Below are 218147 nucleotides of genomic sequence, written 5' to 3' on the forward strand. Positions count from 1 at the left end.
CCTTGCCCGGCGGCGGCGCCGGCAGCCTCGCCGCCAGCGTGCCGAGGTCGAGGTCGAGGGCATGCGCGATGCGAGCCAGCACCAGCACGGACGGGTTGACCTCGCCGCGCTCGATCTCGCCGATGTAGGACCAGTTCACGCGGGAGATCCGGCCGAGCCGTTCCAGACTCCACTTCCGCGGCTGCTTCGCCTCCCGTGCCGCGCGCAGCCGCTCGCCCAGGACAAGGGCGAACTCCGAGGGCTGGGCACGAGGATCCGGATGCGGCGGCATGGCCAGCTATGCCTATCGGCCCAAGGACCATCAAACCAGAGGCTAATGCCATAGGGTTTGTGACCCTATGGCATTAGCCATAGACTCTGAGCTGAAACCGCAGCTGGCGGCGTTGCGCGCCGTACTGATCCAACCGGGGACATTCACCGCATGGACGACGTGGACCTGACTCGCCGGGCCTCCGGGCTCGTCGTCGTCCGACTGCGCCGCGGAGCGGCACTGCCCGGCGGCCGTCTCGCGGGGGAAAGCGACCGAACGGCGCACCTGTGTCCGGTCCCGCACTGCGAGCGGGCCTCCGACAGCCTGACCGCGCTGTGCGGCCTGGTGATCCTGCCGGTCAGGGCGGACCTGCTGCCCGCCCTGACCGGCATGCCCTGCCCGGCTTGTCTCGTCCGGGCCACCTGCGGAGCGGTCGGCTGACCCCTAGCCGTCCGCCCGGCACCGCGGCCCCCGTGCTCAGCCTCCCCAGCGGCGCGGGGGCCGCGGCGTGCTCAAGCAGCAGTCCCCGGCATCGTCATGGGCACCGCGAGGTTCGCTCGTCGCATGCCGCGATCGTGGCGGGGTTCTCAGGAGCGCGCGCCCTGTCGTTCACCTGCGCCTCCCTCCAGCGGTTCCAGGGCCGATCCTTCCACACAGCAGCATTCGGGCACTGCTTCCGGGGTTTCCTCCTTTGCTGGCAACGGAAACACCTCCCCCACCGGGCGAGCACCGAGCACGGCGGGGAACGCAAACGACCGCCCCTGGCTCATCGAGCGCCACTTCACCCAAGCCGCGGCTACCGACCGGGTCGCACTTTCCAGACCCAGACCTACCGGATCGGGGGATTCTTCGAGTTCCGCACCCGCAGCGACATTATCGGCTGACCGCGCGGGCGACCCTGGTCAGTATTGGTGCGGATTGAGCTGGCGGAGCTTGGCCTTGAAGTCCGGGTCCGGTGCCGTCGGCGTATGCACCCCAGACGCGACGTTTATGCGGGCAAATGCCGTGTCCGGGGATGAGGTGTCGCTGATCGCCGTCGCTCGACGGCGGCGCGCTCGTGCCGTTGTGTGTCTCGCATCGATCGCGGCGGTGATTGTGCGGCAGGTCACAGTTGGCCTTGTCGGTGAGGGTTGAGCGCGGCAAACATCTCGTTGAAGCCATTGACTGGTTGGTCCCTGCGCGTTTCCCCTGATGAAATGTCAAGGTGGCACCAGTTCCCGAACTCGCCGCGGCCGCAGACCATCAAGCTCATGGTGCCGGGCTCGTGCACTTCCATGACCTCGCGGAAGACGTTGTGCTCGACGGCGTTGGCCGTGGGGCTGGCGTGGGTGATGCGGGGCTCGATGATCACGTCGGCGCGGCCGGTTTCAGGGTCGATGTTGGCACCTGGGAAAGGGCCATTATTCGGAACGCGCGCTATTCCTCGTTCTGGCTGGCAGGTGTCAGGTGTCCCGTTGTTCAGCCTGGGCTGCGCGCCAGCGGTCGTTCAGTTCAACGATCAGGCGTCGGCGTGCGGCAGTTTTCCGCTGGCCTCGCGTTGGCCGTCTGCGCCGGGTCCGCCGCTGTCGCTTGGCGTAGCCGCAGGCACGGAATCACCGGAGGGTGCCGGCGGCTCGACGGCCTGTCCCTCTGCGGTGACTCGGAAGGCGTCCAACGCGGCCAGTCGCGGGTCGTGCCCGTCGCGGACGAGTTCTCCGACGAGTCGCCACATGGTGCGTTCGTCATCCATCTCCCGTGGGACGCTGAGACCGAATGCCGCGGCTAGGGGATGTCGGCCGAGGTTGACCATCGCCCGGACCGCGCCGGCCCATTCGTCGGTGGCCTGCACGGCCAGCCGGTACCAGAGCATTGTGAGCAGGATCAGCGCGGCGATTGTCGCTGTGGTCAGGCCCGTCCGCTCCGCGAGACCGCCGGCCAGGCAGGCAGCTGCGGTCACGGCGACGACGAGGTGGCCGTAGAGCAGGCTGATGAAGAAGTCCACGCTCATCCGGGTGTCGTCGGTCTGTTTGCGGGCCGGTTCGGGAACAGCGGCGTTGAGTTCGTGCCAGAGGGTCTGCGAATCGAGTCGGTACCGATCGTGCCCGTACTCCTCGAACCTGCGGATTGCATTGCCGAGCTGGGTCGGCGCGACTTGCCGGTCGTCTAGGGGGTAGCGATGGAACCGTTCGTCGAGCAGCGCGAGCCAGATCGTTCCCTTGCGGAGGTCCTTGACAAGGAATCGGTTGATGATCGGGTGGGCGCGGAAGGCGTCGAGTACGGGCCGGTCGGCATCGGTCAGGCGGCCCGCATCCTCTTTCCTGGCCAAGGTCGCGGCGTCGACGCGGTTGCGCAGCAGGTGCTTGCGGGCGAGATGGCGCCGGCGACGTGCTTGTGCCAGTCGCATGGGCCAGCCGAGGTAGCCCTCGAGGATGCGGTAGAGCGGCGTCTGCAGTGCGGCCAGGACCAGGCCGAGCACGGCACTGGCGGCGAGGCCGAAGATCGCCGCACGGGTGGTCTCGGTGTTGAGCGCGCCGAATCCGCTCAGTTTCGGTGCCACGACGAAACCGAAGATGAGCACGTTGACGAGGCTGGGCAGGATCCACCCGACCAGCAGTGCGCGCCCGCCGGACAGAGCGCTCTGGAAAATGCCCGTCATCGTCGCGGTCGGCGCCGCCGGAGGACTCTCCGCAGCCACGGCTCACGCAAGTCGTCGTAGGGCCCGGGAACCCCGGAGCCGACATCTGCGCGGGCCGTGTTCGCTTCCGGCGGTGTCAGTGCCCTGGACGGCGCCAATGGCTGTTCCCCGCCCGGATCCAGTCCTCGTTCGCTCAGCAGCTGTTCCCAATACGGCCGCGGGATGGGGCCGGGCGGTTCGGGTACGAAGGAAGCGACGAACGCCGCCGCACGGTTGCTCAGAATCTGCTCTTTGGCATCGGACACGGTAATTGAACGGCGATTCGATCCCCAGTCTGGGCTGCTGTCGTCTATGAAGCCCGGTCCGGGCGGACGGCTCCCGACCCGTCCGCCCGGATCGGCCGCGTTCTGGGAGTTTTTCGCGTTCTTCTCGTATTCGTCAAGCAGTTCAGTGGAGTATTTGTCGGGGCGGCTGCTGCTGAATATCGCGAGTTCTTCCTGGGCGAGGCGCATCGACATGCCGACGCCCAGATCGGTCCGGGGCAGCGGGTCGGTCGCCGGCGAGCGGTCAGCGCAGATCTCGAGAAACGCGCCGAGGGCGACGCCCAACTGAAGCGGGTATGCGGAGGTCAGTTCGACCCATTTCGGCAAGAGGGGCGTTGCATTGATGCGGAGTTCTTCGACCACCTCCTCTGCCTCGTAGCTCCAGTACATCGCCCGGTTTCCGAAGGAGAGTTTGTCGCCCGCGCGTCGGAAAGCCGTGATCAGCTTACGAAGGACCACCCACACCTCGTCCGGGTTGCCGCAGAGCCAGGTGGCCCCCGCGAGATACTGCTCGGAGACTGTGAGGAAGTACCGGGACTCCTGGACGATGGCGGGCTTGAAGGGGCCCGCGGCGATCGCGGAAGCCTGCCGGTAGGCGCCAAGGGCGACGCTCAGGTCATAGGAGTATTCGCCGCCGTCGGAGGCGAGGTCGGTCCATCGGGCCAGCAGCGGCTCCACACCTTTGTCGAGCCCGCTCATCAGGCCTGTCATCTTGACGCCTTCGTACTCCATCCATTCGGCCGGGCTCCACAGGTCTCGATAGAAGCGAATCAGCGAAAATTCTCGGTTCGCCGGTTCGATCAAATCCAGCAAAGCCGAGACGGTGCTGTGCTCGTCACCCATGCGGACTGACCGTACTCACACCACCACAGCCCGTCTTCGGTTCCGGCAATTTCGCGGCGACGACGTGGATGGGCCTGTCCGGCTACCGAGCCCGCCACACTGGGTCAAAACCCGGCATGCTTCGGCGTAGCGGGCCGCGTCGTGGTGTTCAGGGCCGCCGCCGGCGGCTGTCCGGGGTTAGCACGTGCACTCCGGCTGCGGCCAGGTGGCCGACGGTGTAGGTGCTGGCGTGCCAGCGTTTGACCGGTCCGCCGGCGAGCGCTTCGAGCCGGTCGTGGTCGAGAAAGTCCCACGAGGGTTCGGCGAAGGGCTTGGTGAAGCAGACAGCCTCGACCTCGCCGCGGCCGGTGCCGCCGAACAGCCCGTCCGGGTAGGCCAGCACCCACGTGACCGCGTCCGAGGCTGCGCCGCCGAGCATCGACTCGGCGACGGTCGCGGCAAGCTCTTCGGCCTGGTTGGTGATCGAGTCGGACTGGTTGTCAGCCAGTTGCCCGATCACCACCACCGGCTTCCGGCCCTGCGGCTGGAACACGCGCACGTGGTAGCGGCCCTCGCTGAACATCCCGAGCAGCCGGACCTGCAACACCGCCTCCCCGACGAGGGTCGGGCCGTCATCGGCGCCGTCACCGGCCGCGGTGCTCGTGATCTGGAGAGCGGTGATCTGCTCGGCCAGCGCGCTGGTCGTCGCGGTGGTCTGTCCCAGCAGCGCGGCAGCCGACTCCGCGAGCCGTGCCTGGTCGTCCGCGACGGCGGCCTGGTTCGGCACCTCGCGCGGGCCGTCGCCGCTCGGCAGTGCGACCAGCGCACCGTCGCGCAGGCCCCGGACGATCTTCTCGGTACCCAGTTTCGTCAGCTGCTCCAAGGCCGCACTCGCGCGGGCAATCTCGGTCAGCACCGCGGCGGCGGTCTGCGGCCAGCCCAGATCGGGCTCGTGGGGAAGGCCGAAGGTGCTGGTCAGCTGTTCCAGCCGCGCCGCGGCGAAACGCAGCTCGTCGCCGGGTTCGACGACGTCTTGGCGGTGGGCGATCGGGTCGCCGTCGGCGCGTGCTGCTGCATCCACCTGCAGCAGGTAGCTCAGGTCGTCCGCCACCCGTTCCTGCAGCTCGGCCTCAAGCGTGGGGTGCTCGCCGCAGCGATCGCTCAGGCGCAGGTCGACCATCGGCACCCCGGCACTGCCGAGGTCCTGGCTGTTGAGCCAGGACGCGAGCGCTGACGCCAGCTCACCCATGTAGTCGGTCATGCCAGCGACCCTACGAGCCGGCACCGACACAAACGGTGCGCGGACAGGGTCACCCGGTCCGGTGCTGGACGGTCGGCGGCATGCCGCGAAGAATCGGGGTCCGGCCGCGAGTTGGCGGCCGTGCACGGTGTCGGCGGGGTTAAGGCCCGCTCGTCGGCAACGGTTGTCCGTGCGGGAAGGACATGCCCGGGGTGACGGCCGGGAGTCCTCGATCCGGGCTTTATCACGATGGAGGCGTAGCGCTCCGGCACGCAGAGCCGAGTGCGCGAGCGCACCCGCAGCAATTCTGCGGGTGGCGCACACCGTGCCCTGACCAGGCGGGCACCGGTGTGGGAGGACGGTCCCGCGTCTGCCGGGCGCTCCCGACGGCTTTCTCCGTCTCTCGCTGAGTCATGCCCGCGCGCGGTGCGCGGCAACCAGCCGTGCTTTCGCGCGCCCTCGACGCGGAGGGGAGGTGAATCGTGATGGACAGGCACACCCCGATGGACCGGGAATCCGCCGACCGGATCTCCGCGGCCGCGGACCGCGACCCGACGTCGCCGACCGCGACCAGCGGTTTCGACGGCCGGGCCCAGGCCGCCGCCGACCGCAACGACGAGAACGACGAGGAGGACGACTGAACGAACCCGGGCCGGGACACGGTGATGCCGCGGCCCGGCCCGGGGCCACGTCGGCCCGGTCAGGGGCGATCCGGGTGTTCGCGGTGTTGGGTGATCGGGCTGGGGTGTCTTGCGCTGGGGCTTCTGCGTGTTGATCGTTTGTGTCGGTCGCGGCTGGCACTATGACGTCCATGAGCTGCAAGTTGTGGGTGCAGAGCGCGGACTGGCAGGCCACCGTCCGGGCCGACCGGATCATCGGGCTCCGGGTCGCCGCGGCGCCGGGCACGGGCGAGCTGTACGGCCCGTTCCGGCTGGAGGCCGTCACCCCCGACCCGGTCGGCGAGCACGGCGCCACCGTCGTGCGGCTGTGTTCGGGGAGGGCGGAGACCTTCCCCGAGGACGCCGCCCAGGACCTCGCCCGGCTGATCGCCCAGCACATCGACGACCCGGACGGCGGCCTCGTTTTCTGTTCGGACGACGACACCACCCAGGACCTCAAGGTCAAGCTGTTCGAGTTCCGGTCGTTCGCCGAGCGGACCGGGCCGCGCCCGGTCCGCTGAGCCGCACGTTCCCCGGCCTGCCTCCGACTGGCCGGGGAACGTCAGTACCGGTGCGGGTTGAGGTCGCGCTGGAGTTCGAGGAACTGCGGCGGCAGGGTCGCCGCGGTGAACGTCGCGTCGGCGGGGTCGAGGTAGCCCCATCCGGCCATTCCGGGGCCGCAGATCATCAGGGTCATGGTGCGGCCGGGGTGGACTTCGGTGACCTCGTGGAAGACCTCGCGGCCGATCTTGTTGACCTCGCCGACGTGGTGCTCGACATCGGCTTCGAGAACCACGTGGCCGTCCCACCTGGGAAAGAGCCATTATTGGAACCGTGCGCAATTCCCCGAGGAGGCACGCGGCGGGACTCGGGAGCCTGAGCGCCGAGCAGGTCGCCGCGCTCAGGATTCGGGGAATGCGTACGACTTCGGCACGCCGAGCAGGCGTTCGGCCTGACGGTTCTTCTCATTGAGGTGCTGTTCGAAGCGCGCGATCTCCACGTACGCGATCCCGGCCGCGGCCATGTTCGACGCGTCGAAGTGCAGCTGGCTCACGGTCGGCAGCCTGATGTCGGCGAGATCGGTCCCGGTGGCCTCAGCCTCGGCAACCGCCGTGGTGAACGCCTTGCGGTGCTCGGGTGGCGTGAGGTTCGCGCGCCGCGCGGTTTCCGCTATCAGGGCTGGTTCGCGCTCGGGGTCGTGGAGGAGTTCGTGGTGCCACTTGCCGACCTCGTCGAAGAACCTCGGGAGGATGATCTTCATGTCGACGAGCTCCAGGCGGGTCGGCTCGGTCGTCAGCGTCACGATCTGGTCGCGCCAGCCCCGCGCGTAGGCGCGAACCAGGTCGACGCACCACCACATCGGCCGGTATTCGGAGGGATCGCCGAGGTTCTTCCGCGGCACGATCCGCCGGTCCCATTCGCCGCGCGGGCGATCCTGATCAGTCATCCGCCTCAGCATGCCAGGGCGGCGCACCTCTCGGGCGACGATGCCGGACACGGTGTGCGGCCAGTTAGGAAGGTCGACGCGAACTGGTCGCGCCCCGGCCATGGCGGAGGCCGGGTGGGTCCTGTGACCCGCCCGGCCTCGCCGGTACGACCGGCGTTCAGCCGACGTCGAGCGCCAGGCCCGCCACCCGCAGCGCCTCCAGGATGATTTCCCTGTGGTCCCAGGGCATGTCCTCGGCCACGGCGTCGACGACGCGCCGCCAGCGGACATCCCGCACGGCGTCGCCGATCAGGACCGGCACCGGTGCCGGCAGCAGCACGACGTAGCTGACGGTGGCGTACCAGTCGTGTTCGGTGTGTCCTTCGGGGCGCGAGGACACGTGCATCAGGTCCGCGACGTCGAGGCGGACGCCGGTTTTTTCGCGGAGCCGCCGGACCGCGACCTGGTCCGGCGCGGCCCCGGGGAGGCAGATCCCGCCGGGCAGGCCCCAGAGCCCGGCGTGCGGTGCGCGGTCCCGCTGGGCCAGCAGCACGCACACCGCGCCGGTCTCGTCCTTGGCCAGCACCACGGCGTTCGCCGCGTGGTGAACCCGGTCCACAGTCGTGCCGGTCGTGGTGTCGTTCATGGTGATCTCCTTGTCTCTCAACAGGTTCCCGACTCCCGGGGGTGCTTCCAGCTTCGCGGTCAAACGGTCGTGAGCCGAGGTGTTTCCCGTTGAGTCTTCGACTGGGAAACCCTGGAAACGGGGCTTTGCGTCTGAGACCGGCTGTCGCGAGCAGCGGGACCTGGTTGCTCCGAGCCGTCCCGGCTGGAAACCGCGTGACCCGGGGTCAGCGTCGTTGAGGACTGCTGCGGTCTCGCTGGCGTTCAGCGTCGGCCGCGAGGTAGTCGTTCCAGCTGCTGTTGGCGAGCTGTGCCCACCTGGTGGTGGTGCTCGGGGTCAGACCGAACAGGTCCGCGACGACGACGGACGGCATGTCGGTGACGGCGTGGAGCATCGTCGTGTTGCGGGCGGTTCGGGTGTGGAGCCCGCGTTTGGTCAGCAGGGTCGCCAGCCCGTGGGCGTTGCGCGGCTGGTTCGGGTAGCGCCCCCGCAGCAGGTAGACGGGCGGTGCGCCGTTGGCGTAAGGGAAGCTCGCGCCCTCTTGGGCGAGGTAGCGGTCGACGAGGCGGGCCGGTGACGGGGGAAGCAGCACGGGCTGCTTGCCCAGGACGAGGAAGGCGTTGTCGCTGTCGCGACGGAACGCGGTGCGGGGCAGCTCGACGAGGGTCTGAAGCGGCAGGGCGTCGAGGGTGGCGTGGGTCAGGACGTCCGGATGCGCGGCGAGCTCGGCGAGGAGGGCCGCGGTGCTGCGCTTCAGCCAGTTCAAGATGGTCCACGGTTTGGCCGCCTTCAGGGCGCTCAGCAACGGTTCCAGCTGGGTGGCGACGGTGCCGTCGCCGCGCTCGAACAGGGCGTCGAGGCGGTCGGCGACGACGCAGCCGGTGCAGCAGCCTTCGGCGTAGAGGTCGCCGGGGTGCCCGCAGCGGCGGCAGGTCCAGTCCAGTTCGGGGTGCCCGGTGCAGGGGCCGCACAGCTCGGTGCCGTCGTCGTCGCGGGCGACCAGGACGTGCGCGGTGTCGCAGCGTGCGCACGGCGCGGGGTTGCGGGTGCGGCGCGTCCGGCACGTGGCGCAGATCGGTCCGATCTGCCCTGCCACGGCACTTTCCGCTGCTTCGAGTGCGGGATCGACGGCGGCGACGCCCAGATGTTCGCCGCCAAGATCGGCCGCCGGTCCTGATCGAGGTGATCGCGTCGTACTCAGTCCGCGCTCTGCACCCACAACTTGCAGCTCATCGCGGACCTACAGGTCGTAATTCGGCGCAGCGGCCTGCTGCAGGACCGAGGCCAGCCGGTTCACCGCGGCCGCCTGCGCGAGCTGTGCGCGGACCTTCGCCGTCTCGATGTCGCCGTTCTCCAGTGCCGTCAGGGCTTCGGTCTCGTGCACGCCCGGTCCGAGCGTCGAGTGGTCCCCGCTCATCCGCATCCCTCTCCTTGCCTGTCGATGGCCATCTGGTCGTGCCCTACCGGGCAGGATTCTCGTAGAAGGTCGGTTCGTTGTCGGGAGCGACCGTCAGGCCGGACACGTAGAACACCGTGTTGCCCGCCGCGTCGCGGCCGTCGGCCCAGCCGGGTCCGGTGGACCAGGTGAGCGGGCCGGGGTTGTCCGGGTGCTGGGCACGGAAACCGTTGACGTGCGCGATCGCCTTCTCGACGGACTCGAACGCCGTCGTCAGGATGCCAGGCCGGGCAGAGGTGGTGCGGTCGTGCACCACGTACACGACTCGCTTGCTGCTGCTCATGGACGTCATAGTGCCAGGCGCAACCGACACAAACGATCAACGCGCAGAATTCCCAGCCCGATCACCCGACACTGCGAACACCAGGGCCGCCATGCCCGTGCCGGGCTGCGGCGTCACCGTGTCCCGGCAAGGCAGGGTCGCGATCCTCGCGGCAGAGGAGATCCGGCCGCGGACTCCCGATCCATCGGGGTTCCCTGCCTATCACGATTCACCTCCCCTCGGTCTCGAGGGCGCGCGAAAACCACGGCTACGGGCCGCCCCCTGCACGCGGGCATGACTCAGCGAAAGACGGAGAAAGCCATCGGGCACGGCCGGCAGGCGCGGGACCGTCCTCCCACGCCGGTGCCCCGCCTGGTCAGGGCAGGGTGCGCGCCGCCCGCGGAACGGCCGCGAGTGCGCTCACGCACCCGGCTCGGCTACGCCGGGGCGCTTATGCCTTCCCTCGTGACAAAGCCCGGATCGAGGACTCCCGGCCGTCACCCCCGGGCCCGCCCTTCCCGGCACGGACAACCGTTTGCCGGCGAGCGGGTCTTCTCCCCGCCGGCACCACGCACGGCCGCCAACTCGCGACCGCACCCCGGTCCTAACCGCGCCGCAACTTGCCTAGCATGTACGCGCCGGCGGCGACGAGGACGCAGAACAACAGCGCCAGCACGATCCGCGCGGCCGCGGAGGAGATCAGCCAGCCGGACGCGGTGACCGCGGCCAGCACGGCGCCGACCAGCAGCATGGCCCACGCAGCCAATCGGTCGAAGGCTCGATCGGCCGCCGCGGTCGCGGCAAAGGCTTCCGGAGCCCGTGTCCTGTCGTTCACCAGCGCCTCCATCCAGCGATTCCGGAGCGGATCCTTCCACGCAGCCCGCTGGCGGGCGCGCCCGTCCGGCACCGAACCGGGTGCTTCGGCCGGGCATTTCCCCTAAGCACAAACGATGCCGCGTCCCGGACTGGCGATTCTATCGTGGCGGCATGGCTACTTCGGATGACGAGACCAGGGACTTGGCGGCTTCGCTTCACACGTACCTGAAACCCTTGCGGCTCACCGGGTTGACCGCAGTGCAGGCAACGAGACTGGTGACCTACGAAACCGTGTGCTGGGCCGACGAGCAGGGCTGGAAAGTCGCCTACGAGGTGTGGGGCCGGATTACCCGGCCGTCGAAAAACGGTCCGATGCGTGCCCGGCTGGACCTGGTCTGCACCCGGCCCGCGAAGCAGCCCGCCGTGGCGATCGAGATCGACCGGGACGGAAAAACATGGTCGTTGCAGAAGCTGCAGGCCGAAGCCGCCGCAGGACGAGTCGCGCTGTGGGTGCGCTGGCACGGACACACCCAAGCCGAGATACCCGACGCTGTCGGCCTCGTCGACATTCACGACACCGCGGACTACCAGCGCCCCAGGCGGACGCCCCGGAAGCTTCCCGCTCTCGGCTCGCCGTCCGCGCAGCGGAATCCGGAAGAAGGGACGGTCGAGCCACTGTTCAGCGCGCCCCGCCGACCGGATCCGCCGGTGCTCCCGTCTCCGGACGCAATCGAAGCCGCCCGCACCCCCGCGGGAGGCTTCACCCGCGCGCAACTCGCCGCTTGGGGCGTGGCATGGCCGCCCCCGAAGGGATGGAAGAAAGAACTGACCGACCGCTGGCATGCAGCCCAGACCGAACTACGGGACGCCTGACGCGCTCCGCAGGCGAGATCCTCGTGCAGCGCGATGACCTCGAACGTCTCGGTTCGGAACGCCGTAACCCCCAAGTGCTGCGCGCGACCCGGTCGAGCATGCGAAATCCCTCGCCAGGACGCGACGGATCAACCCGCGCGGCACGGCAGCTGACAACGCGCTGGCGAAGGCAGCCGGGCGGGAGGTTCGCGTCCGTCGGCGGACCGGGCGCGACCTGTACGCTCCGCTTCGACGGCCTCGTCCGCGCAGGCGATGATGCGGCTGTCCGGGTCGTTGATGTGCCAGGAGTTCAGGCACCTCTGCGCAGCCTCCGCGAATTTCTCCGTTCCCTTGAGCGGAGCCGCGCTCGCCGCCCGAACCGACTGTGACCGCGCGTCTTTGGCGGGCTTTTTCCGTCAGTTCCCTGCTGCGCGCGTGCACTTCCCCGCCAGGACGCGCTCGGTTTCCCCGAACCGGTATTGGAGTTGGTAGGCGCGGGGGACGCCGGGCGCGAGGTCGACCGCGCCGATCTGGTCTGCCCGCGCGGCGATCTCCCACGACGCTGCCTGCACGACGCCGGTCTTGAGCGCGGCGCCGACCGTTGCGGTAGTGCTCACTGCGGTGCCGATCGCGAAGCCGCCGCGGTCGGCGAGGAGTTGCCGGTCAAGTGAGTGGACCGCGAGCGGCCAGCCGTGGGACAGCCGAGGGACGCGGTCGAGGCCGGGATCGCTGGAGAGCCCGTCGGAAGAAATCCAGCCTTGGTAGAAATGCCGCTCCCGCAGGAAACGCAGGGCCCGGACGGCCTCGTCGGCGAAATCGTCGGAGCGGGCGTCGAGGTAGTCCTGCAGGCCGTCGGGAGCGCCGCCGAGCAGGGTGCGCGCCCGCACAGCCGACCAGGGGACCTCGGCGACAGTCTCGCCGCGGTCGCGCGCGGCGGCGAGCAGCAGCAGCGAGAGCAGGGCGCGGGCCGCGCCGGCGGGCCAGCACTCGGTGTGCCCCGCCGTGACGGTCAGCTCCTTGGCCCGCTCTTGCGCGCGGGCGAACTCCGCTTCGGGGCCGTCCGTGTCGGCCGGTTCCGGGCGGGGGGCGCGCAGCAGCGCGTCCAGGTCCAGCGCGACGTGTCCGGGTACCCGGTCGGCCAGCAGCCGCAGCCGGGCCTCGCCTTCTGCGTCGAGATCGGCCTCTTCGCGCGCGCTGACCATGATCGTGCGGGCGACCAGCATCTGCGCGTTCTTGCTGCGGCGAAGCCAGTCGTCGGCGACCGTTTCCGCCTGAGCCAGGCGTTGCGGATCGGCGAGCAAGGCCTGCGCGCCGCCGGCATTGGCGGCGTCGAGTTCGCTTCTCCACTGGGCAAATTGTTCGTGTTCCGGGTCGCCGACGGCCGGCGCAGCCGGACTGCCCGGCTGCGCTGTCGAGAGGTCGACGAGGAACCGGACCGGATCCATCCGCGCGTAGAGCGCGTTCAGCGACAGGTCTGCGAGGTCCTGGGGGCTGGCGACGGCGGCGATGCCCTCGGCCTCGGCGTAGGCGGCGAGGCCGAAGGCCGCGAGGATCTCCGGGCCGTCCCCGACGTCGGGCATCTCGATCAGCCCGCGCATCGCGCGAGTCCAGGCCCGGCTCGCCGACCACAACGTCCATGCCCGGACCGGCCCGCCGGCATCCGGGTTCGCGTCGCCGCTCATGCGCACAGCGTGCCAGACCGGAAGCGGACCAGGGTGTCGTACGCGCAGGGAATCGAGCATCTCTGAGCGCGAGCGCCCGCGGGCCCGCCTCTCGGTGTAGCGGTGATCGAACCGGGCAAGCCCGTTACCGCGTGACGTCGCGCTGCGCCGAGCCGGAAACCTCGTCCTGACCGCGCCGCCTGGCACGGCCAGGTGCCGACGGGGACCCCGGGCCTGGAGGCGAGGTGCTTCTCGGCCACTCTGCCGCGCACCGGTCCGGATTCCGTCTCGGCCTCTCGATGTCTGTGGCTGCGGGTGTCTAGAACTGGCATTGCCCGTTGTCGACGGCATCAGCGCGGCGAGCGAGGGTCGCGCTCACGCGGCTGTGGCTGTCGACGAAGGCGCCCAGTCCGGGATCGATGAAGCCGGCCATGGCGACAAGGGACTGGTGGTCGCGGGCGAGGTCGCGGCGGTGCAGCGGTTCGTGGTGCGCGATCCTGTTCCGGAACTTGCGCAGCAGTTCGACGCGACGGGTGAATTCCTTGCGTCCCGACGTGCCGGGCCGGTAGTGCCAGTACGGAAAGGCCCGGTACAGGCAGGTGTGCCAGAACCGGTTCTGCTCGAACGCGGTGCCGGGGCCGTTGAGGACGGAGGACCAGAATCCGAACGACAACGCGGCTACCACGTCGTCAGCGGTCGCAGGCGGCTGGCGGCTCCGGCTGCGCAGTCGTTGCAGCCGGGCCTCTTCGACACGGGCCTTGTCCACGTCCTGCGCGGGCAGTTGCGGATCGTTCCACCAGTCCGGGCGGCCACGGTGGGCTGCCAGCTCGCGGTGGACGGCGTTGCGGAAGGCGATCTCGACGCTGCTGACCGGCCCCCAGAACGCCGCGCTGATCTCGATGTTCCACACGTAAAGCCGACGCGCTTTCGCGACATCCCCGCCGCAGGCCTGGACGTAAGGCGTCAGCCTGGCGGGCATCAGGTGCGCGTCGAGGACGGTGAAGCCGGCGGGATCCACGGTCGCAGCGTAGAGGAGAATGAAAAAGGCCCGGCGGGTTCCTCGCGAGCGAGGAGACGATCCGACCGGGCTTGCGATGTCGACTATACGCTTCGACCACGGCTTATCAAAATTCCCCTGGCCAGGGCACGCCGCCGCGGTCTCGCGCGGCACGTCGCGGCGACTCCCGGATGGCGTCGGTGCGCGTTGCGGCAAGCCGGGCAGAAGCTCCCGTGCCGCCGAGACCACGGGCCTCGCGGAGCCGGGCCGGTTTGTTTTCGCTGGGGACTGCCCCTCGGCGTGTTCCGCGCGCTGCCCTTGCTTCTCCGTTCGATTCGACCGGCTCTTCGTCGCCGATCCCGGCCGGGAGATGCCGGGCGCGCCGTCAGGCGTTCATTCGGGCGGCGGCCATAGCGGTGACCGGCGCGCGTCCTGTTCGCACCGACGCGTTCCTTCCTCGAGCGTGCTGGTGTTCCGGACGGCGCCGTTTCCGTGGCTGTCGACGAATTCCTGGGCAACCCCGACCTCGGAGAAGACCTGCACTCCCATGCCGATCACCTTGATGTAGTAGTCCCACGATCGTGTCTGCGGATTCCACGCGCCGGTCACCCACATGTCGTCGTGTGGCTGCCGCCCGAAGGCGGGAGTGTCGAAGTCGAAGATGTCCAGGAGCCGGACGCCTCCGGGATCCGCGCGGATGTCGGCCTCGTCCTCGATCGAGTACTGCTGAGACCACGGCAGCCGCGCCTCGTGCACCCAATGCACTCCCCCGTCGTTGTGGTCCGCGTAGGCGTACTGTCCCCAGATCCCGCGCACCTTCGCCTCGACGATCTGGCCGGGTTTGAAACGTTTGAGCATCGGCGGTTTCCTCCTTCTTTTCGCTGCCGAAGCGGATGTGGTTCGGCAGCCTTGCCCCGCAGCCGGGCTCGGCAGGCATAGCCGACGCGGTGCCGCCGCAGGCCCTCCGACGAGGGGCGGTTCGGGCAGTGCGAGCCGGGAACGGGGCTGCGCGCATGGAACGCGGGCCCTCGAGGGCATCGCCGGGCTGATGCGCGGTTGGCACGGCTCGGCATGCCAACGTCCGGTTGCTGTTCGAACCGTGAGACCCGCCGCGGCGCGGCGCTGGCGGTCAGTCCGTGCAGCAGATTCGGACGATCATCTTGCCGCCGCCCGGCGCGAAAACGGGGTCGGCGGCGTATTCGCGGTCGTGTTTCGCGCCCTGCTCCCATCCGATGTGGCCGTGGGACGCGTATTCGCGGCCTCGGCAGGTGAGCGTGTCGCCGGGCCGCAGGCCACGCGAGACGTCCGCATTCACCACGCGCTCGCCTGCTGACCATCTCGGGCTGCGCCCCCGCGCCGCCGGAGATGGTCAGCAGGCGTCCCGCACCTCTGCGTCGACGGCAGCGATCTCCTCGGCGAGCCGCGCCGCGCACCAGTCCAGGTCGAAAGGTGAGTATTTGTTCTCGTCCTCGACGTGCCTGGCTGCGGACAACAGGAACCGGTACCAACAGCAGAGCAGGCTGTGGATCTGGTTGACCTGCTCGGCCGGCAGGTGGGTGCAGGACGTGCGGGCGGCGATCCATGACGTCGCACGGTGGCCGTGCTCGGTGAACAGATTCGCGTACATCTCGGTCCCGGCCTCGGCGATCCCGGTCCGGTCGGCGGGCACCCGCAGCTCAGGCACCGGAAGGCAGCCGGGCAGGGGATGCGCGCGACCGAGCAGGCCCGAGAGCATCTCCCGGCCGCTGGCGAGTGCCTCGCAGGCTTCGCCGATCCGGGCGGCGGTGTCTTTCACGACCGCCGCCTCTTCAGCGGCGCGCCGTCCCACGGCTCCGGGCCGCGCCAGCCGCGCTGCCAGACGGGCAGAAAACACTCGTCATCGGGAGTGCCGAGCAGCCTGTCGCGCTCGTGCAGCAGCGCCATCACGTTGACCGGTCGCCCGATCGCGACGGTGAGGTCCACAGTGGAGCTTGTCACTGGCCAGCCTTCCCGGAATGCTCGACCGAACGGTTGCGGGTGCGCGCCGACCGTGTGGACGGCGCGGTCGAGCCTCAGTCGTTCCGCTGCCGACTCTGTCTCACGCGGCATTGCGGGGGAAGCGGTCGCTGTTTCACATCGGGGCAGGGGCGTTTCCCGATCGCAGAGCCAGGCTCGCGTCCTCGTGGCCGGTGCGCGGAGAGCCGGAACAGTGAACTGTGCAAGGCATGCACCGTTTACTGTGCGGTGCATGCCTAGACCGACCCTTCGGATCCGCCGATGGCGACGCCGCCGACCGGGGCCGGATGGACCCGATACCGTGTAACTCGCCCCCGCTGCCGTCGCGAAGGACAAGTGATGACTGCCCCGGTTCTTGACGTCCGCCGCCTTCTCGACCCGCCGGACGAGCCGCCGGGGACGCCGGACATCCGAGGAGACGGCCACGAACAGCTGACCGTGCTGCTGAGCGACGCCTCCGCGAAGGCATGGCGCGCCGCGGCCCGCTGCACTGGCGACACGCTGACCGACACTGTCAACCGGGCGTTGCAGGTCTACGCCTACCTGGTGGACACGCAGGACCGCGGCGGCGACATCCTGACCCGCAAGCTGCCCGCCGCAGCCGAAGCGACAGTTCTGCGATTCTCCTGACCCTGCTTGTGTTCCGCACGTCTTCGCGCGGCATCGTCAGGCAACGATGTGGTGCACGAAGCCGTTGATTTCGTGCACCAGCAGCGCCAATGCGGCGACAAAGGCCGTCGCTCCGCTCGCCCGCCGACGCCACGCGACACACCGACAACTCCGGTTTCGGCTCACGCCAACCCCAATTCCTCGCAAGGTCCCGCCCACGTCGCCCGCGACCGGACGGCCCCTGAAGGAGCGTGCCGACCGGGGCCCTGCACGGAAATTCGCCGTGCACGCGAAACCTATGAGCCACGCACCCGGCACCGCTAGTGACATCGCGGACACGGCGGTGACATCGCGCATGTCACCGCCCCGCCCGATGCCGGGCAGGGAAAGACCGGTGGCCCGAACGGCGAGGACCGAGCGCTTCCCGCGCCGAGACTCGGTGTTCGGGACTGTTCCGCACTTCGACGAGCCGGTCGAACTCGCAGTCAGAGAAAAGAGCAGACCGTACTCGCGGCTTCCGGGAGACCCGCATCGTGTGCTTCCCGCCGTGCTCCTGGCTCCCGGAGACAGTCGGCTGGAATACGCGGCAACCATTATCCCGCTCGACACCGTGGACTCCCGCGGCGCGTCGAAGACCAGTCACCTCGCTTCGCCGCGCATGATGCGCTCGAAGAGCCCGCGCATGGGCTCTTCCTCGTCTTCTCGGCGGTAGGTCTCCCACACCTGTGACCGGCCGAGCACCAGGCTGGTGCGCCGCACCAGGAACGCGCCAGATTCCGCAGCGCACAGCTCCCACACGTCGAGGCCCAACGGGCATGACGCCGCTGTCAGCCCAGCCGCCAGGCAGCAGCGTCGCGCCGCGGGCATGACGGCCGTGTCCGTCGGCGCCGGACTGGATCGCCTCGCATGCGTGCAGCATCCGTTCTCTCCCTTCGTGTGCGACGTCCCGCGCGCGCCTGGGCATGCGGCAGCGGGGCGATCGACGAGCAGGACGGACGTCCTTTGAGCACAACCAGTCCTGCTCCGGGTTTCCTCGGCTACGAGACGTTCACGAGGCGGCGGTCAGGCCGTGCCCGATCCGCGGGCGAGGACGATTGGCAAGGTTCCGATGCCCGCGCCTCGACGTTCGTGGTCGACGCCCGTTGTTCCGGCCCAACGGCTGACGGACTGCGGGCGCAGTCGTGACACCGACGCGGTTGCGCTCAAGTCGGTCCTGCGGGCGGCTGGCGCAGCAATCTGTCGATGAGGGCGAGCAGGTCCGACTCGCTCGGCAGCGCATCGGCGTCGAACTGCCAGGTGCGGACTGTCGTGTCCGAGATCGAGACCTGCCCGACGCGTCCGAGGTCGCTATCGCTTTTCTCGAAGTAGGCCGAGACGGTGTCCCCGAGCATGATCTCGACGCCGTCGCCGATGCCCTCGGGCGGGTGCGCACGCGGACGGGACGAGCCGGCCGGGCCGTGCTGGGGCTGGGCGCCGAGCTGGGACAACGTTCGATAGAGAGCCTCGATCCGGTCGTTCTGTTCGCTGGTCTGGGTCTTGTCGCCGCAGCCGGTGCCCGTCGGCGGGTTCTTGGGGCCGGGCCCGGTGGTGTCGTTCATGTCGGTTCCCTCGTTGGTACGTGCGGACAACGGCGCGGGCGCGGGTGCTGTTCGCTGAGAAATGGCGTGCGGTCGTCGACAAGCCGCGCGGTTGCGCAGGCTCGGGATCCGGTGCCCGATGCGTCCGGGCCCGCTGCTGCCGTGTCGCGCGGGCGCCACCGCTCGACCGGCGCGGCGACGGCGATGTCGCAGCCGCCTTCGTGCGGAGTTTGCCGATGGCGTCCGGTCTCGGTCGGCCGCAGCGGATCCCCGGCAGTCGGGTCGCTTTCCCTGCCGCGGCACTCAGCGACGGCGAGTGGAGTGCCAGCCGAGAACGGCGACCGTGAGAACGATGGGACGCGCCGGTGCCCTGGCAGCAGAGCTGCCGGACCAATTCCAGATGCCCGAGGTCCCCGGGTGCCAGCGCACCGGTGGACCGCATGCTTGGGTGATCTGGCCCGGCTCGAAACCGCCGGCCGCGACCTGCCGGGAGGCCAGGCGTTGAGCGCACCGACTGCACGAGCAGCGGCGGCAGACCCTCGGCGCTGAGCGAAGGCAACCATGTCTGGTCATGCCCGCGGTGCAGGACAAGGACACCGCCCGTCTCGCTCGCAGCGGCGATGACGGCCCATCCGACACGGTCGATGACGGCGATCAGTTTCGCCCGCACCACCAGTCCCGGGCCGTCGCTCGCTTCTCCCGTCCGAACTCCGCCGCCGCGCTTGCGGACCTGCTCTCTGCGGGGGCGGATCGTTCCGACTCGGCCGCGCGCTATCGACTGTCGCCTGCCGGAACCCGGAATTGCGGGATCTTGCTGTTTCCACTTTCTTTCCCGATGTTTCCCGCGCGGCGACGGGGCCTCGCGCTCACCCCGTCGATGTTCGGCCCGTCGACGGATCCGCGCGGGAATCGCAGTCAATGCGCCGGACCGAGAGTTCAGCTGCGTGGCGCAGGCGCAGGGCGGCGGGTCGCGACGCAGGCGTCCTGCACAACGGCCGTGTCCGTCTTCCGGGGTGCCAGCCCAGCGCGCAAGGTTCGGTCAGCCGGCCCGCCCGCTGCGGGCCCCTTCGGCGACATGCCGGGTGATCGCTTGCAACTGTGCGGCCAGAATGGTCAGGTCGGCGTCGGCGCTGCCTTCGGCCAGTGCCTCGTCGCGCAGCCGCCGGTGCCAGGCCTCTGCGTCCTCCGCGGGCAGCGCGTCGCCTCCGAGTTTCCGGGCCAAGTCGTCGGCCCGCTCGCGCTGCGCGCGAGCGCGGTCGGCATCGTCGAGTGCCTCGTCCAATGCCCTCACGAGAGACCGCAGCTCCTCCAGTTCCTCGGCGAAGCGGGCGAGTTCGGCGTCCAGGTCGGTGATTTCCGTGTGGCGGTCGCGCGCGACGACGACCAGCGCCGGACTGTGTTCGGCAAGCTGTTCGGCTTCGGCAAGCTCGGTCCGGACCTCGACGCTGTCGCGCTGGCGGGTCAGCATCGACCACTGCCGCGCCCGCAGCGTGCGGAGCAACTCGTCCTCGATCCACCCGTCCCGGCGGGCCCGGGAGGTGTCGATCGCGTGGATCGTCTCGTCGATCCGGTCGGCATCCGCGCGGACCTGTCCGTCGGGCAGCTGGTTCCGGTCGATCTGGTACTGCTCGGACCAGACGTCGAGCGCGTCCTGCGCTGCCCGGACGTCGCGCCAGCGGATGCTCTGCCGCAGGGCTCCTGCGAGCTGCAGGACGGACACGGCGGCAACGACGAGGAGCGCCAGCAGCGCGACCGCGCCCGGCGGCACCTGCGTGTGCAGGCCGAGGGCGTTCAGCCCGCTGGTCGCGATCTCGGCGGCAGTCGTCTGGAAGAGCACCAGCGGCACGCAGAACAGGACCGCATTGCCCACGGATGCCATGCGGCTGGAGGGTTGACGCGCGTCGGCGCGCGCGAGCGCTGCCCGTACGTCGGGACGGGCTGGGGCGGTCGGGTCGTCGACCTGCCATGACAGAGCGCGTCCGGCCGGGGCCGGGCGGGGGTTGCTGGTGTTCATCGGGACCGTCCTTCGCTGGTGCGGGCACGGGCATTCCGGTTCGATCGCGGCGACCGGCGGAGCGGGTAGAGGCGGAGTTCGGAGGCCGTCAGGGGTCGGCTTTCGAGAGTCAGGGCGTCGGGGGCCGGCCGGGCCTGCGCACCCAGTTGTTCTTGAACTCGAGCACAGCGGACCGGTCCCACAGCGGCCCGGGGTTGTCCGGGTAGAGAGGCGCTGGGAAGCGCGGGTTCTCCAGGGCCAGCTGACGCGCGTGCTGCCGGCTGTTCACCTCGAGGACGTCGACGAGCTCGGGCACGCCGACCAGGTCGGGCAGCTTCGGCCGGCTGTTCTCTTCGTCGAAGACGTCGGCGCGGACCGTCCGGGCTTCGACGAGGTCCCACTCCGGCATCCCGGCCTCGGCGCCGGCGGCGAGCAGGACGTCCACGGCCGACGTGAGGGCGTCGACGGCACCGGGAGCGGAGACGGAGATGATCGCCTGCCACCCGTCGGGGCCCACGCTGGCGGCGCCCTCGTGCGGGCTCAGCACGTCGATCAGGCGGTCGGACGCGGCGACGTGGTCGGCCAGGGGCTCTCCGCCCTCCGGCATCCTCCACGTGGCGGCGACGCTGTAGTCGTCCACGGTCATTCCTTTCCCGCCGGGGGCCAGGTCCCGCCGGACCGGCGGATCTGGCCGATGAAATTCGACAGCGCCCGCGACCGCCCGCTCTTGGGCGTGGTGGACACGGGAATCGGCCAGGCGACGCGCCGCGCGGGGTAGAGCTTCGGGTGCCCTTTGCCCGTCTCGTAGCGCCATCCGTGCCGCCGCACTTGATACCGCACCACCTCGCGGTAGGCCTTCGGTATCTCGTTGCCAGGTTCGCCAGCCATCCGCGTCGCTCCGCCCTCTCTCGTCGCTGGCACGAACCTACCATTTATTATTGTCATTGACAATAATAAATTAGCTACCAAGTGGACGCTCTCAGTGATGACCTCTCGTGATCCTCGCCGGAGCACAGCCAGCGTTCGCCCGCAGTCGGTTCACCACGGAGTCCGAGGCGGTTGAACGGTCACGACAGCGATGTTCGACGCGTCGTCGAACTGCAGGTCTTCCGCGCGGCGGGCATCTTCCTCGGTCATGGCACGGGTGTTCGTATCGCCGTTGCGGGTCGTCATCGTCACGCGGTGGTCTTTGGGCTGCGGCACGGACTTCTCCTGTTCCTGTCGGGTTGTCAGCTGCCGAGAGCGACAGACGCGCCGTCGGCGGGCGTGCGCAGCACCGTTCCGAGGTTGTCGCCGGCGCCGTCCGGGAGGACCGCATCGAGGTTGTCGCCGTTCAGCACGGCAACGCGCCCTCCCGTCGGCGTACTGAACCGTCGCGCGGCCGTCGTCCAGGACCTCCCCGGCGAGGATGACCCGCCGATCCGTCTCGACCTCGACCAGATGCGCATTCAGGGATTCTTCCTCTCCCCGGCAGGCTTTTCGACTACGTCCGGCCAGTGCTGCGCGATCGTCGCTGCAGATCCGCGGCGGCAGCAGGGGGCGCGGCCGGGCTCGCAGGCTTCGTTCGCCGGCGTTGCGGCTGCCCGCGGTCGGCTGCGGCGGGATCGACCGCGCCGTGATGCGCCGCGGCTGGCGGCTCGCGGTCGTCGCATCGCCGGGCAGGCAGGAGATCTCGCCTGTCGCCGGCTGCAGGCCATCACAGCGGCGGGACGGTCCGCATGGCGTCCGGGAACTCGCGCCGGGCAGTCTCGACGATGGTCGTGATGAACTGCGCCAGATTCGCCTGCCGCACGGCGAGCTGCACGGCCGTGTCGTTCGGCTGCCCGTCCGCCCGCAGAAGAAAGCACTCCTCCGCGCCGGAGTCGGCGATCGACTGGATGCTTCCGCACCGGACCGCATTGACGCCGATCGTCCTCGGTTGTCGTTCCACAGATCCGTCCTTCGCATTCGATGGTCGCCGTGCTCGCCCCCGGGCGCGCGTCGCCTCCGGCTACTGCGCATCCTCGCCGTAGAGCCCGGTCCAGAGCCCGGCCTCCGTGCTGCCGAGCATCGTTCCCGAAGGCAGCTTGAGCTGGGCCAGCGGGCCGAAGCTGCAACCCGCGAGCATGGCCAGGATGCGGTCGTCCTCACTGGTCGCGGCCGGGGACGACGCCTCGGATGCGCGTTGTCCGCCAGGCGACGGCAGGCGACGGCGACCGGCCTGGCGCGCGATGCGCGCCCGCCTTTGCTCCCGCTGGTCCTCGGCCCGTGCCCGCTGCCGGCGGTGTTCCTCGGTCAAGACGGACTCGAACTCGGGGTCCGCGTAGACGGGAACAAACGCAGGAGCCTGCGGCGTGCTGCAGTCGGAGAGGAAGTAGACGCGGGTGTGCCCCCACCCGCCGAAACACGAACTCGGATTGAGGGCGACCGCGCCGTATTTCCCGACGATGATGTTCCTCGGCTTCGCGCCGAGCTCGCGATGCCCGTCCTCGATCGCTTCGCCGATGGCCAGCTCCCAGTCCCCGCCGAACCGGAAGTCGTGAAAAGGGGTGGGGGTGCCGCCCCGGGCGAAGTACCCGGCCAGCCTGTCGGCGTAGTCCTCGACCGGTGCCGGGATCGTGGCCCCGGCCAGTTCTTCCTCGTAGGACGCGGCAGCGCGAAAGCCGCGGCTCTTGCTCTTGTCGAAGGCCATCGAAACCCTCCCCTGGTCGGATCCGCACGCCGCAGGCATGCGGCGGAATGGCCGGGCGCGTCCCGCATTCCTGCTCCGTGGCCGCCGGCCCGAGACCATACACTAGCCAATCGCATACCCTATGTAAATAGATAGGGTATGTTTGTGTTCAGCCTGCGTGCGCGCATAGGCTCTGAGGCATGGACGCCGAACGCAGCGCCGGACCCGATCCCGCCGTGGTGGGCTTCGACGGCTATGGGTTCTACTACTGGCTGGGGCACTTCGACCTGGCCACGCCGAAGCGGCTGTCGGACTTCGCGGTCCGGGGCTGGGGCGAGTCGGCCGTCCGTCGGCTCGCGAACTTGTTGGAAGACAACGGATACCTGAGACGGGACCGTGCGCCGCTCGGCGGCTTCGGCCACGGCATGGGATGGATCTGGACTCGTCATCCCGAAGGCGACGCCCAAGGCCCGCGCACGCCGCCGGAGGAAACAGGCGGCCCGGGACCCGCCGGGCGGTCTGGCCGCCAGCGCCGCGGAACCTCGCATCGTCCGCAGTAGTGCGAGCACCGCCTCGCAGTCGCCGCGCCAGCGGTGGCCGCCGTCGAGCCGCTGCCAGGTGAAGGACCGGCGGTAGTCGCTCCAGCTCCTCCCGCAGCCGCGGCTGCCCGGCCAATGCCGGACGGCGGGACCAGCGCCCAGGGCCCGCAGCGCGGGTTGCGGCCTTCGTCGCCCGTCCGCCAATCGGCGATGCCCCTCAGCGGCGAGCCGATCAGGGCGAATCTTCGGGCAGTTGCGCCAGTGCCTTCTCCAGTTCGGACACCAGGAACGGCGAATGACTGCTCATGGCGCGACAGGAGGCGAGGTGGGAGGCCAGGATTCCGCGAGCGCGGCCGGCGAGGCTGGGCTCGTCGCCGACGACCAAGAGCAGGAGCTCGAGCCCTCCGACTTGGGTGATGATCGCATCGTGGCCAGTGATCAGGCCGATCGCGGCGTCGAAACGCTGGGCGAATCTGTCAGCGATCATGGTTTGCGTCCTCGTTTTCGCTCCGAAGCGTCGCGACCGCGTGGACTCAGGGGACACGGGCCATCACCACACAATGCCAGAACCGCCGCTCCCCCGGGCTCGCAAGAGAACCCAGCTCCCGACCACTTCCGCCGAGGAGCGCACCAACAGCATCGGCATGCCGTTGATCCCGAGCCCGGACACGATGTAGCTCGCGGAGTTGTCCTCCGCCGGCACCGACCAGTCCGCATGGTGGGCCCGGACGTAGAGGCGCCCGTCCGGGAACGACCGCACGGACACGACGGGCGGCGCGCCGGCCAACGACCCCCGGCAGGTCGTGGAGTACCCGACGACGTCGGACATCCGCGGCCGCACGAGCGCGAGCCCGGTCGCGCCCAGGAGACCGGCCAGTTCCGGCGACGCGGTGAAGTTCGTCAGTATGGTGGCGTCCTTCACGACGCTTGCGGGATCGGAGCAAGACGCACGGTCGGTTTTGGGCCCGGGCCGCTGGTGGCCGGACGGGAACCGGGCCGCGCTCAGTCGTACGGGTGGTCCCGTGCCCAACGGTCGTGTGCGATGGCGCGCACGACTCCGCCGGCGTGGTGGCCGCTGGCCAGCCAGACCTGCGCGAGGCCGGCGGGAAGGATGGGCCGTCCGGTCGGGAGCGCGCCGCCGAAGTACAGGGTGTCGATGACGGCGAAAGGGAACGCTTCCGTCCGGATCCAGAGGAACAGGTGGCGTTCGGCGGTTCCGGTGTCGTTCAGTTTCGCCAGTTGCGACTGCAGGATCGGGCTTGCCAGTGCTGCGTCGAGTTCGGCCGGAAGCAGTTCGGCGCCGTTGCCCGTCGCGCCGCCGGGCATCACCCATGCTTGCGACGGGCGTTGGTCGCTGTCCTCGACGGCGACCGCCGACGCGCCGGCATCCGCCCATGCGAGAACGTCGCGGGTGGCTTTGCCGCTGAGCGCGAGCCTGTAGAGCTGGTCCAGGGATGCGACGCCGTGGCGTTCGCATTCCAGGAGCAGGTCGTCGAGTTCGGCCGGTTGGGCGGGCGAGGAGTCCCGCGGGAGGGTGGCGATCCAGGTGCGGCGCAGGCCCTGGACGGTTCGCGGGGTCCATCCGTCCTTGGCGAGGATGGCGGTGATCGCGGCTTCCGCGGGCGGGCCGAGCGAGCCCACCTTGAGCGCTCCTTCCCGGCCGTCCGGGAAGTGCAGGAGTGCGTCCGCGGCGTGCTGTCTCCCGCCGGCGCCGTAGGGGTCGACCTGCGCGCCGAGCACGCGGTGCACGATCGCGAAGGCGGTTTCCTCGTCCATGCTCATGCGGCTCATTGCTCTCCAGTCGCCGACCGGGCCGGTTGTGTTGCAGGCGACGGCTGTGCGAGCGGGCTACGGGTCCGGGGTACGAGCGGGCGCGCGCCGGGGCGCGGGAGGCATGCGGCGTCGCGGTCAGAGGTCGTCGTCGTCTTCGAATGCGTCGTCCGGCTCGGCCTCGGGGCCTATGCCGCGGTAGCCGAGGTATTCGACCAGGCCGATCCCCTCGGCGCCGGCCTGGTCGATGAGGTAGTCGAGGACGGTGCAGGGCGCGTCTTCGAGGTCTTCCTGGTCCTCGTCGTCGAGCAGCGGGGCGGCCGATGAGCCCCAGGGCAGGAATTCGCCGCCGTCGGGGTAGCCGCGCGGGTCGAGGCCGAGGGTGACGGCTGTGGCGGTCGCCTGTTCGTGTTCGGGCGGTGTCGTGGTGGGGTGCATTGTCGAGGTCCTTTCGCTGCAGGTGGCTGGTGCGCGCGGTCGGGTTAGAGGTCGTTGCCGGGGCGGTGTTCCCAGGCTTCGGAGAATTCCTCGTCGGCGAAGAGTTCGGCGAGGCCGGTGGTCTGGCGCAGGCGGAGCACTTCGTCGGGTTCCATGCCGAGTTCGCGCGCGATCCACTGGTCGGTTTTGCCGTTGCGGGACATTTCGACGACGATGTCGGCCATCCGGCCGACCTGGTGCTCGCCGCGGGCGCGGTTGTGCCGGATGGTGGAGGCCATCCGGTCGTCGCGGCCGGTGCGCGCGGTGTTGATGAGCGTGACCGGGAGCCGTCCGTGCACCCGGGTGCGGACGCCGGCGTTCTCTTTGCCGATGCGGTGGCGGTGGAATCCGTCGACGACTTCCTGCCGGTCGCCGGCGGGCCAGGCCACGATGGGCTGGGTGTAGCCGTCGGTGGCGATCGAGTGGGTCAGCAGTTCCATTTCGGGCGGGGCGACGGCGTTGGGGTTGTAGTCGTTGCCGCCGACCTGGTCGGCGGGCAGCCACAGCACGCAGTCCACGGGCTGCTCGCGCAGCGGCGAGCGGCGGTGCAGCGCCAGGCGCAGGGCGTTGACGGTGTCGATGCGGTCCTGCACGTCGAGTTGGTCCAGGCGCGCGAACAGGGTTTCGGCCGCGTCGAGCAGGTCCTGCCCGGCGGCGCTCACCGTCGGCGGGCGGGCGGGCGCGGCCGCGCCGGCGGCGATGGTGTCCAGGTCGAGGGCGGTCTGGGCGGGGTCGGTGCTCATCGCGGGGTCGCCTCCCGATCGAGGGTGCTGAAGTTCTTGCTGCGAGTGGTTTCGGCGAAGCCTGCGGCGAGGTAAGCGTCGCGGTGGGCCAGGCACACCACCGCGTGCAGGGGGCGGTCGCCGAAGCGCGTCACCGCCGCGTCGAGCAGCGCGGCCGCGGCCTGTTCCTGGCCGGGCGCGAGGTAGAGGCTTTCCACGACCGTGGTGCGGCCGCGGACCGCGACGCCGACGAACCCCGCCACCTCCGACGGGAACCCGCTGCCGGCGGTGGCGACGATCCAGGTTTTGGCGTCGTCGTCCCAGATCGGGCCGCCGACCTGGCCCACGACCTCGCGCCGGGACAGGAACGGACCCAGCAGCGGGTAGAACTCGGGGTCCTCGTTGGTCAGCTGCAGCAGGGACGGACCGCCTCCGCGGCGGCGGGCGGTCACCGCGGGCCTCCGTCGCGGGGCAGGGTGCCGCGGTAGCCCCACTCGGCGCGGCGCTGCTGCATGGTGCGCCGGTAGTGCCGGTAGCTGGCCGACTTGGTCGGCGCGAACGACAGGCCTTTGCACCAGTAGTCGTAGGACAGCAGCACTTTGCAGATCCGGGTCCAGGACGGCTCGGTCTTGCTGGAGGCCGGTCCCTCGTCCGGGATGACCCCGCCGGGGTAGCCGCGCGCGTCGTACCAGTTGAGGAATCGCGCGATCTTGTCGCGGAAGTGCTCGGCGACCGGCGGGGGCATGGAGTCCAGCAGCCGCTGCGCGAATTCCTCCCAGGTGATGTCGTCGGGTTTGGTGATCTTGATGCGGCCCAGGACGTTGCCGGCCTCGCGGGCGTAGCGGGCGCCGAACCCGGCGCCGTTGACCCGCGCGACCACTTTGGCCCAGGTGTCGGGTTCGATCACGTGGTAGAGCCACAGGCCGCGGCGCTGGTCGTCGCCGTAGGGCTGGCAGATGCGGGCCTGGTGGATGCTCAGCCCGGCCCGGTGCATCCGGTCGTAGAGCCGGTTGTACGGCACCTTCAGCTTGCCGTAGTAGCGCCACACGTCCTCGGTGCGCCAGTCGTAGATCGGGTAGGCGTTGTAGACGTTGCCCGACATCCAGGTGGTCCACTGCAGTCCGTCGAACATCCGCTTGCGCCGCGACATGATCGTCCGCTGCCGGTTCAGCGACTCCTGGGCGCGGATCCCGACCAGGCACGCGGTCAGCCGGCCGTCGCCGCGCGCGTACCAGTGCCCGAAGCTCGGCGTGAACTCCTCGAACTCCATGCCGGGGCGGAAGAACGGGAAGTAGCCGGGGTCGGTGATCGCGCCCTCGGGCTGGGAGCGGACCCAGTCGGCGCGGCGGTCGGGGTCCCAGCACTGCCACTGCGGCTCGAACTGGGACACGGCGTTGCGCAGGTTCAGCGGCAGCGCGACCCAGTACGGATCGGCGACGTCGGCGTGCCGGGCCAGGGCGGCGGCGATGTAGTCGATCGTGAGCGCGTACTGGGCCTCCAGGTCCACGACCAGCACCCCGACCCGACGGCCGAGGCGGCGGGCTTCGTCCGCGGCCAGCTCGAGCAGGACGCCGGAGTCCTTGCCGCCGGAGAACGCGACGTACACGTGGGGAAAGTCCTGGAAAACGCGGGTCACGCGCCGTCGAGCGGCAGTGAGAACGTCCACGCCGAGGCCGTGTCGAGCCACGCTTCCACCTCCTCCCGTTCGATCTCGCGCACGGTGCCGTCCGGGTTCGCGCGCAGGAACACCCGCTCGGCCTCCGACCAGGAGACCGGGTAGTACGCCCGGTACACGCGGTTGATCTTCAAATCCCAGTGGTACTGCACGCCGCGGGTGCCGGCGGAGTTGGACTCGGAGCGGTCGATGTTGGGGCGCAGGAAATCCAGCACCCAGCCGGTGCGGGTGCGGCCGGTGATCTCCGCGACCCAGGGCGTGCCCCGCACCGGCTGGGCGCGCCCGAGGAGGTACCCGGTCTCGCGCATCCGGCTCAGCACCGAGGCGGGCGTGCCGATCCGTTCGGCGTTCCACGGCGCGCGGAACCCGGCGGGGTCCGGGATCGCGTCGGGCACGAACTGGATCTGCTCGGCGAGGACGTCGGCGGCCTCGTCCTCGGTGGCGATCCGGACGCGGGCGTTGAACCGGGCGTCGCGACCGAGGGCCGACACGACCGTGACCACGGCGTGCACCAGGCCGTGCTCGTCGAGCACCCGGTAGCCCGGTGCGGACTCCGGAACCGGCGGCTCGTTCCCCCACGGGCGCAGCCGGGCGCGCAGCACCCGCCCGGGCTCCAGCGCCCCGGCGCGGCGGTGCACCGTCCAGGTCGGCCCGGCGACCGTCGGCTCGGGGCAGCCGTCGCGGTGGCACGGGCCCCGGTCGAACACCCCGGTGCCGGCGGGCACGATCTCGCGGCAGTCGCGGCACCAGCCGTCGTAGAGGTTCGGCGCCGGCTCCGGCACCGGCGGGCACGCTCCGCCGGGATGCTCGACCTCCCACCGCCCGGAGTCCTTCACCGCGTGCCCGTGGCCGGCGGTGATCCAGCCCCGGCACAGGCGGCAGTTTCCGTCGAAGCGGCTGATCAGGGGCGGCCGGGGCGGGCACGCGCCGTTCAGGTGCGCGACCCGGCGGCGCCCGTCCTCCTCGACGAACTGGCCCGCGCCGGCGTCAACGTCCTGGCGGCAGCGCACGCAGCGCCCCGCCCACTTGTTGGGCAGCGCCTCCAGCGCGCGAGCGGAGCACAACAAGCCCTTGGGCAGCCGCCCGGCCACGAAGTTCAGGGCGCGCCGGCCCAGGCGCCTCTTCTGGTCCCAGGCCTTCACCTCGGCCAGACCGCCGACCTCGACCGTCAGCATCCGGATGAGCCGGTGGTCGTCGAACACGTCGCAGGCGACCACCACGGCGCCGACGGTGATCTCGAAAGCGCGGCCGGGTTCCAGCCACGTCCCGTCCAGCGCGAAGGCGTCGCCTTTGGCCGGGTCGACCGAGGTGACCATGCGCCGCCACGACTTGCTCGCTCCTTCAGCCGGGCCGGGGACCACGACGGCTGTCCGCCCCGCGCTCCGGGGCGCTGCGCTGGTGCGCCTGGTGCTCGCGACGGTCACGCGATCGCCCCGGCCCGGCAGGCGGTCGTGCCGTCGTCATCGGACGGCAGCACCGTTCCCTCGTCGTCGGCCGGGGCGATGGCCCAGGACCGCTGCCAGGAGATCAGCGTCGGCGCGGTGACGCCCGCCCGCCGGGCCTGGTCTCGCCCGCTGGGCGGCTTGGCTCCCGCCGCCGCCGCGCGGTCGAGCTCGTTCTCGGCGAGCGCGACGACCGACCGCTTCGCGTCCGCCTCGGTCATCAGCGCGGCGTGGTAGCGGGCCGCGGCCACACCCAGGCGCAGCTCGTGCGGAATCTTTCCCGGCGCGCGGCGGGCGATCTCGGCGACCATCGCCGCCGGAGCGGCCATGTCGACCGGCTCGTCGCGGTGCCAGGCAAGGGGGACCGGCCAGAGCATGACCGGCGCGGCCCCGATCGGCACCAGGTCCACGCACGGCGAGTCGTCCTCCCACCGGATCCCCGGCACGGCGTAGCGAACCACCATCGACCAGTTCACCGCGCCGCTCTCGTCGAGCACGGCCCGGCAGTGCGCGACTGTCACCGGCGCGTCCTCGACGATCTGCAGCCACCGCAGCCCCTCGCGCTGCGACGGGACAGTCGTCCTGGGCAGCTGCGCACGGATCGCCTCCTCCAGCGCTTCCAGTCGCACGCGCGCGACCCCGAAGCCGGGAGACGAGTCCGGGGCCTGCCCCACCAGCACCATCATGTAACGAACCTTAACATTATTCGGCAGATTTTGTTTAGAATCTTAACGTATGGGTTTGTGCGCCTGCCATGCCGCCGCAACGCCGCCGCCGGCTCCGCTCCGAGCCGCGCAATCGCCAGGCGCAGAGACCGGAATCGCGTCTGCGCCGCGCGGAAGGAGTCAGCGCCGGGGTGGCGCATCACGGCGACCAGCGATGCGGGCAGCCGGAGCAGAAGAGATTCGACGGCCCGGCCCGAGAGAGGTGCCGTTCGCGGACAACGACGTTCAGCCCGTCAGGCCCGCAGGCGGCTGAGCACGCGACGACGGCTTCGGCTCCGCTGACGAGTCGCACGAGTTCCGCGGCGGGGCGGCCGCGGGCCGGAAGCCCGACCTGGCCCAGCGGCGCAGGTGGTCCGCTCGGCACGGATGGCGCGTCGGGCTTGTTCGAGCGAGGTCTCCCGCCGCGGCTCGCCCCGACGACGTGGACGTCCTCGATCCCGGATCGCCGCGCCCTGGCCGGTGTCCGAGATCCCGCTCGCGGCCCTGAACGCGGAGGACTTCGCGGAGCCCCTTGGTTCTGGTGCACGTTGGGCCGGAGCCGGTAGCCGATCAGAGGTCAGCCATGGACGTCACGATGCCGTCCGGCGCCAGGGCCGTGAATCGCTCGTGCTTCCCCGGTTTGTTGGCGAAGGCGATGACGGCTGTCCCTGCCGCGCGTGCCGCTTCGATGTCCGATGCCGAGTCTCCGATCATGACGTACGCGCCAGGGGGTCCGCCGCCGGCGGAGATGGCCCGCTGCAGCAGATGCGGCGAGGGCTTGAGGTGCTGAACCTCGGCGTCGTCGCGGGCCGAGACTCGACGGACGAGATCGTCGAGCCCGCTGCGCTGCAGGTAGCGGCGGACTGCGGCGGTGCTGTTGTTGCTCACGATGGTGACGGCTTTGCCGTCGGCCGCGATCCGCCGGAGGAGTTCGGGAGTGCCGGGTGTGGCCGGCGCAGTCTCGACGGCGGCAACCTCGCACTCCCGCAACAGCTTCTCCAACTGCGCGGCAGTCTTTCCGTCCACGCCGGCCGCGTGCTTCAGGACGTCGAACGGGTCGCTCGTCTCCAGTGCTTCCGCGGGGAAGGCGACTCCCCGGGCGGCCCCGCGGCTGCGCAGTTCGTCGGCGACGGCTCGATCCGAGGCCGCACCGAACACAGCGCAGACGGGACCGTCGAAGTCGAGCAGGACGTGGCTCGCACGCGCCACCGTCTCGGCAGGCTTCACCGGCTCGTCTCGCCTGAGACGGTGTTCCGGATGCCGACGAGCCACAGCTGCGGCTGGGTGACGTGCTGCGAGGAAAGGGCGCCGTCGTCGGCGTCAGCGCTGCGGCGGGAGAAGGCGGCGTCTGCGCCCGTCAGGCCCCAGCATGCCGCGCACCCGAAGAACGCTGCGGCTCCGCCGATCAAGCGCAGCTCGAACGGCGGCGCCGTCGCCACGACCAGAACTCCGCTCGGGCGTCCTCGCCCGGGCCTCGGTCTCCCGGCCCCTCGGTGCTTCAACGGCAGACGAACCGGCTGTCTGGCAGGATGATCGGCGGGCGCCGGCAGACGGGCAGGGACGGCTCGGCGCGGCAGTGCTTCGGCGTCGCGTGCCGGCGGAATGCCGAACGATGAACGCCCGCTCCGGCACACAGGCCCGTCGGTCCGCCGGCTGCTGCGGGTCTTCTGATCCGGCCCGGCGAGCAGGACCGCAGCCGAGACATCCGAAGGAGTTGCAGCCGCCGGGACGCGGACACCTCTCCCCGGCAGTCCTGTCGCAGCGAGAAGGAAGGGTCGAGGAGGATGGCTGAACCCGGCGACACGCCTCGCGAGGCAGCGGCCCGGCGCGATCCGTCCAAGGCCGATTTTTCGGGACGAATCGTCTTCAGCCTCAAGAACCCGACCACCGCAGCCACCGGGCAACGCCTCCGCGAAGTCGCCTTGACCGCGAACACGATCGATTCGCACGCCGAGGAGTTCTTCGGCGGCCACCAGTGCCATCGCCTGGCCGGCGCCCTGAATTTCCTGACCGGATGGGACGTGACGGTCTTCGACATTCTTCGCGACGGTTCCTGGGAGCCCGTGCACAGCGCCGTGCGGACGCCCGAGGGAGACGTGCTCGACATCCACGGACGCGCCACGCTGAGCGAGGCCTACCGACGGCTGGGCGTCGGGATCCGCCACCGGACCGTCCCCGTCGAGGACATGCCCGGCGACGTCATGCAGATCCGCGGGCTCAACGGCGATCGATTGTGGTGGGCCGCCGAAGGACCGATCGCGATGACCGCGGCGTTCATGCACTTCGCACGCCTCCTCCTGCGCAACTCAGGCTACGACGCAACCGGCACCTGACCCTGTTCGAATGGATTCGAGGTCGTCCGGCACGCCTCGTCAGGTTCGCCCCGCACACGATTCGGGCGCCTCCCGGTCCCGCTCTTCTTCAGCTGTCGGCCTGAGGATCGCGGCGGGCGCCTGTCGGCAGACGCACGCCGTCCACCGCGGACCCGCCGGGAAATGTCGGAGGCAAGGTCTACCGTGGTGGCGTCGTCCCGCCTCGATGCGGGTACGTGCAGTGTTTCCCGGCGTCAGCAGGGGCGGCGCGTCACCAGCGCGCGCACTGCCGTCCGGCCGTGGATTCCCGCTGCCGGACGGCAGCGCGGTGCCGCCTGCGCATTTTCGCCTGCCGCCGAGGGAAGGAGCTGCCGCATGCCCCTTGCACAGCCGCACCGCACCGGTATGCCCCGCCCCTTGTGTGCCGCGGGTCCCGCGCAGCCCCGACCCCGAACGCAGAAAGAGAATCATCCGTGCCCGAACCCGATCTGCTCCGCCGCATCCACGAATCGCTGCCGTCCGTCGAGGACCCCGAGAACGCCGGCGAGGAGGTGTGGCGCGCGGTTTACTACATCGGCATGAACATCGCGTGGATGTGCGAGGAGGAGTGGTCCCACGGCCTCTCCCGCACCGATCTCGCCCCACACGTCCGCGACGCCTACGAGCGCGCGGTGTTCTCGGTCGCGAACAACGGCCGCCCCCGCCGCCGCACCAGCCCCCAATACCTGCCGATCGGCGACGAGCGCGCGGAGTTCCTGCGCGGGCAGCTCGCGCCGAAGCTCGAACGGCACCGCCGCGGCCACGCCCCCGGATCGTGCCGGTGGTGCGGAGGCTCCCCCGCCGAACCGGCCATCGCGGTCTGCCGGAACGAACCCACCCGCTGGGACCCCGCGCCGACGAACATCATCGAAGTGCTCCGCTACGACGGGGACGACGTCGTCGTCCGGGTGGCGCACCCCCTGGGACCGGCCACTGTCGCCACCCGCCTCCGCAAGCACATGGTCGACTACCGCGAGGTCGCCGTCGGACGCGGATCGCGGTAGCCGAACCCCGCACGACGTCAGGCCCGCCGGACGCTCCCTCGCCCGGCGGGCACGTTCGCCCGACGGGACTTCCCGCCGCACCAAGCCGCTCGCGCCCCGGAGACCGCGAGCCCGAGCCGTACGGGAACGGCGCCGCCGGTCGCGGACGGTTCGGCGGCCCGCGGACGTCCTGCGTTTCGGCTGCTTGCGCGATCGCCGGCGCGCGAAGGAGGGCCGGAACCGGGCCACGGCGGACGACTGGACGTGTAGCGCGCTTGACATTGTGGCGGCATGACACTCGCCGAGACCGCGACGCTGCGAGCCCTGGCCGAAGACCCCGCCCGGCCCGTGCCCCGCACGGCGGGCGCGGACCAGACCGTGGAGAGCTTCCTCGAACCGGACTACGCCCGGCGGCTTGTCGCGTGGGCCGCCATGTCCGGCTACGACCCGAACAGCGCGCTGCTGGTGCTGGGATACCGGGTGGGCGGCGGGACCTGGGACGCATCGCTCTGCCTGCCCGATGATCTGCGGCTGCCGCCGATCACCACTACCTCGGCCGTCTTCGGCCGAAGCCCGCAGCTGATCCTCGGCTGGCACCTGCAGCTGACCCCGCCCGGCCGCGAGCCGGTCCGGCTGGACCTGCTCGACGGCGGGGTGGTCTTCTGCCTGGGAACAGAACGCCAGCGCGAGGCGGCGCAGGACGCCCTCGCCGCCCAGCGCATCCGGGAAGCGGCCCGCCTGCGCCGCGAAGACGGCTTCGGCCCGCTCGACGACGTCGAGCGGGCCGCCCGCCGCCGCACCGCCGCCGCCGCCGAGCACGACACGGCCGATGCCGAGTGGCGGGCGGCCATCACCGCCGCCATGGCCCAGCGGCGCAAGGCCGGACCCGCCGCCCGCTACACCGTGCCGGACATCGCGCGCGCCGCGGGCGTCAGCCGGGAGCGGGTGTACCAGATCCACGACAATCGTCGCTGAAGCAACGACGCATCTGCCCCGGGAGGCGCAGGCAGCCACCGGCCGGCGCGACGAGCGCGGCCGAGGTGCGCGCGGACAGGGCCGACCCTCAGGGGCGCGGATCTCAGGTGCCGGGGTTGCCGGGCTGGTGCTCGGGCTTCTCGACAGGAGCCCCGTGCAGGGTGACGATCGCGCCGGGTTCGGCGGTCGTGACGGCGTCGGCGAAAGCCTGTTCCTGTTCCTGCCTCCGGTGCACCGCGGCGACGCGGTCGGCGGCGATCCGTGCGGCCTCGGGACCGCCGATGAGTTCGGGCACGTAGAGGCCTGGCGGCCACACGGCCACGGGCGTGTCGCCGAGGATCTCGGGAAGCTGCACTTCGGCGGGCCGGATCAGCTCGTCCGGAGGAATGCCCGGTTGCCCTCGCAGCGCATCGGCTTCGGCGGCCGGCCACACCGATTCCAGGGTCCGCCATCTCGGACCGCGGAACTCCCAGACTAGGTCGTCGGGCTCCGGCGGCGGGAACACATGCCGTGCGGCGCCGTCGATGGTGACCACGGTGGCGGCGGCCGACCACCGGCTTTCCCGCTCGTGCCGTCGACGACGGAGCCAACGACGGGCGGCGCCGATCCGCTGCCGTCCGAACATCGTCACCTCGTCGAATCCGGGCACCGATTGGTGGTCCCGCAGCCCGTACGGGGTGTGCTGGACGAACCGCAGCTTCTCCCCTGCCGGGTACAACGCGGTTTGCGCGGCCGCGGCGGCCTTCTCGACCGTGTGGTGAGCGACTGTCCGGATCCGGCGGTGCGCCGGAATTCGCCGAGGATCACCACGGGCGCCTCGCCGGTGGCGCGTTCGTAGGCGCGCACGTGGACCACGGTGCACTCCCCGAGCCGTCCGAACGGCAGGACCGCCTCCCGCGCCAGCCGCCGTTCCGCGTCGCACGGCATTCCGCTCCCCCGTTTCCCGATCCTGGCGCTATTCGGCGCCGGTCACGTTCTTCATGGCGCCGATCTTGGTGGCCCACATGTAGAACAGGATGATGAAGACCTCGATCTTCCCGACGAGGTCGAGCGGTTCGAGGTCGGCGGCGATGTCGTCGTCGGTCAGGTCGTCCGGGCTGGTGCTGCGCCGGTCGAAGATCGCCTTGGCGATCTGGTGCTGGCGCTCGTTGACTTTCAGGTTCGGCACCAGGGCCGTGATGTCGTAGTGGTCCGGCAGCGGAAAGGTGACCAGCTCGTTCGGGTAGCCGCCGTCCTTCATGAACCGCATCCCGGTGTTGACCAGGAACAGGATCAGCAGCGAGTCCATCGCCAGGTCGCCCATCATCGCCATGAGCTCTTTGTCGGTGGCGATGTCGTCGGCGATGCTGAACTCGGTGTAGATGTCGTCGTGTATCCGCTGCATCGTGTTCTCGATGTTGGTCAGCACCTGGCCCGGGTCCGTCATGATCCGGCCGTCGCCCACGATGCTCGCGCGCCGGTGGTCGCGGTCGAAGAACTCGCGGACCTCTGCCGGAGCGCCCTCCGGGATCGGGAAGAGCTGGTCGTCCCCACTCGACTGCGCCACGCAGCACCACACCTTTCAGTCAACGACCGGTCACGGACAGCAACCTTCAGTATCGCGGGCGCAGAACCGCGCGGACGAGCACGACATGGGATGCGGGCAGAGCTGCATCCGTTCGGAGCAATCGCGGCGACGACGCGCCGCCTGGAGCAGGTCCTCGCGGGTCCGCCGGACGTCGCCGCTCGACGACTGTCGCCCGCCGAGCCTCGCTCGTCGTCTCAACGACGGCCGGCGGTCTTGCGGGGCTTGCGCCGCCGTGCCGCCGGCGTGCGCACCACCGGTTCGTCCTGGGCCTCGTCCTCGGCCGGCTCCGGCGGAGGGACGAGCCCCGCAACCAGTTCTGCCGGGTCGACCTGGAGTCCGGCCGCGAATTTGAGCAGGTTGTGCAAATTCAGGTTCCGCAGCCCGCGCTCGACCTGGCTGACGAACGTCCAGTGCACGCCTGCGAGCGCGGCCAGCTTCTCCTGGCTGATGCCGAGGTCGTCGCGGAACGTCCGGACCCGCTCCCCCAGCACTCGCGCGGCCTCGGAAACCGGCGGCTTCGCCATCACCGGGCCCGTTTCCGCGCGACGTACTCCCGCAGCGCACCCGCGACCAGCAGGCGCCACGGCTCGAGGTCGTCGATCGCGATGCGCTGCTTGTCCGCCGTGAGCGCCCAGTCCAGCACCCACTGCCGGGGCATGCCCACGGTCTCGGAGTCCGGTGCAGCCAGGACCACGCTGGTCTGCGTCTCGGCGTATCGGCGCTGCCGGGTCAGCATCGCCTGCTCCGCGGCGAGACCTGCCAGGACCTCCCGCGCCGTCGACGGCGTCATCCGGCCCACGCGTTCCGGCAGGACCGCGGGATCGCTCTCGTCGAGCACCCGCAGCTCCAAGCCCAGCTCTTCGCTGATCACGCCCGCGAGCCTAGCCAGCGCCGCTCGCGCGGAGCTGGCACCCGGCCGGGTCCCGTCGCCAAGGACCGCGGGCACGGCCAAGGACGCGGCGACAGCCGGACGCGCATGGCCCGGACGCGGCGCGAGGTCATTCCTGGCAGACGATGTTGAGGTCGACGCCGAGGGCGGGGCCGCTGGTGCGGGTGACGGGAACGTTGAAGGTCTTGTGCTCGGCGTAGAGCACGACGCGGACCTTGACGTGGGGGCGGTCGCTGCGGGGGATCCGCTCCAGCGCGTCGTGCAGATCCTGAGCGGTCATCTCGCCGGTGCCGGTGCTCATCGGAGGTCCTTTCCCGATCGGCCGGCGGCCGATCGGCCGGTGTGGTGTCGTTGACGGGGCTGTGGGCGGGGAACGACGGGCCGAGCCGCCGCGGTCATCGAGCCGGCGGTGTCGGAGCAGCCCGCTTCAGCATTTCGATCTCCAGGCCGGAGACGGGGGCACGGGCCTCGCGGACGATCAGACGCGTCAGTTCGTCGAGCGGGACGCGCTGCTCGCGCCGGGTCCCCGCGAGCAGCGGGTACAGTTCTTCCTCAACGACGACGATCGTCAGGGCTTCGGGATGAGGCGTCGGATACCCGGCGGCGCGCCGGGCTTCGACCGCTTCCCGGGCCTGCTCGATCACGCCGGGCGCGGTATCGGGGCGGGGCCGTTCGTTCACGCCCGGGTCGCCGTCCGACTTGGGTTTGCGGGGAAGTTCGTTCACGGTGGGATCCTTCCTGAGCACGCCGGGGATGTCGACGGGTCGTGCATCGCGGTGCGCCGGAATCCGCTTGCGGCGCGGCCCGGTTCGTCCTGGTCGTCGGGGTCAGCGGTCGTACGGGCAGGGCGTTCCGGGCGGGTAGGCCGCGCGGTCTTCGGCGATGATGGGGGCGGAGCCCTTGAGCGGGACGGTCCAGTAGCGCGGACGGGCCGGCCGGGTGCGGTAGTCGGCTTCGGGCAGGCAGCGCAGGGCACGGGGCTGCGGGTCGAGGGGGCGACCGGCGGTGTCGCAGCAGGGCAGCGCGACGACGTCGGCCACGACCCAGGGCCCGGCGATCGCCGGGCGCGGCGATTCGGCGACCTCCTGCACGGGCGGGGCCGGCGCAACCGGCTGCGCGGGCACGGGTTCGCGCATGGCCGGGGCCGCCGGCCGACATGCGTCGAAGGCCGTCGCGGCGAGAAGAACGGCGACGAGGACCCGCGTCGCCCACGACGCGGCCGGGGACATCCGCCAGTCGGTGTAGCAGTCCCAGACCTCGGCGAATCCCTCGCCTTCCAGCCGTTGCGGGGTGAGCGTACGGACTGCCCACCACGTCCGGACGACTGCGGCGACGCGCGCGCGGCGTTGTCGACGCCGGTTGCGCCAGAGCCCGGTGGTCAGTTCGCAGCGCAGCAGGATCGCGACCGGCACGACGTCGTGGGCATCGGCGAGGGCGAGCCAGCGGGCCCGGTCTTCCGCTCGGCATCCGGTGGCGTCGATGGTGACGTCGCGGCCGGCGGCCAGGAGCACGGCGGCGCTGCGCTCGACCAGGTCGAGCACGTCGTCCGCGACGCCCGAATCGTGGTCGCCGGCCCCGATCGTGGCGCAGGCAGCGTCGACTGAGAGCACCTCGCCGAGGACGTCGGCATGGTCGGCGCACCAGGTGGATGTGCCGCTTCCGCGGGCGCTGATCATCACGTGCAGGCGCGGTTTCGATCCGCCGCCGATCTCGCCGTCGGCCAGGCTTCCTTTCCCCGCGAGGGTTTGAGCGGCGGGCATCAGCGTGCTCCCTCCGTCGCGATCCGGCGGCCCGCGTCCCGGCGCGGCCCGGCTTCGTCCGGCGAGTCGCCGCCGGCATGGGTGTGGGGGACGTCGTGGTGCATGGGACTCCTGGTTTCTCGCGCTGGGGCGGATGTCATCTGCGGTCGGCCGGGCGGTTGTGCCAGTCCGGCGGGAGCGGGCACGGGCCGCCGGCCGGGATCGCCTCGAGCTGGCGACGGGTGACCGGCAGTTCGATCTCGTGGTCGGGGTTCTGGCCGCCTTCGACGTCGAACTCCCTTTTCGGGATGCACGACACCGTGTAGTTGTCGCCGCTGCGGCCGCTGCCGTTGACCACGTACGGGGCGAGCGCCGGGTCCGGGCGCAGGGGCGCCTCGGCGGCGGTGGGGAACGACAGGCCGGAGGACTCCGGCCGTCCCGGTTTCCCTCCGGGGACGCACCCGGCGAGCATCAGGGCCGCAGCGGCCGCCACGACCGCGGCGGCGTTCGCGCGTCCGTTGCCGCAGCGGATCCGCTCGCACGCCGGCGCGGCGCGGCGGCGCTCGAGGGCGGGCGCCCGGCTGGCGCGGTACCCGCTCGCGATCATGCCGTCGCCCGTTGGCCGAGGCGGTGTTTGTTCTGTCCCTGGCATCTCTTCCCTTTCACGGAGGGTTTGCGGGTCAGGCGATCGCTTCGCAGGAGTGTCGGGACGCGCGCGACCGCGTGCCGCTCCACGTGCCGACGTTCGGGGAGTGGGAACGTGGTCACCGGTAGGCGCGGGCTTGGGCCTGCACGTCGGCGACGTATTTCCACGAGTGGTTGTAGGTGTAGAGCGCACGGGGGATGTCTCCTGCGGCGACGCCGGAGTCGCAGAGATAGTGGGCGGCGGCCTTGACGGCGGTCTCCCCGTCGTGCGGATCCCCGGGCCCGATGTCCGGGTGGCGCTTGCGGACGGCGCGGAAGGTTTCGGGCAGGAACTGCATCGGCCCTTCCGCGCCGGCGGAGTTGCTGCCTGACCGCACGCCGGGCAGCGGGCTCCGGCCATGGTCGGTTTCGATCTTTCCCACCGCGGCCAGCAGCGCGGGGTCCAGATGCGGGCAGGTGCCGGCCGCAGCCTGGTAGTAGGACTGGTACTCGGCGGGGATGGGCGAGGTGTCGGCGCTGGCGACGAGTCCGTCGCCGTGGTGGTCGATCCAGACGATGCCGCAGAGGATCGCCGCACCGCACAGGACCTTTCTGGCGAGTGCCATGATTCGGGCTCCGGTTCGGGTTGGTTGGGGACCGGGAAGTGGGAAACCCCGCCGGGCCGGGTGCGGGTCGCCGGGAAGCTCGCGCGCCCGGCCCGGCGGAGGTCAGTCGGCGTCGAGGGCGGTGACGCCGGCGGAGACGACACCGAACCGGATCGCGGCCTTCATGCGTTTCATTGCGGGATTCCTTGTTTCGCAGGGATGATCGAACTCACGGTGGCTTTGCCTCGGCTCTGGTCACGCGGACGGCGCGGGTCGGGCACATCAGCCGTCGGTCCGGGGTCCGGCGCGGCGGCTCCGTCGTTATCGGGTCGCGGCCCGTGCCTTCGCGTGCCGGATCTCTGCGCAGGGCCCGTCGGCGGCGCACTGAGCTTCCGGGGCCGGCACGACGGCCCCGGGGCCGAACTTCTCTCTCGCGACCTGGACGACGGCCTCGAGATGGCGCGGGTCCAGCGGGCGGCATTCGTGTGCGGCCTGCCGGATGTGCACGCGGGCCTTGTCCGCTATCCACCGACGGTCCCCGGGCCCGCTGTTCTCGGTCGCGTGGTCGTGGAAGAAGGCGTGGTCGTTGTGGCAGTGCAGGCAGTGGAACGCGACAATGGGAGCCTGTTCGCCGCCGCGTTCCCGGAGGAATTCGTAGACCACGACCGCGATGCCCCGGTGGTCGAACTCGGTCACGACGCCCTCGCCGCCGGGATTCCAGGTGGTGGGCGGCACCACCTCGTCCCACCCGCCGGTCTGGGGCCAGGAGCCGTAGCAGAGGCCGTGCGAGACGTCGAGCACTCCGTTCCCGTCGGAGTTGGCGGCACGGAAGTCCTCGATCTGGCGGATCGACCCGACGTAGGTGACCGCGTCCGTCTCGGACTCGAGCAGCGCGATGCCGTAGCCCTGCCCGGGTCGGCGGTGCTCGGGCAGCACCAGCGCCTTCTCCAGTTCGGCGAACCGCGGATCGCCCGGTGCAAGGATCACTGTGGCCGAGATCCGGAACTGGTCGGCGCGGGCTGTCCGGACCGGATCGGTGTCGGGTGCGGTGCGGCGGGTGTTCATCGAGGGTCCTCCCCCTTGATCGCGTTTGTCGGTGGCGCGTGACTCGTCAGCCCGGTCTCGTTCCCGGGGACGCCTTCGCGGCGTTTCGTCCAGCGGCTGGGGCGACGTCGCGCCCCGTGCTCCACAGGAACCGCGGCTTCCGCGGAGGTCGGTCAGTCCGGCGCGGACTCGACATGGTCGAGCCAGCGACAGGCGTCGCCCCAGATCCGCGCTGACGCGTCGTAGCCCTCCTGCGCCTTGAGCCGGGAGTACAGATCCGGGAAGGCGCGTCCCGTCGGCTCACCGACGGGCTCGCCGGCGATCAGTGCGGCGAGCACGCAGGGGTCGGTCGGGACCGGAGCGAGCGACGTCGCCGACTCCGGGGTCGGCGACCAGCCGACCGTGGTGCCCTGGATGTGGCTGGTGTTGTGCAGATCGTCGGCGAGCGACCAGGCGGCTTGCCGGGCCTGGTGCTCGAACGCGAATCCGAGATGCACGTCCGGCAGGCCGGGTCGGTGCACGATCGCGACGAACGGGAAATCGGCGGCGGTGTCGTCGGCGGCGGTGCTCATTCCGGTTCTCCAATTCCTTCCGGGAAACGACGGTGAAGCGGCTCAGTCGTGGCGTCGGCCGCGGGGCGGGCGTCCTCGATGTCGAGGCGGGCAGGTGCAGAGAAAGCCGGTCAGCTCGATGGCGCTGATGCTCATCGGATCCTCCAGGCGAGGAAGGGATGTCGGCGGCGGAGCGGGTTCAGCACGTCTGGATGTCGCCGAGGCAGGTGCGCAGGCCGGAGGTGTCGACGCGGATTCCGTACTCGGCGGTGACGCGGATGTCGCCGAAGCCGGTCGAGGCCTGTACCTGTGCCTCGACCGCAGCGAGGTGGGCGCGTACGTCGCCGCAGTCGGTGCGCAGGTTCACGGGACCGGTGACGACGGAGACGGTGATGCGGCCGTCGCCGGTTTCGAGCTCGCCGGTGCGCACGCTCTCCGCGAGGACGTCGCCGCGCTTGGTCCGCACGTCCGCACGGTCCACATGGCCGAGGTCGACGTCGCCGTTGCCGACGCGCACCTCGGTCTCCCCGGCGCTCTCGACCTGGACCTGGCCCGCCGCGGTCTCGATCCGCACGCGCGACAGCGGTCCGACGGCGGAGACGTCCGCTGTGTCGGAGTCGATCTCGACGCGCTGGCCCGCCGGAACCCGCGCTTCGGCCCGGATCTCGCCCCCGTCGGCGCGTGCCGCGGCGATGGGCGTCCGGTCTGCCAGCGCCACGCCGGCCTGCGCGGCGGCCGGGCGACCGAGGGTGCTCGCGAGCGGCGGCGCGGCCCGGTTCCCTGGCCCGGGGTGGGCGACGGTGACGGCGAGCTGGTCCCCGGTCTGGGCGGCCTCGGCGCGCTCGATCGCGGCGAGCGCGACCGGGTCGCCGGCCTGCAGAGGGGTCAGCGTGACGACGGCCTGGCCGATCTCCGGGCTGGCGGTGACGAGCACGAGTCCGGCGGGCAGCCGCAGGCGCAGCACGCCGGGACCGGTGTGGGTGTCGTGGGCGATGAGCCGCATGGCGGGTGTCCTCCAGAAGGCTGTCCGGGCTGCGGGAGCCGGGTCGGGGGCGGGGCGAGAGAGGTCAGGAGGTGAAGACCCGGCCGAAGTCGCTGCGCAAGCGGGAATCGGAGATCTGGATGCCGCTGGCGGCGGTGACCCGGATGTCGCCGTTGCCCGTGACGGCCGTCAGCGGAGCCTGGGCGGCGAGGTGGGCGTTCACGTGGCCGAAGTCGGTGGTCAGGGACAACGGGCCGGTGACCGATGCGGCGGCGATGTCGCCGTTGCGGGTGCGCATCTGGCCGCTGTGCAGCCGGTCGGCGCGGATCCCGCCGCATTCGGTGGCGGCTTTCACGACGCGGACGCGGCCGAGGGCGATGGCGCCGGAGCCGGTGTGCAGGTCCACGGTGTCGGCGTCCTCGACGGACACGTCCCCGGATCCGGTCTCGACCCGCAGGTGCGCCAGCCGCCCGGTCGCGGTGACGGGCGCGGACCCGGCCTCGACGTCGACGAACTGCAGCTTCGGGACCCGGACTTCGGCCCGGACTCCGCCGTGGCTGCCGCCGATCGACCCGACGACCGCCGATCCGTCGTTGTTGATCACCAGTCCGGTCACCTCGCCGGTGACCACCCCGAACTGCTGGACGACGGACACGCTGCCGCCGGGGCCGAAGGTCACCCGCTGGCCGAACCCGCCGGCGTGGCCGGCAGGCGGGACCGTGATCGCGAGCAGGTCCTCGGCCTGCGAAGCCTTCGTCCGGGAGATGGCGTCGAGGGCGTCAGGGTCCCCGGCGCGCGCAGGGGCGAGGGTGACGACGGCCCGGTCGATGCCCGGGTCGGCGACGACGGACACGGATCCGGCCGTGAGACGGAGAAAGAGCTGGCCGGGACCGGTGTGGGTGTCGTGGCTGATGGTGCGCATGGCGGGTTGTCCTCCTGGAGTGCGGTTGTCGCGGCGGCCTGGTCAGCGCCGGCGCGGGCGGGGAAGCGACGGCTCCTGCGGGTTCTCGTCGTCGCCGTCGTCGTGCGGCGAATCGGCGACTGGGGCGGGGGCGACAGCGACGACGACGGCCAGCAGTCCGGCGATCACGGCTCCCGCGCCGGACAACGCCTCCCCGGCTGCGAAGGCCGTCGCGGCCGCGACGGCCCAGACGGCTGCAGCCAGCAGCATCAGCGCCCGGCGCCCGCGCCGGGACCGCTCGGCGCGGCGGCGCAGGCGGGTCACGGGGCGTCCTCCCGTTCGGCGGAGATGCACGCGGCCCGCTCGTGGGCGTCGCGGAGTGCGCGGGCCTCGTCGGCGAAGCGCAGGTACATCCGCGTCTCGCCCGGATCCCCGGCCTCCCCCGCGCGGATGTACTCGGCATCGGCGCAGTCGCTGGCCAGCGAACCGGCGATCAGGTGGTGGTAGGCCGTCGGCATCCCCGCCACAACACGCTGGTCGTAGGCCAGCTGGCTGGCGGATGCGCGGGCATGCGAAGTCGTCTCAGGCACGGAGGATCCGCCCTCTCTAAAAGAAGTCTCAAAAACGCCGCTGCCGCGGTGCGAGAGGCCGTCCGGGGGTGGAACCCGCACCGCACCTCTTAATTAAAGCTTTTGAAGCTTCAAAAGCTACGGTGACGGTAGCTCCGATCGCTGCAGCACCGCAAGCCTTGTTCGCCCATTCGGCCCACACCCGGTGGCCGAGGGCCGACCGGAGCCTCGGCGAAGACTGTGCGCACTCCCGCTCGCCCCGGGCCTGTCCCTTCCTGCCCACGCATGCGGCTGTGCGCGCGGGACCTCGGAGCGCGAGGCCTGCGCACTGCCCGCAAGGCAACACGCCGAAGAGCCAGGCGCCTCCCTGAAATCCGGATTTCGAGCTAGGTTGACGCCGTCCCCCCGGCGGACGAGCCTCAGGAGGAGCAGTGACGACCGCAGAGAACGCCCCAGCGATCACGCTGACCAGCTCGGATCTCAGCAAGAGGTCGGGCGAGGTCCGCAAGTCCGTCAAGCAGGGCGCAGAGCCCGGAGTCAGCTGGCGCGGCGAGGTCTACGCCTTCGTGGTCTTGCGCGACAAGCGTCTGGAAGAGCGCGACCGGATGGCACAGCTGGAAGCGGAGCTCGAACATCGCGACGCGGAACTGGAGCGTCGCAATGCGGAACTGGAGCGTCGCGACGCGGAGATCCGCAAGCTTCGGAGCCGGCTCGAGGAGGTCGCGGCGATGTAGCCCCTACCGCTCGCCAGGGAGCGTCCATCCGGAGCGAGCAGACCTTGAACATGGAAAAACCCCGCCCGACCGGCCAGTCAGCACGGGGTTGTTCCGGCCAAACAAAGCAGGGCTAGCCACCTGCTCCACGTCCGTGTTGGGGACAACCACCACGACACCGCGTCTTTCAGACCCGGGGCATGACGTGTGAGCCGATGGTAGCGCACCGAACCGACGAAACGGCGGTTCGGAGGCGACCGTCACCGGGTGGCGCTCCGCGACAGCACGATGGAGCCCGTCACGATGAGCAACACCGCCCCCGGCCGCGGCGAGACCGCCGCGGCCGACGAGCAGCCCGGTGCCCAGGTACCGGACCTGTTCCCCTTCGCCCGCATGCCGCTGTGGTTCATGCTCGCCGGGCGCCCGTTGAAGGAACGCGCGATTCTCGAGTTCCTGACCGCGCACGTCAACGAGCAGACCGGGAAGCTCACCGCCTATCCCGGGATCGCCACGATCGGCGAGGCCGTCGAGCTCAAGTCCCGCGCCGTGCAGTACGCGATCGACGCGCTGATCGAGTTCGGCGCGATCGAAGTGGTGCCCACCTACAAGGACCGGCTCACGGGCGACCGGACCTTCGAGCCGGTGACGGACGGACGGTCCAACGCCCAGGAATCCAACACCTACGTGCCGTGCTTCTCGCCGCCCGGCGGCATGTTGTACCCGGGTCCGATCACGCTCGCCGAGTGGTACGACGAGCGCCGCCGGGCCGACCCCCGCAAGGGCAAGTACAAGCACCTGATCGAGAAGCGGATCAACGCCGCCCGGCGCCGGGAAGCCCGCGTCCGCACGTCCCGCCGCCACACCCCGGAAGGGGGGGTGCATGTGGATGCACCCCCCATCGAGCAGGGATTTTCCGAGGATCCCGAGGAAATGGGGGGGTGCACGTCGGTGCACCGGGGGGGTGCATCCACGTGCACCGGGGGGGTGCACGTGGATGCACCCAAAGAAGATCAAGGGGAAGAAGATCAAGGGGAAGACTCCGTCCGTCCGGTAGCCGACGCGGGCGCACGCAAGCGCGCGGCGGCGCACGCCGCCGCGGACGGACGGACGGACCTCTCCCCCGACCACCCCACCCCTCAGGACCTGAGCGGCGGCGAGGCCGCCGTCTCCTCCTCCTTGCTGGCCGAGCAGGAGATCGCCGACGGGCTGAAGCGCCTGGACTGCCGCCCCAGCCAGCGCGCCAAGCTCGCCCGCTGCGTCGCCCGCGCTCTGGGCGAGGGCCACCCGCCGGACAAGGTCCGCGGTTATCTCCTCGCCAAGATGCGCGAGACCACCAGCAAGAGGATCACGTTCGTGATCCGCGCGTTCGATCCCGAGCACGTCGCGGACCTGGCCGAGGCCGCGCCTGCGGCGCACGCCGACGTGCGCTCGGCCCGGCGGGCCGAGCGCGACCGCGCCCAGCCTGCTCCCCCGGCCCCGACGGCCCCGCCGGTCAGCCCGGTGGACTGGCTCGACGATCGCCAGTTCGGCGCGCTCACCCCCGGCGAGCGCGCGACCGTGAATTCGTGCGCCGGCCGCTCGCCCGACCAGCTCTCCAGGTTCGACCAGGCACGCCTGGACAGCATCCAGCGCCGCGTCGCAGCCGTGTTCGCGTGATCAAAGCGATCAGCGAGGACCAGGAAAGCCGCCTGAAGCGGGCGCTGGAGAGCGATCGCCAGCGCCCGCGAGGAATCCAACTCCGGCCTCCCCGAATGAGCCCTGAGGAGCTCTCAGAGCGTTTCGTCGATTCGGACGGTCGGATCAGACGCGATCGACGGTCGGTCGATCACTGTCCGTCACCGAATTGGGCGAGGCGCAACCCCGAGCAGCCGCCGGCGGGAGAAACCGACCTGAACCCGCACCTAAGCGGCGCGACGCGCACGCGCGCGTATGTGCGCGCGTGCGCGCGAGGCAAAACCCCAGGTCGCGGGGTTGCGCGCAACCCCCCGCAACCCCCGCCGCAACCCCCCCGGAACCTGAACGGAGAGTAGCAGCACCCCCAACGTCGACACGGGCACCGATCCCACCCGCAATGGCGCTGCGGGCCGACCTCGTCGACCCAGACCCGCCCGGTGCCACGGCCTGCTGCGCGCGAGCACCGCATACCGGCCATCGCCTTGCGCCCCGACGGGGCTGCAAGACAGCCGCGGGCCGAGCCGAACGGACCAGCGCAGCCCGCTCGTTCGGACCCGCACGACCAACTGCTCGGCCGGTCTCCGTCGCCACCCGGCGGCCCGGCATCGGCGGGCGCGACCCCGCCGACCGCGCGCACCGACCCGGCCGCTCCCGGCGGGCGCTCTCCCCGCCGAGCAGGCCACCAGGGCAACCCACCGGCGACCCGCCGCAGTCGCCCGCCGACAAGCCGCCAGCCGCCGTGCCGAGTGCCCCGCCGAAGCGGCGACCCGCCACCCGCCAATCGCCCGCCTGCGGCCCGCCGCCCGGTGCCCGCCAATCGCCCGCTGACCTGCGGTCCTGGCGGGTCCTCGGCGGGTGTCCGGCGGGTGTCCGGCGGGGCGGGACAGCGGGCGGGCAAGCGCCTGTTCGGCGGGCGGGCATGGCGCCCGCCGTCGGGCCCCGCCGAGCGGACGCCATGCCCGCCCTGCACAACGGCCGCGCAGCGTCGTCGCAAGCCGCTCCCGACCGATTCCGTGGTCATGATCAGGGCGCGGGCAACACCCGCCTACGTCGTCGACCCGCCGCCGGGACCACCGACCGCTGCGGCTGCGCGCGGAACCGGGGTTGCCTGCCGACCGTCGTCCCGGAGCGTGCGGAAGGCCGACACGCTGCGGACGAGGCGGTCCGGTCGTGAGCGTGCCGACCGCCCGCGGGTCCCACAGAACAAGCCCGCCCCGCTGGCGGGGTCGCCGAACATCGCCCGCGAAGGTCGGCTGCCGCGGTCAGCGGGCGCCGCGCCGCAACTGCTTCAGCTCGGCCGCGAGCGGGCCCAGCCGCACGGCGGTCGCGGCCAGGTCGCCGTGACCGCCGTGCGCCGGGCAGCGCCCGCGGCCCGTCTCGTCGCGCACCACCATCGCCCGTCCCGCGTCGCAGTCCGCGCACTGCCGGACCGCGGCGAAGTCGTCGAGGAACCCCAGGAGCGCAGTCGGCCCCATCTCCTCCGCCAGCCACCATGCGTACAGGCCGAGATCGTCGTCGGCCTCGAACACCCCGCAGTGCTGCCGCACGCTCGCGACGGCCGCGGCGATCGCGTCCGCGCGGCCCGACCACCATTCCCCGCGCTCCCGCCCGCCGCCCGCAGCCGGTTCGGCGACAGTGCTGCGGGCCCGCTGCTCGAGCCGCTGCCAGTGCCGCAGCGCCGCGTTCGGCGCGCGCCCGTACGGCTCGCCCTGCACCCGCCACGACACCCCGGCACCGACCCCGATCCGGTACCAGGCCAGCTGCTCGTCCCGTAGCCGGTGGCGCAGGTCCGCCAGCAGCACCAGCCCGGCGTCGGCCGCGGCCCGGTGCCGCTCCTGCGGCCCCGGCCGGTCCGATCGCCAGTCGACCAGCACCGGCCGCGCCGGATCCACCAGCCACGCGAGCAGCCCGAACCGATCGTCCGCGCCGGGCAAGGTCTCCAGCAGCTGCTCGTGGTCGACCAGGTCCTCCCGCCACAGCTCAAGCAGACCTTCGACCGTCTCCCCCACCACATCCCGCCGCCGTCCCTCGGCATCCAGCTGCACCGCCTCGCGCGGGTCGGGCAGCGCCGGGCTCGCCGAGCTGCGCCGCCCCGCGCCCACCCCCGCCGCGCGGGCCCGGGCGCGCTGACCGACCGCGTGCAACGTCGTCACCCCCAGCCGCCGCGCCACCAGCCACGGATCGAGCTCCACATGCGGCCGGCGACAGTGGTCCAGCAGCGCGGCCTCCAGCACGTCGCAGTCCAGCATCAGCCCGGCCAGCACCGCGTGCGCCACCCCGACCTCGCCCTCCCCCCACCGCGCGGGGTCCCACCGCCGCCGCAGCAACACCAGCTGCTCGAACGGCGGCAGATCATCGATCGTGTCGTCCGAACACGCGGCCCGCAGGCGTTCCAGCGCCTCGCCCAGGCTCCACGTCGCCGGCACGGCCCGCCGGGGCGGCGCGGGCCTGCGCTGCCGCAGCCGCGGCAGCATGTCCGCCACCCGGCCCGGATCTTCCTTCCACCGCAGCGGCGTATCCGCGTCCGACCTGGCCAGCATCAGTCGCGCCGCGGTCTCCATCCTCGGCAGACCGCTGTCCAGCCCGCGCGCCTCAGCCACCGCCGCCGTCGCGGCCAGGCTGCGTACTGCCAGCGCCGACCAGGTCGCCGCCGACGGCGCGCACCGGAGCACCGCTCCCCCGATCCCGCTCAGCTCCCCCGCCGCCACCGGCCCATCGAGATGGACCCAGGTCGTGGTCCCGTCCGGATGCCGGTCGTCCAGGTCCCTGACGAACGCGGCCAGCTCGCCCGCAGATCCTCCGACGCCAGGCTCGTCCCGGACATGGACTGCGAGCTCACCGACCGCGCGGCACCAGCCCGCAGCCGACTCCCACAACCGCTCCCGCTCGCCGAACGCCATCACCAGCGCGTCCTCCGCCCGGCGACGCCAAGGCGTCGCCGGACCGTCGACGACCCAGAACACCAGCGCCCGCATCGCCGCCGAGCGAGGGACCGGATCATCCGCGCTGGCTGCTGCGACTACAGGACGAAGGCCGGGGAAGGGAAGTACCGCGAAACCGGCGACCGCACGGACATGCCCGCGGGCCCACGGATCGCCGATCAGCAACCCGCTCGGCAGAGGATGCACACCGGCCGCCCGCCAGGCACGGGCCACCGTCGCCTGCGACACCCCCAACCCTGCCGCCGCAGATCGGGTCGTGGGAACCGAACCCGCCGGCCCGTCGGGCAGGTACGCCGCACGGACCAGGTCGTCGGCATCCGGCCGTCCAGGATCGCCCAGCACGGCGACGCCGTCGTCACGGAACCGCTGCCGCCAGCGGGCAACCGTGCGAGCACTGATTCCGAACGCGGCGGCCACCGCAGCGTCAGGTTCTCCGCGCGCGCACTCCAGAAGGATCCGCGCGACCAGCGCGACACGACGGTTGCCGCCTGCGGCAGCCGCGGCCAGTGCGGTACGGTCCTCGACAGTCAGCTGCATCGCAGCCAGGACCTTGCCTCGAGCGTCCACGCGCGGAGTCTAAGTCAGTCGTGACTCAAACTCGCCCTTCATCTCGTGACATCCTGTGTCTCCCGCCAGGATGTGTCCGGATAGTGGATCTGACCTGCGGCAATGCGCAGAGCGACGCGGCGAGGATGCGGGCACTGGTGTAATCCGGGATTACAGGCAGCCAAGACGATTCGTTCTGTGCGCAGTTGCCAGGTGACGCTCCGGGAGCTGGCCGAGCTCCGGTCAAGGACGAGAGCGACGTCCACGATCCGATGTACATATCGATTGGTCGTGCATCGTCGGCTGGTCTGCGAAGCAACCGGTCGGATTTGGGCCGACATCGTCCAAAGGGTCGCACGCGAGATCGGAGCCGTACTCCCACGTGAGTAGACGTCCGGCGCATTCGGCACCCGATCGGTGTGCCTTGAATAGGCGATCGTCTATCAGTCAGACGAGCAGCTCGACCATCTCCGAGACTTCGTCGGTGGGGGGTGTCTCTATTGGTTGGTCAAGCGGCGGCGGGTGTGGGTGGTGTGATGCGCGTCGGCCGGTGGGGTTGGTAGTGGGTGCGGTTGCGGAGCATGGCGAACAGGACGTCGCAGCGGCGGCGGGCGAGGCAGATCAGCGCGGCGTTGTGCTTCTTGCCCTCGGCTCTTTTTCTGTCGTAGTAGGTCCTGCTGACGGGATCGGAGAGCGAGGCGAACGCGGCGAGGAAGAAGGCGCGTTTGAGTTTGCGGTTGCCGGTGCGGGCGGGGTGTTCGCCTTTGATCGATGTGCCGGATCTGCGGGTGACGGGGGCGATGCCGGCGTAGGCGGCGAGGTGTGCGGAGCTGGCGAAGTGGGAGGCGTCGCCGATTTCGAGGAGGATGCGGGCGGCGGTCCTGACGTCGATGCCGGGCATCGATGTCAGGACCTCGGAGAGAGGGTGTGCATCGAGTATCCCTTCGACCTCGGCCGCGATCTGATTGCGTTGCTGCAGAATGGTTTTCAGGCTGTCGGCCAATCGGGGCAGGACGGTGTCGGCAGCCGCAGTGCCCGGGACCGTGACGGTCTGCTCGGCGAGCGCCGTCATGACCGCGTCGACCAGTTGGCTGCCCATGCGGGGCGCGTAGACGGTGGCGATCGCAGCGAGTTTGCGGCGTCCGGCTTTGCGGATTCCGGAGGGTCCGCCGCAGCGGGAGAGGATTTCCAGCACTGCCGGGTGGCTGGTTCTTGGTCCGATGGCGCGTTCGAGGGCGGGGTGGATGCCGGTGAGCAGGCCGCGGATGCGGTTGCTGATCCGGGTTGCCTCGGCGGTGAGGGCGTCGTCGAAGCCGGCCAGCACGTCCAGTTCCGCGAGGGCGTCGTCGCCGACGTCGACCTGGCGCAGCGTGTGCGGAAGCGAGCGGGCGGCGTCGGCGATGACGAACTCGTCGCGGGCGTCGGTCTCGGCGCGGCCGGGGTAGAGATCGGCGATGCGACGCATCGCCAGGCCGGGCAGATAAGCGACCTGGTGCCCGTTCGCGCGGGCGACGGCGACCGGCAGCGCCCCGATGGTGGCGGGCTGGTCGACCACGACCAGCAGCGGTCCGTGCCCGGCGAGCTTGTCGAACAATGCCCGCAGTTTCGGCTCGGCGTTGGGCAGCGACCCGTCGTGCAACCGTCCGCCGCTGGCGGTCAATCCGACCGCGTGGTGGGCGCTTTGCCGACGTCCAGACCGAGGAACACACCGTAGTCGCTGCTCATTCACCAAGCCAGTTCAGTCAGTGCGGCGGTGATCGCCAGTCGGGCATCGAGCGCCGGCGCTCACGTTACGAAGAGACCTGCCCACCGGCGGTCGTGTCCCTATTCAGCGGTCGGTCGATGCCACCAGGCCCGGTGACACCACCCCCCGGATCATGCGTGCGACTGGGGGACAAAATCACGCCGGACCTGGCGACCACAGCCCCGCCTCGGGGACCACAAACCCGGTGACGGGGGAACTGCTTCCCCAGACCCTGCCGGGAGCGTCGACGTCGGTTGCTTCGAACGCCAGCGACAAGCTGCTGCTGCTGCGGAGAGGCCGTCGGCCCCAAGGGTGGCTTACGGCAACGCCGTCGAGTCCGATATTCCGTCGGAATACGGAAGGTGCGGCTACCGGTCGCCGCGTCGGTCACCCCCATCGGATCGCGAGTATTCCGTCGGAATATAGCTGCCCCTGAAGATGGGCCCGGCGCATAGAGCGGATGGACGAACATCGGCCGGTGCTCTGTTCGATGTTCGTCGCGCCGATATTCCGACGGAATATCGGCGCCGGTCGGTCGAAGCCCCCGGCCTCTGAACGGGCTGGCGTGGCACTGCGGTCGGCTTGCGAGGTACGCAGTAGAGTTCGCAGCAGCCTTGTCAGGACGTCTTCAGCGTCGAACGAGACAGTGCCATGAGGTCCAGAACACCGTGATCAATCACCTCGCCCAGCCTGATAACTCGCCCTGATGAGGCACCTTCGAGCGGTCACCCCTCGTGGAGCGAGGCGGCCGCTCCCCCATCCTTCTCAGATGCCCGATTCAACAACGTAGTGGAGGCTCGATGGGAACTCGGAACAACCGGGTCGGCGGCGGAGCAGCAGCGGTCATTGGAAGCAGGGGGCCATCGAAGCCTTCCAAGCCAGCAGCGGGCAACTCGGCGCTGTTGGAGCAGATGAGGCAAGCCGCGGAGAATGTCGACGTCGCGACGCTCCCGCGGATCCGCTTGGACAAGATCGCTCCCCACCCGGACAACCCGAAGCGGCGATCGAATCCGAACACGCCGAAGATGCTGACGCTGAAACACTCGATCGAGGAGCACGGTTTCCTTCAGCCTCTGACTCTCGCGACGCGCGCCGACATTGTCGCTGCGAGCCCGGAGCTCGAGGACCTGATCGACCCAAAGGCCGAGTTCGTGTCGATCATCGGCCACATGCGGACCGTCGCTGGCGCGTTGGCAGGGGAGATCGATGCTCCCGCGATCATCCGCACGAAGAATCTCTCCCGGGGAGAGATTGCGGCGATCTTCTTTGCCGAGAACAAGCACCGCGACAGCATCACCCCGATCGAGGAGGCGGAAGCCTTCGATCGGATGCTCAACAATGGCTACAGCCAGGAGCAGGTCGCTCAGACCCTCGGCGTGAGCCAACCGCACGTTGCGAAGACACGAGCGCTTCTGGATCTGCCTGAGATCCTCATCGAGGCGGTGAACGCCGAGCAGTTGAACCGTGCAGACGCATCGCGACTGCTGAAGATCAGCAAGACCTCCGAAGCCGCAGCACTCGCCATCTGGCAAGACCACCTCGACGAGGTCAAAGAGATCGGCGACGACGACGCCAAGAGCCCGACCCCGATCGCCACGCTGATCAACAGGCAGCGGGCTGCAGCGGAACTGCGAGCACGGGAAGACGACCTTCGGGCGGTTGTGCGCGAGCACGGGATCGAACTTCTGCCCGACAGCCGACCGGTGACCGATCTTGTGGAGGTGGCCGCAGAAGACGCCTTGGGAGAGGAACGCGAACGAGTGGTGGGCGCCCGCATCTCGAACGGGCACCTCACCTATCTCGCTCAACCGGTGTCGCCACCCCCCACAACCAGCATCGAGAATGACGCGGCGGACGACACCGCGCGCAGCGATCCGGCCGACGGTCCAGTGGCCGCCGCCTCGGAAGACGACCGCGTTCACGAACCCGTTGCCGCTACTGCCTCCGCCCAGGTACCCGTTGTTTCCCCGGTTGCAGCGCAGCGGAGAAGTGCGGCAGAGGCTGCATCCCGCCAGCGCGCAGAAGCTTGCAGGCTGTTTCTGCAGTCGGAGCTTCCCCCCGCGACCGTTGATCAGACGCTGATGGACGGCGTTCTCTACGCACCGTCCCGTCTCGACGCGAAGATGGCCAAGGTCGTGAGTTCATGGCTTGACCGGAAGATTCGCGCAGATCGCGACATCGAAGCGCAGGTCGAGAGCAAGGCTCATCGGCAACGCGTGTCCCTCGCCGTTGTGCTCGCTGCGATCGAGAACGAAGCAAGCCGCGAGAAGTACGACACCGAAGACTGGCCGCCTTACGTCCAACGGCACGTTGCGCGGCTGAGGGACCTCGGTCATCTCAACCTGGACCAGTTCATGGACGACAAGCTCGCCTCGAACGACGTGGGCTGACCAATATTCCGCCGGAATACGCGGGAGGACTTTTGAAGACCATCGCTTTCATGAGCGGGGCCGCCGGTGCCGGGAAGTCGGCCTCGGCCGTCACGCTCGGGACGAAGCTGGCCTTGCGGGGACAAGCCGTCTGCATCGTGGACCTTGACCGCCAGCGAACCTCGACGTTCTATCTCAACGCCGTGGTCGACCCGTACGACGATGAGCAGCACTACGTCGGCGACGTTCTGCTTCGACGCCCCAAGGTGAAGGAGAAGGGGGCTGAGTCCAGGCGGCCGCCGACTTTTCTCGACGCCATCCAGGGCACGCAAGTCGACAACCTCTTCGTCATCGCCGGCCATGCCAATCTGAAGGACGACGCTCTCGCGCTGGCGCAGGCAAACGGCGGTCAGCGCCTCCGCGAAGCGATCCGTCCGCTCGAGCAGTTCATCGACATCGTGCTCATTGACTGCCCCGGCGAACTCAACATCCTGGCCACGTCAGCAATCGCAGCTGCGGACGACGTTGTGATGTGTTTCGCCCCCACGCTCAAGCACGCCGATCTCATGGACGTCTGGGACACCGTTGACGACATGCGCAGGGACGGTTCATCCACGGCTGAGGTCGCCGCTGTGATGCCGTGCATCATCCCCCCGAAGCGACAAGGCGGCTTCTACGGCGAGATCATGGACAAGATGCAGGCGGTGCCCGCGTACAAAGCGCTCATGACTCCGCAGGTCAGGCAGCAGCACTTTGAACCGAGCGCCTACAGCCACCAACAGCCGCTCCCTATCCACGCTCCTCGTTCCGAAGTCAATGGGGACTACGACCTGGTGCTTGAGGATCTCGACAAACGAGGTGTCACAACGCCTGCGGCCGCATAGCTATCGGCCTTGTTCGCCCGATCCATAGCCAAGGTCGGCAGAGTAACGGGTCAGGGCGAGCGAACGCGGGGGAGAGAGGCTGCCCGGGCACGGGTTGCCTTAGCCTCGACGCGGCCCAGCTGGTCTCGATGCAGCATCTCAACGGTCCCTCATCGTAGAGATCTCAAGCCCTCCTGGGCCGCGTTGGCGGCCATGCGCCGACCGCATTGTCAGCATGCAGACGGGAACGGGCACCAGCACTACCCAGAGCGCTGATCGCCGGGCCTAAGTTCTAGTGGCATATCCAAACGGCGCGGACCATTGTCACCAGTTCCCTGTGACGTGTCCCGTGCCAATACGGATGCGGGCAGTCGCTCACACTGCGGACTGGGTACGGGCAGGCTGGCTCAGCCAATGAGTCGCGCAAAAACGCGATGCTCGAGGACCCTCGACAACGCCAGCTCCCGGATGGACACACCGCGTCCCACCGCAGTGCCGACTTGATCGGCCATAGTCGTGACTCGGCGTGACGCATGATCCGCACAGGGACGGTCCTCACTACATCGAGATGGCGCTGGTCGTGTTCTTGGAACTCCGGGACGGTCAGTGGGTGGTGGACGGCACGGAGACCGAGCAGGTGGATCCTGGACCTCAAAATCTCAACGGCACGTGGGGGACAACGCCTCGTGCGGCACCGCGGGTGCTTGCTGCTGATCGTCTCAACTTGCCGGAAGGGCTAGGTCTGGCTGATCTCCTCGTCGCCGCTGCCGAGGATCTGGGCCACAGGCTGGGGATTCTTGCCAACGAACAGTCCCGTTCTCTTCGCTCTCGCCCAGGCGCGTTCTCGTCGAGGCACAGCAGCACAGGCGGACCGAGTTCATCGACCACGCCCGCCGTCAACAGCAGTGATCCGCTCCGCATCCGCTGGGCGATCTCGACGAGGAAACTGAGCTGTCGACTCCGTCAAGCCAGCTGTCCAGCAGTGGATTCCCGGGTGTGCGGCTTCGGAATGGGACGTGGTCCTTCCGCATGTTCGCGCACAACTCAGTTCAGTGGCCGCGCAGACGAACCCGGAAAAGCCGCTAAATACGCCCCTGAATGCGGAGTTGTCAATAGATGTCACGCGAATGGTGCAGCTCCAGGGGCCGCCTACGCTGCCCGTCATGCCCACTGTGCTGGATCCGGCTGCGCGCCGGTGTGTCGAGGACGTCCGAGCAAATCTCGCGCGGGCGCTGTCGGACATCGACGCCCTTGCGGCCGGAGAGGCATCGGCGACCGACGCGGTCCGGACCCGTCTGCAGACCTCGATCGTCGATCTCGACGTCCTCGCCGACGAAGCCGTGGTCACAGCGTGGATTTCCTGCACAGGCATGTTCTGGAGCGTGCGGTCGGTGCCGTGGACCGCGTTGGCCGAGACCTTCACGGCCGTCACCGGGCAGAACATCACCCGCGACGGCCTCGACCGGCAATTGAAGAGGCTGTTCGCGGGCGCCGCGCCCCGTCGGCAGGCCGTAGCCGGCCGCAATGCAGCGGCCGGCTACGCCGCCACCGCGTTGTGGGCGGCCATCACGCACTGGCATCGACGGGCGGGCGTTCCGCTGCCGGTGTCCGCCTGGCGCACCTACAGCGACGTGGCCGCAGTACTTGACCTCTTGCCCGCCATCGTGCAACACCGCGAGACCGCCGCAACCGGCAAGCAGCTCCTGGCGGCGGTCCGCGCGGCAGGCGGCCGCGTTCCCAGGCTCTGCGAGCCGCACGTGACAGAACTGGCGCGCGAGCATCGCGACGCGGCGCACCACTGGGTCGCGGTCGTTGCGAACGCGTGAAAACGTCGTCGGTGACCTCGTCGCAAGCGTCCCGCCCCGCGAGCCGCAGTCCGCGACGGGCGTTCCCGGCGTCGACAGCTGCGTCGACCTGACCGGCTTTCGCGCAGCGGGGGAGCGGCGGAAGCCGGGCATGGCACGAGACAGCCGCCCGGTCGGGTTCGGCGCGGTGCAGCAGCTCCCGGCGCAGCGTCTCGAAGTCGTCGTCGCGTTCCTCAGCCATTCGTGCCCGGCCGCACGGAGGAGGGCAGTTCTGCTTCAACGACGAGCGTGCCCAGTTTCCCTGGCTCCGGAGCGGCCTCGACTCGCGCGCGGATGTGGCCGAACCCGTTGCGGCGCAGTAGGTCCGTCCATGCTTCCGGTACGTAGGACCACCGGTACACCCACATCGGATCCGCGGTGAACGCCGCGCCGTACATGCCCTGGCAGCCGTAGGCCCCGGGCACCGGGGGAGCGTGGGAGAACACCAGTTTCCCGCAGGGTGTCAGGTGTTTCCGTACGAGCGGCAGCACCAGGTCCGGGTCGAGGAACCATAGCGCGCCCCAGATCGAGTACACCGCGTCCCAGGTGCGGTCGGCCGCGGCCAGGAACCCCAGCACCTCCGCGTGTTCGAAGCGGGCGCCCTCGACGTGTCCCCAGCGGCTGCACGCCTGCTCGATCTGGGCTGCGGACAGGTCCACCCCAGTCGCGTCGACGCCGCCTCCGGCGAGCGCGGCGACGGCGTCGCCCTGCCCACATCCCAGTTCGAGTGTCGAGCGCGGGTCGCCGAGCAGCTCGATACCGGGGCCGTGGCCGGGGTACTGCGTCCACTCGAGGACGGGCACGTCGGTGTCGGCGGCAGTGCGCTCGGCGTACCGGTCCCAGAAGGCAGCAGTCATCGCTGCACGTCGAGCATGGCTGCCGGTGCTGGCCGCGGGAGGCACTTCTCGCTCGTCATTGCGGGGCGGTCGAGGGCGCGTTGCAGGAGCGGCTGGCGCGAGGCGTAAAGGCCGCCGCCTTCGAGGTCGGCGGCTAGCTGTTCGAATCGGATCCAGCAGGCGTCGGAGCCCGCAGTCGCCAACCGCGGCTCCTCGATGATGAACAGCGCGAACGTGCTGGCGACCCTGGCATGGTCGGTGTTGCGCCAGTCGACGACCCGTTCGCGACCGAGCACGGTCGGCGCGATCGCGGCGAGGTCGATCCCGGTCTCCTCGCGCAGCTCGCGCACGAGCGTGGCCGGGGTGTACTCGCCGCGGTCGACCATCCCGCCGGGGATGGCCCAGGCCCCGACGTCGCGGCCGCGTTCTCGCCCCACTTGCCGAAGTTCCGTCCGGGACGGCCAGCCAGGTTGAGCGACCATCGGCAGGTCCCCGTGCGACAGTTCCGCGACGGGCTGGTCCCTGATCGCGTCGGCGAGCGCCGACAGATCCCGCAGCGTCCACGACGACCCGGTCGACACCGGATGTGCCTTCAGGCTCGGGCACCCGCCTGCCGGCATGTCCGGGTCGGGTCCGGTGCGCCAGGCAGCGATGGAACTGATCATTGTATCGCCGTTCTCCAGCACAGTCCCTGCGTCGGTGCTCAGTGCCACCGGTGGATCTTTCGTCAGCGAGCTCATGTAGTCCGTCCAGTCCGGCAGTCTCGCCCCTGTGACAGGTCAGCATCCTCTACCCCTTCTGTACGGGAGCCAGTACAGAAGGGGTAGCCGCAGACGGGTGACGTCGCCTGGCTGCGGTCGGAGCCGTCCCGCTACAGTCAAAAAGCGACAAGGGCATGCGCTGGCCCTTCTCTGAGTCGACCGGTCCCCACGTGGCCAGCGGCGCTGAGGACAAGCTTGGCTTCCCATTCGGGGAGGACTCACGCGCGAGGCGAACCCGCAGCCGTCATGTCTGGCGAATTGTGCGGGGTGACGTGGGCTCCCGCGCGAGGAGGACCGGATGGGCAAACGCAGCGCTCGTCGCCGCAAGGCCGCGATCAAGACGCACATGGCCGAGCACAAGATCGGCAAGTACACCGAGGCTGCCCGCGTCGTCGACGGTAGTCGTACACAGGCTGCTGCGCGGCATGTTGTGCTCGGAGGCTTCCACCGCGGTGGCGAAGGGAAGTCCTCGGCCGAGGTCCCGTTTCTCCCCTTCGACATGCTGTGGAAGGCCCGCAAGGGCGACCCGCTCACGATGCCTGCTGCCGCCGTGCGTCTCGATCGAGTGTGGAACAGGCTCTGCACCTTGGCCAAGCATCGCGACGTCATCGGCTCGGGGCGCTCGTCCGGGGATGCCGATGCGATGTTGGCGGAGGGTCTCGCCTGGGGAACTGCGTCGCTGGTACTCGACTGGCTGGTGCAATCCGCGCGCAGTGAGGATCCCGCGCGGGTCTCCGATTGGCTCGCGTCGCGCGGTCGGGTGCTGTCTGAGGCCCAGTACGCGGTGTTGGAGCGGCTTCTGGGTGATCCGGGTCTGCGCCGCGATCGCGGCCGTCCCGTCACGGATGCCGATTCCGTCGAGTGCCTCCAGTGGCTGGACGCCGTGCTGGCTGCGTCAGGACCGGACCTGGCCGCGCGGTCGGGTGCCGACGGCGCGACCGGTCTCTGTGCGGCCATGTTGCTGGCGCGCGGGGAAGCAGAGCCCGGTCCGATCATTGTGGACAGTGCCAGCGCGGAAGAGACGTTGCGATGGCGGGAAGTCTGGCCCTCTGCAGGGAATCCGCGATCCTGATCGAGCGGGTTGTGGAAGTCGTGGATTGCGACGATCCGCGACGGATCATCGCGTGCTCGACCTCGTGCCCGACGCTAGCCGGCAGACCACCCTCGCCCGGCTGATCTCAGATGCCGGGTGGGGCACGCAGCGCCGCATCGAGCGTGCGGACAGGAAATGCGGCGACGGGGGAGCGGTTCGCGTCGTTCGTCTGCCGCCGTTCGCGTGGCGGGAGGTGACGCAGGGCGGCCCTTGTCTGTGAGCCGGGTGCGGCACGAGGACCTCGCTGCGAGATCGGTTCCGGAGCAACGTCGCGTGCCGACGTCGGAGTCTTCCTGTTCCGTTGGCCTTGCCTGCGGGGCGAATGCGGCCGGGCAGCGGCACCTCGCCACTGGCACCGGTCCCGAGGACGAGCGTACCGTCGACTCGCGGGACGAATCTGTTGTCGGGGAGGAGTTCGCACCTCGGCTGTTCTGTCGACTGCGGCTCGGTTGTCAGGGGCGGAGGCCGAGGCCGTCTAATGCTGCTAAGAGGCCTGGGGGAGCTGTAGTACTCACCTGGCCCGACTCGGCTTCGCATCGGGCGACGAAGCCGGCGAGCAGTGGGCCGCGTCCAGCGCCGAGGTGGACGGTAGCGTGCACCGAACGCCACCTTGCGTGTTGAAGCGGCAACTTCCCTGACTGTCTTGTCCGGCCGAAGATTGCGGACATGCACGGAGCTGGGTGGCGAGTGTTGCTCGCCGGGTTGTTGGGGTCGGCAGCCGTTGGCAGCTGGTCTAGTCCTTTCCAAGGCGGGAAGGCAAGTGGTCGGCGGGGCCCGTTGCTCCGATGCGTCGCTCTACCTCGCTAAGCCTGCTGTTGGTCGCTTGGCCAGTCTCTTGTGATGCCGGTTGCCCGAACCTGGCATATAACTCAACCCAAGTGACAGTCCTAGCTTCGACCGGAACCCGCCATCGCTTGAAGTTGGCGACGTAGCTCCACCAGGCGAGGGAGGCTGGCACGACGTGCTTTATGTCGGCGGCCGCGGGTCGATTTGGTGATGAGTGACCTGGTTCGACTTCGTCGTGGACGTGCCCTCTGTTTGCCATGGGCCAGACGGTAGTCGTTCGCGTGCTCGATAGTCCGGTTGCGGTTCCAGGGTGCTGGGCCGGACGTCGCTCTCATCGTCGAATATTCGTTCAGCAGCAACGAAAGGTTCGTCCGCAGCTCGCTCGCCTAGAGCGGGTGGAAGATCACCGGCAACGTGGCCAGGGGGCCGCCGTAGGGACGCGAGTTCCATCAGCGTGTGTAGCGGTAGCCGGCCAGCGCAGGTTCGCCATGCGCGTCGGGTCCGGCCCCTCGGGAGCTCATACCGCCAGCCGATCTATTTGCAGGCTTTCTCCGTAGCCGCGAAGGCGGCCGCGTCCTGCGGCTTGATCCGGCCGCGTGGTCGGCAGAAGACCACGAGCGCTGCGCCGTCCGCCAGGCGCGCGAAGTAGCCCGGAGCGTGGCGACGTCCGCGATCGCCTTCGTCCCAGCTCAGCCAGAACGGCTGCGAAGAAAGGCCCATCACCTCGGCTGCGAAGTCCAGCTAGACGACGTTGTTGCGCTGGCCTCGAAACGCCGGGAACGACCGCACAGGAGCTGTGTTCTCAAACGGGTACGTCGCAACCGACGGGAGCGGCTGCAGCAGCTCACCGACGTCCCGGTCGACGAACACGACCTGGAAACCAGGCGAGGGCACACTCAGCGACTGCACCGCCTGAGACGAGACCCGCCACCGCCAGCCCTCGATCGACGAAACGCGCCAAACGTACTGATGGACTCCCAGGTCTCACCGTCGGGGTAGCCCCAATCGCAGACGACCCACCGCACCAGGACCGCGCCAGATCCACTGCCGCAGCGCCACCCAAACGCCAACTTCCCTGACGATCCACATCTGCGGCCTGTCTGCTACTAGAAGATCTTTCTACAAGAAGCTTAATAGGGGGCCTTGGGCACGTGCTCTGACCTGCAGCGATAGTGACATCGTTCCCCCTCTTATGCGGATTGTTCCCCCTCCTATGTCGGGCGTCCTGGGGAAACACCGGTCGGGAAGTCCCCCTCTTAAGTGTGGAGCATCCTGGTCGCGCGCCGGTTGTCCACACATCGGGGACGTGTTCCCCCTCTTATGTCGGGACAAGTCGAGTGGTTCGCCCGGTGCCATCGTCCCGTCGACCCGTCAATGCGCAGATTCCCCCTCTTATGTCGGGACAAATCCGCCGGGAAAGCCCCTGCGGGCCCGAAAGGAGCGCGGCCGCAACTGAACGTAGTCATACGTCACGTAGCGTCGATCTACGACAGGTCGGATCGTCCCCCTCTTATGCTCTCTGGCACGTGCCCCTCGCGAAGTTCCCCCTCTTATGTCGGGACAGCCCGGCAGCCTCAATCTCGACGCATCGCCTGCCGTCACCCGATCGGGATTCGACCCCCCAGGTCAGGGTCAAATTCGACGACGTTCCCCCTCTTATGTACGACCCAGCAGCGCGCCGCACAGGCTCTCGATGTCCGTGACCTGCGGTGTTCCTCGGCGTGCCGTCGACACCCCAGCGCCGTCGAACCCCTAGTCTGTGCCGATGCCAGCGGCCAAGGGGCGTCCCAAGAACGCAACCGTCGAGCGTGCGAACCAAATCACCGAATACCGCCAGAACGGCGGCGGCAAGTCCCTCGTCTTCCAGGCCGCTCCGCTGACCCTGGCGTCGCTGCCGTACCGGCAGCCCAAAGCGGGCACCGACGTCTGGGTGCGACGCAACGGGGACTTCTGGCTCACCCTCCGCCCCGGAGTGAGCATGAAACCCAATGGCGAACATGGCAGCTACGGCTGGCCTTTTGGCGTGATCCCTCGGGCGCTGCTGATGTGGGTTACCGCCGAAGCATTGCGCACGAAGGACCCAAAGATCGAACTGGGTTCGTCGTTGTCCGACTTCGTGGTGAAGCTTCTGGGTCAACGGGCGACGAGCGGTCCCAATGGGACGCGCACCCGGGTCAAGGAGCAGGCGAACAGGCTGTTCAACGCCGACATCAGCTATCAATGGATGGGCAACGGCGACCGGATTCAGGCCGGTGTCAACCTGAAAATCGCCAGGGCATGGCGGCTAGATCTCGGCGACGGAGAGATGGGGCAGGAGTCGCTGTTCCCCTCCTACGTCCAACTCTCCGGAGACTTCTTCGAAGAGATCATCAAAAGCCCCGTGCCGCTGGACCTCGAAGCCGTCCGGCTGCTGGGGTCCGCTGCCGCAATGGACCTCTACGCCTTCATCACCTACAAGACGTTCGTCCTCAACAAAACCGGAAAATACTTCCTGCTCACCTGGGACGGCATGGGCGATCAGTTCGGGTACCAGTTCCCGAAGACGTCCAAAGGTCGGTACAAGCTCAAGGAAAAAGTGCTGCCCGCATGGGAAAGCGTCCGCCGCGTCTACCCGAAAGCCAACGTCACCGTCACCGACGACGGACTGCTGCTGGGCCCAGGGCCGACGGCGGTGCAGCCGAGAAAGAGCAGCCCTAAGTTGGGAACTGGGGCCGGGGCTTGGTCTGGGGCACCGGAGCTAATTTCCGGCAACTCATCAGCCTAGGCAGACACATCTGAGCCCGGCGGGGTTGGTCGCGCGCGCATCACGCCTGCCCTGCTCAATCGGGCCGGGCTTTAATGGCGGCAGGCTCATGATGGTCCCCATCGGCTTCGCAGGAGTGCGCTTGCATCTGCGCGCGTGAGGCTCCCGGTGCCGGAAGTGCCAGTCGGTGCGCGCGCACCGACGCAATCTTCCCGCCGGGCACCTTATCGGCGCTCCCGGATGCTGTCCGAGCCCACCTCGCCGTCACGGCTGTCCCGTAGGACTACCGGCCGCGCAGCACCCTGTCGGTGCTAGACCTCCGCCGTCGACGTCCCCTGGGCGGCCGCGTCGATGCGCGCCCTCTCCAAAGGCGAGGCGGCACTAGCCAGAGTGAACGAGCGCACCGACGCCAGACACATCAGATGCCCGCACGTCGGCCCGAACCCTGCTTGACATCTGCGGGTGGGTCGAGCGGGGAGGGGGTCGGCAGCAACCGGGCCATCGGTCGCGCGCCGCCGTCGAAGCAACGGGAAGAAGGATCTCAGAATCGTGTTCTGTATTTATGTCAACCGGGAACAGGAAAGCCGTTTGACCGACGCATCCGCCACGGGTATTTGGGAATTCGAGCCGCGCGATCTTCAGCGCTGGCGGTCTTCCGCTCTGCAGGACGTTGCGATCTTCGGCTGCCGCGGACCGAACGCCCGGATGCCGCCGGGAAGCTGGGGAAACGCCACGCTGCATCGGATCGTCGCCGCGCGGGTCCTCGTATGCGAGTCCACCGAGTCGGATAGGGAGCGGCTGAGGTCCGAGGTCTTCGGTGACGAATGGAATGTCCGCAGCCGATGCGTGGGCGAGGACGTCATGGAATCGCTGCGCCTTTCGGCCAACAATGCAGGACGGCCGACCCCTGTCGCGTATTGGCCGGCGTTGGCGCATCTTGCTCAGCTGGTGCAACCGGCTCGCAGCCGGGGTCTCGATCCGATCCAGTCGTTGGTGTCTCTGATTGCCGCAGGTCGATGATCGGTCGCGCACGCCTCCGAGTTTCGAGAAGACGCGCGGTTGGGTGATCCGGAGGTTTACGCCGCGCGGGTCCGTAGCGCGTGCGATCAGTCGTTGCGGATGGCCGGAGCGGACATATTCGAGCTCGACGTCCAGTGGTTCGCCAGTGCGCCAGGCTTCGTCGACTCGATGACCGGCACCGAAGCTTGGGGGGACCCGCCGGTGTCCTGGCTTCCCCGACAACGACAACCACCGCATCACCGCGCCGACGACTGTGTGGTGCTTGATATCCACCGGGCATCCGAGTGTGGATGGGTTGTCACGCAAGCGATTGCGGTCGCGACATCGCGGATTGCCGGCCGAGGCGGAGGTTTACTTGACGGTCAAACGCGTATGGAACCTGGGAGATCCTGAGCCCTATCCGTGGCCGGATGTATCGGACCGAGATGGCCTCGGCTGGGGATCGTGCCCAGCAGGTTGGCACTGCGAAGCCTCGGAGAAAAGCGGCGATGGTTGTTTGGGCTGGACCACATTCCTGATGCGTCACGGCCCAGTGACCGAGCGGTAGCGGCGCATTCGCCGAACGTCGTCGTCACTCCGGGCGCGTTCGGCAAGGGCGGCCGCGGAACTCGCGGATGCAGGCGTGGCATCGGGCCAAGACATCGCCTCTGCCGCGCCCTCACCCGCGGGCGATCCCGTGTCCATGCCCGTGCCGGACGACGGCAGCACGACCGCCGCAGACAACTAAACGCGCGTCCGGCTAATGACCAGCAGCGGGCGTTCGGTGCCGCGTGGCGCGCTGCGCGCGAGCGGCGGCGCTCTTCGGACGACGCGTGTTTCGGCGAGTCGGGCAGCGGTGGCCGGGTGGTCCGTAGCATCAGCGGCATGCCGGACGAGGGCGACAGCGTGCTGATCGAGAAGTCCGCGCGGAATGTGCTCGAGGAGGCCTGCGCGAAGGCGGGAGTCAACGCGTCGGGGTCCGAGCTGGTCCGGCTGGGCTCGAACGCGGTGTTCCGCGTTCCGGGAAACGTCATCGTGCGGATCGGGCGCGACGTCGATGTGTCGGATGCCGCGGGTTTGCAGGTCGCGGTGGCCCGCTGGTTGGCAGGGGAGCGGTACCCGGCGAACCGCGCGCTCGACATCGCCCAGCCGGTGTCCGCGGCGGGGCATGTTGTCACCTTCTGGGAATCGGCTGCGGACGACGAGCGCTACGCCCCGATCCGGGACGTCGCGCGCCTTCTTCGCGACCTGCATGCCCTTGACGTTCCAGCCAGCCTGAATCTGCCGCAGAAGCGCCCGTTCGCGGAGTTGGCCGAGAGAACGGCCGCGTTGGATCGCGTCGATCCGGATATTGGTTGTTTTCTCCGGGAGCGCGCCGCGGAACTAGAATGGGACTACCGGTCGCTGGACTTCGTTCTGCCGCGTGGCTTGATCCACGGCGACGCCAACGTCGGCAACGTCATTCTCGATCGCGGCGACCGGCCGGTGCTGATCGACCTCGACAGCGTCGGTGTCGGCCAGCGCGAGTGGGATCTGGTGCATACGGCGCTGTTCTGCGACCGTTTCTGCTGGCACATCGCCGAGGAGTACCGGGCGTTCGCCGACGTCTACGGCTTCGACATCCTGCAGTGGCCCGGATATCCGGTGCTGGCCGACTACCGGGAACTGTCCATGACCGCCTGGCTGTGCGGCAAAGCCGCCGGCGACCCGGCCGCCGCGGCCGAGGCCCGGAAGCGGATCGCGGCCCTTGAAAACGGCGGGTCCCGGCGCGACTGGATGCCGTACTGAACTGTGGTGTCCGCGACGTCGGAACCTCCGCCGGCCCCGAAACGGTCGTGGACTGCGGCTGGACTGCCGCAGGCCGCTCTGCTTTCTCTCTCTTGTTCGGCATGTCAGGCCGGCTGTCTCCGCAGCGACGGTTCCATTGATCACGGTTCGGCTCGTGCGGTGAGCGCCGGTATTGGCCGGTCGCGCGCAACCACCGTTCGTCTATGGTCTCGACGGTCCGCGGTCCGCGGTCGAGTCTCGCCGCACCGGAATCCCCGGGTGCGGGCGGGTCGAAGCCGTTGCCGGTAGCTTCTCGGGGACATGAGCGCAGCGGATTCGTCCGACCCCGACCACCCGAACCAGGACATGCACACTGTCCTCGCCACAGTGGAGGACGATGGGTGCGTGCGGGCTGGTCGACGAAGTTTCGAGACTTCCCCGACGTCACCTGGGCCGGCACGTTGGACGACCTGCGGGTATTCATGGTCGAGTTGATCGACGAGCACCGAGGGCGGATAGACGACGGCTTCTTCGAACAGCAGCTGCGTCACGCGGACGAACAGGCGACGGCTGCCCGGGCGGTCGGCTTCAGCAAGGTCCGTTACGGGCTTCTCGTCCGACCGTGCAAGATCGCCCGACGCGCCGACGGCACATGGGACCGCAGCTTGTTCTGGCAGGTGTGCATGCAGTACGTCGCGCCGACCAGGCCGGTGACAAAGCTGGCGTACGCCGCTGTCGTTGCCGCGCCCCGTCTCCTGTCGGACGGCGACGCGTCGGCGTTGCGGGTCATGGGGTACCGCGACGCCGCCGACGTCGCGCGGCGGATCAGGCAGCGACCCGCGCTCGGCATTCCGGAGCCGAACAGCGAGCTCGGCTGAACACAGCACGGCAGCACCGCGATCGCCTCCCCCCGCCTGCCACGGCGCGACGACAGGGTGGCGGGGATACGGGCGATCGGCAACCGGGGCCATCTCGGTCGCCAGGGCCTGGCTGCCGAGGGCGTCGTACGGCGCGGTGCGTCCCTGAGTGAGGTCAAGGACGCGGCACAGCCGCCGACGTCCTCGGCCACGGCACTGCTAGGCGCCGAAGGAGCTCAACCCGTCGATGAGGAGGCTCTGTTCGTCCGTGGCAGCGGCGAGCAGCGCGGCGGTGTGCCGGTAGTGGGCGCTGCCGCGTTCGTGCTCGGCCTGCAGGGCGGTGAGGACGTCGATCCGGGCGCGTAGCTGGCAGAGCCGGTCGAGCACTCGCCGCACCTCGCCGACCCGGTCGGTCCCTGACGGGCGGACGGGCGTGGTGCGCACGAACACGCCGATGCCCTGGCGGGAGGCGACCAGTCCTTCGGTGCGCAGTTCCCGGATCGCGCTCTGCACGGTCATCGGCGCGAGACCGTAGCGTTTCCGCAGAGCGGGCGACGAGGGAAGGCGGTCACCCGGCCGGAACTCGCCGTCGGCGATCGCGTCCCGGATGATCGCGGCGAGCTGGCGGAACGGCGGCGCGGGGTCGTCGGGCTGGAAGTCGCGCATCGGGCCACCGTAGCGGGCGTGATCGTCGGATCCGGGCTGGTCGAGGCCGGGGAGCCCGGAAATTGTCGGTGCCTGCGGCTACCGTGCGCCGCAGTCCGGTTCCGCCCGTGCACGAGTCGAAGAGAGGCCTCCCGTGACGACAGCACAGTGGTTCGGCGACATCCTGTCGTGGCGTCGCGGCGACGACGGCTGGGAAGCCCGCCACGGCGGGAAGCTGCACGAGATCGTCAAGCTGTCCCGCCGCGACGCGGACGCGCAGCGCACCTCTCCCGGCTGGCACCTGATCCACCACGAACCCGGCGCCGCCTGGTGCGGACCCAGGCTCGGCCGCACCCTCGACCGCGCGCTGCGGATGGCCGAGGCGCACATCCTCGTGCCCTACCCCCAGTGGTTCGCCGCCGACGGCGCGCCGGGGTTCATCACCGCGATGACCGGCGGCGGCGGGGCGTGGGCGAAGCACCGGCTGGTGGCCTACCCCGACCACGAACGCCGGTGCATCACCGCGCACCGCGACGACGGCGCCGACACCGTGGTCGGCGAGATCCGGCCGCGGTTCCTCCTCGACGGCGATCCGGCCCTCGAACCGGTCCGCATCCTGTGGACGCCGAAGCGGGCCGCCGGTCCGTTCCTGGCTGCGTCGATGTCCTGGCACACCGCCGCCGCGGGCCTCGCCCGCGCAACGGACGACCTGGCCGCCCCTGCCTCCTGAACCGGCGCTTCAGCCTCCTGGCACGGACCACAGTCGGGCGACGGCGGCGCGTTCGGCGTCGGTGAACCAGCCGAACCATGAGGCGGGGTCGCGCCGGTCGAACTGGCGCACCGCGCCGAGGACGTCGTGCGGTCGGCGGTGTCCCGGCAGAGCCAGCACGCGGCATCCGTCGCGCGGAAATGCGCGGCCGCGGCAGACCAGCGGATCGCCTCCCTCGCACCGTCCGCAGCCGACGCCCATGGCGTAGCCCCTTGCCTCCTCGGAGTCTTCCGGCTGCCGGCGGGCACGATACACCGCAACGCCTGCAGGGGCGGAGATTCCGGTCCGGGATCGGGAAACGCCTCGAGGCCGGATGTGAAACAGCGATCGCTTCCGCTGCCCCGTGCCGGCGGGACAGAGTCGGCACCGGCATCGGCGGAGCCGTTGGCTGCGCCCGTGAGCAGAACCGGGCGCGCGCCGGACCGGCACAGGAACGAGGACGCTCATGGGAGCCGTGGATTTCTACGAGTACCAGGTCGGGACGGACGTCGCCGAAGCCTTCCGCGCAGCCGTGGAACACGCGCAGCGCGAGCACGGCACACGCGGCTGCACCGGCACGATCGCGGACAAAGGCGGCGACGGGTTCGTGATCGTGTCAGCGGTGCCGGTGGTCTTGTCCGAGGCACGGTTCGCGGCTCGAGGGATCCTCACCGCCCCAGGCGGGAACCGGTGGACGAAGGCGAACATCGGCCACCGCGGAGGCCCGGCCGGCGCGATCGCCGTCACTCGCGGCCGACGCGAGCACGCGGTCGAGATCCCGGTCGTGCCCGGCGGCCACGCCGACAAAGCCGCAGCCGTTTCCGCTGCGGTCACAGGACAGCCGACGGCCGGCGAGCATGTCGTCGACGGCGGGGACGGCGTCTTCGAAACCGACGGCCTGCGGATGCTGCGCGGATCGGCCACGGTGCGCGCCGCGGGCGCGGACCTGCACACCGGGTGGCTGTTCTTCGGCTCCGCGCCGGTGTGACACGCGAGCCCGGCACAACCCAGCAGGGCTTTGGGGACTGTCGTTGGGACGGGCTCCCCGTCGTGCTTGCGGAGTCCGAGAACACGACCTGACGGCGGAGCCAGCGGCCCGCGCAGCCGAGTCGGCCCCCGCGAGCACGAGGCAGCCGATCGACGCCTCCCGTCGGGTTCACCCGTCCGGCCTGTCGCGGTTCAATATTGCACTGGTCTAATATTGAACCGTGACCGAGGACATGCCTGCCGCGCCGGTGCCGGACAAGGTGCGCGCCCTGGCGCGGCTGACCCAGCTCAGGGAATGGGCCGAGCGTCGCGACGAACTCGTCTGCGACGCCCAGCGCGCCCGCGCGACCTACGCCGAGATCATGGCCGCCAGCGGACTGGCCAAACACACCATCAGCGCCATCCTCGGCCGCGCCGGCCTCACCGGCGACCGGCCGGCGCACCCGGAGGACACGATGCTCGCTGCCGCCCTGTCCGTGGACTATCCGCACCAGCCCCACTTCGTCCGGGTGGAACCCGCACCCGAGGGCGACCACGCCAACATCCTGTGCCGCTACCTCAACAGGTCAGGGATGACGCCGACACCGCGCGTGAAATTCACCTTCGAGGCATTCACCGGCGACGAACCCGAACCCCTGCTGCCGTCCATCGCAGATCTGGACCGCGCCTCCGCAATGCGCAACGAAGCCCCGTTCGCGTCGGCACTGTGCGAGACTGAGTGGCGCGTGGCCCGCGACCTGTGGCGGCTGGCGCGGCACACCCGCCGACTGCTGCCCGTCCTCGACGACGCCGCCGTCGTCTGGACCCGCTACGACCACGCCCGCGACACGATGAACAGGCTCTACCGCGGCCTGGGAACCACCGCCAAGTGGAACCAGGCCGTCATGCGCCTGCTCGACGCACAGGAAAACGCCTTGAACGAGGCGGAAGACTGGGGCCGCGTCTCCCGCCTCATCGCCGAAGCAGAAGACCAGAAGCACCTCTTTTTCCCGAGCTTCACCGTCCTCGCCAGCCAGCACGGGATCGACGAACACGCGTCGTTGTGGCAACTGGACCCCGACGCCCGCGCGACCGTGGAATCCACGATCCGCGCGCAGAAACACCGCCTGCGGGAAATCCGCGAACTGTCCGGGACCGACAGCGAAGCGGACCGTACCTGACCCGCTCTACCCGACGAACGGGCCGTCTCTCCGCCCGCTGCCGCCGAGCCATTTCCGTCCGACCACCCATCTCCGCGGAGGGCACCATGAACTCGCCGAGCATTCCCCCAACCGGCCTGGTCGTCTCCGAGGCCAAGCCGCACCGCAGCGACGCCCGAAGTGACAACCGCGTCCACACCTTCTTCGTGACGGCCACTGCGGACCAGGTGGAAGCAGCACGGGACGCCGCGGTGACCATCCGGACGCGTTCTGACGGCCCGCCGGCCGACGACACGATCTTCGGCGGCGACCACGCCGTGCTGGTGGCCGTCGACAGGGCGGAGTTCATCGACGAAGTCCGGGACTGCGAACCCGGCCACGTCTACCTGGGACTGAGTTGACAACCCGTACCCGGGCGGGCCCGGCCGCGGACTGCCCGACACGCGCGGCCGCGTCCGCCCACCAGGCCCGCCCCCGAGAAGGACTGCGGTGAATGCCCGACGCGGCCTGCGCAGGCGGCTCACCGAATTCCGCAGAGACTGGGCCGCCGCCGACGAAGTCCTCAAGCGCCACCGGCAGCGCAACGCCTGCACACGCGCCACGTCCGGAGCGGCCCCGCAGGAACCCGCAGAAGGCTGGCCGCGAGCGAACGTCGGATTCGGTCCTGCTTTCCGTTGAATCGCCTGACAGCATCGGAGAATCGCAATGCCTGAAAAAGTGTCCCTGACCTGGGTCGAGACCGACGTCGGGCAGGTGTGGCGGTCGACCTGTGGTCGGTATGCGATCGTCGCGCACACGTTGCCGGAGAACCCGCCGAAAACGGAGTATCAGGCCCGGAGGATCGATCCGGCGATGGCCGCCGCGTACCCGCAGCGCGGCACCCTCGGTTTCCTGCTGCAGACTTCGCCGTGGTGCTGGAACAGCGAAAACAGTGTGCACAGCGCCGAGGCGAACTGCGAGCGGGACGCCTACGCCCTGGCCAACGAACGGCCGTTCCCGGAGAACTTCCCGGCGATCGCCATGGAGCGGTGCGGCGCGGGCCGTCGCGTGGCGCTGGTGATCGTGCGGGAGAACGGCGACCTGGTCGCCCGCCTCATGCACATGGCCCTGCACACGCACGAGGAAGGGTTCGTGCCCGAGTCGTCGCTGACGGAGATCAACTTGACCGAACTCGGCCTCGTCCCCGGCGAGAACGCGGAACTGGTGACCAGGACCGACCACGACACCGACCGGTGCGGCAACTGCGGCGTCAAAGTCGGCCAGGCCCACGACGAGCGGTGCTCGTTCGCCCGATGCGAGGCCACCGGCGGGCAGCGGCTGATGTGCACCTACTTCGGAGGCTCGCCCACCGCCGGCGCGGTGACCGTGGCTACAGGCGGGTCCCAGCAGGAGTTCGATGACTACTTCAAGGCCCCGCCCGGCCACGACTGCGGCCAGGACGTCTACCGCGGAAAGGCAGCACGATGAGCACCCGGGTCCGCGACCAGGACGCTCAGCGCCCCGGCTGGCAGCACCAACAGACGCGGCGGATGATCGCCGCGGCCGAGCGGGCGGTCACGCTGCGCGCAGCGAGGGACCAGGCGGCCGCCCTCCCAGTTTTCGCGGTCTGGGGCTCCTACAGCCTGCTGGCCAACGGCGACCTTCGCCGGGATCTGGACCCCGGCGGAAATGAGAGAGACAGCGTGCGTTGAGGTTGGGGACTACAGAGCAGGCAGGCTGTAGTCGCTGTGCGGGACGGACATCTCGATAGCTCGTTGGCGGTGTTCGACGAACTGGGCTACGTCGTCGCTCACCGTTCCGCTGCGGAATCGGCCCGTCCGGTCGTAGAACATGATCCAGACGAAGTGGTCGTCGAAAAGCCAATAGTCGTGGCTCCACAGTGGATTCAGGTCATCGGCAATGCGGTTGCGGTCGAGGATCCGGACTTCCTCGCCTGCGGCGATGTTCTCGCGGTAGGCGTGCACCTCCCACGCCGTGTACAGCGTGATCGGATGCCCCACGAGCCGCACCCGCGACACAGGCCGTCCCATCTCCTTGTTGGCCCGCGTCATCGCGTGCCACTCTTCCGCTTTCTCTTCCTCCACCGCCGGTCGCCCCGCCAGCCAGTCGGTGATCTTGGAATCCTCGCCGACATTGAACACGTCGAGCGTCTCCTGCCGCCAGGCGTAACTGCGGTAGCCGTCGAACAGTTCGTCGATCGTCGGCAGAGCAGGCCGTTGCGACCATCCCGAGACCACCGAGGCACCTCCAAGTGAAACCGGGCCGCGCGATCGCGAGCCCGAGGGCGAGTGAACGAGTTCATTCGGAGTTGTAGCGGATCCTGCGGTCCGGGTCGAACGCAACGTCGGCACAGGGGCTAGCACAACGACGGCCCATCCGCGCAGTGCGGATGGGCCGTCGCGAGAGTCAGCGATGGGTGCTTGCTAGTCGCCGTGCATGCGTGCGCTGTAGCGGGCTCCGCCGTCGAGATCGACGGCCTCGGCGAGCGGTCGCGTCGGGCAGATCTTGAACGCCGACAGCAGGTTTTCCGCGGCGTGGTTGACCCGGTCGTCGACGATGCCCGGTTCGTGGCCGAGGGTGCGCAAGAGGTCTTCGACGCCTGCGACGAACGTGTCGCGGTCTAGGGGCTGCCAGGCGGGCATGTCAGTCCTCCTTGGTCCAGGTGCGGCCGGTGATGCGCTCGTAGACCTCGGTGTAGCGCTGGCGGGTGGCTTCGACGATGTCGGCGGGGACTTCCGGACCGGGCGGGGTTTTGTCCCAGCCGGTCGTCAGGGACCAGTCGCGCACGAATTGCTTGTCGTACGCGCGCTGGGGGCCGCCGGGCTGCCACTCCTCGACCCGCCAGAAGCGCGACGAATCCGAGGTCAGGACCTCGTCGGCGAGGGTGAGAACGCCGTCGGCATCGACGCCGAACTCTAGCTTCGTGTCGGCGATGATCACGCCGCGTTCGCGAGCTCGGGCGGCGCCGGTGCGGTAGATCTCCAGCGTGAGTTCGCGCAGCCGGTCGGCGGTATCGCTGCCGACCTGATCGACGACCTCGCCGAAGCTCATGAACTCGTCGTGCCCGGTGTCGCTTTCCTTGGTCGTCGGGGTGAAGATCGGCTCGGGGAGCCGGTCGCCTTCCACCATGCCGGCGGGCAGCTGCACGCCGGAGATCGCGCCGTCGCGCTGGTATTCCCGCAGCCCGAGCCCGGCCAGGTAGCCGCGCGCGATGCACTCGACTTTGACCATCTGCAGCTTCTTGGCGCGCACGGCCCGGCGAGCGGGCAGGCCGGGGATGTCGTCGGTGGAAATCAGGTGGTTCGGGACGATGCCGGCCAGCTGCTCGAACCACCAATTGCTGAGCTGCGTGAGCAGCGCGCCTTTTTCCGGGATCGGGGTGGGGAGGGCGACGTCGTAGACTGAGACGCGGTCCGTGGCCACCAAGACCAAGTCGTCGCCGTCCTCGTACAGGTCTCGGACTTTGCCGGCGTGCACTTGCTTCACAGCTGCGGATTCTCCTTGGTAGCAGGGGTGGTCGGGGCGGTGCGGTACCAGCTCCACACGCCTTGGCGGTAGACCGATTCGCCGAGTTCGATCAGCTCGCCCTGGTCGTCACGGAAAAAATTGCGGGTGCGCTGCACGGCGGCGCCCGTGTCGATCCGCAACTGCTTGGCCTCGTCCTCGGTGGCGGTGCCGGCGGCGTACATGACCTCGACGTGGAAAGCCCGGTCGCCGTGGCCGGCCCGCTCAAGCGCGTACAACGTGGTGCCCTGCACGATCCGCTCCGCCACCAGCAGCCTCGGCGCCGCATCGACGAGCGCGCCGGAGAACCAGCTCGCCGACGTGGACACCGGTTCCTTCTGGTCGTTGTAGGTGGTGCGTAGCCGACGGATCAGTTGCTTCCCTGCGCTCGCGCCGAAGGCCTCCGTGATGTGCTCAGGGGCTTCGGCTGTGCCAGCGTCGAGGATCTCGGCGTAGTGCCCGGCCGGGTAAATCCTGCCACTGGCCGTCGCGAGAGAAACGTGATCCTGCGCCGACCGGTGCAGTGATCGGTCCCGCACCACCGCGCGGACGCCGGGTCGCACGTCGATCCATCCTTCGGAAGCCAGCGTGGTGATCGCTTTGGTCGCGGTGGGCCGGGCGATGCCCCACTCCTCGGAGATCTGACGCACCGAGGGCACCGTGTCACCGACCTTCAGTTCACCTGAGGTGATCTGGCCCTGGATGTGTCGCACAACCTGCAAGTACGGCGGGTCGGGGCGATCGATGGACGGCATGCAGGCTCCTCTGCGTGGTTTGGGGCAGTGTACTAGGACACCGAAGTCGACCAGCCGAAAAGTGGTAGCGGCCTCGCGGCAGTAGTGTCATATGACACCATCTTGACAGTGTCATATGACACTGCTTACGGTGGGTCCGTTGCTGCTCTGCGGGTCCAACTCCTGCGGCGCAGCGGCCCCTGGGTGGCCGCCACCCGCGCGAACCGGTACCGCCGCGAGGCCGGCATCGGGAGAGCGCCCCGCCAGCAGTCCCAGGGATGCGCGCGCCCTACATGTGAATAGGAGCAGCGGAGCTTAGGCCCCGTGATAGGTCGTATTTCCAGTCCGCCAGGACCCCAGCGGGGCGAGCGATGCGATCAGCGGTATCCCCGAAGCCGAGGCTGCTCCCGATGCAAACAAGTGCTGTGGTGTTTGCCGGTCGTCCTCGCTCCGCGCCGCCAGCGCGGTTGAGGGCGGGCCGGGAGCCACCACGCAACAGTCCGACACGGCCCGTGTGACGAGCAGAGGTCTTCACACCGAGGCGTTGCTTAACCGGAGCGGCGAATGTCCGCAATCCGGGAATCGCAGTCAATGCAGATTTGGCCCTGAATGGCGATGCGTGTTTCTGCGTCGTCCGCGCCGGAAGAGCGCGTGATCGCGGCCGCGTTGTCGCCCGGGGTCGGTCGAAGAGCGATGAAGGAGAATGTCATGAGTGCTGTGGCGTCAGTTGCACCGGCTGCGGTGCAACCCGGCAGCGACGAGCAGGCACCCGCGGCCGAGGTCGCGGAGGTTTACGGTCTGATGCTCGTTGATCTTGCCGTGACCATCGAAAAGTCCCGCGAACGTTCCACTGTGCCAGGCGTCGCCATCGCCCGAGATCTCAGGAAACTGGCTGCGGGGCTGCGCGATTTGGCCGCGGATGTCGACGAGAGGCTTGTCTCGAAGCCGGGCCCCGCGCCGGTGCTGCTGGTGCGTTGTGTGGACGAACTGCTCGCCTACGTCGATGGCTGCACGTTCGGTGCGCCGGCGTTCCGGAGCGTGCCCGGGTTGGTGGGGGAATTGCGCGAGGTGCTTGTTGGTTTGGCGGCTGTCGCGCCTGCAGCAAAGGAGGAGCGGTGACGCGGCGGCGGTTGATCGGGCGGGGCCCGGTGCTGGGGTGCACCGCGATGGTCGCAGGTGTTCTGTTGTCTGGCTGCGGAGTGTTCGGCGCGCCGGACGCCGAGGCCGGCGGGGTGTGCGTGGACAAGGCCACCGGGTCGCGGGTCGAGGATTCGCGGTGCGGTGACTGGGACGACCGCGGCTGGTACGACGGTCCGGGTTCCTACATGGTCTGGTACCCGACGTCGTACGCGGGCGATGTTCCTGCTGTCGGCCAGCGCGCGGTGGGCGGGACCCGGACCGTTGCGAGCGGAACTCCGCTCGCGAAGGGGATTCCGGTGTCCGGGGCGAGCGCCAAGTCGGGCGGGATGTCGGGGCTCCAGCGCGGCGGTTTCGGGAAGGCGTCCGCGACGTCGGGCGGCACCGGGGCGAAGGCCGCGAGCGGGAGGGGCGGCTCCGGCGGGTCGTGACCGGTGTCGTCGAAGGCCTGCTGAGCCAAGCGGTTCGGTGCGCACAGCCGGTCCCTGCGGCCCCGGGTCTCGATTGCGTAGTCGCAACGGTCGGGTTTTGTTTCGTTCCAAAGGTTTGCGCTGCGTTCCGGCGGCTGTCGGTGCGCTGCGGAAGCGAAGGCGGCCGGGCTTGACGGTCCGGTCGCGGTTGTCTGTGAGAACCGGCCTTGTGGCGCTGTCAGCGCCTGGTGCGGTCCGGCGTTGTTCTTGTTTTCTTGGGAGTATGTCATGTCTTGGGTTGCCGCACTGTCCACTTCGGTCACTGCGAGTCCGCTTGTGGGGTCGGGCGTCGCGTTGCTTCGTTCGAGTCCGCGCAGCAGGTTGCGGGCGGTGGCGGTGGCGGTGGTGAGCACTGCGGTTGTGTCACGGGCGGGGTTGCCGTTGCTGGATCTCGTTCCTGCGCACGCGGCCGCGGCGGATGTCGGTTTGGCTGGTATCGCTGCGGTGGCGTCGTTGCCGTGGCTGGGCGGTGCGGTGCGTCGCCTGGTTCGGGTGGCTGCGGGCGCGAGGCGGGGGATCGGTGCCGTTTCTCGGCGTGCGGTTGTCGCGGAGCCTGACCGGCCGGTTGCTGCGGCTGTGGTGCCGTGCGACAGCGGTGCTGGCGCGGCAGGCGGGGACGTGTTTCCGGTAGAGCCTTGTGGCTATGGCCGGGAGGTGGGGTTCGACGACGGGCCCGCTCGGATCCGTCGGTGAGCGGTGTTCTGCTTGTCTGTCAGGCGATGGCGGCGATGAGTTGCTCGGCTTGGTCTTCGAGGGCGGCTACGGTGGTGTTGTTGTCGATCACGCGGCTGCCCTCGAGCGCGGGGGCGTAGCGCGGGTCGAGCCCTGCGAGGTAGGCGTCCCATTCGGAGAGTTTGCCGGCGTCGCGAGCGGCGTCGCGGTCGGTGATGTTGCGGAGCATGGTGTCGGGGTCGCAGCGGATCCAGGCGGCGTGCAGGCGTGCACCGCGTGTTTCGACCTGGCTGCGGAGGCATCGGCACCAGTCGGGGTCGGCGAGTTCGGCGGTGAAGGGAGCAGTCGCGATCACGCTTACGCCCACGTCGACGTTCTCGAGGACCGCGGTGATCAGCGCCCGGTATTCGGCGGGCCGCAGTATTTCCCGATACAGGGCCGATTCCCGATCGTGCGGGGAGTGGCCGAGGGCGTGCAGGGCGGCTTCGACGACATCGCGGGTGGTGGAGTCCTTGTCCAGCAGCGGCCAGCGGGTGCGACGGGCGAGGATCGCGCCTAGCGTGGTTTTTCCCGTTCCGGCGTAGCCGCCGACGAGCAGCACTACGGGCGGAGCGGCGGGAAGGTTCGCGGTGCCTGCGTTGGGGATCGTCATGGGGTGATTTTGCTGCATGGACCGGGCGCGGCGCAGTGCCCGCTGTTGTGATTGAGGAGATCAGAGTTGCAGTTCGACAATCAGGTCGTCGTGAACGCCGTCCGGGCGTCTCTGGATCAGAATCGGGGACGCGGCCGGGTCGGCGCGGCGACCGAGGTCTGCGCCGATTGCTCGCTGGGATGCTGGTCGGGCAACCGGCATGCCGGCAGCGGCGTCGACGGGGAGTACGACGGCTGGGTGGAGCCGTTTGTCGCGATCGAGCGGGAGTGCCGGTGCGTGTGTCACGAATCGGTGCCGCGCGCGCCCTACGTGGAGGTGTGGCAGGAGTGCGCGGAAGGGATGAAGTAATGGCAGACGACGTCAGCACGGAAAAGGTCAGCACGGACCAGCTCCGGCCCGGCGACCTGGTCCTGCACTACGGGATGCGCATCCGGCTGGGAGAACTTGAGACGTACCCGTCCTGCACCGCTGACCGGGTGTACCGGTTCCCGGGCACGGTCGAGAACAAGGACGAAGTGCTCCGGCCGGGCCACGTCACGACCGGATTTCTTGGTGCCGACGGCCAGTGGTCGGTGCAGGGCAACAACCTCGCCACCTGGTTCCGCGTGGTCGAGTGAATCGGGGGCGGCCGCTGGTCGTCCGCGCGGGTGTTCCTCGCTGCGCGGCCCGATCGGATCGGGGTGTTTCCTCAGCTCGTGCGGGGCGGCGGCGCGGGGGCGCGGGGGCGCGGGGGCGCGCAACGACGATGCCGCCCAAGCCCCGGAGGGGCTGCGGGCATGGCCTAGGATTTCGTGAACCGGACGCAACGGCGGGTCGTCGCGGTCGGCGTCCGCGGTCCAGGGGTTGAAGCGGAATGTGTTGCACACGACGGCGTTCGCGTCGGCGGCGACGCTGGCCGCGCCGCGGGCGGGTTTGCCGTTGGGCGGAACGGTGGGGCTGTCGAGGGCGGGATCAGTGCCTGCGGCGATGTTGGTCATGGTGCGATCTTGCTGCACATGCCTGGCGCGCTTCGGCATTCACGCCGGGTGTCCTGAGAAGTCTTTCGCTGCTGCGGCGTTCCTGCGCGGCGCAGTGCTTGGTGTGTGAGGGTGCGTCGTCGGTCGTTCCGGGGAACCAGGTGCGGGCTCGCGCGGCGGTTAGCATGCGCGGCATGGACGGCAGGGATGGCGAACTGGTCGGAATGGCGGAAATCGCTGCGCGGCTGGATGTCGCGGACAAGACGGTGGCGAGTTGGCGATCCCGCAAGAAGCTGCCGGGGCAGCGCGACGTCGTCGGTGGCCGCCCCGTGTGGTCTTGGGAGGAGGACATCGCCCCGTGGGCGGTGCGCACCGGGCGCCTGCCGGATCCTGCGGCGGCGGCCGAGGAGTGGCGGCCGGTGCCGGGTTTCGCAGGCTACGAGGCGAGCGCCGCCGGCAGGATCAGGAGCGCGGGCCGGACGATTGTCTGCTCATCCGGTCGCGTCCGGATGATGCGACCGAAGGTTCTGACCGCAGCGGAGACGGAAGCCGGCAGATTGGCCGTGCGGCTGAGGACGAGCAGCGGTCGAGAGGCACGTCGCGAGGTCGCCAGGCTTGTGGCGTTGGCTTTTCTGGACCGCGTCGGCCGCGGGCAGTCGATGAATCGCGGGCGGGTCAGGATTCGTCATCTCAACGGCGACCGGTCCGATAACCGAGCGGTCAATCTGGCCTGGGCGTTGCCTGAGCCGGTCTGTGCCCACGGCCACGAGATGACGCCTGCGAATACGTACGTCACCCCCGCCGGCAGCCGGGTGTGCAGGAGGTGCCGGACTCTGGCCGTGCAGAGGCTGCGGGGGAAGCGATCAGGAGGCGGACGAGTATCCGGCTCCAGTTCCGGCGGGTGCGGGGAGGATGCCGCGGTTGGCCAGCTGGTCGATATGGCGGAAATTGCCGCGCGGTTGGATGTCGCGTACATGACGGTGGCGAGCTGGCGATCCCGCAAGAAGCTGCCGGAGCAGCGCGACGTTGTCGATGGTCGCCCCGTGTGGTCTTGGGAGGAGGACATCGTCCCGTGGGCGGTGGGCACCGGCCGGATGGAACACGCGGATCGTTGACACGGCCGGGCATGCCGCAGTCGCCTGGGTCGCGGCGGCGGGTTGGCTGCCGGAAATTGTCTGGTACGCAGGAAAAGGAGAGGCCGGTTGTGTGGCCGGCCCCTCTGTCCTGCGGGTCAGGCCGGCACGTCGCCGTAGAAGTCGACCGTGGAGGCGGATTCGCCGAGTTGGAGCCGGTAGAGGTGTCCGGGGCGGAGCAGCGCGGGGTCGAGTTCGGGGGGCCAGGTTTCGACCGGGTGGGAGAAGAAGGTGTTGACGTGCCAGCCGTCGCCGGAGTCGAACAGGATGGGTCGGCTGTCGGGTGTGACGGCCGGTTCTGGTTGGCCGGTGAGGGTCATGTTGTCGACGATGTCGACACGGTCGTATCCGATGGGGTTGCCGGTGGGGAGTTCGTCGACCCAGGTCGTGTGAGGGACGAAGCGGTGGCTGGGCAGGGTGGCGATCGGCACGAAGCGGGTTGTGGTGGTTACGTCGAGCGCCGGGGGCTTTCGGGACAGTTCGAACAGGGCTCCGGAGTGGCGGCCGGGTTTGTCGACGATGCGCAGCAGGCGGGCACCGAGGCTGCGGTAGTAGTCCTGGAGGCGGGTGTTGGTTTTCCAGACGTCCCAGCGCAGCCAGTTGACGCCGCGGGCTCCGGCGTAGTCGGCGGCCCAGTCGATCAGCATTGCGCCGAGGCCTTCGCCGGCGCGGTCGAGGCGGGTGGCGAGTTTGGACAGGTAGAGGGCCGGGGTGGTTCGTTCTTCGGGGGTCCAGAAATCGGGGTCGGCCATGGTGCTCATGGTCAGGGTGGCGACGGCGGTGTCGCCGTCCCAGAGCAGCCAGGTGTCGCCGCGGTCGACGGCGGCGCGCATGACGGGGGCGAATTCGCGGGTCGACCACTGGTCGGTGCCGCGGGTGCGCAGCCATTCTGTGCGTTGGCCGAGCAGCGCCATGACGTGCGGCAGGTCGGCCGGTGTGGCGCGGCGCATTGCGTAGCGGGTCACTTCTCGACCTCGTATGTGAGTTCCCAGCGGTCGCTGGGGAAGCTGCTGGACATGAGCCGGACCGCGCGTCCGTCGGCGGTGTAGCTGATCCGGTCGTGCCGGATCACCGGCAGGCCCCCGGCGATCTCCAGTTCGTCGATCTCGCGTTTGTGGGGTCGTCCCGCGTTGATGGTGTCGTGGTGGCGGACCATCTCGTAGCCGTGTTCGCGCAGAACGTGGCGGCCGCCGCGGGTGATGTCGGCGGGTTCGGCGATCTCGGTGCCCTCGACCACGTCGAGAGGGAAGAAGGAGTCGGTGAGGCAGTACGGGATGTCGTCGATGGTGCGCATGCGCCGACGGGCGAGGACCAGACCGGTCGTGCCCTCGCCGAGTTCGAGCGCGTTGCGGATCGCGGGGGTGCCGGTGATGGTTTCGACCCGGATGTTCTGGAGTGGCCGGCCGCCCTGGGCTTCGACCGCGTCGTTGAAGGCGTCCCGGCCGCGGTCGTCGGCCTCGAGCACGTACAGCGGGAGTTCGTAGCGCTTGAGGCGGTAGACCGTGGTGCCGCGGCGGGTGTTGGTTTCCAGGTAGCCGTCCTGGTGCAGCAGCCCGAGGGCGCTGTTGATGACGGTGTTGCTGCAGTTGTAGAGCTGTTGCAGCTGCTCCCGGGTGGGCAGCGGGTCGCCGTGGTTCAGCTCCCCGGAGTCGATGCGTTCTCGCAGCTCGGCTGCGATGAGGACGTAGATCGGGGTCCTGCCGTTGGCCACGGGTTCTCCCTTCTCGGACCTGGCCGTGCGCCAGATTCCGCGCTTTTGACGCTTTAAATGTAGCGGAAAGGCTTGCGTGATCAACAGAGGGGAGTTAGGGTCATGCCAGCATTTGAAGCTTCAAATGTTTTGAATGCTTTGGACGCTTCACCGGGTCCGACCCCCGGCCAGCGTCCCCGGGTGGCCGTGCAGATGGGCCCGACCCGCCGTGAGGCAGGACGTCGGCGCACCGCCCCGCCAGCAACCCCGAAACAGCCAGGCCGCATCCGCGCGCAACGCGAGCGGATGCCAGAACTTCACAGCGTGAGAACAACCGCAGCCCCCTCCGGCCAGACCTGGCCGGCACCCGTCCGCGCCGTCGATCCGGCGCGGGCCCAAGGGCGCGCTGAACCGCAGACGTTCGGTGTCTGCCGAGAAACCCCTCCGCTCAGCAGGGCCACGACCTCTCGCCGCGAGGCGATGGCGAGCCGCCGCCACGATCCCGGGCCCGCCCGGAAGAGCGAGCGAGCAGGAGGGCACCTCGACGACGAACTTCGCCGCCGCCGCACGGCGGCGGCCCTCCGCAGCCCCGTGGTGGCTGCCGGCGGCCCTCCCCTCGCGCGGTAACGCGAGGGGAGGGCATTCCGGGGACCACCACCGCAACACGGCCCGTCCCGGCCGGCCAGCCGGGACGGGCCACCCCGCCGCCGCTCAGAAAGGGACACGACGTGTTCACCGACCCCGACTACCGCGAGGACTACGACGTCTACGGCGACGCCACCTTCCTCGGCCTGGCCGACCGGCCAGCCGACATCCTCGCTGATCCGCAGGACACCGACGTGCTCTCGCGGATCGACCTCTTCCCGATCACCGTCCAGCCGATCGACCTTCCCGCGGCGTTGCCGCCGGAGTCCGAGCCCGACGCCGCGGACCTCAGGGCGGTCGAAACCCTGTCCGACGCCGCGGTCGACGCCCGCATCGCCCTGTCGAACACGCTCGCGGCCTACAAGGCGCGCGTCGACGAGCTGCGCCGCGAGTGCGACGCCCTGGCGCACCGCCTCGACGACCACGACCTGGAGCGCGCCGCATGAGCGACTGGCGCCACGACGCGGCCTGTCGCACGGAGGACCCCGAGCTGTTCTTCCCGGTCGGCACCACCGGCCCCGCGCTGCGGCAGACCGCCGAGGCGAAGGCCGTGTGCCACCGCTGCCCCGCGGCCTCGGACTGTCTGGCCTGGGCTCTGGCCAGCGGCCAGGACGCCGGCGTCTGGGGCGGCATGAGCGAAGACGAGCGACGCGCCCTCAAGCGCCGCCGCGTTCACATCGGCACGCGTGCCACCGCCTGATGTTCCACGACGCGACCCGCCGGGCCGCGCCCCTCCGCCACGCCCAGCCAGAGGAGCAAGCCATGCCCACCGCCACGCCGATCGCCCTCGCGGAACTCGGAAAGCCCCTGCGGCTGAAGACATGGGAAGCGATCAAGATCGACGAATTGTTCGAGCCGGTGATCAAAAGCTGGATGGACCACGCCGGCACACAGGCCGAGCTCGACGAGCTCGACAACGCCCTGAAGAACGTCCGCGAGCACAAGCAGCAGATGTGGGACCTGCTCTGGGAGTTGCAGACCGTCGCCTGACATCGAAGAGCCTGGTGCTCCGGCACCGGGGGAGCACATGCGGACCCGCCCCGGGAGACCCCCAGGCCCCGGCGCGGACCTGCTCGCGTCCGCGTGTGCTGCCCAGGCCCGCCGGAACGGCCACCCGCCGCGCCCCGCGCAACCGGCACAAGGAGATTGCATGCACGCGTCCGAGACGCGCGTGTTCGAGCCCGGCGACAACGTCGTGAGCGTCCACGAGGAGATCCCCGTTCCGCAGCGCGAACGCGGCAAGGTCGTCTGCCCCCTCGAACCCAGCAAAGCCGACGGCCCCCGCTACTCCGTGAAGTGGGAAGGCTGCACGGAGCCCATCGACGAACTCGCGCGCGAACTGCTCCCCGCGCAGAAACAGTGACCACCGCCGGACACCGGCGCTCCGGCCAGGAACCCGGGGCGGAGCCTGACGACGGCCTCCGCCCGCACACGCTTTCGACCGACCGTTCGTCACCCATCCGCCAGGAGGCACCGGTGAACACCCCGACCGTGCATGACACCGATGCTCTCGTACGCGGGAGCGCCGCGCCCGGCCGCCGCCATCCCGACATCGAGACGCAGATACGCGAGCTGCGGCCCTGGCTGCGGTCCTTCGCCAGCGCCGAGAATGCCCTCGCCGACCTGCACGCGGCGATCCTGCGCTCGGCGGAGCACAGCATGGGAGCGGTGCAGGACCGCGCCGAGCTCGCGCAGGTGGTGTACGCCCTGGCCCTCAACGCGCGGCCCCGGCCGCGCAAGAAGCCCGGCGGCGAGAACGCCGGCCTGGCGACATCCGGCGACGCCGCAGTGTCCGAAGACGTGGTCCTGAACTGCGTCGCACACGTGCTCGCCGCCCACGGAAGCCTGCCCGCCTGCGCCCTGCGCGCGCAGCACGTCGCGCTGGCGAAGTCGTGGCTCAACCAGGCCCGCCTGCAACAGGGCCAGGCCTAGCCGACGCACATCCCGGGGCCCCGGCGGGCCCGGGCAGCACTCACGCCGCGCGAGTCGCGCGATTCCCGCGGCGTCACCCGGGAATCGCGCAACGGCCGCGCCTACCCCGAGACGTGAGTGCTGCCCAGACCCGCCGGGGCGCTGACGACACCGAACGAGGAGCCATCCCATGTCAGCCGTCCCCCGGAACCACGAGAACAACGTGGACCTGGGCGTGGTCACCCGGCAACTGAACAGCGGAGTGTGGGTGCCGGAAGCGGCCGAGGACACCACGGTGCCGATCGACGTCGTCGACCGCCCGCAACTCCCGAAACCGATTTCGGACCCTCCCCGCCTTCCTCCGCTTCCCCAGCCGACGAGGCAGGACCCGCCGGCGGCGTCGACCCCGCCTGCCGCGAACGGGACGCACGCCTCCCGAGCCGACGATGAGGGCACGGAGCACGACCGCCTCGAAGACCGTCCCGAAGATCGCAAGGGCAAGAAGGGGAGCGCTAGCGACGAGCCGCCCGCATCGCCGCAGCGTACGGTGCGGGACGCGGTGGTCGGCTGGATCGACGCCCGCGCCGCCGCCCGCCGCGAGTCGGCAGGGGAGCGACAGACCGCGAACGAAGAACCGGTCACCGGCGGCGCATTCGCCGCGATCTGCCTGATGACGCTGATCGTGGCCGGGCTGGCGTTCGCGCTCAGCTTCGACATGATGTACGCCGCAGCCAGCCACTACGGCTGGGGAGCCAGGCTCGCGGCACTGTTCCCGTTGATCATCGACGTCGGCGCGATCGGCGGAACGTTCATGGGCGCGATTTCCACGAACCGCATGTACCGGGCGATCGGACACCAGGTGCTGATCGTGACGCTCGCCGCCAGCGTGCTGTTCAACCTCGTCGGCCACGACATCCGCGGCGGGCCCGCGCTCGGCCTGCCGGCCGAGTGGAACTGGACCGGCACCGTCGCCGCAGTGCTGATCCCGCTGCTGCTGGCCTACTTCGTGCACGCCTTCAGCACCGCGCTGAAAACGTTCGCCGACCAGCGTCGCGAACAGAAACTCGCCGAGCAGCGCGAACAACAGGCACGCGACGTCGCCGAACGCGCGGGTCGACACTCCGCGGCCGCAGGGACCGTGCGGGAACGCCCGCTTCCGCAGAGCGCCTCACCTTCGGCGCCGACTCGCCCGGCCGAGCCCAAAGCGAAACCGAAGGCCGCGCAAGGCAAAGCGCCCGCGACAAAGGTGCTCACCGCGGAGAAAGCCTACGAAGAGTCGCAGCGTCGAGGCCACCCCGGACCGACCGCGATGAGGAAGCACCTCATCGACGACGGGTACGACAAGGTTCCGGCGATCTCGACGCTGCGGTCGTGGATCAACGAACGGAAAACCCCGGAAGAACGAGCCCAGGACAACGGCTCGCACTGAGCAACACCCCGCGCCTCCCACCGCTCGGCGTTCCCGCTGCATCGCAAACGCACAACGGTGCTGCGGGAGCGCCGGGTTGATCCCGAGTCCCCGCAGAGCAAGCATTGGAGGTGGACTGCACGTGGGCGGTCACACCCGCACTGTCGGCACGGCGCGCGCGGTCGTCGCCGAGCCCGGGAAGGTCCGCAAGGTCCGCGACCACCGCCCGGCCGGAGACGGCTCCGAAGACGCGCCGGAAGTGCGGCGCAAGCGCCGCAACGGATCCCGCGCATTCGCGCGGGAGCGGATCGCCCGCACCTCGGACCCGGTGAAACAGACCGCGCTGGCATTGGACTACGTGAAGTCCGCGGCGGCGAAATACCAACCCGATCCCGCCGCCGCGCAGGCGGCAGTGGCGGCGCTGCTGGCGATGGGCGACCGCATCTACGCCGACGGCGTGCCGCTGACGGCAGGCCAGAAGCGCTACCGCAAGACCGCAGCCCGGCGGCACCGGATTGCGAAGGACCGCAAAGCGCTGCTGCTGGCCCAGAGCGATCCCGCGCTGCGACAGCGCGGCAGAAAGCGCCGTAGAGCCTGAACTCCCCGTCCCGACGAACGCGCGCCCGGGCCGCCCGGCCCGGCGCAACCCGTTTCCGCTATCCCCTGGAAGGAGGTGGCGCATGTCCGCCCTGCCCGACCCCAACCCGACAACCCCGGCCGTGACCGGGACGGTCGCTCCGCCGCAGACCGAGCCCGCGGAGCAGGCCCGTCACCTGCGCGCAGTCCCCCCGGTCGAGACCGCTGCCGAAACCACCATGGAAATCCCGACAGTCACCGACGACATGCCACCGCTTACCGGCCCGGACACCGCTCCGGGCGACGGTACGGTCGAGGCCCCGGACGTCGACGCAGGCCCGGGGCTCCTGGCTCGGGCGAAGGCGACGTTCGCGCCGCAGTCGGGCCTCTACACCGACCGGCAGCCGTCGGTAAAGGAGATCCTGCACCACGGACTGCGCGGATCCCAGGCTCCGGAGGCGGGCCTGTCCCGCCGAATCGCTGCCGGCTACGGGATGTTCGCCGCCGCGAACAAGATCAGGGTCCGCACGGAGGAATGGATCGTCGATCACCCGACACGGCTCGGCGTGGCGATCGTGCTGATCGTGCTGGCCGCGCTGTTCCCGCCGACCCGGTTCCTGCTGCACGGGCTGCTGTGGCTGTTCCACATCGCTTGGGAAGCGACCGGCTGAGCCGCACTCGCCGCCACACCCCTCCCCTGCGCGGGCCGAGGGGTGCGGCGGCCCTGGGCGCCTCAGCCCGTCGTTTCCCTTGCCGCACAAAGAAAGGACCCATCCCATGCTGATATGGGTGACGGCTGGCGCCTTCTTCCTCGCGCGCCGCCTATGGCACACCAAAATCGTCAACAAGCACCAGAACATCGGCAAGTACGGCTGGTTCGTCCCGGTGCTCTTTCTGATCGTCGGGGCATGGACGCTGCTGATCGCGCCGTTGCCCTGGGGCCTCGGATCGCCGACAGAAGTGCTCGGCGGGATCCTCAAATGGGCCATCGGCATTCTGATCGGATTTTTCGGCGGCGGCTCCCACGTCGTGTCCGTGGTCGCGACCGTGGCGCTGATCGGCCTCGCCATCGGTGCCATCGCCGACCTGTGGGACCACATTCCCGACCGCACCGCGAACACCGCGATCTGGGCGCTGCCGGTCCTGGCGGCGATCTCGGTCACGCCGATCGCGTCAGCGCTGCTGGCCAAGATCCACCTCGTCCAGGGGTGGGCCACCCATCTGATCTCCAGCATCGGCTGATGCCGGTGACCGCCCTGCGTGTCGCAAGCGTCATGGTCACCCGCCCGGCGCCGCCCGGTCCCTTGATGCGGGGCACGGCGCCGGGCGTGGCTGCCGGGTTCGAGTCCCGGCCGACACACGCCCACAGTCCCTTACGCCCCTGACGCAGAAAGGAGCCCGGCATGGAAGTTCTCCTGATCGCCATCCTCGGCGCGATCCTTCTGGTGAAGGCCGCCGGCGGCGCCGCCGTCGACTACGCCGCCGCCAAGACCGGTCATACGCCCCCCAGCCACGAACGCTGGCAGGCCCACCAGCGCAACCGCGCCTCCCGCGGCGAAGAACCCGACGACACGAACGGCTATTTCCGTCGCCGGCTGCGCATGTACGGCGCAGCGGCGGCCGTCAAAGCCGACCAGAAGCACGCCGCCCGCATGGAACACCTGCGGGAAAAGGAACCGGCGAACATCGAGAAACACAAGCGGCGCATCGCAGCAAAGGAAGCCGCGATCTCCAAGCTGTGCGCGTGGGGAGGCACCACAGTCGGCGCAATCCGCGGCATCCCCGCAGCGGTCCGCGAACGCCAGGCGCACGCGGAAAACCAGCGGCGCGACGCAGAGGCCGACGCTCTCGTCGCAGCCGGACGCGAGACGGCAGCCGGGCTGCCCGCCCGCAGCGGCGGAACGGGCAGCGGCGTGACGAACCTGGTCACCGTGCGTCCCGGTTCCGAGGACGTCGCTCCCCGGCCCCGGCCGGAGAGCGAGATGACCGACGAGCAGCGAAGCCTGGTCGAGCACCTCCATCAGCAGCTGTCCGCCGGGACCAGGCCGGACGTGAGCGATGCGGCCTGGAGGGCGTTGCCCGTGGAAGCGCGGGCCGGCCTGTTGGCGGCGGCCAGCCGCAACGGGATCAGCGTCGATCCCGGCTTCGACCCCGAGGCCCACCGGCGTGCGGGACTGGATGGCGAACCGGCCGCGGATCCGGCGCGCGGAGCCGCGACCGACAACGCGGATCCCGACAGCAGCGCGCCGAAGCCCTGGACCGGACTCGACGATCTGCCCAGCGACTACCAAGAGCTGCGCCAGTACGCCGAAGCACACCCCGCAGTCGGCCGCGAGGCCACTCGTCAGTGCCAGAGGCCGGACGGCCGTGACTTGCGCGACTGGTGCGACGCGGTCCGCGACGCCCAAGCCCGCGACCGCGAGGCCAAACCCCTGTCCTCCGCCGAACTGTTCAAGCCCTACCTGGAGATGCAGGAGCAGCTGAAGTGGGGACATCCGGGGGGCGCGGACCCGTTCAAACTGGACGAGCCCAAGCCGAACGCCGCCACCGCGCTCAAACGGGCAATGCACGGGGACACCGGGCGCGACCTCACGGACAAACAGCGCGAGCAGGTGTGCGACTTCCTGGACGCGACGCGGGAGAACCCCGGTAAAGGAAACATGAAGGTAGGGGACTGGGCGCAGCTCCCGGTCGAAGTGCGCGCCGCATTGCTCAAATTCGGCCTTGAACACGGCCGCACCGCCGTATCGGATACCGGCGAAACGGCCTGGGACCTCGACCAAGAAGCCCGGCAGCACCTGCTCGACAACGGGTTCGAGCCCAACGAGCACGCCTTGAAAACAAGCCGCGAATTCGCACGCGCGGCAGCGGCGCGTCGCGAAGCCGCTCTCGCCCCGGCAAACGCAGCACACGAAAGGAAAACCGCAGTGTCCAACCCTGTCACCACTGAGATCACCAGCCTGGAAAGCGCCGCCTCGCACGCCGCCGAGGGCGTGCAATGGGCCGAAACCACCGCGAATGGGCTGGAAACCACCCAGAACTCGCTGGAAGACGACGCGGCATCGCTGGAGGCCCAGGCCATCGAACACGAGAACGCCGTCTCCAGCCTGGGAACCGCCGGCTACAAGGAGGGCACCGCCGTCATCAAGCACGAGAACACGCTGGCCGAGAAGTACCGCGTGGCCGCAAGCGCGATGAGGGACGCCGCCAAGCTGCTTGCCACGGTGAGGGAGCAGGTCCAGGACTGCCGCGGAACTGCGGACCAGCTGAACGGCATCTTCACCGGCGGGCAGCAGAACATCGCCGAAACGGTCCAGGCGAACCAGCAGGACGGCGTCGCCGACAAGACCGGGTTCTACGAAAACGCGTGAGCAGTTCCGAGCCGCACTCCGCCGCCCGAACCGGCGTTCGGGCGGCGGGTGGGCTGCTCGGCCCGGCACCGACCAGCCCCGATCGGAAAGGAACATTCCTGTGCTCGGCATCCGCGACCGCGTCGTCAAGACCACCAAGACCACCCACCCGGGCCCCGGCCCTGCCGTTCCGGCCGACCTCGACGCCGGAACCGCCGTCGCCGACACGCCGGTCGCTCCCGGCACCGAGGGCGGCGCGGCACCGGGGCCGGTGCCTTCTCGCGCCGACCGCGTCAACGCCCTCGCCGAAACGCTCCGCACCGCTGCCCGCGCGCGCCAGGCGAAACTCGCCCCGGAGGCCCGCACCCCGGACGCAGTGCTGTGGAAGCGGTGCCGCCGCGAAGCCAAGCAGAAGATCCGCATCGAGGACCGCCAAGCGTGGCGGCGCAAGAAGGCCCAGGAAGTCCGCGCCGACCTGCGCTCGCTGCACACCCGCAACTCCGCGCAGCTGACGCCGTGGCTGCTGGCCGCCCCCTACGCCGGAACCGGGGCCGCGGCCAACCTCCTCGCCCACCACGGCGCCCACGCCGCCAACCCGATGGGGATCGCCGCCGTCGCCGGAGGCGTTTCGGCGATCGTCTCCTACGCCGCGTGGCGCAAGAAGATCGGCGCGAAAGTGCCCGCCCGCTACCAGGAACGCGTGCGCAACTGGATGGGCATCGGCTGCGCGTGGACCGCCGCCATGCCGCTGCAGGGCACCGGGTCCGGCCAGGCCGGCATGTGGCTGCTCGCGGTCGGCGGCACCGCGCTGGCCGCGATGCCGTGGTGGCGCGAACACCGCCACCCCTACCCGCTGCTCGACGAGGACGACTGCGACCTCGCCCACGACAGCGACGACGGCGCAGACCGCGACAGCCCGTCCGAGCGGCTCGAACTCGCCCGGCAGATCGAAGCCGACTGGGACGACTACGTCGCACCGTTCACGCTGACCGGTTCGGTCCTGCGCTACCGGGACACCGTCAACCACGGCCTGGTGTTCGACCTGCACCTGGTCCGAGGCAAACAGAAGATCGACAACGTGCGCCGGGCCAAGGCCGACATCGTCGCGGCGCTGGACCTGGACGCGGCGCAGTTCGGCATCGCCAAGGGCCGCAACGAGTACACCCTGGACATCACCGTGATCACCGAGGAGATCGAGAACCCCTACACCGGTCCGCGGATCATCCGCGAAGGCGGCGACGTCTTCATCGAAATCGGCCCGTACGAAGACGGCATCGGTGCCGAACGATTCCACGTCCTGGCCGACCAGCTCAGCCCCGCCCAGCTCGCGGCGGGGGAGAAGCCCCGCGGGTCGATGAACGGCGGCATGATCGTCGGTTCCAAGGGCTCGGGCAAATCCCGGCTGATGGAGGAGATCTCCGACGGACTGGACGAGCTGGGCGTCAAGATCTGGTACTGCGACCCGCAGGAAGGCCAGTCCTCCCCGGCCTTGATGGCCGAAGCGGACTGGCCGATCTCCGGGTTGAACGGCGTCGACCGCGAGACCGGCGGCCTTCGGGTGTACGGCAACCTCATCGACCTGTGGCTGGCGGTCAGGAGCGCGGTCCAGCTTCGCTCGACCGAGGGAGCCGTCGCGGGCGAACCGGGTTTCCAGCACACCCGCGAGCGGCCCGCGATCATGGTCGTGATCGACGAGTGCCACCGGGCGTTCCAGGCGATCAACCCGCTCACCGGAAACACGTTCGGGGAGGACTTCGCCGATCTGGACCGCATGATGCGCAAGAACGGCATCGCCATTCTCGGCGGGAGCCAGTCCATCACGGCGGACACGTTCGGCCGAGGCAACAAAGCCACGGTGCTGCGCGACGGCATGTGCTCGGTGAACGTGTACATCCTGGCCTACACGGCCAAGAACGTCGGCCTGGTCCCCGGTTACGCGGGCCAGCCGGTTGACACGCTGCCGCTCAACCGCGGCTACGGATACAACCCGAAGGGCGCGCGGCCGCACACGCGGTTCCAGGCCCGCTACACCTCCGACTTCGGCAGCTTCATGGCCCAGCGGCCGAAGCACCCGCTGGACGAACGGCTGCAGAAGCGCCTCGGGCCGACCTACACCAAGCGGTTCGAGAAGGCGGAAGACGATCGGGCCGTCAAAAAGGCCCTGCTGGACGCGATCGACGCCGCCGACGGCGACGCGTCCTTCCTTCCCCGGTTCGACCGGGCGGCGCAGCCGGCCGGAGCCCCGACGGCCGGAACCGGCGCGGGGGGCTCCGGTGGCAGCCCCCACGGCGGCCACGCGCCCGATCCGTCCCGGATGTCTCCGGCCATGCGACGCAAAATGGCCAAGGAGGCCGCTGCACGAGCGGCATCCGAGGCTGAGGAAGCAGTGCCCGAGGCCGACGAAGGCGAATCCGAGACGGGTGTCGGATCGGAAGCAACGGAAACGGAAACGGAAACCAGCCCGGAGGGGCTGACCGTCGAGGAGCAGCGAGCCTACGACTCGCTCGCCGACGAGCCGAAGAACCTGACCGACCTGGGCAAAGCGCTCGGCGTGAGCCGCCAGGCCGCGACGAAGAAGGTGGCCCGGCTGGTGGCGAAAAACCAGGCGACTCAGCTGCCCGACGGGCGCTACACAGTGGAATAAGGAGGAATCACCGTGCCGTCCCGTATCCTCGGTGATCAGTTCGGCAACGAGGGAGGATCGAGCATGGTCGGCATGGCGGGCCGTCGAACCCCCGAGCAGGTCGCGAAGGACGCCTGGTCCTGGCACCAGAAGGCGGAACGGATCTACGACAAGCTCTACAAGCAAGGCAAGGACGCACTGGTCGCCGACCAGTTGGCGGCCCTGACCGCGCTGGCCGAGACAGCCCGCACCGCCCTCTACGCCGAACAGGTCATGCAGTCGCGGAAGCGGGACGAGGACCAGAAGGTCTGATTGATCCCGGCGGCGCCAGACCGCTGCTGAACTGAACACCTGCCGCGATGGGCGGGCGCTGCGACGGTGCCCGTCCATCGCCGTCCGCGTGCTCGCAGCCCCTGCGGGAACAACGACGTCCAGGGGCTCCCGACCGCGCAGCAATGCCCGGAGATGCCGAATCACGGCCGAGCCGATTCCGCGGATCCGCACGACAACCACGCCTTCCGCACCCCGTCCGGCGCGTCGCCGCGCAGTGCACGAGGGGCCGACCTCCGACGAGAGCGGTGAACAACGATGACCACCCGGAAACACCCGCCCGCGCGGAAGCAGCCCGCGCGGAAGCAGCCCGCCGGCCGTCCCGCCCCGGCGCCACAGAGCCCCAGCGTGCCCGCTGTGTCGGCGTGGGAACGCGTGGCCTGCGGCCTCGGGATATTCGTCCGCTCGCTCGGCACACCACGGCTGCACGACAGCCCGCCCGAGCGCGACTGCATCGCCCTCGGCCTGCTCGCGGCCGGCGCGGTAGTCGCGGCCACGGGCTGGTCCGGCGATGCTGCGGCCGGGATCACCGCCGTGCTCGGCATCCCCGGCCTGGCCCTGCCCGTCGTTCTCGTCGCTGCGGCGCTGACGCTCATGCGGCGCGCGAAACGCGTCGAGCGCCGACCGCGGCTCGTTGTCGGCACGGTGGCGCTCGCCGCCGCGATCCCTGGTCTGTTCGCGGTGTTCGCAGACCTGGGGGGCTCGGTCGGAACCGCGATCGGCGGCGGTCTCTCCGACGTCGTCAGCGTATTTCTCGCCGTCCCGCTCCTGCTCGGCGCGGCAGCGCTGGGCGTGCTGCTGCTGACGGAGGCGTCCCTGACCGACGCCCGGAGCCGGCTGCGCCCGCAGCCCGGCGGCACAGCCGGAGGAACCAACGGAGGGACCGACGGCCCTGGCGTGAACCGCGCTCCCGCAACGCCGGCATCGGCCCCGGCCGACGCGTCCGAGACCGCCGTGCCGGAACAGCCCAGGCCCGTCGCAGCGGGCAAGGAAGGAGAGAAGCCGTCGGCAGAGGACGGCCCGCCCCGCCGGGAACCGGCCGCGGGCATCGCCGACCCCCACGCCGGCGGTACTCGCATCGCCGATGACACTGGCGTCGACCCGCAGTCCGAGGCCATCAACGAGGTCCTCGGCCAATTCGAGGTCGACGCCCACGTCACCGGCCTCACCCGCGGCCCGACCGTCACCCGGCACGAGATCACGCTCGGTCCCGGCGTGAAGGTCGAGAAGGTCACCGCGCTGACCAAGAACATCGCCTACGCGCTGGCGACCGAGAACCTGCGGCTGCTCGCACCGATCCCGGGCAAGTCCGCGATCGGCATCGAGGTCCCCAGCGCCGTACGCCGCCCCGTGCGGCTCGGCGACGTGCTGCGCGCGCCGTCCGCAGTCAAGGACAACCACCCGATGCTGTTCGGGCTCGGCCAGGACGTCGAGGGCGAGTTCGTCACCGCGAACCTCACGAAGATGCCGCACCTGCTGGTGGCCGGGGCAACCGGCTCAGGCAAGTCCAGCTTCGTCAACGCGCTGCTGGTGTCCATCCTTTTCCGGACCAGGCCGGAGCAGGTGCGGATGATCCTGATCGACCCGAAGATGGTCGAGCTGACGCCGTACGAGGGCATCCCGCACCTGATCACGCCCATCATCACGCAGCCGAAGAAGGCCGCCGCCGCGCTGGCCTGGCTCGTCGAGGAGATGGAGCAGCGCTACCAGGACATGCAGGCCAACCGGGTCCGCCACATCGACGACTTCAACGCCAAGGTCCGCTCCGGCGACATCACCGCGCCGCCGGGCAGCGAACGCGAGTACCAGCCGTACCCGTACATCATGGCGATCGTCGACGAGCTCGCCGACCTGATGATGACCGCCCCGCGCGACGTCGAGGACGCGATCGTCCGGATCACCCAGAAGGCCCGTGCCGCGGGCATCCACCTGGTGCTCGCGACCCAGCGGCCGTCGGTCGACGTCGTCACCGGCCTGATCAAGACGAACGTGCCCTCGCGGCTCGCGTTCGCCACCTCCTCGCTCACCGACTCGCGGGTCATCCTCGACCAGCCGGGCGCGGAGAAGCTGATCGGCATGGGCGACGCGCTCTACCTGCCCTCGGGCATGACCAAGCCCGTCCGCGTGCAGGGCGCGTTCGTCGACGACCAGGAAGTCGACGCCGCCGTCGCGCACGCCAAGGAGCAGGGGACGCCGAACTACGTCGACGGCGTCACCGCCGTCCGGCCCGATCCCGGGCCGGACATCGAGCCGGAATCCGGCGAGGACCGTGCTCTGCTGCTGCAGGCCGCCGAGCTGATCGTCACGTCGCAGTTCGGGTCCACCTCGATGCTGCAGCGCAAACTCCGCATCGGCTTCGGCAAAGCCGCACGGCTGATGGACTTGCTGGAAAGCCGTGGCATCGTCGGCCCGGCCGAAGGATCTAAGGCCCGCGACGTGCTCATCAAGCCGGAGGAACTGGAATCGGTGCTGTTCATGATCCGCAGCGGCTCCGACGAAGCTTCTCTGCACTGACCCGGTAACACAGGACCGCGGGCAGGAACATCCCGCAGCCACGCCCAGCCCGGCCAGGCGAATGCCTGGCCGGGCTGGGCACCGCGACAGCGAGCCCAGCACGCAGATTGGAGAACCCGCATGCCCGCTACACCCGACACCGCACGCCGACGCGAGCACGAGGGCGACCTCCTCGCTTCCGAGCCGCAGGAGGAACAGTCGGTGGACGAGGTGCTCGCCGCCGTCGCCCGGGAGTGGCCCTCATTCGGCCAACCCGAGGAATGGCGGAAGCGCAGCCTGTGCAGCCAGACCGACCCGGACTCCTTCTTCCCCGACAAAGGCGGATCGACGCGCCCCGCCAAACGGATCTGCCTGGGCTGCCAGGTCAAGGACGATTGCCTCGAGTACGCGCTGGTCCACGATGAACGCTTCGGGATCTGGGGCGGACTGTCCGAACGGGAACGTCGAAAACTGAAGAAGCGCCTCGCCGAACAATCCGACGGAGACTCCGAGGTTCCGTAGCCGGATCTCGCCGCGCCGGTCCGGGGCAATTCCCGGGCTCCTGGCGACCAGGAGGTTCAATGGTCGTGAGCGTCGCAGCGCAGTCCTCCTCGCTCCGGCTGTGCGGCCCGGCTCTTAGGCACCCCTCACACGGCTGCGGAAGCAGCGCAGCACAGGGAACACTCGTCCGGTCTCGTGCAGAGCGTCTCGGCTCCTGGTCGGGTCACGTCGTAAACGACGAGCGCGTCGGCACCGCGGCTTCGATCGTCACCACAGGCATCCTGCCCGGCGGTCGAAGCTGTCGGGCGCCGAGCGATCGCTGCGACGACCGCACCCATTCGGCAACCCGGCCCGCGTCCGCCACCGCCCACACCCGACCGAGAGGAACCCCGATGCTTACTGCCTTCGCCCAGCTCGACCAGACCAGCCGGATGGTCGTCATCGCTTTCGTTGCCGGCGTCGCGTTCGTTGTCCGTCGCGTCTACCTGGCGTGGCGCTGGCCCTACATCACCTGCAGCGGTTGCACGGAAGACAAACGCTCGTCGCCGGACGGCAAGCGCCACGGAGACTGCCGAAAGTGCGGCAACACCGGGCAAAAGCTCTGCTTCACGGCCCAGTTGCTCGGGTTCGGCAACTCGCCCAACCAGCCTGGCGGCAAGTAGCCCGTCCCGTCGCCAACTGTCTGCCACCACGGGTCCCGAGGAGGTTGAAACCGTGCGTGCCAAAGGAACCTGCCTCCGGTGCGGGCACTATCGCGAGCTGAAAGCCCGCGGCCTGGACAACTCCTGCTACACCAAGGCCCACAACGCCGGAGAACTCGAGAACTATCCGAAGCGCGAGCGTCGGCACGTGGATCTCGAGGAAGCCGACCAGCTCGCGCGGGCCGGACGCAACGACACCGAAATCGCGCTGCACCAAGGCTTCAGCTCCAGTGCCGTGCGCGTCGCCCGCCATCGTCGCCGCCGCCAAACCTGACCAACGGCCATAATCGAACAAGGGAATCCCGTGCACGCCAACGACACCTCCACGCAGGCCGCTGCCGACCGCGCCGCCGAGACCGGTGAACAACAGGGACCCGCAGCGCCACCCGTCGCACCGGCCTGGACTGCAGCTGTTCGCCAGAACGCCAGGATCGGCGTCAAGGCGGTGCACCGGTTCCGCATCACGGACTCGGAGGGAATGTTCGTCCTGTTCATCACCGCCGTGTCGACCGCCGGTCTTCTCTTAGCGCTCTGGCTCGGCATCCCGCAGTACGGGCAGGCCGTGCGCCTGTTCACCGACCCGATCGCCGCCTGGCTCGACGCCCACCTCGCAGGACTGCCGGTCACAACCCCCGAAGCCGCATGGGGCTGGGGCATCCTCGGATGCGTCCTGTTCGTCGCCGCGACCGCCCGCCACACGGCCGCCCGCGTGTTCTGGGCCGGCTACGGCACCGCGACCGCCGCCGTGGCCTGGGACGGCGCCGCCGACGCCCACCGCCCGGTCGCCGTAGCCGCGGCCGCGACCGTGTGGATCCTGCTGTCCATTCCCGCGCTGCGCCCGCACCCCCGCCCCGGGCTCATGGCCCGGCTCGAGTCGGCTCTGCTCGGCCTCGAAGAGGCAGTGCACGACATCAAGCGCGAGGACTGCGACACCGCTCTCCCCGCCGCGCGCCAGACCGGCCCCCGTTGACCCGAACAGCGTTGCGGCGCACCGGCCCCGGCGTCATGCCGTTCGCGCCCCGCCCGCCATGACCGTCCGCCAGCCCGACACCGGATCGGAGAAAAGCCATGCATGTCAACGACATCGCCGCCCATGCCCCGCGCACCGACCGCGGATTCGAAGACCCCTCGTTCGCCGCGACGGTGCTCGACCCCGAACCACGGCCGCCCGAGGCATGGGACGTCCGCACGCCCCGGGACTTGGTGCCGCTGCACCGGCAGCTGCTGACCCAGGCCGCGGCACTGGCCGGCAGGGGAGGCGCGGCCGCCGGCCGCCTGAAGCACTGGACCGAGGCGGCCCGCACAGTCTCGACGCTGCAGCTCACCTGGGCCGTGCGGGTCCACAACACCGCCGCGGGCACGTCGATGCGCGACGCGGCCGGCGAAGCGGTCCAGGCGGCGCTCGCCGCGTTGCGCCCCGGCGAGCCCGACCCCGGCGGCCACCTCGCCCTGGCCGGCGAGTGGGTCGAGCAGGTGCGGATGTCGTCGTCGGCGAAGCGGCGGCGCGGTTTCCGCTGGACGCTGGTCCGCCGATGAGCACCCCGGCCGCGGATTGGATCGTCGACGCGTTCGGTCGGCGCGTCGCCGTCATCGCAGGACGCGAATACCGCGTCAGGCCAGGCGAGTACCGGTGGGTCCTGGAAGGACATCTCGAGGATCCGCACGAAGGAGAGGCCGTGCCCTCGGCAGGGAAGGGCAAACAGCTGGCCGAACACCTCGCAGCCCATCCCGAGCACTTCCCCCAAGGCCACTAGGCATTCCGAGCAGGAGGACCATCCATGTGCACTGCACAGCCCGCGCGGCACGGCACGCCGACGCGGCAGGACCGGCCGCGCGACGCCGGCGACGAAACCTGCGACTGTGCCGCATCCCCACTCGTCACCGTCGACGAGGAGGGGATCATCGATCTCGACGGCTACGCGGCGGCTCTCATCGCCGACGGACGCCCGACGGCGCCCACGCCCGGGCACGCCGACGACTGCCCGTGCTGCGACGTACCCGACGCGGTGCCGTGCGCCGCCGACCGCGTCGTCGGCGACCATGCTTACCGCGACGGCCGGCCGATCAAGCACTTCGGGCAGCAGCCGGGTGTACCCGGTGGGAACCAGGCGCGCCACCGGCGGCGGACGGATGCAGAACATGGCGCGCTGGGGTAAAGCCGGGATCCGGCTCACCTCGGACCAGGCCGCACGCCGCGACGCCGCGATCCGGGCGCGCCGCGCGGCCTCGACTGCCCGCGACGCCGCGGACCTCGAGGCCGCACACCAGGCCTGGCGCGAAGGCCGCGTCATCCCCGCCAGCATCACCACCGCGCTCGACGCGCGCGGCCTCTGCGGCCCCGCGGTCGACGAAGCCTGCGGAGCCCGCGAACCCGACGTCGACCGGTGGGAAGCCGGCGACCTCTACCCGACCTGGGAACAACTGCCGCTCCTCGCCGAACTGCGCGGAGTCGCACCGCGGTTCTTCACCCGAAGCCACGGCACCCTCGACCCGCGCGCCAGCAGCCTGCGCTTCCACCTCGCCGCCGGCGACGACCCGCTGCCCGCGCCGGTGCTGTTCTACCGCAGCGAGATCGTCGCGGCGGTTGTCGGCCCCGGACCGGGCCGGTAGACGCTGCGCCTTCGCGACACCGCAACGTCCAAGCGCAGCAGCCCGCCACCCCGCCGCGGGCGCGACGGTCGTGTCTGCGCCTGCCCACGTTTCTTTCGACAACGACGAAGACCGCTGCATCGTCAGCATCTGGCGCCTTCACCACGACCACGCCGAACCCGCTGCGGCGTTCGGCGGCCTTGAACGGCGCAACGAACACGCTCGCGAGTTCCTTCGGGAGCACGCGCACGGCCCGGCATAGCCGGACTGGCGAACTCCGCCCCCGCCCCGGCGACCCGGGCCCCGCGCGACCACCACCGCGCCGCCGTCCCCTCCCACGACCACATCGGAGCCACCAATGCCCAACCCGGACGACACTCCCACCTCCGAGGAAATCGGGGAAATCATCGACAGGCTGCTCCTCGAGCAGGAAGCCCAGAAGAACGGGACGCAACCCCAAGAGGACGGCGGCAGCTGAAAATACCGAACCCCGCAAGGGTTCTCGGCGGCACCTCCAGCCGCGACGCAACCCCGCCGCCGGACCGCAACAGCCGGCACGAGGCCGGCGAGAGGAGCCCCGACCATGAGCGAACAGCAGCAGGCAATCCGGAACAGCGACGGCCTCGGAGCCCAGGACCCGCGCGAGGACCCGATCGGCACCGTCCGATCCGGGGCCGACGAGCGCTACGCAGTGAAGGTCGACGCCGGCCACCACAGCTGGTACAACCCCGACGGCCGCCGGTACCACCACAACGAGGTAGCCGGACTGCGCGTGGTCCGACTCGACAAGAACGCCCGCGAACAACCGGACACAACCCTCCGCGCGGCTATCGCAGACGAGCACCAGGCGATGGAGCTCTCCTACGCCCTGCGGCAGCTGACGACCGCGACCGCCCGTGCTGACGCCGCGCAGATGACGCTCGCCGAGACCCGTTCCCGGGTCAGCGCCGAACTCGACGAATGGCAGGAACGGGGAGCCGACCCGGCAATGATCGACAGCATCCGGCTCCTTCTCGCCGAGCGCGTCGCCACCGACCCCCAGGAGACCCGGCGGTGACCCGACATTCCACAGGAGACCGACTGGCCCGAGACCTCAACGAGTCCCACGAAATCTACAACCACAGGACCGGCGAGTGGCTGCCGATCGCGTCCGCCCGGCACGTCACAACGCCTGCCAGTTTCGTGCGGATCGTGTTCCTCGACGAAACCTACAAGGCGTTCCAGCCGAAGCAACGGATCCGCAGCCGCATCCGCGAGGAGCACCCCGCACCCGGCTGACGACACGTGGCGCCGCACAGCGGAGAACGACGGAACTGCGCTCACGCCCGGACGACACCAAGCCAGCGCACTGCTTTCCGCAACCCTGCGCCGCCGCAGGCGTTTGCTCGTCGAGAACTGTCCCGGCGAGCCCGGCCGCGCGCATCGCCGAACACCGCATCGTCACACCAGTCCCACGCGAATCGACTCGCCCCCGACACTCACGGAGAGGATCTCCATGCCCAGTGCAGAGAAGACCGACGACCAGGACAACTCCGGCCAGCAGACCACCGGCCAGGCCATCAACGACGCGGGAACCAAGCTCGTGAACACCGCACTGCAGGCCTCGCTCGCCATCCTGCAGCAGGGCCTCGACCAGGCTAAGCGGGAAGAGCAGTCGCGCCGGACGCCCTGAGTTCTCGATCGGATCCCGCCCGGGCCGACGGCAGCGCCGCAGCCGTTGGCCACAGCACGCGACCGAGGGCCGCGCCGATACCCGCCGGCGCGGCCCTTCCCGCCTCTCCCTCATCCCAGCGGACACAGAGCCGCCGCAGGCCAAGGCAATGCCGTCGCCAGCACACGGCAGGGGAGCAGCTGCAGCCGTTGACCGACCTGCCCCGCGCGTCGCTCCGCGCTCGTGCTGCTGGCCCGGCTCGACGTCGGAGCGGTACGCCGCCCTCGAGGAGCCCAGCATGCCCGACCAGACCGGAAACCCCGGCCCGCGGCCGAAGCCCGGCCAACGCGCCGCCGACGCTCCTTACGCGCCGCACAGCGCCGACCCGCGCGGCCGCTGGACGGTCAGCCGTCTCGGCGACGGCCTGATCGAGGACGGCGGATTCGTCCTCAACACCGACCCCGACCCGCCGCCCTGGCGAACGCCCCCGCCGCCGCTGCGGCGCGCTGCCCGGAAAGGACGATGACCATGCTGTGCACCAAGCCCCGCGACGGAAACGCCGCGGAAGAAGCGCCCCGGCTCACGCTGTACTACCTCGCCGTCGGCACGGACCTGGTTCCGATGCACGGGGAAACCACCGGCATCGCGGGCCTGCTGTTCGGGCCCGCCGTGGGCGGAAGCCGGAACGCGTTCACCCGGCACTGGATGCTGATCCACCGGCCCGACGGGACCAGGATCGGCACCCGAGTGACGCAGGACCTGCCGTACGCCTACGCCCGCGAGGCCGTGCTGTGGCTGGCCGGACGGGATCTCGACTGGAACCGCCCGGCCGAGCAGGTGCGGCGCGATCCGCGGGCCAAGGACCTGCAGACCGAACTGCACGGCGCGTTCATGGCCGCGCAGGGACTGACCCTGGCTGAGCCGCTGTTCTACGCACGGACCTCGTGGCTGCCGGCTCCGCCGCCGTGGCGGATCTGGCAGAGCGACCGTCCTGCGGGCGACGCGTTCGCGACTTTCGAGGCCGCCGCCGCGGAAGCGGACCTCCACGAGCCGGACCCGGACCTCACCGTGCGCCGCGACGACGCCAGCCCGGGCTGGACACTGCGTTGCGCCGCCCCGCTGTGCGGGGACGGTTCTCCGGCCTGGCTCACCGTCGACGACGACACGCCCCTGCACGGCGCCCGCGACGCCTTGACCGCCGACGCCTGCGTTCTCGACTGGGCCCGCGCGAGCCGACAGCACTGGCTCTGCCCCGACTGCGTCCGCGACCACCAGCGCTGACCCCTGCCAACCCGGTGGCAGGCACGCCGACGACGAGCACCGGAACGCGCATCTCCCGCGCGGCCGGACAGCAAATTCCCCGACACCCCAGGAAATCCGCCCCCGCACCGCCCCGCAGCTATCTCGTCGCGGGGCACAACGAAGGAGAGAATCCTTGGCACAACTCACGACGCCCCCGCCCGACGTGGTGCAGAGGCTCGCTTCCGAACGAACGCTGTCCGCCGTGAAGGAGGCCGGGCGCGGCGTCGCGCACATCGTGTGCGGCCTGCCGCTGCACGACATCAGCATCCGCTACCGCCGCTCCTGGGTCGGCGGCGGCTGGCACGTGGAAAGCCGCACCCGCGACGTCCGGCACGGATCGCTGGACCTGTTCGGACTCGAAGCCGTCCAGGGCCTGGCGGTCGCGGCGGGCGCCGGGGCGGAAGCCCAAGCCCGCTGGCTCGTCGAGCGCGAGGGCATTACCGTCGCTGTCGCGCGCGAGAAGGCGTTCCGGTCCGACGCCACCGTCCGCGAGGCAGCCCGCTACCTCCCGCACTGCGACTGGACCCTCGACGAACTCATCGGTCGCGTCCAGGCACTGGTGGCTCAACGGTGGGCACCGATCACCGCGGTGACCGAGCAACTGCTCTGCTGCGGGCGCCTCACCGGAGACGACGTCCGCGACCTGGTCGCGTAGACCGGCCACACCGGCCGGCGCGCGCGGCCCGAACCCCGCTGCCCCGGACAGGAGCACCTCCGATGCGCACAGCGCCCGATCATCACGACCCCGCGCCCGGCGCGGCAGATCCCGACCCGGACCCGTTGTGCCAGCACGAGTTCGACGACAGCGGGCTCTGCGCGTTCGACGTACAGCCCGGCACCGGCCGCTGCCCCGGCCACCAGGACGACGGCCAGCCCGACCGGCGTGGCCTGACCACGCCCGCGGCGCCGCGAACCGGCCCCGCCGCAAAGGAGGAAACCCTTGTACCGCATGCACAACGGAACCGAACCTGCCGCGCGCCGCGACACCGGGACGCTCGGACGCCCGCAGCGGGCAAGAACGCCTCCGATCCGGAGAGCGCACGATGACCACCGTAAGCCATGAGCTGGGTCTGCGCCGATTTCGAGACAGGCAACGACAGCGTGGTCTGCGAGACCGGCGACTGCCAAGGCGCACTGTACGAACCGCGCTCCGACGATGACCCGAAGCCCGACCACTACTGCAGAAACACCGGCCGTCGCCACAGCGGAAACCAGGTCTCCCGAACCCGGCCGCCCGAAGCCCGCAGCAGGACTTCCCCACACCTGCGCACAACACGGACGCCGCTCCCCGCGGCATCCCCGAAACGGAAGGACATCCGTATTTTGCCCAGCAGCAACGGCAACACCGTCAGCAAGGAAGCCGGTGCCGGACACGTCGTCGCGTTCGCCGACGACCACGACCGGATCCGGCACGTCATGCTGGTGACCCGCCTTCAACGCCCGTACGACGGCCGTCCCGCACTCCCCGGGGGCCGCCGCCGCCCCGGCGAAACCACCTCCGCGGCCGCGGCTCGCGCGTTCCGCGAGGAGACCGGGATCGGAATCCCGGTCCAAGTGCTGCAGCACCTGGGAACCTGGGACATCCCGGGTTGCGACGACAGCACCGACGTCTACACGGTACTGCTGCCGGACATGCCTGACCCGCAGCCCGGCGGCACCGCCTCGTACGCGCGATGGGCGCTGTTGTCCGGCGTCCGCACCACGCTGCTGGCCCAGAACCACAACGACATCGTCGACGCAGCTTCCGCACCCTGACCCGCGCCAGAGCAGCAACGCACAATGCCGAACGCGGATCGTCACGAGAGCGGCAACGACCAGGCGCAGCGATCCGCGCCGGCGAACTGACCGCGCCCGGTCGCTCGCATCGGGATCCCGCTCGCACGGGCTCGAAGCGCCGCGGCCCGCCGGACTTCGATTCGCCCGCTCACTCCACAGCCATCAACGACAATTTCGGACGCCGAAAGGAACAACGTCATCAGCATGAACGACACCGATTTCGACAAAGCCTTCATCGCGATCGTCGGCAAGCTCGAGAGGGGGCCGCGCGACCTGCTCTCGATGGTCGACATCCGGCGCGAGCTGGCCGCCCTGGGCCTGGAACGCGAGGAGCAGGACGAACACATCAAACGGCTCTCCAAGGAGGGCCTGCTCGTGGTGAACCCGGAGACTCGTTTCGATCACCGGACGGACGTCGCGGACGAGGCCGCGATCACGGTGGGGGGGAGTGAAGAACCACATCCTGATCTGGCAGCACCGCAGTTGACCGGAACCCTGCGCGGCGGCACCGGGCGTGCCCCGGTGCCGCCGCCTTCGCCGCAGCACAACGAACCCGCCAACGGGGGAGCGGTTCGCCGCCCTCGGCCCCAGGACCATCGAGACCCCCCCGTCCGCACCGGCCGACCCGGTGCAGACGCGGCTCGCTCACGGAAACCGGAGGACAAGATGGAGACCACTGCGGACGGCATCACGCAGGCGCGCATAGACCAGCTCCATGCCGAAGCCGAAGCCGAGTACGTCGCGTGGGGAGTCGAGACCCTCGCTGCGGCGGCGCGGGACTCGCTGCACCTGGACTACGACCAGCTGTGCGACGCGCTCAACGCAGCCGGGATCAACTGGCGACCCACCGGACGCCAGATCGCCCGTCGGCTGGCTGCCTCGACAGTCCCGGAACACGTCGACCTCCTCGGCCGAGAGGTCCGCATTCAGCGCGAGACCGACGGCACCGGATACAGCGTCGTCAGCATCGACGTGCGCTTCTGAACCCGGCGCGACGCCCCTCCGGCGTCCGCGCGCCTGACTGACGCGCTGCACGCCGGGACCACGGCCCGCAGCAACTGATTTGCCACAACCCCTCGGCGGCACCCGCAGCCCCGCTCACGGCACCGGCCCGCCGATGTCGCCGGGACCGCCGAAGCCGCCGCCCCGAAGCAGCCGCAGCGGGATGCCGCCGACGGCCATCCCATCGACCCGGCGGACGCAAGGTCGACCGAATACCCAAGGAGATTCATGCCCACGCTGGCCGACCTCGACCGAGAACTGCACACGGCATTGCACAACGACGACGCCGAGGCGGTGAAACGGCTCGCAGAACCATTACGCGAACACGGACTTGCCGCGCTGGCGCATGACCTCGAAACCCGCACGCCCGAGCAGCTCCGCGAACGGGTGGCGGTGCTCACGAGCCTTCACGACCGGGCCTAGCCACTCCGACGGTGCGCCGAGCCGCCCGACGCACCGTCGGACGGCTCGCCTCTCCCATGTCGCCGGCCGCACGCACGAAGCCCGACCGGAAAGCCGGGCCGGATCGCTGACCAGGTCCGGCGACAACGAACCACCAGAAAGAACCAACCCCTACTACCGATTAGGATGACCACATTGCCGACGCAGACCTGGTGTGCCAGGAAGACCGTTGCGTGGATACTCGCCGGCGTGGCGGCCGTCGCACTGCTCGCCGGATGCAACCTGCCGAGTGGGGCCGGCGGAGGATCTCCGGCAGGCGAGGGAAAACAGGCCGGCCAAACGATCGGCACCGCGCCGAACGTACCGCTGGCCGAGGCCCGCAAACAGCTCGCCGAGCTGCCGGTCGCGCCCCGCGGCACGCTCGACGGCTACGATCGGGACAAGAAGTTTCCACATTGGAAGACCGTGAGCGGCACCTGCAACGTCCGCGAGGAAGTGCTCAAACGCGACGGCACGAACGTCCGCGTGAACGCGGAATGCGCCCCTGTGTCCGGGAACTGGCACAGCGTTTACGACGGGGAGACCTGGCCGAAAGCATCCAATGTGGACATCGACCATGTCGTGCCGCTCGCGCACGCATGGATCAGCGGCGCGAAGGCGTGGCCGCAGGCCAAACGGGAGCAGTTCGCGAACGATCTCGTCCGTCCGCAGCTGATCGCGGTCACCGGCTCGGTGAATCGGCAGAAGAGCGACAAGGCTCCGGACGAGTGGAAGCCGCCGCTCGTGTCGTTCTGGTGCACGTATGCGACGGACTGGACTGTAGTCAAGCGAGAATACGGATTGACGGTAACGGTCCCGGAACGCACCGCCTTGTCGAGCATGCTCGACCGCTGTTGAGGTGATCGTGTCCATCGGCTCGCTCCGGTTCGTGGGCGGCCAGGCGACTGCGCAGTTCGAGTTCCTCGCCGAGTTTCCGCGACAGTGCCCGGACCGCCGAGGACGCGGCGGTCGCTTCGTCCGGACCCGGCGGCGGCGCGGCCCGGCGGTCGTGCATGCTGCGGGGCTGTTCCAGAAAGGCAGATCAGACCCAGAAAAGTAGCTGCCAGCACACAAATGTCCCTGCGTCACTGCCTGGACCGACGTTAGAGTCCGCTCCCGTATGGCGGCCGACCCGCCGAACACGTCGCCGTCGCCTCGATTTCACGCCATTGTCAAGGTTCCTGACACGCCGCTCCTGGCCGACTCTGCGACGCCGACGGCCACGAGGTCGCCGCCCCAGTCACCCGTCGCGAACTTCTGGCCCAGCTGGACGCGCATCTCGAACACCAGCCCGTCACCGACGAGTCCGAACCTGCCCACCGGTGATGTCTCAGCTCCGTCCAATACGAAGGGAAGATCCATGAATACCTGGAGCCTCGACGGCTACGCCCAACTCGGCGGCGGGAGCATCGGCAGCATCCCCCAGACCTTCACAGTCGAGGGCCGAACTGTCACGATCGACCGCCCGCTCATCCCGGTCGGGGACGGACTCGCGGTCGGCCCGAAACTCGAACTGGACGGACGCAGCATCCGCGTCCGCCTCGACCAGTGGGCTGCGATCTGTTTCCACGCCGCCGTCCCGGTCCTGCCGCTCACCGTTCCGACCCCCGAAGCTGCGATCGAGGTGCACAAGGCCTTCGCCTCGACCCCAGGGATCGACTGGAACTCCAGCGCCGCGGACATCGAGCTCTGGGCCGCCAATTTCGTCGGGCGGCGCTGACGACGCAAGCGGCACGACCTGCTCACCCCGCAACGAGGTGCGTCGCGACCCACGCGCCGAACAGAGCCGGGGCGCCTCTCCTGCCTGGGGTGCGCGCACCACTAGCTCCAGCAACCCGCGAACCCATGCGCTTCGGCCGGGCAGGCACGGCTTCGAGCGAGCGCTCCGACAACGCGTTCAGGAAAGAAACGAGGTACCGCAATGTCTGACACCCGCGTTCTTGAGTGCCCGCGCCGTCGCGTGGCCGCCGTCCACGAGATGGCACACCTGTTGGCGTTCAGCTTGATCGGACCCGGGATCGGGGTCCGCGTCACGCGGGTCAGGGTGTGGGGAACCGGTCGAAACGCAACCGGGGTGACCAGCATCGACGGCGTCAAGGACCCGCGCACCGCCGGCGTCGACTACGTTCGCGGACGGCTGGTGTGCGTACTGGCCGGCGAGATTGCCGAGCGCCGGTGGTGCGACGAGCAGGGCAGAAAGTTCCGGGCCGGCCCGTGCGCCGGCGATCGCCGGATCTATCGCAGCGTCCATCGGCGTTCCCGGCTTCGGCTCCGATCCGAGGACATTCGGCAAGAGACAACCGCGCTCGTCACCGCGCACTGGAACACGATTGTCGCCGCCGCGCCCCAGCTTGCACGAGACGGGTTCGTCGCCCCGGATACCCTTCAGGCACTCGCCGACCTGGCAGGCGTCGCGGACCTGCGACGCATCGACTGACCCGCGATGGCGAAGCACACCACGGCGTGTTCTGCTCGAAACGGAACCTCAGGGAAGGTCCACGACCACCTGCGGACACCGCGTCCGCCAGCGGTGCCGCCCGCCCCTCGTCGACCATCCATAGCAGGGGTGCACCCGCCTCTCCGGCGGAAACACCGCGTCGACCGCCGATCCCGCTCTTGTTGAGCACGAGCCCCGCGCCTGGACACGCGAAGCCATGCTCCTGGCGCGGAAAAGGGTGACCAGGCCGAACAAACTGACAGCCTGTGGCAGCCACTGGCCTGCCCGGAAAGAGGGGAGTAATCCGATGGCCAAATTCGCAAAGGGCACGTGTGTCATCAACGACGGAGACCGGGACAATCCGGCGCGAGAGTGCGGGACGATCGTCGCCGAGCCGCAGCAGCCGGCCAAAGGCGAAGAACCCGTCTATCTCGTGCAATGGCCATCGTTGCCGTCTCCGATCGAGGAACTGGAAGCCGACCTCGCGCAATGGGAGTCCCAACCGGGCACTGCGTCGCAGTCCGCCTAGAACGCTGGCGGCGCACCAACCTTGTGAGGTCCAGCCTCAGATCCCGGCTGCCTCCCGATTGGAACTTGCAGCCCCCGCAGGAGAAAGGACTGGCCGCCGGAGATGCTCTGAAACCGGACCATGCCACGAAAGCTGCCATTGCACGCCAGTGCCGGAGAGAAACCCGTTGAATGACACAGGAAACATCGCGACCGGCCAGCGCCGAGCGTCCGGACCCGCCGAACACCCCGCAATCTGCCGTCGCCGAATTGCATCGCACCGTCACCGAGCAGAACGCCCAGATCGCAGCCGCCCGCCGTTCCGCAAGGGAAGCCATGAGGGCCAGTGACCACGGCTGAATCGGATCCACAGAAGAGGAGCTGACCATGCGCGCGCTCAGGACCTCCGGAGTTGCCGCAGCCTCAATAGCGGCAGGCATGGTGCTGGCCAGTTGCGAATTCCGGATACACCGGGCCGCACGGCAGGGCCGGAGTCGTCGGACAACGGCACCCCGTTCACCAATCCGTACAAGGCCGAGATGTACAAGGAGCTGAACTGGTCGCTGCGGTGCCACAGGCGGAAACAAGTATTCCCGGTCGTTACCAATATGGTGGGCGGACACATCCGAGGACGCCGCCGTGATGCGCGACGCGAACCAGCGCTGCATCACTGTGGGACGGCACCGGTGAGCGGGAGATTCCTGCCGGAGCCGAGTCTGAATAGTGCCTCTGGCCTGAGCCAGCCTGGCCGAACTCGCGTGATCAGTCTGGCATCCCGACGCGCCGAGAAGTCGACCCGCCGAAAGGACACCCGCATGAGCTGGATCTACACAAATCCCGACAACGACGAACAGATCACGATATACGAAACCGACGACGGACAGGGCGCGATTCTCGAGCCGCGATTCGACGGCGACCCGGAACCGTATTGGGACAACGGCGGGACCGGCAACCGCTACCGGCCGGACCAGGTCAGATAGATCCTGTGTCGAACGGCAGCGGAGCATCCGACATTGCTGCGAGAGTCAGTAAACGTTCCGACTGGGAAGTCGAGCCGAGGCGGGAGCCCGGCCGGAACCGACGTCACTGCACCGAGCCGGGGGAATCCCGGAATCTGGACTCCGGGTCGTGCCCGGATCCCCGGCAACAAGCGATCACCCCTGCCTCCGGCAAGCGCACGGATGCGGCGGGGCGATGGCGTCTTGGACGACGGCGACGCCAGATTCGCAAGCGCAGACCGAGCCGACGCATCAGAACCGGCCCGGACCGAAAGACACGAGTCGAACCCGCGTGATCATCACGAGGCAGGAGAGTGCCGATGAAAGAGGAAACGACATTGGCAGCGCACAAGACCGGCACAGTCGACGTCCCGGTTCGCGTGCGGCTGACATTCGATCCGAAAGACCCGTTCGCGGTGACGTTCGCGTTCCGGAACGGCCGCCGCGGTGAGGTGCCGTGGATGTTCGGGCGGGAGCTGTTGTTCGACGGTCTCGCTAGCCCGACCCCGGTCGGCGACGGCGACGTGCGCCTGACTCGGATCAGCCAGGACACGCTGCAGATGGAGATCTCCTCCCCGTCCGGATCGGCGCAGTTCGAGTTCGACGTCGAGCCGGTCGCCGATTTCCTGGCCGCTGCGTCGGCCGAGGCCGCTGAGATCATGAACTCCGACCTTGCCTGCGACGAGCTGTTTCCGGCGCGGGGCGCTGACCGCGGGGACGTCGGCAGCGGCTGACCAGTACCGCGCGGGCACCTGCTGTACCCGGTACCTGAGCATCAGATACGGCACACAACCGGTCAGCGCGGTCCGCGCTGCCGCCGAGGCAACGAGGGCTCTGCGGCTGTCCCGCACGGGAAACACCGAGGTCTTACGCGCTGAGCTTGTTTCCGTGCGCAGCCCCTGACAGCACCGCGTAATCCCATCGCGTCCCGGGCGTCCTGCTTGGCATCGACCCGGTCCTGGAACTCGACGTGCTCTGTCACGCGGACGAGGAACTCAGCCAGAACCACACCCTCCTGCCGAGAAACTCCGCAGCGGTTTCGACGTGCTGCGCCAACGAAAGGAATCCAGATGTCCAACGGTTACACGTTCTATCTCTGCGATGGCAGCGATGAGCCCTACCGGCGATCCCCGGACGGAGTGTACGAGCAGCACAGCAACGAGGCGGGCGGGTGGGTTTACTGTTTGCAGAACGATCGCGGACTTCGTCCCGTTGACTTGTCGGAGTTGCCGAATCCGGCCCGCAGCCGCGCGTTCGCCCGTCCGGTCCGCTGAACGGAGACAGGCACGGGTCGGCGCGTCCCCCGTCCGCGCCGACCAGTGTCGCCCCGATTCAGCACTTGCCCCTGTCGAAAGGACACGCCTCGTGCCGAACGTCAGGAATCGTGAGGCAGCGCGCTACGACTGTCCGAAGAGGACAGCGGATTCCGGGCCGCGTTCGAGAATGCCGCCGGGCGCACCGCCCGCATCGCGGTCGTCGACCGCGTCGTGAAGGTCAGCGACGAACTCGCCGAGGTGCGGCCGTTTTTTGGCGGCCGAACCATCCGTGCGCGCCGAGACCAGGACCGGCATCGGACCCAGGCCATCTGTGCCAGGTATGCGATCCGCGCTGAGCGGGCCCGTCACGCGGCGGCTGATCGCGGACTGGACCTGCCCGATCCGCCCGGCCTGCCCCGTGCTTGCAGTATTCCGGAGGAGGCTCTCGGCAGCGTCCAGGCCCTCGCCGCCGACGCCTACTAGCAGTTCACAGGCTGGCCGCGGTCCCAGACCACTGCAGGCCCTGCGGCCGCGCATTGACCACTGGGCCGCGGATCGTCGCCTCCCAGGCCGCGCTGAAGAAGCCCTGGCGTCTGATCGCCGGAATGGCTGGTTCCTCTGGGCGCGCATGCTGCGACAGCAGTCGCCCGGTCGAAAAACGCCGCGGCCGACATGGAGCTCATCTTCGGCGACCTGCAGTACTGGCTGGGCCGGTTGGGGCCGAAAGCGCCGCACGCCTTGTACGGCGAACCGATCCGTCGGCCCCCGCTGTCCCCGGTCGGGCACAAGCAGGTGCGTCGGTCTGTCCCAGCTGCGCCGAGTTGGCCGGATAGGACGTCGTCAAGATCGCCGATTTCGCGAAACGCGGGTCGCGGTGGAAGGCCTCCCGAGTGCTGTTGCCTCCCTCCAGACAGCGGTGCTGCCCGCTATCCCGCATTCCGCTCGTACTCCTCTATGCCACGACAGAAAGTGAAAACCCTATGGACTCCGCAACAAAAGTCACCTACACCGCTGACGTCGTCCTGTTCGCCGACATCGACGGCGTCCGGCATGTCCTGCTCGTGACCCGCAGCGGCGAGCCGTTCAAGGGCCGCCGCGCCCTTCCCGGCGGGCGCGTCGACCCGCAGGACGGCCCCCGCGGCACCCGCGCGGCGAGTCGCAACGCCGCGATCCGCGAAACGCACGAAGAAACCGACATAGTCGTCCGCAGCGACCAATTGCGGTTCGTCGGCACCTGGGACAAGGCGGGGCGCGATCCGCGCGGCAACTACTCCACCGACGTCTACACCGCGCTGCTGGCAGACCCGCCCCGCGCGATCGCCGGCAGCGATGCGGCGGACGCAGCGTGGGTCCCCTTGAGCCTGGCCCTCAAGGAGCCACTCGCCTTCGACCACTCGCTCATCCTCCCCGCCGCCGCAGCCATCACTGCCTGACCCGGCCCCGGCAGCCGACCCCGCCGCAACAATGGAGCAGCAAAATATGTCCGAGACGCATGCAACGGCAAACACGGCCGATTCCTGGGCTGGCACCTACATGGGACCGAATTTGCGGGAACACCCGCAGATCCCCAAACCGTTCTCCGATTACACCGCGGAAGACTGGGACACCTACCACGAATGGGCGGCCAGCAATCTCCGCAGCGAGGCTGCGGCAGCAGAGACCCATCGGCTCTTCAGCCCCGCGGTGATTCAGAAAATGCAGGACGCCGCGGACTGGCACGAGAGCCAGCTCGGCGGGCAGCCGCACTGACCTGAAAGGCCTGCGCAATCTGCGTCGAACACGACACCCCAGAACATGGCAAGAGGGAGCCGGAACAGCAGGAAAGGATGTCCGGCGCTGTCGAGACGGAGAAAATCTTCTGGCTGACATAGCCCGACCGCCCCAGCGATCGCCAGAGGAGGGCATGAGAATGGACAGGCCGCGGCCGAAGACCCCGCGCAGATCCGCGACGCAGTCCGCCGGCGAGGCGTCGTGGCACGACGAAGTCGGGAAGCTGGAGGAAGACCTCGATGCGTTGCGGGGGATCGGCAAAGCGCTCTCCGCGGCCGCCCGCGAGATGAGCGAGGCTGCGCGGGAGGCTCGGCACTCACGGACCAGTCCGAGTCGACAAGGAGAAGACCGCCGCTGCGACACCCCGGAGTGCCGTCGCGAACGTCGGATCTGAAGCCATGCCCCGGTCCGGCTACACGATTCCGGCCGCCGGTGACGTAGAGCGCCGGGCGGCGGCCGGACGCGGGCAACACCGTCGCACCGAGACAGCGAAGCCGCGCCGGCATAGTGTCGGCGCGGCTTCGCCGACAACGTCGGCTGGCTCGCCGATCCGGAGAACCAGCGCACCGAGAACGGCACAGCACTGGACGGTACACGGGGTTCTCCGCGCACCGGGCCGGCAAACAGGCGGATCCGCGCGGAACGGCTCTCCTCGGCCACGTCCGGCGAGCAAGCAGCCGCCATGCGGAGCGACCGCACGATCGAGGCGATCAGCAATGGCTATGGTCTGAGCATGACCGATGACATGTCGCTCACTGAACACGCCCGAGAGCTGCACAGGCAGTTCGGCGCATTCTGGGTCCGCGTCAACGCCGTCGTCGACGACGGCACCGCGCGGCTGACGTCCCAAGAAAAAGCTGCGGTGCAACGCGAACTCGCCGATCTCGCCCGCCTTCCCTGGGACGTCGCAGAAAGCCTCGGCGGGGCACCCGACGAGAAGCTGAGCGACGAGGCGATCGCGGCCCGCGCGCGGATGCTCGAGCACTTCGGCCTGGACAACGACGCCAGCCCGCGCGAGGCCTGCGCGTCCGTGACCCACCCCATCAGGACACAGCCTTAGCGAATCCCCTGTGCAGCAACGCCTCATCCGCCGTCAGGGGGTCCCCGCCGCGACCACGACCGAAACCGTGCCGCGGCGGCCCGGCCGCGTCAGTACGAGCAGGAGAGGTTCGATGACCGAGATCGGCCCAGGAATAGACGCTGCACAGCTGGCACAGCCGATGGACGGACGCGAACAGCCGCACCGCTCGCTCGGTCCCGCGGTTGCGTCACCCAGCGTGCGGGTGGCGGGTCGGGTGCTGCGCCCGACGCCGGTGTTCGACACCTACTGGCGGTTCGCCGCTGCCCGGCAGGGGATCTACCTCGCCCGCGTCGCAGGCAACCCCGGGCCTTGGACCGACGATGCGATCCTGGCGCGGCACCGGTTCACCAACTGCTACCGCGCCGCAGACCGGGTCAGCCAGTACTTGATCCGCCGCGTCGCCTACACCGGCTCCCAGGACCCGGCCGAGGTCGTGTTCCGCGTGCTGCTGTTCAAGCTGTTCAACCGAATCTCGACCTGGGAACTGCTGGCCGGAGAACTCGGCACGCCCACCTGGTCCGGATTCGACCCGGACGCATGCGACGATGTGCTGGGGAAGGCGTTCGCGCGCGGCCGCAGGCTCTACTCGGCCGCCTACGTCATCCCGTCCACGGCGATGGGCGGACACCGCAAGCACACCAACCATCTGCGGCTGCTGCATCGCATGATGGCCGACGGGATCGCCGACAGGGCCAGGGCATCCTCGTCGCTGCGCGCGCTGTTCGAGACCCTGCGTGCCTACCCGGGGATCGGCGACTTCCTCGCCTACCAATTCGCCGTCGACCTGAACTACACCACCGTCGTCGACTTCAGCGAGATGGACTTCGTGGTCCCCGGCCCCGGCGCCCGCGACGGAATCCGCAAGTGCTTCGGCCCGACCGGCGACGGCATCGAGCCCGACATCATCCGCTACATGGCCGAGCACCAGGACGAGCACTTCGCCCGCCTCGGCTTGCGCTTCCCCGGCTTGTGGGGCAGAGCGTTGCAGCTCGTCGACTGTCAGAACCTGTTCTGCGAAGTGGACAAGTACGCCCGCATCGCACACCCCGACATCCCTGGTCGCAGCGGACGCAGCCGCATCAAGCAACGCTTCGCGGCCGTGGCCGACCCGGTCTCCGCCTGGTTCCCGCCCAAATGGAACCTGCCCGTCCCAGGGCATGCGTCCCCCGAACCCCGGCAGCACTGCCGTCCTTCGCGCTGAACCCGGCACCTGATGCCGCAGAACCGACGGCCTTCAGCTCGCTCGGCCGGGTCCACGCGGCTGCGACAGCCATCGGCCGAGCCATTCACCGGAAGAAGTCCAACCCGGTACCGCGAACGACGCGCCCGACCCGCAACGGAGCACCATCAGCGGTGCCTCATCCACCGTCGAGCACAGGCACCGTCGCCGCACCCCCGTAGGTCCCGACGCCGAACATGCCCAGGAGGCCGACTCGCCTGCCACCGTTGGGCGTCGGGCCGACTGTGCAGTCACGCCACGAGAGCAGAGGCCGGACGGCCGCAGCCCTGACGTCATCCGCCGGCGGCGCGCCGGCCGCGCCTGGCACGAGAGCGAAATCGGCCAGCACCCGCGTCGACCGGGCATCCGGTACCGAGCCGCGCTGCGATGAGTCGTCGATCACCGCGCGCATCGCAGCCTCCGGAGGACAGGCCCGGCGTCGAAACGGCCTGCGGATCCGGCCGCTTGCAGCCCATCGGTCCGGCGAACAGCGTCGGCTGCGGTGGCATCGCCTGGTCGGGAGTCCGTGCTGCGCTCAAAACACACCATGAGAAGGGAACATCGCAATGGAGAAACTGGTCGAGGACTTGGTCAGCGGAGACCAGATTGTGCAGTCAGACCTGCGGTGGGACCGCGTCCACGGCGTCGATCCCGAGCAGGAGCCGGGCATGGTGTTCGTGACCACGGACAGCGCCCCATCCATCCGCTACGCCCGCGGAACAGTGGTCACGGTCGCCTGAGTCGCGTCGCCGGAACCTGTTGCGGCGCGGCACAACACCGCCCGCACGATCCTCGCATGCGAAGCACGGGGATCGAATCGAACGCGACGTGCGGCCGCGTCGACGGTGCGTCCGCCCCCCGGAACCCGAACACCTGTGAACGGCCCGCCCGACACGAACCCGGCGGCGGCAGCTCCAGCCGCCGGTCACTGACCTCCACCAAGGAGACAACCATGCCCGCGTGCCGAATCGGCTCGCCGACCATGCGCCGGCGGCCGCGATGATGGGCCGCACCCACGCTGCAACAGGACTGCTGGCCGGCATGGCACTCGCGCCCGCAGTCGGCCTCGCCACCACCCACCAGGTGCTGGTGTTCGCAGCCACCACGGCAGGGTTCGCGCTGCTGCCGGACCTGGACCATCCCAGTGCCAGCGCGACCCGGCTGTTCGGCTGGCTGACCGGGGCCGTGTCCTGGATGCTGCGCCGGACCTCAGCCGCGGTGTACGCGCTGACCAAAGGCCCGCGCGACGAGAACGTGAAAGGCACGCACCGGCATCTCTCCCATACCTTGCTGTTCGCTGTGGCTCTCGGGGCGGCGGCGTCGGCCGGGTGCGCCGCCGGCGGGCCGTGGGCGGTGCTCGGGGTACTGGCCGTCGGACTGCTTCTCGCCGCGGAAGCGCTGGGGGACTGGCTGGTGCTGGCCTGCGCCGGCGCGGTGTCCTGGTGGTGCGTCACCGCCCCCGGCGGCCTCCTGACAGAACTCGCCGGCGTTTCGGGCTGGATCGGCATCGCCGTGGCGGTCGGCTGCTTCGTGCACTGCCTCGGCGACTCGCTGACCGAGTCGGGATGCCCGTTCCTGTTCCCGCTGCCGATCGCGGGGGAGACCTGGTACGAAATCCGCCCGCCCAAGCACTTGCGCCTGCACACCGGAAAGAAAGTCGAGACGCGGCTGGTGTTCCCGCTCGTGATCGTCGCGTGCGGCCTGACCGCCCCCGGAGTCTGGGACTACCTGGTCGAGATCGTGCACGCGACGGCCGCGACGACGGCGGGAGGACCGCGGTGAACCGCTCCCTGGAGACGCTCGATCACCCGCTCACCGCAGACGTGCCCACCGCCGTCCGAGAGTGCATCGCGGACGACCTTCTGATCGTGGCGATCGCCCGGCGCGAAATGGCGAATCAATGGCAGGCAGCCAGAAAAGCCAGTCACGAAAGCTCAATAGCCGCTCTTGCCGAGACCGCCGACCCTGATCGCGCGTCGTGCTGATGCGTGGCACCGCGGTCCCGGCTGACGGTTCCGCCCCGCAGAGTGCCGACCGGTGGGCGGGTCGGGGCTGCGGCCCGCCATGCATCAGCACCGACATGCTGCCCGCCGCCGAAATCCTGTTGATGAGAAAAAGAAACCGAAGGAGTAGCGATGAACCTCAACCGCGCGATCGAGCTGGTGGCCGATGACACCCGCGAGAGCACCGACCCGTCGATGACCGACCGCCAAGCGATCGCGAGCGCGCGCACGATCACCCGCGCCGACCTGGCCGTAGTGGACGATGCCAAACTCCGCGAAGCCTACTGCGCGGTCCTCGAGGCAAGCCCCTCCGAAATCGCCGACGCCCTCTCCTAACCCGGCGGCCGGCTCCAACACGACAGCGCGGCTTCGAGCTGATCTCGCTCGGGCCGCGCTGTCGTGCGCGGAAACCTATTCGCCTCAAGCACGCCCGAGCCAGCACCCGTCCCGCCTGGCCCCTCGGGCCACGGGAATCCAGCGCACCAATCAGTATCGTCGTCGAACCGCGCGACCGGCGAACTCGCCGCTGCATGGCTTCCGATCTTGCGCCCGTCGAGGACCGTCGTACAAGTCCGCGGGTCCCGCTGGGGCTCGCCCGATTCCGGTAGGATCCGTCGGTCGACGAGAGAGCGGGGAACGTCGATCCGCAACGGCGCGATCGAATACCGAACAATCGCTATGGTCATCGCGATGACCGACAACGGTTCCCTCGTCGGGCAAGCGCAGCAGATCCGCAGCCGCCTCGGCGCGCTATGGCTGCGTGTCAACGATGCTTCGACTGCCCAGCGGCGACAGCCGAGGAAAGACCGCAGTGCGGCGCGAACTCGACGGACTCGCGAGGCTTCTCCGTGTCATCGGAAGGGGTGGCGTAGGACCCCGACGAGAAGCTGAGCGAAGCAGCGCGCGTGACACGCGCGAAGATGCTCGACCTTCCAGGGCTGGAAGACAACACTGTCCCGGGCGACTAGCGCGGGCAACTGCACTGCAGCGTCTCCGTCCTGCCGCTCCCGCCCGGACTCGGGAACACACAAGGACTGTTCTGCGGGCCGCCTGACCGTCCGCTCCGGCGCAGCGGCAGCGCGCCATCGCCTAGCAGCAACCCAAGCCACAAACGATGAGGAGCCCGGTACGCCATGGGAACCGCCACCGACGCCGACGGCACGCCGATCACCGCGCTGCATCGATACGGCACGACCTGGCACCAGACCAGGCCGCTGCGCAACGCCGGCATCACCACCGTCGAGGCATTCGCGGACCTGGCCGCCCAGCACGAGAACAACCCCGCAGCGTCGGCTCTGGCCGACGTTCCCGACCTCGGGCCCGCACGGATCGCGATGTTGATCGCCGCACTGCGCGACTGGAATGCCCACCTCACCGCCTGACCCGGCCCGTCTGCTCGGAGTCGCCCGACGCAGACACCACCCGGCCCGCTCTCGCGGACAATGCCCCAAGACTTCCGCACGCGAGCCGCAAGGAACCCGCGCGTGTGTCGATGCTGAACCGGAGGAACTGCTGTGGCGAAACAGAACGACCACAACGACCACGTCGACGACGACCAACTCGGCAGCGCGGAATACGCGTCGCGGTTTCTTGACCCGGACAGGGCCGAACTGGACCTGTGGATGCGCGGTTTGTTCCGCGGCCTGGGCTGGACGACCGCACATCGCGACATAGGCGACTACGGCGAACTCTGGCAGTACCCGGGCAGTTTCGCCGGCCAGGAGCTCAACCCGATCGACGCCCTGCACGCAAGCGGGATCGAACCGATGGAAGCCGGCGCGACAGCCGGTCCGACGCCGATCGTCCACCTGCACACCTGCGGCGTCCACAACGGCTGCCCCGACCACCGCAGCGTCGACCGCCAGTTGTCCTGGGACAGCCCCGAACTCCCGGCGGTGCTGCGCGAACTGCAACAGCATGCCGACGCGCTCGACACCGGGGCGATGATGCAATGCTGGGCGTTCGGCTCGTGCGGCCGCACAGCCCGAGAACGCCCTTGGTGACCACTGCCGCGCCCGTAACAGGACGCGATCGCCACCGCGTCGTCGTCCGCGCCGAGCATCCGGGGCTGGCCTCCGCGGGCACCGCTAACGAAGCCACCGGACCGGAACAGAATCGCATCGGAGAGGAAGACGCATCGTGCCGAACGGCATCTGGGCAGGGTTCGACCCGTACGACCAGCAGGCGCACATCGACGAAATAGCGGCGGAGCGCCGCGACGTCGAACAAGAAGCACAAGACGAAATCGCCGCCGAACAGGCCGCGGAACAAGCAGCAGGCCTTGCTTTTCGGTCGTGACTGGCGCAGTGCGCCGGACCCAGCGGAAGACCAGGAACCGGCCCCGTTCACTGCGGCGATCGTGTGCGCAGCTCGCCTGGTCTCCCGTGCGCCCGCTTCGCGAAAATCGCTGGGAGCGCGGCGGTTGCGTCGCCAAACGGACGGGGCCCACCAGGACTAGTCCGTCCGTTCTGGACGCTCTCCGCTCTGGGCATCCTCGGCACCGAGGGTGGCGAGGATGTGCAGCAACCCGATCAGCGTGCCGGAATTCCCGATCTTCCCTTCGGCGATCAGCTGCGGGACCCGCGCCAGCGGAACCCAGTCGAAAATCCCCTCGTCGCGTTCGGTGGGGTCGCCGACCCGCTCGACAGCGCGGGCGGCGTACACGTGGTGCGGGGCGCGGAGACTGCCCACGGCCGGCTCGAACGTCACCAGGTGCCGCAGGCCGCGGACCCTGTATCCGGTCTCCTCGGCCACCTCGCGCGGCGCGGCCTCCTCCGGCGTTTCGCCCTTCTCCAGCAGCCCGCCGGGCACCTCGTAGTTCCACAAGTCCGGCACGCACCGGTGCCTCCAGGCCAGCAGCACGTGCTCGCCGATCTCGTCGAGCACGACCGTCATCACCGCCTCAGGCAGCCGGACCAGGTAATGCTCCTCGCGCGCCCCGGACGGCTTGGTCACGTCGGCCAATTCCACGTCCAGGAACGCCGATCGCAACACCGACCGGACGTTCTCCATCTTCCACGGATCCCCGGGACCACCGGGTGCGCCGTTCACCGCGGCCGTCCGGAAGCCTCGCCGTCGTGGAACGCGCGGTCGAGTTTGGCGTCAATGCCGAGCAGCAGGTCGCGAATCTCGCCGAGAACACCGATGATCGTTTCGGGCGTCGCTGGCGGCGTCGGCTGGGCATGCGACGCGGGCACACGCGCGGGAATGACCCGGCGCAGTGCAGAGATCCCCTTCTTGCCCATATTCGGCAGTTCGCGCAACGCCGTGTCGGGAATCAGTTCGAGTTCTTCGACGCTGCGGAACCGGTTGCGGCTCAGAACCCCGAACAGGCGAGGCGGCAGCAGCGGCTGACGAGTCTGCAGGGGCTCGGGCTCGTCGGGCATCTCCGGCATGACCCAGCCGTCGAATCCCCACCGCAGCATTTCCCGCGCCTGCTCGGCTACCTCGCCAACGCCGATCGGCAACGCCGTTCCTACTTGGATCCGGTACAGGTCCACGCGGGACGCGACTGTGGGCGCGCCGTTGGGCAGCAACTCAGTCCCGAAGCGCACCACGACGGTCAGCGGCAGATACTCCAATTCGTGCAAACCCGCGCGCAGCCCGTCGGCGAACTCCGGGCCGGCGTGACTGTCGGGCCTGGACCCGATGCCGGGCTGGATCGTGCCGTAGCCGGGCGAAGTCGCGGTTCTCGTCGCGTCCACAGGTCGGCCGCGCCTTTCGTGAGTGCCAGTCGTTGCACCATGTCTACTACGCCCGACCGCGCGAGAGCGCCTCCGACAGGCCCTCAAGCCCGGATATCGCCCAAGCCGACCGAGGGCACCTGGCGACGCTCGGCTGGTTTGGCGGCTCGGCGTCCGGATGGCACAATCGCGACCAACTTTAAAAGTTTCAAAGTTGGAGGGTGCGATGCGGAGACCGGTCTTCCGCCCTGCGGCAGCGTCTGCCGCGACGCCGCCCGAACGACCGTCGGATGAGGTGGCTGCGTGAACGCCCGAGAGACCGCCCGCGCGACGCCGGCGCCGCGGACCGCCCCCCGGCGCGACGGCTTCCGCGGCCTGCCCGGGACCGAGGGCGAGCCGCTGCACAAGCAAACGGTCCCGAAAGGCATTCCGCTGTGGCCGGACCAGATCAGAGACCTGAAACTCGCCGTGCTTGCCTTGGGGGAGCGCCGATCCGCAGGCGGGAGGCGCATCACCGACGCTACGCTCGCGCGCATCGGCGTCGACCTGGTGCTGCTGCTCGCCGACGAGATGCACGGCGACGACGAGGAGGAGCTCAACGCCTCGGCGCAGGAAGTGGTGGAAGACCTGCTGTATGCGCGCGAGCTCCTGCGCAAGGCCGTGCCGGACGCCCCGGCGAACGCCAGCACGGCGAGCCTGGCGAGGCGGCTGCAGCGGCAGGCGCAAAGCGGCCGCTAGCGCCGCGTGTCAATTTGAAAACTTTTAAAGTTGGCAGGTAGGGTGTGCCGGGTGAGAGGGGAAGTGCCGGTCATGACGCCACGCGAGGGCAGCGACGACGTCCCGTTCGACCCGACGTCGATCGACTGGGAGTCCCTTCTGCTCGACTCGGGCCGCGATCCCGATGCGATCCGGGACGTGTGGGCGCTGACCCTGGAGTACGCGCCGGACAACGACGAGCTGCGCCGCCGCATCCAGGGTGAGATCGACTGGAAGCTGCTCATGCGCGACGCGGGCAACGATCCGGACGCTGTCGCGAAAGTCGGGAAGCTCGCTGCCGAGTGTGCACCGGGGAACGAAGGGCTGCGCCGCAGGCTCCTTGCCCAATGGACGGCGGCCCGCAAGACCGCCGCACGCCTTGCGGGCAAGGCGCAAGCCGAGGAGGGCCCCCGCAAGAAGACGTCGGCAGCCGCCGGCCGCGCCGCCGCGCCGCCGGCCGCTGCGCCCGCCGAGTCCGGCTCGGACGGCGACGACGATGCGGCCGCGTCCGGCTACGACCCGGCCGAGGAGGAATACAACTTCGTCCGGGACGTGACGAGCACGGTCCTCGACCGCGACGGAACCGAGCTGACCCGTGAGCAGGCGCTGGCCGCACTGGCCGTCTGGCGCGAGCACGTGGCTGTCGACGGGCAGCCGCTGCACTACGTCTACTCGCCCGGGCGGACCGCGGTGACCCTCGGGAACTGGCTGTGCGCCCGCTACCGGGGGCTCACCGGCCCGGTTCCGCTCGCCGAGGACTCGCCCGTCTGGGAGCTCGCGGAAAGCAACCTGATGATGCGGGTCCTGAACTGGACGCTGCCCGAGTTGACGCCGTCCGTCGGCGACCTGCTTGTCGAATACGACGTCTCGGCCCAGTACCTGGCGGCCATGAGCTCGGTCCGCCTCGGCGACGGCGAGCCGAGCGTCCTGGACGCCGCCGCGCTGGCCGAGTGGGAGCAGACCGAACTGGTCAAGCATCCCGGCTACCTGGTGCTCGCCTCGGTCCCGGACCTGTCCGGCCTGCCCGCGCACGCGGCCGCCGCGTTCGCCCGGCTGGAGATCGGCTCCGTGCTGCCCACTCCGCTGGCGACCTACCTGGTCCGGGACCACAAGGTGGCACTCGACCTCGACCGCGCGGTCGTCTGGTACCGGAAAGTGGTCCGCAAGGGCAAGGAAGTCCTTCCCTGCGGACCGAGGGTGGAGCGGATGGCCGAGGAGATCCGGGTCAACCGTTCCCGTCTGCAGGACTTGGCCGCCGCCGGCAACACCGCCGCCGGACATGCCTTGATGCTGCTCAAGGACGTGTACGCGCGATTCAGTTCCGGATTCCTGCGCAGCAAGGACTACTGTCCCGCGGAGTGGCGGCGTCCGGACTGGAGCGACATGATCGCCGCGACCGCGTCCGCGAACAGCCTGCGCCGCCTCGACAAAGCCGCTGCGGGCGGCTGGCACCCGATCGGCCAGATCGCCGACGGCGTCTGGTTCGTCGTCGACGCCGACCCGGCCGACGTCCCCGGCCTCAAGCCCGCCGGTCTGGAACTCGGCACCCAGCCGGGCAAATGGCACCGCAACCGCTGGGGAGCCGTGACCGAAGCGTTCGTCTCAGCGTTCCGCAACGGACGCGGCAAAAAGGCGGGCAAGGAGCTGACCGCGATCAACGATGAGAGGGAGGCCGGACAGTGACCCCGGAAGAACTGCACGGCCCCGAATTCGCAGACCTGATCCGGCAACTCGCCGCGCTCGCCGCGGAGGAACTGCGTGCCGAAGCCCGCGCGGCCGCGCCGGAGCCGCCCGAGTTGGTCGTGCCCGAGCCGCCCGTCTTCGCCGACCCGCAGGAGGCGGCCGCAGCGCTGCGCGAGGCCTACCCCGGCCGCGGCGCCGCGACCCGGAGGCTGGCCGAGGCCGCGCACCGCTCCCGCCGCACCGCACGGCAGTGGCTGCGCGCGACCCCGCCCGGTCGTGCGAACCAGATGATCGCGGCCGTGACCCGGCTGCTGCACGACATCGCGATCGCCGAAGCCGAAGCCGAGCACGCCCGCGCGGCGCGCGCGGCCGCGGACGAAGCCGCGCAACTGCTCGCCGACGCCGAAGCCCGCATCGACGAGGCCGGACCCGGCCTGGCGGCCGACGGGCTGCGCGACTACCACTCCGCCGACGTCGGCGGAGTCGACGTCGCCTACGGCCAGACCGGGAAGAAGGACGGGAAAACCCGGCACATCAACCGCGTGTCGATCAACTTCAACCCGATCGCCGACGAGTTGCCCGACGTCGACGAAGCCGTGGAAGCGTTCGAGGAGCAGGTGCTGGACGACTACGACGTCGGGCTCAGCGGCATCCTGTCCGTGCACGCCTGGCCCGACGGGATCACCATCTACCACCGCCGATGAGGAGAAACGCCGTGACCGCCAACGACCTCGACCTCGAGGGCTGGAAGCGCCGGGTCGAAAACAGCCGCAGCGGCCAGGTCACTGTCACCGCCCTGGCCGAGACCGACACCGCCTTCACCGCGCAGGCCAAGTGCAAGCTCCCCGCCCACGAAGCCGAGACCTGGCTCCGCGTCCTACAGGCCGCCGGCACGGCCGTGACCGGAGTGTCGCAGGACGCCGACGGCACCGTGACCGCCGCGGTGCGATGGTCCCGCATCCGCTGACAGGTCAACGCACACCCGAAAAAGACCCCGGCTGGATGAAGCCGGGGTCTTTTTGTTTCACGAGGACAGTCCAGCGACAGCCACCGGCATCCCGCCCTCGACACACATCGGAACCGCTCGGGCCCGGCCCGCGTCCCGACGGCAACCTGCCGAGACGGCACACCACCGAAAGATAGAATCGACGATGAACGACACCGCCCGCCCCAGCCGACGGCCCGACGGCCGTCCCGAGTCCGACACGGACACCAGGTTCTTCGACCTCCGGGCATCCGGGTACATCGGCGCGCTCGACCCGGACGGCTACGCCGTGCCAGACGTCGAGGCATGGCTCAACCGACAGGCAGACCGCGACCGCTGAGACACCCACCGCGTCGAGACGCTCTGCCGCGCGCACGCAACGACCGCAAAGCCCAAGCACGCCAAGGAAAAACGGAGGACCAGCGAATGAGCGACCGCCCCGACCACGATGCGTATCTCGGGCACACCGATTTCGGCGACTTCGTCGAGCTGTCCTGCACCGGGACACCCGGCTCGCCGATCACCGTCGTCGTCGACCGGGCCACCGGCGAAACAACCACAGACGCCAACGACCCGATGACGGCCGCCGATCTCCGGATACTGCAGGAGATCCTCGACCGCATCGGCGAGCACGGGCTCGGCTGCGCCATGCGCGACCGCTGCCTCGGCTGAGCGCGGCCCGGCAGGCGACGAGCGCGGGGTCTCCGAAGGGCGGCGCCTCCCCGCAGCCTGGCCGGACACACGGGACCGCTGCGCACGACAGCGGCGCTCGCGTGTGCCTGGCCCTGCCGGCCCGCCGTCGTCTACGCCGCCCACGCAGGTGCGCAACAACGCGCGATCCCGGCGCCGCGATTCGCGTGCAGGCCGGCCAGCGCAGCGTCCACGGCGGCGGAAAGCGTTGTGGGCACCGGAACTCCGAGCCGGCGCGCGTGCCAGATCAGGTACCGGTTGCGTACCGGATCCGCGCAGTCGGAGGGGCACCCCAGCACCATCCGCTCCGGCTCAGCCAGGCACATCCCTGCTTCGACATTCGTGGTGAACCCGGGCATCGTGCGCACGCACCGCGGAATCCAGAACATGCGCACCGCGGCCGCCCGGATCATCTCCAGCTCGGACGCGACCTGGTCGTCGTAGTGCTTCGCCCGGATTCCCCCGCGGGACTCCGGCGACAGCAGGACCAACGGCTCGTCGCCTCGCCACCGTTCGGCGAACAACGAGATCGCCTCCGGCCGCCACGACGGAACCGGGCGTCGCCAGCTCGAGGGACGCCACCAGACCAGGGACCGTGCACGCGGAGTCGGGCCCAGCAGCATCACCGACGGACGTCCGGCAGGGACAGGTTCCCGCGCGTACACCACCTCGACCGCCATCACGCATCACCCGCAGCGGCGTTCTGCTGCGGAGTCCACGGCAACGGCAAACCGTCGCCCGCCGCGCGCGGAACCACGTGTAGGTGCACATGCGCGATGGTCTGGGTGGCATAGCGGCCGCGGGAAGTGATCACGTTGCAATCCGTGTGCTGCGCGGCCAGTTCGGCCGCGGCGGCCATCGCGATCGCCGACACGTCAGGATTCATGCCGACGTCGGCGACGTGCGCGGCCGGGATCACCAGAACGTGCCCGTCGACGACGGGGTTCCGAGGCCGGATCGCGATCGCGTCGAACCCCCACTGCCGCACCACCTCGGCAGGCTCGGTGCCCTCGATGATCCGGCAGAATACGCAGTCGGGGTCCGTGTGTTCCGCGGCGTCGCCGCCGGCCGGAACGAGCCTGACACCCGGCGGTGTCGCAGCCGCTGCGTGGAACCGCCAGTCCGTTCGGGTATCTGGTCGCGACGGCGGGACATTCGCGGGCACGGACGTGTTTCGCTGTCCTGCAAAGGCAATGAGGCGCGAGGCCCCGGCGGGGAAGCGGCTGTGATTCGCGGTCATGAATCCACTGTCGCGCCAGAACCCGGACAGGGGAATGGGTTTCCCGTTGCCTTATTTTGTTTCCTATTGCAGCGGATGCGAACTGGCGTCGATCTGTTGCGGCCCAGCTGGGGAATTTCTCGGTGAACACGTCGTATTCCATGGTCACCGGGTGGACGGAGGTGGTGCAGAGCGCGACGTAGTCGGGGTCGGGCGAGTACAGCGTCCACGGGCGGTTCCCGCTGTCGCGCACGAACAGCAGCCCCCACTCGGCGTGTCCGCGGGCGACGTTGTCGGGCCGTGCGCGGGCCGTGCGCTCGAGCTGCCCAGTGCGGATCCGGCCGTGCCCGGCGAAGATCAGCGGGAACGTCGGCCGGCACGGCCACCGCCGCAGGCACCAGCACGTCATCGGGACGACCCCTCCGGCTAGCGTTCCCGGACGAGGAGCGAGACCTCGCCGGTCATGACGCTCGTGGCGTATCCGGCGATAACGAACGGCCGGTCGGAGTCGTTCGGGTTGTCCACGGTGATGGCAGCCTTCGGCGCCCACTCCGCGATCTCGGCCATCGCGTCCCGCAGCCTCTCCGGCGTCATCGGCCGCAGCCGGGGAAGGTTCTCGCGCTCGCGTTCGGGCGCAGTGCCATGGCGCGACGGCAGACCGGCCGCCCCGCGCCACGAACGGGTGACCGACGGAGGGACGGCCGTCCGCCGGGCCGCTGTTTTCCAGCACAGCACGGCATCGCAGGCCTGCGATGCCATGCTCGCGGCCGAGGTACGGGGCTGGAACCGGCTGAACGACCCGCGAGCCTGGGCCGGGAGGATCCTTTCGCAGTACGTGCTCAGTGCCGAAGGCTGTTCCGGTTGTGCCGCAAACGAATCCGGTGCCGGTGGGCAGCGCAGGGCCGGACGTTCGGGTCGTCGTGGCCGGGCGCGGGGCTGGGGTGGGCGCCGGGCGGGCCGGTGCTGGTGCTCGACACCGCCGCCGCGCAGCCCCTGGCCGACGCCGCCTACCGGGGCGTCATGTCCGTCGCCGGAGATACGTGGACCTGGAGAGCGGAGAAGGGCTGGCGGTCGCATATCTCCCTGGCCTACGCCAGCGCCGACTGGGCCCCGGCGAGGTCGTCGACCTCGACCAGGCCCTGCGTGCCGCCACTCGCGACCTCCCGCTGCCTGATCCGCTGCCCGCGCGGCAACTGCTGTGCTGCGTGCAGGACACCTTCGCCCCCGGCGGACTGACCTGGACACACGAACGCCTCGTCGACGAATCCATGTGGCCGGGGTGACTCCCACGCCGTGCACGACCGCGCTCCCGGACGTCGACCCCGCCTCATCGCCCCGTCCTCGCCGCAGTTGCGGCGAGGACGTTCAGGTGTGCTGCCCGACCCGCCAAGGCTGGTAGACCGCCACGACCGAAGCGCCGGCGGCCGTGCGCGGCGAAGCCGGGCATCGACCGGCGGGTGGCGTAGGCCAGGATTCCCGCGGCGGTCCACAGGGCGATGCTGCGCATCGCCTCGGCAGACCAGGGCCGCACCGGGTCGGTTTCCCGGTCGTAGCCGTCGACTCACGCCAGAGCCCGTTACCAGCCGTGAGCAACGTCCTCGTCGGCGACGTTGCGTGCGCAGGCGTCACACGAATGCCGCCTTCCCGAATCCTCTGAATCTCGTTAACAACGAGGCGTGAACTCTGCCGAGACTGCCCCTGGTCCTGCCGTTGACTTCGATCACCTCGACCCCGTCGTCGCGTCCGACATCTACGCCCGGCTGGACGCGATCCGGAGCGGTTGCCCGGTCGCGCGGTCCGAGCGGCACGGCGGGTTCTACTTGATCACCGGGTACGACGAGATCCGCCGTGTCGGCAAAGACGGCGAGGTCTTCAGCAGCTACGTCGAGGGGCTTGGCGCCGCGGCCGTGGTGGCGGGCGTAGAGAAGCAGACGCGGGCACCGTTGTTCGAGACGGATGGGAAACCGCACCGGGCGTGGCGGCGCGTGCTGCAGCCGTGGTTCACTCCGGCCGCTGCCGCAGACCGCGAGAAGCGCGTGCGGGCGCTGTGCCGCCAGACGATCGCGGAATTCGCCGCGCAGGGCCGTGCCGATCTGGTCACCGCCTACTGCCAGCGCATCCCCCCGATCCTCATCGGCGAGATGCTCGGCCTGGACGAGGCCGGGTGCACCGTGCTGTCTGAGCGCGTGCGGTCGCTGTCGAACGCCCGCGACGCCGAGGCGGCGCAGACGGCAGGAGCCGCGCTCGGGGCGTTCATGCGCGACCAGGTGCAGCTGCGCATGGCCGACAATGCCGAGAACCTCGGCGGCATGCTGTCGGCGATCGCGCACGCCGACGTCGAAGGTCGGCGGCCGTCCGAATCCGAAGTGTTGAAGTTCATGTTCACCATGACCGCGGCCGGCAATCTCACGACCACCGACGCCTCGGCGAACATCCTGGTCGAAGTCCTCGACGATCACGGCCTGCGCGACCGGTGCGCGACCGATCCGGCGTTCTTGCAGCGCGTGGTCGAGGAATCGGCGCGGCACGAATCAGCGGTCGCCGCGACCGGCCGCACCGTCATGGCAGCGACAGAGCTGGCGGGGGTGGCGTTAGTGCCCGGAGACCGGGTGGTCATCCCGTGGGGCGCGGGCAATCGCGACCCGGCCCATTTCCCTGACGGCGGCGTGTTCCGTCCGGACCGGGAGCGGCCGGTGCCGCCGCACCTGGGCTGGGGTGCAGGCGCGCACCGCTGCCTCGGGCAGCACATCGCCCGCATGGAACTGGCGACCATGATCGAAGAGCTGCTGGCCGCCCTCCCGGATCTGCGGTGGCAGCCAGGTGCCGTCGTGACCCGGACCTTCGGGGTGATCCGCGGGGTCCTGGCGGTGGATGCCGAATGGACGGTCCGATGACCGGGCGAGATGTGCCCGCCTTGGCGGGAACGGCCCGGGGCTGCGGTCAGGCGTAGCCCCGGGCGGTGAACCAGGCGGCGAGTTCGGCGCGGTTCTTGCATCCGGTCTTGCGGTAGATCCTGGTGACGTTCTGCTCGACCCAGGAGACAGTGAGGTTGAGCTTGCCGGCGATGTCGGCATTGGTGGCACCGCTGACTTTCATCGCGGCGATGCGCAGTTCGCGCGGGTCGAGGATCTCGGGCTGGGACGAATCCTCGTCATCCAGCATCTTGGCGAAGATCTCGTCCTTGGAGAGTTTGGTTCCTTCTTCGTAAGCCTTGCGGTATGCCGGGAAGCCGATCTCGGCGATGATTTTCTTGGCGGCCTTGTCCCGCCATTCCTTGAATGGTTCGAGGCCGCGGATCAGGACGCCGTGCCGGTCCTGCAGCTTGATCGCGCCGCCGAGCAGGACCGCGGCGAGGCGGAAGTCGGAGACGGTTTCGCCGTTGAACGCCAGCCACCATGCCTGCACCTCGACGTCCCAGATTGGCCCCCATCCGTCGCCGAGGCCGAGCTGCGCGTCCAGCACCCCCGGCAACACGTCGGCCATGACGCTGCACGCGGGGAGCGCTGTGGCCCACCTTCCCCAGCTGCCGCCCCAGACGGAGCCGTGCTTGAGGGCGTGGCCGAGGCATTCCTGCGTGGCAGCGTCGGCGATCTCGGCCGGGCCGAAAACGCCGGCGCCCAGCGCGCGCAGCAGCAGCGCCATGTGGCAGTCGCCCTCGAGGCCCATTTCGGAGAACTGCGCGGCCGCTTCGGCCAGTATGTCCAGAGCGTCGGTGTTGTTTTTCGAGAAGAGTTCATAGGTTCCCTTGGCCGCGAGCACCGCCGGCATGGGGCCGATATCGCCGAACTCCTTGACGAGGCGCTCCATCTCCTCGAGACGTCGTCGAGCGCCGTCTTTGTCGCCCAAGACCACGCGCATGAACACCAGGACCGACAGCGCCGCGATCCGCGGCAGCGTTGCCTTGCCGGGGTGGGCGAGCAAGCCTTCGATCCATGCCCCGATTTCGGCTTCGACGGCGTAGAAGAACTGCACTCTGACCCGGAGCACGTCAGTGCAGATCATCAGGCCGCGGTCGATCTGCCCGGTCTCTTTGCACCACCAGACCGCGCCGAAGGTGTTCTGCAGCTCGGTCCGGACGTCATTGAGCACCTTCGGCTCGTCGGGCCCGAACCAGGCGAGCGCCGCGCGGGCGCTGAACTTCTCCACCCACGCGCAGTGCCGCTCCTGCAGCTGCTGCTCGTCCTCGACTCCGGCCTCGCACATCTCGCCGAACTTCATCTTGCCGTACTCGCGCAGCGTGCCGTGCTGATTGTGGCGGCCGTCGGGACTCGCCGGCCGCACGACCGATCGGCTGACCAACTCGTCGAGCAGGCTGACGACGTCGGCCGCGGCGATGGGGCCCCCGCTGCACACTGCTTCCGCCGCGTCGAGGGTGAACGAGGCACCGCTGAAGACGCTGAGGCGCGCCCACAGCAGCTGCTGCTCGGGCGTGCAGGCGTCCCAGTGGCTGGTCACCAGCTCCATCAAGTTCTGCTGTTGACGGGGGAGCCCCACGGTACCGCTCGCTGCCCGCAGTGACAGGAGCCTGTTCTTCCCGTGGATCTCGAGCACGGCAGCGGGGAGCCGGACTCGCAGCTGGGTGGCCAGCAGTTCGAGGAACAGGGGAAGGCCTTCGGTCATCCGCACGAGTTCGACGACAGCCGCCCATTGCTTGGGCTCCGCGAGAACCTCGTCGCGGAGCCCGGCCGCCTTCGCGCGGTCGAGGAAGACTTGCATGGCGGCGGCACCGGTGGCCTTGTCTCGGGAGTCGTCCGTGCAGGGCACGTCCAGCGGCCTGAGCTGGACCAGGTATTCGCCCACCAGGTTCAGGAACGCGCGGGACGTGGTGACGACCTGCAGCGCTGGTGTGTTGTTCAACAGCCCGAAGATCACGTCGACGACCACGCCGACATTCGGTTCGCAGTTGTCGAGCACCAGCAATGTCCTGCGCTCGCCGATGCCCTCGACGAGGACCTCCATCAGGCGGTCGAAATCGGTGCTGTCGGTGTGGTGGTCGAGCTTCAGGGCGGACGCGATCTCCTGACAGATCCTGCGTCGCAGGACGACTTTGAGGCTCTGGTCGTTGTGCTCGGTCGTCGGCACCGCCTGTGGAGCTCGGATGTCGGCAGCGGCGGTCGGCGCGTCGCCGGGACGGCGGTACGCCGCGACGGTCGCGGGTGAGAGCAGCTCGAAGATGTGTTCCAGGCGGACGAAAGCGATCGCCTGGTACTCGCCGGTCTCGGCCATCCGGTCGTGGAGTTCGGCCGCGACGCGGGTTTTGCCCACCCCGCCCACGCCGCACAGGTTGACCAACCGTCGTCTGGGGTTGGCGAGCGTCCTGGTCAGTTCGTCCAGGGTGTCCTGACGGCCGACCAGCGTGGTGATCGCCTGGACTGCTCGCGAATCGACGTGAACCATCGGCCAACCCCTCCCCGGGTTGATGAATGGAAGCCGCGCGGGGAGTATGTCGCTGCCGATCGTCCCCGGCGCAAATCTCGCACATAGTAACGAGCCAGCGTCCACACGTGGCCGAATATTCGGGCGATGCGGAGGCATGTCGCGGCGTCCCAACCCGATCGGAGTCCCCGCATTCAGATATGTGAACGGCCCCTTCGTGGAGGTTGCCGGAAAAAGGGGTACCCCTTTCGCGAGCCCCTTCCCGAATCGTGCAGAACCCCAGCGTTCTCCCGGAATCCATGCTTCGTCCCCTTGAACCCGGATGCGGATCCGGTGACGGGAAGGGGTTTCCTCCGCCGGGAGAGGGGGCACGGGGGGTGTTTTCCCCGCCGTCGTCACCCACAGTGAAGGCGGACCCTGTCCCGACTCCCCCGCGATGGAGAACCTGTTGATGTCGCCTTCCGCTGAACCCGGACCGATCGGCTACGACCCGGACGAGCAGTCCTGGGGGTCGGCGACCGGATCGCGGCCCCCGTTCGTCGACCGTCTCGACGGCTCGCTCACCCTCGATCAGGTTCTGCTGCGCGAGGCCGGTCGCGACCTGGGCCGGCAGTGCGAGGCACAGCCCGCCGCGGTGCTGCGCCCCGGAAGCGTCGAGGACATCTGCCGCGTCATGGCCCGCTGCGACGAACTCGGTCTCCCCGTCGCCGCGCAGGGCGCCGCGCACACGGTCGGGGGCCAGCGGCTGGTCGAGGGCGGAATCGCGATCGACATGACCGTCCTCAAGGACGTCAGCGCCGACGACTTTGCTCCCGACTACAGCTACATCGACGTCCCCGCCGGGATTCTGTGGGCCGACCTGGTCCCGCTTCTGATCAGCCACGAGGTGCAGTTCGCCGGCGGGATGACCGGCTACTTGGGACTCTCCGTCGGCGGCACCCTCTCCGTAGGCGGCGTTTCCAACATGCCGCAGGTCGGTGCGCAGGTGGACTACGTCCTCGGCCTGGAAGTCGTCGTCGCGAACGGAACCCGGCTCTGGTGCTCGGCCACGGAACATCCCGATCTGTTCGACAGCGCGCGCGCCGGCCTCGGCCAGGCCGGGATCGTGACCCGGGCCCGACTGCAGCTCACTCCCGCTCCGCCCACGGTCGCGTCGGTCGTGATCGTCTACGACGCGCTGGCCGCTGCCTTCGCCGGCATGCGGGCCGCGTGCTCGCAACCGGCAGTTGACGAGGCGTTCGTCATGATCATGCCGCCCCAGCCGGGAGGCGCGCCGCTCTTCCATCTTCATGTGGCCTGTTACGGCTCGGACGGGATCGACGTTCTGGGGAACGCGATCGACAAGTTGCCCGCGTCGGCCGGATCCTCGCAGATGCAGGTGCTGAAGATGCGCGACCACCTCTGCCAGTTCACCCGGCAGATCGACCAGTGGCGGCGGGAAGGCTGGGATGACCGCATCAAACCCTGGTTCGACATCTTCCTGCCAGAGAACACGGCCGAATCCTTTGTGGGCGACCGGCTCGGCGAGATGACCGAGGCCGACTGGAGCGACCAAGGATTCGTGCTGATCTTCCCGCATCTGAGAAGCGCCTTCCGCAGCCCCGGTCTTGCGCTGCCGGACCCAGTCGATCCGGGCAACCGCAACGAGATCGTGTATTTGTTCGACGTCCTCAACGTCTCGCCCGGGACCGCGTCGGCCGCGTACCAGGCAGACCAGGAGGCCCGCAACGAGCATTGGATGAGCGAAGGTCGCAAGGCCGGCGGGAAAATCTATCCGATCGGCGCGATGAATCCCCGGACATTCGACTGGCGGGCGCACTACGGGACCTCCTGGCCGGACGTGCTGGCCGGGCGGCAACGCTACGGAAGCCCGCGGCTGACGCCGGGCCTGTGCATGCCCCGGGACTGAACCCGGTCCGTGGCGACAGCCGTGACCCCCTGGTCGGCAAAAGGACCAGGGGGTCACGGCTGTCGTCTGTTGCGGACCGGGTTCGGGGCTCGAGCCCCTTCATCCCCAGCGGTGCTGCCGTGGATCCCCAGCTGACCCCAGCGCCACCCGTGTCCGAAAAAGGGGTTTCCCTGCCGGACCCCTTTCCGACCCCAGTCCGGATCCGTCGAAACCATTGCGCATTTTCCGACGCGAAAAGGGTTTTGGGTCGTGTGACGGGGGTGTCACCCGTTGCAGTCGTCATTACGGGAGGCAACAGTTCTGACTATGACATTCGCCCTTCCTGTGGCGTCGCGAAACCGCCCCCAGGCACGCCCGGAACCGGAGTGCGCGGCGACGGCTGGCTCTGTACTGCGGTGGCAGCAGGCCGGCGGGGGGCGGCATGCGCGGTGCACCGCCAAGAACGCGACGGGCATCCGAGCCGGCGAATCGTTCATCGCATTGTGCGGAGAAGCCGTTACAGCGAATCGCAGTGACGTTCACGCCGAGGGCGGGGTATGGCTCAACCCCACCTGTCCCCGCTGTACCTCGAATTGGAAACGGTTGATGCCGAGCGCGACAGGCGAACTCGCGATCGCCCCCGACACGGCCCTGCGGATTCTCGTCGGCGATCGCGGTGCCGCTGGCACTGCTGCGCCAACTGACCACACCCCAGCGGTCCTTTCCGGACCGGCCCGACTCCCAGCCTAAGGAAACCGATGACGCTCGACACTTCTGCACGCCCACACCGCCCTCGCCGCAGCGCGCGCCGCACAGCCCTGCTGGCCCTCGCCGCAATGACCGCCGCGTCGTCGCTGCTCGCCACATCCCCCGCGGTCGCCGCGGCGACCGGGCGCACCTGCCATGAAGTCGAGATGCCTGTCGCTTCGGGCCTGGTAAGCGGGACGGTGCACGGCACGCTGTGCTCCCCGGCGACGGGGACGCCGCGCGCGTTGCAGATTCTGGTGCCCGGCGGCAGTTATAACCGCCATTACTGGGACGGCGTGGGGGTGCCCCAGTACAGCTACACCGCCCGCGCGAACGCGGGCGGCTATGCGACGTTGGCGATCGACCGGCTCGGCACCGGCGACAGCACGAAACCCTTGAGCGCGCTGGTCACCGACACGGTGCAGACCGACGCGATCCACCAGGTGATCGCTCGCGCTCGCGCCGGCACCCTGGACTCCCACCGGTACTCCCGCGTCGTGCTGGCCGGGCATTCGCTGGGCAGCCTGCAGTCCGTGCTCGCGGCGACACGGCACCCCGGAGACGTCGACGCGGTCGTCCTGTCCGGCTACTCGCATCACGTCAGCCTGACCGAAACCGTGCGGCTGCTGGGAACCACCCACCCGCGAACCCTGGAACTGTCCTCTTTGGACCCAGGGTATTTCACCACCATTCCGAACATGCGCGCCTCGATGTTCGATGCCGCAGACGATGTGGCACCCGAGGTCGTCGCCGCGGACGAGGCCGGGCGCGACCAGTTCTCCGCCGCCGAGGTTCCCCTCGCGCTGCTCGGCGGGCTCGCTCCGGCCACCACCCGCGCGATCGGCGTTCCCGTGCTGGTCGCCAACGGCGGCAAGGACACCTGGGCCTGCCCCGGATCCCTGTGCGCGTCCGCGGACTCGCTGCGAGCGTCCGAACAGGACGCGTACTCGCGTCCCGTGAGCGCCTATGTTCTGCCGCGCGCCGGACACAGCCTCGCGATCGCTGCCGACGGCAGCCAGTTCGCCGACGCGGTTGTGGCCTGGCTGGACCGAATGCTTCCCGGAGGCACCCGATGACCACTCGCGTGGCATGGGACACCCCGACCCAGCGCGAACCCAAACTGCTGCCGCTGTGCCCCACAACCGAGCAACTTCACGCCGTCTACGCGGGAACGAAACCTCCCTTCCCCGGGCACGGCCGGGGCATCCGCCGCCGCGTGCTGCGCCGGTGCACACCGCTCGCGAAAACCGTGGAGTCTGCGAGCGGGTGGCGGTGCGAGTACTGCGTCTGCGGCGGCACGCGGTGGGTCAGGGTCAACCCCGACACCGGCCAGAAAACCCGATGGCGTCGCCAAAACACGCCGGTGCCTCGCTAACCGCACCGAATCCAATGCTGCATCAACACATCTTCAGGAGATTGCGATGGTTCACCTTCTCGACCGGCCCCAGACAGCATCGGACCTGGTTTTCGTCCACGCGGTAGGCAGCGCCCCGGCCACATCCGGCAGCCAGTGGCACCTCGACCACCGCTGCGGCGCCCAGTTGCTGGGCCTGCCGTGCCCCGAGCCCAGGAACTGGGTCGTCGACTGGCTCAAGGCTCTCGAGTTCGCTTCCGGCATCCGCAAGGTTCGCGCCGGAGATTGCCGGGGCTACGATCAGGTGCCCTGCTACGCGCCTGAGGACGGCGTCGAGCTGGACCCCGCGAGCCTGGCCCTGGGACGCCCCAGCCTGGTCGAGGAAGCCATCGCCACCCGCGACCAGCTGGTCGGCGACGCGATCCCCGAACGGCTGCAGGTGAGCATTCCCAACGCGTTGGACCTCGCGTACTTCGCGTCCGGGTCGGTCGAGGCCGCCCCACAGTGGCTTCCGGCGCTGCAGACCATGCTCGCCGGCGAGATCGCCGAGATCGACCGGCGGTGGCGCGACCAGGTGCTGCTGCAGCTGGAAAGCCCGGCCATCCTGATGAGCTACCACCAGACCCCGCGCGAGGCCTGGGCGGAGCTGACCGAACAGCTCGTCGCCCAGGTCGCGTCGGTGCTCGCCGTCGCGCCGCGCGCGGCATGGGTACTGCACCTGTGCTACGGGGACCTGGAGCACCAGCCGGTGTTCACGCCGACCGACCTCGACGCGCCGGTGATGTTCCTCCGCGCCCTCGCGCAGCGGCTGACCGCACTGGGGATCGAGATGCCGATCGCGCACATCCCGGTGGCGTACGGCGACGCCGCGCCCCCCGTCGATCCCGCCTACTACGAAGTTCTGCGACAGCTGCGCGAATCCGGGATCCGGGTCGTCGCCGGCGTCGTGGCCGAGCACCACCCGGAAGCGAGCGCCATGGCGGCGTCGTTGATCGCCGAGGTCCTCGGCGATCTCCTCGCGGCGGTCGCCGCGGCGTGCGGGCTGGGCCGCCGCACCCCCGAGGACGCCGCCGCGAGTCACCGGCTGTCCGCGCGCATCGCCGAGCTCCTGAACGCCCGCGTCCGGCGCCCGGCCGCCGCGTGAGCCCCGTGCACCGCCCCCGGCCACCCGCCTGCGGACGACGACCAGACATGTCCACCAAGGAGCGACATGACCGCACAACCAGACCAGCGCGGCGATTTCCGCGCGGCCCCGACGCCTGAACACACCGCCGGGAACGGCCTCTGCACCGATCGTCTCCAGCCGTCGCCGCCCGACACCGAGCACGACGGCTGGGATTGCACGCGACCGCCCGGCCACACCAAACCGGACGCCGGCGGCACCGCCCACCGGGCCAAGGACGGTACGGAATGGTGACCGCAGGCACCGTGCGAGGACGCACCGTCCGAGAACACACCGCGCGCTACCGGGTGGTCCCGTCGGACTCGGTGCGCACGCTCGCGCACCGAGGCCGGGAATTCCTGCGCAAACCTGCGGTCATGGCCTCGGCCAAACTGCTCGAGCTGGGGGAGGGGATCTGCATGGAGGCGCTGCGCGAGAGCCTCCGCCCCGAGCAGTGCAGCCTCGGCACGCGCCAGCTCGCCGCGCACCACGGCGCGGTCTGGATCGGCGATACGCTCGCGATCACGGCCCGCCGCGTCGGCGGCGAGGACCCGCGCAGCGAGTGGTACGTCGCCATGACCGCAATACCCGCCGACGACGAGAAGCCTCACCTTGCCTGGGAAGGCATGCTCTCGTTCGTCGTCGTCGACCTGCGCCGTTTCGAACAGCAGAGGACGAGCCCCCGGCAGCCGGCCGCCGCGCAGCAACCGCGCCGGAGACTGGTCCGCCACCGGTAGCCGGACACGCCGCGGCCGTCGCGCCCGCGGCGGCGTCTCCCCGCGGCCTTGCCGCACCAGACAGACCACCGCGCTGTTTCCTGAGACTGCCCCACGGCACAGCCGCACCCCCGACGACGAACGCGGCACGAAGACCGCTGCGCCGCAACGAGAAGGAGGACGTGACGTTCCGGCCCCGGCGATGCCCGGGGCCGAGGGGCGAGCCGGTCGCCCCCGATGCACGCAACGAACACGCTGTCCACGGTTGGGGAGGACCTGATGGCAGACAACAACGAGTTTGGCGCGATCCTGCGTGCTGAACGGGAGAAAAGGGAACTCGGCCTGCGCGAATTCGCGGCGGCCATCCACTATTCGCCGGGCCACGTGTCCAAAGTGGAACTCGGCCACGCCGATCCCAGTCCGGAGTTCGTGAAAGCCTGCGACCTGAAGTTGCTGGTCGATCCGCCGCTGATCGACCGGGTGGCGTTCACCCCCCGGCAGGCCGCACGGTTCACCGCCGTCCGCCCGGCGCAGCTGCCCGAGCCGCCGGGCGCTCTCGTCGGTCGCGACGACGAGCTGGACATGCTCACCCGCCACTTCGAGACCGCTCCGCCGTCCGCGGACGGCGGAGCGGTGCTCCTGCACGGGCCGCCGGGCATCGGCAAGACCGCCCTGGCCCTGCGGTGGGCCCGCGACCACGCGTACAAATACCCTGACGGCCACCTGTTCGCCGACCTGCACGGCTACCGCGGCGAGGGAACGAGCCACGCCGACGGCATCCTCGAGGACTGGCTGCGCGCCCTCGGGATGTCGGCGGGCCAACTACCCGAGACGCCCGACGAGCGCGCCGCACTGCTGCGCACCGTCCTGGCCGGGAAACGGATCCTGGCCGTGCTGGACAACGTCGCCAATGCCGCGCAGATCGCACCGCTGCTGCCCGCCATCCCCAACGCGGCCGTGCTGGTCCTCAGCCGCGGCGAGCTGGCGGGCGCGATGCCCGAGGCCGCGCGGCTGAAGCTGGGCGGGCTGGGCCCGGAGCACGCACTGCAGATGCTGGCCGGGATCGACGGATCCGGCCGGATCGACGCCGAACCGGCGGTGGCCGCGGACCTGGCCCGCGCCTACGCGCCGCTGCCGCTGGCGCTGCGGCTGCTGGGGGAGTACATCGCGGCCCGGCCCGAGGACGACCTGACAGACCTGGCAGCCGGGGCGGCACGCGACCTGCCGCGGGAGGCGCGCGCGCTGCGCGAGGCCTTCGCCTGGAGCTACAGCCGGCTCCCAGGCCCCGCAGGCCTGCTGTTCCGGATGCTCGGCCTGCACGCCGGCGCCGAATTCGGGCTCGGCGCTGCCGCCGCGATGATCGGCCGCGCCGAGCCCGAGACCGCGCCGCTGCTGGCCGACCTGGTCACGGCCCGCCTGCTGCAGCCGTTGCCCGGGAACCGGTACCGGTTTCACGACCTGCTCCGCGGTTTCGCCGCCGACCTGGCGTCGGCGACGCTGCCCGAGGACGTGCGCACACGGGTCACGACGCGGGCCATGTCGTGGTACCTGCACTCCGCTGGAGCGGCTGCTGCGGTGCTGGCCCCGGAGGGAACCCGGCCCGCCGTGCCCGCCCTGCCCCCCGCCGCTGCGCGCGTCACGCCGCAGACGTTCGCCGCGGACGAGACCGACCAAGCCCTCGCGTGGTTCGACACCGAAGCCGACAACCTGCTCGCGGCCGCCGAACAGGCCTACGACCTCGACATGCACCGGGAGGCATGGCTGCTTCCGGTGGTGTCGTCCCCATGGCTGCACCTGCGCGAAGCCTGGCGGCACTGGATGCGCGGCGCAGCAGTCGGCCTGATCGCCGCGCGCCGCGCCGGAGACCGCGCCGGGGAGGCCTGGTGCCTGCACAGCTGCGGCCGGGCCCACCAGGAGCTGCGGCGCCTCGACCACGCGCGGCGCAGCTTCACCGCCGCCGCCGCGATCCGCCAGGAAATCGGCGACCACGGCGGCCTGGCATGGTCGACCCTCGAACTCGGCGCCGTCCTCCTCGGACAAGGACACCCGGCCCAGGCGCGCGAACACCTCGAGCGGTCCCTGCAGCTGTTCGACACCCACCGGATGCGCGGCGGCGTCGCCGTGGCCCGGATCTGGCTGGGCAGGCTGCACCGCGAACTCGACGACCTCACGGCCGCGGCCGCGCAGCTGGGCGCGGCGCGGGAGCTGTTCGTTTCGCTCGGCGACACCGCCGGCGAAGCCCTGGCGCTGGCGTGCCTGGCACAGGTGCAGCGCGCCGAGGGCGACCTGCACGGCGCCCTGCACCGCCTCGACCGGTCGCTGCAGCTGCGGACCGCCGCCCGCGACCTCGGCGGCGAGGCCAGAGTGCAGACCTTCCGGGCCCAGGTGCTTGGCAAGATGGGGGAGAAGCGGCTGGCGCGCCGAGCCCTGTCCCAGGCCCTGCAGCTGTTCGAGCGGCTGCGCGACCCGCGCGCCGCCGACGTCCGCGCCCAACTGGCCGTGCTCGACCTGACCGGCCTGCACACGACGGCGGCATCAGGATGTCTGCCCGCCGCGTGCTGAACCCTGTGGCGCAGGCACAGGCCGGGCGCGCGCGGGAGACGATCGCCGGATCGGCTCCCGCGCGGCCCCGGCGGGCGGGAAAAGCGGAACCGCCCGGACGGAAACCGGAACAGGAAACAGCGGTGCCGGTCTGGAAACGGCCGAACCCTTTTCATTCCCCCCGTCAGAGCCAATAGTCGAAGGTGAATCCGAGCACGAACGCCGTCCGCAAAGAGGGATCGTGAACAGGCACCAGAACGCCGAACAGCACAGCCGCCGCAGCCCATCGCCGCGCCAGTCTGCACTGCCCTCGCCGCTCGGAAACCGGCCACGGCACAGAGAACCACGCGCCCGCCGCAAGGCCGGTACCAACGCGAGCCACAACCCGGAAAACGACATGGGGCCGAGCAGCGGGATCGCCGGTCCCGTCCCGGAACCGCCGCACGAGGACCCGGCTTTCCCCGGAGAGAAAAACCGAGACGGGCCGCGGCCATGACCGCAGACAGCGTTTCCCAGACCCGGACCGGCTCCGTTTACCGAACGGATCCGGCCACCGACCACCGACCTGCCACCCGGCCCCGAGCCGGGTAGGCCGCCCCGGCCGAGCCCAGACCGGCGCGCGACGACACACCCGCGCCTGCTCGGCCGACCGGACTCGCCTCTGTCGCCTTCCGCGAGCGAGTCCACCCAACCGCCCTGAGCGGGCGTCCCTCGCCGCGGCTGCCACCCCCACCCGGCAGCCGCGGCGCGGGACCAACGTCCGCAGCGACGGCGCCGAGGCCGCACAGCCTCACCGCCACCCCAGGCGCCGTCGCTCCTCGGCCAAGGTCAGGGCCACAGCAGGGGCCGGGCCTGCGGACATCCCCCGTCCGCGCCCGGCCCCGCCTCCGTCGTCCCCGCACCCCGGCGCACCGCCGCCCTGGAGAGACAGCCCATGACACCGCGCCACCTGCCGCTGTGGACGCATTCCGAGAACGGTCTCGGCATCCGCGTCGGGCACCGCCGCGACCCGGACCTGCTCCCGCAAGCGATCGCCGAGCACCTGATCGCCGCAGGCGGCCCGGGCACCTCCGCTGACCCCGGACACGACCTGCTCGCGCTCGAAGCCCGGTTCCGCGCCGACATCGCCGACGCCGCAACAGATCTCGCCGCCGCCGAGAAACTCGTCCAGCAGCGGCGTACCGACCTCGCCGCCGCCCGGCCACGCCTGTCGCCCTCCGCCCGCCGCCGGCGCAAGCAGACCGAACAGGACTTCGCCGCCGCGACCGCGCAGCATGCCACCGCGGCCACAACCCTCGAACGCCGCCGACGGCTGCAGCGGATGCTGCGCGAGTACGTGATCGGGCTGAACCTGCGCTCGGGACTGCTGGCCGAGGCCGCCCGCGGCTGGAGCCGCTCGCCCGACATCCCCGGCTCCGCGATCGTCTTCGACAGCGAAGAGCGCTTCCTCGCCGCCGACTCCCGCCGAACCGACCCCGCGTTCGGGCTCCCGCTGCTGACCGGAGACGACTTCGGCCGCCAGTGGCGTCGCGACGGCGACGAAGACCCTGCCGCCGCCCCGGAACGGTCCGGAACCTGGACCGTCCTCTATCTGCCCCGCGCCGGGGAAATCTGCGCGACCCGCCGCCACCCGCATCTGGAGAACCAGGTGTGGCTGCTGGGAAGCGGATTCCGCGACCCCGTCGCCGCGCACACCCTGCTCACCGACCTGGAAACGCGGATGCAGCAGCCCAACTCGCTGATCCTCGCCGCCGAGCGCGTGAACGCCGCCCGCGTCGCCGGATCCCCGCAGCGCCTCCCGGCTCCCGTCGAATAGCCCGAAAGCCCTCGGCCTGCCGCGGTGACCGCGCCCGCGGCAGGCCGACCACCACCCGCCGCACCACCACCCGGTCCGGACGTGCACGCACGCATGCCGTCGGGCCCCCAACCATGCAAAGGAAATCACCATGATCGCCAAAACCGCAGCCAAAACAGCCCTGCTCGGCGCGCTCGCCTTCGCCAGCATCTCCGGCGCCGCTCCGGCATCGGCATCCGCCGCCCGCCTCGCCGCCGCGACCGGCGAGCCGGCCGTCACCATCACCCTCGGGCTGCCCGACAGCAGCACGCCCCAGGCCCCGGACCCGTCGCAGGCCGACCCGAACCCCGCCTCCGCGCCGGCACACGCTCCCCGAGCCGATGCCGCCGCCCGGAGCGCGGCCGTCGTCTGGCACTCGGCCATCTCCGAGGCCTCCGGGCTGCGGATCCGCAAGTCCCACCCGAACGGCCGAGTCCTGGCCACCGTCCCGCGATACGGCGCCATGTGGGTGTCGTGCAAGCAGAACGGCTGGTACCGCGTGGCCTACCACAGCGGCCGCGGCTGGATCTACGGCTGGTCCTCGTCCAGCCTGATCGAGATCGACCCCGACGCCTCCATCCCGCAGTGCTGACGCGCCGTGCACCGATCCCGCCCGATCCGAGAAAGCTGAACGCCCTCCGTCCGCGCCCGCCGAAATCCGGGCCCTGACGCACAACTCGCCGCCTTCGCCGCAACGCCAGGGCGGCGACCCGACGCGGAACCACCGCGTCAGCAACCACAACTGAATATCGTCACCAACGCCGACGGTCCTGCCTCGCCCACGCGGCAGGGCAGAACCGCTAGGCGTGGAAATGAGCACCGATGCACCAGCTCCTCCAGGGCGACGCCCTGTCCGTCCTCGCCGACGTCGCCGCGGAAACCGTCGACGCCGTGATCACCGACCCGCCCTACAACTCCGGCGGACGCACCAGCGGCGAACGCACGACAGCGTCCGCTCGCGGAAAATACGTCAGCAGCGACGCACAGCACCAGCTCGCCGACTTCGCCGGCGACAACAAAGACCAGCGCTCCTACACCCACTGGCTCGCCCTGATCCTCGGCGAATGCCTGCGCACCGCACGCGAAGGTGCGGCCGCGCTGGTGTACTGCGACTGGCGGCAGCTGCCCGCCACCTCCGACGCACTGCAAGCCGCAGGCTGGACATGGCGCGGCGTCGTGGTCCACCACAAGCCGATCGCCCGGCCGCGTCGCGGAGGATTTTCCCAGAACACCGAATACCTGCTCTGGGGAAGCAACGGACCCGTGCTGCCCGACCGCAACCCGGTCTCCTTGCCCGGCCTGGTCTCCGGATCACAGCCACGCGGCCAGAACCGGCTCCACATCACGCAGAAACCCCTCGACGTGATGCGCCAGCTCGTGCAGATCTGCCCGCCCGGCGGCACCGTCCTCGACCCGTTCGCCGGCGCAGGCACCACCGGCGTCGCCGCGCTCGCCGAAGGCCGCGACTTCATCGGCATCGAACTGTCCCCGCACTACCACGCCATCGCGTCAGCCCGCCTGGCCGAAGCAGAAGGACCGTGAAATCCCGCGTGCCCGTCCTGCGGCACACCGCAAGCCACGAACCCTTCGCCCGGACACGGCCGGCGCCAAACCGCGCAACCCCGCGAGCCCCGGCAAGGAACGCACGATGATCCGCACCGTGATCGAAAACGTCCAGGTGCGCCTGACCTGTCTCGAGGACGGGACACTGCAGTCAGCGGCAATCGAGTACCGCGGCGCAGAGCTGGCCAACATCGATGATGTGGTCGACGACTCGGGCGTCGTGGCCGACTACATCGCCAGAAGCCTGCTGCGCATGCTTCCCGGCGACACGGTAGCACCGGCGTAATCCCGGTTCCCCCGGCGACACAGTAGCGTGTGGACACAACCTCGACAGGGAGAGGACGAGGCAATGAGGCCACGGTGCGCCGTCTATGTCGACGCCGGGTACGCACTGGCCGCCGCGGCCGCCAGGGTCAGCGGCACGTCCCTGCGCGACACCGTCGAGGTCGACTACGAGCGGATGATCGAGGCGTTCGTTGAGCACGCCGAGCACGAATCCGGTCTCGAACTGCTGCGCGTGCACTGGTACGACGCGGCACGAGACGGAGTGCCGGACGCGACGCAACAGCAGATCGGCCTGCTGCGACGGGTGAAGCTGCGGCTGGGCCGCATCGGATACGACGGCGAACAGAAAGGCGTGGACCTGAGGATCGGGCTCGACCTCGTTGCGGCCGCGGGGAAATCCGCGGTCGAGGTCGTGTACCTGGTGTCGGGCGACGGAGACCTGGCCGAGGCGGTCGAAGAAGCCCAGCCGCACGGCATGCGCGTCTTCCTCCTCGCGATACCCACCAAGACCGGCGAACCCCGCGGCATCAGCCGACACCTGCAAACCGCCGCCGACGGGCTGGACGTGATCGACGCCGAGGCCCTCGACAGCGCGGTCACGCCGCGGCTCGCAGTCGTCGCGAACGCTGTCACCCCGAAACCCGCTGCTGCCGGACCGCGACCGAAGCCGACGATGCTGGCGGACAAAAAAAGGAACCGCGGCCGCCGACCGCGGCGGTCATCGCGCATCCCGCCCGTGCCGAACCCTCCCCGGCCAGCGCGGAACTGGTGTACTCCAGCAGCACCGTCGGCGGTTCTGGGCCCGCCTCCGGCCACGAGTACGACGATCGCGTGGCCGAGGCCGTCGACGACGTCGTGGACAACGTGCTGCGCACATGGCTCGGGGGCGACCTCGGCAAGCAACGCGCGGAATGCGCGGCGATCAGGCCCTCCATACCCCACCACGTGGACAGGGCGCTCCTGCGCGACTTGTCCTTCGCCCTGGCCGTCAACGACCTCAACGATCCGATGCGCCACCTTCTCCGCGCCCGCTTCTGGAACGCCGTCGACCGTCGCTTCCTCGGCTAGCCGCACGGGGCTGCCACGGCACGCTTCCGGGCCGCCGACCCAACGACCGTGCCGCTGCTCGCTTGATCGGCGTCCGTGGTCCGGCAACGGAATCGCTGCCCGGGCGCCGCAAAGACCTGTCGGCATCGAACCGGCCACTCGTCAACGCACGGTTCGTGCGGCTGTCCCGGCGAAGACCGGACGCGCATTCGCGACGGGAATGGAGATGACAGCGGTTCCCTGGTAAATGCTCGACAGCGACAGCGACTACGGCCCTTGGGTGGGGAGACCAATCCGGACACGGGAAACAGTGCACGCGCCACCCATGCCTCCCGACGAGGAAGAACGGGCGGCGCCCCTCTTGCACAACGCCGCCGGAACAGACCACCCCGGCGTGCACGCCACCTCCTGCGTGACCGTCGTCGCCAGCAACGACCTTGTTGCGGTGGGCTTTCACTGCGAGTTCTGCTGAGCCGACGCGCGGGACCCGTCCGGAGAGCCGGACGTCCGCGCGGCGCGCGAACGTTGCCGCAGGCGCAGAATACGTCGCCTGCACGGAGAGAAAGAGAGAACTGACGTGGAACGCGAAGGAGTTCGGCGCGAAGGGTTCGAGAAGTTCACCGGCGCGCACATGAAAGTCGTCTACGTGCCGAAGCGCGCGGAGGAGGGGTTCCCTCCCTGGCGCAGCGCGGACGGCCAGTTCTTTATGGACAACGAGGTCGAGGAAGTCGAGCCCGGAAAGTTCGACAACGAGGGGTTCCCCGTTTCCGGGGCGTGACGCCGGCAGGAAACCGGGCGCGCGGTCCGGGCCGGCCGTGTCATGCCGTCGTGTGCGCGTCGGCGTCGCAGCGGCGTCGATGGGGACGAGGCCGGTGGCGGTCCGCGCCGCCGTCGCTCGTCGTCGTCAACACGGGGAGCCCAGATGGACCGATCCGGTGCCTGCCTCGCCCGAGCGGCACGAGTACGGTGAGCAGCCCGCAGGCGACCCCTCCTCCAGCGAACGGAGAAGGTCGCCCTGCGCTGAGGCCATCTCGTCTGCGGTCGGCTTGTCGATCGGAGCCACGTCCAGCGGAAGCCTCGACGCGTGCAGATACCGCTTCCCTTTCAACCCGGGCATGGTGCGGAATGCCCGGTCGAACGCGACAGCCCGCTGCCATTCCCGCGGACTGCGGTCCCGCAGGTGCCGCCAGTACCGGTTGCCGTGGAGCGGGCACTGGATGCATGCCGACCTCACCGGCTGGCGTCCGTTCCGGCGGATCAGGTCTTCGCAGTCCTTGCGAGTCATCCCCAAGTCCGCCAACGGGTAGATCGGGGTGGTGGTGCGGGCGAAACCGGCCGTGGTCGCGCGGTCGAGGATCTCGTCGGCAGAGAACCCGATGATGTGGCGGACCGTCGAGCCCTTCGGAGCGGACCCGACACGGTGGCGCGTTCCGGTTCCCCGGCACACGCTGCACGGTCCGACGCCCGCTGCTGCGTCCCACGGCGCGACGCGCTCGCCTGTGCCGTCGCAGAACCGGCAGTGTTCGCCCCATTGTCGGGCGCCGAGCAGGATCCGGATCTGCCGTTCGATCGGCTCGATTTTGTACCTGCCGGTGCATTCCCGTTTGATCCGGCCCCGGTCGATCTTCGTGTAGGTGTGCGAGCGGGTGACGATCCGGCCTTCGGCCCGGCAGGCAAGGTGCGGTGCCGGGACCGCGGCGAGACCGGTCTCCCGCAGCATCAGTCGAGCGATCTCGTCGCCCGGTGCCGCCGGGTCGTCGTCGCGGTCGCCCGTGCACAGGTCGCAGTCTCCGCCTCCGACATGGGTGTCGGCGTGCCGCGCGATCTCCCCGGCGGTGACACCGGGGGCGAACTGGCGCAGCGCTTTCACCCCTCGTTCGCCGCCGACGCCGAACACCTTGCCCCATTCGCAGGCGCAGCGGTCCCACCACAACGGGACTGCCATCGTCGTCTCGATCGCGGTGAACGCCGGCAGCGTCGCGTACACCTGCCGGTCCAGCACGTCGCGCATCAAACTCACGTGTTCGTCCCGGCCCACCACATGGAACGGGACGCCGATTTCCCGGAATCCGTCGGCCAGGAACCGGACGGTTTCGTACACCTCGGCGGGTTCGTCGCCGGTGTCCGCGAAGATCGCCGCATCGGGCTTGGGGACCGCCCCGTCGCGCATCAGGAAGTACAGGGCGGTCGACTGCGTGCCCGCGCCGCATCCGAAGGTGACCAGATGCTTCGCCATCAGATGTCCTCATTCTGGGCGTATGCCCGGTGTTTCGAGCTGCGCGGTACCTGCCTGGCGGTCAGGGCGCGCGATAGCGGTGGTTCCGGAACGCGGGATTGCGGGTTGGCCAGCGGACAGATGCACCGCGCTGCGGCGACCTCGCCGAGCAACGCTGTCGGGATCGAGCCGGTGGCCCGCGGCAAACCCAGGCAGGCGCGAACCGCGGAGCCGGGGTCTGCCGCCCTCCGCAGTCGGGCAGAGGAAGTCGTCGGCGGCGTGCCCGGCGGACGCTCGGGCGGCAGGCGGCGGGACGGCCCGAACTAGGGGATGCGTCCGATCACCGCGACTGTGCGGGCTGCAATGTCCACAGTGGATCCGTCCATGACGAGGCCGCAGTTGTTGCACCGGTACAGCAGTTCGGGCCACCGGCTCGGCGTAGGGTCCACTTCCGTGCCGTTCCGGTCGCACGGAACGAAGCCGGACCAGTGCGGCTTGTTGCCGCACCGGCAGATCCAGAAGTCTTCCTCGACTGCCTCGATCGTGTCGACGTCGGCGGGAAGCAGTGTCGGTGCGGACGCGGCCGAGCGTCGGGTCGTGCCAGATTCGGTGTCGTCGTGCATCGGGAATCCTGTTCTCTCCCGCCGTCAGGCGGAGTCCTTTCTGCCGGGGGGCGTCCGGTCACAGGCACCTGCTGTAGGCGACGACTTGGCTTCCCTCGCCGGAGACCTGTTGCATGGTGAAGATCCCGAACCGATTCGGCCCGGCACTGGGCGGCGAGACGTTCACGGCGCAGGCGTCCACGACCTTGCGTCCGCCGCCGAGGTCGGTGGTCGCTTTGCCGGGCAGCACCATCGCGCCGGTGGCGTTCTCGTACGCGATGCCCGCGTGCGGCCCGACGGGCAGCTGCCGGGAAAACCGGTCGAGCGCTGCTTCGCACGACTCGGTGCCGAAGGCCGCGGCGAAGTCGCGGCCAGCCTGCGGGAGGAACGCAAAGCACGCGTTCTCTGGGCGGCGTCCGGCGATCGCGGCGACCAGGTAGTGAACGAGATCCGCTCCGGTGCGCGGGAGAATCCTGGAGAACGCTTCGTGGTGTGCGGCGTCCAATTCGGCCTGGCGCTGCGCTGCCGCCGCCTCCGCGTCCGCTCGCCAGCCGAGGCTCCCGGCCACGATCAGCCCGGCGCCGAGGGCAAGCGCGATCGCGGCGTGCCAGCGCCGCACCACGACCCCGAGGCCGGGAATCGGCAGTGTCGCAGACCGGTTCAGCGGGGCGGCCGCATCCGTCTGGGCCTGATCCGCAGCCGCGACGAAGCGTTCGGTCCGCACAGCGGGCGACAGCTCCAGTCCGGGACCGGCCGACGGCGTCGAACGCTTCCGCCACCACGTCCACGCCCACCAGAGACCTGTCGCCAGTGCGGCTGCGCCTGCCGCGAATGCCCACCCCCACAACGGAACCGTGGCCAGCCACCACACGTCCGCCGCGGCCAGGCCGAGGGCCAGTGCCCCTGGCCGCCGCAGCCCGATCATCGCGGCCAGCATCAGCACCCCCAACGCCAGCAGCCACGGCCACACGGTGCCCACCAACTGCCACAGCGCAACCGCCGCGATGCTTGCCACCGCCAGGGCCGCCCACTCGCCGTGGGGACGGCGGGACTCGCCTCGCCCGCGTCGGTTCTCCATGTTCGCTACTCCTCGTACGGGCGGTGCCCGGCGCGAAACCCAGGCCTCGTCGGCGGAGATCGGCCCGGGCGGACCGCGGTGCGTCGCGGAGACGAGAAACCCGTGCGGCGGACAGCGTTTCGGGTTCGCAGCCCGCCGCACGGGATGTCTCCACGTGGGCCGTGAACGGTCACGCGGCAGGTCCGCGCGGCACCGATGTGCGGGCGGTCAGCACCAGGGCAGGACGTCCGCGCCGCGCCAAGCGGACCAGGGGCGGACCCAGACCTTGAACAGGTCGTCGCGCATGTACCCGGTCACGTACCGGTGACTGCGATCGGAAATGAAGAATCCCACCCGGCCCCAGAGGTGTCCGTCGGACGCGCGCACCTTGCAGGAGACGTCGCCGCCCTGGTTGTAGTGCGTGACGCCGCGGATCGCGCCGTTGGGGGCCGACGCGCGCACGCGCGCGCCGGAAGCCGTGGTTTGGGCGTGGTACTCGCTGGACAGCGCCCGTGCGGTGGGACGGCCCAAGGAGGTGCCCATGCGGTGCGGGCCAGACCGGATCGTCGCGCGCGCGGTGACCCCGGGAACGGAGACATCGGCCGAGGCCGAGTGCCCCGGGCCGGGCGCGGGGACGGAGATGGCGGCGTCGGCGACGTCGATGCCCCCGAGGAAGCTTGCCGTGGCCGCGGCGGCCAGGACGGCGCTTCGGACGCGCATGGTCACAGACATGGGAACTCCTTGCTGTTAGGGGACTTTCAGGAAGGGAGCCGCCGCGTTCCCAGCTGCCGACTCTCGGCCGCCTCGCCCGACGTGCACTCGTGGCCGGGGCATGTCCGGGATCCGAGACGGGCTCAGCAGGAACCCGCTCGTTCGAACCGGGCACTCCGAGGAGGAACATCAGTCGAGCGCGCGGTGCCGGTGCGGCCATGAAAGACGTCCCGTGGGTGCTCCCCGGCCCGACGGCATGAACTATTGCCGAGTGTGAACGGTGATAGAAGCATTGCTCGTTTCCAAGGAAGCGTCGCCGTGTTTCCTGTCCGCTGTGCCGAGCCGGAACCCGCGCATTCCCGAAATTCGGCGCAGGCGCACCGAGCTGGAAACACTCTGGCATGCACTGGAAACAGCGTTAGCTTCCGTCGCGTGGGGCAGTTGGGGGATAGTCGGCGCCGGAATATCCAGGAATGCAGGTATCGCTCAGTCGAAAGCGCAAGGACCGCAAGAGATGCCGGACAAGGCACACGAAGTGGTCGTCACGATCTACTCGGACGGGGAGACGGACGTCTCCGCGCCGCCGGATGTCGACGTGACGATCCGGTATGAAGATGCGCTGGGAGACGCTCTGTGCGGGTGTGCGCACACCATCCGGCGCGACGAGAACGGCGACTGGTTCCACATCGACGCCCCGTCCATCTGGGGCGGAGACCACGACCCCGAACCGCGCGACTGAGACGCCGTGTCCTGCGCCAGGCACAGGTATGTGCCGCTCCTCGCGGGGAGTTCCGGGGGAGACGTCCGCATCCGGACGGTGCGGCACACGGCGACGGCACGAGACGAAAGCGGACCACTGTGGACAGAGGCTATTTGGCGATCACCGTCACCTACGCCGACGAGCATGTCGCGAAGGGTTCATGCGCGGGGCTCTCGGTGCTGAGCGCGGCATTGGAGAAGTTCCTGGGCAGCGAACACGGCGACATCGAGAGCATTACCATTGTCAGCGTCGACGAGTGAGTGCCTGTTCATGTCCTGCGACCCGGGTATTGATGGCGTCCGTCACGGCGTGGCGTGCGACGACAACTGCAGCGACTACCGCGCTGTGTGCTCGGACTGCGAGCGGACCCACGGCTCGATCGGCGTCTGCGCCGCCTGCCGGCACCTGGTGAGCCGCCATTGCGACAAAAGCCTGGCCCACCAGTGCCCGTGGACGGCGGTTCAACGCGAACGCGGACCGCACCGCGCGGTCCTGGCCTCGCAGCCGTGACGTCCGCTCTGAACAGGCGAACAAGCCTCCGCGGTGCCGCCAGCCGAAGGCGCCGCCGTTGACGCGTGTCGAGCACGACTGTCCCCGGACGTGTGTCCACACGGGACGGCTCGCCCGGCGCTGCGACGCACGAGCGACGGTTGGAACCGATTGGCGGGGCGGGTCTTCCGGCTGCTGACGGATCCTTGCGACGGGACCGCATTGCGCGCGTGCGGCGCCGAGCGCGAGTCCAGGCGTCACCGCGGCATCGCCGTGCACATCGAAAACCTGCGGACGACACACCGGCCCGGGGCACGATTGCCGACTACGCAAGGAGAAGCCCGTCATGGACGAGCCGTATCCCGTCGAGGACGAGGACTTCCACGCGACCTGCCGGACGTGCGACGCGGAACACGACGCGATCGGGGCATGCGCCACGTGCGGATACCCGGTGTTCCGGGACTGCGGGGGCGACGTGCTGCACGTCGACGTCGGAGCAGTGTACGAGCGCCGGCACGGCCGCCATCTCCCGACACTGGCCGTCACGTGACCTGGGCGAGTCGGATTTGCGTCGACGCAAGGAGAATTATGGACCTGGAGAACGATTTCGCCCGCCTCTTCACCAATCGCGGGCCGCCGGTGCGACGGATATATTTCACCGGGCGCTGGCTGCTGGTGCCTGATGTCGAAGAGGACAGCGGGCTGCACATTAACGACCCGAGTCCTTATTTCGCTCGCCACACCGCCGAATCGCCCGCGCCGCCGGACGCCTGGCGGGCGTGGATCGCGCAGACCGAGCGGCGAAAGATCCTGGTGCACATCCACCACTGGGCTTTCGACGACGGTACGTCCGAAGTGTTCGAGCTCTTCGACACGTTCGAGCAAGCGCGGGCTCGCTACGGCCGTGACGAGAGGATCTGCGGCTGGGACGCGGCAGCCGAGCGGCTGCGTGCGCTTATCGCCTACGACGAGTCGCATCTGGACATCTGAATCTGGGGTCGCGGACGAAGCTCGTCGGCCACGCCCCGCCGGCGTGGCCGGGAGCAGTGTAGTGCGGCCCGGTTCCCGCTTGTTCGCCGCATCACCCGGGCGACGAGCCGCCGCCTAAGTGCCTCGTGATCGAGCGGCGGCTGGCTCTTCTCCGGTCCGGTGCCGCCGGGATCCGGAATCTCGAGGAAAGGAAAGCACATCATGAACTTCGTGACGGCCGCATCGAAAGGTGTTCTGCTCGGCCTGCTCGCTGCAGGCGGAATCGCGTCCGCGGTCCCAACGACGGCGACGGCGGCCGGACCGGACGTCGTCGCGCATGCTGACTCCGGGGACGACGGCGTCGGCGGGCTCATCAACCTGAAAGCTCTGGGCCTCGACGTGCACGGCGACGTCGGGATCAACGCCCCGGCGCCGCGCCGGTGCGGGTACAGCGCGCAGGGGATGACCGCTCACTACCGAAACTGCTCGAGCAGGTTCGTCCTCGTGCGCGCCGACTGGGACAACGGACGCCATTACACGACCTGCGCCGGGCCGTGGGACGAACTGGGGCTGTACCCCGACGGGAAGCATCGGCAAGTGAGCGCCCGCGCCGTCCCCAAAGCACCGGTCGTGATCACGACGCCGTCAGGCCGACGGATCTGCGCCTCCAGCCAGCCCGATTTCCCGTGAGCGCCCAGAACTGATCGGCGAACCGATGGAAGGCGGAGCGGACCCCGCAGCGGCTGACGCAATCCCCGCCGAGGCGACCGGACCCGGGCCGTCGGCGGGGATTCTCGCGCTGAATGCGTGCAGGTACTCGCCGCCCGCGGCGGCCGCTGCGCGCTCTGACGGCGTGGTCGGCGCTGGGGCCTGCCGGGCAGCGGGATCGTGAAGTTCTACCTGGGCACGCACCGACCTGCTTGGATCGCCCGCACGATCGTTCCGCTGTTCGTGTCCGACAGGACGTTGCGCGGGTACAAGACGCTGCCGCGGGCGATCGGGACGTGGGCGCTGGACTCCGGCGGCTTCACTCAGCTTTCGCAGTACGGGACCTGGTCCTCCGGGCCCGCCCCGCGCGAGTACGCGGCCCGGGTACGGCGCTATCGCGACGAGATCGGCGGACTGCAGCTAGCAGCCCCGCAGGACTGGATGGCCGAGCCCTCGATCAGGGCCAAGACCGGGCTGACCGTGCGCGAGCACCAGGCCCGCACGGTCGGCAATTTCCTCGAGTTGCGCGAGATCGCTCCCGACCTGCCGTTCATCCCTGTGCTGCAGGGCTGGACGTCGGCCGACTATGTCGAATGCGTCGCGAAATACGTGAACGCGGGCGTCGACCTCGCCGCCGAGCCGACGGTCGGGATCGGTTCGGTGTGCAGGCGCCAAGGAACGGACGAAGTGGCAGGGATCGTCGCTGCGGTGCGCGAGGCAGTGCCCGGAATTGCGTTGCACGGCTTCGGGGTGAAGCTCTCCGGGCTGGGCAAGTACGGCTCGAGCCTTGCCAGCGCGGACAGCCTCTCCTGGTCGATGGCGGCGCGGCGGGAGCGGCCGCTGCCGGGATGCACGGGCCACAAGAGTTGCGCCAACTGTCCGCGATTCGCGTTCCGCTGGCGCGAGCGCGTGCTCGCCTCGATGGCCGGCCACGCCACCAGCACCATCAGACGAGGAACTATCCGCATGCCCGGAAACGCGAACACCTCGACGGCGCAAGCGCGGCTAACGCTCGCGGCGTTCCGCGGCGAGTGCGCCGACCTCGAACGCGCGGTCGTCATCCATGCGGCCCGGTCCGGGGGCATGAGCCTGCGGGGGATCGCGACGCTCGTCGGCCTGCCCCCTGCCCGGGTCGGCCGGATCGCCGCAGCCTACGACCCCGCGGTGTCGGTCATCGACCGGGTCCGCGAGCTTCGTCGTTGCTGGGGCGTGGACGACGATCCTGCCACCAGCGCCGCCGCCGACACGATCACCGCCGCCCTGGTTTCGTACGACCATCCGCAGCCCGCGTCGTGACCGGCCCTTCTCTCCTGCGGCCGGGTTGCCGCCGGAGCGCTCACAACACCCGCGAGGATCACCATGAGCAGCATGATCGGCAAACGAGTGGAATACCGTGGCGGCGTGGAAAACGCGCACGGTCTGCGTTTCGTCGTCGCCCTCGAACGGTGCAACAGCGTCGGCGACACGCTCCTCGTCCTGGAGACCTACGCCGGGCGGGTAGCGCTGCGCGACGTCCGGCTCTCCGACGTTGTGCCCGTCCCCGAGGGGCCTCGCCATCAGGTGCAGAACCCTCACGGCCGCGCCCAGGCCGTGCAGCATGCGTTCGCCCGCCGGAGCCCGGCCCAGCCGAGATACCAAGGGGCCGCTGCCACCGTCTCGGCCCTGCACAAGAAAGTCCAGGACCTGATAGACGCCAAACGGCCGGTCGAAGCCGAATACTGGCTGGTTCAAGCCGAACAGTTCGTCGGCATCATCACCGCGTCGCAGCTGGACGAACGCGTCCAGGCGCTGAACCTGAAGATCGCCGGCGACGACGAATCCTGGCTGCCCTGAGCCCCGCTGTCGAGGCGGTGCCCGTCGCCGGGCGAGGCGAAGCCGCAGAGCGACCTCGCGGAATAACCATGCAGCGCCACGGTTCCGTGGTTCTCCCCGGCGTCATCCCGGACGTAGCGTGCCGTCGAGACCGACCGTGACGCCTGGCCTGGCCCCGAAATCGGGCCGCTGCTCCGCGCAACCCGCCCTGGCAGCTCACCGGCTTTCCGCGCGCTCGCGGCGCGAGAGCCGAGCTCACGCGGTCTGTCGGGAAACGCGGAGGTCCGCGATTGGAAACAGCGAGAGCTTTCGCCAGCCGGTTCCGTTGCCGCTAAATGGGTTTCAGGCCCATTGCCCGCGTCCTGAGCCGATGCGTTCAGCCCCGCGGCGAACACCTCCGCCCGGGAACGGGACCGAGCCGAGGGCGAATGGGAACCTCCAACGCGGACGCCGGACGGGAGAGCCGATGCAAGACATGAGCGACAACCCGAGCGCGGTGGGCGACAAGCTGCTGACCATCATCGATCGTGCCGGCTGGGCCGTGATCGTCGTGGCACACGACGACGGCAGCCGATTCGCCTACACCGTGGGCCTGACCCTGAAGCGGCTGCCGGAGCTGTGCCTGTCCTGCCCCGCCACGGAGCAGGGGGTGTCGATGCTCAACGATCTCGCCGAGCGGCAGATCCGCGTCGGCGGATTCGATCCGGGCCAGGTCACGGAAGCGGCGGGCCGGCCAGTGCGGCTGGATCGATGCGCCGACCTCGAGCCGATGATCCTCGTGCGAGAACTGTGCGACGGCAGCACGACAGCGCCTACCGCGCTCGCGGCAACCGTCCTGAACTGACCTGCCCTCGACCATCGCGAAGGCAAGCCCGCACGGGGCGGCAGAAGCATCCCCGCTGACCGCTCCCGCCTGAACGCGTTCCGGACATCCGTCGGCACGCACGCCGCAGCGACGCCCCCCTTGACCCGGCCAGGAAGGAAAAGCGGCGATGAACGCACCTCACCCCCGCGGCACCGGACAGGGCGCAGGCGACACCCTGTGCTTCACCGGAACAAACGGCCCGGCGATCGGGTCCCTCTGCACCGGCGTGGGAGGCCTGGACTTGGGCGTCGCGGCCGTCCTCGGCGGACGGATCGCCTGGTACTCCGAAATCGACCCGCACGCCTCCGCGGTGCTCGCCGCGCGACTGCCGGGCGCGCTCGCCCTCGGCGACCTGCGCACCGTGGACTTCACGCGAGTGGAACCGGTGCAGGTGGTCACGGCGGGCTTTCCGTGTCAGGACATCAGCGGATCCGGGAGACGCGCAGGCATCGTGAAAGGCGCTCGAAGTGGACTGTGGAGCTACATCCTGGAGGTCATTGGCCTTCTGGGACCCGATCTCGTCGTCGTGGAAAACGTCGCCGCCCTCCGATGGAGGAACGGCGGACTCGACCGAGTACTCGGAGGCCTGGCCGAAACGGGGTATGACGCGGTCTGGCGCAGCGTACGCGCCGCCGACGTCGGAGCCGCCCACCGCCGGGAGCGGGTGTTCCTGTGTGCCGTCCCCCAGCAGGAACGGGGTGCGCATGCTCCCCACACCGGCGGCACGCGACGGGGACCAACGAGGCGCGTCCGACCCGGTGCGCCGCCGCGCGGGCGGGCACCAAGTGAATCTGGACGACGTAGTCAACGCGGTCGTGCGGCCCGAGGTGGTGCCGTCGTCGGGTGACGAACTGCCTGCGGCGACGCCTGTCGCTGCTGATCCGTACCGTCCCGTTCCGGCGGGATGCGTGGCGCTGACCGATCCCGCGCAGTCGCTTCCGGACATCCGCGACCGCGACCGCGACCGCGTCATCTGCGGCGAGCGGTCGCACGGCCCCGGCCGATCGGGTGCCGCGCGCCCGACCGTGCCGCATTGCGGCGCGCTGCCGACTCCCGACCGTTCGGTGCTGCGCAACGGCCTGTCGCCCGGGGCTTGGGGCGCACCCGGCGACACCCGCCGCGCACGGCACTACTTCCGACGGAAATACCGGCGCAGCACAGCCCGCGGCCCAGTCCAGAGCGGACGCCCCGCAGACATCGCCGGTCCGCTGGACTGGGGCGACTACGCCGCCGCAGTCCACCGCTGGGAACTGGTCACCGGTCGTTGCGCGCCGCACCCGACCCCGCCCGGGCGATACGGCCTCGCGCCGATATTCGTGGAGTGGCTCATGGGGCTCCCGGCGGGCTGGGTCACGGCCGACCATCTCGGCTTGCCTCGCACCGCACAACTGCGGGCACTCGGCAACGGCGTCATCCCCGCCCAGGCCGCGTACGCGCTGCGACTGCTGCTAGGCGACCTGGCCTCCCTGCACCGCCACCCCTTCCGGCCGACTGCGTCCGCAACGCCGCGACATCCCGGGCCGGCACGCGGATCCCTGCCCCGGCCTGGTGGGCCGACGCGGCCGCCGTCGGCGGCTCGAGCCTCGACCGCCGCCGAACAACGCCGCCGCAGCCGTCCCCTCTCGCGTCGTCGCGCTCGCCGCCCTGCGGACTGAGACCGCGACGACGCTCGTCAGCACAGTCCGCGTGCCACCGCGGCCGCGCCTTCGCCGACTGCTGGTCGGTGACAGGGAGTTGTGTCAATGCCGCGCGCAGCTGGGCTTCGACGCGGAGATGGCCGGCGACGCCAAACCAGGTCGCGGCATTCGGCCGCGTCGTCGACGACCGAGCGGAAGGAAAGGAAGGCATGGAAACGACGGTCTACCGAGTGTGGGCGCCACTGGGCACCGCCCCCGACGGAAGGCCCTCGTGGCTCGCCGTCAGCACCACGTTCATCGATCGGGACGAGGCGGAGGAGTGGGCCAGCCACCTGAACAGCGAACATCGCGTAGAGGACGATGAGCGCTAGCTGGTCGCTGTCGGTCGTCGCGGCATCGTATCCGCCGCGATGCCCTTGCCGCGCGGCCGGGGAAACGGCGACGAGGACAAGCAAGCATCTCTCTGCCTTCAGGGACCAGCACGTAGTACCGGCGCTCGCGTTCCTTTCCGTCGGCCGAGCGTTCTTTCCCATCCGTCGGAAACAAAGCGCGAGCAGAATCCCGGCATCACCTGTCGTTCGATCGTGGCGCACCAGCTCGCCGGAAACACCGGCGCAGCGGATCGGAAACAGTGATCGCTGCCGAAATCCGACCACGCGAGGAATAGTCGGCCTCGCAAACGGACCGCACGGACCGCGCTGCGGTCTCGCAACCGGTCAGGCGATCTGAGTTAGACCTCATCGCCGTCGTCATGGTCCGGTCGCCGCGCGGGCAAACCTCGTTCGCGCAGCGGCATCTCTCCTGACCACGACAGCGCCGTCGCCGCCACACGTTCGCGAGACTTCCCGCGCGCACCCGCCGACCCGAAAGGCGGCAGCCATGGCCGAAAACCTGAAATGCCTCGAGCACAGCGACGAGTGCGTCGGCGCAGTTGAATACCGCACCCCCGCTGTCCGCAAGCGGAAAGCCGTTTCCGCGTTGTGAGGGGCACTGGAAAAAATGCCTCGCGGTGCAGGATCGCGTGAACCGCGACTACCCGGATTCACCGATTCCTCCGCCCGGCTTCGATCCCTGCCTCGCCGGAGAGCGATGGGACGAAGACTTCTGACACCCCTGCCTCGCCGTCAGGAAGCAGCTCGTGCCGCAGCGGGACGAATCGGGCGCTCTGCGGCCGGCAGAAAGGGACCTCGCATGGATGACCTGGTCAGATACCGAGCGAGCGGAACGTCAATGAACGGCAAACGGGAATACGAGCTGGACTTCGACGCGCGACCCGACGACATGCCCGCCGAAGCTGACATCCGCAGGGAGTTGCGCGCGCTCGTCATCGAAGCAGTCCGGGACGAGTGCGGCACCGCACCCGAAGGCGTCTGCCTGTTGCTGGACCCGAGAACCTTTCAGGTGATACGAATCGACGAGTGAGCTCCCTGCAGACCTGTCCGGCGGTGAAGCGCCGCGGTCGTCCCACCGACAGCCGCCAAACGGTGCCGTCGCGTGCGTTCTGCTGCGCAGCCGCACTGGAAAAACAACGCACCGTTCACGCGCCATCCGGGCGGGCGACAGCCGTTCGGGGCCGAGCGTAGATCGCCCGGCGGACGTTCCCTTAATACGGTGCGCATCGGCCCGGACATGCCGGCCTGACGGTCGGTTCCGGTGCAGCCCTCCCGATTCCGGAGAGTGCTGATCCTCCGAGCGACTGCTCGCTGACGACGAGAGCCGGCCGCGAACCGACGAGTCTGCGTGATCGAGAACGACGGTGGCGTGGTCGTGGGTGCCAGGATCGTCAATGCCGCGCGGATTCGAGGGAAGCGCGGGAGAATCCCGCAGTGCGTCGGCGGGTTGTGCGCGCCGCAGATTGTTCCTCCTGCGTCCGCGCCGCGATCAGGGCCTGATTCCGCAGCGCCGCGGGATCGCTACGCTGTGGCCCGTTCCGCCGATCGCAGCGAAAAAAAGGGGAAGCCGCATGGCGCAGAAGATGCGCGTGGAAATAGTCGACGACATCGACGGCAGCGCCGCCGAGCAGACAGTTCCGTTCAGCCTGGACGGCGTGCACTACGAGATCGACCTGTCCGCGGAGAACGCTGCAGTACTGCGCGAAGAACTCGCGCAGTACATTGCCGCGGGCCAGCGCGTGGGAGGTCGGAAAGTCCGCGGCGTCGCCGCAGCGGCAAGTGCCCGTCGGCCTCTGACACCCGCAGAACGCGACCGCAACCAGGCCATCCGGGCATGGGCCCGCGAAAACGGGTTCGCCGTCAGCGACCACGGCCGCATTGCCGAGAGCGTGATCAAGCAGTACGACGAGCGGGACACGACGCAGAAGCGTCCGGTGCCGCGGAAACAGGCAGCAGCGCGGAAGACCCGCGGCACCGCGAAAACCCGCGGCCGCAGGCAGCCCAGCAGCCGCTGACCGCTCGCCCGCGGTCCGGCGGTGTCCCTCTTGCCCCGCGTGCGGCGGCCGGGTCAGTCTGGTCTCCATGAGGGCGGGCTACCGGAGCGTGTTCGGGGTGCCGCAGTTCCGAGCGCTGTGGGCGGCGCACGTGCTGTCGGTCGCGGGCGACCAGCTGGCGCGGGTCGCGCTCACGGTGCTGGTTTTCGACCGGACGCGGTCGGCGGGACTGGCTGCGGTCACCTACGCGCTGACCTACGTGCCGGACCTGGTGGGCGGCGCGGCGTTGTCGGGGCTGGCCGACCGGTTTCCGCGACGGACGGTGATGGTGTGCGCCGACGTCGCCCGCGGTGTCCTGATTGCGGCGATGGCGCTCCCGGGAATGACGTTGCCGGCGCAGGCTGCGCTGCTGGCCGCGGTGCAGCTGGCGTCCGCGCCGTTCTCGGCGGCGCGGCAGGCCGTGCTTCCGGACGTGCTCGAGGGAGCGGATGCTCTCGCGGCGGGCGGCGGCGTGCTGTCGATGACGTATCAAGCGGGCCTGGTGATCGGGTTCGGCGGCGGCGGTGCAGTCGTGGCGGGGCTGGGGACGTCCGGAGCGCTGTGGGCGGACGCGGGCACGTTCGCCGTGTCAGCGGCAGTGATCCGGTTCGGACTTGCCCTGCACGTCCCGCCCGGCGAGCGCGCCGCGGGGGAGAGTCGGTGGGCGGGGATCGTCGCCGGATGGCGCGTCGTCGTTGCCGACGCCCGGTTGCGGTCGTTGCTGGCGCTGGCGTGCTGCTCGGGTTTCTACGTCGTGCCGGAAGGTCTCGCCGTGCCCTACGCCGCGCAGCTGGGCGGAGGACCGGGCGCAGCGGGCTGGCTGTTGGCGGCGGGTCCCGCGGGGATGGTGGCCGGGATGCTGCTGTTGATGAGGGTTCCGCAGGAGCGGCGATTGCGGTGGCTGGGCCCGTTGGCGACGGCGACGAGCCTGGTGCTGCTGCCGACAGGGTGGGGGCCGGGCCTTGCGGCGAGCGCGGTGCTGTGGGCGCTCTCGGGCGCGTTCGCGGGACACACCATGGCGCTGCAGGCGGCGTACGTGTCGACCGCGCCGGCGGAGGCACGGGGCCGCGCGGTAGGCCTGGCGATGGCAGCGCTGCGGGCGGCGCAGGGCCTGGCGATCGTGCTGGCCGGCTTGCTCGCGCAGGTGCTGGCGCCCGCTGCGGTGATCGCGCTCGCCGCGGCGGCCGGGGTGCTCGCGGCGGCCGCCGGGTCGACGGCGTGGCGGCGGGCGGCCTCGCCCGCACCGGGCTGGCGGGACGAGGCCGGAGAGGATCTCGCGGGATGACCGGCGGGCCGGATTCAGGCACCCGGCCGAGAGCCGACTGCGATTAACGGGTCCAGTTGATGTCGCGCACGGCGGCTTCCTCCTCACAGGTGCGACCCGGGAGCGGCTAAACCGCGGGCCCAGGATTCCAGTTGGGCAACGGAGCCGGCCGCACTGCGTACCCGGCCGGCAGAGGAGTTCACCAGTTGATGTCGCGCACGTCGGCACCTCCTCCCCGCGAAAGCGCAGCCGTTGGGCTATCCGGGTGCATTCCGGCTGCACACACCATCGTCGCTGGTTCGACGCCGCAGCGCTGCGTCCGGATTCGGCTACCGTGGCGGTCAGGGGTCCGGACACACTGCTGCTTCGTCGTGCAGGTGAGGATTGGTGCAGGGGCGGATCGGGAAGCCATTCCGACGGGTCGCGGGCTGGAGCCTGTGGCACATCCCGTCGAAGACGCTGCGCGGCTACGTGCTGGTCGTGTACGGTGCGGCCGCCGCCGTCACGGCAGCGACCGCGTTCCTGATGCCCGTCACGGCCGTCGACCTGACGCGGTTCGGCGCACTGGCGTGCTGCGCGGTGGTGTGCATCGAGCTGACCCGCCGCGTCGAGCGGCAACGGGAATACCTCCGCGCCGCGACCGCGCCGTACCAGGACACGAAGTCCGTATGGAGCTTTGCAGCAGTGCTCGTTCTGCCGCCGTCGCTGGCCTCGGCGATGGTGGTGCTCACCTACGCGGCGGCGTGGTGGCGGGTCTGGCCGCGCCGCCAGCGGCCGGTCCCGCCCTACCGGTGGGCGTTCTCCGGCTCGACGGTCCTGTGCGGCACCCAGGCCGCCGTCGCGGTGCTCGCCCTCGGGATGCACCGGTATCCCGGCGTCCCCGAGCCGTCGATCCCGTCCGGCCTGGCAGACCTCGGCGTGGTCGCCGCGGCTGCACTGCTGCGGTGGCTGGTGAACGCCGCGCTGGTGATGGCCGCGATCCTGCTCGCCAACCCGGAAGCCGGGATCGCGGACCTCGTCCGCAGCTTCTCCGAACACCTGGCCGAGGCCGGCGCGATGGGCCTCGGGCTAGTGGCCGCCACGCTGGTGGTCGACAACCCGGTGGTCCTGGCCGGGGTCGTGCTCGCCCTCGTCGTGATGCACCGCGTGCTGCTGCTGCGGCAATACCAGAGCCAGGCGCGCACCGACCCCAAAACCGGCCTGGCGACCGCCGGCCGGTGGCAGGAACTCGCCGAGCAGTCACTGGCCCGCGCCCAGGACCGGGGCAGCACGCTGGGCATGCTGATGGTCGACCTCGACCACTTCAAAGACATCAACGACCAGCGCGGCGGGCACCTCGCGGGCGACCGGGTCCTCGCCGCGGTGGGAGAAGCGCTGCGCGCGGAAACCCGCGAACAAGACGTCTGCGGACGCTACGGCGGAGACGAGCTCGCCGTCCTGATCCCGGACGTCGGCACACCCGAGAACCTGCTCGCGATCGCCGAGCGCATCCGCCGCCGCGTCCGCGCACTGAGGGTCGAGATCCCGGCCGCGGACGACCTCGACGCGGTCGAGATCACCGACCTGACCGTGTCCATCGGCGCGGCCATGTCGCCCGCTGCGGGCGTTGACGACCTCGTGCGGAGAGCCGACGCTGCGCTGTACCGGGCCAAATCGGACGGAAGAGACCGCACCTGCCTCAGCCCGGACCCCGGCCCCGGACCCGGCCGTCGGCGCTCGGCGAACACCTGAACGGCCAGGCGGCCGCGGGTTCGCGCGGCAACAGCTGCGCAACCGCCATTCGTCAATTGCGGCGATCGCGGGGGATGTCGAACTCCCCGTTGTCCCTGCCGTCGAGGTATGCCGCCCACTCGCTGCGGTCGAAGATCAGGTGCACGTCATTTTTGGCCAGGATGTAGAAGATCTCGCCCTGGTAGATCCAGCGTCCCCAGCGAATGGTCTCGCCTGGCGGCAGGCCTTCTGGGGCTGGCTCCCAGGCGACCTGATCGGCAGTCAGGGCGTCGTACAGTTCCCGGGCGCGTTCGGCGCTCTTGCCCATGACGGTCTTGCTCCTCTGGCGGCTATACGAGCACGGCGGAGCGCTGATCCTGCCACTCCCGCGCCGCGTGGGCGACGGACTGTTTCCAGGCCTTGTCGGGCTGGACTTGCGCGATCGCAGCCCGCATCGTCGCAAGGGCAAGCACGAACACGTCGACGGCGGGCTGCGACCACATGCGATCAAGCATGGCACGAGGCACGCCGGAGCGACCCAGGCGACGCCTCCGGCCGGCCACGCCCAGTCCATCAGCAGGATGTCGCACGCGCTGGCCCCGGGGATGTTCGCAGGGGCGTGGTCCCTGTGCGGGATCGTGTCGCCGACGAACGCTTCTCAAGCGGCGCAGTCGCAGATCTCGTCCGCCCAGTGGGATCAGACCGGGGAAGCTGGGATTCGGCAGATCCGCGAACGTGCGACGACCAGGCGGGGAAGATCCGGCGAGCAAGGCGGGTAGCCGGATGCGCGGCCGTCGACGTCGAAGCGGAGCAGGCCCCAGCCTGTTTTTCGGTCCGCTGCTGAGCGACCACAGCGCGGGTTGTCGGTGCGCAGGCCCTTGAGGAACGCCCGGTCTCGGGCCGTGTCCAGGACCGTGGCGATTGCCGCAGTCCTGTCCGTCGCCGACCGTCGATCGCTGCGCACCTGCGGCCGCCTGTTTCGACAGGGCCTCCAGACCGTCGATCGGCGCGCGATCAGGTCGCGCTCCGGATTCTCCTGCGGTCGAAGGGAAACTTCCTCGGCGCCTCCGTCATCGCGAGGGCGCGTGCAGGCTGGCGGACAGCGAGATCCGGGCAGAGGAAAGAAATTCGGTGCCCCCGTTACGCGAGTACCGCCACGAACCCGCACAGCACCAGCACGGCCGCGGGCACCGCCGCGGTGCCGATGGGTCGTGTGGCCGCGGCCCTGCGTTCGTTGTCCGGCCCGTCCCCTTTCTGAGCCGTGCAAGCAGATGACAAGCCGATCGGGTCGGCGTGCTCGGCTCTGCGGTGCGGTGGAAGCGATCGCGACGCGCGCGTGCTTCCAGGAAGGGCCGGTTCCTCGATCGTGAAACACCCGTGCGCCGGGTTGGAAACACGGATCGCTTCCGCTGCCTGTCCGTCGTGGGCCAGGGTCACGTCCAGACGATCGTGCGGCGAACGCAACGTACTGCGGTCGGCAGCCGAGCAACGGTTCAGTTCGCTTCTGGCCTGGGTCTGAGAACGTCGTCGTCGCACCCGACGAAGGCCAGGAAAGGTTTACCGGGGAGGGGTTGGACCTAGTGATCAAACACGTTTTGCTGCGCGCGGCGTCCGTCATGGCGGTCGTCGCGGGCAGCGTTGTGGCGACGGCGCCCGCGTACGCCATCATCAACGGGAAGCCTGCGACCGCGAGCTATTCGTTCGTCGTGTCCGTGCAACGCGAATACGGCGGCGATCCGAACACGCAGTGGTGCGGGGGCGCGCTCGTGGCACCGACCTGGGTGGTGACGGCGGCACACTGCGTCACCAAGCCAGGCGTCGACGGCGCGCCCTACACCCCGGTCGCGCCGTCGACCTGGCATGTGCGGGTAGGCTCGAACGACCGCACCCGCGGCGGCTCGACGGCGAACGTGGCCGAAATCGAGGTCGCTCCCGGCTACGTCAACCGCGCGGATCGCAACGACGGCAAAGACATCGCACTGATGCGCCTGGACAAGCCGATGGCACAGCGGCCGATCGCTCTCGCCGTCGTCGCGCCGGCACCGGGGGAAGTCGTGCGGCAGCTGGGCTGGGGCTACACCGACATCGAGCAGAACAAGCCCTCCGAACTGCCTGTGCTGCTGCGGCAGCTCGATTCGCCGGTGGTTCCCCCGAACAGTCCGCAATGCGTGGCCGACCCGGTCGCCGGAGACAGCTACGGCATTCGACCGCACGACTTCTGCGCCGACTACCCCGATGACGTCTCCGGTTCCTGCGGCGGCGATTCCGGATCGCCGGTCATCCAGGCGGCATTCGGCCGCTACCAGCTGGCAGGGGTCCAGAGCAGAGCGCCAGGTGACGTGTGCGGCCAGAGCCCGGACATCGACACCAGCGTCGCCCACTACCGCAGGTGGATCCTGAACGCGATGGGCTGACATCCTCGCCGGTCAAGATCCAGGTGAGCCATGCCGTGGAGGTGACGCGCTTGACGGCGAACGAAGGAGCACGGGCATGAGCGAGCCAAGTCGCATGCAATACCTCACAGCCGAGGTGACACAGTGGCTGAAAGACGACGCGACTGTGCGGGACGAGGCCGCGCGGATCGCGGCCCAGCCGGGAAAAAGCACCGTGAGCAACCTCGGCTCCTGGCTATGGCACACAATCCACGCGGCGCCGCGCAGCAGCAAAGCCTGGCACCTGGCCCAGGAACTGGCCCCCAACGACTATTTCCGGGTGTCCTGGGGCGCCGTCACACGCTCGATCCAGGACACGTAAGCGGTCGTTTGTGCTGCGGGAGCTACCCGCAGCCGAATGCCGGTGAATCGGGAAACAGCGGAAACACCGAGCGCTTCCTTCGTCTGCCCTCCATGGAGACAGTAGGTGCCTGATCGGTGAGCTCGCTCGGAGGACGACATGAAAACCGACGATCGGGAGGACGGTCTGCGGCACGTCCGGGTGTCCGACGGAAACGAACTCGTGTGCCCGCACTGCGCCGCCGAGGGGCAGATCTACGCCGAGGAGGAGTGCAACCGGCACAGCTCGGTGAGGATGGATTCCTGGGGCGGCCGAGCCGTGATCACGGCCGGGGAGACGGCGTTCGACCACCTCAGGTTCTTCTGCGAGAACTGCCAGCGCGACGTCGAACTCCCGCCGAGCATCCGGCCGCGCAACCTGTAAACCGCCCCGGCACGGAGGATCCGGCAGACCGGCACCTGAGTCGAGCCGTCGCCTGCTGCAACACGCTGTCGATGCCCGAAAATACAGGGAGAGCCGTCATGCTGGACCTCGAGCCGTTCCGGACCGCCGAGACGATCCGCTGGGTGCGGCGCACCGAATTCGCCCCGCACTCCGGCGACGACGGGAACCTCGTGGCCAGCACAGGACATTCGATCCCGCTCGACACATGGACACCAGAGTCACGCCGGCGGTGGAACCAGCGCGGAGACGGTCTCGAAATAGCCGAGCGGCCGCCATTCGACGACAAGTCCGGGATGGTCGTCGTGGACCCCGAAACACTCGACGACGTCCACGAGGCGGTCCGCGCGTGGTGCCGCGACAACCTGGGCCGAACCGACCTCGCCTTCGACGACTGACCGCGTCCGGCGAAGACCCCGCACGGCACAATCGGCGACAGCCCGCGTGGCGCGCAGACGCAGCCCGTACGGACGGAGGCAGGATGAAGGCCATGCCCGACTCTTCCCAATCCGCACCGCAGCCCGCTCCGGAGGACGAGGCCCGCCGGATCGGCGCGCACTTCGACCGCGCCCAGCCGTACCCGTGGGAACCGGCTGGATCGGACGCGTCGCCGTGGGGCCGGGCATGGGTATGCCGAGTCGGGGCAGGGCGGGTGTTGCACGTCGTCGGAGCCAGCGAGATGGCCGAGAGACTGCGAGACCTCTACGGCTCCGGCGCGGTCGTGGGCTGGCAGCTGCAGCCCATGGCGCAGTCGCGCACGCCGTTGGAGGATTACGAGGCCGAGTTCGCCGCGGCCGGGCAGCAAGACGGCGGCAATCGCGGCTACGGTCAGCTGCGGCGCGCCGGGTTCGCCTTCGGCGAGGAGATCGCCGCCTGCCCAGACGACGCGCTGCTGAGGATCCGCAACGTCGGGCCGAAGACCCTGGGAAAGATCCGGCGGATCGTCGGCGGGCCTCCCGAGTTGCCGGCCCGTGTCGCGGCCCCGGTCGACAGTCCCGAGCCGATGACTTCCGCATCCGCGCAGCTCCTGGAGGGCCGGTTGAGCGCGTCGACCCGCGCCCGGTACCCGGAACTCATTCGCGGACTGGCTGCTTCGCGCATGCCGCTGTCGGCAGCGGAGACGATCGTGCAGTCTCTGGAACGCGAAGCGCTGCCCCCGTCGGAGCCGCTCGTCGCGCTGCTGCTGGAAACCGCCGGGCAGACACGACTGCTCGACATCTACCGCGCGACCCACCAGGACCAGAGCCCGCAATAGGGCGCGGGCACGGGGCAGGAAGCCAGGCATGGTCGCTACTCGCACTCGCGGCGGCCATGCCGCCGGAAACAACGGCCGCGAACTGAAAACAGCCATCGCTTCACTTGCCTGCCCTCGTCCCGATCGAGCGCTAAAACGAGGATCGTCGGGATCCGAGGCGCGTTGCCCCTCAAGTACTGCGCGGCTGACGAAGAAAAGTGCACGGTTCTATGCTGGCTGCGAAACTCGTGTCTCGCGAAAGGAACCCAGATGACCCCGTCCGCACCGAACGAGCCGCCAGTCAACCCGGATTATGCAGACCAGCGCGCGGAGCATTTGGCCTGGAGCAAACAGCGAGCTTTGGAATACGTAGACCTGGGCCAGTTGGAGACTGCACTGACGTCGTTCTTCTCGGACATGTCCAAGTCCCCGCTCACAGCAAAGAACGAGGCCATCGGGTTGGGCACGCGGCTGATGGTCGACTCGGCACTGCCGCTGCAGTGCGCGAGTATCTCGAAGGCGTGAAGTAGGTCTTCTTGAGACCGGTGCGCATCGCCCGTCCCGAGGCTGGCGGGCCCGCGGAGCCGGTGCACCAGCCGAACGCGGCGGCCGGACTACGCCGCGGAGGAACAGTCCTTGCCCTGATTCCGGCAGGTGTCGTCTGCCGCGAGAGGCAGAGCCACCTGTGTTAGCAACGGGGTCGCGCGCATGATCCGCTGATCGAGAACACGGACCTGACACAGTTCGCGTCTACGGCGAGGCCGAGCCCTGCCTGCCCGTCTATCCCGCCCGGTCGCGCTGAGCTACGTGCTCGCGGTCGCCTGCACGTCTCGCGGAGGACAGCGTGCGCACGTCGCGGCGCCCGCGCCCGGGATCACTCCTGTCGGAGCCGGGATGGAGGGCTTCGGCGAACGGATAGCGGCCGGTGTCAGGCACCGCGACGGTTGCACGGTCGCACTGTCTACAGGCGGCAGCCACCGATCCCGCCGCTCGCACCCTGGCTACGGACAGGTTGATGCGCCAGATGCGCCCCGCCCCGCCCCGGCCGACTGGCCACGATCGGCAAGAGCGTGCTGGTGCCTCCTGCGGGCGCGTTGGGGAGAACATCCTGGCATAGGAATGCGAATGCCTGCAGACGTCGCCATCGTCTTGCCCGGTACCCGGCTTCCGGGCGGTCGAGGATTCTCGTCACTGAGGTGCGAATGTTCAGCGCAGACGAATGGAAGGTCGTGGCCGAGACACCGCAGATCGCGAATCCGTCCGCTGCCAGGCGATGCTCGACGCCCGCCTCAAGGTCAGGGACGTCGAATGCCGCTAGATGGCCCGTGCGACACCGCCCTGCGAAGACAGTTGATACGACAGGACGCAGCGGGCGGGAGAAATCAGGAGGCGGGCGAAGCGCCAAGGCCGAGGCATCCGCCGGATCGTCGCGCACCGGCCTGCCGCTCGCACCGTGACCGCCTCGAATGCGAAGCCGGCGCAGCACGGCTTCGCATAGCCCACAAGGGACCAGACAGCGTCGCCGTTGCGCCTCGCAAACCTCGCATGCCGCTGGACAGCGTGCGCGAGCAGCTATTGCGCAGGGCTCCGCAGAGGAATTCGGGCGCAGGACGAGCGCGAGCCACTCGCCGTGCCTGCTCGCACACGAGGACTTGCTTGTCCCGTTAGCCTGCGGCGGAGCGAAACCCGTCGAGACAGTTCTCGGAAAATGCGCGATGTTTCAAGATGTATCGCGGAGGGCATGCGCGGAAGGGTCATCTCAGAAGTGCTCGTCGCTTCGAACGATCCGGAGGCGGGTCCGCGCGGGGTGCGACTGCTGATGACCGGTGTCGGCCTCTACGTGGTGTTCAATCTGCCCGGCAAGGGCATCGCAGGTTGGATCGTGGTGTAGGCGCAGCCACACGAGAAGATCCTCGAGGTGCAGCCATTGAACGTCCTGGTAGATCATCAACCGCAGCGTGTGTCCGGACGGAGCGGGCACGGGTGCCTCCCTCGGCATCGGCGGACTGCCACGGTATTCGATCGGGCACAGGAATGGTGCGCTGATACGCGGCGTCGGTGTTGGCGGATCGCGCGGGACTGTTTCCAGTAGAGCTGTTATCTGGAAACACCATAGGAAGTGCTGGAAACAAACATCCGTTTCGCTGCGTGAGTTCGCGGGCGATAGTCGTTCCGTTCCCCGACGTCGACTGATCGGGACGTAGCTCGCGGCATTGGACTTCGAGTCTGATCTCTGCTTTGCGAATGGAGGTTCTGGTGGCGCTTGACGGGTTCTGGTCCGCGGTTGATGCGCAGATCAGAGAGTTGAAGTCGGCGCGCAATGCGCGCGATGTGCTGAGGATTCTGTCGCAGGAACGCAATCCCTACGGCCGGGGAGTGAGCAGCGCCCCGGGTTTCTTCGCCGGTTCCGGGGGAGAAGCTTCAGTCGAGGGTTCGTTGTCCGAAGCCGGTTGGCGATACGTGTGGCGGGAGGCCAGCTATCACTACTGCATGCGTGCACCGGACGGTTCGATGATCACGTACGTGGAGGGCGATATCTATGACGGTGACGGTCGGTTGCCTGCGGGGTCGTAGCAACTCCTGCGCGAGGATGAGGTCCGGACTCTCCCGGGAGCGTCGCGTGATGCGTTTCCGCGGAGAGCGAGTCTTGTCTGACGTCGTCTCGAAGGCCGGATTCCAGGTCAGCGGCCGTACGTCGTCGCAGTCGCTGGTGGCGATCTTGAGTCGGTCGCCCGCGCACGATCGGCGCTCGTGGCTATTTCACCGCCGCCGTCCGACCGCCTTGATTACGGGCAGACGCACGGCTGGGCATTCGAATCGGCGTTGACGATTATTTATGCAAGTCCGTGCGATGGTTGTCCGGGCGTTGTCCGGGCCATCTGGCCAGGGAGTCGCCACTCGACGACATCGCCCGTCCCTGCGCAGCGATGGTTCCCAGCAGTCCGCATCGAGCGCTGCGGGGTCATTGCAGGCTTGGTCGACGCCGAATCCGTATGGGTTGCTGGCGTCGGCCGAAGCGTCCAGTCGCCAGATCTCGCCGAGCGCTTCCCGATACACGGTTTGCGCCTCGTCGACGTCGGTTTTCACGACGGCGGTGATAGTCGGCGGCCGGGGCATTGCCCGAATCCATCCAATCCGCGCAGCGCGTGCATCAGGCGGCGTCGAGGAGATCTCTCGCCCTGGGAAACTGCCCCGGGACGTCGAACTCGTCGGAGGGGCTCGCCAGGCTGGGGGACGCGCCTCGTGCGAGGTGACATCATCGGTGCCCGGGCTCTACATTGCGGGCATGTCTTCCACCGACGGATCCGTGTCCCCGCTCGACGCCAAGATCACCGCGGCACAGGTGCTCACCGGACTGGCCATGTTGCTGCGGTCGGATGATCCGCAGATGCACGACCGCGACCAGCGTCTGAAGAAGGCCGCTCAGTTCGACCGCGTCGCGAGTGCGCTGCTGGCCGAGGAAGAGCCGGCGGGGGATTACCTGCGCCACTCCTCCGAATGGACAGGCAACCTGTCATTCCTGCTGGGCATTCACGACCGTCGCACAGCAGGTTGACCAGACTCCTGCCTCCGGGCGCCGGCAGGCGATTGCGCTGCACGCCAGCGGGACAGGCTCCTGGAACGGACTTGCCGCCACGTCGGAACGCCTGCTGTCGTTGGACGTCGAAGCAGCGGCCATCGCAATCCGTTCCCGTACGGACGTTCGCGGCTGTCGAGGCCGCGTCTCTACCGTTCGCCCGTTGAGCCGAGTGGCGACGAGTACGACCGGGTCGGCAGTTCGCCGACACCGTCGTCCGAGGCCGGCAATGCGGAAGGCTAGCGTGGCGGCATGGTCTCGATTGCGGTGTCCTCGTCCGAGCCGCCTGATGCAGGCGGGATAGTTGCGCTGGTCGAGCAGTACGTGCGGCTCAGCCCGATCGGGGAACGGCAGTTGCGCGGCGACTGCCCGTTCTGCGGTTCTCGGATGTTCCGCGTCCGGCCGGACCACAACACGTTTCACTGCTTCGCTTGCGGCGAGGGCGGCGGTGTGCGCCGCTTCGCGGAGAAAGTCGGCTACCGCCCCTGAATGCCGCCCGGCCGGGCAAGCTTGCGGTCGTGCCGAGCACCATGTTCTCAGAAACCATCAGCACCGCGGCTTTCTCGCCGCGCGATCCGGCTTCCGGCGCATACGGGTTCCGCCGGGCGCGTGCGGCTTCGGCGCCGCGGACCTTCCGCACTGCCTCTGATCCGACCGTGGCATGCCCGCCGCCGGTGGCGTCGTGCTCTGTGTCCGTCAAGAGGCCTTTCCCTGCGTCGCGGAAAGAAACTCCTTGCGGTATCACCGCGCTGACGTCATGACTGTGACCCGACCGGGGACGCACGAGGTTCAGCGCGGCAGGGATGTGCGGCGGCTGATCGTCGGGCGTTCGCGGTTGTAGTCGCTGTAGAAGCCGGTGGGCTCGCGCCAGTGCGAGGACCACGGGTGTTCCTTGGCGCTCTGCACGAACTGCAACATCATGTCCAGCTGCAGCTGCTCGTCGTGGCGGGCGACTTCGCCCTCGTCGGTGAACCGGACCAGCAGCACCATCTCGTCCTTGCCGTGCACGTCGCAGAACAGGATCTCCCGCGCGGCGGCGTACACGTCGTAGCCGCTGCAGTCCAGCGACATCCGCGCGGCGCGGCCGACCGCGACCGCCGGGGCCCCATGGCGTGGAGGAACCATTCGCCGAATCCGACCGCGTACCCGTGCTCGACGATGTGGCCGTCGCGGGAGAGTCTGCGCGGGAGGTCCTGGACCGACGGCACCGCGAAGTATTGGCTCAGCCGCAGTCCGTTGTGGTGACAGGAATTGCCTTGCTGGTACTGCTGGCACAAGAACTTCCGCCGCGCCATCCCATCGTTCCCTTCGTCGCCGGACGCTGCCTGGGCAACGGTGCGTCCAGTTGCGCCGATCATCCGCTGGCGGCGGGATCCACGATCGGGCCATCCATCCCCGTCCGAGGGGATGGCGTCCCGTGATCTCCTGTTGCTGCGCCGCAGTCTCTTGCGGAGGTTGTCTTCGTCGGTGTGCTCGGCGCGCGTTGCGGTGGGAACTCATTCGCGGAGGTCGATGGTGGCGATGCCGGTGTCGGGAAGAGGGCCGGATCGCCAGCGGATCCAGAGCGGCATTCCGCCCGCTGCGTGGGCGAACCGCAGTTTCTCGACGCTGGCGGGGTTGTGGGCGGAGTCGATCTCGATGACCAGGTCGGGGCCGTGGGGCCGGGTGATGACGATGTCCAGCCGGCCGTAGCGGGCCGCACTGCCGGGTGTGATCGGAATGCCGAGTTCGCGGTAGCCGATCCAGCGGTGGTGGCGGAAGCGGCGGGGCTGGGCATCGGCAAAGTCCAGGACCAGGCGGGTGAGGATCCCGGTGCCGGTCTTGGTGTCGCATCTCTCGGCGGTCGCGGCGAAAGCGTGTTGCAGCCAGCCGCGCAGCGCGGCGACGACGGCGGGGTCCTCGCCGGGCGGCGCGGTGTCGTGGCCGAGGATCCGCAGCCAGCCGGGCGGCCAGTAGGCCTTGCCCAGCACCATGACCGGTTCCCGGGCCTCGATCGCGGCTCGCACCTGGTCCGCGGTGGGCGGAACCTGTCCCAGCAACGTCGCGGCCTCGCGCCGGGCGGTGCCTGCGGCTCCGGTTTTGCCGAACTCGCGCTCGGCGACCAGCGCCCGGCGGATCCGGGCCAGCGACGTGCTGCGCCAGGACGCGACCAGCGGCGCGGGCACCGACTCCGGGACCTCGATCTCCGCCAGGATCCGCTGCGCCTCGTCCCCGGTTCCCGCGTAGGCGGCGCGTGCTGCCTCGCGCTGGTCCGACACTTGCTCCTGTTTTTTCTCCCATGCCGCGCGCCGGCAGGCCGGACAGTCCCGCTCCGGGCGGGCGAAACGGGCCTCCACCGTGACGACGTGCCCGCAGGCGAAGCTGGTGATCACGCTGTGGCCGACGCACACCCGGCAGGCGGCGCGGTCGTTGCGTTTCCACGCAGGCATGCCGGTGCGGGCGGCGACCGTTTCCGACCAGCGGTGCCCGGCCGGGCACCGCCACCACGCGCGCAGCGAGTTCTTCGCCGAGGTGTTGTGCGGGGTGTGGACGCCGTTGTGGTCCGGATCCCACGTCGCGGCGACGTCGGGGTGCACGGCGGCCAGCGATTGTTCCGGCTTCATCCGCATCAGCGCGCCCCTTCCGGTTGCTCGGTCCGTAGCGCCCGCGCGAAGAATCGTTCGCCTCGGCCGGGGAGGGTCCCGCCGGGCACGCCGAACACCGTCCGCAGGTCGATGCCTACGTGCGGTTCCAGGACCTCGAAACTCTGGCGCGTTCCGCGCGCCCAGTCGCGGATCAATCTCTGCTCGGTCAACCCTGAGGAGTCAGCACCCACCCACCGGATACTCCCGGTCGCGGGCCCGCACCGGGCGATGCGACCCGGCGCGCCGGACGCAGTTCACCGACTTGCCCTAACGCGACAGCCCCGCCTGCCGGTTGCGCCCCACGCCGCACCGTCCTCGCCCACAGCCTGGGGACCGGTGCCCGCGAACGCCTGCTGGCCTTCGACGCCGACGAGTGGGCCGCCGCCGAGGCGACGCCCTCGGACGAGGAGATCTCCCGAATTCGGCGGCTGATCACCCGCATGAAGGCCGACCTGGACGACCTGACCGCCGAGGACCGAGCCCAGATTGAACAGGCCACCGCCATCGTCCGCCAAGGCCGGCAGAAGGTCGTCGGACTCGGGATGCCCCGCGTCCGGCAACCGCTGCCCGACGTCCGACCGGAGAGGACCGCGTGAATACACCGGACCGTTTGGCCGAAGGGCGGCGAGCCGATTCCGCCCGCCGCCGCCAGCGGGTCATCAAGGCCATCAACGCCGCAGCCGCGGCCGGCGGCGAGATGACCGCATCCGCGATCGCCCGCGCAGCCGGAGTGGATCGCACTTTCTTGTACCGCCACAAGGATTTGCTCGCGCAGATTCACCAGGCGCAGGCCGAACCACCGGCCGCTGAGAACGGCGGGCCGATGGTCAGTCGCGCTTCCCTCCAGGCCGACCTCGCGAACGCACACGGGCAGATCAACCGGCAGGCCGCCCGCATCCGCCAGCTGGAGACGAAGTTGTCCACCATGCTGGGCGAGCAGGTCTGGCACGAATCCGGGCTAGGTGCTCCTGCCGACATCGACGCGCTCCAGCGCCGCGTCACTGACCTCGAACAGGAGGTCGTCGGCTTGACAGGGCAACTCGAAGACCGTGACCAAGAACTGGATGCGGCTCGGCAAGCGAACCGTGAGTTGATCACCAGCCTGAACAGACGTGGCTGATCATGCCCAGGCCAGGCGGGCGCCTGGTAGTGGGCATGGTCGCGCTACATACCCAGGAGCGTGAGCATGGCGGCGTGGTAGATGGCTTGGATGGAGGGGATGGTGTCGAGGCGGATGCGCTCATCGGTGCCGTGTAGGCCGATGTAGTCGACGCCGAAGCCCGCGGTGGCGGGGATGTTCAGGCCGGCGAGATAGTTGCCGATGTTGGAGGGGCCAGCGATCTTGGGCTCGACCTCGACGCCGACCGATTTGGCGGCGTCGAGGATGGCGGTGCGCAGGCGGGAGTCTTCGGCGAGGGCGAACGCGGGCCAGCGGGTGTCGACCTGGATGAGGGTGGGCTGGGTTCCGGGCCAGGCGTCGTCGACTTGGGCGACGAGGTGTTTGAGCAGTCGGGCGGCGTCCTCGTCGTCGAAGTTTCGGGTGGTGCGGACGTCGACGTGGAGGGTGCACAGGTCCGGGGTGACTGAGTAGCCCTGGCCACCCTCGATGGCGGTCACGGTGAGCTTGCCGGCCATGGGGAATTCGGAGCTGGCGCTGTCGGAGAGCTCGGCGGCGGAGAGCACCCGGACCAGGTTGGCGGCCTTCTCGATGGCACTCGGGGTGGTTTTGCTGCCGCCGGAATGTGAGGCCACGCCGTGCACGTGCAGTTTGGCGCGGTGCACGCCGCGGCCGCCGACGACGAGTTTGTCCATACCGGGGTAGCCGATCATCACGCCGGCCACGTCGTCGGGCGCGTCGGGACCCTCGAAGTAGCGTTTCGCGCCGCCGAAGGCGCCGGTGTGCTCGTCGACATCGAACAGGAGAACCAGGCTGCCGCGCAGCTGGTCGGCCATGGTGGCGAGCCGGGCGGCGATGTGGCAGAAGATCGCGGAGCCGGACTTGGAGTCGGCGCTACCGCGTCCATTGAGCCAGCCGTCGACGATGGTCGCGGAGGTCGGCGGGTGGGTCCAGGCAGCCTCGTCGCCGAAGGGTGCGGTGTCCAGGCAGGCGTCGAGCACCCAGCGGGGACCGGGACGAGCTCCACGGATCTCGCAAGTGAGGCCGACGGTGGCGCCCGTCTTGTCCTTGAGCACGGTGACGGCCAGGTTGCGCTGTTCGAGCCAGGTGCTCAGCCGGTTGAGCACCGGCTCGTAGGGGTCGATACCGCCGCGGCTCGGAATGGCAACCAGCTCGCGGGTCAGGGCGATGACCGACTCGTGGTCCTCGCTGGCCGCGGCCAGCACGTCGTGCTCACCGCCGTGGTTGATCGGGTTCACGATCGGCACCTCCCTTCACCCACGCGCTGCTGGGCGTCGTCTCTGGTGTCTAGCTTCGCACGGTCGGCAGGTCACGCAGGGCCTGGTCACTCTCGACCCGGCGGGGGCTGGCGTAGACCTGCCGTGCGTGGTCGATCAGGCGTTCGGCCACCGCCGCCTCGAACAGCCCCCCGGAGTCGAACGCCTCGGACGAGGTCAGCGAAGGGATCGGCACGACTGCGGTGGACTCTGAGGCACAGAAGAACCGCTCCGGGGTTCCGGGGTCGTCCTCGACGATGCCGATGTGCAGCGTCTTCAACCCGAGGCTGCGGTCGTGCGGATCGCGGATCTTCACCAGCCGCAGCAGGTGGTCCTTGAGGACCTGGTGGCGCGGCGGGCCGAACAGCACCCGGTAGTGCACCAGCTCGGGCCGCTGCACCAGCACGGCCTCGATCGCGTCGAGGTAGGCCGCGTCGCGTGAGCGCGATCCCACGACCGCCAGGTACTGGCCGGCGTCGCGGACCACCTCGGTCATCGCGGCGCGCAGGTCGTGGTGACCAACCAGCAGGCGTGGTGTCTCGGATGCGGACCCTCTACGTCCGCTACGGCGCCGCCTACGCCGACCTGCCCGAGGCATTCCTCAACCTCGACGTCCTCTGCTCGACCAGCACGGCGACGACGCGCTCGACGCGATCTGGACCGAGGTCACTCGCTGGGCGACCGAACCGCGCCGGCTGCACCGCTCCTACACCGTCGACTACCTCGCCGACCTCATCCGTACCCCCGCCAGCAACCCGGCCCTCGACCGGCGCTCGGCCTGACCACCCCGGAGGTTCCCGTGATCCACGCCGTCTACGACATCACCGCCTGCGCCGCCCCCAACCCCGAACCCGCCGAGCTGCTGGAAGCCATGCGCGCCACCGTCGCCCGGCTCGGCTGCACGGTCCTCGGCGAACTGCCCGTGGTATTCCAGCCGCACGGCGCCACCTGCGTGCTGGTGCTGGCCGAATCCCACCTGACCGTGTCCACCTGGCCCGAGCACGAACTCGCGCACGTCGACCTGTTCACCTGCCGTGCCGACACCAATCCCGAAGAGGCGATCGCCCCGATCCTCGCCGTGCTCGGCGGAGGGACCGTGCACGGCCAGCGAGTCGGTCGGCTCGGCCCCGTCGGCGTCGCTGCTGGCTCCGCGCCAGCGGGGGCAGGCGTCCGGTAACGAGCCTGCTCAAATCCACGCCGGGGACTGGCCTGGACCGAACTGCGTAGCGCACTCGTTACCAGTTCAGGACACCACGGGAAGTTCGTCCCAGCGAGTGGTGAACCGTGGTGTCCGCATCTCCTGGCGCATTCTCCAGTCCCACCCGGACGGCCCTCGGATTCCCGAACGCCCGTAACCGGCCAGATCACGCCCGTGTCGGGCCGTGATCGTGTCGAGGACCGCGGCGAGCTTGTCGTGCCGTGGATCGTCCGGCCACAGCGACTGAGCGCGGCGGGCCTGGACCAGATCGGACGCGAGCACGCCGACCCGCTTGTACCGGTGGCCGGGCCGCCAGGCGCCTCGCGCCAGCCGCGCTGCGGTCGTGGCGAGCTGGCCAGCGGCGTTGAGCGGCACTGGAAACCCTTGCGTGGCTTGGGCATGATGCGGCGGACCCGTTCCGAAGCCACCAGTGGAGAGCATCACGGTGACGGCCGGGACGGCCAGATCCAGGCGCCGCAGCTTGGCGGAGACGGCCTGTGCGAATGCGCTGGCGGCCGCGGCCACCTCGTCCTGTTTGGTCGCCGGCTGGCCGAGGTGTCGGCAGTGCATGATCGAGCGGCGCGGAGCCGGCTGCTCGGTCAGCGGTATGCAGGACACGCCCTGGAGTTCGCGGACGGTCCGCTCGACGACGATGGTGTACGCGCGACGGACCCAGCCCGGGTCGAGGTCGGCGAGCGCCTTCGCGGTCGTGACCCCATGCGCGGCAAGGCGTGCGGACAACCGGCCGCCGATGCCCCAGACTTCGCCGACCGGGATGCTGGCCAGCAGTTCCGCCCGCTCGGCCCGACTGAGCGCATCGATGCTGAACACCCCGATTCCGGAGTCCTTGGCGTGGTTGGTGGCGATCTTCGCCAGCGTCTTCGTTCTCCCGATCCCGACGGTGACCGGCAGGCCGAGCCACCGCGCGGAGCGCTCCCGCGCGCACACCGCGGCGTCGAGCGCCTCACCGGCCGGGAACTCGAGGAAGCACTCGTCGATCGAGTACGGCTCGACCCTCGGCGCGAGCTGCCCGCACAACGTCGCGAGTCGCGAGCTGAAATCGCCGTACAGCTCGTAGTTCGAGGACAGGGCGACGACATCGCGGCAGCTTGGCCGGGTGCGCACCTTGAACCACGGCTCCCCCATGCCGATCTCGAGCGCCTTCGCCTCCTTCGAGCGGGCCACGACACAGCCGTCGTTGTTGGACAGCACCACGACCGGCCGCCGGTTGAGCCCGACGTTGAAGATGCGCTCCGCCGAAACGTACATGGAGTCCACATCAGCCAAAACGACTGAACGACGCTTATCGACCATGCTCGGTCTCCGTTTGCACCACACATGTGGCGTCCACTACGGTTCCGCGACAGCGTCGCTGACCTGCACCGATCTCCAGCGCCGAGACCGCAACGGCTCGGCGACCCCCGGAGAAGCTGGCGTACGTGCTGTCGACGTCGACGAGCCCGACGACCTGGTCACCGGCCATGACGACCGCCGGGTTTCAAGTGGCGGATCACCGCTGTGACCACGCCCCACACCTCGAACCCCTCCCCGTCGCGCGGCAGCGGGATCACAGGGAACGCGGGGTTGGCTGGCTCGAGCTGCGGCGGGCGCAGCCGCAGCCGCTTTACGGTGAACTCGTCGTACAGCACCGCGACGACGACGTCTCCGTCGTCGGGTGTGAGGCTGCGGTCGACGATGATCTCGTCCCCGTCGGAGATCCCCGCCTCGACCATGGAGTCTCCGGATACCCGCAGCACGAACGTCGCCGGATTGCGAAGCAGATTCCGGTCCAGGCTCACCGGGCCTGCGTAGTAGTCCTCCGCAGGCGAGGGGAACCCGGCAGGCACCACCGGCGGCCCCTCGACCTCGATCACATGCATAATCCTCACCGACGGAGTCAAACACATGTTCGATCGGAGCGCGTGTTTTCGGGCACGAACTGTGAGATTCGGCCTGGTCAACGCTCCGGATTCCGCAGGCGGAGACGGCCGGGTTCGAGGCGAGCGACGCCTGCGGCAGCTGCGAGGTGCTGCCGCAGTTGCTGGTTCTCCAGAGCGAGGCGCTGGTTGTTCGCGGTAGCGAGGTCGAGGTGCGCTCGATCGAGAGCGATGGACCTGCTCGCAGTCCTTGACACTCGAAACCCGCTAGCCGGAAATCCGGGTCTGGCACAGCGCCGCGGAAACGAGGCAGGCTCGACTGCCGTTGCGGTGACGGGCGGCGGGGCGTCAGGGCCCGGGTCGGTTCGAGCGGTTCGTGGTCCGGGCGTCTTTCGCGGTCGCGCGCTGCGGTGCTGTCCTCTGGTGCCGGATTGGCGGTTCGCCGCTGGTGTGCGTCCGGATCTTGCTCGCGAGCCGGTTCCTTTCCCCGTGCTGGCGTACCGCGACCTGGTCGGTGCCCTCGCCCATTTCGCGCACCTCGCCCGGCAGCCCCCAGAGCCCGGCGGACGGATCACGGTCGCGCACCGCAACAGGAACCCGCGCGTCGACTTATTGGCAGGGTGTTTCGCATCGACGGCTCCAGGCCGCTACTCTCGGTGCGGCATACATCACAGTGTCAGCGTGGGAGGTGCGCGTGGTGAATTACGCGGTTGCTCCGCCGCCGGGGGTCGATACCACCAGAGCGAGCGTCGCGCGCGTATACGACTACTACCTGGGCGGCAAGGACCACTACGAGATCGACCGGAAGATGGCCGCGGACCTGGAGCGGGCGTTTCCGGAGGTCGCGCACCTTGCTCGAGACAACAGGCACCTGCTGACCCGGATCTGCCGGTTCATCGCCTACCAGACCGGGATCCGTCAGTACATCGACTGCGGTTCCGGTCTGCCGACTGCCGAGAACGTGCACCAGATCGTGCAGCGCGCCGACTCGACGGCACGGGTGGTCTACGTCGACTACGACCCGGTCGTGACCGCCCATGGCCTGGCGCTGCTGGTCGAGAACGACTTCACCGACTTCATCCAGGCCGACATCTACGAGCCGGAGCGCATCCTCCACCATCCGACGGTCGACGAGAACATCAACTGGAACGAGCCGGTCGCGGTGCTCTTTCTCGCGACGCTCCACCACCAGACCGAAGACCCAGACGCACCGGCCGCGGTGACGAAGGCGTTCATCGACCGCATGCCCTCCGGGTCCTACCTGGCGATCTCGCACCTGCTCGACCCGCGAGACGGCTCCGAAGACGAGCAGACGGTGAACAAGCTGCTCGAAACCGTGCACAACGGGCCTATGCGCGACGTCATGGCCCGCACCCGCGCCCAGATCCGGGAACTGTTCCACGACATGGAGATGGTCCCGTCCGGACCGGGCAAACCGGCGGGCATCGTGCACTCGGTCGACTGGTGGCCGGACGGCCCGATGCTGCGCGAACGCACGATCGCACAGCAGATCATGGTGGCCGGCGTGGCGAGGAAGCCGTAAAGGCAGCGAGGTGGTTCTTCCCCGGCCCCGGAGGCAGTCCGAGGGCGCGGGCCTGCGCCGCGCTGGCCGCCGTTTCGACGGACTCTTTCGCCGAGGCATCCGGCTTCAGCGGATAGGCATCGCCCGGCCGGGGTCGCTAGGCTGGCGGCGTGAGCGAGCTGGTGTCCGGCGATTTCGGTGCACGGCTGCGGGAAGCCCGTGCGCGACGGCGTTTGACCCAGTCTGTGGTCGCTGATCTGGTCGGGATCAGCCAAGGCCAACTGTCGCGGCTGGAATCCGGCGACCGCCATCCGGTGGAACGCAGGCTGTTGGAGGATCTCGCGTACGTCCTCGGGCGCGCGGTCCCGGAGCTGACTGGGATGCAGGGCCAGGAGCCCGACTTCGCTCCCGTGCTGTCTCCGTTGTCGGCGGCGTTGGCGGCCGCGACGCTCGATGATGTTCCCGACGTCCCGGCACGGCCCGTCGAGGAATTGGCCAGGCTGGTCCGGGTGGCGAATCGCGCGTCCGCGGATTCGCGCTACGTCGTCGCAAACGAGGAACTGGCCGCGCTGCTGGTTGAATCACACGTCCGGTTCGTCACCGGCCCGGCGCGGGAACGCCGCGCGGCGCTCGCGGCAGTGGGCGAGGCGTGTCTGGTGGCGGTGGGCGTCGCCCGCAGCCTCGGCGACTATCCCCTCGCGCTGGCAGCGGGGGAGCGCGCGCGGGCGGCGGCGGCCCGGCGGGAGGATCCGGTCCTGGCGGGGTTCGCCTCGATGTCCACGTCAGTGGTGCAGGCCCGGATCGTCGACCGCGCCGCCGCCTGGGACACCGCCGCCGCCGCGCTGGATTCGCTCGCCCGCGCCGATCCCGATGCGGAGGACGCCGCCTCGGCCGAGGCAGCGGGCATGCTGCACCTTGCTCTGGCGCAATTGGGCGCGAAGCAGCACGACCGGGACATCGCGACGACGCATCACACGGAGGCCGCGGCGCTCGCCGCCCGGACCGGCGAGCGCCGCACGTTGTGCTTCGATTTCGGCCCGTCCAATGCGCTGGCCTGGGGTCTCGCAGGCAAGGTGGAGCTCGGAGAAGGACCGCGACGGGCCGAGGAGATCGTGCGCGTCCCGGGCTACGACAAGGGCCTGGGCAGCCGCGACCGCCGGGCCGCGCTGCATTTCGACCTGGCCAGGGGCTTCGCGCAGGCAGAGGGCGCGCGCGACGACCTCGCCGTCTGGCATCTGGACCAGGCCGACTGGATCGCCCCGGAGCGCATCCGCAACGACCCCCTCTCCCGGGGGCTGGTCGAGGATCTCGTCGCCCGCGGCCGCTGCCCGGGGCCGGAGATGGACTCACTCGAAGGCAGGCTTGCGCCGTCCCGCTGAGCAGACGTCGCCCAGAGGCCGAGATCCTCGCCGGTGATGCTGTTTCCCTGCGGCGATTGCCGTGCGACGCGCCGCCGAGCCCGACTCCGGACGGCGTGGGGCATCCTCCTCGGCTGCCCCGCTGGGTTCCCCGCGGGCTCCCGAATGCCTCCGGAATCCGCGCGCCGCCCAGAGGGCGCCCCTGAAGAACGACGGGCTGATACCGCGAAGTGCGGTTGTCGCCCGAGTGCTCACTCGGGCGACAACCTTGTCGCGAACCTCCCGACATCCACGGGCGACCCTGCTCACTGCAACAGGCCCGGTCGTCCTGCGCGGCACGCGGGACACGTTGTCGTGCAATCTGATGCGCCCACGCCGCGTGAGGCGGCGCACCATCGTCCGATCGCGGTCTTCCTCCGTGCCATGGTTCACGCACGCCCAACGAGGAAGAACCCAATGCGTTGCCAACGCTTCCAGTCCGGCTTCCCCCGCGCGGCTGTCCCGGAATCCGCGGCCGGTGACCCGATGTCCCGCCCTGCAAAAGAGAGATCCAGTCCGCGGCACCGCTCGGCATGACGAGTCGCAAGACTGATCCGTGATCACCTCGCCATCCGGCCGTTATCTTCGCTGGGTCTGTCGAATTGCTTTTCATGCGGGCAAGACGACGACTTCGGGGAAATGCAGTGTTGTCAACGACGGAAAGCGGCTCGACTTCGGGATCTCTCCTGTCGAATCCGTATTCCGGCTTTTTTCTCCGCTTTATGCCAGCTTGGCATAAAATTCCGGCGCTGCGGGGTTAGCGTCTGCTCGTGATCAGCGAGCGGGCAGCGGCGGACCGCGTTCTGGTGGTGATCTTCTACTACGAGGGTGATCACCGCCGGCACGTGTATCCGGGCGCGCTCGCAGTGGGGCGGGTGCCGGGCGCGCGGGTGCAGGCGATGTGCCACGCCGAACTCGGATCGGGATGGACTCATCCCGGCGACATGATCGGTCGCGAGCCGCTCGCGGATCTCGGCGGCCCGTTCGACTGCTGCGACCGGTGCTTCGCGTGGCTGCGGCGGCACCCTCATGTGGTCGCGGCCGCGGGCGGCGCGGCCCGCGGCCGCGGCACACTGCCCCTCGCGATCCCGACGCGGCCGTTCCCGGCGGTTGGATCTGTTGCGGGGGAATCGATCCCGATCGCGGTCCGAGCCGTGAGCCCTTCCCTCGCAGTCGTGAGCCCGGCCGAGGGAGGAGCGGTGCGGCGCGGCCAGGGTCGTCGGGCGCGGTGCACCGTCCCGTCGCCGGTGCGGACCACCCCCATCCGCTTGGCGCCGGAGGGGGGCGGCCCCGGCGAACCCTGCCGGGGCCGCCCTGCACCTCTGTCGCGGTCGCGTCCGCCGGCGGGAAAGCGGGAACTGCGGCGGGGCCGCGCCGGACCGCGTGGCGCGAGGGGCGCCGACGCGAGGACGGCGGGTCGGAGATGACGCGCAGCCACGCCGGAGGCCCCGCCTACAACGGGTCTCCCCGACTGGCCGATCTCGTGCTCGTCGCCGTCTACCAGGCCGACCCTCGCCGGCCCGCGATCCGCGACCGCGACGCCCTCGGCGCCGCCCTGGCGGTGGGGTTGCTCGCCGAGCAGGTCTTCCAGAAGACCATTGACGTCACTCCCGACGAGATGGTGTGGCTGCGGGAACCGGTGCCCGGCCCGGACCCCGGCGATGTGCTGGAGGTCGTGCGCGGGCGCGGGCTGCCCGCCCCGGTCTCCGCCGCGGTCGCGGTGCTCGCCCCGGGCTCGGCCGCGACGGTGTGGGAGCGGCTGGTCAGGCGGGGCGTCGCGCAGCCCGTGCGGGGGCTGCTGGGGCACCGGCCCGGGTTCGAGTTCACCGACCTGTGCGCCACCCAGTGGCCGCGCGCGCTGTTCAACACCGGGCTCGACGCCCCCGATCCCACGCTCGCCCCGGTCGCCGTCGCTCTCTGGCGAATCCTCGGCTGCCTCGGCCTCGACGGATTCAGCGTCCCGGCCGCGACAGCGGCGCGGCTCGGACGCGCAGCCTCGCGCACCTCGCCGGTCGACCCGCTCCTGTCCGCCCTGCCCGACCTCGCGGCGCGCACCTGACGTCGCCTGCCAGGCCCCCCTGTCGCTTCCAACCCGCGCCTGTCGCGGCTCGCCGCCACGCTCCGGTCTCTGCCGTTTTCCGTGTTTCCGTTCGCTCACAGGAGGTTTCGCGCATGCGTTCGTTATCGTTCCCGCGTTGTCGCGGTCGCAGCCCGGCGGCGATCGCGGTCGTCGCGGCCGCGGTGCTGGCCGGTGCCTCGGGGTGCGGGCTTCTCGGCGGCAGCGAACCGGCACGGGGGTCGGACGGGCGCGACCCGGTGGTCGTGGCCGAGATGCCGCTGCTGGACGTCGCGCCGCTGCACCTGGCCGTCGAGCGCGGGTATTTCGCCGAGGCGGGCGTGACGGTATCGACGCAGACCGCGGCCAGCGGCCAGGCCGCGATCGCGAAACTCACGTCCAAAGACGTCGCCATCGCCTACGCCAGCGACGTCGCGGCGGTACTCGCGGCGAGCCGCGGAGTCGGCGACCTCGCGATCATCGCCGAGGCATCGTCGGCGGCACCCAAAACCATCGAGCTCGTGGTGCCGAAAAACGGGTCGGTCAAGAACGTGCACGACCTGCCCGGCAAGAGGATCGCGATCAACGCGACGAAAGGGCTCAGCGACACCCTCGTCATGGCCGCCCTGGACGTCCGCGGTGTCCCCTACAAGGACATCCATTGGGTCGAGATGCAGTTTCCCGACATGGCGGGGGCGTTGCGCCGAGGCGACGTCGACGCGGCATCGACGGTCGAGCCCTTCGTGACCCAGGCCGCGAAGGACGGTGCCGAGGAACTGCTCGACCTCGCCACCGCAGACGCCCAGGGCCTCCCGGTGTCCTGCTATCTCACGACGAGGGGCTGGGCCGCCAGTCACCCGGTCGAGATCGCGGCGTTCAGGAACGGTCTGCGCCGCGCCGCCGACCTGGCCAACTCCGATCGCGCCGCTGTCGAGAAGTCCGTCGCCCGCTTCGCGAAAATCAAAGAGGATGACGTCAAACTCGTGAAGTTCCCCTTTTTCCGCAGCGGGATCGCGCCCGCCTCGCTGCAGAGCGTCCCCGCTCTGCTCAAGCGCTACGGAGCGATCAGCTCCCCGTTCGACATCAACCGCCTGCTCTTGCCCGACAAGCCCTGATCGTGCCGCGACAGTCCGGCCCAGCCCTTCCCGTTCGCCTGCGGAGAGGAACGGGCCGGGCCGCCGCGGCGGTCAGGAGACTTCCGACGAGTCCGACGCCCAGGTGTTGCATTCCTGAACCCGGTTTTTGGTCGCACCGTGCTGCCACCAGGCTATGGCGTGCTGATCGCTGCCGTGGTCGCGCGGGCCGCCATTGTGGTCGCCGCGGTCCTCGCTGTTCCAGGCTTCGGTGTAGATATTACGATCGACGTCGCCGCCCCCTGCGGCGTAGGCGGAGCCGAGGAACATCCCGCTGAAGCACTGCGCCTGCAATTCGAGGCGCCGCGACAGTTCCAGCCCGGCGGCGGAATCGGCGCCCGCGTCATAGCGGGCGTCGTCCATCGCGTCGGACACCCCGGACAGTTGCTGGACGTGGTGCCCGTACTCGTGCGCCAGCACGGGGAGATAGATGCCGGGGTGCGCACCGTATTGCTCGATTTGGAGTTTGTCGAGCGGCATGTAGATAGTGCGGTTGGTCGGGCAGTAGTAGGCGGCGAAACTGTCGCCGGCCGATCCGCACGGGCTCTGCATCTGCCCGGACGAGGCGACCACCAGGTGCGGGCTAGCGAACGGCAGGCCGGCGGCGGCCAGTACCTGGGACCACACCGCGTCCAGGCACCGGACCCCGGATGCGAAGAACTGTGCGGCCCGGTCGTGGTCGGGCCCCCAGCGGCTGAGCGCGCATTGCCGGTTCGGCAAACCGATGTCCGCGCGCCCGAACAACGGGTTGTCCGCCAACGCTTTGACCGGGCGCGGCCCCGCGGGCGTCGGCTCGGCGCGGGTCGTGGCGGCAGGTTCGCTGCTGGTGGCGCGGGTGCTGGGGGCGTCCGAGGTGCTCGGCGCGCTGCTGGCGGTGTAGCGAGTGGGCGGGGGTGCACTGTAGACGGTGGGATAGGTCGGCTCGGGCGTGCTCGCCGCAGTGATGTGCTTCTGCGTGTGGACCACGACGCCGACCACGACGAGGCCGACGGCGAGCAGCAGGACCGCGCCGAACAGCGATCCCAGCACGACGAGTACTTTCCGCCGTTTCGCGCGCGGCTGCCCGGCACGGGGCGCAGCGGCGGTCGCGGCAGGGCCGTATCCGCTCGTGTAGGGGTACGGCGGCATGACCGGGACGGCGGGCGGCGGGACGGAATACCCCGTAGGAACAGGGGAATACGGGGGCCCGTTGTGGGCCTGCGGCGGCGGGGGAACGGGATGCCAGGCGGGAAAGTGTTGCCCTGGCGGCATTCCCCGCCCGGGCGGCAGCGGGTACGGCGGCGGCAGCGGCGGCGCGGCGGGCGGCACCGGGTACGGTCCGCCCTGCGGTGGCCAGGTCATCGGCATTCCCCCTACGATTGCTTTTTCCGCGTGGTCGGCTTTGTTCGTTGCCGCCCCGCCCACCCTAGCTGTATTGCTCTAAGGTTTCGGGCGTGGCGAGAAAATGGGTTTCCGCGGCGGCTGTCGCCGTTTCGACCGTGCTGGCCGGAATAGCGCCGGCGGCGGCGTATCCCGGACAGGGAACGCATTCGGCAGACGGCGGTTCCACGGTTTCCGGAGCCGTAGCCGACATCGGGCTGAAATTGCTGCGCGACGGCGGTCTGCAGGTGACGGAGAAGGTCACCGTCCCCGACGGAGGACAGCTGGCGGCCGATCTGCCGCTGCGCGTCCCCGGCGAAGGCGAGACGGACCGCGTCTACACGGTGCGGTCGGCCGCCCTCACCCGGGCGTCCGAGTCTGCCTGGACCGACGACCGGCTCGGCCTGACGTTCCCGTCCGGCGAGTCCACGGCGGTGTTCACCGTGGACGGCGCGCTGTCGGATGTCGCCGGCGGCCAGCTGGTGCGGTGGCCGGCGCTGGGCGGGTTCGACCAGTCGGTCCGGGAGGTGCGGGTGTCGCTGCTCGCGCCGGAGCGTCCGGCGGAGCCGGTGGCGTGCGTGGTCGGCGGGCGGCAGGCGTGTACACAGGCCGAGATCGACGGGACCGGCGTGCTGCGCGCGCAGCAGCGCGGTCTGCGGGCCGGGGATTCGATGGAGGTGTCGGCGACGCTGCCGCCGGGCACCGCACCGGCGAACGCACAGGCCGCGCCGAGGCTTGCGGAGGAGGCGACGGCCGGCCCGTTCGCCTTCGGGCCCGCGGAGGACGTCGCGCTGGTGACGCTCGCCGTTCTGACGGTCATGGCCAATGTCATGGCGTGGCTGCGGAGACGAGAAGCGGGCACCGTCGACGTCGAGGTCGCCGTCGACGTTCTGGTGCGCCGCGACGGGCGGACGGTGTTCGCCTCGCCCGACGGTATCCTGCCCGGGCAGGTCGGCACCGTGGCGGACGGGTGGGCCGATCCGGCGGACGTCGCCGCGACCGCGCTCGACCTCGCGGTCCGGGGCTACCTGTGGCTGGCCGAGCTGCCCGGCCCGGACTGGCAGATCTCGCGCCGTAGCCCGCCCGACGGAGGCGTCCTCGAGTACGAGCGTCGGGTGCTTGACGCGCTGCTGCCGCCGGGCATGGACACGGTGCTTCTGTCGCAAGTGGACGGTCTCGGCACTGCCGCGATCCGGGACGCGATGTACCGCGATGTCGTTGACCGCGGCTGGTTCTCCCGCCGCCCGGATCTGTCTCCGGGCAGGCTCGCGCTGCCCGGCATGGTGGTGTTCGCGCTGGGCGCGGCGGCGACGGCGGTGCTGGCGTTCACCGTCGGCCACGCGCTGCTGGGCGTAGCGGTCGCGATCGCCGGTGCGAGCGTGGGCGCGGCCCGCGCGCAGCTGCCTGCCCGCACCGCCCGCGGCGGCGCGGTCGCCGCGCAGATCGCCGGCCTGCGCCGCTTCCTGCGCGAGGCACGCGCCGAGGACATCGAGTCCCCGGCGGACCGGGAGACGGTGTTCTCGCGGTCGCTGCCCTACGCGGTGGCGCTGGGCGAGACCGAACGGTGGCTCGCGGCGTTCGCCGGCCTGGACCCGGCAGCGGACGGCACGCCGGGACTGTCCTGGTTCGGCGGCTTCGAGGCAGAGCGCGACCTGGCGCGGTTCGGGCGGCAGGTGCCGGAGTTCCTGTCCGCGCTGAAGGCGGTGCTGGCGAGGGACCGCCTCGGAGACTGAGCGGGTCGAGCGCTCCGCTGCTGTGCCGGTCATGCGGCGGTGCCCGCCGGACCGGTGGAGGGCCGGCGTTCAGGGAGGGCGGCGACGGCGGCCAGGCACAGCGAATACGCCGGGTCGTGGAAGGTCGGGCGGGGGTTGTGCCAGTCGTCGGCGTGGACGATGCCCGGCGGGAGGAGGTCGAGTCCGTCGAGGAGGCGGGCGAATTCCTCGGCGGTGCGCAGTCTCCGGCGCGGCGGGCGAAGGAAGCCGGGCGGCTGCGGCGCGGGGCCGTCGTCTTCGTACAGCTCGTGCATCCGCTCGGCGAGGTCCCGTTCGCCGGGGTCGAGGCCGTCGGTGCTGGGGTGGGCGGCGATGACCATGCTGCCGGGCGGGAGGCGGTCGGTGCAGGCGCGCAGCGCGGCGGTGGCGGCGTCGGTGTCGTGCACCGTTTCCAGGGCGTTGGCGAGCACCAGCCCGACCGGGTCGCCGTCGTTCAGCAGCCGCCGCGTGGGCTCGGCGTACAGGATCGTTCCCGGGACGGCGAAGTCGCTGGTGACCCATTCGATCGGCGCGCGCTGCTGCTGGGCGAAGCATGTCCAGTGGGCCTTGGAGCAGCGGTCCCGGCCGGCGTGCACGACGCGGCTGCCGGGAAAGGCGAGAGCACGAGCGACCACCGCGTTGCGGTAGGGCAAGGCGTCGCCCACGAGCAGGAAGCGGCGGATGCCCGCGGAGTAGGCCGTGTCGAAGGCCCGGCCCACGAACCCGTGCGCGATGCGGAAGGCTAGGGGCAGGTACGGAACAGCCCTGACGGCCTCCTGGTACCAGAGGCGGTCGATCGCCCAGGATGCGTCGCCGCCGAGGGCGTGGTCTTCGACCCGTCCGAGGGAGGGGTGGTCCAGGTCCGTCGCGGGCGGGCGCCACCGGGCGGCGTCGGCGTACAGCTCGGCGGGCGACGCGGACGGCGCGGGTGCGTTGGTGTCCTCGGCGGCCGCGGTGGCGGATCTTCGCATTCGTGTCGTTCCTTTGCGGGACAAGGGGAATCCGGCTCTGCCGCTGCGGCGGAACCGCGCCCGGCGGGCTCAGCCCACAGGTCGCGGGCCGCGGTCTGCGGTGAGTTCGGCGGCGATGGCGGCGGCGATGGGCAGGCCCGTGGCGTCCTGGATCCAGTCCCATTGCCCGTTCGGATTGAGGTCGAGGAACCAATGGCGCTCCTTCGCGTCCACGGCGAAATCCGCCGCAGCGAACGAGATTCCCAGCCTGGCAGTCATCCGCAGCAGTCCCGCTTCGGTCGCGGGCGGGAGGGTCGTGGGTTCGTAGGACAGCGCGTCGTAGTCGGCGCGCCAGTCGAGCTGGTCTCCGTGGATGTTCGCCGCGAACACCCGGTCGCCGACGACGATCGCCCGCACGTCCCTCGTCTTCGGGACGCGCTGCTGGAATTGGTGAGCGGTGAGCGCCACTCCGGCGTCTCCGACGTCGGCGTCCGCGGCCGGGGTGGTGAAGACGTGCGCGAGTTTGTCCCCGTCGACGACGGTGGGGGAGGCGAGGGTTTTGTGCACGCGCGCGGGTCCCAGGTGCGCGCGGTGGGCGGCAGCGGCGCGGGGGGCGTTGGTGACCACCGTGCGCGGCACCGCCAGCCCGCATTCCGCGGCGACCGCGTACTGCACCGGTTTGTATTCCGCGTCGGCGACGCGCGCCGGGTGGTTGACCCAGGTGCTGTCCAGGGTCAGCAGGAGACCGACGAAGCCGCGGCGGGCTTCGCGTTCGGCGTAGCGCCGTGCGGCGTCGGTCATCTGCGCAGGGAACACGAACGAGCTCGGCCTGCGCACGTAGACCCCGCGGACGTCGCGCAGGCTCGCGGATCCGTCCGGGCCGCGGATCTCGCCGCTCCATCCGCCGTCGTCGTCGAAATACGCGCTGACCTCCACGGCGAGGGGGAAGTCGCCGGGATCCAGCCACAACGTCCGCTCGCCGAGCCGGTGCAGCTCCGCGACCACCAGCCCGGCGGCCGTGTCGCCCGGCTCGGTCAGCACCAGCACCGTGCCGGCGCCCGGGCGCGATTCGGTGTTCACGCGCTCGCCCTCCTTGTCTCGGTCAGAGGTCTTCGCCGGAATCGAAATAGCGGCCGCCGCCGTTCGTGGTGAACGGGGTTCCCTGCGGGCTGGCCATGACCAGGCGGCCGTCCGCGGCGGTGACGAAGACCGCGTCGCGCGGGACGGCCGCGACGCGCCGCGTGAGCCCGAAGGGCGTCGCGGGGCCGGCGCCGATCGGTTCTGCCGTGGGCGCGAAAGCTCCGCAGCGGGGCCGCAGGGGAAGCCGGGTGTCCGGGTCGATCAGGAATCCGTCGGTCATAGACCGTCGTCCTCTCATGGTCTTCGGGTGCGCGTTCGGGGCTGTCCTTGGCCTCGGGAGAGAGGGGTGTCCTGGCGCGCCGCGTGCGACGGCGGTGTCCTTCTGCCAGCCGGGCGTCGGCGTGTCTCCCGGAGGCTGCGTGCGCGGGCTGCGCGAGGCGGCTATCCGACTCGCACGGTGACGCTGATCCGTTTGTGGTCGCTGTCGGGGTTGTCCGGATCGACAGGGTCGTGGATCTTGGTCGAGCCGGGCACCACCCGCTCGGCGAGGGCCGGGCTCAGCAGGATGTGGTCGAGCTGCGCGCACTGGCGCCCGGACGGCACGGGCAGGTTGGTGCCGGTGTAGATCTCCGCTTGTTCGGCGGCGTCGACGAATCCGATCCCGTCCTCGCGCCTGTTCTTCTCGTAGTTCCAGTGCCCGCAGAGGTAGTCCAGTGCGCTGGTGTCGCGCCGGTAGGGCCGGTCCGGTACGCCGCGGGTGTTCCGGAGCCGGTGGTCGTGCTTGGGGGGTTGGTCGTATTTCGCCGGGTCCCCCAGGTCGGGCAGTTCGTGGTTCGGCCCGGAGAGGTGTTCGTTGAAGTCCATCAGCACCGCACTCAGCCGGTCCTTGTACGCCAGCCGGCGGTGGTCTTTGGCGTCGGCCTGGCGGTAGATCGCGTCGCCGATGTCGCCGTGGCCCGTGGCCAGATACAGGATCTCTTTTCCTCCGGCTGGCCGCACCATCAGAAGATTCCTGTTGCGTGCTGCGAAATCCGGAGCGCGGTGATCGAAAAAACGTTTCACGATCAGGGTTTGCGCGTCGAAGAAGATGACCGGAGCGAACGGTCCGGTCTGACGGGGGAGTCCGCACACCAGCGGCACGTACGCCCGGCCCCCGGCGTCGCGCATGGCCTCGGCGGCACCCCACATCCCCGCGCCGCCCCAGAACTCGTAATAGTCGCCCTCGCCCATGACGAGCACGTGCGGCCAGCGCTCGCGCATCGTCCGGACCAGGCCGGAGAAGTCGTAGCCGCCCGGCGGTTCCTCCGCCCTGTCGGTGGGATTCACGATGCCGCCGTGCGCGTAGTTGAAGTAGGCGAGGTCGATCTCCGTATAGGTCATGCTCTGCTCCCGATGGCAAGGGTCCGGGTACGCGGTGTGGCGGGGTCGGCTGGGATCGGCTGGGATGCGGACGTGACGGCTCCGTCGCGGGCCCGGAGGGGGAATCGTCCGGGCGGGGCGATCAGGTGTCCGGGGGTCATCGGTTCTCGTTCCTGGCGCAGTCCTCGGCGTCGGTCGCGGCCGCGGGCCTGTTGTCCGCGTCCTGGTGCGAGGCAGCGGGCTGCTGCAGGCCAGCGGGCAGGGAGACGTCCTGTCCGTCGTGCGTGGAGGTGTCGTCGGGGGCCGTGTCGCCTGCGGCGGGTTCGAGGGCGGCGAGAGCGGTGCGGAGCAGCTCCTCGGTTTCCGCGGACTGGATGTTCTCCGCCTGCGCGAGCACCTCCTGCAGCCGGTCGCGGGCCGCGTCGCGCTCGCCGTGGCGGGCTTGCATGTCGGCGAACGGGACGAGTGCTTTCGCCAGCTGGGCGACGTCGCCGATGGCTTCCATGTAGCGGGCCACCTCGATCAGCTCCCGCCATGCCTCGTTCTCGCGGCCCAGCATGATCAGCACCTCGGCGCGGCGGCGGCGGCCCATGTGCGCGCCGCGCGGCCGGCCGATCTCGAAGTGTTTCTCGATGCTGCGCTCGTACCAGGCCAGCGCGCCGTCGGGACCCTCGAGGCGGCCGCGGGCGCGGGCGTCGCGCGCCCGCCGGGAGCAGCACGTGGCCAGGATCGGTCCGGACTGTTCCCGCTCGCCGATCTCCTGCGCGGCCTCGAGGTGGGCCAGGGCGTCGTCCAGGCGGCCCTGCTCGCTGTCGGCGAAGCCCGCCTGCAAGTGCATCAGCGCTTCGGCCGTCGGGTTCCGGCACTGCCGGGCGGCTTCGAGGCCGGCCAGGCACAGCTCCCGGAACCGGTCGTAGTCGCGCAGGTGCAGGAAAAACCCCCACACCGCTTCGGCCAGCCTCCACAGGTCCTCGTTGAGGCTTTCGTCGGCGGCGGCTTCGGCGGCGACGGCGTAGACGGCCTCGCGGTGCCGGTGCCACCACTGCATCGCGTCGCCGGGGGTGGCGAACACCGCCGGGCCGTCGGTGTCGGCGTCGGGTTCGAGCCGGGGCCGGAAGGAATGGACGTCCTTGCTGCCGGCGGAGACTCTGGCGGCCAGCGCCCGGATGTAGCGGAGCAGGAGGTCGGCGTCCTCGCCGCTGGCGTCCGCGCGGCGGCGCGCGTCGGGCCGGACCATCCCGACCAGCGCCACGGCGTTCTCGTGCGGCTCGTCGAGGAAGTTGACTTCGGCCAGGGACTCGAAGGCCTTCTGCAGTTCTTTGATCGTGCAGTTGAACGCCTCGGCGAGCACGTCGGGGTCGTGGTAGGTGAAGGGCAGTCTGCCCAGTCCCCGGTAGTAGCGGCGGACCGGGTCGGGCACGGATTGGTACGCGGAGTCGTAAACCGAGGCCATGGTTGCGAAATCTCCTGTCTGCCAGGGTGTGTCGGGCGGGGCGGCCGTGCGGGCGCTGCGGTGCGGGCGGGTGCGCCATCGCGCTGCTTCGATCGAGACCGACAGCGGCAGCCCGCCGCAGCGCTGGAGAACGGCGTCGACGTCGGCCGGGGCGACGTCGACGGGGCGGGCGCGGCGGACGAACAGCTCGCGCGCGTGATCGGGGGACAGCGGCGAGAGCACCAGCTGTTCGGCGCCGTCGAGCACGAGAGCGGGCAGCTGCGACTGGCTGGTGACGACCACGACCGCCCGCTCGCTGCTGGGCAGCAGGGCGCGGACGTCCTCGCTGCGCCACGCGTGGTCGAGCAGCACGGCGAACGCGCGGCCGTCGGTCAGCGCCCGGAACTGCCCGGCCCGCTGTCCCGGCGCCTCGAGGATCTCGCCGGGCGGCACGCCCAGCGCGCAGAGGAAGCCGTGCAGCAGCACGTCGGTCTCGGCGTCGGAGATCTCGGGCCCGGGGGCGAGCCGGGCGTGCAGGATCCCGCCGGGGAACCGGGAGCGCCGGTCGTGCAGCCAGCGCAGCGCCACCGCCGTCTTGCCGATCCCGGCGACCCCGCTGACCACGACCAGGCGCGGGCCGGGCCGGTCGGCGATCTCGTCGAGCCGGGCCAGGTCGGCGTCGCGGCCGACCAGCAGCGTCGGCGACGGCGGCAGCTGGACCGGGGCTCGCGGCACGGTCCGCCGGGCGGTCACGACGCCCGCTCCCGACGTCCCGGGTCCACAGTGGACACAGCGTGCGCGGCGGCGGGAACTGCGGCCGCTGCCCGGATCCCGTGCGACCGCAGCAGCGTGTGCAGGCAGCGCAGGGCAGGCGAGCCGTGGCAGAGCCGGTCGCGCAGCGGCGCGGGGTCGCACCCGGCCGCGAACGCGCCGGCTGCCGCCACGACGGCGGCCAGCGCGGCCGCGGCGGGGCGGCGTCGCCGGGACCGGCCGGGGCCCGGTCGCGTCCTGGGGCGGGTGCGGTCGTCGGTGCGGTCGTCGCGGAGGGGCATGGGCGGGGGAGTTCTCCTGGTGTCGGACGGGGCGGGCGGGTCCGGGGTCAGTGCCGGAGGTTGGCCTGGACGCGGCCTGCGATGCGGCGGGCGGATTCGCACGGATCGGTTTCGCCTTTGCGGCCTGGGGATTGGGTGATCGAGACGACCAGGGTTTCGCGGTCGCTGGTGCCGACCGCGATGTCGCACGCGCCGTCGCTGGCCCGGCGGTCGGCTTCTCCGTAGGCGACGACGGGGTACCCGTCCGCCGGGTCGAGAGGCAGGAAGAAGGGGTAGGCCCCGCCCTTGGCGCGGTAGATCGACGTCAGACCCAGCTTGTCAACGGCAGGGAAGACGACCACTAGCTGCGCCTGGGAGAACCATCCGCAAGCCGGGCCGCCGGGACCGTGCGGGTCCGGCTTGACCCGGGCATTGCCGCCGAGGAGGTCCGAGATCTGCGCTGAAGTCAAGGCGTCGCACGGATTCTGCTTGAACCGGGTGACGTCGATAGGGTTCGCTACCTTCGGCACGCCGGGGCCGGGGGCCGTCGCGGCCGGGTCGCTGCGCGGCGGCGCGGCCCCCGGTTGCTGCGCGCCGCCCCCGTGCGCGACGACGGGGACGATGCCGGAGCAGCCGGCCGCGACGGCGGCTGCCGCGCCGAGCGCGAGCGCCGCACGCACGCCGTGCCGGCACGCTGTCACGCTCGCCCCTTCCGCATCGTGGCGAGGGCGAGGTCTGCGACGTGCTGGGCGTCCTGGCAGGGATCGGCGCCTTTCCCCGCTTGAGAATCGGCCAGTTTCACATCCACCTCGAAAGCGGCGTCGTCAGCGATGCCGATCGCGACGCTGCATCGGCCGGTCGCCCGGTCGTCGGTCGGCCCGTAAGCCACCGCGGGGTAGCCCTGCACGGGTGCGAGTTCTTCGAAGAAGCCTTCGTTCTTCTTCGCGTAAACGTGGCCGAGACCGTCTTTCCACGCGTACACGAGTTGCACGCCGATGCCTGAGCCGCGGCTCGGATTCGACCACCGGCATTGTTTGGCGACCCCGGTGTCCTGCGACGGTTGCACCTGCGGCGTTGCACCGGAGAACAACGTCTTCACCTGTGCGTCGGTCAGCACGGTGCAGGGGTCGCCTTGGACGAGAGACGCTGGCAGCGGGCTCGCGACCGTGGGAACCCCTGCCGAGGGTTTCCGGGCTTTGCTAGGCGATTCGGTGCCGAGCACGGGATCGGGGTTTCCCGCGTTGCCGCCGCAGGCGGCCAGTACGGCGGTCAGCAGCAGCGCGAGCAAGGCTGTGCGGGAGCGGTCCGTGCGCATCACCGGCGGCTTTCCGGTTGCTTCGGTGCGACGGCGTCGCGGAGCTTTTCCACGGGCGGGGGCCAGGGTTCGGCGGACGGCTCCGGGTCCGTGCCGGTGTTCTGTGCGGGGCTGTTGTCGTCGCTCATCGGAGTTTTTCCTTTGCTGTCAAGGTTGTCTGCTCAGCCGCGGCGCAGGTTGCCGAGCGCCTGTTTCGCTATGTCGCGGGCGGATTGGCACGGGTCCCGTTCTCCTGTGCGGGCGCGGGACTGGGTGATCGAGACGACGAGGGTTTCGCGGTCGCTGACACCCGTCGCGACGTCGCATTCGCCCCGGGGGCGGGGATCGTCTTCGCCGTAGGCGACGATGGGGTATCCGTCGACGGGTTCTAGGGCGAGGAAGAACGGGTAGGCGCCGCCTTTGGCGCGGTAGACCGACGTCAGGCCGAGGTCGTTGATGTTGGGGTACAGGACCGCGACGGTCGCCGCTGTCGCGTGGTTGAACCAGCCGCAGGCCGGTCCGACCGGGCCGTGCGGGTCTGGGCGGATCCGCGTGCGGTCGCCGAGGAGGTCCGAGATTTGCGGCGGGGTCAGGGTTTCGCAGGGGTTCCGCTTGAACCGGGTGATGTCGAGGGGGTTCGCCACCCCCGGCACGCCGGGGCCGGGCACCGTCCCGGCCGAGGCGCTGTGCGGCGGCGCGGTCGCCGTCGTCGGGGCGGGGCTCGAGGGTTGCGCGGCAGGGGCTCGGACGGGATCCGAGCAGGCGGAGACCAACGCCGTCGCGACCGCGGCTGCGACGGCCGAAGCCGGCGACGCAGGCCCGCGCCGGAAGCGTCCCGCCGCCCGCGCTGGGCAGGGGGCGCGGGTTTCGTCGCCGTTCACCGCGAGCCTTCCGCCCGCCGCCGGAGATTGGCGATGACCATGTCGGCGGCCTGTCCCGCGACGGTGCAGGGGTCGGTGTTGCCCTTTGTGCTCTCGCCGAGGCTGATCGTCACGTCGATGGACAGGTCGTCCGCGGTGCCGACGCTGACCTGGCACAGGCCGTCGCCGAGATCGACTGTGAACGCGACCGCGGGAAATCCTTGGACGGGAGGCAGCGGCCGCCAGAGTTTCGCCTTCGGTTTGCTGTTTCGGTAGACGGCGCTGAGCCCTTGGTGGTCCTCGGTCACGTAGCCCGTGCTGATCGCGGAGCCGGAGTCGATGTTGCTCCACCGGCAGCTCGGCCCGAGACCGCCGATGTTCCTGAGCTTGCCCGGCGGCGCCACCGAGATGATGCTCTCCACTTGGGCCGGGGTCAGTGCTGTCTTGCAGGGGTCGCCCGACAGCACCGAGGCGGGCAGCGGATGCTCGACTTTGGGCGCTCCGCTGTGCGGCAGCGCAGCGGAGCGCACGGTCGCGGTAGCGGCGGTGTCCGCTTGGCCGCCCGCCGGACTGTGGGAGCACGCGGCGGCGAGCACGGCGGATCCGACGACGAGCGCGGTGCGGCGGACGCGGGGCATCGGGTGGTTCCTCTCGGTATCCCGCCTCTGTCGGCGGATCTTCGGGTGTGTCTGCGATCGCCGTCACCGGGTCGTGAGACGGCGTGCCTGTTCCGGCTCGAGGGCGTGCCCGCCGGGGCCGCCGCCGTACGTGGAGCGGTGGGCATTGCCGGGAAAAGGGTCGCCAGCTGCTCGCGGTCCGGGACCGGGTTCCGGTCGCCGGCGTCCCGTGATGCGTGGGCAGCGGGGGCGGTCGCGGGGGCGCTGGCGGCCGGGCAGCGGCGGAAAGCGCGTCACCGGCCCGCCTTCCGGCTGAGGTTGGCGATGACCATGTCGGCGACCTTGACCGTCAGCTCGCACGCGTCGGCTTTTCCGGCTTTGCTGGCGCCGAGGTTCAGTGCCGCATCGACGGTGTAGTCGTCCGCGATCCCCATGCTGACGTCGCACGAATCGTCAGCGCCGATACCGGTGTAGGCCGCGAACGCGACCGCAGGGAATCCGTGGACCGAGGGAATCGGCCGCCAGGTGGTCATCAGGGGTTTGCTGTTGCGGTAGACCGCGCTCAGGCCCTGGTGCGTGCGGATGTCGTAGAACACGTTCAGCCCGGCGCCGGAGTCCGGGTGGTCCCACCGGCAGGCCGGCCCGGTGGCCGGGACGTCCTCGGATCGGGGCGGGTCGGTGGCGCCGAGGATGTCTTTGAGCTGCGCGGCGGTCAGGGCTTCGCGGCACGGGTCTCCGGACAAGACGCTAGGAGGCAGGGGCCGGTCGACTTTCGGGGCTCCTGCGTAGGGCAGCGGGACGGCGGGCGAGGGCCGCGCCGTGGATGCGGGCGGCGCGGGCGACCCGGGTCCCGCGCAGGCCGCGGCGAGCGCGGCGCCGACGGCGAGGAGCAGCGCTGCGGCCGCGCCGGGGATCCTGTTCACGTCCTTTTTCCTTTCAGTCGCAGCGAAATCGGCGATGCGAAGGGGCTCGGCGCGGCGGTGCGGGCGGTCAGCGCCGCAGGTTGCGGTACACCGTTTCCTGCACGCCTCGCGCGGACTGGCACGGGTCCTGCTCGCCTTTGTGCGCGGCGGACTGGTCGACCGCGATGTTGACGGTTTCGGTGTCGCTGGTTCCCAGCGCGACGTCGCATTGCCCCTTGGCCCGGACGTCGGCCGTGCCGTAGGCGACGACCGGGTAGCCGTCGATCGGGTCGAGGGGCAGGAAGAACGGGTAGGCCCCGCCTTTGGCGCGGTAGATGCTTGTCAGGCCGAGCTTGTCGACGTCGGGGACGATGAGGATCACGCTTGCCGGGTCCTCGCCGGGCGGCGTCGGCCGCGCTGCGGTCCAGGAGCAGCCGGGCCCGCCGGCGCCGTGCGGGGACGGGAGTACCCGCACGGGATCGCCGAGCAGAACGGAAATCTGGTCCGACGTCAAGCCGTCGCACGGGTGCTGCTTGAGCCGGGCGATGTCGATCGGGCGCGCGACCGCCGGGACGCCGGGGTCGGGCGGGGAACCGGGCGAGGCGTGCGGTGACGCGCTCGGGGCAGGCGGGGCGGGACTCGCCGGGGCCCGGCCGGAGCATCCCGCGAGCAGGATCGCCGCGACGGCCAGGAGCGGGACGGCGACCGCGAGGGCTCCGGCGGCCGGGGGCCGGCGTGGCGGGGTCCCGCCGGGCCGGGGCGTCGCGGGCGGGCGGGGACGGCCGCTGGCGCCGTCCGCGGACCGGGTGCGCATGGTGGGGGGTGTCTCCTTCGGTGCGGGCGGCTCAGCGGCAGCCGAGCGAGTCGAGGACGGCGCGGGTCGCGGCGTCGGCGGGGACGACGCTCTCTCCGTCGATGTGGGCGCGTTCGGCGGACGGCCACCGGTGGCCGGTCTCGCGGAACCGGATTTCGGGCCCTCGCGCGGGAACGACGGTGATGGCGCCGGCGGCGAGCTGCATCGCCTGGATCGATGTCCCGCTATAGGGGGTTCCAACGAGGCAGTTCCCGCGGTAGGCGTCGAGATCGGCGCGGGGGTCGGGCCAGACGGGGTCCGGGACGAAGTGGCTCAAGAGCAGTACCGCGCCGATCACCGGAAGATGGGGGAGAAGCAAGGCCGACCGCACAGACATGCGCGGTCCTCGCCAGATCGCCAGCGCCGTTCCCGCGCCGCCTCCCGCTGTCGCCGCGATGTACACCGGCAGCGCCGGGTACTCGACGTAGTAGGCCCCGCTCCACGTCATCGCCGCCGCGCAGACCGCGGGAAACAGGCACCATGTGACGGCGACCAGCCACTGGTCGGTGTCGAAGGGGACGCCCCGGTCCAACCGGTCCGACAGCGCCCTGCGCGCGGCGCGGGCCGCGCGGCGGGCAGGAGCCGCCTGCCGGAGCGCGGGCCGTGCCGCCCGGTCCGGGCGGCGGGCCGGTTCGGGGTGCTCGGCCGGTCCTTCGCCGGGCGGCGGCGCGGCGCCGCGGCTGCAGACGCCGGTCAGCATGGGGCCCGCATCGGCACCGGCGGCGAGGCCTGTGCAGACCTCGCTGCCGGTCTGCCCGCTTCCGGCCGGTTTCTCCTCCGCGGCGGCGGGCAGTGCCGGGGCGCGGTCTCCCGCGGCGTCGCGGCCGCTGCCGGACGGGGCCGGTGGGGCGGGTGGTTCCTCGGTCATCGCGACGCTGTTGTCCTTTCAAATCGGGCGTGTTCGCCGGGGCGCGGGGCGTCCGGGTCGCGCTGCGGCCACGACCGCGGCGGCGCGGCGTTTCCGGCGGTCCGTTCACCTGGCGCGTTCCGGCCGGGGCGTTGCGGCGCAACGAGATCCGGCGGGGCCGGGGCCTGCGGGCGCGGTGGATGCCCGAGATACAGGCGAGGATGGGGGGCGTGTAGCACCGGGGGTTGACCGGTGCGGGGGACGTGGCCCGCGCGGTCGGTGACCCGGCAGGGCTCGTCCGTGCGCGGGACCGGAACGTCGATCTCCGGGTGCTCGGCGGCTTTCTCCGCCGCCAGCCGTGCCGCGAGGGCCTGCACGGTGATGCCGTCGGGGTTGGGCGGGTCCGGGCGCCGCCGCGCGAACAGCAGCGCCGCCGACGGCACGGACAGCAGCGCCCCGCCGGCCACGACGACCGCCGGGATGTTGGCGTGCCCGATCTGCTCGGCGAGCGGGAGCAGCACGGTCATCGCGCCGCCTCCTGCCGGGGCGGGCCGGGTTCGGCGGGCGCCAGAGGCGCGGGGCCGGTCGCGTCCGGCGGCACGGGGGTCTCCGCGCGGGCCAGGCGACGGCAGACGTCTCCCGCGACGTCCGCGGCCAGGTCGGACGCGGCCAGCGCGTCGATCAGCGGCGCGAGCCGGGCGAGGGCGGCGGGTGCGAGACCGGCCGCGATCTGGTCCCGCCGTTCCGCGGCAGCGAACGCCAGGTGTCGGCGGCGGAACGCCAGCGCATTGCCGATCTGCTCCGCGCGTGCGGTCGCGATGCGGTCCAGTCCTGTCCAGTGCGCCGGGGGCACCGCCGCGAGTTCTTCGACGTCGCGGAACCCCGCCTGTTCCAGGATCGTGCGGGTCCTGCGCGGCAGCAGCGGCGCCAGCGCGTGCAGCGGGGTCCGCAGCTCGGGCAGCGGCGCGAGGCTCAGGCCCGCGCAGCCGCCGGCACGGTCGAGCGCGGCGCGCAGTCCGTCGGCGAGCGGGGTCGTTCCCAGGACCAGCACCGTGCTGTCGTGCGCGGCGGCGAGCGTGGCGGTCTGGGGAGAGGCGGGGCCGTCGCCGACCCAGAGCAGTTCGACGAAGCGGCGCCGTCCGCCGTCGATGTCCCTCGCGAACCGGGCGAGCGCGCTCCCGGAGTGGGCGGCGTGCCAGCACTCTCTCGCGGTGCCGACGTCGCGCGCGACGAGTGACACTTCGTGCCGGGCGAGCTGGGTGCGGGAGGCGATCGAGACGACGACGGCGGACACGAGCGGGAACGTCCTTCCTGGGTGGAAAACGGGTCGGCAAGCGGTTCAGTCGCCGAGGGCGCTGAGGGTTTGCAGGCGTGCGACGAAACCGGCCGGCAGCAGGCCGCACCGTTCGGCCAGCAGCCGGAGCGCGGCCGGGCCGAGCCGGACGACGGCGGGCGGCGATCCCTGGCGGAGCCCGGCGCCGGCCCAGCGCGCCGCCGGGGCGAGTTGCCGGTCCCGGGCCTCCGCGAGCGGGAGCAGCCGGACCCTGACGCCGCCGGTTCCCTCGGCCGTGAGCCGGGCGTGCACCCGGGAGAGCAAGTCCGGCGGCGACTCGTCCATCGCGACGCACAGATCGACCAGCCGCACCACGTAGAACCGCCGCAGCGCGAGTTCGTAGCACCCCAGGGTCTGCTCGGACACCTCGCCGCACACCCGGGATCGCAGGTCCAGCAGCGTCCAGCCGCGCCGTTCGCGCAGCTTCCGCAGCTCGTCTCCCAGGAAGAGCCAGTACAGCAGCTCGAGCTCGTCGGTCAGGCGAGACAAGGAGCCCGCCCGCCGGGACAGGCTCCGCTGCGGGCGATCTGCTGCTGTCATCGAGGCCGTCCTTGCCGTCGTCGCGTGCGGGTGGTGCCGCGCGGCGGGCCGGGCGCACTCCCGGCCCGCCGCTGTGTCATCCGGCCGCGGCGAAGTCGGTCTGCGCCGGGACGGTCGCGTGGTGCCGGGCGGCCGCCTCGCGGATCTGGGCCGGATCGGCGACGGCGACCCGCGTCTGCGAATCGGCCGCGTGGATCTGGGAGAGGATCCAGCGCCCGTGCGCCCACACCGACGTGGCCACGTTGGCCGTGCCGCAGTGCTCCGCGGTGCCGCGGGAGACGAGCACGGTCAGGACCACGTAGGGCCCGACGCGCTGGTCGCCGCCGCCGCCGGAATCGCCCATGCAAGGGCCTCCGCGGTCAGGGGGCGTGCCGAGGCACACCTCGTCCCGGCCGATGCCCGCTGCCGCGCACTCCGAGCGCGCCGTGACCCGCACGTCGGTCTCCTTGAGCCAGGGCCCGAGCGGTCCCTTCCACGACTCCGGGTTCGGGGTTTCCTTTCCCCAGCCCTGCAACGTGACCGGCGCCCAGGGCAGCACCGGCGCGACGAGCGCGCCCTCGACCTGGATGGGCTCCTCCATCTCGACGAGCCCTTGGTCCCAGACGTCGCCGTGCTCGTCTTTTTCGCCCCACGCCCAGCCTGCCGGGACGATGAATCGCTTGATCTTGGCTTTCTCGGCTGCGAAGCGATTGACGTTGCCGTACATGAAGTTCCAGGTCGCCGGGTCCTCGGGCGTCGAGTGCAACCCTGCCGCCGCGCCGGGGGAGAAACCGGGGTCGCCGGTTGTCTTCCCGGCCTTCTCGGCTGCCCGCCGGAACTTCTCGTAGCGGGTCCGGCCGTCGTCGGTCATGGAGCGGACCTGCTGCGACTGCGGCCCCGGCATGACTGTCACGCAGTGCGCGGCGGTCACGAGGAACCGCGTCTGGCCGTTCTCGTCGGACCCGAGCGGGTGCGCGGCGCAGGTGTCCCAATCCGGCACCTGGTTGTGGTCGTAGACCATCGCGCCGATGCCGGAGAGGTTCTCGCTCGCGCGGTGGCCGCCGACGATCGCCTGCGCGGGCGTCGCCGGGCCGGCGACCAGCCCGACGGCTGTCGCCGTGACGGCCGCGGACGTCAAGACTCTTCGAAAACGCAAACTGTGCCTCTTTTCTGTTGTGGTGGCGTGTTCGGACATCCCCGTCCCGGCGACGGCACGGGGAGATCGGGGGAGCCGCGCGCGGCGCGGTGCCGCGGGGCGGTGGGTGTCAGCAGGCGGTGAGCAGCACCCAGTCCCACGGCTCGGCGTCCGGACCCGGCAGCGCGGGCCTGCGGCCGTTGGGCGGGCAGGAGGCGAGCACTCCGTCTTCGCCGTCGAGGAAGCCGCCGGCCGGGACCCCGTGGAGGGTGGACGGGTCCGCGGCGCGCGGCAGGCTCGCGGCGGCCGCGGCGAGGGGGCGGTGTTCGCCCCCGTCCTCGTCGCGGACCATGCGCAGGGCGGTGAGAGCGGCGCCGTGCGGGCCGCCGCAGAGCCCGCCGCTGCGGAACATCGGTTCCGTCAGGGCGTATTCGGCGGCGGCGACCGCGTCGCGGCGCAGGCCGGGGTCGCCGAGCACGATCCCGGCCAGCTGCAGGCTGCGGGCGATCCCGAGGGTGCCCGCCCAGCCGGAATCCGGCCGCACGCTGCGCCCGGTCGCCGGTTCCGGCCCGAAGACGACCTCCGGCCACCACGGGGTGTCCTCGTCGGCGCCCTGCTGGTGCAGCCGGTACCAGTCGGCCAGCGTGCGGATCGCGGCCCGGTGGCGGTCGACGCGGACGCCGCGGCGGTGGGCCAGCGCCAGCAGCGCCAGGACGCCGGCGGTCCCGTCGGCGACGCCGAGGTCGGCCCGGTCGTGCGACGGGTCGTCCTGCCGTGCCGGCCACCAGCCGGGCCGGGTTTCCCCGTTCCGGGTCAGCGGCCGGGTCAAAGCGACGAGGTAGCGCAGCACGGCGCGCAAGGTCTCGTCGCGTTCGGGATGCTCGCGTCGCAGCATCCCGGCGCCGATGCCCGCCAAGCCGTCGCGCCACGAGTATTCGCCGGGTACGGGCGGGATCCCCGCGGCGATCCGGCGGTGTGCCGCGCGCAGCCGCGCTGCCGCGATCGCGTCGACCCGGGCCTCGGCCCGGGCGAGGTCGTCGCAGTAGCGCGCGGCGAGACCGTCGGCGTTGCCCAGCGCGACGCGGATCGCCGCGGCGGCGGCCGGGACGCCGCGGGTCAGGGACCCGTGCGCCTCAGGCGTCTCCGGCAGCACGGCCAGCACGTCCTTCAGCGCCCGCCGCAGGGGAGGCCGCCGGCCGACGCGGTGTCCCGCCGACACCGCCATCCGCATCAGGTCCGACACCGGCCCGTCCTCGGCCAGCGAGCACCGGCCGTACGCTCGACCGGCGTCGAGGAGGGGAACGGACGCGGCCGACGCTGCGAGGGGCGCTGGGTCGCGGGGGAGCACTCCGCACTCGCCGGTCACGCGCTCTCCCCGAGCAGCGGCCGGGCCGGAACGGCGCGGGACGCGGGCCGGGGCGCGGCGACGCCGAGCAAGGAGTCCCACTGGGCCGTGCCGGGCGACGGCAGGACGGTCTCGCTCTTGTCCGGCGTTTGGGACACCTGCACTCCGACCGCTCCGTCGAGGAGCCCCCCGCGTGGCGTCGTGGGCAGGGCCTTCCAGTCCAGCGCCGTGCGCAGCTCCCCGACGGCCGCGTCGGAGAAGGGGCCGCCTGCGTCGCGGAACATGCGCTTCGCGATCAGCGCGGCTCCCTGCGGGCCGTGGCAGAGCCCGCCCCAGAAAAATTCGTGGGTGTCCCTCATCAGCGCCGTGCAGGCCGCGTCGACGGCGGTCTCGCACAGCTCGTCGTCGCCCAGCGCGATCCCGGCCAGCTGGAGGCTGCGGGCGATGCCGAGGGTGCCGCACCAGCCCGGCGCGGAATGGTTGGCTTGCCGCAGGTGCAATTCGGGCGCGGAGTCGGGTTCCGGATCGGTGACGACGTCCGGCCACCAGGCATAACCGGTCTCGTCGGTCCGCTGATGCGCGCGGTACCACTCGACCACCGTCCGCATCGCCACGTCCAGGCCGTACACCGACACGCCCTGGCTCCGGGCGAGGGCCAGCAGCGCCAGGATCCCGGCGCTCCCGTCGGGCAGCGACAGGTCGGCGTGCCCGTGCGGCCACTCCTTCCGCTCGCTCAGGTCGTGGCACGGGCTGTCGTGCACCCACCAGCCCGGCCGCGGCTCCCCGCGACCCGACAGGACCAGCTCGACGAAGCACTCGACCACGTTCGCAAGCAGCGGGTCCGGACCCGGCCGCTGCAGCAGGCACAGGCCAAGCCCGGCCAGGCCCTCTCTCACTGAGAATTCCGCCCGCGCGGGCCCGGTCCGCTCGTCCAGGCGGCGGTACGCCGCCCACAGCCGGTCCCGCACGATCAGGTCCAGCCGGGCATCGGCCTCTTCGAAGCGCTGCCGGTAGTCCGCGGCGATGTCGTCCGGCGCGTTGGTTGTCGCTACCCGCAGGACAGCCGCGAGGGCGGGCGCGCCGACGAATGCCGATGCGCCCGACGATTCGCCTGGGAGGAGGTCGCCTGTCGGCGCGGGCGGGAGCCGGTCGAGCGCGTCGCGCAGTCTTTGGCGGCTCCCCTTGCGTTGCCCGACGCGGACCGCCCGGCGCAGCGTCGTCGTCAACGGGCCGTCGGCCAGCAGCGTGCACGGGTGCGCGGGGACTTCCGCGAAGGGATCGGGGCAGCCGAGCGCGCTCACCGCGACACCGCCGTACACGCGCCGCCGCGCACCCCGACGCCGGCCCGTTCCGCATACGGCCGTCCGCCGAGGCCGGGGAGGCTGTTCCCGGGCTGGGCGGGGTCGGGACAGGCCAGCAGGTCGGCGAGCTTGTCCTGGATTTGGCCGGAGTCGCCCAATGCCTCGATGTCCTCCGGCGAAATGCGCCACGAGACTGCGCCCCCGAACACCCGGCTCGGCGGAAGCGTGACGAGAGTGCCCGGCGCCATGAGGTCGACGCCGGCGGCTTCGCAAAGCCTGCGGTCCAAGGGGATTCCGGCCTCGACGAGGAAGAAGACTCCCTGGGGAGCCACTGCCACCGGGCCCAGCGGGCGACGCCCGCCGAACGCGGCCATCGCCCGCCAGCCGAGAAGGGTCGGCGTGCGCAGGACGTCGAAGCGCCGTCCGGACTGCACGACAACCGTGTGCCGCCGGTGCGACCACCATTCCCCGATGACGCCGGGGTCGGTGGTCGCGGCGGACACGTCCACCGCCGCTTCGCCGGGCCGAGCCGGCGCGGTTTTGTTGGGATGCCAGGTCGCGATCCCGTCGCAGGCCGGGCCGGGAAGCACCGGCCAGCCCCGCGCGGCGTAGCGCTCGGCGGCCTCGCGCAGCGATTGCAGGCCCGCACCGCCGCTCACCGGCAACCGGGACACCGGGTTGACGTGCGCCAGCCGGTCTGCGGCAGCTCCCGGGCGCGGTCCGCGGCGGTCTTCTTGCGCGAGCTGGACTCCGCCGTCCAATACCGAGCTGCCCTCGCCTGCAGCAGTTTCCGGCCGAATGTCCGCAAGAACTGCCATGTCGCCTCCCCTGGTATTGCCCGCCTGCCAATGAGTGTTTTGGCGGCTTGCTTTCGTGCGAGGCCGTCAGCCTGGCCCCTGCGCCGGATATGCGGAACCCCTCGGTTTGTAATGTCTTGTATCGCTTTGTAAAAAACCTTGCAATGGACCTTGCAAACGAAAGTCCAGGCTTTCTAGCGTTCTCGCACCGTCGGCTGCGGGTCGTCGTTGCCGACCGTTGCGAAATGAGGGAGGCTTCCCCTGAGAAGGAAGGATCGGCGGGGAATATGGAAAGTATGTTTTTCACCGGTGCTGATGCGACCGCCCTTCGACGGGCGATGAGATGCGGTGTCGGCGAATTCGCCAAGATGCTGGGCGTTTCCGTGGCGACTGTCTACACCTGGTCGAGTCCGAGCCGCGGAGTTGATCCGGGCCCTTCAAGCCAGGACGCGCTCGCAGGCCTGCTGCGATTGCAGAACCCGGCGATCAGAGAAGCCTTCTTCACACTCGGCGGCCCGGTGCCGGGAGTGACGTCGCTGGCTGATTTGGGCGCGGATGCGGACGTCTCCGCCGAAACAGCTGTCTCACTGGCGGACAGGATGTCCGGCTTGGTCGGCGATTCCGCAGTGGCCGACCGGCTCGAGATCGAGATCGCGCGGCTCGCGGTGGCTTACGTGCACGAGCCGTTGCCGAAGGTGTACCGGGAACTTCTCGACGTGCATCGGGAACTGGACAGGGCGCTGACTGTGCCGCGGAGGCCGCACGAACAGGCACACCTGATCTGGCTCTCTAGCGCCGCAGGGCTGCTGCTGGCGCACGGCACGCAGAACCTGGGACGCCCTCGCGCCGCGCTCAAGCACGTGTTCGCGGCACGCTCGCTCGCGGACGTGGTCGACAGCGATGCGCTGCGTGCAGCGGCGCATGCCACGACCGCGCTGCTGCTCGAGTGGTCGCGCACGCCGGAAAAAGCTGTGGTCGAGGTCCGCAAGGGCCTCGCGTTCGCGACGGGTGCGCAGACCCGCCGCCGGCTGTTGGCCGTCGGGGCCCGCGCCGCAGCCCGCGCCGGCGACGCCGAGACCGCGAAGTCCATGCTGCGGCTCATGGAGTCGGCGCGCGAGCCCGGACCACCCACCGTCGACGGAGTCGCCGACCTCGGCGGACTTCTGGCGTTCCCCCGCGCCAAACGCGAGTACTACATAGGCGGTACGGAACTGCTGCTGGGAAGGTACGAACCGGCCGCCCATCACTGCGAGTTCGCCATCGACGCCTATCAGCGCGGCCCCGACCACGACCGGTCCTACGGCGACCTCGCGCTAGCTCTGCTCTCGCGCGCCGAGGCTCGCCTGCAGCTGGGCGACAGTGCAGGCGCCGCAGAGGACGTTGCCGCGGCCCTCGCCCAACCGGACGGAAAGCCTTTGCCGGAAGGTCACCGCATCAGCCAGCTCAGCCGCGCGCTGACCGATCTGCACCGTCGCGCGTTGGAGCTGCAGTATCACGGCGTGCCGGAGGCCGAAGCGGTTGCCGGACAGATCACACTCCACCTGCCGCCCGCACAGCGCCGCCTACCATCATCGGGTGCCTGACGACACACTGCGCGCCCTGGTCGAGTCCGTCTGCCGCCGCACCGGGCTCGACCCGGCAGGGTTCACACGGCTGCGTCGGCACGCCGCCGACGTGATCCTTCTGCCTCACGCCGCCGACGGCGGGCTGGTCCTCAAAGCCGCTCCTGCCCACGGCGCGGACCGCGCCGTTCGCGCCGTTGCGCTGACCCGGTGGCTGCACGGCCGAGGCTTCCCATGCACACACCCCGCTGCCGTCGACCAGCCTATGGTCGTCGGCAACCGTGTCGTCACGATCTGGCTGCACCACGACCAGCACGATCGCGGCATCCCGGGCGCAGCGCATCTTGGCACGCTGCTGCGGAGCCTGCACCGGCTTCCCCTGCCTCCGGTCGAGCTGCCCGAGGCCCAACCCCTCGCCGGGCTAGCAGACCTGATCGAGGCCGACACCGCACTGCCTCCCCGGAACCGGAAATGGCTGTTGCAGGAACGCTCCCGATTGCTGGAGCGCTACCGAAGCCTGGACTTCCCGCTCGGCAGCGGACTCATCCACGGCGATGCCTACCCTGGCAACACCCTGTGGGACAACGACGGCGGAACAGTCTTGCTCGGCGACTGGGACGAACCCGCCCTCGGTCCACGCGAACTGGACCTTGCCAACACCATCCAAGGCCGACGCTTCGGCCGCCCGCCATCCGAGATCGACGCCTTTGTCGACGCCTACGGCTACGACCCGCGCAAATGGGAAGGACTCGAGGTGCTCACCCGCATACGCGACATGCACACTCTCGGAAGTTTCCTGCGCCGCGCCGCCCATGGCGACCAGGCCGCCGCCGACGAACTGCGGACCCGCGCTGGTTCCCTGCGCACCGGCAATGACACAGACTGGCACGCGGCCTGAGGTCGCTGGTTCAGCCTGGCCGCCGGTCGGCGCGGGGCAGACCGCTCTCCCATCCGCATCCTGACCGCTGAACTTCACCGGATCCAATATCGCCGCGCCTCGGCCGAACTGGCAGGCTCGATCATCACGTTCGCCTCGAACCGATTGGCGCTGTCTCAATGACGACGAACCACCTCGACGACCCGCACACCCCGGTCGCCCTCGCTGGCAGCCTGACGCAACTGCGGGAATTCCGCTCAGCCGACGGCGCGGACGCCTTCGCGATCGTCGGCGACGACAAAGTCACCCGGCACTTGTCGTTCGACAGCAGGAGCAGGGACGATACGCAAGCGATGATCGACAGCGCCGTCGAACGAGCGAAATCCCGGCCGCGCACCGAGTACTACCTGGGCATGACGCGACTCGACGACGACCGGCTGATCGGGTTCTGCCGCCTCGGCTTGAGCGGGGTGCGGGCCGCGAAACTCGGCTACGCCGTTGCCGCCGCGCACTGGGGCAACGGCTACGCGACCGACGCGGTGCGGACCGCACTCGCGTTCGCGTTCGGCCCGCTGAATCTCCACCGGGTCACCGTGGCTATCGGCCCCGACAATCCCGCCTCGCAGAAGGTCGTCGAACACCTGGAGTTCGCCCGCGAAGGCGTCCTGCGCGATCACGTCTACACCAACGGCGACTGGCGTGATTCCGTCCTGTACTCGGTTCTGTCCGACGAGCGGTCTCGGCGGGCGCACGGCTGACCCTCCGAGGGCTCCAGCGCGCTCGATGCAGCACCGGGTTCGAGCCGTGCCCGCTCCGACGACTCTGTCCCGAACAGGTCGTGCCGGGGAACGCTCGTGCGTTGCGGGCTAGGAGGCGTGGTCAGGACTGCGGAGGTCCCTGGGCAGGTATTGTCGAGGGCGTGCCGGAGACGCGTTCCATCGAAGTGTTAGGGGCGTACACCGCAGCCGTCGGTCTGCTGCGTGAGCCTCGAACTGCAGCTTTGGGCCTGGAGGGTTTGGCCGGTGTCTGGCGGAGAGATCCCGGGTTCCGCGAATCCTCGGTTCGAGTGCTGACGGCGGTCCTGCGCGACGACTACGACGAGCACACCAAGGATGAGGCACGGCGTCTGCTCGCCGAGTTCGCCGGTCCGGCGGATGTGCAGCCGGTTCGGGACGCCGCCGGGACGAACGTCTCGGCCGACCTGCACGACCGGCCCAGGCCGTCGGCGGCGGCGGAGCCCGGGTCCTGCGGAGTCTCGCAAGGCGACGCGCACCAGTAGAACGCTGGTGCCCCAGGGGATTGTCACACGGCCGGGTCGGGCAGGGTGGCGAGCGGTTTCCGGGCTCGTCGGCGTAGATCGGCTGCCGGTCGGAGATCGCTTCCGGACGGGCCGCGAGCTGATGGTCCCGATGCCGCACGAGAGCGGTTTGCCGCGTCCGCCCCGGAAACAATGGCTCGTCGAACGATTGCACCGCAGTAGTCCGGATCGGGCGCGAGTGGTCAGGACGCGCGCACCGGACTGCTGGAGCGCCGCAGCACGACGAGGCTTTTGTCGTCGTGGCGTTTGGCGCGGGGGAGCCGTTGTGCGGCGGGATCGTTGTGGCTTTCCCAGTTCTCGCACTGCACGAGGAGGCTGTGGAGCGCGTCGTCGTCCATGGTCGCCAGCCGCGGCCAGTCGTCAAGGCCGAGATGCCGCATGGGTTTGTAGGCGCCGTCGGTGGCGAGCACGGCCCACGGGATCTCGCGGGCGGGGAACCGGTGGACCACGGCGTGCCGAGCGGCGTCCGGGTCGGTCTCGGCGATCCAGTAGCCGCCGTCGCGGTTGCGGCGGGCGGCCTGCTGGGTCTGGAGTTCGCGCAGGAGGGCGCGATGGGTGTCGTCGAATCCGGAGCCTCCGGCGAGCCGCTCGCGGTAGCGCCTGCTCGGCGCGAGGTCGAGGTTGCTCATCCGGTCGTCGGTGAGCACGGCGTCGGGCAGGACGACAAGGTTGTCTCCGAGGATCAGGACGTCGATCCAGCCGGCGTGCTCGCGCAGGATCGTGACCGTGCTGGAGGGCGATCGCCCGGGCTGCAGCCGCGAGAGACGGGCGACGTCGCCGATCGCGGCGGCGAGAACCGCGGCGAGGTCGGCGCCCGGGTCGCGCTCGAGCCCGCGGCGCAGGCTGTCGCCGAGTTCGTCGGCGTAGCGGGCGGGCGGCACGGGGACGGGCACGTAGGCCGATGCTCCGTCGAGCTGGATCACGGCACGTGCTGTGGTGAAGACGCGGTCGTCGCTGTCGTGGGCCGGGGGCAACTGGCTGACGCGGGCTTGCATCGTGCTCACCAGACGAAGGGCCCGGCGACGAGCGTGCTGCCGGTGATCTCGCGTCCGGCCACGGTGCAGCCGACGACCAGCGAGCAGGACGTGTCGCCGGTCTCGGCGAACAGCGACGGTAGGTTCGCGGCGAGATAGTGCGCCGCGCCGAGGGATCCGACGGTGTGGATGCCGGCGATGTGCACGACGATGCGCCCGTCGCGGATGTGCCTGCCGACGTACGCGATGTCGCCCTGCTCGGGCGAGGGCTCGTCGGCGGGGGAGCCGTGCCGCGCGCCGGTGGCGGTCTCCTCGATCCACCAGCGGCCGCCGTGCTCGACCATGTCCAGAGCGGGATCGTCCTGCAGCAGCGTGTTGCCTACCGGCGCGGATTTGGGGCCGCAGACCAGCACGACGTCGCCGTCGGGCAGGTTCTCCCGGTCGGGTTCGATCTGGTAGCGCTTGGCCAGCAACGACATGCTGCCCAGCAGCTCGGTCAAGGTCTCGGCGGCTTCGGCGTCCTCCGCGGCGATCACAGGCCGTTCCCGGTCGAGGGTCTGGTAGCGGTACGGCACGCCGAGGCGCACCGGCCCGTCGCCGAAGAAGATGCGCTCGCGCGGGGGAGCGTTCTTCATCAGCCTGGACATCCTCGACGGGCTCAGCTTCATCGCCGGAGCGATCTCGGTGTCCTTCATCAGGAGATCCCTGCGGGCGCCTTGGACCGCGTCGCTCCGGATGCGCGCGAGCTCGATGCTGCGTTGCCCGTTCTTCTCGATCAGCTCGGTCGCTCGGCGACCGCGCCTGAGGTGGTCGGGGTCGGCGCGCAGCTCGTCGAACTCGCGTGGGGTGCTCACCCTCGGGAGTCTAGCCATCTTGACGGAGCTGATCAGCGCCGCCTAGCATCAAGTTGCTACCTAGCAAGTTGATCAACGACTCTGGTCGGGCCCGAGAATTGCTAGGTAGCAACAAATTGCGGAGGCAAGGATGACGGCCCAGTGCCATCACGCGGAAACGGGATGCCGCAGCACGGCGCCTGCCCTGAGCCAAGCCTCGCGCCCGCGGTGGCGCATGACCGTGCGGCGCACCTCCACGGGCCTGACGCCCAGCGGTGCCGGCCGCGGCCACAGCCGGGCAACCACCCGATCCGGCGCGCCACCCCGCTGCGGCCGATCTCTCCTCGACCAGGAAGAGCTGGTTCCCATGAGTCAGACCACGACAGCAACCGTTCCTGAACAGGCGGACGCCCGGCGACCGGTAAAGCCGCGTGAGGAGTTCGCGGAATGCGGCCTCGCCGACGACATCTTCCGCTATCGCCCGCTGCATGCCTGGATGGCAGCACAACAACCGCAGCAGCCGCCGCAGTGGCCGGAACACGACCCGGACCCGGCCCCGGCACCGTGGCAGCGCACGCGGGTGGTGCGCGCGTGAAGCCCGGTGACACCCCTGCGCTCACCGTGCCGCACGGAGCTTGCAACGTCGGCCGGTCCGGCGCGGGTGCAGGGGCCGGGCAGACGTCGCTGCCTCGCGCTGCGGCCGTGGTCCGGGCTTTCGAGACGGCCCCTGTCGGCGGCTACGGGCATCCGGTGCTGGCCGGTGCGGCGGCGATGGCGGCCGCGCACCAGATGCACGCCAGCGCGTTCCGGATCGTCGGCGACCCCGGCGCGGACGACACGGTGCGCGCTGACGCCGCCCGTGCCGTGCGGGCGCACGCCGTCGCCTGCGCCGCGGTGGTCCGCCGAATCGACCGGTGGGCCGCCACGACACTCCCGGCAGATCGGTCCGGGATGCTGCACACCGAGTCGCTCGGGCAGCTCGTGGCGCGGATGGCGGCCGTGCGTGCACACGGCCGGATCCCGGCCGGCGCCCGCGCACGCGACCACGACGCCCGGGCCCGGCGCGCCACGGCGCAGCTCGCCGAACTGGTCTGTGCCTTCGACGACCTGGCCACGGATCTGCGGCTGGGACGGCGTCGTCTTCCGGTGCGGCAGACGCCGGACGGCCCGAGCGGGTCGGCATTCCTCTGATGGCCACCGCACTCGTCCGGCCGTGGAGGTGCATCGTGGTCCCCGCGGACAGTCGCGTCGGCAGCGTCGGCGCGGCCGTCCACGACCTGACCCGGCACCTGCCCGAACCCGAGGTACTGGACCGCTGCCCGACCTGCGGGAAAGACGTCCCCTGGCCGTGCCGTCGCTTCTACGACGCGGCGTACGTCGTGTCCGCCGCGAAATTGCGGATCGAGGATTTCGTGCCGCCCGAACTGCACCCGCGCCTGCCGAAACCGGGTCCCCGCACCACGCCGACCCGGCCGTCCCGCGCGCCGAACGAGGAGAACCACCGTGGATGACAACCTGAACGCAACCCTGCATACAGGGGTGAAGCAGCAACTCGACTACGTCGAGGGGCTCTTGGGCAAAGCCGACGACCCGTCGAAATCGAAACTGGCGGAAACCGTGATTCCCCAGTGGGCCGATGCGTGGCGGGAACTGCTCGCCGTGCACGCATCAGACGAGCGTGGCCGGTGCCGGGAATGCTCCAAATGGTGGCCGTTCCGGTTCCGGCGTTCGCGGTGCACGGTCTGGCGGACCGCCCACCGGAACCTGATCAGCGAACCCGCCGAGGTCACCCGCACCGGACGTCACAGCCTGCTGGGGCAGCGCCAGACCGCGGGCTGATCGCGCACTCCCGCTCCACGACAATCCGTCCTACGCGCCTGAAAGCTGCCCGGCTGCACGCGATGACGCAGCCGATCTGGCGTGCAGGAAACGTTCCGCTGCGAAGGGGAAAGCGATGACCGGGCACGGGCCGGGCGGCGACGCGGCAGGAGCGGCGATCCGCCGACGCGTGGTCGCCTCCGCCAGGCATGCTCATCTCTGCGGGCCGGATGCGGCCCGCCGAGGCATGGAGCAGGTCGTCGGCCTGGTGCTCCAGCATGCGGCCGAGGCGGCGGATCTGGGCATCTGCGGCACCGGCGAGCTTCCCGCGGCGCTGGCCGCGCTGAAATCGGCGGGCTGCCCGCACAGCACGGAGGACGCCGCACGCCGGACCGCCCGCGCGTTCACCGCCGCCCCGGCCGACTTGCTCGCCGCGGGAGCCGGCGACGAGCTCGCCTTGTGCGGGGCCGTCATCATTTTGCGGGACGCGCTGGCCGGGCTCGACACGGCGACGCGGTAATGGCAGCACCATCGGTCCAGGTCGTCGACGGCGTCGAGCCCGGGTCCCGCGGAGTGTCGCAAGGCTATGCGCACCAGTGGAACGCTGGTGCCAAAGGGACTGTCACACGGCCGGGGTTGTCAGGGTGGCGAGCGGGTTTCCTGGCGCATCAACGTAGATCGTTTGCTGTGTCGGGGTCACCGACAGGCCCAGGCGCGGCCAGTCGGGCTGGTCGGCGGCTGCCCATTGCCGGTGGGCGTGTTCGACGTGCTGCCACAGGCGTGCCGGTCCGGTCTCGCGAACAGCGTGCGCGCCGTGTTCTCCCGCGGCGAGGGCGATTTCGGCGCGGGAGCCGTCGGCGGTGGCGATGCTGACCGCCTCGGGGCCGTGGCGGGGGTCGCCGCGCGTGTAGCCGAGTCGGTAGCGTCGCCCGATCCGCAGCGCGGCGAGGAACCACACGACGCGGTTGGACCACGGGGTGCGCGGGTCGAGCGTCGTGGCGGACTCGCTGACCGGGGTGTCCGCCGAAGCGCGCATGAAGGGGACCGGGCTGCTCCCGGGGGTATGGCGCAGTTGCATGAAGGTGGCGTAGCCGGCGTCGAACATGCCTTCGGCCCGGTCGGGGGCGGTGCGGGTGAGCCGGACCAGGTTGCCCGCGCCCAGCCCGGCCCTGAGGTCGGCGAGGATCACGCCGCCGACGCGGACCTGCTCCACCCAGGCCCAGGGGATCGAGGGCACCGAGCAGGTCGCGATCAGCCGGTCGTACGGGGCGTGCGCGGCCAGCCCGAGGGCGCCGTCGGCGACGGCGAGAGTCGGCCGGTAGCCGAGTCCTGCCAGCCGCGCCCGCGCGGTCTCGATGAGGTCGGGGTCGATGTCCACGGAGAACACGGACGCCGCGCCGAGGCGGTGGCACAGCAGGCCGGCGTTCCAGCCGGTGCCGGTGCCGATCTCCAGAACCCGGTGGCCGTCGTGCACGTCCAGCGTCTCCAGCATCCGCGTTATCAGGCCGGGAGTGCTGGACGAGGACAGGTAGACCGGCGGCCCGCCGGGTTCGTCGTGGCCGAGCTTGGTCACCAGCGCCGTGTTGGTGTAGACCTGTTCCGCCCAGTCGCGGCTGGTGGCCGGGTCGTCGGCCGCGAGAGCGTGCATGCGGTCGTCGCGGCGGACGTAGAACCGCGGGACGAACAGGTGCCGCGGCACCGCCTGCACTGCCGCGCGCCAGGCAGGCGAAGCGAGTTTCCCGGCTGCGGCGAGTTCGTCGGCGAGCGCGGCGGCCCGCGCCGGCCAGTCGACGAGGGCACCGCCGGTCGCGGTGGCGGGAGTGGCCGTCATGTCGCGCCCTTCGCGAGCAGGTCGGCCAGTGCGTCGGTGATCGGCGCGCCGGTCGCCGCCTGCAGCCAGCCCACCTGCGGTCCGGTGTTTGCCTCCAGCATGGTCCACCGGCCGGACGGCGTCACCGCGAAGTCGAACCCGGCGTACGCCAGGCTGGTCCGGCGCATGTACCGGGCGACGCCCTCGGCCACCGGTCCGGGGACGTCGATGAGCTCGTGCCGCAACGCGGCGGGGTCGGAGCGCCAGTCGATGCGGGCGTCTTCGCTGTCGGCGTGGATCGCCACGCCGAACAGTTCGGCGCCGACCACGGTCAGCCGGACCTCGAAGGCCTTCGGGACCCACCGCTGCACGGTGGTCGCGGTCATGGCCACGGCGTCCAGGTCGGCCAGGTCCTCGTCGGACAGCGGCCGGGTGTGGGAGACCCGGGCCTCGCCGTCCACGATGATCCCGGTCGGGCCGAGCGCTTTGGTGATCGAGTCGCGCGGGCGGTCGCCGATGAACCAACGGGCCGCGTCGACGTCGTTGGTGATCGCGGTGTCGGCTACCGCGAGCCCGCACTCGGCGGCGATCTTCCACTGGTAGGGCTTGAATATCGCGTCCGCGCACCGGTTCGGGTGATTCGCGTACAGCGCGTCCAACGCGGCCAGGACGCCGCCGACGCCGAGCTTGGCCTCGCGGTAGCAGAACTCCCGCAGTGCGGGCGGGAGCGCGTCGTCGAAGTGGTAGGTGCGGGGCCCTCGGTTCCAGATCGACCGGACGTCCTCCAGCCGGACCTCGTGGTGGTCGTTCCACAGCCGCCCCGTCCACCGCCCTGACCGCAGGCGCGCGTTCATCCGCAGCCGCGACGGGAAGGCAGCGAGATCGGTGCGGAACACCGGCACGCCCCGATCGGCCAGCGCCGTCACCACGGCGTCGGCGGTCGGGTCGAAATCGCGGGCAAGCACCAGCACCGTCATGAGGTCACCCGTTACTCTTCCCAGGCCCACGTCTCGTTGTCGCCGCCGTCGCCGTCGGTGTGGGTGCCGTCGAGGGACGTCCAGTCTTTCGCCAGGTTCGGCGTCATCGGCCTGCCCTCCGGATCGACGGCCACCTGGGCGACTGGGTCGTACCGGTGCGCGGGAATCTCGCGCTCCGGAGCAGGTCGCGAGTGCCGAAGGGCCAGCGGCAGGGCTTCCGCCGACGCGAGCAAGTCGGCGGGGATGCCGGGCGCCACCGTGCGGGCTGGGCTCGGGATGTCGACCGAGGACAGCGGCCCGGTCAGCGAGCTGGCCGGTTCGCTGTCACCGATCGGGTCGAGCGTTCCGGACATGGCTCCTCTTTTCTGTACTCGACAACCGACCGTAGCTGCCGCATTCCCGGCAGTACAGATCCATCCGGCGGGCTTGGTCGAGACGCGGCCCTGTACGGCCGCTGCACGACTCCGTCGTGAGGCACTGCCTTCGCAGTCGCGAAGCCCTGGCCATACGGAATTCGGTCCGTCCCGCGCGCTCTGACGGTCCTCGCCGAGCTGTGCCGCTGTCGCAGGCCAGGGGCGGCGGGCGACGTTGCCTGAAGCGCGAGACCGTACTTGCGTCTCAACGACGACACGCCGGTCGATGTGAAGCGGGATCTCGCCGATCATGTCGCTCGCGGCGTACCCAGGTCGGTCATCCGGTGCTACCTCCCTGGGCGAGTGATCCGGCGGGCGGTGTCCAGGTTTCGGGCTCCGCTCCCTGCTACCGCAGCCGTTCCCGGGTTCGTCGGACGTGGTGTTCAGGGCATGGGCCACCACTTCCCAACTCACCCCAACGGCTGGGCCTCCACACGAACCCAGGTTCCGCAGTCGCTGCGCGTACCCACGGATAGACGCTTCCGAACCATGGGTTTCCGCAACGCGCACCGACGCCATGCGACTGTTCGACACGAGCAATCAGGCCATCGACAGGCTGCTTGCGCAGATCCCTCTTCTCGGGTTGCGTTGACGCAGGGACCGCGCGGCAGCTGGTCAGCGCTTCGGAGGCGGACAGTGTCATCGGCAGCGCATTCCGGCAGTTCTGGCGAAGTCGCCGACGGTCGTTGGGCGGGGCGTCGCGGCACGGGCGGGAGGGTCTGGCACGCTCGTCGGCGACCACGAACCACCGATGCGGGAGCCGCCTCGATGATCAAGCACGCTACGGCCTCGACCTTCGTGTTTCACCAGTTTCCCGAGGGTTGGCGGCTGGGCCTGGTCGCGCAGCCGCGCCTGGGTCGGCACATGATCGCCGGCGGGCATGTCGAGGACGACGAGACGCAGGCCGAGGCCGCGGTGCGGGAGACGGTAGAGGAAACGGGACTGTTGCAGGTCCGGCTGCTGGCCTGCCCGACGCCCGCGCTGCCCGGCGGCTACCCGCACGAGCGGGTGGCCGCTCCGTGGTGGATCACCGAGGTGCTGGTTCCCGCGGACAACCACCTGGCCGAGCCGCACGTTCATGTCGACCATCAGTACGTCGCGATCGCGGACTCGCCGGTGCCGGACCAGGAACCTGTCCACCCGTTCGGCTGGTTCGCCGAGGACGACCTGGAGAGGTTGTCGATGTTCGAGGACACGCGGTTGCTGGCGGGCACGCTGTTTCCGGTCATCGGATCGATTGCGTCGGCGGCAGAGCGGGGTGGCGAGTCGGATTTGTTGCGTGCGCTGGTCGCGGCGGGAATGGGCTGAACGGTCGGCGGTCGTCGCTGCGTGTGAGGCGGAGCTTGGACGCGGTGCGGCCGCGCAGGAGCGTCGGCGATCCACTCCGTGAGGAGGTCCACGAGTGCGTCCGCGTGGTGGTCTCGCCGGTCGAGGACGCGCAAGTAATCCGGGGCGGCGGCGGCCAGTCGCTCGACCAGCGCCGAGGCCCGGCGGTGGAGTTCCCATTGTCCGGGGGCGTCGCCGCCATGCGTCGTCGGCAGCGTCGGCACCGTTCGACTCCCCGCGGAAATCCCTTCCGGGCGACCGGATGTTTCTCTCGGCGGCCGCGGCTCGGGCGGCGCGTGGGTATGCCGGCGGGCGGAGGTCGCTCGTCCGGGCGCAATGGGATGTGGTCAGGTGTCGCTCCAGGGGTAGGCGGCACTGAACCGGGCGAATGCCTCGTTGAGCTCCTCGTCGCGGGCTGCGGCATCGACGAGGATCGACGACCCGGCGAGCATTCCCGCCGCACCGAGCACGGCGGCGACGGCGTGCACGATCGCCGCGTAACGAGTCGGCGGCACATCGAGCGGAAGCCGTAGTCGGATCTCGCGGGACCTCATGTGCTCGACGCTGCCTGTAACCACAAGGCAACGCCAACCCCCGCACGGGTAACGGCAAAACGTGGGGGGAGTCCGCAAGGTTCGCGGGTCGTGAACCCCGGAGTGGTGGTTGGTTGGCTGGTGCGATCTCTGAGCTCGCCGTATTCGGGAAGAGTCGCAGCAGCCGATGAACGTGGTGGCCTCCGCGAGACTGGCTTGGGCGGAAGGCACTGCATCGGCAGGCTAGATGGTCATCGCTGCTGCCAACACGCAGGTGTGATGTCCGGTTCACTGCGCATGTCCAACCGGGGGTTGGGATTAACGCGTTCGCGAAGGCCCAGAAGCGGTCGCGGCAATTACGGTCGGCCAGCGGACTCGGCGAGGGCGGATGACGAGCCAGTTCGTCGGCGCAGTTCAGCGCGCGGTCACCCCTGCTGGCCGGCGAAGCGGAGTTCCTTGTGCAGGATCGTGGCTATGCCGGCTGGATCGTCGTGGTTGATGTGGTGCCCGCTGCCGAACATGGCGATCTGACGGCTGTCGGTGGACATGTCGAGGAACTCTCGTTGCAGGGCAAGCCATTCGTGGTGCCAGGTCTCGCGGTCGTGAGGTCCTGCGGTGACGACGGTGAGGGGAAGGTCGCCGAGTTCGCGGGCTTCGGTTCGCAGCGGCTGCAGTCCGTTGCGGACGCCGAGGCATTCCTGGACGACGGTGCGGCGGAAGGAACGGGAGAGGCAGCGGGCGAGGTGAGCGTCGGCTAGGTCTTCGGGGGCTTCGCGCTGGGCGTCGCGTTGCAAGTCGTGCCGGAGCCCGAGAACGTGGGCCAGGCGCTGCATTCCTAGGACCTGCAGCTGTCGGCGCACGGCTAGGGCCAGCAGCATGTGGCCGCCGAGTGCCTGGGGGATGCGCGCGAACTGGTCCTCGTGGCTGGAGTCGACGAGGACGAGCCGGGCGACGAGCTCGCGGTGGCGGGCGGCGTAGAGACGGGCGATGAGCCCGCCGACGGAGTGGCCTGCCAGCACGAGCGGGCCGGTGATGTCCAGAGCGGTGATCAGGTCGTGGATTTCGTCGGCCATCACGCTGATGGTCCGCGGCCACGGCCCGGGATCGCTCCAGCCGGTGCCGGCACGGTCGACCAGAATGATCCGCGCGTCGGTGCGCTCGGAGAGAATCCGGTGAACCCGTACCCATTCCACGGCAGGCGTGCTCAGCGCGGGGATCACCACCAGAGCAGGACTCGATGTACCGGACGAGTAGACGTGCATCCGGCGTCCGCCGACGTCGACCGTCTCGCCGGGCGGGGGATGCCGGAGAGCGTCGCGGCGTTCGGCGGCAATAGTGCAGGCGGCGCTCGCTGCGGCCAGTGCCAAAGGCGCTGCGCCGAGCGCGACGGCAATGCGCGTCGCGGAACGCGGGCGGTACGACATGGTCCGACCGTAGCGGCCGGACGCACCCGCGGAGGGTTGCCCCGCGGCAGCGGCGAACTGGTTCACCGGGGTTGATGAGCGGCAGGACAGTCCCGTCGTGGTCGGCGTCGGTCGAGTGCGGCTGGTCGTCCGCGGCTCCGGCCGCGAGGTCGGCGCCGAGACGGCCTGCCGACCCGCATCGGCACTGCCCTGCGCGGGCACGCCGGCCTCCGGCCGAACCGCGGATGCGCCACGATCCTCGACGACGCCGTTGACCCGAAGCAGAGGAGTTCCTCGAACGTCGGCGAACGTCTGATGCGCTGCCGATGCTCTCCACCGACCTTACGACGCTGATCCGTCTCGACGAACTCGCGGAAGACCCGATCGCCCGGTGACAACGGGCCGCCGGCGAGGAATGTCAGGGTGAGACCGGAAGCTTCGGCCCCGCCCTGAGGTTCCCGCGCGGCAAGCGGATCCGGGCCAACCGTGCCACGCGACTGGGCGAGCCCCGAGCAGGCCGACCGACGCCATGCCAGCACCGCACGCCAACGCCTGACCGGTTCATCGCTGCCGGCTCCCGCGCACAGCCAGCCAGGTCGCAACCAGCGAGGCAAACACGCCGATGAGACGGTGCACGGCCTGGTCGCACTCGGCCAGCGCCGTTCCCGGCCCGCTCTCGTCGACCACGCCCGGACGCCGCTGCGCGGTGGCGTGAGCGAGATAGCCGGCCTTGCCGCCGCCGACCAGGTGCAGCTTCCGGGCTCGGTCGGACAGCAGGAACTTCTTCAACGGCTCGCGGCGGTCGATCGCATAATGCGTCACCGCGTTGATCGCGGTCCCCGCCAGCAGCCCCGGCCACGAGACCCGCGCGCCGAGCACTCGGGTCACCGCGACCGCTACGCCGAGTTGCCCGATCGCATACGACGCGACGTGGCGTGCGCACGCCTTCCTCCCGACCGCGCCTGGCTTGCTCTTGTCGCATGCGTCCTGCCCGTCCTGAAGAACCTGATCGCAGTAGGGATGCACGTCGGAGAACGCAGCCTGCAACGTGGCGAACAACGCCAGCGCCGACACAGTGCGGTCCTTCAC

At 70.1% G+C, this 218147-nt stretch carries 261 protein-coding genes and 1 pseudogene (1 of these 262 running past the window's edge); 144 read left to right on the plus strand and 118 right to left on the minus strand.

What is annotated here, in order from left to right:
- On the minus strand, positions 1–271 hold a 271-nt coding region (locus ABZX37_RS09700; RefSeq protein ID WP_354737772.1), incomplete at its 3' end, for a helix-turn-helix transcriptional regulator.
- 150 nt (positions 272–421) lie between these two features.
- Between ABZX37_RS09700 and ABZX37_RS09705 the strand changes: the two genes are divergently transcribed.
- Positions 422–691, plus strand: coding sequence for a hypothetical protein (locus ABZX37_RS09705; RefSeq protein WP_354737774.1), 270 nt, complete (start codon positions 422–424; stop codon positions 689–691).
- 664 nt (positions 692–1355) lie between these two features.
- Here ABZX37_RS09705 and ABZX37_RS09710 read toward each other — a convergent pair.
- From ABZX37_RS09710 to ABZX37_RS09725, 4 genes are all read right to left on the minus strand, one after another.
- Positions 1356–1601: a hypothetical protein gene (locus tag ABZX37_RS09710; RefSeq protein WP_354737776.1), complete on the minus strand. Its 246-nt coding sequence runs from the start codon at positions 1599–1601 to the stop codon at positions 1356–1358.
- 147 nt (positions 1602–1748) lie between these two features.
- On the minus strand, positions 1749–2885 hold the full coding sequence (locus ABZX37_RS09715; RefSeq protein ID WP_354737778.1) for a hypothetical protein: 1137 nt from the start codon (positions 2883–2885) through the stop codon (positions 1749–1751).
- Positions 2882–4030, minus strand: a complete 1149-nt coding sequence (locus ABZX37_RS09720) for a hypothetical protein (protein ID WP_354737780.1) — start codon at positions 4028–4030, stop codon at positions 2882–2884. Before ABZX37_RS09720 ends, ABZX37_RS09715 begins: the two co-directional genes overlap by 4 nt.
- A 148-nt stretch (positions 4031–4178) precedes the next feature.
- Positions 4179–5270, minus strand: a complete 1092-nt coding sequence (locus ABZX37_RS09725) for a hypothetical protein (protein ID WP_354737782.1) — start codon at positions 5268–5270, stop codon at positions 4179–4181.
- Positions 5271–5734: 464 nt separating this feature from the next.
- Here ABZX37_RS09725 and ABZX37_RS09730 point away from each other — a divergent pair, with 464 nt between their 5' ends.
- Together ABZX37_RS09730 and ABZX37_RS09735 are read left to right on the plus strand one after the other, a co-directional pair.
- Positions 5735–5890: a hypothetical protein gene (locus ABZX37_RS09730; protein WP_354737784.1), complete on the plus strand. Its 156-nt coding sequence runs from the start codon at positions 5735–5737 to the stop codon at positions 5888–5890.
- A 170-nt stretch (positions 5891–6060) separates the two neighbouring features.
- Positions 6061–6429: a hypothetical protein gene (locus ABZX37_RS09735; RefSeq protein WP_354737786.1), complete on the plus strand. Its 369-nt coding sequence runs from the start codon at positions 6061–6063 to the stop codon at positions 6427–6429.
- A gap of 41 nt (positions 6430–6470) precedes the next feature.
- On the opposite strand, the gene ABZX37_RS09740 is transcribed toward ABZX37_RS09735, so the two are convergent.
- The 7 genes from ABZX37_RS09740 to ABZX37_RS09770 form a co-directional block, all read right to left on the minus strand.
- Positions 6471–6704 carry a hypothetical protein gene (locus ABZX37_RS09740; protein ID WP_354737788.1) on the minus strand — a complete coding sequence of 78 codons (234 nt, stop codon included), beginning with the start codon at positions 6702–6704 and terminating at the stop codon, positions 6471–6473.
- 105 nt (positions 6705–6809) lie between these two features.
- Complete coding sequence (locus ABZX37_RS09745; RefSeq protein WP_354737790.1) at positions 6810–7355, minus strand: hypothetical protein; 546 nt, start codon at positions 7353–7355, stop codon at positions 6810–6812.
- 157 nt (positions 7356–7512) lie between these two features.
- Positions 7513–7980: an NUDIX domain-containing protein gene (locus ABZX37_RS09750; protein WP_354737792.1), complete on the minus strand. Its 468-nt coding sequence runs from the start codon at positions 7978–7980 to the stop codon at positions 7513–7515.
- 205 nt (positions 7981–8185) lie between these two features.
- Positions 8186–9055, minus strand: coding sequence for a hypothetical protein (locus ABZX37_RS09755; RefSeq protein WP_354737793.1), 870 nt, complete (start codon positions 9053–9055; stop codon positions 8186–8188).
- A gap of 144 nt (positions 9056–9199) precedes the next feature.
- A complete protein-coding gene (locus tag ABZX37_RS09760; RefSeq protein ID WP_354737795.1) occupies positions 9200–9376 on the minus strand; it encodes a hypothetical protein in 177 nt (58 codons plus the stop codon).
- Positions 9377–9419: 43 nt separating this feature from the next.
- Positions 9420–9698 carry a hypothetical protein gene (locus tag ABZX37_RS09765; RefSeq protein WP_354737797.1) on the minus strand — a complete coding sequence of 93 codons (279 nt, stop codon included), beginning with the start codon at positions 9696–9698 and terminating at the stop codon, positions 9420–9422.
- Between the two features lie 583 nt (positions 9699–10281).
- Positions 10282–10512: a hypothetical protein gene (locus ABZX37_RS09770; RefSeq protein WP_354737799.1), complete on the minus strand. Its 231-nt coding sequence runs from the start codon at positions 10510–10512 to the stop codon at positions 10282–10284.
- Positions 10513–10664: 152 nt separating this feature from the next.
- Between ABZX37_RS09770 and ABZX37_RS09775 the strand changes: the two genes are divergently transcribed.
- Complete coding sequence (locus ABZX37_RS09775) at positions 10665–11366, plus strand: hypothetical protein (RefSeq protein ID WP_354737800.1); 702 nt, start codon at positions 10665–10667, stop codon at positions 11364–11366.
- A 395-nt stretch (positions 11367–11761) separates the two neighbouring features.
- On the opposite strand, the gene ABZX37_RS09780 is transcribed toward ABZX37_RS09775, so the two are convergent.
- The 6 genes from ABZX37_RS09780 to ABZX37_RS09805 form a co-directional block, all read right to left on the minus strand.
- Positions 11762–13027, minus strand: coding sequence for a hypothetical protein (locus tag ABZX37_RS09780; RefSeq protein WP_354737802.1), 1266 nt, complete (start codon positions 13025–13027; stop codon positions 11762–11764).
- Between the two features lie 298 nt (positions 13028–13325).
- The gene (locus ABZX37_RS09785) at positions 13326–14024 is read right to left on the minus strand and encodes a hypothetical protein (RefSeq protein ID WP_354737804.1); all 699 of its coding nucleotides are present in this window, start codon (positions 14022–14024) and stop codon (positions 13326–13328) included.
- A gap of 372 nt (positions 14025–14396) precedes the next feature.
- Positions 14397–14861 carry a hypothetical protein gene (locus ABZX37_RS09790; RefSeq protein ID WP_354737806.1) on the minus strand — a complete coding sequence of 155 codons (465 nt, stop codon included), beginning with the start codon at positions 14859–14861 and terminating at the stop codon, positions 14397–14399.
- A gap of 271 nt (positions 14862–15132) precedes the next feature.
- On the minus strand, positions 15133–15321 hold the full coding sequence (locus tag ABZX37_RS09795) for a hypothetical protein (protein ID WP_354737808.1): 189 nt from the start codon (positions 15319–15321) through the stop codon (positions 15133–15135).
- Positions 15322–15372: 51 nt separating this feature from the next.
- A complete protein-coding gene (locus tag ABZX37_RS09800; RefSeq protein ID WP_354737810.1) occupies positions 15373–15798 on the minus strand; it encodes a hypothetical protein in 426 nt (141 codons plus the stop codon).
- Positions 15795–15980 carry a hypothetical protein gene (locus ABZX37_RS09805; protein ID WP_354737811.1) on the minus strand — a complete coding sequence of 62 codons (186 nt, stop codon included), beginning with the start codon at positions 15978–15980 and terminating at the stop codon, positions 15795–15797. The genes ABZX37_RS09800 and ABZX37_RS09805 overlap by 4 nt, the downstream gene beginning before the upstream one ends.
- Positions 15981–16337: 357 nt before the next feature.
- On the opposite strand from ABZX37_RS09805, the gene ABZX37_RS09810 reads away from it, so the two are divergent.
- Entirely contained in the window at positions 16338–16628 is a 291-nt protein-coding gene (locus ABZX37_RS09810) for a hypothetical protein (RefSeq protein WP_354737813.1), read from the plus strand.
- 618 nt (positions 16629–17246) lie between these two features.
- On the opposite strand, the gene ABZX37_RS09815 is transcribed toward ABZX37_RS09810, so the two are convergent.
- From ABZX37_RS09815 to ABZX37_RS09850, 8 genes are all read right to left on the minus strand, one after another.
- Positions 17247–17474, minus strand: coding sequence for a hypothetical protein (locus ABZX37_RS09815; protein ID WP_354737815.1), 228 nt, complete (start codon positions 17472–17474; stop codon positions 17247–17249).
- A gap of 335 nt (positions 17475–17809) precedes the next feature.
- Complete coding sequence (locus tag ABZX37_RS09820; RefSeq protein ID WP_354737817.1) at positions 17810–18205, minus strand: hypothetical protein; 396 nt, start codon at positions 18203–18205, stop codon at positions 17810–17812.
- A 1018-nt stretch (positions 18206–19223) separates the two neighbouring features.
- Positions 19224–20198, minus strand: coding sequence for a hypothetical protein (locus tag ABZX37_RS09825; protein ID WP_354737819.1), 975 nt, complete (start codon positions 20196–20198; stop codon positions 19224–19226).
- 109 nt (positions 20199–20307) lie between these two features.
- Positions 20308–20817: a hypothetical protein gene (locus tag ABZX37_RS09830; protein ID WP_354737821.1), complete on the minus strand. Its 510-nt coding sequence runs from the start codon at positions 20815–20817 to the stop codon at positions 20308–20310.
- 2 nt (positions 20818–20819) lie between these two features.
- Positions 20820–21065, minus strand: coding sequence for a hypothetical protein (locus tag ABZX37_RS09835; RefSeq protein ID WP_354737823.1), 246 nt, complete (start codon positions 21063–21065; stop codon positions 20820–20822).
- A 150-nt stretch (positions 21066–21215) separates the two neighbouring features.
- On the minus strand, positions 21216–21380 hold the full coding sequence (locus ABZX37_RS09840; RefSeq protein ID WP_354737825.1) for a hypothetical protein: 165 nt from the start codon (positions 21378–21380) through the stop codon (positions 21216–21218).
- A gap of 493 nt (positions 21381–21873) precedes the next feature.
- Positions 21874–22107, minus strand: a complete 234-nt coding sequence (locus ABZX37_RS09845) for a hypothetical protein (RefSeq protein ID WP_354737827.1) — start codon at positions 22105–22107, stop codon at positions 21874–21876.
- 60 nt (positions 22108–22167) lie between these two features.
- The gene (locus tag ABZX37_RS09850) at positions 22168–22848 is read right to left on the minus strand and encodes a hypothetical protein (protein ID WP_354737829.1); all 681 of its coding nucleotides are present in this window, start codon (positions 22846–22848) and stop codon (positions 22168–22170) included.
- A gap of 179 nt (positions 22849–23027) precedes the next feature.
- Here ABZX37_RS09850 and ABZX37_RS09855 point away from each other — a divergent pair, with 179 nt between their 5' ends.
- Entirely contained in the window at positions 23028–23387 is a 360-nt protein-coding gene (locus ABZX37_RS09855; protein WP_354737831.1) for a hypothetical protein, read from the plus strand.
- 211 nt (positions 23388–23598) lie between these two features.
- Here the strand turns inward: ABZX37_RS09855 and ABZX37_RS09860 are convergent, their stop codons facing one another.
- The 11 genes from ABZX37_RS09860 to ABZX37_RS09910 form a co-directional block, all read right to left on the minus strand.
- Complete coding sequence (locus tag ABZX37_RS09860; RefSeq protein ID WP_354737832.1) at positions 23599–23853, minus strand: hypothetical protein; 255 nt, start codon at positions 23851–23853, stop codon at positions 23599–23601.
- 63 nt (positions 23854–23916) lie between these two features.
- Entirely contained in the window at positions 23917–24288 is a 372-nt protein-coding gene (locus ABZX37_RS09865) for a hypothetical protein (RefSeq protein ID WP_354737834.1), read from the minus strand.
- A gap of 80 nt (positions 24289–24368) precedes the next feature.
- Positions 24369–25148, minus strand: a complete 780-nt coding sequence (locus ABZX37_RS09870; RefSeq protein ID WP_354737836.1) for a hypothetical protein — start codon at positions 25146–25148, stop codon at positions 24369–24371.
- 126 nt (positions 25149–25274) lie between these two features.
- Positions 25275–25574 (minus strand): hypothetical protein, encoded by a 300-nt coding sequence (locus tag ABZX37_RS09875; RefSeq protein ID WP_354737838.1) that lies wholly within the window; start codon positions 25572–25574, stop codon positions 25275–25277.
- A gap of 44 nt (positions 25575–25618) precedes the next feature.
- Positions 25619–26356: a ParB/RepB/Spo0J family partition protein gene (locus ABZX37_RS09880; protein WP_354737840.1), complete on the minus strand. Its 738-nt coding sequence runs from the start codon at positions 26354–26356 to the stop codon at positions 25619–25621.
- Positions 26353–26787, minus strand: coding sequence for a hypothetical protein (locus ABZX37_RS09885; protein WP_354737842.1), 435 nt, complete (start codon positions 26785–26787; stop codon positions 26353–26355). The genes ABZX37_RS09880 and ABZX37_RS09885 overlap by 4 nt, the downstream gene beginning before the upstream one ends.
- Positions 26784–28022: a DUF3440 domain-containing protein gene (locus ABZX37_RS09890; RefSeq protein ID WP_354737844.1), complete on the minus strand. Its 1239-nt coding sequence runs from the start codon at positions 28020–28022 to the stop codon at positions 26784–26786. The genes ABZX37_RS09885 and ABZX37_RS09890 overlap by 4 nt, the downstream gene beginning before the upstream one ends.
- The gene (locus ABZX37_RS09895) at positions 27968–29434 is read right to left on the minus strand and encodes a hypothetical protein (RefSeq protein WP_354737846.1); all 1467 of its coding nucleotides are present in this window, start codon (positions 29432–29434) and stop codon (positions 27968–27970) included. Before ABZX37_RS09895 ends, ABZX37_RS09890 begins: the two co-directional genes overlap by 55 nt.
- Positions 29431–30138, minus strand: a complete 708-nt coding sequence (locus ABZX37_RS09900) for a hypothetical protein (protein WP_354737848.1) — start codon at positions 30136–30138, stop codon at positions 29431–29433. The genes ABZX37_RS09895 and ABZX37_RS09900 overlap by 4 nt, the downstream gene beginning before the upstream one ends.
- 588 nt (positions 30139–30726) lie before the next feature.
- Entirely contained in the window at positions 30727–31383 is a 657-nt protein-coding gene (locus ABZX37_RS09905; RefSeq protein WP_354737850.1) for an HAD-IA family hydrolase, read from the minus strand.
- Complete coding sequence (locus tag ABZX37_RS09910; RefSeq protein WP_354737852.1) at positions 31380–31595, minus strand: hypothetical protein; 216 nt, start codon at positions 31593–31595, stop codon at positions 31380–31382. The genes ABZX37_RS09905 and ABZX37_RS09910 overlap by 4 nt, the downstream gene beginning before the upstream one ends.
- A gap of 345 nt (positions 31596–31940) precedes the next feature.
- On the opposite strand from ABZX37_RS09910, the gene ABZX37_RS09915 reads away from it, so the two are divergent.
- From ABZX37_RS09915 to ABZX37_RS09925, 3 genes are all read left to right on the plus strand, one after another.
- Entirely contained in the window at positions 31941–32489 is a 549-nt protein-coding gene (locus tag ABZX37_RS09915; protein WP_354737854.1) for a hypothetical protein, read from the plus strand.
- A 452-nt stretch (positions 32490–32941) separates the two neighbouring features.
- Entirely contained in the window at positions 32942–33511 is a 570-nt protein-coding gene (locus ABZX37_RS09920; protein WP_354737856.1) for a hypothetical protein, read from the plus strand.
- Between the two features lie 270 nt (positions 33512–33781).
- Positions 33782–34465 carry a hypothetical protein gene (locus ABZX37_RS09925; RefSeq protein ID WP_354737858.1) on the plus strand — a complete coding sequence of 228 codons (684 nt, stop codon included), beginning with the start codon at positions 33782–33784 and terminating at the stop codon, positions 34463–34465.
- A 103-nt stretch (positions 34466–34568) separates the two neighbouring features.
- On the opposite strand, the gene ABZX37_RS09930 is transcribed toward ABZX37_RS09925, so the two are convergent.
- From ABZX37_RS09930 to ABZX37_RS10000, 15 genes are all read right to left on the minus strand, one after another.
- The gene (locus tag ABZX37_RS09930) at positions 34569–35183 is read right to left on the minus strand and encodes a hypothetical protein (RefSeq protein ID WP_354737860.1); all 615 of its coding nucleotides are present in this window, start codon (positions 35181–35183) and stop codon (positions 34569–34571) included.
- A 237-nt stretch (positions 35184–35420) separates the two neighbouring features.
- Positions 35421–36011 (minus strand): hypothetical protein, encoded by a 591-nt coding sequence (locus ABZX37_RS09935; RefSeq protein WP_354737862.1) that lies wholly within the window; start codon positions 36009–36011, stop codon positions 35421–35423.
- A gap of 215 nt (positions 36012–36226) precedes the next feature.
- Positions 36227–36556 (minus strand): helix-turn-helix transcriptional regulator, encoded by a 330-nt coding sequence (locus ABZX37_RS09940; RefSeq protein ID WP_354737864.1) that lies wholly within the window; start codon positions 36554–36556, stop codon positions 36227–36229.
- The gene (locus tag ABZX37_RS09945; RefSeq protein WP_354737866.1) at positions 36556–36903 is read right to left on the minus strand and encodes a hypothetical protein; all 348 of its coding nucleotides are present in this window, start codon (positions 36901–36903) and stop codon (positions 36556–36558) included. Before ABZX37_RS09945 ends, ABZX37_RS09940 begins: the two co-directional genes overlap by 1 nt.
- A 127-nt stretch (positions 36904–37030) precedes the next feature.
- The gene (locus ABZX37_RS09950; protein ID WP_354737868.1) at positions 37031–37222 is read right to left on the minus strand and encodes a hypothetical protein; all 192 of its coding nucleotides are present in this window, start codon (positions 37220–37222) and stop codon (positions 37031–37033) included.
- Positions 37223–37316: 94 nt separating this feature from the next.
- On the minus strand, positions 37317–37646 hold the full coding sequence (locus tag ABZX37_RS09955) for a hypothetical protein (protein ID WP_354737870.1): 330 nt from the start codon (positions 37644–37646) through the stop codon (positions 37317–37319).
- 102 nt (positions 37647–37748) lie between these two features.
- Entirely contained in the window at positions 37749–38681 is a 933-nt protein-coding gene (locus ABZX37_RS09960) for an AAA family ATPase (protein ID WP_354737872.1), read from the minus strand.
- A gap of 136 nt (positions 38682–38817) precedes the next feature.
- Positions 38818–39267 carry a hypothetical protein gene (locus ABZX37_RS09965; RefSeq protein WP_354737874.1) on the minus strand — a complete coding sequence of 150 codons (450 nt, stop codon included), beginning with the start codon at positions 39265–39267 and terminating at the stop codon, positions 38818–38820.
- Positions 39268–39424: 157 nt separating this feature from the next.
- Positions 39425–39910: a lytic transglycosylase domain-containing protein gene (locus ABZX37_RS09970; RefSeq protein WP_354737876.1), complete on the minus strand. Its 486-nt coding sequence runs from the start codon at positions 39908–39910 to the stop codon at positions 39425–39427.
- A 300-nt stretch (positions 39911–40210) separates the two neighbouring features.
- Positions 40211–40954, minus strand: a complete 744-nt coding sequence (locus ABZX37_RS09975; RefSeq protein WP_354737878.1) for a hypothetical protein — start codon at positions 40952–40954, stop codon at positions 40211–40213.
- 152 nt (positions 40955–41106) lie between these two features.
- Positions 41107–41505, minus strand: coding sequence for a hypothetical protein (locus ABZX37_RS09980; RefSeq protein WP_354737880.1), 399 nt, complete (start codon positions 41503–41505; stop codon positions 41107–41109).
- A gap of 178 nt (positions 41506–41683) precedes the next feature.
- Positions 41684–42487, minus strand: a complete 804-nt coding sequence (locus tag ABZX37_RS09985; protein ID WP_354737882.1) for a DUF4097 family beta strand repeat-containing protein — start codon at positions 42485–42487, stop codon at positions 41684–41686.
- A 64-nt stretch (positions 42488–42551) separates the two neighbouring features.
- Positions 42552–43388: a DUF4097 family beta strand repeat-containing protein gene (locus ABZX37_RS09990; protein WP_354737884.1), complete on the minus strand. Its 837-nt coding sequence runs from the start codon at positions 43386–43388 to the stop codon at positions 42552–42554.
- Between the two features lie 42 nt (positions 43389–43430).
- On the minus strand, positions 43431–43691 hold the full coding sequence (locus ABZX37_RS09995; protein WP_354737886.1) for a hypothetical protein: 261 nt from the start codon (positions 43689–43691) through the stop codon (positions 43431–43433).
- Positions 43688–43957 (minus strand): hypothetical protein, encoded by a 270-nt coding sequence (locus ABZX37_RS10000; protein WP_354737888.1) that lies wholly within the window; start codon positions 43955–43957, stop codon positions 43688–43690. The genes ABZX37_RS09995 and ABZX37_RS10000 overlap by 4 nt, the downstream gene beginning before the upstream one ends.
- A 410-nt stretch (positions 43958–44367) precedes the next feature.
- Here ABZX37_RS10000 and ABZX37_RS10005 point away from each other — a divergent pair, with 410 nt between their 5' ends.
- Both ABZX37_RS10005 and ABZX37_RS10010 read left to right on the plus strand, forming a co-directional pair.
- Complete coding sequence (locus tag ABZX37_RS10005) at positions 44368–44670, plus strand: hypothetical protein (protein WP_354737890.1); 303 nt, start codon at positions 44368–44370, stop codon at positions 44668–44670.
- Positions 44671–44916: 246 nt separating this feature from the next.
- Positions 44917–46305, plus strand: coding sequence for a hypothetical protein (locus ABZX37_RS10010; protein ID WP_354737892.1), 1389 nt, complete (start codon positions 44917–44919; stop codon positions 46303–46305).
- A gap of 1280 nt (positions 46306–47585) precedes the next feature.
- On the opposite strand, the gene ABZX37_RS10015 is transcribed toward ABZX37_RS10010, so the two are convergent.
- Both ABZX37_RS10015 and ABZX37_RS10020 read right to left on the minus strand, forming a co-directional pair.
- Positions 47586–49832, minus strand: coding sequence for a helix-turn-helix domain-containing protein (locus tag ABZX37_RS10015; protein WP_354737894.1), 2247 nt, complete (start codon positions 49830–49832; stop codon positions 47586–47588).
- Between the two features lie 487 nt (positions 49833–50319).
- Positions 50320–51536, minus strand: a pseudogene (locus tag ABZX37_RS10020) (IS110 family transposase).
- Between the two features lie 819 nt (positions 51537–52355).
- Between ABZX37_RS10020 and ABZX37_RS10025 the strand changes: the two are divergent.
- The 3 genes from ABZX37_RS10025 (at position 52356) to ABZX37_RS10035 (ending at position 56613) form a co-directional block, all read left to right on the plus strand.
- Positions 52356–53945 (plus strand): ParB/RepB/Spo0J family partition protein, encoded by a 1590-nt coding sequence (locus tag ABZX37_RS10025; RefSeq protein ID WP_354737896.1) that lies wholly within the window; start codon positions 52356–52358, stop codon positions 53943–53945.
- A 32-nt stretch (positions 53946–53977) separates the two neighbouring features.
- Positions 53978–54808, plus strand: coding sequence for a ParA family protein (locus tag ABZX37_RS10030; protein WP_354737898.1), 831 nt, complete (start codon positions 53978–53980; stop codon positions 54806–54808).
- Between the two features lie 1142 nt (positions 54809–55950).
- Positions 55951–56613, plus strand: coding sequence for a hypothetical protein (locus ABZX37_RS10035; RefSeq protein WP_354737900.1), 663 nt, complete (start codon positions 55951–55953; stop codon positions 56611–56613).
- Between the two features lie 212 nt (positions 56614–56825).
- Here the strand turns inward: ABZX37_RS10035 and ABZX37_RS10040 are convergent, their stop codons facing one another.
- Together ABZX37_RS10040 and ABZX37_RS10045 are read right to left on the minus strand one after the other, a co-directional pair.
- Positions 56826–57488: a class I SAM-dependent methyltransferase gene (locus ABZX37_RS10040; protein WP_354737902.1), complete on the minus strand. Its 663-nt coding sequence runs from the start codon at positions 57486–57488 to the stop codon at positions 56826–56828.
- The gene (locus ABZX37_RS10045) at positions 57485–58132 is read right to left on the minus strand and encodes an NUDIX hydrolase (protein ID WP_354737904.1); all 648 of its coding nucleotides are present in this window, start codon (positions 58130–58132) and stop codon (positions 57485–57487) included. The genes ABZX37_RS10040 and ABZX37_RS10045 overlap by 4 nt, the downstream gene beginning before the upstream one ends.
- Positions 58133–58526: 394 nt before the next feature.
- Between ABZX37_RS10045 and ABZX37_RS10050 the strand changes: the two genes are divergently transcribed.
- The 6 genes from ABZX37_RS10050 to ABZX37_RS10075 all read left to right on the plus strand — a co-directional run bounded on the left by ABZX37_RS10050 (position 58527) and on the right by ABZX37_RS10075 (position 66494).
- Positions 58527–59300: a hypothetical protein gene (locus ABZX37_RS10050; protein WP_354737905.1), complete on the plus strand. Its 774-nt coding sequence runs from the start codon at positions 58527–58529 to the stop codon at positions 59298–59300.
- Between the two features lie 52 nt (positions 59301–59352).
- Positions 59353–59541, plus strand: a complete 189-nt coding sequence (locus tag ABZX37_RS10055; RefSeq protein ID WP_354737907.1) for a hypothetical protein — start codon at positions 59353–59355, stop codon at positions 59539–59541.
- Between the two features lie 2331 nt (positions 59542–61872).
- Positions 61873–62871 (plus strand): replication protein RepA, encoded by a 999-nt coding sequence (locus ABZX37_RS10060; RefSeq protein ID WP_354737909.1) that lies wholly within the window; start codon positions 61873–61875, stop codon positions 62869–62871.
- 528 nt (positions 62872–63399) lie between these two features.
- On the plus strand, positions 63400–63870 hold the full coding sequence (locus ABZX37_RS10065; protein ID WP_354737911.1) for a hypothetical protein: 471 nt from the start codon (positions 63400–63402) through the stop codon (positions 63868–63870).
- A gap of 864 nt (positions 63871–64734) precedes the next feature.
- Positions 64735–65637 (plus strand): aminoglycoside phosphotransferase family protein, encoded by a 903-nt coding sequence (locus ABZX37_RS10070; protein ID WP_354737913.1) that lies wholly within the window; start codon positions 64735–64737, stop codon positions 65635–65637.
- 380 nt (positions 65638–66017) lie between these two features.
- Complete coding sequence (locus ABZX37_RS10075; RefSeq protein ID WP_354737915.1) at positions 66018–66494, plus strand: hypothetical protein; 477 nt, start codon at positions 66018–66020, stop codon at positions 66492–66494.
- Between the two features lie 198 nt (positions 66495–66692).
- On the opposite strand, the gene ABZX37_RS10080 is transcribed toward ABZX37_RS10075, so the two are convergent.
- Positions 66693–67139, minus strand: coding sequence for a winged helix-turn-helix domain-containing protein (locus ABZX37_RS10080; RefSeq protein ID WP_354737917.1), 447 nt, complete (start codon positions 67137–67139; stop codon positions 66693–66695).
- A gap of 133 nt (positions 67140–67272) precedes the next feature.
- Here ABZX37_RS10080 and ABZX37_RS10085 point away from each other — a divergent pair, with 133 nt between their 5' ends.
- On the plus strand, positions 67273–67848 hold the full coding sequence (locus ABZX37_RS10085; protein ID WP_354737918.1) for a hypothetical protein: 576 nt from the start codon (positions 67273–67275) through the stop codon (positions 67846–67848).
- Between the two features lie 9 nt (positions 67849–67857).
- Here the strand turns inward: ABZX37_RS10085 and ABZX37_RS10090 are convergent, their stop codons facing one another.
- Positions 67858–68007, minus strand: coding sequence for a hypothetical protein (locus ABZX37_RS10090; protein WP_354737920.1), 150 nt, complete (start codon positions 68005–68007; stop codon positions 67858–67860).
- Positions 68008–68332: 325 nt separating this feature from the next.
- On the opposite strand from ABZX37_RS10090, the gene ABZX37_RS10095 reads away from it, so the two are divergent.
- The 5 genes from ABZX37_RS10095 (at position 68333) to ABZX37_RS10115 (ending at position 71683) form a co-directional block, all read left to right on the plus strand.
- On the plus strand, positions 68333–68854 hold the full coding sequence (locus ABZX37_RS10095; RefSeq protein WP_354737922.1) for a hypothetical protein: 522 nt from the start codon (positions 68333–68335) through the stop codon (positions 68852–68854).
- A gap of 220 nt (positions 68855–69074) precedes the next feature.
- Positions 69075–70013 (plus strand): hypothetical protein, encoded by a 939-nt coding sequence (locus ABZX37_RS10100; protein WP_354737924.1) that lies wholly within the window; start codon positions 69075–69077, stop codon positions 70011–70013.
- A gap of 86 nt (positions 70014–70099) precedes the next feature.
- On the plus strand, positions 70100–70393 hold the full coding sequence (locus ABZX37_RS10105) for a hypothetical protein (RefSeq protein ID WP_354737925.1): 294 nt from the start codon (positions 70100–70102) through the stop codon (positions 70391–70393).
- Between the two features lie 304 nt (positions 70394–70697).
- The gene (locus tag ABZX37_RS10110) at positions 70698–71459 is read left to right on the plus strand and encodes a hypothetical protein (RefSeq protein ID WP_354737927.1); all 762 of its coding nucleotides are present in this window, start codon (positions 70698–70700) and stop codon (positions 71457–71459) included.
- Positions 71456–71683: a hypothetical protein gene (locus ABZX37_RS10115; protein WP_354737929.1), complete on the plus strand. Its 228-nt coding sequence runs from the start codon at positions 71456–71458 to the stop codon at positions 71681–71683. Before ABZX37_RS10110 ends, ABZX37_RS10115 begins: the two co-directional genes overlap by 4 nt.
- 9 nt (positions 71684–71692) lie before the next feature.
- Here the strand turns inward: ABZX37_RS10115 and ABZX37_RS10120 are convergent, their stop codons facing one another.
- The 4 genes from ABZX37_RS10120 to ABZX37_RS10135 all read right to left on the minus strand — a co-directional run bounded on the left by ABZX37_RS10120 (position 71693) and on the right by ABZX37_RS10135 (position 74251).
- Positions 71693–72229, minus strand: coding sequence for a DUF6879 family protein (locus ABZX37_RS10120; protein ID WP_354737931.1), 537 nt, complete (start codon positions 72227–72229; stop codon positions 71693–71695).
- A 186-nt stretch (positions 72230–72415) separates the two neighbouring features.
- Positions 72416–72634: a hypothetical protein gene (locus tag ABZX37_RS10125; RefSeq protein ID WP_354737933.1), complete on the minus strand. Its 219-nt coding sequence runs from the start codon at positions 72632–72634 to the stop codon at positions 72416–72418.
- A 1-nt stretch (position 72635) separates the two neighbouring features.
- On the minus strand, positions 72636–73478 hold the full coding sequence (locus ABZX37_RS10130) for a phosphoribosylaminoimidazolesuccinocarboxamide synthase (protein ID WP_354737935.1): 843 nt from the start codon (positions 73476–73478) through the stop codon (positions 72636–72638).
- Entirely contained in the window at positions 73475–74251 is a 777-nt protein-coding gene (locus ABZX37_RS10135) for a GntR family transcriptional regulator (protein WP_354737937.1), read from the minus strand. Before ABZX37_RS10135 ends, ABZX37_RS10130 begins: the two co-directional genes overlap by 4 nt.
- Positions 74252–74839: 588 nt before the next feature.
- On the opposite strand from ABZX37_RS10135, the gene ABZX37_RS10140 reads away from it, so the two are divergent.
- Together ABZX37_RS10140 and ABZX37_RS10145 are read left to right on the plus strand one after the other, a co-directional pair.
- Positions 74840–75349 carry a hypothetical protein gene (locus ABZX37_RS10140; RefSeq protein ID WP_354737939.1) on the plus strand — a complete coding sequence of 170 codons (510 nt, stop codon included), beginning with the start codon at positions 74840–74842 and terminating at the stop codon, positions 75347–75349.
- Positions 75346–75798 carry a hypothetical protein gene (locus tag ABZX37_RS10145; protein ID WP_354737941.1) on the plus strand — a complete coding sequence of 151 codons (453 nt, stop codon included), beginning with the start codon at positions 75346–75348 and terminating at the stop codon, positions 75796–75798. Before ABZX37_RS10140 ends, ABZX37_RS10145 begins: the two co-directional genes overlap by 4 nt.
- A gap of 751 nt (positions 75799–76549) precedes the next feature.
- Here the strand turns inward: ABZX37_RS10145 and ABZX37_RS10150 are convergent.
- Positions 76550–77161, minus strand: coding sequence for an AAA family ATPase (locus ABZX37_RS10150; protein ID WP_354737943.1), 612 nt, complete (start codon positions 77159–77161; stop codon positions 76550–76552).
- 66 nt (positions 77162–77227) lie between these two features.
- On the opposite strand from ABZX37_RS10150, the gene ABZX37_RS10155 reads away from it, so the two are divergent.
- The 3 genes from ABZX37_RS10155 to ABZX37_RS10165 all read left to right on the plus strand — a co-directional run bounded on the left by ABZX37_RS10155 (position 77228) and on the right by ABZX37_RS10165 (position 79232).
- Positions 77228–77509, plus strand: a complete 282-nt coding sequence (locus tag ABZX37_RS10155; RefSeq protein ID WP_354737945.1) for a hypothetical protein — start codon at positions 77228–77230, stop codon at positions 77507–77509.
- The gene (locus ABZX37_RS10160) at positions 77509–77778 is read left to right on the plus strand and encodes a hypothetical protein (RefSeq protein WP_354737947.1); all 270 of its coding nucleotides are present in this window, start codon (positions 77509–77511) and stop codon (positions 77776–77778) included. The genes ABZX37_RS10155 and ABZX37_RS10160 overlap by 1 nt, the downstream gene beginning before the upstream one ends.
- A 533-nt stretch (positions 77779–78311) precedes the next feature.
- The gene (locus ABZX37_RS10165) at positions 78312–79232 is read left to right on the plus strand and encodes an NUMOD4 domain-containing protein (RefSeq protein WP_354737949.1); all 921 of its coding nucleotides are present in this window, start codon (positions 78312–78314) and stop codon (positions 79230–79232) included.
- Between the two features lie 116 nt (positions 79233–79348).
- Here ABZX37_RS10165 and ABZX37_RS10170 read toward each other — a convergent pair whose 3' ends face one another.
- Complete coding sequence (locus tag ABZX37_RS10170) at positions 79349–80215, minus strand: GNAT family N-acetyltransferase (RefSeq protein ID WP_354737951.1); 867 nt, start codon at positions 80213–80215, stop codon at positions 79349–79351.
- Positions 80212–80961 carry a GntR family transcriptional regulator gene (locus ABZX37_RS10175; protein ID WP_354737953.1) on the minus strand — a complete coding sequence of 250 codons (750 nt, stop codon included), beginning with the start codon at positions 80959–80961 and terminating at the stop codon, positions 80212–80214. The genes ABZX37_RS10170 and ABZX37_RS10175 overlap by 4 nt, the downstream gene beginning before the upstream one ends.
- 707 nt (positions 80962–81668) lie before the next feature.
- On the opposite strand from ABZX37_RS10175, the gene ABZX37_RS10180 reads away from it, so the two are divergent.
- The 32 genes from ABZX37_RS10180 (at position 81669) to ABZX37_RS10335 (ending at position 105097) form a co-directional block, all read left to right on the plus strand.
- Positions 81669–82031 (plus strand): hypothetical protein, encoded by a 363-nt coding sequence (locus tag ABZX37_RS10180; RefSeq protein ID WP_354737955.1) that lies wholly within the window; start codon positions 81669–81671, stop codon positions 82029–82031.
- Positions 82028–82285 carry a WhiB family transcriptional regulator gene (locus ABZX37_RS10185; protein ID WP_354737957.1) on the plus strand — a complete coding sequence of 86 codons (258 nt, stop codon included), beginning with the start codon at positions 82028–82030 and terminating at the stop codon, positions 82283–82285. Before ABZX37_RS10180 ends, ABZX37_RS10185 begins: the two co-directional genes overlap by 4 nt.
- 62 nt (positions 82286–82347) lie before the next feature.
- Positions 82348–82575: a hypothetical protein gene (locus ABZX37_RS10190; protein ID WP_354737959.1), complete on the plus strand. Its 228-nt coding sequence runs from the start codon at positions 82348–82350 to the stop codon at positions 82573–82575.
- A 160-nt stretch (positions 82576–82735) separates the two neighbouring features.
- A complete protein-coding gene (locus ABZX37_RS10195) occupies positions 82736–82948 on the plus strand; it encodes a hypothetical protein (protein ID WP_354737961.1) in 213 nt (70 codons plus the stop codon).
- Positions 82949–83061: 113 nt separating this feature from the next.
- Positions 83062–83517 carry a hypothetical protein gene (locus ABZX37_RS10200; RefSeq protein ID WP_354737963.1) on the plus strand — a complete coding sequence of 152 codons (456 nt, stop codon included), beginning with the start codon at positions 83062–83064 and terminating at the stop codon, positions 83515–83517.
- A gap of 169 nt (positions 83518–83686) precedes the next feature.
- Complete coding sequence (locus tag ABZX37_RS10205) at positions 83687–84925, plus strand: DUF2637 domain-containing protein (protein WP_354737965.1); 1239 nt, start codon at positions 83687–83689, stop codon at positions 84923–84925.
- A 121-nt stretch (positions 84926–85046) separates the two neighbouring features.
- The gene (locus ABZX37_RS10210) at positions 85047–85502 is read left to right on the plus strand and encodes a hypothetical protein (protein ID WP_354737967.1); all 456 of its coding nucleotides are present in this window, start codon (positions 85047–85049) and stop codon (positions 85500–85502) included.
- Between the two features lie 82 nt (positions 85503–85584).
- Positions 85585–86151 carry a hypothetical protein gene (locus ABZX37_RS10215; RefSeq protein WP_354737969.1) on the plus strand — a complete coding sequence of 189 codons (567 nt, stop codon included), beginning with the start codon at positions 85585–85587 and terminating at the stop codon, positions 86149–86151.
- A 106-nt stretch (positions 86152–86257) separates the two neighbouring features.
- Positions 86258–86722 carry a hypothetical protein gene (locus ABZX37_RS10220; protein WP_354737971.1) on the plus strand — a complete coding sequence of 155 codons (465 nt, stop codon included), beginning with the start codon at positions 86258–86260 and terminating at the stop codon, positions 86720–86722.
- A 161-nt stretch (positions 86723–86883) separates the two neighbouring features.
- Positions 86884–88851 carry a hypothetical protein gene (locus ABZX37_RS10225; RefSeq protein ID WP_354737973.1) on the plus strand — a complete coding sequence of 656 codons (1968 nt, stop codon included), beginning with the start codon at positions 86884–86886 and terminating at the stop codon, positions 88849–88851.
- Positions 88852–88951: 100 nt separating this feature from the next.
- A complete protein-coding gene (locus ABZX37_RS10230; RefSeq protein ID WP_354737975.1) occupies positions 88952–91474 on the plus strand; it encodes a hypothetical protein in 2523 nt (840 codons plus the stop codon).
- 12 nt (positions 91475–91486) lie between these two features.
- Positions 91487–91765: a hypothetical protein gene (locus tag ABZX37_RS10235; protein ID WP_354737977.1), complete on the plus strand. Its 279-nt coding sequence runs from the start codon at positions 91487–91489 to the stop codon at positions 91763–91765.
- A 276-nt stretch (positions 91766–92041) separates the two neighbouring features.
- Positions 92042–94297 (plus strand): DNA translocase FtsK, encoded by a 2256-nt coding sequence (locus ABZX37_RS10240; protein ID WP_354737979.1) that lies wholly within the window; start codon positions 92042–92044, stop codon positions 94295–94297.
- Positions 94298–94417: 120 nt separating this feature from the next.
- Entirely contained in the window at positions 94418–94798 is a 381-nt protein-coding gene (locus ABZX37_RS10245) for a WhiB family transcriptional regulator (RefSeq protein ID WP_354737981.1), read from the plus strand.
- 371 nt (positions 94799–95169) lie between these two features.
- Entirely contained in the window at positions 95170–95439 is a 270-nt protein-coding gene (locus ABZX37_RS10250; protein ID WP_354737983.1) for a hypothetical protein, read from the plus strand.
- A 52-nt stretch (positions 95440–95491) separates the two neighbouring features.
- Entirely contained in the window at positions 95492–95752 is a 261-nt protein-coding gene (locus tag ABZX37_RS10255; protein WP_354737985.1) for a hypothetical protein, read from the plus strand.
- 30 nt (positions 95753–95782) lie between these two features.
- Complete coding sequence (locus ABZX37_RS10260) at positions 95783–96448, plus strand: hypothetical protein (protein WP_354737986.1); 666 nt, start codon at positions 95783–95785, stop codon at positions 96446–96448.
- A gap of 98 nt (positions 96449–96546) precedes the next feature.
- On the plus strand, positions 96547–97014 hold the full coding sequence (locus tag ABZX37_RS10265) for a hypothetical protein (protein ID WP_354737988.1): 468 nt from the start codon (positions 96547–96549) through the stop codon (positions 97012–97014).
- Positions 97011–97232: a hypothetical protein gene (locus ABZX37_RS10270; RefSeq protein WP_354737990.1), complete on the plus strand. Its 222-nt coding sequence runs from the start codon at positions 97011–97013 to the stop codon at positions 97230–97232. The genes ABZX37_RS10265 and ABZX37_RS10270 overlap by 4 nt, the downstream gene beginning before the upstream one ends.
- Before the next feature lie 24 nt (positions 97233–97256).
- Entirely contained in the window at positions 97257–97634 is a 378-nt protein-coding gene (locus tag ABZX37_RS10275; protein WP_354737992.1) for a hypothetical protein, read from the plus strand.
- On the plus strand, positions 97618–98088 hold the full coding sequence (locus ABZX37_RS10280) for a hypothetical protein (RefSeq protein ID WP_354737994.1): 471 nt from the start codon (positions 97618–97620) through the stop codon (positions 98086–98088). The genes ABZX37_RS10275 and ABZX37_RS10280 overlap by 17 nt, the downstream gene beginning before the upstream one ends.
- 562 nt (positions 98089–98650) lie before the next feature.
- The gene (locus tag ABZX37_RS10285; protein WP_354737995.1) at positions 98651–99124 is read left to right on the plus strand and encodes a hypothetical protein; all 474 of its coding nucleotides are present in this window, start codon (positions 98651–98653) and stop codon (positions 99122–99124) included.
- Complete coding sequence (locus ABZX37_RS10290; RefSeq protein WP_354737997.1) at positions 99121–99345, plus strand: hypothetical protein; 225 nt, start codon at positions 99121–99123, stop codon at positions 99343–99345. Before ABZX37_RS10285 ends, ABZX37_RS10290 begins: the two co-directional genes overlap by 4 nt.
- 217 nt (positions 99346–99562) lie before the next feature.
- The gene (locus ABZX37_RS10295; protein ID WP_354737999.1) at positions 99563–99739 is read left to right on the plus strand and encodes a hypothetical protein; all 177 of its coding nucleotides are present in this window, start codon (positions 99563–99565) and stop codon (positions 99737–99739) included.
- Positions 99740–100016: 277 nt separating this feature from the next.
- On the plus strand, positions 100017–100244 hold the full coding sequence (locus ABZX37_RS10300; RefSeq protein ID WP_354738001.1) for a hypothetical protein: 228 nt from the start codon (positions 100017–100019) through the stop codon (positions 100242–100244).
- A gap of 2 nt (positions 100245–100246) precedes the next feature.
- Entirely contained in the window at positions 100247–100999 is a 753-nt protein-coding gene (locus ABZX37_RS10305; protein ID WP_354738003.1) for a hypothetical protein, read from the plus strand.
- A 154-nt stretch (positions 101000–101153) separates the two neighbouring features.
- Complete coding sequence (locus ABZX37_RS10310) at positions 101154–101675, plus strand: hypothetical protein (protein WP_354738005.1); 522 nt, start codon at positions 101154–101156, stop codon at positions 101673–101675.
- 62 nt (positions 101676–101737) lie between these two features.
- Positions 101738–102067, plus strand: a complete 330-nt coding sequence (locus tag ABZX37_RS10315) for a hypothetical protein (protein ID WP_354738007.1) — start codon at positions 101738–101740, stop codon at positions 102065–102067.
- A gap of 276 nt (positions 102068–102343) precedes the next feature.
- Positions 102344–102775: an NUDIX domain-containing protein gene (locus ABZX37_RS10320; RefSeq protein WP_354738008.1), complete on the plus strand. Its 432-nt coding sequence runs from the start codon at positions 102344–102346 to the stop codon at positions 102773–102775.
- Positions 102776–103000: 225 nt separating this feature from the next.
- Positions 103001–103780: a hypothetical protein gene (locus tag ABZX37_RS10325; protein WP_354738010.1), complete on the plus strand. Its 780-nt coding sequence runs from the start codon at positions 103001–103003 to the stop codon at positions 103778–103780.
- Positions 103781–104026: 246 nt separating this feature from the next.
- Positions 104027–104221 carry a hypothetical protein gene (locus ABZX37_RS10330; RefSeq protein WP_354738012.1) on the plus strand — a complete coding sequence of 65 codons (195 nt, stop codon included), beginning with the start codon at positions 104027–104029 and terminating at the stop codon, positions 104219–104221.
- A gap of 165 nt (positions 104222–104386) precedes the next feature.
- Entirely contained in the window at positions 104387–105097 is a 711-nt protein-coding gene (locus ABZX37_RS10335; RefSeq protein ID WP_354738014.1) for an HNH endonuclease family protein, read from the plus strand.
- A gap of 303 nt (positions 105098–105400) precedes the next feature.
- On the opposite strand, the gene ABZX37_RS10340 is transcribed toward ABZX37_RS10335, so the two are convergent.
- A complete protein-coding gene (locus ABZX37_RS10340; protein ID WP_354738016.1) occupies positions 105401–105559 on the minus strand; it encodes a hypothetical protein in 159 nt (52 codons plus the stop codon).
- Between the two features lie 40 nt (positions 105560–105599).
- On the opposite strand from ABZX37_RS10340, the gene ABZX37_RS10345 reads away from it, so the two are divergent.
- The 6 genes from ABZX37_RS10345 to ABZX37_RS10370 all read left to right on the plus strand — a co-directional run bounded on the left by ABZX37_RS10345 (position 105600) and on the right by ABZX37_RS10370 (position 109455).
- Positions 105600–105959 (plus strand): hypothetical protein, encoded by a 360-nt coding sequence (locus ABZX37_RS10345; protein ID WP_354738018.1) that lies wholly within the window; start codon positions 105600–105602, stop codon positions 105957–105959.
- Positions 105960–106313: 354 nt separating this feature from the next.
- A complete protein-coding gene (locus tag ABZX37_RS10350; protein ID WP_354738020.1) occupies positions 106314–106676 on the plus strand; it encodes a hypothetical protein in 363 nt (120 codons plus the stop codon).
- A gap of 307 nt (positions 106677–106983) precedes the next feature.
- The gene (locus ABZX37_RS10355; protein ID WP_354738022.1) at positions 106984–107205 is read left to right on the plus strand and encodes a hypothetical protein; all 222 of its coding nucleotides are present in this window, start codon (positions 106984–106986) and stop codon (positions 107203–107205) included.
- 793 nt (positions 107206–107998) lie between these two features.
- A complete protein-coding gene (locus tag ABZX37_RS10360; protein WP_354738024.1) occupies positions 107999–108163 on the plus strand; it encodes a hypothetical protein in 165 nt (54 codons plus the stop codon).
- A 338-nt stretch (positions 108164–108501) separates the two neighbouring features.
- Positions 108502–108915: an SsgA family sporulation/cell division regulator gene (locus tag ABZX37_RS10365; protein WP_354738026.1), complete on the plus strand. Its 414-nt coding sequence runs from the start codon at positions 108502–108504 to the stop codon at positions 108913–108915.
- Positions 108916–109251: 336 nt separating this feature from the next.
- Positions 109252–109455, plus strand: coding sequence for a hypothetical protein (locus ABZX37_RS10370; RefSeq protein WP_354738028.1), 204 nt, complete (start codon positions 109252–109254; stop codon positions 109453–109455).
- 123 nt (positions 109456–109578) lie between these two features.
- Here the strand turns inward: ABZX37_RS10370 and ABZX37_RS10375 are convergent, their stop codons facing one another.
- Positions 109579–109752 (minus strand): hypothetical protein, encoded by a 174-nt coding sequence (locus ABZX37_RS10375; RefSeq protein ID WP_354738030.1) that lies wholly within the window; start codon positions 109750–109752, stop codon positions 109579–109581.
- A 665-nt stretch (positions 109753–110417) separates the two neighbouring features.
- Between ABZX37_RS10375 and ABZX37_RS10380 the strand changes: the two genes are divergently transcribed.
- From ABZX37_RS10380 to ABZX37_RS10435, 12 genes are all read left to right on the plus strand, one after another.
- The gene (locus ABZX37_RS10380) at positions 110418–110870 is read left to right on the plus strand and encodes an NUDIX domain-containing protein (protein WP_354738032.1); all 453 of its coding nucleotides are present in this window, start codon (positions 110418–110420) and stop codon (positions 110868–110870) included.
- A 46-nt stretch (positions 110871–110916) separates the two neighbouring features.
- Entirely contained in the window at positions 110917–111186 is a 270-nt protein-coding gene (locus ABZX37_RS10385) for a hypothetical protein (RefSeq protein WP_354738034.1), read from the plus strand.
- A 160-nt stretch (positions 111187–111346) separates the two neighbouring features.
- Positions 111347–111601, plus strand: a complete 255-nt coding sequence (locus ABZX37_RS10390) for a hypothetical protein (protein WP_354738035.1) — start codon at positions 111347–111349, stop codon at positions 111599–111601.
- Between the two features lie 288 nt (positions 111602–111889).
- Positions 111890–112267, plus strand: coding sequence for a hypothetical protein (locus tag ABZX37_RS10395; protein WP_354738037.1), 378 nt, complete (start codon positions 111890–111892; stop codon positions 112265–112267).
- A 112-nt stretch (positions 112268–112379) separates the two neighbouring features.
- The gene (locus ABZX37_RS10400) at positions 112380–113489 is read left to right on the plus strand and encodes a nucleotide kinase domain-containing protein (protein WP_354738039.1); all 1110 of its coding nucleotides are present in this window, start codon (positions 112380–112382) and stop codon (positions 113487–113489) included.
- 584 nt (positions 113490–114073) lie between these two features.
- Positions 114074–114247, plus strand: coding sequence for a hypothetical protein (locus ABZX37_RS10405; protein WP_354738041.1), 174 nt, complete (start codon positions 114074–114076; stop codon positions 114245–114247).
- 262 nt (positions 114248–114509) lie between these two features.
- Positions 114510–115289: a metal-dependent hydrolase gene (locus ABZX37_RS10410; RefSeq protein WP_354738294.1), complete on the plus strand. Its 780-nt coding sequence runs from the start codon at positions 114510–114512 to the stop codon at positions 115287–115289.
- Positions 115286–115492, plus strand: a complete 207-nt coding sequence (locus tag ABZX37_RS10415) for a hypothetical protein (RefSeq protein ID WP_354738043.1) — start codon at positions 115286–115288, stop codon at positions 115490–115492. The genes ABZX37_RS10410 and ABZX37_RS10415 overlap by 4 nt, the downstream gene beginning before the upstream one ends.
- A gap of 150 nt (positions 115493–115642) precedes the next feature.
- Positions 115643–115846 (plus strand): hypothetical protein, encoded by a 204-nt coding sequence (locus tag ABZX37_RS10420; RefSeq protein ID WP_354738044.1) that lies wholly within the window; start codon positions 115643–115645, stop codon positions 115844–115846.
- Positions 115847–116643: 797 nt separating this feature from the next.
- Positions 116644–116892 carry a helix-hairpin-helix domain-containing protein gene (locus ABZX37_RS10425; RefSeq protein WP_354738046.1) on the plus strand — a complete coding sequence of 83 codons (249 nt, stop codon included), beginning with the start codon at positions 116644–116646 and terminating at the stop codon, positions 116890–116892.
- 132 nt (positions 116893–117024) lie between these two features.
- Positions 117025–117513, plus strand: a complete 489-nt coding sequence (locus ABZX37_RS10430; protein ID WP_354738048.1) for a hypothetical protein — start codon at positions 117025–117027, stop codon at positions 117511–117513.
- Positions 117514–117649: 136 nt separating this feature from the next.
- Positions 117650–117808, plus strand: a complete 159-nt coding sequence (locus ABZX37_RS10435) for a hypothetical protein (protein WP_354738050.1) — start codon at positions 117650–117652, stop codon at positions 117806–117808.
- 156 nt (positions 117809–117964) lie between these two features.
- Here the strand turns inward: ABZX37_RS10435 and ABZX37_RS10440 are convergent, their stop codons facing one another.
- Complete coding sequence (locus ABZX37_RS10440; protein WP_354738052.1) at positions 117965–118522, minus strand: NUDIX hydrolase; 558 nt, start codon at positions 118520–118522, stop codon at positions 117965–117967.
- A 35-nt stretch (positions 118523–118557) separates the two neighbouring features.
- On the minus strand, positions 118558–119214 hold the full coding sequence (locus tag ABZX37_RS10445) for a hypothetical protein (protein WP_354738054.1): 657 nt from the start codon (positions 119212–119214) through the stop codon (positions 118558–118560).
- Positions 119215–119496: 282 nt separating this feature from the next.
- Between ABZX37_RS10445 and ABZX37_RS10450 the strand changes: the two genes are divergently transcribed.
- The 6 genes from ABZX37_RS10450 to ABZX37_RS10475 all read left to right on the plus strand — a co-directional run bounded on the left by ABZX37_RS10450 (position 119497) and on the right by ABZX37_RS10475 (position 123289).
- Entirely contained in the window at positions 119497–119931 is a 435-nt protein-coding gene (locus ABZX37_RS10450; RefSeq protein WP_354738056.1) for a hypothetical protein, read from the plus strand.
- Positions 119932–119982: 51 nt separating this feature from the next.
- Positions 119983–121632, plus strand: a complete 1650-nt coding sequence (locus ABZX37_RS10455) for a hypothetical protein (protein WP_354738057.1) — start codon at positions 119983–119985, stop codon at positions 121630–121632.
- On the plus strand, positions 121629–122336 hold the full coding sequence (locus ABZX37_RS10460; protein ID WP_354738058.1) for a hypothetical protein: 708 nt from the start codon (positions 121629–121631) through the stop codon (positions 122334–122336). The genes ABZX37_RS10455 and ABZX37_RS10460 overlap by 4 nt, the downstream gene beginning before the upstream one ends.
- An 11-nt stretch (positions 122337–122347) precedes the next feature.
- Positions 122348–122599 carry a hypothetical protein gene (locus ABZX37_RS10465; RefSeq protein WP_354738059.1) on the plus strand — a complete coding sequence of 84 codons (252 nt, stop codon included), beginning with the start codon at positions 122348–122350 and terminating at the stop codon, positions 122597–122599.
- A gap of 184 nt (positions 122600–122783) precedes the next feature.
- Positions 122784–122957, plus strand: coding sequence for a hypothetical protein (locus ABZX37_RS10470; RefSeq protein ID WP_354738060.1), 174 nt, complete (start codon positions 122784–122786; stop codon positions 122955–122957).
- Positions 122958–123043: 86 nt separating this feature from the next.
- The gene (locus ABZX37_RS10475; RefSeq protein ID WP_354738061.1) at positions 123044–123289 is read left to right on the plus strand and encodes a hypothetical protein; all 246 of its coding nucleotides are present in this window, start codon (positions 123044–123046) and stop codon (positions 123287–123289) included.
- Positions 123290–123420: 131 nt separating this feature from the next.
- Here ABZX37_RS10475 and ABZX37_RS10480 read toward each other — a convergent pair whose 3' ends face one another.
- The 3 genes from ABZX37_RS10480 to ABZX37_RS10490 form a co-directional block, all read right to left on the minus strand.
- Positions 123421–123987: a hypothetical protein gene (locus ABZX37_RS10480; protein WP_354738062.1), complete on the minus strand. Its 567-nt coding sequence runs from the start codon at positions 123985–123987 to the stop codon at positions 123421–123423.
- Positions 123987–124298 carry an HIT domain-containing protein gene (locus tag ABZX37_RS10485; RefSeq protein ID WP_354738063.1) on the minus strand — a complete coding sequence of 104 codons (312 nt, stop codon included), beginning with the start codon at positions 124296–124298 and terminating at the stop codon, positions 123987–123989. Before ABZX37_RS10485 ends, ABZX37_RS10480 begins: the two co-directional genes overlap by 1 nt.
- A gap of 654 nt (positions 124299–124952) precedes the next feature.
- Complete coding sequence (locus ABZX37_RS10490) at positions 124953–125120, minus strand: hypothetical protein (protein WP_354738064.1); 168 nt, start codon at positions 125118–125120, stop codon at positions 124953–124955.
- A 446-nt stretch (positions 125121–125566) separates the two neighbouring features.
- Between ABZX37_RS10490 and ABZX37_RS10495 the strand changes: the two genes are divergently transcribed.
- Both ABZX37_RS10495 and ABZX37_RS10500 read left to right on the plus strand, forming a co-directional pair.
- Entirely contained in the window at positions 125567–125809 is a 243-nt protein-coding gene (locus ABZX37_RS10495) for a hypothetical protein (RefSeq protein ID WP_354738065.1), read from the plus strand.
- Between the two features lie 393 nt (positions 125810–126202).
- Positions 126203–127420 carry a cytochrome P450 gene (locus ABZX37_RS10500; protein WP_354738066.1) on the plus strand — a complete coding sequence of 406 codons (1218 nt, stop codon included), beginning with the start codon at positions 126203–126205 and terminating at the stop codon, positions 127418–127420.
- Positions 127421–127466: 46 nt separating this feature from the next.
- Here ABZX37_RS10500 and ABZX37_RS10505 read toward each other — a convergent pair whose 3' ends face one another.
- A complete protein-coding gene (locus tag ABZX37_RS10505; RefSeq protein ID WP_354738067.1) occupies positions 127467–130301 on the minus strand; it encodes a LuxR C-terminal-related transcriptional regulator in 2835 nt (944 codons plus the stop codon).
- 52 nt (positions 130302–130353) lie between these two features.
- Between ABZX37_RS10505 and ABZX37_RS10510 the strand changes: the two genes are divergently transcribed.
- The 13 genes from ABZX37_RS10510 to ABZX37_RS10570 all read left to right on the plus strand — a co-directional run bounded on the left by ABZX37_RS10510 (position 130354) and on the right by ABZX37_RS10570 (position 143817).
- Positions 130354–131811 (plus strand): FAD-binding protein, encoded by a 1458-nt coding sequence (locus tag ABZX37_RS10510; RefSeq protein WP_354738069.1) that lies wholly within the window; start codon positions 130354–130356, stop codon positions 131809–131811.
- 306 nt (positions 131812–132117) lie between these two features.
- Positions 132118–132540: a zinc finger protein gene (locus ABZX37_RS10515; protein ID WP_354738071.1), complete on the plus strand. Its 423-nt coding sequence runs from the start codon at positions 132118–132120 to the stop codon at positions 132538–132540.
- A gap of 8 nt (positions 132541–132548) precedes the next feature.
- On the plus strand, positions 132549–133613 hold the full coding sequence (locus tag ABZX37_RS10520; protein ID WP_354738073.1) for an alpha/beta fold hydrolase: 1065 nt from the start codon (positions 132549–132551) through the stop codon (positions 133611–133613).
- A gap of 345 nt (positions 133614–133958) precedes the next feature.
- Positions 133959–135035: a hypothetical protein gene (locus tag ABZX37_RS10525; RefSeq protein WP_354738075.1), complete on the plus strand. Its 1077-nt coding sequence runs from the start codon at positions 133959–133961 to the stop codon at positions 135033–135035.
- Positions 135036–135101: 66 nt separating this feature from the next.
- A complete protein-coding gene (locus ABZX37_RS10530; RefSeq protein ID WP_354738077.1) occupies positions 135102–135308 on the plus strand; it encodes a hypothetical protein in 207 nt (68 codons plus the stop codon).
- Entirely contained in the window at positions 135302–135790 is a 489-nt protein-coding gene (locus ABZX37_RS10535) for a hypothetical protein (protein ID WP_354738079.1), read from the plus strand. Before ABZX37_RS10530 ends, ABZX37_RS10535 begins: the two co-directional genes overlap by 7 nt.
- 258 nt (positions 135791–136048) lie before the next feature.
- Positions 136049–138331 carry a tetratricopeptide repeat protein gene (locus tag ABZX37_RS10540; RefSeq protein WP_354738081.1) on the plus strand — a complete coding sequence of 761 codons (2283 nt, stop codon included), beginning with the start codon at positions 136049–136051 and terminating at the stop codon, positions 138329–138331.
- 913 nt (positions 138332–139244) lie between these two features.
- Positions 139245–140126 carry a hypothetical protein gene (locus ABZX37_RS10545; protein WP_354738082.1) on the plus strand — a complete coding sequence of 294 codons (882 nt, stop codon included), beginning with the start codon at positions 139245–139247 and terminating at the stop codon, positions 140124–140126.
- A gap of 130 nt (positions 140127–140256) precedes the next feature.
- Positions 140257–140736, plus strand: coding sequence for a hypothetical protein (locus tag ABZX37_RS10550; RefSeq protein ID WP_354738084.1), 480 nt, complete (start codon positions 140257–140259; stop codon positions 140734–140736).
- Positions 140737–140966: 230 nt separating this feature from the next.
- On the plus strand, positions 140967–141686 hold the full coding sequence (locus ABZX37_RS10555) for a site-specific DNA-methyltransferase (RefSeq protein ID WP_354738086.1): 720 nt from the start codon (positions 140967–140969) through the stop codon (positions 141684–141686).
- 106 nt (positions 141687–141792) lie between these two features.
- Positions 141793–141993, plus strand: a complete 201-nt coding sequence (locus ABZX37_RS10560) for a hypothetical protein (RefSeq protein WP_354738088.1) — start codon at positions 141793–141795, stop codon at positions 141991–141993.
- Between the two features lie 63 nt (positions 141994–142056).
- On the plus strand, positions 142057–143286 hold the full coding sequence (locus ABZX37_RS10565) for an NYN domain-containing protein (RefSeq protein WP_354738090.1): 1230 nt from the start codon (positions 142057–142059) through the stop codon (positions 143284–143286).
- Positions 143287–143616: 330 nt separating this feature from the next.
- Positions 143617–143817, plus strand: coding sequence for a hypothetical protein (locus ABZX37_RS10570; RefSeq protein ID WP_354738092.1), 201 nt, complete (start codon positions 143617–143619; stop codon positions 143815–143817).
- Positions 143818–143943: 126 nt separating this feature from the next.
- Here ABZX37_RS10570 and ABZX37_RS10575 read toward each other — a convergent pair whose 3' ends face one another.
- The 4 genes from ABZX37_RS10575 to ABZX37_RS10590 form a co-directional block, all read right to left on the minus strand.
- On the minus strand, positions 143944–145275 hold the full coding sequence (locus tag ABZX37_RS10575; protein ID WP_354738094.1) for a hypothetical protein: 1332 nt from the start codon (positions 145273–145275) through the stop codon (positions 143944–143946).
- A 302-nt stretch (positions 145276–145577) separates the two neighbouring features.
- Entirely contained in the window at positions 145578–145877 is a 300-nt protein-coding gene (locus tag ABZX37_RS10580) for a hypothetical protein (RefSeq protein WP_354738096.1), read from the minus strand.
- A gap of 58 nt (positions 145878–145935) precedes the next feature.
- Complete coding sequence (locus tag ABZX37_RS10585) at positions 145936–146934, minus strand: hypothetical protein (RefSeq protein WP_354738098.1); 999 nt, start codon at positions 146932–146934, stop codon at positions 145936–145938.
- A 207-nt stretch (positions 146935–147141) separates the two neighbouring features.
- Positions 147142–147645: a hypothetical protein gene (locus ABZX37_RS10590; RefSeq protein WP_354738100.1), complete on the minus strand. Its 504-nt coding sequence runs from the start codon at positions 147643–147645 to the stop codon at positions 147142–147144.
- 493 nt (positions 147646–148138) lie between these two features.
- On the opposite strand from ABZX37_RS10590, the gene ABZX37_RS10595 reads away from it, so the two are divergent.
- The 15 genes from ABZX37_RS10595 to ABZX37_RS10665 all read left to right on the plus strand — a co-directional run bounded on the left by ABZX37_RS10595 (position 148139) and on the right by ABZX37_RS10665 (position 160284).
- Positions 148139–148363 carry a hypothetical protein gene (locus tag ABZX37_RS10595; RefSeq protein WP_354738102.1) on the plus strand — a complete coding sequence of 75 codons (225 nt, stop codon included), beginning with the start codon at positions 148139–148141 and terminating at the stop codon, positions 148361–148363.
- 119 nt (positions 148364–148482) lie between these two features.
- A complete protein-coding gene (locus ABZX37_RS10600) occupies positions 148483–148644 on the plus strand; it encodes a hypothetical protein (protein WP_354738104.1) in 162 nt (53 codons plus the stop codon).
- 575 nt (positions 148645–149219) lie between these two features.
- Positions 149220–149423, plus strand: coding sequence for a hypothetical protein (locus tag ABZX37_RS10605; RefSeq protein WP_354738106.1), 204 nt, complete (start codon positions 149220–149222; stop codon positions 149421–149423).
- Positions 149424–149461: 38 nt separating this feature from the next.
- Positions 149462–149863: a hypothetical protein gene (locus tag ABZX37_RS10610; RefSeq protein ID WP_354738108.1), complete on the plus strand. Its 402-nt coding sequence runs from the start codon at positions 149462–149464 to the stop codon at positions 149861–149863.
- 201 nt (positions 149864–150064) lie between these two features.
- Complete coding sequence (locus ABZX37_RS10615; protein WP_354738110.1) at positions 150065–150532, plus strand: DUF6355 family natural product biosynthesis protein; 468 nt, start codon at positions 150065–150067, stop codon at positions 150530–150532.
- Positions 150533–150730: 198 nt separating this feature from the next.
- Positions 150731–151846 (plus strand): hypothetical protein, encoded by a 1116-nt coding sequence (locus tag ABZX37_RS10620; protein ID WP_354738112.1) that lies wholly within the window; start codon positions 150731–150733, stop codon positions 151844–151846.
- 63 nt (positions 151847–151909) lie between these two features.
- Positions 151910–152383 (plus strand): hypothetical protein, encoded by a 474-nt coding sequence (locus tag ABZX37_RS10625; protein WP_354738114.1) that lies wholly within the window; start codon positions 151910–151912, stop codon positions 152381–152383.
- Positions 152384–152858: 475 nt separating this feature from the next.
- Positions 152859–153206: a DUF4262 domain-containing protein gene (locus ABZX37_RS10630; RefSeq protein WP_354738116.1), complete on the plus strand. Its 348-nt coding sequence runs from the start codon at positions 152859–152861 to the stop codon at positions 153204–153206.
- Positions 153207–153354: 148 nt separating this feature from the next.
- The gene (locus ABZX37_RS10635) at positions 153355–154074 is read left to right on the plus strand and encodes a DNA cytosine methyltransferase (RefSeq protein WP_354738118.1); all 720 of its coding nucleotides are present in this window, start codon (positions 153355–153357) and stop codon (positions 154072–154074) included.
- Complete coding sequence (locus ABZX37_RS10640; protein WP_354738296.1) at positions 153986–154882, plus strand: hypothetical protein; 897 nt, start codon at positions 153986–153988, stop codon at positions 154880–154882. The genes ABZX37_RS10635 and ABZX37_RS10640 overlap by 89 nt, the downstream gene beginning before the upstream one ends.
- A 191-nt stretch (positions 154883–155073) precedes the next feature.
- The gene (locus ABZX37_RS10645; protein WP_354738120.1) at positions 155074–155235 is read left to right on the plus strand and encodes a hypothetical protein; all 162 of its coding nucleotides are present in this window, start codon (positions 155074–155076) and stop codon (positions 155233–155235) included.
- An 820-nt stretch (positions 155236–156055) separates the two neighbouring features.
- Complete coding sequence (locus tag ABZX37_RS10650; protein WP_354738122.1) at positions 156056–156286, plus strand: hypothetical protein; 231 nt, start codon at positions 156056–156058, stop codon at positions 156284–156286.
- A gap of 541 nt (positions 156287–156827) precedes the next feature.
- A complete protein-coding gene (locus ABZX37_RS10655) occupies positions 156828–157271 on the plus strand; it encodes an Lsr2 family protein (protein WP_354738124.1) in 444 nt (147 codons plus the stop codon).
- A 58-nt stretch (positions 157272–157329) separates the two neighbouring features.
- Positions 157330–158574 (plus strand): MFS transporter, encoded by a 1245-nt coding sequence (locus tag ABZX37_RS10660; protein ID WP_354738298.1) that lies wholly within the window; start codon positions 157330–157332, stop codon positions 158572–158574.
- 366 nt (positions 158575–158940) lie between these two features.
- Entirely contained in the window at positions 158941–160284 is a 1344-nt protein-coding gene (locus ABZX37_RS10665; RefSeq protein WP_354738126.1) for a GGDEF domain-containing protein, read from the plus strand.
- Positions 160285–160336: 52 nt separating this feature from the next.
- Here ABZX37_RS10665 and ABZX37_RS10670 read toward each other — a convergent pair whose 3' ends face one another.
- Together ABZX37_RS10670 and ABZX37_RS10675 are read right to left on the minus strand one after the other, a co-directional pair.
- Positions 160337–160591, minus strand: a complete 255-nt coding sequence (locus ABZX37_RS10670; RefSeq protein WP_354738128.1) for a hypothetical protein — start codon at positions 160589–160591, stop codon at positions 160337–160339.
- A 22-nt stretch (positions 160592–160613) separates the two neighbouring features.
- Complete coding sequence (locus ABZX37_RS10675) at positions 160614–160778, minus strand: hypothetical protein (RefSeq protein ID WP_354738130.1); 165 nt, start codon at positions 160776–160778, stop codon at positions 160614–160616.
- Between the two features lie 1065 nt (positions 160779–161843).
- Here ABZX37_RS10675 and ABZX37_RS10680 point away from each other — a divergent pair.
- The 6 genes from ABZX37_RS10680 (at position 161844) to ABZX37_RS10705 (ending at position 165196) form a co-directional block, all read left to right on the plus strand.
- Positions 161844–162677 (plus strand): trypsin-like serine protease, encoded by an 834-nt coding sequence (locus ABZX37_RS10680; protein WP_354738132.1) that lies wholly within the window; start codon positions 161844–161846, stop codon positions 162675–162677.
- A gap of 76 nt (positions 162678–162753) precedes the next feature.
- Positions 162754–163017, plus strand: coding sequence for a hypothetical protein (locus ABZX37_RS10685; RefSeq protein ID WP_354738134.1), 264 nt, complete (start codon positions 162754–162756; stop codon positions 163015–163017).
- 138 nt (positions 163018–163155) lie between these two features.
- Entirely contained in the window at positions 163156–163419 is a 264-nt protein-coding gene (locus tag ABZX37_RS10690) for a hypothetical protein (RefSeq protein ID WP_354738135.1), read from the plus strand.
- A gap of 98 nt (positions 163420–163517) precedes the next feature.
- The gene (locus ABZX37_RS10695) at positions 163518–163835 is read left to right on the plus strand and encodes a hypothetical protein (RefSeq protein WP_354738137.1); all 318 of its coding nucleotides are present in this window, start codon (positions 163518–163520) and stop codon (positions 163833–163835) included.
- Positions 163836–163927: 92 nt separating this feature from the next.
- The gene (locus ABZX37_RS10700; protein ID WP_354738139.1) at positions 163928–164692 is read left to right on the plus strand and encodes a hypothetical protein; all 765 of its coding nucleotides are present in this window, start codon (positions 163928–163930) and stop codon (positions 164690–164692) included.
- Positions 164693–164941: 249 nt separating this feature from the next.
- Positions 164942–165196 (plus strand): hypothetical protein, encoded by a 255-nt coding sequence (locus ABZX37_RS10705; protein WP_354738141.1) that lies wholly within the window; start codon positions 164942–164944, stop codon positions 165194–165196.
- A 1234-nt stretch (positions 165197–166430) separates the two neighbouring features.
- Here ABZX37_RS10705 and ABZX37_RS10710 read toward each other — a convergent pair.
- Positions 166431–166619: a hypothetical protein gene (locus tag ABZX37_RS10710; protein WP_354738143.1), complete on the minus strand. Its 189-nt coding sequence runs from the start codon at positions 166617–166619 to the stop codon at positions 166431–166433.
- Positions 166620–166915: 296 nt separating this feature from the next.
- Here ABZX37_RS10710 and ABZX37_RS10715 point away from each other — a divergent pair, with 296 nt between their 5' ends.
- The 3 genes from ABZX37_RS10715 (at position 166916) to ABZX37_RS10725 (ending at position 168737) form a co-directional block, all read left to right on the plus strand.
- Entirely contained in the window at positions 166916–167245 is a 330-nt protein-coding gene (locus ABZX37_RS10715) for a hypothetical protein (protein ID WP_354738145.1), read from the plus strand.
- Between the two features lie 712 nt (positions 167246–167957).
- Positions 167958–168227: a hypothetical protein gene (locus ABZX37_RS10720; protein WP_354738146.1), complete on the plus strand. Its 270-nt coding sequence runs from the start codon at positions 167958–167960 to the stop codon at positions 168225–168227.
- 273 nt (positions 168228–168500) lie between these two features.
- Complete coding sequence (locus ABZX37_RS10725) at positions 168501–168737, plus strand: CHC2 zinc finger domain-containing protein (RefSeq protein ID WP_354738148.1); 237 nt, start codon at positions 168501–168503, stop codon at positions 168735–168737.
- A gap of 300 nt (positions 168738–169037) precedes the next feature.
- On the opposite strand, the gene ABZX37_RS10730 is transcribed toward ABZX37_RS10725, so the two are convergent.
- The 3 genes from ABZX37_RS10730 to ABZX37_RS10740 all read right to left on the minus strand — a co-directional run bounded on the left by ABZX37_RS10730 (position 169038) and on the right by ABZX37_RS10740 (position 171042).
- On the minus strand, positions 169038–169373 hold the full coding sequence (locus tag ABZX37_RS10730) for a hypothetical protein (RefSeq protein WP_354738150.1): 336 nt from the start codon (positions 169371–169373) through the stop codon (positions 169038–169040).
- A gap of 371 nt (positions 169374–169744) precedes the next feature.
- Positions 169745–170857, minus strand: a complete 1113-nt coding sequence (locus ABZX37_RS10735; protein WP_354738152.1) for a zinc-ribbon domain-containing protein — start codon at positions 170855–170857, stop codon at positions 169745–169747.
- A complete protein-coding gene (locus tag ABZX37_RS10740) occupies positions 170857–171042 on the minus strand; it encodes a hypothetical protein (RefSeq protein WP_354738154.1) in 186 nt (61 codons plus the stop codon). The genes ABZX37_RS10735 and ABZX37_RS10740 overlap by 1 nt, the downstream gene beginning before the upstream one ends.
- Positions 171043–171312: 270 nt before the next feature.
- Between ABZX37_RS10740 and ABZX37_RS10745 the strand changes: the two genes are divergently transcribed.
- Together ABZX37_RS10745 and ABZX37_RS10750 are read left to right on the plus strand one after the other, a co-directional pair.
- Complete coding sequence (locus tag ABZX37_RS10745; protein WP_354738156.1) at positions 171313–171468, plus strand: hypothetical protein; 156 nt, start codon at positions 171313–171315, stop codon at positions 171466–171468.
- A complete protein-coding gene (locus ABZX37_RS10750; RefSeq protein ID WP_354738158.1) occupies positions 171465–171992 on the plus strand; it encodes a DUF6262 family protein in 528 nt (175 codons plus the stop codon). The genes ABZX37_RS10745 and ABZX37_RS10750 overlap by 4 nt, the downstream gene beginning before the upstream one ends.
- 44 nt (positions 171993–172036) lie before the next feature.
- Here ABZX37_RS10750 and ABZX37_RS10755 read toward each other — a convergent pair whose 3' ends face one another.
- Complete coding sequence (locus tag ABZX37_RS10755; protein WP_354738160.1) at positions 172037–173248, minus strand: M20/M25/M40 family metallo-hydrolase; 1212 nt, start codon at positions 173246–173248, stop codon at positions 172037–172039.
- A 49-nt stretch (positions 173249–173297) separates the two neighbouring features.
- Positions 173298–173762 carry a hypothetical protein gene (locus ABZX37_RS10760; RefSeq protein WP_354738162.1) on the minus strand — a complete coding sequence of 155 codons (465 nt, stop codon included), beginning with the start codon at positions 173760–173762 and terminating at the stop codon, positions 173298–173300.
- Between the two features lie 303 nt (positions 173763–174065).
- Here ABZX37_RS10760 and ABZX37_RS10765 point away from each other — a divergent pair, with 303 nt between their 5' ends.
- Positions 174066–174443, plus strand: a complete 378-nt coding sequence (locus ABZX37_RS10765; protein ID WP_354738164.1) for an S-adenosylmethionine decarboxylase — start codon at positions 174066–174068, stop codon at positions 174441–174443.
- Between the two features lie 66 nt (positions 174444–174509).
- Here the strand turns inward: ABZX37_RS10765 and ABZX37_RS10770 are convergent, their stop codons facing one another.
- Entirely contained in the window at positions 174510–175778 is a 1269-nt protein-coding gene (locus ABZX37_RS10770; RefSeq protein ID WP_354738166.1) for a Y-family DNA polymerase, read from the minus strand.
- Positions 175779–175936: 158 nt separating this feature from the next.
- The gene (umuD, locus tag ABZX37_RS10775) at positions 175937–176344 is read right to left on the minus strand and encodes a translesion error-prone DNA polymerase V autoproteolytic subunit (protein ID WP_354738300.1); all 408 of its coding nucleotides are present in this window, start codon (positions 176342–176344) and stop codon (positions 175937–175939) included.
- Between the two features lie 694 nt (positions 176345–177038).
- On the opposite strand from umuD, the gene ABZX37_RS10780 reads away from it, so the two are divergent.
- The 4 genes from ABZX37_RS10780 (at position 177039) to ABZX37_RS10795 (ending at position 182431) form a co-directional block, all read left to right on the plus strand.
- Positions 177039–177884: an SAM-dependent methyltransferase gene (locus ABZX37_RS10780; RefSeq protein WP_354738168.1), complete on the plus strand. Its 846-nt coding sequence runs from the start codon at positions 177039–177041 to the stop codon at positions 177882–177884.
- A 149-nt stretch (positions 177885–178033) separates the two neighbouring features.
- Entirely contained in the window at positions 178034–179242 is a 1209-nt protein-coding gene (locus ABZX37_RS10785) for a helix-turn-helix transcriptional regulator (RefSeq protein ID WP_354738170.1), read from the plus strand.
- A 1441-nt stretch (positions 179243–180683) separates the two neighbouring features.
- Positions 180684–181319, plus strand: a complete 636-nt coding sequence (locus ABZX37_RS10790; protein ID WP_354738172.1) for a GPP34 family phosphoprotein — start codon at positions 180684–180686, stop codon at positions 181317–181319.
- Positions 181320–181432: 113 nt separating this feature from the next.
- The gene (locus ABZX37_RS10795; RefSeq protein WP_354738174.1) at positions 181433–182431 is read left to right on the plus strand and encodes an ABC transporter substrate-binding protein; all 999 of its coding nucleotides are present in this window, start codon (positions 181433–181435) and stop codon (positions 182429–182431) included.
- 72 nt (positions 182432–182503) lie between these two features.
- Here the strand turns inward: ABZX37_RS10795 and ABZX37_RS10800 are convergent, their stop codons facing one another.
- A complete protein-coding gene (locus tag ABZX37_RS10800) occupies positions 182504–183790 on the minus strand; it encodes a neutral zinc metallopeptidase (RefSeq protein WP_354738175.1) in 1287 nt (428 codons plus the stop codon).
- Between the two features lie 92 nt (positions 183791–183882).
- Here ABZX37_RS10800 and ABZX37_RS10805 point away from each other — a divergent pair, with 92 nt between their 5' ends.
- Positions 183883–185541 (plus strand): DUF2207 domain-containing protein, encoded by a 1659-nt coding sequence (locus ABZX37_RS10805; protein WP_354738177.1) that lies wholly within the window; start codon positions 183883–183885, stop codon positions 185539–185541.
- Positions 185542–185570: 29 nt separating this feature from the next.
- On the opposite strand, the gene ABZX37_RS10810 is transcribed toward ABZX37_RS10805, so the two are convergent.
- From ABZX37_RS10810 to ABZX37_RS10910, 21 genes are all read right to left on the minus strand, one after another.
- Positions 185571–186530 (minus strand): SAM-dependent methyltransferase, encoded by a 960-nt coding sequence (locus ABZX37_RS10810; protein WP_354738179.1) that lies wholly within the window; start codon positions 186528–186530, stop codon positions 185571–185573.
- Positions 186531–186599: 69 nt separating this feature from the next.
- On the minus strand, positions 186600–187589 hold the full coding sequence (locus ABZX37_RS10815) for an MvdC/MvdD family ATP grasp protein (RefSeq protein ID WP_354738181.1): 990 nt from the start codon (positions 187587–187589) through the stop codon (positions 186600–186602).
- Positions 187590–187611: 22 nt separating this feature from the next.
- The gene (locus tag ABZX37_RS10820) at positions 187612–187869 is read right to left on the minus strand and encodes a hypothetical protein (RefSeq protein ID WP_354738183.1); all 258 of its coding nucleotides are present in this window, start codon (positions 187867–187869) and stop codon (positions 187612–187614) included.
- A gap of 161 nt (positions 187870–188030) precedes the next feature.
- A complete protein-coding gene (locus ABZX37_RS10825) occupies positions 188031–188969 on the minus strand; it encodes a hypothetical protein (protein WP_354738185.1) in 939 nt (312 codons plus the stop codon).
- A 136-nt stretch (positions 188970–189105) separates the two neighbouring features.
- A complete protein-coding gene (locus tag ABZX37_RS10830; protein WP_354738187.1) occupies positions 189106–191133 on the minus strand; it encodes an NB-ARC domain-containing protein in 2028 nt (675 codons plus the stop codon).
- Positions 191130–191432, minus strand: coding sequence for a hypothetical protein (locus ABZX37_RS10835; RefSeq protein ID WP_354738189.1), 303 nt, complete (start codon positions 191430–191432; stop codon positions 191130–191132). The genes ABZX37_RS10830 and ABZX37_RS10835 overlap by 4 nt, the downstream gene beginning before the upstream one ends.
- Positions 191433–191479: 47 nt before the next feature.
- Positions 191480–192112: a DUF3558 domain-containing protein gene (locus ABZX37_RS10840; RefSeq protein ID WP_354738191.1), complete on the minus strand. Its 633-nt coding sequence runs from the start codon at positions 192110–192112 to the stop codon at positions 191480–191482.
- Positions 192109–192726 carry a DUF3558 domain-containing protein gene (locus tag ABZX37_RS10845; protein ID WP_354738193.1) on the minus strand — a complete coding sequence of 206 codons (618 nt, stop codon included), beginning with the start codon at positions 192724–192726 and terminating at the stop codon, positions 192109–192111. Before ABZX37_RS10845 ends, ABZX37_RS10840 begins: the two co-directional genes overlap by 4 nt.
- Entirely contained in the window at positions 192726–192854 is a 129-nt protein-coding gene (locus tag ABZX37_RS10850) for a hypothetical protein (protein ID WP_354738195.1), read from the minus strand. Before ABZX37_RS10850 ends, ABZX37_RS10845 begins: the two co-directional genes overlap by 1 nt.
- 33 nt (positions 192855–192887) lie before the next feature.
- Positions 192888–193586: a DUF3558 domain-containing protein gene (locus ABZX37_RS10855; protein ID WP_354738197.1), complete on the minus strand. Its 699-nt coding sequence runs from the start codon at positions 193584–193586 to the stop codon at positions 192888–192890.
- On the minus strand, positions 193583–194203 hold the full coding sequence (locus ABZX37_RS10860) for a DUF3558 domain-containing protein (RefSeq protein WP_354738199.1): 621 nt from the start codon (positions 194201–194203) through the stop codon (positions 193583–193585). The genes ABZX37_RS10855 and ABZX37_RS10860 overlap by 4 nt, the downstream gene beginning before the upstream one ends.
- A 272-nt stretch (positions 194204–194475) precedes the next feature.
- Positions 194476–195105: a DUF3558 domain-containing protein gene (locus tag ABZX37_RS10865; protein WP_354738201.1), complete on the minus strand. Its 630-nt coding sequence runs from the start codon at positions 195103–195105 to the stop codon at positions 194476–194478.
- 67 nt (positions 195106–195172) lie between these two features.
- Complete coding sequence (locus tag ABZX37_RS10870) at positions 195173–195898, minus strand: DUF3558 domain-containing protein (protein ID WP_354738203.1); 726 nt, start codon at positions 195896–195898, stop codon at positions 195173–195175.
- A 31-nt stretch (positions 195899–195929) separates the two neighbouring features.
- Complete coding sequence (locus ABZX37_RS10875) at positions 195930–196805, minus strand: hypothetical protein (protein ID WP_354738205.1); 876 nt, start codon at positions 196803–196805, stop codon at positions 195930–195932.
- A complete protein-coding gene (locus tag ABZX37_RS10880) occupies positions 196802–197311 on the minus strand; it encodes a hypothetical protein (RefSeq protein WP_354738207.1) in 510 nt (169 codons plus the stop codon). The genes ABZX37_RS10875 and ABZX37_RS10880 overlap by 4 nt, the downstream gene beginning before the upstream one ends.
- The gene (locus ABZX37_RS10885) at positions 197308–198078 is read right to left on the minus strand and encodes a hypothetical protein (RefSeq protein WP_354738209.1); all 771 of its coding nucleotides are present in this window, start codon (positions 198076–198078) and stop codon (positions 197308–197310) included. The genes ABZX37_RS10880 and ABZX37_RS10885 overlap by 4 nt, the downstream gene beginning before the upstream one ends.
- Positions 198079–198123: 45 nt before the next feature.
- A complete protein-coding gene (locus ABZX37_RS10890; protein ID WP_354738211.1) occupies positions 198124–198657 on the minus strand; it encodes an XRE family transcriptional regulator in 534 nt (177 codons plus the stop codon).
- Between the two features lie 76 nt (positions 198658–198733).
- A complete protein-coding gene (locus ABZX37_RS10895) occupies positions 198734–199774 on the minus strand; it encodes a trypsin-like serine protease (protein WP_354738213.1) in 1041 nt (346 codons plus the stop codon).
- 127 nt (positions 199775–199901) lie between these two features.
- Positions 199902–201137, minus strand: coding sequence for a lanthionine synthetase LanC family protein (locus tag ABZX37_RS10900; protein ID WP_354738215.1), 1236 nt, complete (start codon positions 201135–201137; stop codon positions 199902–199904).
- Positions 201134–202435: a lanthionine synthetase LanC family protein gene (locus ABZX37_RS10905; protein WP_354738217.1), complete on the minus strand. Its 1302-nt coding sequence runs from the start codon at positions 202433–202435 to the stop codon at positions 201134–201136. The genes ABZX37_RS10900 and ABZX37_RS10905 overlap by 4 nt, the downstream gene beginning before the upstream one ends.
- Positions 202414–203235, minus strand: coding sequence for a bifunctional DNA primase/polymerase (locus ABZX37_RS10910; RefSeq protein WP_354738219.1), 822 nt, complete (start codon positions 203233–203235; stop codon positions 202414–202416). The genes ABZX37_RS10905 and ABZX37_RS10910 overlap by 22 nt, the downstream gene beginning before the upstream one ends.
- 116 nt (positions 203236–203351) lie before the next feature.
- On the opposite strand from ABZX37_RS10910, the gene ABZX37_RS10915 reads away from it, so the two are divergent.
- The 4 genes from ABZX37_RS10915 to ABZX37_RS10930 all read left to right on the plus strand — a co-directional run bounded on the left by ABZX37_RS10915 (position 203352) and on the right by ABZX37_RS10930 (position 206932).
- Positions 203352–204797: a hypothetical protein gene (locus ABZX37_RS10915; protein ID WP_354738221.1), complete on the plus strand. Its 1446-nt coding sequence runs from the start codon at positions 203352–203354 to the stop codon at positions 204795–204797.
- Positions 204790–205674 (plus strand): phosphotransferase, encoded by an 885-nt coding sequence (locus tag ABZX37_RS10920; RefSeq protein WP_354738223.1) that lies wholly within the window; start codon positions 204790–204792, stop codon positions 205672–205674. The genes ABZX37_RS10915 and ABZX37_RS10920 overlap by 8 nt, the downstream gene beginning before the upstream one ends.
- Positions 205675–205832: 158 nt before the next feature.
- Positions 205833–206411: a GNAT family protein gene (locus tag ABZX37_RS10925; RefSeq protein ID WP_354738225.1), complete on the plus strand. Its 579-nt coding sequence runs from the start codon at positions 205833–205835 to the stop codon at positions 206409–206411.
- A 308-nt stretch (positions 206412–206719) separates the two neighbouring features.
- Positions 206720–206932 (plus strand): hypothetical protein, encoded by a 213-nt coding sequence (locus tag ABZX37_RS10930; RefSeq protein WP_354738227.1) that lies wholly within the window; start codon positions 206720–206722, stop codon positions 206930–206932.
- 221 nt (positions 206933–207153) lie between these two features.
- On the opposite strand, the gene ABZX37_RS10935 is transcribed toward ABZX37_RS10930, so the two are convergent.
- Positions 207154–207966 (minus strand): hypothetical protein, encoded by an 813-nt coding sequence (locus ABZX37_RS10935; RefSeq protein WP_354738302.1) that lies wholly within the window; start codon positions 207964–207966, stop codon positions 207154–207156.
- A 5-nt stretch (positions 207967–207971) separates the two neighbouring features.
- Positions 207972–208799: a hypothetical protein gene (locus tag ABZX37_RS10940; RefSeq protein ID WP_354738229.1), complete on the minus strand. Its 828-nt coding sequence runs from the start codon at positions 208797–208799 to the stop codon at positions 207972–207974.
- A gap of 346 nt (positions 208800–209145) precedes the next feature.
- On the opposite strand from ABZX37_RS10940, the gene ABZX37_RS10945 reads away from it, so the two are divergent.
- The 5 genes from ABZX37_RS10945 (at position 209146) to ABZX37_RS10965 (ending at position 211116) form a co-directional block, all read left to right on the plus strand.
- Complete coding sequence (locus tag ABZX37_RS10945) at positions 209146–209373, plus strand: hypothetical protein (RefSeq protein WP_354738231.1); 228 nt, start codon at positions 209146–209148, stop codon at positions 209371–209373.
- A complete protein-coding gene (locus tag ABZX37_RS10950) occupies positions 209370–209969 on the plus strand; it encodes a DUF4254 domain-containing protein (RefSeq protein WP_354738233.1) in 600 nt (199 codons plus the stop codon). The genes ABZX37_RS10945 and ABZX37_RS10950 overlap by 4 nt, the downstream gene beginning before the upstream one ends.
- Entirely contained in the window at positions 209969–210289 is a 321-nt protein-coding gene (locus ABZX37_RS10955; RefSeq protein WP_354738235.1) for a hypothetical protein, read from the plus strand. The genes ABZX37_RS10950 and ABZX37_RS10955 overlap by 1 nt, the downstream gene beginning before the upstream one ends.
- Positions 210282–210617 (plus strand): hypothetical protein, encoded by a 336-nt coding sequence (locus tag ABZX37_RS10960; protein WP_354738237.1) that lies wholly within the window; start codon positions 210282–210284, stop codon positions 210615–210617. Before ABZX37_RS10955 ends, ABZX37_RS10960 begins: the two co-directional genes overlap by 8 nt.
- A gap of 115 nt (positions 210618–210732) precedes the next feature.
- On the plus strand, positions 210733–211116 hold the full coding sequence (locus ABZX37_RS10965) for a hypothetical protein (RefSeq protein WP_354738239.1): 384 nt from the start codon (positions 210733–210735) through the stop codon (positions 211114–211116).
- A 102-nt stretch (positions 211117–211218) separates the two neighbouring features.
- Here ABZX37_RS10965 and ABZX37_RS10970 read toward each other — a convergent pair whose 3' ends face one another.
- The 3 genes from ABZX37_RS10970 to tgmA are packed head-to-tail and all read right to left on the minus strand — an operon-like array spanning position 211219 to position 213736.
- Positions 211219–212427, minus strand: coding sequence for a methyltransferase domain-containing protein (locus tag ABZX37_RS10970; protein ID WP_354738240.1), 1209 nt, complete (start codon positions 212425–212427; stop codon positions 211219–211221).
- Positions 212424–213383: an MvdC/MvdD family ATP grasp protein gene (locus ABZX37_RS10975; RefSeq protein WP_354738242.1), complete on the minus strand. Its 960-nt coding sequence runs from the start codon at positions 213381–213383 to the stop codon at positions 212424–212426. Before ABZX37_RS10975 ends, ABZX37_RS10970 begins: the two co-directional genes overlap by 4 nt.
- Before the next feature lie 11 nt (positions 213384–213394).
- The gene (gene tgmA, locus ABZX37_RS10980) at positions 213395–213736 is read right to left on the minus strand and encodes a putative ATP-grasp-modified RiPP (protein WP_354738244.1); all 342 of its coding nucleotides are present in this window, start codon (positions 213734–213736) and stop codon (positions 213395–213397) included.
- Between the two features lie 828 nt (positions 213737–214564).
- Between tgmA and ABZX37_RS10985 the strand changes: the two genes are divergently transcribed.
- On the plus strand, positions 214565–215104 hold the full coding sequence (locus tag ABZX37_RS10985) for an NUDIX domain-containing protein (protein ID WP_354738246.1): 540 nt from the start codon (positions 214565–214567) through the stop codon (positions 215102–215104).
- 365 nt (positions 215105–215469) lie between these two features.
- Here the strand turns inward: ABZX37_RS10985 and ABZX37_RS10990 are convergent, their stop codons facing one another.
- Positions 215470–215676: a hypothetical protein gene (locus ABZX37_RS10990; RefSeq protein ID WP_354738248.1), complete on the minus strand. Its 207-nt coding sequence runs from the start codon at positions 215674–215676 to the stop codon at positions 215470–215472.
- 404 nt (positions 215677–216080) lie between these two features.
- Positions 216081–217079: an alpha/beta hydrolase gene (locus ABZX37_RS10995; RefSeq protein ID WP_354738250.1), complete on the minus strand. Its 999-nt coding sequence runs from the start codon at positions 217077–217079 to the stop codon at positions 216081–216083.
- A gap of 540 nt (positions 217080–217619) precedes the next feature.
- Positions 217620–218147, minus strand: a complete 528-nt coding sequence (locus tag ABZX37_RS11000; protein WP_354738252.1) for a hypothetical protein — start codon at positions 218145–218147, stop codon at positions 217620–217622.
- Positions 218144–218147 carry the end of a hypothetical protein gene (locus tag ABZX37_RS11005; RefSeq protein WP_354738254.1) on the minus strand. Its footprint extends 830 nt past the window's final position, so 4 of the gene's 834 nt are visible here — the last part of the coding sequence; its start codon lies off the right edge, out of view; it ends in the stop codon at positions 218144–218146. Before ABZX37_RS11005 ends, ABZX37_RS11000 begins: the two co-directional genes overlap by 4 nt.

The organism is Amycolatopsis sp. NPDC004079 (assembly GCF_040610415.1).
Taxonomy (GTDB): Bacteria; Actinomycetota; Actinomycetes; order Mycobacteriales; family Pseudonocardiaceae; genus Amycolatopsis; species Amycolatopsis halotolerans.

Bases quoted from the DNA above. Each gene is read 5' to 3' on its own strand.
- ABZX37_RS09705 (WP_354737774.1), top strand. From the start codon at position 422: ATGGACGACGTGGACCTGACTCGCCGGGCCTCCGGGCTCGTCGTCGTC.
- ABZX37_RS09715 (WP_354737778.1), bottom strand. From the start codon at position 2,885: ATGACGGGCATTTTCCAGAGCGCTCTGTCCGGCGGGCGCGCACTGCTG.
- ABZX37_RS09720 (WP_354737780.1), bottom strand. From the start codon at position 4,030: ATGGGTGACGAGCACAGCACCGTCTCGGCTTTGCTGGATTTGATCGAA.
- ABZX37_RS09725 (WP_354737782.1), bottom strand. From the start codon at position 5,270: ATGACCGACTACATGGGTGAGCTGGCGTCAGCGCTCGCGTCCTGGCTC.
- ABZX37_RS09730 (WP_354737784.1), top strand. From the start codon at position 5,735: ATGGACAGGCACACCCCGATGGACCGGGAATCCGCCGACCGGATCTCC.
- ABZX37_RS09735 (WP_354737786.1), top strand. From the start codon at position 6,061: ATGAGCTGCAAGTTGTGGGTGCAGAGCGCGGACTGGCAGGCCACCGTC.
- ABZX37_RS09745 (WP_354737790.1), bottom strand. From the start codon at position 7,355: ATGACTGATCAGGATCGCCCGCGCGGCGAATGGGACCGGCGGATCGTG.
- ABZX37_RS09750 (WP_354737792.1), bottom strand. From the start codon at position 7,980: ATGAACGACACCACGACCGGCACGACTGTGGACCGGGTTCACCACGCG.
- ABZX37_RS09760 (WP_354737795.1), bottom strand. From the start codon at position 9,376: ATGAGCGGGGACCACTCGACGCTCGGACCGGGCGTGCACGAGACCGAA.
- ABZX37_RS09765 (WP_354737797.1), bottom strand. From the start codon at position 9,698: ATGAGCAGCAGCAAGCGAGTCGTGTACGTGGTGCACGACCGCACCACC.
- ABZX37_RS09775 (WP_354737800.1), top strand. From the start codon at position 10,665: ATGGCTACTTCGGATGACGAGACCAGGGACTTGGCGGCTTCGCTTCAC.
- ABZX37_RS09780 (WP_354737802.1), bottom strand. From the start codon at position 13,027: ATGAGCGGCGACGCGAACCCGGATGCCGGCGGGCCGGTCCGGGCATGG.
- ABZX37_RS09790 (WP_354737806.1), bottom strand. From the start codon at position 14,861: ATGCTCAAACGTTTCAAACCCGGCCAGATCGTCGAGGCGAAGGTGCGC.
- ABZX37_RS09810 (WP_354737813.1), top strand. From the start codon at position 16,338: ATGACTGCCCCGGTTCTTGACGTCCGCCGCCTTCTCGACCCGCCGGAC.
- ABZX37_RS09815 (WP_354737815.1), bottom strand. From the start codon at position 17,474: ATGCCCGCGGCGCGACGCTGCTGCCTGGCGGCTGGGCTGACAGCGGCG.
- ABZX37_RS09820 (WP_354737817.1), bottom strand. From the start codon at position 18,205: ATGAACGACACCACCGGGCCCGGCCCCAAGAACCCGCCGACGGGCACC.
- ABZX37_RS09825 (WP_354737819.1), bottom strand. From the start codon at position 20,198: ATGAACACCAGCAACCCCCGCCCGGCCCCGGCCGGACGCGCTCTGTCA.
- ABZX37_RS09835 (WP_354737823.1), bottom strand. From the start codon at position 21,065: ATGGCTGGCGAACCTGGCAACGAGATACCGAAGGCCTACCGCGAGGTG.
- ABZX37_RS09850 (WP_354737829.1), bottom strand. From the start codon at position 22,848: ATGGCCTTCGACAAGAGCAAGAGCCGCGGCTTTCGCGCTGCCGCGTCC.
- ABZX37_RS09855 (WP_354737831.1), top strand. From the start codon at position 23,028: ATGGACGCCGAACGCAGCGCCGGACCCGATCCCGCCGTGGTGGGCTTC.
- ABZX37_RS09860 (WP_354737832.1), bottom strand. From the start codon at position 23,853: ATGATCGCTGACAGATTCGCCCAGCGTTTCGACGCCGCGATCGGCCTG.
- ABZX37_RS09870 (WP_354737836.1), bottom strand. From the start codon at position 25,148: ATGAGCATGGACGAGGAAACCGCCTTCGCGATCGTGCACCGCGTGCTC.
- ABZX37_RS09875 (WP_354737838.1), bottom strand. From the start codon at position 25,574: ATGCACCCCACCACGACACCGCCCGAACACGAACAGGCGACCGCCACA.
- ABZX37_RS09880 (WP_354737840.1), bottom strand. From the start codon at position 26,356: ATGAGCACCGACCCCGCCCAGACCGCCCTCGACCTGGACACCATCGCC.
- ABZX37_RS09900 (WP_354737848.1), bottom strand. From the start codon at position 30,138: ATGATGGTGCTGGTGGGGCAGGCCCCGGACTCGTCTCCCGGCTTCGGG.
- ABZX37_RS09915 (WP_354737854.1), top strand. From the start codon at position 31,941: ATGGCTGAACCCGGCGACACGCCTCGCGAGGCAGCGGCCCGGCGCGAT.
- ABZX37_RS09925 (WP_354737858.1), top strand. From the start codon at position 33,782: ATGACACTCGCCGAGACCGCGACGCTGCGAGCCCTGGCCGAAGACCCC.
- ABZX37_RS09940 (WP_354737864.1), bottom strand. From the start codon at position 36,556: ATGGCGAAGCCGCCGGTTTCCGAGGCCGCGCGAGTGCTGGGGGAGCGG.
- ABZX37_RS09950 (WP_354737868.1), bottom strand. From the start codon at position 37,222: ATGAGCACCGGCACCGGCGAGATGACCGCTCAGGATCTGCACGACGCG.
- ABZX37_RS09960 (WP_354737872.1), bottom strand. From the start codon at position 38,681: ATGCCCGCCGCTCAAACCCTCGCGGGGAAAGGAAGCCTGGCCGACGGC.
- ABZX37_RS09965 (WP_354737874.1), bottom strand. From the start codon at position 39,267: ATGATCGCGAGCGGGTACCGCGCCAGCCGGGCGCCCGCCCTCGAGCGC.
- ABZX37_RS09970 (WP_354737876.1), bottom strand. From the start codon at position 39,910: ATGGCACTCGCCAGAAAGGTCCTGTGCGGTGCGGCGATCCTCTGCGGC.
- ABZX37_RS09975 (WP_354737878.1), bottom strand. From the start codon at position 40,954: ATGAACACCCGCCGCACCGCACCCGACACCGATCCGGTCCGGACAGCC.
- ABZX37_RS09980 (WP_354737880.1), bottom strand. From the start codon at position 41,505: ATGAGCACCGCCGCCGACGACACCGCCGCCGATTTCCCGTTCGTCGCG.
- ABZX37_RS09985 (WP_354737882.1), bottom strand. From the start codon at position 42,487: ATGCGGCTCATCGCCCACGACACCCACACCGGTCCCGGCGTGCTGCGC.
- ABZX37_RS09990 (WP_354737884.1), bottom strand. From the start codon at position 43,388: ATGCGCACCATCAGCCACGACACCCACACCGGTCCCGGCCAGCTCTTT.
- ABZX37_RS10025 (WP_354737896.1), top strand. From the start codon at position 52,356: ATGGGAACTCGGAACAACCGGGTCGGCGGCGGAGCAGCAGCGGTCATT.
- ABZX37_RS10035 (WP_354737900.1), top strand. From the start codon at position 55,951: ATGCCCACTGTGCTGGATCCGGCTGCGCGCCGGTGTGTCGAGGACGTC.
- ABZX37_RS10040 (WP_354737902.1), bottom strand. From the start codon at position 57,488: ATGACTGCTGCCTTCTGGGACCGGTACGCCGAGCGCACTGCCGCCGAC.
- ABZX37_RS10045 (WP_354737904.1), bottom strand. From the start codon at position 58,132: ATGATCAGTTCCATCGCTGCCTGGCGCACCGGACCCGACCCGGACATG.
- ABZX37_RS10050 (WP_354737905.1), top strand. From the start codon at position 58,527: ATGGGCAAACGCAGCGCTCGTCGCCGCAAGGCCGCGATCAAGACGCAC.
- ABZX37_RS10060 (WP_354737909.1), top strand. From the start codon at position 61,873: ATGCCAGCGGCCAAGGGGCGTCCCAAGAACGCAACCGTCGAGCGTGCG.
- ABZX37_RS10070 (WP_354737913.1), top strand. From the start codon at position 64,735: ATGCCGGACGAGGGCGACAGCGTGCTGATCGAGAAGTCCGCGCGGAAT.
- ABZX37_RS10080 (WP_354737917.1), bottom strand. From the start codon at position 67,139: ATGCGCGACTTCCAGCCCGACGACCCCGCGCCGCCGTTCCGCCAGCTC.
- ABZX37_RS10095 (WP_354737922.1), top strand. From the start codon at position 68,333: ATGGGAGCCGTGGATTTCTACGAGTACCAGGTCGGGACGGACGTCGCC.
- ABZX37_RS10105 (WP_354737925.1), top strand. From the start codon at position 70,100: ATGAACTCGCCGAGCATTCCCCCAACCGGCCTGGTCGTCTCCGAGGCC.
- ABZX37_RS10110 (WP_354737927.1), top strand. From the start codon at position 70,698: ATGCCTGAAAAAGTGTCCCTGACCTGGGTCGAGACCGACGTCGGGCAG.
- ABZX37_RS10115 (WP_354737929.1), top strand. From the start codon at position 71,456: ATGAGCACCCGGGTCCGCGACCAGGACGCTCAGCGCCCCGGCTGGCAG.
- ABZX37_RS10125 (WP_354737933.1), bottom strand. From the start codon at position 72,634: ATGCCCGCCTGGCAGCCCCTAGACCGCGACACGTTCGTCGCAGGCGTC.
- ABZX37_RS10135 (WP_354737937.1), bottom strand. From the start codon at position 74,251: ATGCCGTCCATCGATCGCCCCGACCCGCCGTACTTGCAGGTTGTGCGA.
- ABZX37_RS10140 (WP_354737939.1), top strand. From the start codon at position 74,840: ATGGCGATGCGTGTTTCTGCGTCGTCCGCGCCGGAAGAGCGCGTGATC.
- ABZX37_RS10150 (WP_354737943.1), bottom strand. From the start codon at position 77,161: ATGACGATCCCCAACGCAGGCACCGCGAACCTTCCCGCCGCTCCGCCC.
- ABZX37_RS10160 (WP_354737947.1), top strand. From the start codon at position 77,509: ATGGCAGACGACGTCAGCACGGAAAAGGTCAGCACGGACCAGCTCCGG.
- ABZX37_RS10165 (WP_354737949.1), top strand. From the start codon at position 78,312: ATGGACGGCAGGGATGGCGAACTGGTCGGAATGGCGGAAATCGCTGCG.
- ABZX37_RS10185 (WP_354737957.1), top strand. From the start codon at position 82,028: ATGAGCGACTGGCGCCACGACGCGGCCTGTCGCACGGAGGACCCCGAG.
- ABZX37_RS10190 (WP_354737959.1), top strand. From the start codon at position 82,348: ATGCCCACCGCCACGCCGATCGCCCTCGCGGAACTCGGAAAGCCCCTG.
- ABZX37_RS10195 (WP_354737961.1), top strand. From the start codon at position 82,736: ATGCACGCGTCCGAGACGCGCGTGTTCGAGCCCGGCGACAACGTCGTG.
- ABZX37_RS10205 (WP_354737965.1), top strand. From the start codon at position 83,687: ATGTCAGCCGTCCCCCGGAACCACGAGAACAACGTGGACCTGGGCGTG.
- ABZX37_RS10215 (WP_354737969.1), top strand. From the start codon at position 85,585: ATGTCCGCCCTGCCCGACCCCAACCCGACAACCCCGGCCGTGACCGGG.
- ABZX37_RS10220 (WP_354737971.1), top strand. From the start codon at position 86,258: ATGCTGATATGGGTGACGGCTGGCGCCTTCTTCCTCGCGCGCCGCCTA.
- ABZX37_RS10225 (WP_354737973.1), top strand. From the start codon at position 86,884: ATGGAAGTTCTCCTGATCGCCATCCTCGGCGCGATCCTTCTGGTGAAG.
- ABZX37_RS10240 (WP_354737979.1), top strand. From the start codon at position 92,042: ATGACCACCCGGAAACACCCGCCCGCGCGGAAGCAGCCCGCGCGGAAG.
- ABZX37_RS10245 (WP_354737981.1), top strand. From the start codon at position 94,418: ATGCCCGCTACACCCGACACCGCACGCCGACGCGAGCACGAGGGCGAC.
- ABZX37_RS10250 (WP_354737983.1), top strand. From the start codon at position 95,170: ATGCTTACTGCCTTCGCCCAGCTCGACCAGACCAGCCGGATGGTCGTC.
- ABZX37_RS10265 (WP_354737988.1), top strand. From the start codon at position 96,547: ATGCATGTCAACGACATCGCCGCCCATGCCCCGCGCACCGACCGCGGA.
- ABZX37_RS10270 (WP_354737990.1), top strand. From the start codon at position 97,011: ATGAGCACCCCGGCCGCGGATTGGATCGTCGACGCGTTCGGTCGGCGC.
- ABZX37_RS10275 (WP_354737992.1), top strand. From the start codon at position 97,257: ATGTGCACTGCACAGCCCGCGCGGCACGGCACGCCGACGCGGCAGGAC.
- ABZX37_RS10280 (WP_354737994.1), top strand. From the start codon at position 97,618: ATGGCGCGCTGGGGTAAAGCCGGGATCCGGCTCACCTCGGACCAGGCC.
- ABZX37_RS10285 (WP_354737995.1), top strand. From the start codon at position 98,651: ATGAGCGAACAGCAGCAGGCAATCCGGAACAGCGACGGCCTCGGAGCC.
- ABZX37_RS10295 (WP_354737999.1), top strand. From the start codon at position 99,563: ATGCCCAGTGCAGAGAAGACCGACGACCAGGACAACTCCGGCCAGCAG.
- ABZX37_RS10300 (WP_354738001.1), top strand. From the start codon at position 100,017: ATGCCCGACCAGACCGGAAACCCCGGCCCGCGGCCGAAGCCCGGCCAA.
- ABZX37_RS10305 (WP_354738003.1), top strand. From the start codon at position 100,247: ATGCTGTGCACCAAGCCCCGCGACGGAAACGCCGCGGAAGAAGCGCCC.
- ABZX37_RS10315 (WP_354738007.1), top strand. From the start codon at position 101,738: ATGCGCACAGCGCCCGATCATCACGACCCCGCGCCCGGCGCGGCAGAT.
- ABZX37_RS10325 (WP_354738010.1), top strand. From the start codon at position 103,001: ATGAACGACACCGATTTCGACAAAGCCTTCATCGCGATCGTCGGCAAG.
- ABZX37_RS10330 (WP_354738012.1), top strand. From the start codon at position 104,027: ATGCCCACGCTGGCCGACCTCGACCGAGAACTGCACACGGCATTGCAC.
- ABZX37_RS10335 (WP_354738014.1), top strand. From the start codon at position 104,387: ATGACCACATTGCCGACGCAGACCTGGTGTGCCAGGAAGACCGTTGCG.
- ABZX37_RS10345 (WP_354738018.1), top strand. From the start codon at position 105,600: ATGAATACCTGGAGCCTCGACGGCTACGCCCAACTCGGCGGCGGGAGC.
- ABZX37_RS10355 (WP_354738022.1), top strand. From the start codon at position 106,984: ATGGCCAAATTCGCAAAGGGCACGTGTGTCATCAACGACGGAGACCGG.
- ABZX37_RS10360 (WP_354738024.1), top strand. From the start codon at position 107,999: ATGAGCTGGATCTACACAAATCCCGACAACGACGAACAGATCACGATA.
- ABZX37_RS10365 (WP_354738026.1), top strand. From the start codon at position 108,502: ATGAAAGAGGAAACGACATTGGCAGCGCACAAGACCGGCACAGTCGAC.
- ABZX37_RS10370 (WP_354738028.1), top strand. From the start codon at position 109,252: ATGTCCAACGGTTACACGTTCTATCTCTGCGATGGCAGCGATGAGCCC.
- ABZX37_RS10375 (WP_354738030.1), bottom strand. From the start codon at position 109,752: ATGCCGGTCCTGGTCTCGGCGCGCACGGATGGTTCGGCCGCCAAAAAA.
- ABZX37_RS10380 (WP_354738032.1), top strand. From the start codon at position 110,418: ATGGACTCCGCAACAAAAGTCACCTACACCGCTGACGTCGTCCTGTTC.
- ABZX37_RS10385 (WP_354738034.1), top strand. From the start codon at position 110,917: ATGTCCGAGACGCATGCAACGGCAAACACGGCCGATTCCTGGGCTGGC.
- ABZX37_RS10390 (WP_354738035.1), top strand. From the start codon at position 111,347: ATGGACAGGCCGCGGCCGAAGACCCCGCGCAGATCCGCGACGCAGTCC.
- ABZX37_RS10395 (WP_354738037.1), top strand. From the start codon at position 111,890: ATGCGGAGCGACCGCACGATCGAGGCGATCAGCAATGGCTATGGTCTG.
- ABZX37_RS10400 (WP_354738039.1), top strand. From the start codon at position 112,380: ATGACCGAGATCGGCCCAGGAATAGACGCTGCACAGCTGGCACAGCCG.
- ABZX37_RS10405 (WP_354738041.1), top strand. From the start codon at position 114,074: ATGGAGAAACTGGTCGAGGACTTGGTCAGCGGAGACCAGATTGTGCAG.
- ABZX37_RS10410 (WP_354738294.1), top strand. From the start codon at position 114,510: ATGGGCCGCACCCACGCTGCAACAGGACTGCTGGCCGGCATGGCACTC.
- ABZX37_RS10420 (WP_354738044.1), top strand. From the start codon at position 115,643: ATGAACCTCAACCGCGCGATCGAGCTGGTGGCCGATGACACCCGCGAG.
- ABZX37_RS10425 (WP_354738046.1), top strand. From the start codon at position 116,644: ATGGGAACCGCCACCGACGCCGACGGCACGCCGATCACCGCGCTGCAT.
- ABZX37_RS10440 (WP_354738052.1), bottom strand. From the start codon at position 118,522: ATGGAGAACGTCCGGTCGGTGTTGCGATCGGCGTTCCTGGACGTGGAA.
- ABZX37_RS10470 (WP_354738060.1), top strand. From the start codon at position 122,784: ATGAACGACACCGCCCGCCCCAGCCGACGGCCCGACGGCCGTCCCGAG.
- ABZX37_RS10475 (WP_354738061.1), top strand. From the start codon at position 123,044: ATGAGCGACCGCCCCGACCACGATGCGTATCTCGGGCACACCGATTTC.
- ABZX37_RS10480 (WP_354738062.1), bottom strand. From the start codon at position 123,987: ATGGCGGTCGAGGTGGTGTACGCGCGGGAACCTGTCCCTGCCGGACGT.
- ABZX37_RS10490 (WP_354738064.1), bottom strand. From the start codon at position 125,120: ATGACGCCGGAGAGGCTGCGGGACGCGATGGCCGAGATCGCGGAGTGG.
- ABZX37_RS10510 (WP_354738069.1), top strand. From the start codon at position 130,354: ATGTCGCCTTCCGCTGAACCCGGACCGATCGGCTACGACCCGGACGAG.
- ABZX37_RS10515 (WP_354738071.1), top strand. From the start codon at position 132,118: ATGACATTCGCCCTTCCTGTGGCGTCGCGAAACCGCCCCCAGGCACGC.
- ABZX37_RS10520 (WP_354738073.1), top strand. From the start codon at position 132,549: ATGACGCTCGACACTTCTGCACGCCCACACCGCCCTCGCCGCAGCGCG.
- ABZX37_RS10525 (WP_354738075.1), top strand. From the start codon at position 133,959: ATGGTTCACCTTCTCGACCGGCCCCAGACAGCATCGGACCTGGTTTTC.
- ABZX37_RS10530 (WP_354738077.1), top strand. From the start codon at position 135,102: ATGACCGCACAACCAGACCAGCGCGGCGATTTCCGCGCGGCCCCGACG.
- ABZX37_RS10535 (WP_354738079.1), top strand. From the start codon at position 135,302: ATGGTGACCGCAGGCACCGTGCGAGGACGCACCGTCCGAGAACACACC.
- ABZX37_RS10540 (WP_354738081.1), top strand. From the start codon at position 136,049: ATGGCAGACAACAACGAGTTTGGCGCGATCCTGCGTGCTGAACGGGAG.
- ABZX37_RS10545 (WP_354738082.1), top strand. From the start codon at position 139,245: ATGACACCGCGCCACCTGCCGCTGTGGACGCATTCCGAGAACGGTCTC.
- ABZX37_RS10550 (WP_354738084.1), top strand. From the start codon at position 140,257: ATGATCGCCAAAACCGCAGCCAAAACAGCCCTGCTCGGCGCGCTCGCC.
- ABZX37_RS10555 (WP_354738086.1), top strand. From the start codon at position 140,967: ATGCACCAGCTCCTCCAGGGCGACGCCCTGTCCGTCCTCGCCGACGTC.
- ABZX37_RS10560 (WP_354738088.1), top strand. From the start codon at position 141,793: ATGATCCGCACCGTGATCGAAAACGTCCAGGTGCGCCTGACCTGTCTC.
- ABZX37_RS10565 (WP_354738090.1), top strand. From the start codon at position 142,057: ATGAGGCCACGGTGCGCCGTCTATGTCGACGCCGGGTACGCACTGGCC.
- ABZX37_RS10575 (WP_354738094.1), bottom strand. From the start codon at position 145,275: ATGGCGAAGCATCTGGTCACCTTCGGATGCGGCGCGGGCACGCAGTCG.
- ABZX37_RS10580 (WP_354738096.1), bottom strand. From the start codon at position 145,877: ATGCACGACGACACCGAATCTGGCACGACCCGACGCTCGGCCGCGTCC.
- ABZX37_RS10585 (WP_354738098.1), bottom strand. From the start codon at position 146,934: ATGGAGAACCGACGCGGGCGAGGCGAGTCCCGCCGTCCCCACGGCGAG.
- ABZX37_RS10590 (WP_354738100.1), bottom strand. From the start codon at position 147,645: ATGTCTGTGACCATGCGCGTCCGAAGCGCCGTCCTGGCCGCCGCGGCC.
- ABZX37_RS10595 (WP_354738102.1), top strand. From the start codon at position 148,139: ATGCCGGACAAGGCACACGAAGTGGTCGTCACGATCTACTCGGACGGG.
- ABZX37_RS10605 (WP_354738106.1), top strand. From the start codon at position 149,220: ATGGACGAGCCGTATCCCGTCGAGGACGAGGACTTCCACGCGACCTGC.
- ABZX37_RS10610 (WP_354738108.1), top strand. From the start codon at position 149,462: ATGGACCTGGAGAACGATTTCGCCCGCCTCTTCACCAATCGCGGGCCG.
- ABZX37_RS10615 (WP_354738110.1), top strand. From the start codon at position 150,065: ATGAACTTCGTGACGGCCGCATCGAAAGGTGTTCTGCTCGGCCTGCTC.
- ABZX37_RS10625 (WP_354738114.1), top strand. From the start codon at position 151,910: ATGAGCAGCATGATCGGCAAACGAGTGGAATACCGTGGCGGCGTGGAA.
- ABZX37_RS10635 (WP_354738118.1), top strand. From the start codon at position 153,355: ATGAACGCACCTCACCCCCGCGGCACCGGACAGGGCGCAGGCGACACC.
- ABZX37_RS10645 (WP_354738120.1), top strand. From the start codon at position 155,074: ATGGAAACGACGGTCTACCGAGTGTGGGCGCCACTGGGCACCGCCCCC.
- ABZX37_RS10650 (WP_354738122.1), top strand. From the start codon at position 156,056: ATGGATGACCTGGTCAGATACCGAGCGAGCGGAACGTCAATGAACGGC.
- ABZX37_RS10655 (WP_354738124.1), top strand. From the start codon at position 156,828: ATGGCGCAGAAGATGCGCGTGGAAATAGTCGACGACATCGACGGCAGC.
- ABZX37_RS10670 (WP_354738128.1), bottom strand. From the start codon at position 160,591: ATGGGCAAGAGCGCCGAACGCGCCCGGGAACTGTACGACGCCCTGACT.
- ABZX37_RS10675 (WP_354738130.1), bottom strand. From the start codon at position 160,778: ATGCTTGATCGCATGTGGTCGCAGCCCGCCGTCGACGTGTTCGTGCTT.
- ABZX37_RS10685 (WP_354738134.1), top strand. From the start codon at position 162,754: ATGAGCGAGCCAAGTCGCATGCAATACCTCACAGCCGAGGTGACACAG.
- ABZX37_RS10690 (WP_354738135.1), top strand. From the start codon at position 163,156: ATGAAAACCGACGATCGGGAGGACGGTCTGCGGCACGTCCGGGTGTCC.
- ABZX37_RS10695 (WP_354738137.1), top strand. From the start codon at position 163,518: ATGCTGGACCTCGAGCCGTTCCGGACCGCCGAGACGATCCGCTGGGTG.
- ABZX37_RS10700 (WP_354738139.1), top strand. From the start codon at position 163,928: ATGCCCGACTCTTCCCAATCCGCACCGCAGCCCGCTCCGGAGGACGAG.
- ABZX37_RS10705 (WP_354738141.1), top strand. From the start codon at position 164,942: ATGACCCCGTCCGCACCGAACGAGCCGCCAGTCAACCCGGATTATGCA.
- ABZX37_RS10710 (WP_354738143.1), bottom strand. From the start codon at position 166,619: ATGATCTACCAGGACGTTCAATGGCTGCACCTCGAGGATCTTCTCGTG.
- ABZX37_RS10715 (WP_354738145.1), top strand. From the start codon at position 166,916: ATGGAGGTTCTGGTGGCGCTTGACGGGTTCTGGTCCGCGGTTGATGCG.
- ABZX37_RS10720 (WP_354738146.1), top strand. From the start codon at position 167,958: ATGTCTTCCACCGACGGATCCGTGTCCCCGCTCGACGCCAAGATCACC.
- ABZX37_RS10725 (WP_354738148.1), top strand. From the start codon at position 168,501: ATGGTCTCGATTGCGGTGTCCTCGTCCGAGCCGCCTGATGCAGGCGGG.
- ABZX37_RS10730 (WP_354738150.1), bottom strand. From the start codon at position 169,373: ATGGTTCCTCCACGCCATGGGGCCCCGGCGGTCGCGGTCGGCCGCGCC.
- ABZX37_RS10735 (WP_354738152.1), bottom strand. From the start codon at position 170,857: ATGCGGATGAAGCCGGAACAATCGCTGGCCGCCGTGCACCCCGACGTC.
- ABZX37_RS10745 (WP_354738156.1), top strand. From the start codon at position 171,313: ATGAAGGCCGACCTGGACGACCTGACCGCCGAGGACCGAGCCCAGATT.
- ABZX37_RS10760 (WP_354738162.1), bottom strand. From the start codon at position 173,762: ATGACCGAGGTGGTCCGCGACGCCGGCCAGTACCTGGCGGTCGTGGGA.
- ABZX37_RS10770 (WP_354738166.1), bottom strand. From the start codon at position 175,778: ATGGTCGATAAGCGTCGTTCAGTCGTTTTGGCTGATGTGGACTCCATG.
- umuD (WP_354738300.1), bottom strand. From the start codon at position 176,344: ATGCATGTGATCGAGGTCGAGGGGCCGCCGGTGGTGCCTGCCGGGTTC.
- ABZX37_RS10790 (WP_354738172.1), top strand. From the start codon at position 180,684: ATGACGCGCAGCCACGCCGGAGGCCCCGCCTACAACGGGTCTCCCCGA.
- ABZX37_RS10795 (WP_354738174.1), top strand. From the start codon at position 181,433: ATGCGTTCGTTATCGTTCCCGCGTTGTCGCGGTCGCAGCCCGGCGGCG.
- ABZX37_RS10800 (WP_354738175.1), bottom strand. From the start codon at position 183,790: ATGACCTGGCCACCGCAGGGCGGACCGTACCCGGTGCCGCCCGCCGCG.
- ABZX37_RS10810 (WP_354738179.1), bottom strand. From the start codon at position 186,530: ATGCGAAGATCCGCCACCGCGGCCGCCGAGGACACCAACGCACCCGCG.
- ABZX37_RS10820 (WP_354738183.1), bottom strand. From the start codon at position 187,869: ATGACCGACGGATTCCTGATCGACCCGGACACCCGGCTTCCCCTGCGG.
- ABZX37_RS10825 (WP_354738185.1), bottom strand. From the start codon at position 188,969: ATGACCTATACGGAGATCGACCTCGCCTACTTCAACTACGCGCACGGC.
- ABZX37_RS10835 (WP_354738189.1), bottom strand. From the start codon at position 191,432: ATGCCCCTCCGCGACGACCGCACCGACGACCGCACCCGCCCCAGGACG.
- ABZX37_RS10845 (WP_354738193.1), bottom strand. From the start codon at position 192,726: ATGCGCACGGACCGCTCCCGCACAGCCTTGCTCGCGCTGCTGCTGACC.
- ABZX37_RS10850 (WP_354738195.1), bottom strand. From the start codon at position 192,854: ATGAGCGACGACAACAGCCCCGCACAGAACACCGGCACGGACCCGGAG.
- ABZX37_RS10860 (WP_354738199.1), bottom strand. From the start codon at position 194,203: ATGCCCCGCGTCCGCCGCACCGCGCTCGTCGTCGGATCCGCCGTGCTC.
- ABZX37_RS10870 (WP_354738203.1), bottom strand. From the start codon at position 195,898: ATGCGCACCCGGTCCGCGGACGGCGCCAGCGGCCGTCCCCGCCCGCCC.
- ABZX37_RS10875 (WP_354738205.1), bottom strand. From the start codon at position 196,805: ATGACCGAGGAACCACCCGCCCCACCGGCCCCGTCCGGCAGCGGCCGC.
- ABZX37_RS10880 (WP_354738207.1), bottom strand. From the start codon at position 197,311: ATGACCGTGCTGCTCCCGCTCGCCGAGCAGATCGGGCACGCCAACATC.
- ABZX37_RS10890 (WP_354738211.1), bottom strand. From the start codon at position 198,657: ATGACAGCAGCAGATCGCCCGCAGCGGAGCCTGTCCCGGCGGGCGGGC.
- ABZX37_RS10910 (WP_354738219.1), bottom strand. From the start codon at position 203,235: ATGGCAGTTCTTGCGGACATTCGGCCGGAAACTGCTGCAGGCGAGGGC.
- ABZX37_RS10925 (WP_354738225.1), top strand. From the start codon at position 205,833: ATGACGACGAACCACCTCGACGACCCGCACACCCCGGTCGCCCTCGCT.
- ABZX37_RS10935 (WP_354738302.1), bottom strand. From the start codon at position 207,966: ATGCAAGCCCGCGTCAGCCAGTTGCCCCCGGCCCACGACAGCGACGAC.
- ABZX37_RS10945 (WP_354738231.1), top strand. From the start codon at position 209,146: ATGAGTCAGACCACGACAGCAACCGTTCCTGAACAGGCGGACGCCCGG.
- ABZX37_RS10955 (WP_354738235.1), top strand. From the start codon at position 209,969: ATGGCCACCGCACTCGTCCGGCCGTGGAGGTGCATCGTGGTCCCCGCG.
- ABZX37_RS10965 (WP_354738239.1), top strand. From the start codon at position 210,733: ATGACCGGGCACGGGCCGGGCGGCGACGCGGCAGGAGCGGCGATCCGC.
- ABZX37_RS10970 (WP_354738240.1), bottom strand. From the start codon at position 212,427: ATGACGGCCACTCCCGCCACCGCGACCGGCGGTGCCCTCGTCGACTGG.
- ABZX37_RS10975 (WP_354738242.1), bottom strand. From the start codon at position 213,383: ATGACGGTGCTGGTGCTTGCCCGCGATTTCGACCCGACCGCCGACGCC.
- tgmA (WP_354738244.1), bottom strand. From the start codon at position 213,736: ATGTCCGGAACGCTCGACCCGATCGGTGACAGCGAACCGGCCAGCTCG.
- ABZX37_RS10985 (WP_354738246.1), top strand. From the start codon at position 214,565: ATGATCAAGCACGCTACGGCCTCGACCTTCGTGTTTCACCAGTTTCCC.
- ABZX37_RS10990 (WP_354738248.1), bottom strand. From the start codon at position 215,676: ATGAGGTCCCGCGAGATCCGACTACGGCTTCCGCTCGATGTGCCGCCG.
- ABZX37_RS10995 (WP_354738250.1), bottom strand. From the start codon at position 217,079: ATGTCGTACCGCCCGCGTTCCGCGACGCGCATTGCCGTCGCGCTCGGC.